Source organism: Sphingomonas sp. BL-S-05 (genome assembly GCF_055521695.1).
This window is the reverse complement of the sequence record NZ_CM145499.1, coordinates 3052571-3283256: the sequence shown is the minus strand read 5'-3', so window position 1 is coordinate 3283256 and position 230686 is coordinate 3052571. Positions and strand designations below refer to the sequence as shown.

Annotated in this window: 202 protein-coding genes and 1 pseudogene (2 of these 203 cut by a window edge); 92 read left to right on the top strand and 111 right to left on the bottom strand. The window is 67.3% G+C overall.

Translation table 11 applies throughout. From position 1 onward, the window contains the following. Together ACZ1JS_RS15275 and ACZ1JS_RS15270 are read right to left on the bottom strand one after the other, a co-directional pair. Positions 1–127, bottom strand: partial view of a sigma-54-dependent transcriptional regulator gene (locus ACZ1JS_RS15275; protein WP_465166809.1) — the beginning only. Its footprint begins 1178 nt before the window's first position; the window shows 127 of its 1305 coding nt (coding positions 1–127); the start codon lies at positions 125–127; its stop codon lies off the left edge, out of view. Further along, entirely contained in the window at positions 108–1880 is a 1773-nt protein-coding gene (locus tag ACZ1JS_RS15270) for a sensor histidine kinase (RefSeq protein WP_465166808.1), read from the bottom strand. The genes ACZ1JS_RS15275 and ACZ1JS_RS15270 overlap by 20 nt, the downstream gene beginning before the upstream one ends. A 216-nt stretch (positions 1881–2096) precedes the next feature. Here ACZ1JS_RS15270 and ACZ1JS_RS15265 point away from each other — a divergent pair, with 216 nt between their 5' ends. Together ACZ1JS_RS15265 and ACZ1JS_RS15260 are read left to right on the top strand one after the other, a co-directional pair. Beyond that, on the top strand, positions 2097–3398 hold the full coding sequence (locus tag ACZ1JS_RS15265) for an MFS transporter (RefSeq protein WP_465168714.1): 1302 nt from the start codon (positions 2097–2099) through the stop codon (positions 3396–3398). A gap of 89 nt (positions 3399–3487) precedes the next feature. Continuing rightward, positions 3488–4534 (top strand): serine hydrolase domain-containing protein, encoded by a 1047-nt coding sequence (locus ACZ1JS_RS15260; protein WP_465166807.1) that lies wholly within the window; start codon positions 3488–3490, stop codon positions 4532–4534. Here ACZ1JS_RS15260 and ACZ1JS_RS15255 read toward each other — a convergent pair. The 10 genes from ACZ1JS_RS15255 to ACZ1JS_RS15210 form a co-directional block, all read right to left on the bottom strand. Then, a complete protein-coding gene (locus ACZ1JS_RS15255; RefSeq protein ID WP_465166806.1) occupies positions 4524–5537 on the bottom strand; it encodes a zinc-binding alcohol dehydrogenase family protein in 1014 nt (337 codons plus the stop codon). The two genes, ACZ1JS_RS15260 and ACZ1JS_RS15255, sit on opposite strands and share 11 nt — an antisense overlap. Continuing rightward, on the bottom strand, positions 5534–7219 hold the full coding sequence (locus ACZ1JS_RS15250; protein ID WP_465168713.1) for an alpha-L-fucosidase: 1686 nt from the start codon (positions 7217–7219) through the stop codon (positions 5534–5536). The genes ACZ1JS_RS15255 and ACZ1JS_RS15250 overlap by 4 nt, the downstream gene beginning before the upstream one ends. 9 nt (positions 7220–7228) lie before the next feature. Continuing rightward, on the bottom strand, positions 7229–8125 hold the full coding sequence (locus tag ACZ1JS_RS15245) for an amidohydrolase family protein (protein ID WP_465166805.1): 897 nt from the start codon (positions 8123–8125) through the stop codon (positions 7229–7231). A 115-nt stretch (positions 8126–8240) separates the two neighbouring features. Continuing rightward, on the bottom strand, positions 8241–8429 hold the full coding sequence (locus ACZ1JS_RS15240) for a hypothetical protein (protein WP_465166804.1): 189 nt from the start codon (positions 8427–8429) through the stop codon (positions 8241–8243). A gap of 69 nt (positions 8430–8498) precedes the next feature. After that, complete coding sequence (locus ACZ1JS_RS15235; RefSeq protein WP_465166803.1) at positions 8499–9833, bottom strand: alpha/beta hydrolase-fold protein; 1335 nt, start codon at positions 9831–9833, stop codon at positions 8499–8501. A gap of 111 nt (positions 9834–9944) precedes the next feature. Beyond that, positions 9945–11300, bottom strand: a complete 1356-nt coding sequence (locus ACZ1JS_RS15230; protein WP_465168712.1) for a family 43 glycosylhydrolase — start codon at positions 11298–11300, stop codon at positions 9945–9947. Then, complete coding sequence (locus ACZ1JS_RS15225) at positions 11300–14500, bottom strand: glycoside hydrolase family 2 TIM barrel-domain containing protein (protein WP_465168711.1); 3201 nt, start codon at positions 14498–14500, stop codon at positions 11300–11302. Before ACZ1JS_RS15225 ends, ACZ1JS_RS15230 begins: the two co-directional genes overlap by 1 nt. A 55-nt stretch (positions 14501–14555) precedes the next feature. After that, on the bottom strand, positions 14556–16073 hold the full coding sequence (locus ACZ1JS_RS15220; RefSeq protein ID WP_465166802.1) for a tryptophan halogenase family protein: 1518 nt from the start codon (positions 16071–16073) through the stop codon (positions 14556–14558). Beyond that, positions 16070–16771: a DUF6445 family protein gene (locus tag ACZ1JS_RS15215; protein ID WP_465166801.1), complete on the bottom strand. Its 702-nt coding sequence runs from the start codon at positions 16769–16771 to the stop codon at positions 16070–16072. Before ACZ1JS_RS15215 ends, ACZ1JS_RS15220 begins: the two co-directional genes overlap by 4 nt. Positions 16772–16831: 60 nt before the next feature. Beyond that, a complete protein-coding gene (locus ACZ1JS_RS15210) occupies positions 16832–19675 on the bottom strand; it encodes a TonB-dependent receptor (protein ID WP_465166800.1) in 2844 nt (947 codons plus the stop codon). Positions 19676–19834: 159 nt separating this feature from the next. Here ACZ1JS_RS15210 and ACZ1JS_RS15205 point away from each other — a divergent pair, with 159 nt between their 5' ends. Both ACZ1JS_RS15205 and ACZ1JS_RS15200 read left to right on the top strand, forming a co-directional pair. Then, complete coding sequence (locus tag ACZ1JS_RS15205) at positions 19835–20539, top strand: FadR/GntR family transcriptional regulator (protein ID WP_465166799.1); 705 nt, start codon at positions 19835–19837, stop codon at positions 20537–20539. A gap of 57 nt (positions 20540–20596) precedes the next feature. After that, entirely contained in the window at positions 20597–22093 is a 1497-nt protein-coding gene (locus ACZ1JS_RS15200) for a glycoside hydrolase (RefSeq protein WP_465166798.1), read from the top strand. 139 nt (positions 22094–22232) lie between these two features. Here ACZ1JS_RS15200 and ssb read toward each other — a convergent pair whose 3' ends face one another. Then, positions 22233–22799: a single-stranded DNA-binding protein gene (gene ssb, locus ACZ1JS_RS15195; protein ID WP_465166797.1), complete on the bottom strand. Its 567-nt coding sequence runs from the start codon at positions 22797–22799 to the stop codon at positions 22233–22235. A gap of 67 nt (positions 22800–22866) precedes the next feature. After that, on the bottom strand, positions 22867–23778 hold the full coding sequence (locus tag ACZ1JS_RS15190; protein WP_465166796.1) for an endo alpha-1,4 polygalactosaminidase: 912 nt from the start codon (positions 23776–23778) through the stop codon (positions 22867–22869). Between the two features lie 118 nt (positions 23779–23896). Here ACZ1JS_RS15190 and ACZ1JS_RS15185 point away from each other — a divergent pair, with 118 nt between their 5' ends. Beyond that, complete coding sequence (locus ACZ1JS_RS15185; RefSeq protein WP_345878633.1) at positions 23897–24073, top strand: DUF4169 family protein; 177 nt, start codon at positions 23897–23899, stop codon at positions 24071–24073. A gap of 133 nt (positions 24074–24206) precedes the next feature. On the opposite strand, the gene feoB is transcribed toward ACZ1JS_RS15185, so the two are convergent. Genes feoB through ACZ1JS_RS15170 form a run of 3 tightly spaced genes read right to left on the bottom strand, consistent with a single transcriptional unit; the run spans position 24207 to position 27051 of the window. After that, positions 24207–26060, bottom strand: a complete 1854-nt coding sequence (gene feoB, locus ACZ1JS_RS15180; protein WP_465166795.1) for a ferrous iron transporter B — start codon at positions 26058–26060, stop codon at positions 24207–24209. Between the two features lie 11 nt (positions 26061–26071). Next, a complete protein-coding gene (locus tag ACZ1JS_RS15175) occupies positions 26072–26329 on the bottom strand; it encodes a FeoA family protein (protein ID WP_465166794.1) in 258 nt (85 codons plus the stop codon). A gap of 50 nt (positions 26330–26379) precedes the next feature. Next, entirely contained in the window at positions 26380–27051 is a 672-nt protein-coding gene (locus ACZ1JS_RS15170) for a COQ9 family protein (RefSeq protein ID WP_465166793.1), read from the bottom strand. A 114-nt stretch (positions 27052–27165) separates the two neighbouring features. On the opposite strand from ACZ1JS_RS15170, the gene ACZ1JS_RS15165 reads away from it, so the two are divergent. From ACZ1JS_RS15165 to ACZ1JS_RS15145, 5 genes are all read left to right on the top strand, one after another. Then, positions 27166–27420: a glutaredoxin domain-containing protein gene (locus ACZ1JS_RS15165; protein ID WP_465166792.1), complete on the top strand. Its 255-nt coding sequence runs from the start codon at positions 27166–27168 to the stop codon at positions 27418–27420. A gap of 89 nt (positions 27421–27509) precedes the next feature. Then, positions 27510–28700: an aromatic amino acid transaminase gene (locus tag ACZ1JS_RS15160; RefSeq protein ID WP_465166791.1), complete on the top strand. Its 1191-nt coding sequence runs from the start codon at positions 27510–27512 to the stop codon at positions 28698–28700. 98 nt (positions 28701–28798) lie between these two features. Further along, entirely contained in the window at positions 28799–29575 is a 777-nt protein-coding gene (locus ACZ1JS_RS15155; RefSeq protein WP_465166790.1) for a hypothetical protein, read from the top strand. Further along, complete coding sequence (locus ACZ1JS_RS15150) at positions 29572–30774, top strand: M48 family metallopeptidase (protein WP_465166789.1); 1203 nt, start codon at positions 29572–29574, stop codon at positions 30772–30774. Before ACZ1JS_RS15155 ends, ACZ1JS_RS15150 begins: the two co-directional genes overlap by 4 nt. Continuing rightward, positions 30771–31376 carry a hypothetical protein gene (locus ACZ1JS_RS15145; protein ID WP_465166788.1) on the top strand — a complete coding sequence of 202 codons (606 nt, stop codon included), beginning with the start codon at positions 30771–30773 and terminating at the stop codon, positions 31374–31376. Before ACZ1JS_RS15150 ends, ACZ1JS_RS15145 begins: the two co-directional genes overlap by 4 nt. 150 nt (positions 31377–31526) lie before the next feature. Here ACZ1JS_RS15145 and ACZ1JS_RS15140 read toward each other — a convergent pair whose 3' ends face one another. Next, on the bottom strand, positions 31527–32399 hold the full coding sequence (locus ACZ1JS_RS15140) for a DMT family transporter (RefSeq protein WP_465166787.1): 873 nt from the start codon (positions 32397–32399) through the stop codon (positions 31527–31529). A gap of 94 nt (positions 32400–32493) precedes the next feature. Between ACZ1JS_RS15140 and ACZ1JS_RS15135 the strand changes: the two genes are divergently transcribed. After that, positions 32494–33582, top strand: coding sequence for an alkene reductase (locus tag ACZ1JS_RS15135; RefSeq protein WP_465166786.1), 1089 nt, complete (start codon positions 32494–32496; stop codon positions 33580–33582). A 1-nt stretch (position 33583) separates the two neighbouring features. Here ACZ1JS_RS15135 and ACZ1JS_RS15130 read toward each other — a convergent pair whose 3' ends face one another. The 6 genes from ACZ1JS_RS15130 to ACZ1JS_RS15105 form a co-directional block, all read right to left on the bottom strand. Then, entirely contained in the window at positions 33584–34261 is a 678-nt protein-coding gene (locus ACZ1JS_RS15130) for a GIN domain-containing protein (protein WP_465166785.1), read from the bottom strand. 40 nt (positions 34262–34301) lie between these two features. After that, entirely contained in the window at positions 34302–34766 is a 465-nt protein-coding gene (locus tag ACZ1JS_RS15125; RefSeq protein WP_465166784.1) for a GIN domain-containing protein, read from the bottom strand. Between the two features lie 118 nt (positions 34767–34884). Then, positions 34885–35418 carry a CarD family transcriptional regulator gene (locus ACZ1JS_RS15120; protein WP_055757298.1) on the bottom strand — a complete coding sequence of 178 codons (534 nt, stop codon included), beginning with the start codon at positions 35416–35418 and terminating at the stop codon, positions 34885–34887. A gap of 262 nt (positions 35419–35680) precedes the next feature. Then, complete coding sequence (gene fdxA, locus ACZ1JS_RS15115) at positions 35681–36019, bottom strand: ferredoxin FdxA (RefSeq protein ID WP_242118839.1); 339 nt, start codon at positions 36017–36019, stop codon at positions 35681–35683. Between the two features lie 39 nt (positions 36020–36058). After that, positions 36059–36382 (bottom strand): RNA-binding S4 domain-containing protein, encoded by a 324-nt coding sequence (locus ACZ1JS_RS15110; RefSeq protein WP_465166783.1) that lies wholly within the window; start codon positions 36380–36382, stop codon positions 36059–36061. Then, positions 36382–38889 (bottom strand): helicase-related protein, encoded by a 2508-nt coding sequence (locus ACZ1JS_RS15105; RefSeq protein ID WP_465166782.1) that lies wholly within the window; start codon positions 38887–38889, stop codon positions 36382–36384. Before ACZ1JS_RS15105 ends, ACZ1JS_RS15110 begins: the two co-directional genes overlap by 1 nt. Positions 38890–39087: 198 nt before the next feature. Between ACZ1JS_RS15105 and ACZ1JS_RS15100 the strand changes: the two genes are divergently transcribed. Further along, positions 39088–40539: a M23 family metallopeptidase gene (locus ACZ1JS_RS15100; protein ID WP_465166781.1), complete on the top strand. Its 1452-nt coding sequence runs from the start codon at positions 39088–39090 to the stop codon at positions 40537–40539. On the opposite strand, the gene ACZ1JS_RS15095 is transcribed toward ACZ1JS_RS15100, so the two are convergent. The 10 genes from ACZ1JS_RS15095 to hemE form a co-directional block, all read right to left on the bottom strand. Next, complete coding sequence (locus ACZ1JS_RS15095) at positions 40540–42153, bottom strand: ATP-binding protein (protein ID WP_465166780.1); 1614 nt, start codon at positions 42151–42153, stop codon at positions 40540–40542. A 73-nt stretch (positions 42154–42226) separates the two neighbouring features. Then, the gene (locus ACZ1JS_RS15090; RefSeq protein WP_465166779.1) at positions 42227–43153 is read right to left on the bottom strand and encodes a ParB/RepB/Spo0J family partition protein; all 927 of its coding nucleotides are present in this window, start codon (positions 43151–43153) and stop codon (positions 42227–42229) included. Then, positions 43150–43929, bottom strand: coding sequence for a ParA family protein (locus ACZ1JS_RS15085; protein WP_056457743.1), 780 nt, complete (start codon positions 43927–43929; stop codon positions 43150–43152). Before ACZ1JS_RS15085 ends, ACZ1JS_RS15090 begins: the two co-directional genes overlap by 4 nt. After that, positions 43926–44546 carry a 16S rRNA (guanine(527)-N(7))-methyltransferase RsmG gene (gene rsmG / locus ACZ1JS_RS15080; RefSeq protein ID WP_465166778.1) on the bottom strand — a complete coding sequence of 207 codons (621 nt, stop codon included), beginning with the start codon at positions 44544–44546 and terminating at the stop codon, positions 43926–43928. The genes ACZ1JS_RS15085 and rsmG overlap by 4 nt, the downstream gene beginning before the upstream one ends. Then, entirely contained in the window at positions 44543–46369 is a 1827-nt protein-coding gene (mnmG, locus tag ACZ1JS_RS15075; protein ID WP_465166777.1) for a tRNA uridine-5-carboxymethylaminomethyl(34) synthesis enzyme MnmG, read from the bottom strand. Before mnmG ends, rsmG begins: the two co-directional genes overlap by 4 nt. 21 nt (positions 46370–46390) lie before the next feature. Further along, entirely contained in the window at positions 46391–47680 is a 1290-nt protein-coding gene (mnmE, locus tag ACZ1JS_RS15070; RefSeq protein ID WP_465166776.1) for a tRNA uridine-5-carboxymethylaminomethyl(34) synthesis GTPase MnmE, read from the bottom strand. Continuing rightward, entirely contained in the window at positions 47670–47900 is a 231-nt protein-coding gene (locus tag ACZ1JS_RS15065) for a DUF6489 family protein (RefSeq protein ID WP_242118819.1), read from the bottom strand. Before ACZ1JS_RS15065 ends, mnmE begins: the two co-directional genes overlap by 11 nt. Before the next feature lie 365 nt (positions 47901–48265). Further along, entirely contained in the window at positions 48266–49522 is a 1257-nt protein-coding gene (rho, locus tag ACZ1JS_RS15060; protein ID WP_242118816.1) for a transcription termination factor Rho, read from the bottom strand. Between the two features lie 141 nt (positions 49523–49663). Next, entirely contained in the window at positions 49664–50119 is a 456-nt protein-coding gene (locus ACZ1JS_RS15055; RefSeq protein WP_465166775.1) for a CopD family protein, read from the bottom strand. After that, on the bottom strand, positions 50116–51150 hold the full coding sequence (gene hemE, locus ACZ1JS_RS15050; protein WP_465168710.1) for a uroporphyrinogen decarboxylase: 1035 nt from the start codon (positions 51148–51150) through the stop codon (positions 50116–50118). Before hemE ends, ACZ1JS_RS15055 begins: the two co-directional genes overlap by 4 nt. Before the next feature lie 307 nt (positions 51151–51457). Between hemE and ACZ1JS_RS15045 the strand changes: the two genes are divergently transcribed. From ACZ1JS_RS15045 to ACZ1JS_RS14995, 11 genes are all read left to right on the top strand, one after another. Beyond that, a complete protein-coding gene (locus ACZ1JS_RS15045; protein WP_465166774.1) occupies positions 51458–52276 on the top strand; it encodes a pyruvate, water dikinase regulatory protein in 819 nt (272 codons plus the stop codon). After that, entirely contained in the window at positions 52273–52869 is a 597-nt protein-coding gene (locus ACZ1JS_RS15040; RefSeq protein WP_465166773.1) for a Maf family protein, read from the top strand. Before ACZ1JS_RS15045 ends, ACZ1JS_RS15040 begins: the two co-directional genes overlap by 4 nt. After that, the gene (locus tag ACZ1JS_RS15035; protein WP_465166772.1) at positions 52866–53675 is read left to right on the top strand and encodes a shikimate dehydrogenase family protein; all 810 of its coding nucleotides are present in this window, start codon (positions 52866–52868) and stop codon (positions 53673–53675) included. The genes ACZ1JS_RS15040 and ACZ1JS_RS15035 overlap by 4 nt, the downstream gene beginning before the upstream one ends. A gap of 136 nt (positions 53676–53811) precedes the next feature. Continuing rightward, the gene (gene coaE / locus ACZ1JS_RS15030) at positions 53812–54408 is read left to right on the top strand and encodes a dephospho-CoA kinase (protein WP_465166771.1); all 597 of its coding nucleotides are present in this window, start codon (positions 53812–53814) and stop codon (positions 54406–54408) included. 7 nt (positions 54409–54415) lie between these two features. Further along, positions 54416–55102: a DNA polymerase III subunit epsilon gene (dnaQ, locus tag ACZ1JS_RS15025; protein WP_465166770.1), complete on the top strand. Its 687-nt coding sequence runs from the start codon at positions 54416–54418 to the stop codon at positions 55100–55102. Positions 55103–55160: 58 nt separating this feature from the next. Further along, positions 55161–55760 carry a ribosome hibernation-promoting factor, HPF/YfiA family gene (hpf, locus tag ACZ1JS_RS15020; RefSeq protein WP_465166769.1) on the top strand — a complete coding sequence of 200 codons (600 nt, stop codon included), beginning with the start codon at positions 55161–55163 and terminating at the stop codon, positions 55758–55760. A gap of 1 nt (position 55761) precedes the next feature. Beyond that, positions 55762–56229 carry a PTS sugar transporter subunit IIA gene (locus ACZ1JS_RS15015; RefSeq protein WP_465166768.1) on the top strand — a complete coding sequence of 156 codons (468 nt, stop codon included), beginning with the start codon at positions 55762–55764 and terminating at the stop codon, positions 56227–56229. Continuing rightward, positions 56189–56680, top strand: coding sequence for a PaaI family thioesterase (locus tag ACZ1JS_RS15010; protein WP_465166767.1), 492 nt, complete (start codon positions 56189–56191; stop codon positions 56678–56680). The genes ACZ1JS_RS15015 and ACZ1JS_RS15010 overlap by 41 nt, the downstream gene beginning before the upstream one ends. Beyond that, entirely contained in the window at positions 56677–57012 is a 336-nt protein-coding gene (locus ACZ1JS_RS15005; protein WP_465166766.1) for a DUF1491 family protein, read from the top strand. The genes ACZ1JS_RS15010 and ACZ1JS_RS15005 overlap by 4 nt, the downstream gene beginning before the upstream one ends. A gap of 152 nt (positions 57013–57164) precedes the next feature. After that, positions 57165–57782, top strand: coding sequence for a cell wall hydrolase (locus tag ACZ1JS_RS15000; protein WP_465166765.1), 618 nt, complete (start codon positions 57165–57167; stop codon positions 57780–57782). Positions 57783–57843: 61 nt separating this feature from the next. Then, a complete protein-coding gene (locus tag ACZ1JS_RS14995) occupies positions 57844–58341 on the top strand; it encodes an MmcB family DNA repair protein (RefSeq protein WP_465166764.1) in 498 nt (165 codons plus the stop codon). 59 nt (positions 58342–58400) lie between these two features. On the opposite strand, the gene ACZ1JS_RS14990 is transcribed toward ACZ1JS_RS14995, so the two are convergent. The 6 genes from ACZ1JS_RS14990 to ACZ1JS_RS14965 form a co-directional block, all read right to left on the bottom strand. Next, positions 58401–59162 (bottom strand): TIGR02186 family protein, encoded by a 762-nt coding sequence (locus tag ACZ1JS_RS14990; protein WP_465166763.1) that lies wholly within the window; start codon positions 59160–59162, stop codon positions 58401–58403. Continuing rightward, positions 59159–60073 (bottom strand): sulfite exporter TauE/SafE family protein, encoded by a 915-nt coding sequence (locus ACZ1JS_RS14985; protein WP_440488462.1) that lies wholly within the window; start codon positions 60071–60073, stop codon positions 59159–59161. The genes ACZ1JS_RS14990 and ACZ1JS_RS14985 overlap by 4 nt, the downstream gene beginning before the upstream one ends. Before the next feature lie 47 nt (positions 60074–60120). After that, a complete protein-coding gene (locus ACZ1JS_RS14980; RefSeq protein ID WP_465166762.1) occupies positions 60121–61098 on the bottom strand; it encodes a hypothetical protein in 978 nt (325 codons plus the stop codon). Next, positions 61095–62471 (bottom strand): glycosyl transferase family protein, encoded by a 1377-nt coding sequence (locus ACZ1JS_RS14975; protein WP_465166761.1) that lies wholly within the window; start codon positions 62469–62471, stop codon positions 61095–61097. The genes ACZ1JS_RS14980 and ACZ1JS_RS14975 overlap by 4 nt, the downstream gene beginning before the upstream one ends. A gap of 251 nt (positions 62472–62722) precedes the next feature. Beyond that, positions 62723–63232 carry an RcnB family protein gene (locus ACZ1JS_RS14970; RefSeq protein ID WP_242118781.1) on the bottom strand — a complete coding sequence of 170 codons (510 nt, stop codon included), beginning with the start codon at positions 63230–63232 and terminating at the stop codon, positions 62723–62725. Positions 63233–63476: 244 nt separating this feature from the next. Continuing rightward, positions 63477–63953, bottom strand: coding sequence for an outer membrane protein assembly factor BamE (locus ACZ1JS_RS14965; RefSeq protein ID WP_242118779.1), 477 nt, complete (start codon positions 63951–63953; stop codon positions 63477–63479). Positions 63954–64069: 116 nt separating this feature from the next. Here ACZ1JS_RS14965 and ACZ1JS_RS14960 point away from each other — a divergent pair, with 116 nt between their 5' ends. Both ACZ1JS_RS14960 and ACZ1JS_RS14955 read left to right on the top strand, forming a co-directional pair. Beyond that, the gene (locus ACZ1JS_RS14960; protein WP_465166760.1) at positions 64070–64582 is read left to right on the top strand and encodes a ubiquinol-cytochrome C chaperone family protein; all 513 of its coding nucleotides are present in this window, start codon (positions 64070–64072) and stop codon (positions 64580–64582) included. Then, a complete protein-coding gene (locus tag ACZ1JS_RS14955) occupies positions 64579–65097 on the top strand; it encodes a YceD family protein (protein ID WP_465166759.1) in 519 nt (172 codons plus the stop codon). The genes ACZ1JS_RS14960 and ACZ1JS_RS14955 overlap by 4 nt, the downstream gene beginning before the upstream one ends. A gap of 196 nt (positions 65098–65293) precedes the next feature. Here the strand turns inward: ACZ1JS_RS14955 and ACZ1JS_RS14950 are convergent, their stop codons facing one another. Then, positions 65294–65914: a TetR/AcrR family transcriptional regulator gene (locus ACZ1JS_RS14950; RefSeq protein WP_465166758.1), complete on the bottom strand. Its 621-nt coding sequence runs from the start codon at positions 65912–65914 to the stop codon at positions 65294–65296. Between the two features lie 113 nt (positions 65915–66027). Between ACZ1JS_RS14950 and ACZ1JS_RS14945 the strand changes: the two genes are divergently transcribed. After that, on the top strand, positions 66028–68265 hold the full coding sequence (locus ACZ1JS_RS14945) for a TonB-dependent receptor (protein WP_465166757.1): 2238 nt from the start codon (positions 66028–66030) through the stop codon (positions 68263–68265). Between the two features lie 147 nt (positions 68266–68412). Beyond that, on the top strand, positions 68413–69639 hold the full coding sequence (locus ACZ1JS_RS14940; RefSeq protein WP_465166756.1) for a spinster family MFS transporter: 1227 nt from the start codon (positions 68413–68415) through the stop codon (positions 69637–69639). A 231-nt stretch (positions 69640–69870) separates the two neighbouring features. On the opposite strand, the gene ACZ1JS_RS14935 is transcribed toward ACZ1JS_RS14940, so the two are convergent. The 7 genes from ACZ1JS_RS14935 to rpmI form a co-directional block, all read right to left on the bottom strand. Then, positions 69871–71442: a peptide chain release factor 3 gene (locus tag ACZ1JS_RS14935; protein WP_465166755.1), complete on the bottom strand. Its 1572-nt coding sequence runs from the start codon at positions 71440–71442 to the stop codon at positions 69871–69873. A 299-nt stretch (positions 71443–71741) separates the two neighbouring features. Next, positions 71742–72611: an aldose 1-epimerase family protein gene (locus tag ACZ1JS_RS14930; protein WP_465166754.1), complete on the bottom strand. Its 870-nt coding sequence runs from the start codon at positions 72609–72611 to the stop codon at positions 71742–71744. Continuing rightward, positions 72608–74971 (bottom strand): phenylalanine--tRNA ligase subunit beta, encoded by a 2364-nt coding sequence (gene pheT / locus ACZ1JS_RS14925; RefSeq protein ID WP_465166753.1) that lies wholly within the window; start codon positions 74969–74971, stop codon positions 72608–72610. The genes ACZ1JS_RS14930 and pheT overlap by 4 nt, the downstream gene beginning before the upstream one ends. Beyond that, positions 74968–76137 carry a phenylalanine--tRNA ligase subunit alpha gene (pheS, locus tag ACZ1JS_RS14920; RefSeq protein ID WP_465166752.1) on the bottom strand — a complete coding sequence of 390 codons (1170 nt, stop codon included), beginning with the start codon at positions 76135–76137 and terminating at the stop codon, positions 74968–74970. The genes pheT and pheS overlap by 4 nt, the downstream gene beginning before the upstream one ends. After that, positions 76134–76529 (bottom strand): GIY-YIG nuclease family protein, encoded by a 396-nt coding sequence (locus tag ACZ1JS_RS14915; RefSeq protein WP_465166751.1) that lies wholly within the window; start codon positions 76527–76529, stop codon positions 76134–76136. The genes pheS and ACZ1JS_RS14915 overlap by 4 nt, the downstream gene beginning before the upstream one ends. A 172-nt stretch (positions 76530–76701) precedes the next feature. Next, positions 76702–77073, bottom strand: a complete 372-nt coding sequence (gene rplT / locus ACZ1JS_RS14910; protein ID WP_055757215.1) for a 50S ribosomal protein L20 — start codon at positions 77071–77073, stop codon at positions 76702–76704. A 13-nt stretch (positions 77074–77086) separates the two neighbouring features. Then, entirely contained in the window at positions 77087–77290 is a 204-nt protein-coding gene (rpmI, locus tag ACZ1JS_RS14905) for a 50S ribosomal protein L35 (RefSeq protein WP_056457646.1), read from the bottom strand. A gap of 156 nt (positions 77291–77446) precedes the next feature. On the opposite strand from rpmI, the gene ACZ1JS_RS14900 reads away from it, so the two are divergent. Beyond that, a complete protein-coding gene (locus ACZ1JS_RS14900) occupies positions 77447–79564 on the top strand; it encodes an AsmA family protein (RefSeq protein ID WP_465166750.1) in 2118 nt (705 codons plus the stop codon). Positions 79565–79770: 206 nt separating this feature from the next. Here ACZ1JS_RS14900 and ACZ1JS_RS14895 read toward each other — a convergent pair whose 3' ends face one another. The 6 genes from ACZ1JS_RS14895 to ACZ1JS_RS14870 all read right to left on the bottom strand — a co-directional run bounded on the left by ACZ1JS_RS14895 (position 79771) and on the right by ACZ1JS_RS14870 (position 84898). Then, positions 79771–80550, bottom strand: a complete 780-nt coding sequence (locus ACZ1JS_RS14895; protein ID WP_465166749.1) for an SDR family oxidoreductase — start codon at positions 80548–80550, stop codon at positions 79771–79773. 10 nt (positions 80551–80560) lie between these two features. Then, complete coding sequence (locus tag ACZ1JS_RS14890; RefSeq protein WP_465166748.1) at positions 80561–81328, bottom strand: ABC transporter permease; 768 nt, start codon at positions 81326–81328, stop codon at positions 80561–80563. Further along, a complete protein-coding gene (locus ACZ1JS_RS14885) occupies positions 81325–82260 on the bottom strand; it encodes an ABC transporter ATP-binding protein (RefSeq protein ID WP_345878681.1) in 936 nt (311 codons plus the stop codon). Before ACZ1JS_RS14885 ends, ACZ1JS_RS14890 begins: the two co-directional genes overlap by 4 nt. 39 nt (positions 82261–82299) lie before the next feature. Continuing rightward, positions 82300–83031, bottom strand: coding sequence for a DsbA family protein (locus ACZ1JS_RS14880; protein ID WP_465166747.1), 732 nt, complete (start codon positions 83029–83031; stop codon positions 82300–82302). A 2-nt stretch (positions 83032–83033) separates the two neighbouring features. Then, positions 83034–84389, bottom strand: coding sequence for a M48 family metalloprotease (locus ACZ1JS_RS14875; RefSeq protein WP_465166746.1), 1356 nt, complete (start codon positions 84387–84389; stop codon positions 83034–83036). A gap of 71 nt (positions 84390–84460) precedes the next feature. Further along, entirely contained in the window at positions 84461–84898 is a 438-nt protein-coding gene (locus ACZ1JS_RS14870) for a response regulator (protein WP_465166745.1), read from the bottom strand. Positions 84899–85090: 192 nt separating this feature from the next. Here ACZ1JS_RS14870 and ACZ1JS_RS14865 point away from each other — a divergent pair, with 192 nt between their 5' ends. From ACZ1JS_RS14865 to ACZ1JS_RS14855, 3 genes are all read left to right on the top strand, one after another. Beyond that, on the top strand, positions 85091–86221 hold the full coding sequence (locus tag ACZ1JS_RS14865; protein WP_465166744.1) for a phosphoserine transaminase: 1131 nt from the start codon (positions 85091–85093) through the stop codon (positions 86219–86221). Positions 86222–86344: 123 nt separating this feature from the next. After that, on the top strand, positions 86345–87922 hold the full coding sequence (gene serA / locus ACZ1JS_RS14860) for a phosphoglycerate dehydrogenase (protein WP_465166743.1): 1578 nt from the start codon (positions 86345–86347) through the stop codon (positions 87920–87922). Positions 87923–88132: 210 nt separating this feature from the next. Beyond that, a complete protein-coding gene (locus tag ACZ1JS_RS14855; protein WP_465166742.1) occupies positions 88133–89236 on the top strand; it encodes an ATP phosphoribosyltransferase regulatory subunit in 1104 nt (367 codons plus the stop codon). Positions 89237–89270: 34 nt separating this feature from the next. Here the strand turns inward: ACZ1JS_RS14855 and ACZ1JS_RS14850 are convergent, their stop codons facing one another. Further along, positions 89271–89780 carry a Ros/MucR family transcriptional regulator gene (locus ACZ1JS_RS14850; RefSeq protein ID WP_465166741.1) on the bottom strand — a complete coding sequence of 170 codons (510 nt, stop codon included), beginning with the start codon at positions 89778–89780 and terminating at the stop codon, positions 89271–89273. A 234-nt stretch (positions 89781–90014) separates the two neighbouring features. Here ACZ1JS_RS14850 and ACZ1JS_RS14845 point away from each other — a divergent pair, with 234 nt between their 5' ends. Beyond that, positions 90015–91418: a PAS domain-containing protein gene (locus ACZ1JS_RS14845; RefSeq protein WP_465166740.1), complete on the top strand. Its 1404-nt coding sequence runs from the start codon at positions 90015–90017 to the stop codon at positions 91416–91418. Between the two features lie 58 nt (positions 91419–91476). Here the strand turns inward: ACZ1JS_RS14845 and ACZ1JS_RS14840 are convergent, their stop codons facing one another. Next, the gene (locus tag ACZ1JS_RS14840; protein WP_465166739.1) at positions 91477–94236 is read right to left on the bottom strand and encodes an Rne/Rng family ribonuclease; all 2760 of its coding nucleotides are present in this window, start codon (positions 94234–94236) and stop codon (positions 91477–91479) included. Positions 94237–94700: 464 nt separating this feature from the next. On the opposite strand from ACZ1JS_RS14840, the gene ACZ1JS_RS14835 reads away from it, so the two are divergent. Further along, positions 94701–95987, top strand: a complete 1287-nt coding sequence (locus ACZ1JS_RS14835) for an N-acetylmuramoyl-L-alanine amidase (RefSeq protein ID WP_465166738.1) — start codon at positions 94701–94703, stop codon at positions 95985–95987. A 139-nt stretch (positions 95988–96126) separates the two neighbouring features. Here the strand turns inward: ACZ1JS_RS14835 and ACZ1JS_RS14830 are convergent, their stop codons facing one another. From ACZ1JS_RS14830 to ACZ1JS_RS14815, 4 genes are all read right to left on the bottom strand, one after another. Further along, complete coding sequence (locus tag ACZ1JS_RS14830; RefSeq protein WP_465166737.1) at positions 96127–96660, bottom strand: SixA phosphatase family protein; 534 nt, start codon at positions 96658–96660, stop codon at positions 96127–96129. Continuing rightward, positions 96657–99359, bottom strand: coding sequence for an ATP-dependent DNA helicase (locus tag ACZ1JS_RS14825; RefSeq protein ID WP_465166736.1), 2703 nt, complete (start codon positions 99357–99359; stop codon positions 96657–96659). The genes ACZ1JS_RS14830 and ACZ1JS_RS14825 overlap by 4 nt, the downstream gene beginning before the upstream one ends. 71 nt (positions 99360–99430) lie before the next feature. Then, a complete protein-coding gene (locus ACZ1JS_RS14820) occupies positions 99431–99751 on the bottom strand; it encodes a hypothetical protein (protein ID WP_465166735.1) in 321 nt (106 codons plus the stop codon). A 49-nt stretch (positions 99752–99800) separates the two neighbouring features. After that, the gene (locus ACZ1JS_RS14815; protein ID WP_465166734.1) at positions 99801–100694 is read right to left on the bottom strand and encodes a bestrophin family protein; all 894 of its coding nucleotides are present in this window, start codon (positions 100692–100694) and stop codon (positions 99801–99803) included. Positions 100695–100775: 81 nt separating this feature from the next. On the opposite strand from ACZ1JS_RS14815, the gene ACZ1JS_RS14810 reads away from it, so the two are divergent. Then, a complete protein-coding gene (locus tag ACZ1JS_RS14810; protein ID WP_465166733.1) occupies positions 100776–102344 on the top strand; it encodes a lysine--tRNA ligase in 1569 nt (522 codons plus the stop codon). Positions 102345–102486: 142 nt separating this feature from the next. Here the strand turns inward: ACZ1JS_RS14810 and ACZ1JS_RS14805 are convergent, their stop codons facing one another. Together ACZ1JS_RS14805 and ACZ1JS_RS14800 are read right to left on the bottom strand one after the other, a co-directional pair. After that, positions 102487–103350 (bottom strand): LOG family protein, encoded by an 864-nt coding sequence (locus ACZ1JS_RS14805; RefSeq protein ID WP_242118718.1) that lies wholly within the window; start codon positions 103348–103350, stop codon positions 102487–102489. Between the two features lie 49 nt (positions 103351–103399). Then, on the bottom strand, positions 103400–104089 hold the full coding sequence (locus ACZ1JS_RS14800) for an extensin family protein (protein ID WP_465166732.1): 690 nt from the start codon (positions 104087–104089) through the stop codon (positions 103400–103402). A 209-nt stretch (positions 104090–104298) separates the two neighbouring features. Here ACZ1JS_RS14800 and ACZ1JS_RS14795 point away from each other — a divergent pair, with 209 nt between their 5' ends. The 3 genes from ACZ1JS_RS14795 to ACZ1JS_RS14785 are packed head-to-tail and all read left to right on the top strand — an operon-like array spanning position 104299 to position 106258. Continuing rightward, positions 104299–104955: a GntR family transcriptional regulator gene (locus ACZ1JS_RS14795; RefSeq protein WP_465166731.1), complete on the top strand. Its 657-nt coding sequence runs from the start codon at positions 104299–104301 to the stop codon at positions 104953–104955. 26 nt (positions 104956–104981) lie between these two features. After that, a complete protein-coding gene (locus ACZ1JS_RS14790) occupies positions 104982–105833 on the top strand; it encodes a PEP-CTERM sorting domain-containing protein (RefSeq protein WP_465166730.1) in 852 nt (283 codons plus the stop codon). Continuing rightward, the gene (locus ACZ1JS_RS14785) at positions 105809–106258 is read left to right on the top strand and encodes a c-type cytochrome (protein WP_465166729.1); all 450 of its coding nucleotides are present in this window, start codon (positions 105809–105811) and stop codon (positions 106256–106258) included. Before ACZ1JS_RS14790 ends, ACZ1JS_RS14785 begins: the two co-directional genes overlap by 25 nt. Here the strand turns inward: ACZ1JS_RS14785 and ribA are convergent, their stop codons facing one another. The 4 genes from ribA to glpX all read right to left on the bottom strand — a co-directional run bounded on the left by ribA (position 106259) and on the right by glpX (position 110230). Next, positions 106259–107320 carry a GTP cyclohydrolase II gene (gene ribA, locus ACZ1JS_RS14780; protein ID WP_465166728.1) on the bottom strand — a complete coding sequence of 354 codons (1062 nt, stop codon included), beginning with the start codon at positions 107318–107320 and terminating at the stop codon, positions 106259–106261. Beyond that, a complete protein-coding gene (locus ACZ1JS_RS14775; RefSeq protein ID WP_465166727.1) occupies positions 107317–108111 on the bottom strand; it encodes an exodeoxyribonuclease III in 795 nt (264 codons plus the stop codon). The genes ribA and ACZ1JS_RS14775 overlap by 4 nt, the downstream gene beginning before the upstream one ends. Positions 108112–108360: 249 nt before the next feature. Beyond that, positions 108361–108981: a LolA family protein gene (locus ACZ1JS_RS14770; RefSeq protein ID WP_465166726.1), complete on the bottom strand. Its 621-nt coding sequence runs from the start codon at positions 108979–108981 to the stop codon at positions 108361–108363. Positions 108982–109270: 289 nt separating this feature from the next. Next, entirely contained in the window at positions 109271–110230 is a 960-nt protein-coding gene (gene glpX, locus ACZ1JS_RS14765) for a class II fructose-bisphosphatase (protein WP_465166725.1), read from the bottom strand. A 115-nt stretch (positions 110231–110345) separates the two neighbouring features. Between glpX and ACZ1JS_RS14760 the strand changes: the two genes are divergently transcribed. Further along, entirely contained in the window at positions 110346–110705 is a 360-nt protein-coding gene (locus ACZ1JS_RS14760; protein WP_465166724.1) for a hypothetical protein, read from the top strand. A gap of 57 nt (positions 110706–110762) precedes the next feature. After that, entirely contained in the window at positions 110763–111038 is a 276-nt protein-coding gene (locus tag ACZ1JS_RS14755; protein WP_465166723.1) for a hypothetical protein, read from the top strand. 37 nt (positions 111039–111075) lie between these two features. Here the strand turns inward: ACZ1JS_RS14755 and ACZ1JS_RS14750 are convergent, their stop codons facing one another. Together ACZ1JS_RS14750 and hisN are read right to left on the bottom strand one after the other, a co-directional pair. Then, the gene (locus ACZ1JS_RS14750) at positions 111076–111591 is read right to left on the bottom strand and encodes a YciE/YciF ferroxidase family protein (RefSeq protein ID WP_465166722.1); all 516 of its coding nucleotides are present in this window, start codon (positions 111589–111591) and stop codon (positions 111076–111078) included. Between the two features lie 61 nt (positions 111592–111652). Further along, positions 111653–112435, bottom strand: a complete 783-nt coding sequence (gene hisN / locus ACZ1JS_RS14745; protein WP_465166721.1) for a histidinol-phosphatase — start codon at positions 112433–112435, stop codon at positions 111653–111655. Positions 112436–112533: 98 nt separating this feature from the next. Here hisN and ACZ1JS_RS14740 point away from each other — a divergent pair, with 98 nt between their 5' ends. From ACZ1JS_RS14740 to ACZ1JS_RS14730, 3 genes are all read left to right on the top strand, one after another. Further along, complete coding sequence (locus ACZ1JS_RS14740) at positions 112534–113532, top strand: phospholipase A (RefSeq protein WP_465166720.1); 999 nt, start codon at positions 112534–112536, stop codon at positions 113530–113532. Between the two features lie 40 nt (positions 113533–113572). Further along, positions 113573–114124, top strand: coding sequence for a peroxiredoxin (locus tag ACZ1JS_RS14735; RefSeq protein WP_465166719.1), 552 nt, complete (start codon positions 113573–113575; stop codon positions 114122–114124). A 119-nt stretch (positions 114125–114243) separates the two neighbouring features. Beyond that, the gene (locus tag ACZ1JS_RS14730) at positions 114244–115296 is read left to right on the top strand and encodes a GGDEF domain-containing protein (protein WP_465166718.1); all 1053 of its coding nucleotides are present in this window, start codon (positions 114244–114246) and stop codon (positions 115294–115296) included. 261 nt (positions 115297–115557) lie between these two features. Here the strand turns inward: ACZ1JS_RS14730 and ACZ1JS_RS14725 are convergent, their stop codons facing one another. Next, positions 115558–117180 carry an NAD(P)/FAD-dependent oxidoreductase gene (locus ACZ1JS_RS14725; RefSeq protein WP_465166717.1) on the bottom strand — a complete coding sequence of 541 codons (1623 nt, stop codon included), beginning with the start codon at positions 117178–117180 and terminating at the stop codon, positions 115558–115560. 78 nt (positions 117181–117258) lie between these two features. Here ACZ1JS_RS14725 and ACZ1JS_RS14720 point away from each other — a divergent pair, with 78 nt between their 5' ends. Both ACZ1JS_RS14720 and ACZ1JS_RS14715 read left to right on the top strand, forming a co-directional pair. Beyond that, positions 117259–119649: a DUF3772 domain-containing protein gene (locus ACZ1JS_RS14720; protein WP_465166716.1), complete on the top strand. Its 2391-nt coding sequence runs from the start codon at positions 117259–117261 to the stop codon at positions 119647–119649. Beyond that, on the top strand, positions 119646–120398 hold the full coding sequence (locus ACZ1JS_RS14715) for a dienelactone hydrolase family protein (RefSeq protein ID WP_465166715.1): 753 nt from the start codon (positions 119646–119648) through the stop codon (positions 120396–120398). The genes ACZ1JS_RS14720 and ACZ1JS_RS14715 overlap by 4 nt, the downstream gene beginning before the upstream one ends. Positions 120399–120635: 237 nt before the next feature. On the opposite strand, the gene ACZ1JS_RS14710 is transcribed toward ACZ1JS_RS14715, so the two are convergent. Both ACZ1JS_RS14710 and ACZ1JS_RS14705 read right to left on the bottom strand, forming a co-directional pair. Next, complete coding sequence (locus ACZ1JS_RS14710; protein ID WP_465166714.1) at positions 120636–121058, bottom strand: CoA-binding protein; 423 nt, start codon at positions 121056–121058, stop codon at positions 120636–120638. Between the two features lies 1 nt (position 121059). After that, complete coding sequence (locus ACZ1JS_RS14705; RefSeq protein ID WP_465166713.1) at positions 121060–122031, bottom strand: Mrp/NBP35 family ATP-binding protein; 972 nt, start codon at positions 122029–122031, stop codon at positions 121060–121062. Between the two features lie 114 nt (positions 122032–122145). Here ACZ1JS_RS14705 and hflK point away from each other — a divergent pair, with 114 nt between their 5' ends. The 5 genes from hflK to ACZ1JS_RS14680 all read left to right on the top strand — a co-directional run bounded on the left by hflK (position 122146) and on the right by ACZ1JS_RS14680 (position 128424). Continuing rightward, complete coding sequence (gene hflK / locus ACZ1JS_RS14700; RefSeq protein ID WP_465166712.1) at positions 122146–123219, top strand: protease modulator HflK; 1074 nt, start codon at positions 122146–122148, stop codon at positions 123217–123219. Further along, positions 123216–124085, top strand: a complete 870-nt coding sequence (hflC, locus tag ACZ1JS_RS14695; RefSeq protein ID WP_242118699.1) for a protease modulator HflC — start codon at positions 123216–123218, stop codon at positions 124083–124085. The genes hflK and hflC overlap by 4 nt, the downstream gene beginning before the upstream one ends. A 94-nt stretch (positions 124086–124179) precedes the next feature. Beyond that, a complete protein-coding gene (locus ACZ1JS_RS14690; protein WP_465166711.1) occupies positions 124180–125709 on the top strand; it encodes a Do family serine endopeptidase in 1530 nt (509 codons plus the stop codon). A 115-nt stretch (positions 125710–125824) separates the two neighbouring features. Continuing rightward, complete coding sequence (locus ACZ1JS_RS14685) at positions 125825–127495, top strand: helicase HerA-like domain-containing protein (protein WP_465166710.1); 1671 nt, start codon at positions 125825–125827, stop codon at positions 127493–127495. A gap of 5 nt (positions 127496–127500) precedes the next feature. Further along, a complete protein-coding gene (locus ACZ1JS_RS14680; protein ID WP_465166709.1) occupies positions 127501–128424 on the top strand; it encodes a hypothetical protein in 924 nt (307 codons plus the stop codon). 169 nt (positions 128425–128593) lie between these two features. On the opposite strand, the gene ACZ1JS_RS14675 is transcribed toward ACZ1JS_RS14680, so the two are convergent. The 3 genes from ACZ1JS_RS14675 to queF all read right to left on the bottom strand — a co-directional run bounded on the left by ACZ1JS_RS14675 (position 128594) and on the right by queF (position 132764). After that, positions 128594–129874 carry a glycoside hydrolase family 130 protein gene (locus ACZ1JS_RS14675; RefSeq protein ID WP_465166708.1) on the bottom strand — a complete coding sequence of 427 codons (1281 nt, stop codon included), beginning with the start codon at positions 129872–129874 and terminating at the stop codon, positions 128594–128596. 38 nt (positions 129875–129912) lie between these two features. Then, a complete protein-coding gene (locus ACZ1JS_RS14670) occupies positions 129913–132180 on the bottom strand; it encodes a glycosyltransferase family 4 protein (RefSeq protein WP_465166707.1) in 2268 nt (755 codons plus the stop codon). A 140-nt stretch (positions 132181–132320) separates the two neighbouring features. Further along, the gene (queF, locus tag ACZ1JS_RS14665; protein WP_465166706.1) at positions 132321–132764 is read right to left on the bottom strand and encodes a preQ(1) synthase; all 444 of its coding nucleotides are present in this window, start codon (positions 132762–132764) and stop codon (positions 132321–132323) included. Positions 132765–132793: 29 nt separating this feature from the next. On the opposite strand from queF, the pseudogene ACZ1JS_RS14660 reads away from it, so the two are divergent. From ACZ1JS_RS14660 to ACZ1JS_RS14640, 5 genes and pseudogenes are all read left to right on the top strand, one after another. Then, a pseudogene (locus ACZ1JS_RS14660) lies at positions 132794–134341 on the top strand (cryptochrome/photolyase family protein). A gap of 182 nt (positions 134342–134523) precedes the next feature. Beyond that, entirely contained in the window at positions 134524–135345 is an 822-nt protein-coding gene (locus ACZ1JS_RS14655) for a sulfurtransferase (protein ID WP_465166705.1), read from the top strand. After that, a complete protein-coding gene (metC, locus tag ACZ1JS_RS14650) occupies positions 135342–136535 on the top strand; it encodes a cystathionine beta-lyase (protein WP_465166704.1) in 1194 nt (397 codons plus the stop codon). Before ACZ1JS_RS14655 ends, metC begins: the two co-directional genes overlap by 4 nt. Beyond that, positions 136532–137812: a mechanosensitive ion channel family protein gene (locus ACZ1JS_RS14645; protein ID WP_465166703.1), complete on the top strand. Its 1281-nt coding sequence runs from the start codon at positions 136532–136534 to the stop codon at positions 137810–137812. The genes metC and ACZ1JS_RS14645 overlap by 4 nt, the downstream gene beginning before the upstream one ends. 101 nt (positions 137813–137913) lie before the next feature. Beyond that, positions 137914–139044, top strand: coding sequence for a GNAT family N-acetyltransferase (locus ACZ1JS_RS14640; RefSeq protein WP_465166702.1), 1131 nt, complete (start codon positions 137914–137916; stop codon positions 139042–139044). Between the two features lie 134 nt (positions 139045–139178). Here ACZ1JS_RS14640 and ACZ1JS_RS14635 read toward each other — a convergent pair whose 3' ends face one another. From ACZ1JS_RS14635 to ACZ1JS_RS14600, 8 genes are all read right to left on the bottom strand, one after another. Further along, positions 139179–139493 (bottom strand): hypothetical protein, encoded by a 315-nt coding sequence (locus tag ACZ1JS_RS14635; protein WP_465166701.1) that lies wholly within the window; start codon positions 139491–139493, stop codon positions 139179–139181. 11 nt (positions 139494–139504) lie between these two features. Then, entirely contained in the window at positions 139505–141145 is a 1641-nt protein-coding gene (locus tag ACZ1JS_RS14630; RefSeq protein WP_465166700.1) for a hypothetical protein, read from the bottom strand. 88 nt (positions 141146–141233) lie between these two features. Next, entirely contained in the window at positions 141234–142841 is a 1608-nt protein-coding gene (locus ACZ1JS_RS14625) for a hypothetical protein (protein WP_465166699.1), read from the bottom strand. A 42-nt stretch (positions 142842–142883) separates the two neighbouring features. Beyond that, positions 142884–144101 carry an argininosuccinate synthase gene (locus tag ACZ1JS_RS14620; RefSeq protein ID WP_465166698.1) on the bottom strand — a complete coding sequence of 406 codons (1218 nt, stop codon included), beginning with the start codon at positions 144099–144101 and terminating at the stop codon, positions 142884–142886. 252 nt (positions 144102–144353) lie between these two features. Next, positions 144354–147755 (bottom strand): chromosome segregation SMC family protein, encoded by a 3402-nt coding sequence (locus ACZ1JS_RS14615; RefSeq protein WP_465168709.1) that lies wholly within the window; start codon positions 147753–147755, stop codon positions 144354–144356. Between the two features lie 46 nt (positions 147756–147801). Then, positions 147802–148533: a thioredoxin domain-containing protein gene (locus ACZ1JS_RS14610; protein ID WP_465166697.1), complete on the bottom strand. Its 732-nt coding sequence runs from the start codon at positions 148531–148533 to the stop codon at positions 147802–147804. 26 nt (positions 148534–148559) lie between these two features. Beyond that, positions 148560–149255 carry a DsbA family protein gene (locus tag ACZ1JS_RS14605; protein WP_465166696.1) on the bottom strand — a complete coding sequence of 232 codons (696 nt, stop codon included), beginning with the start codon at positions 149253–149255 and terminating at the stop codon, positions 148560–148562. Beyond that, positions 149255–149788, bottom strand: a complete 534-nt coding sequence (locus ACZ1JS_RS14600; protein WP_465166695.1) for a DUF721 domain-containing protein — start codon at positions 149786–149788, stop codon at positions 149255–149257. Before ACZ1JS_RS14600 ends, ACZ1JS_RS14605 begins: the two co-directional genes overlap by 1 nt. A gap of 28 nt (positions 149789–149816) precedes the next feature. Between ACZ1JS_RS14600 and ACZ1JS_RS14595 the strand changes: the two genes are divergently transcribed. The 3 genes from ACZ1JS_RS14595 to nudC are packed head-to-tail and all read left to right on the top strand — an operon-like array spanning position 149817 to position 153012. Beyond that, the gene (locus ACZ1JS_RS14595) at positions 149817–150848 is read left to right on the top strand and encodes an A/G-specific adenine glycosylase (RefSeq protein ID WP_465166694.1); all 1032 of its coding nucleotides are present in this window, start codon (positions 149817–149819) and stop codon (positions 150846–150848) included. Next, positions 150845–152167, top strand: a complete 1323-nt coding sequence (locus ACZ1JS_RS14590) for a serine hydrolase domain-containing protein (protein WP_465166693.1) — start codon at positions 150845–150847, stop codon at positions 152165–152167. Before ACZ1JS_RS14595 ends, ACZ1JS_RS14590 begins: the two co-directional genes overlap by 4 nt. Further along, complete coding sequence (gene nudC, locus ACZ1JS_RS14585) at positions 152164–153012, top strand: NAD(+) diphosphatase (RefSeq protein ID WP_465166692.1); 849 nt, start codon at positions 152164–152166, stop codon at positions 153010–153012. Before ACZ1JS_RS14590 ends, nudC begins: the two co-directional genes overlap by 4 nt. A 4-nt stretch (positions 153013–153016) precedes the next feature. Here the strand turns inward: nudC and ACZ1JS_RS14580 are convergent, their stop codons facing one another. Further along, positions 153017–153907, bottom strand: a complete 891-nt coding sequence (locus ACZ1JS_RS14580) for a prephenate dehydratase (protein WP_465166691.1) — start codon at positions 153905–153907, stop codon at positions 153017–153019. A 115-nt stretch (positions 153908–154022) separates the two neighbouring features. Between ACZ1JS_RS14580 and ACZ1JS_RS14575 the strand changes: the two genes are divergently transcribed. Continuing rightward, positions 154023–154703: a c-type cytochrome gene (locus ACZ1JS_RS14575; protein ID WP_345878736.1), complete on the top strand. Its 681-nt coding sequence runs from the start codon at positions 154023–154025 to the stop codon at positions 154701–154703. Positions 154704–154942: 239 nt separating this feature from the next. On the opposite strand, the gene ACZ1JS_RS14570 is transcribed toward ACZ1JS_RS14575, so the two are convergent. Continuing rightward, entirely contained in the window at positions 154943–155626 is a 684-nt protein-coding gene (locus tag ACZ1JS_RS14570) for an HAD family hydrolase (protein WP_465166690.1), read from the bottom strand. Between the two features lie 19 nt (positions 155627–155645). Continuing rightward, positions 155646–156308: a YggS family pyridoxal phosphate-dependent enzyme gene (locus tag ACZ1JS_RS14565; protein WP_465166689.1), complete on the bottom strand. Its 663-nt coding sequence runs from the start codon at positions 156306–156308 to the stop codon at positions 155646–155648. Positions 156309–156330: 22 nt separating this feature from the next. Between ACZ1JS_RS14565 and ACZ1JS_RS14560 the strand changes: the two genes are divergently transcribed. After that, on the top strand, positions 156331–156852 hold the full coding sequence (locus ACZ1JS_RS14560; RefSeq protein WP_465166688.1) for a thiamine phosphate synthase: 522 nt from the start codon (positions 156331–156333) through the stop codon (positions 156850–156852). A gap of 195 nt (positions 156853–157047) precedes the next feature. Here the strand turns inward: ACZ1JS_RS14560 and ACZ1JS_RS14555 are convergent, their stop codons facing one another. Beyond that, positions 157048–159156 carry a TonB-dependent siderophore receptor gene (locus ACZ1JS_RS14555; protein WP_465166687.1) on the bottom strand — a complete coding sequence of 703 codons (2109 nt, stop codon included), beginning with the start codon at positions 159154–159156 and terminating at the stop codon, positions 157048–157050. A gap of 150 nt (positions 159157–159306) precedes the next feature. Here ACZ1JS_RS14555 and ACZ1JS_RS14550 point away from each other — a divergent pair, with 150 nt between their 5' ends. After that, on the top strand, positions 159307–160377 hold the full coding sequence (locus ACZ1JS_RS14550) for an AI-2E family transporter (RefSeq protein ID WP_465166686.1): 1071 nt from the start codon (positions 159307–159309) through the stop codon (positions 160375–160377). 171 nt (positions 160378–160548) lie between these two features. Here the strand turns inward: ACZ1JS_RS14550 and ACZ1JS_RS14545 are convergent, their stop codons facing one another. The 4 genes from ACZ1JS_RS14545 to crtY all read right to left on the bottom strand — a co-directional run bounded on the left by ACZ1JS_RS14545 (position 160549) and on the right by crtY (position 164887). Continuing rightward, positions 160549–161475 carry a phytoene/squalene synthase family protein gene (locus tag ACZ1JS_RS14545; RefSeq protein WP_465166685.1) on the bottom strand — a complete coding sequence of 309 codons (927 nt, stop codon included), beginning with the start codon at positions 161473–161475 and terminating at the stop codon, positions 160549–160551. Next, positions 161472–162053 carry an LOG family protein gene (locus tag ACZ1JS_RS14540; protein ID WP_465166684.1) on the bottom strand — a complete coding sequence of 194 codons (582 nt, stop codon included), beginning with the start codon at positions 162051–162053 and terminating at the stop codon, positions 161472–161474. Before ACZ1JS_RS14540 ends, ACZ1JS_RS14545 begins: the two co-directional genes overlap by 4 nt. A gap of 195 nt (positions 162054–162248) precedes the next feature. Continuing rightward, positions 162249–163727: a phytoene desaturase gene (locus ACZ1JS_RS14535; RefSeq protein ID WP_465166683.1), complete on the bottom strand. Its 1479-nt coding sequence runs from the start codon at positions 163725–163727 to the stop codon at positions 162249–162251. Next, entirely contained in the window at positions 163724–164887 is a 1164-nt protein-coding gene (crtY, locus tag ACZ1JS_RS14530) for a lycopene beta-cyclase CrtY (RefSeq protein ID WP_465166682.1), read from the bottom strand. Before crtY ends, ACZ1JS_RS14535 begins: the two co-directional genes overlap by 4 nt. 255 nt (positions 164888–165142) lie before the next feature. Between crtY and ACZ1JS_RS14525 the strand changes: the two genes are divergently transcribed. The 12 genes from ACZ1JS_RS14525 (at position 165143) to ACZ1JS_RS14470 (ending at position 178106) form a co-directional block, all read left to right on the top strand. Continuing rightward, on the top strand, positions 165143–165955 hold the full coding sequence (locus ACZ1JS_RS14525; protein WP_465166681.1) for a sterol desaturase family protein: 813 nt from the start codon (positions 165143–165145) through the stop codon (positions 165953–165955). Then, on the top strand, positions 165870–166310 hold the full coding sequence (locus tag ACZ1JS_RS14520; protein ID WP_465166680.1) for a DUF2141 domain-containing protein: 441 nt from the start codon (positions 165870–165872) through the stop codon (positions 166308–166310). Before ACZ1JS_RS14525 ends, ACZ1JS_RS14520 begins: the two co-directional genes overlap by 86 nt. A 68-nt stretch (positions 166311–166378) precedes the next feature. Beyond that, positions 166379–167248, top strand: coding sequence for a MipA/OmpV family protein (locus ACZ1JS_RS14515; protein WP_465166679.1), 870 nt, complete (start codon positions 166379–166381; stop codon positions 167246–167248). A 633-nt stretch (positions 167249–167881) separates the two neighbouring features. Further along, positions 167882–170692, top strand: coding sequence for a monovalent cation/H+ antiporter subunit A (locus ACZ1JS_RS14510; protein WP_465166678.1), 2811 nt, complete (start codon positions 167882–167884; stop codon positions 170690–170692). Next, positions 170689–171042 (top strand): Na+/H+ antiporter subunit C, encoded by a 354-nt coding sequence (locus ACZ1JS_RS14505; RefSeq protein WP_465166677.1) that lies wholly within the window; start codon positions 170689–170691, stop codon positions 171040–171042. Before ACZ1JS_RS14510 ends, ACZ1JS_RS14505 begins: the two co-directional genes overlap by 4 nt. Continuing rightward, positions 171039–172562 carry a monovalent cation/H+ antiporter subunit D gene (locus tag ACZ1JS_RS14500; protein ID WP_465166676.1) on the top strand — a complete coding sequence of 508 codons (1524 nt, stop codon included), beginning with the start codon at positions 171039–171041 and terminating at the stop codon, positions 172560–172562. The genes ACZ1JS_RS14505 and ACZ1JS_RS14500 overlap by 4 nt, the downstream gene beginning before the upstream one ends. After that, a complete protein-coding gene (locus ACZ1JS_RS14495; RefSeq protein WP_465166675.1) occupies positions 172559–173047 on the top strand; it encodes a Na+/H+ antiporter subunit E in 489 nt (162 codons plus the stop codon). The genes ACZ1JS_RS14500 and ACZ1JS_RS14495 overlap by 4 nt, the downstream gene beginning before the upstream one ends. Then, on the top strand, positions 173044–173313 hold the full coding sequence (locus tag ACZ1JS_RS14490) for a K+/H+ antiporter subunit F (protein WP_465166674.1): 270 nt from the start codon (positions 173044–173046) through the stop codon (positions 173311–173313). Before ACZ1JS_RS14495 ends, ACZ1JS_RS14490 begins: the two co-directional genes overlap by 4 nt. Continuing rightward, positions 173310–173723, top strand: a complete 414-nt coding sequence (locus tag ACZ1JS_RS14485; RefSeq protein WP_465166673.1) for a Na+/H+ antiporter subunit G — start codon at positions 173310–173312, stop codon at positions 173721–173723. Before ACZ1JS_RS14490 ends, ACZ1JS_RS14485 begins: the two co-directional genes overlap by 4 nt. A 198-nt stretch (positions 173724–173921) precedes the next feature. Beyond that, positions 173922–175607, top strand: a complete 1686-nt coding sequence (locus ACZ1JS_RS14480; protein WP_465166672.1) for an ABC transporter transmembrane domain-containing protein — start codon at positions 173922–173924, stop codon at positions 175605–175607. Continuing rightward, the gene (locus ACZ1JS_RS14475) at positions 175591–176673 is read left to right on the top strand and encodes an efflux RND transporter periplasmic adaptor subunit (protein ID WP_465166671.1); all 1083 of its coding nucleotides are present in this window, start codon (positions 175591–175593) and stop codon (positions 176671–176673) included. Before ACZ1JS_RS14480 ends, ACZ1JS_RS14475 begins: the two co-directional genes overlap by 17 nt. Next, complete coding sequence (locus tag ACZ1JS_RS14470; protein ID WP_465166670.1) at positions 176670–178106, top strand: TolC family protein; 1437 nt, start codon at positions 176670–176672, stop codon at positions 178104–178106. The genes ACZ1JS_RS14475 and ACZ1JS_RS14470 overlap by 4 nt, the downstream gene beginning before the upstream one ends. A gap of 44 nt (positions 178107–178150) precedes the next feature. Here ACZ1JS_RS14470 and ACZ1JS_RS14465 read toward each other — a convergent pair whose 3' ends face one another. Genes ACZ1JS_RS14465 through ACZ1JS_RS14450 form a run of 4 tightly spaced genes read right to left on the bottom strand, consistent with a single transcriptional unit; the run spans position 178151 to position 181299 of the window. Further along, entirely contained in the window at positions 178151–179152 is a 1002-nt protein-coding gene (locus ACZ1JS_RS14465; protein WP_465166669.1) for a DUF2891 domain-containing protein, read from the bottom strand. After that, positions 179149–180114, bottom strand: a complete 966-nt coding sequence (locus tag ACZ1JS_RS14460; RefSeq protein ID WP_465166668.1) for a DUF979 domain-containing protein — start codon at positions 180112–180114, stop codon at positions 179149–179151. The genes ACZ1JS_RS14465 and ACZ1JS_RS14460 overlap by 4 nt, the downstream gene beginning before the upstream one ends. Then, positions 180111–180776 (bottom strand): DUF969 domain-containing protein, encoded by a 666-nt coding sequence (locus ACZ1JS_RS14455; RefSeq protein ID WP_465166667.1) that lies wholly within the window; start codon positions 180774–180776, stop codon positions 180111–180113. The genes ACZ1JS_RS14460 and ACZ1JS_RS14455 overlap by 4 nt, the downstream gene beginning before the upstream one ends. 13 nt (positions 180777–180789) lie before the next feature. After that, positions 180790–181299 (bottom strand): winged helix DNA-binding protein, encoded by a 510-nt coding sequence (locus ACZ1JS_RS14450; RefSeq protein WP_465166666.1) that lies wholly within the window; start codon positions 181297–181299, stop codon positions 180790–180792. A gap of 111 nt (positions 181300–181410) precedes the next feature. Between ACZ1JS_RS14450 and ACZ1JS_RS14445 the strand changes: the two genes are divergently transcribed. Continuing rightward, complete coding sequence (locus ACZ1JS_RS14445; RefSeq protein WP_465166665.1) at positions 181411–184965, top strand: hydantoinase B/oxoprolinase family protein; 3555 nt, start codon at positions 181411–181413, stop codon at positions 184963–184965. A gap of 76 nt (positions 184966–185041) precedes the next feature. On the opposite strand, the gene ACZ1JS_RS14440 is transcribed toward ACZ1JS_RS14445, so the two are convergent. Then, the gene (locus ACZ1JS_RS14440; RefSeq protein WP_465166664.1) at positions 185042–186466 is read right to left on the bottom strand and encodes an aminotransferase-like domain-containing protein; all 1425 of its coding nucleotides are present in this window, start codon (positions 186464–186466) and stop codon (positions 185042–185044) included. Positions 186467–186562: 96 nt separating this feature from the next. On the opposite strand from ACZ1JS_RS14440, the gene ACZ1JS_RS14435 reads away from it, so the two are divergent. The 11 genes from ACZ1JS_RS14435 to ACZ1JS_RS14385 all read left to right on the top strand — a co-directional run bounded on the left by ACZ1JS_RS14435 (position 186563) and on the right by ACZ1JS_RS14385 (position 204633). Then, the gene (locus tag ACZ1JS_RS14435) at positions 186563–188962 is read left to right on the top strand and encodes a M16 family metallopeptidase (protein ID WP_465166663.1); all 2400 of its coding nucleotides are present in this window, start codon (positions 186563–186565) and stop codon (positions 188960–188962) included. Next, positions 188963–189298 (top strand): hypothetical protein, encoded by a 336-nt coding sequence (locus ACZ1JS_RS14430; protein WP_465166662.1) that lies wholly within the window; start codon positions 188963–188965, stop codon positions 189296–189298. It begins immediately after the preceding gene. A gap of 69 nt (positions 189299–189367) precedes the next feature. Then, positions 189368–191656 carry a TonB-dependent siderophore receptor gene (locus ACZ1JS_RS14425; protein ID WP_465166661.1) on the top strand — a complete coding sequence of 763 codons (2289 nt, stop codon included), beginning with the start codon at positions 189368–189370 and terminating at the stop codon, positions 191654–191656. A gap of 17 nt (positions 191657–191673) precedes the next feature. After that, entirely contained in the window at positions 191674–193476 is a 1803-nt protein-coding gene (locus tag ACZ1JS_RS14420) for an ABC transporter ATP-binding protein/permease (RefSeq protein WP_465166660.1), read from the top strand. A 50-nt stretch (positions 193477–193526) separates the two neighbouring features. Then, complete coding sequence (locus ACZ1JS_RS14415) at positions 193527–193850, top strand: thioredoxin family protein (protein ID WP_465166659.1); 324 nt, start codon at positions 193527–193529, stop codon at positions 193848–193850. Beyond that, positions 193847–194686 (top strand): hypothetical protein, encoded by an 840-nt coding sequence (locus tag ACZ1JS_RS14410; protein WP_465166658.1) that lies wholly within the window; start codon positions 193847–193849, stop codon positions 194684–194686. Before ACZ1JS_RS14415 ends, ACZ1JS_RS14410 begins: the two co-directional genes overlap by 4 nt. A gap of 27 nt (positions 194687–194713) precedes the next feature. Continuing rightward, positions 194714–196738, top strand: coding sequence for a M3 family metallopeptidase (locus ACZ1JS_RS14405; RefSeq protein WP_465166657.1), 2025 nt, complete (start codon positions 194714–194716; stop codon positions 196736–196738). After that, positions 196735–197790 (top strand): PLP-dependent cysteine synthase family protein, encoded by a 1056-nt coding sequence (locus ACZ1JS_RS14400; RefSeq protein WP_465166656.1) that lies wholly within the window; start codon positions 196735–196737, stop codon positions 197788–197790. Before ACZ1JS_RS14405 ends, ACZ1JS_RS14400 begins: the two co-directional genes overlap by 4 nt. A gap of 566 nt (positions 197791–198356) precedes the next feature. Then, positions 198357–201125 (top strand): TonB-dependent receptor, encoded by a 2769-nt coding sequence (locus ACZ1JS_RS14395; RefSeq protein ID WP_465166655.1) that lies wholly within the window; start codon positions 198357–198359, stop codon positions 201123–201125. A gap of 74 nt (positions 201126–201199) precedes the next feature. Continuing rightward, a complete protein-coding gene (locus ACZ1JS_RS14390; protein ID WP_465166654.1) occupies positions 201200–203512 on the top strand; it encodes an alpha-N-acetylglucosaminidase in 2313 nt (770 codons plus the stop codon). Beyond that, positions 203509–204633, top strand: coding sequence for an acyltransferase family protein (locus ACZ1JS_RS14385; RefSeq protein ID WP_465166653.1), 1125 nt, complete (start codon positions 203509–203511; stop codon positions 204631–204633). The genes ACZ1JS_RS14390 and ACZ1JS_RS14385 overlap by 4 nt, the downstream gene beginning before the upstream one ends. Positions 204634–204651: 18 nt before the next feature. Here ACZ1JS_RS14385 and ACZ1JS_RS14380 read toward each other — a convergent pair whose 3' ends face one another. Further along, positions 204652–205668, bottom strand: a complete 1017-nt coding sequence (locus ACZ1JS_RS14380) for a zinc-binding alcohol dehydrogenase family protein (protein WP_465168708.1) — start codon at positions 205666–205668, stop codon at positions 204652–204654. A 24-nt stretch (positions 205669–205692) separates the two neighbouring features. Continuing rightward, positions 205693–206874: an MFS transporter gene (locus ACZ1JS_RS14375; RefSeq protein ID WP_465166652.1), complete on the bottom strand. Its 1182-nt coding sequence runs from the start codon at positions 206872–206874 to the stop codon at positions 205693–205695. A gap of 94 nt (positions 206875–206968) precedes the next feature. Here ACZ1JS_RS14375 and ACZ1JS_RS14370 point away from each other — a divergent pair, with 94 nt between their 5' ends. The 3 genes from ACZ1JS_RS14370 to ACZ1JS_RS14360 all read left to right on the top strand — a co-directional run bounded on the left by ACZ1JS_RS14370 (position 206969) and on the right by ACZ1JS_RS14360 (position 211109). Further along, entirely contained in the window at positions 206969–207868 is a 900-nt protein-coding gene (locus ACZ1JS_RS14370) for a LysR family transcriptional regulator (RefSeq protein WP_465168707.1), read from the top strand. 310 nt (positions 207869–208178) lie between these two features. Next, positions 208179–209768 carry an L-aspartate oxidase gene (gene nadB / locus ACZ1JS_RS14365; RefSeq protein WP_345877320.1) on the top strand — a complete coding sequence of 530 codons (1590 nt, stop codon included), beginning with the start codon at positions 208179–208181 and terminating at the stop codon, positions 209766–209768. Between the two features lie 228 nt (positions 209769–209996). After that, on the top strand, positions 209997–211109 hold the full coding sequence (locus ACZ1JS_RS14360) for a serine hydrolase (protein WP_465166651.1): 1113 nt from the start codon (positions 209997–209999) through the stop codon (positions 211107–211109). Positions 211110–211149: 40 nt separating this feature from the next. Here the strand turns inward: ACZ1JS_RS14360 and ACZ1JS_RS14355 are convergent, their stop codons facing one another. From ACZ1JS_RS14355 to purH, 3 genes are all read right to left on the bottom strand, one after another. Continuing rightward, positions 211150–212232 (bottom strand): glycoside hydrolase family 43 protein, encoded by a 1083-nt coding sequence (locus ACZ1JS_RS14355; protein WP_465166650.1) that lies wholly within the window; start codon positions 212230–212232, stop codon positions 211150–211152. Beyond that, positions 212210–212812: an HAD-IA family hydrolase gene (locus tag ACZ1JS_RS14350; protein ID WP_465166649.1), complete on the bottom strand. Its 603-nt coding sequence runs from the start codon at positions 212810–212812 to the stop codon at positions 212210–212212. The genes ACZ1JS_RS14355 and ACZ1JS_RS14350 overlap by 23 nt, the downstream gene beginning before the upstream one ends. A 177-nt stretch (positions 212813–212989) precedes the next feature. Next, a complete protein-coding gene (gene purH, locus ACZ1JS_RS14345; protein WP_465166648.1) occupies positions 212990–214576 on the bottom strand; it encodes a bifunctional phosphoribosylaminoimidazolecarboxamide formyltransferase/IMP cyclohydrolase in 1587 nt (528 codons plus the stop codon). A 186-nt stretch (positions 214577–214762) separates the two neighbouring features. Between purH and ACZ1JS_RS14340 the strand changes: the two genes are divergently transcribed. Then, entirely contained in the window at positions 214763–215542 is a 780-nt protein-coding gene (locus tag ACZ1JS_RS14340) for an SDR family oxidoreductase (protein ID WP_465166647.1), read from the top strand. Between the two features lie 4 nt (positions 215543–215546). On the opposite strand, the gene ACZ1JS_RS14335 is transcribed toward ACZ1JS_RS14340, so the two are convergent. The 3 genes from ACZ1JS_RS14335 to ACZ1JS_RS14325 form a co-directional block, all read right to left on the bottom strand. After that, the gene (locus ACZ1JS_RS14335) at positions 215547–217283 is read right to left on the bottom strand and encodes a heparinase II/III family protein (RefSeq protein WP_465166646.1); all 1737 of its coding nucleotides are present in this window, start codon (positions 217281–217283) and stop codon (positions 215547–215549) included. Next, a complete protein-coding gene (rpe, locus tag ACZ1JS_RS14330; protein WP_465166645.1) occupies positions 217280–217939 on the bottom strand; it encodes a ribulose-phosphate 3-epimerase in 660 nt (219 codons plus the stop codon). Before rpe ends, ACZ1JS_RS14335 begins: the two co-directional genes overlap by 4 nt. A 275-nt stretch (positions 217940–218214) precedes the next feature. Then, positions 218215–219507 (bottom strand): RsmB/NOP family class I SAM-dependent RNA methyltransferase, encoded by a 1293-nt coding sequence (locus ACZ1JS_RS14325; RefSeq protein WP_465168706.1) that lies wholly within the window; start codon positions 219505–219507, stop codon positions 218215–218217. A 60-nt stretch (positions 219508–219567) separates the two neighbouring features. On the opposite strand from ACZ1JS_RS14325, the gene ACZ1JS_RS14320 reads away from it, so the two are divergent. Then, on the top strand, positions 219568–219735 hold the full coding sequence (locus tag ACZ1JS_RS14320; protein ID WP_465166644.1) for a DUF1674 domain-containing protein: 168 nt from the start codon (positions 219568–219570) through the stop codon (positions 219733–219735). A 190-nt stretch (positions 219736–219925) separates the two neighbouring features. Here ACZ1JS_RS14320 and ACZ1JS_RS14315 read toward each other — a convergent pair whose 3' ends face one another. After that, positions 219926–220555 carry a hypothetical protein gene (locus ACZ1JS_RS14315; RefSeq protein WP_465166643.1) on the bottom strand — a complete coding sequence of 210 codons (630 nt, stop codon included), beginning with the start codon at positions 220553–220555 and terminating at the stop codon, positions 219926–219928. Positions 220556–220817: 262 nt separating this feature from the next. Between ACZ1JS_RS14315 and ACZ1JS_RS14310 the strand changes: the two genes are divergently transcribed. Further along, positions 220818–222644 (top strand): AsmA family protein, encoded by a 1827-nt coding sequence (locus ACZ1JS_RS14310; protein ID WP_465166642.1) that lies wholly within the window; start codon positions 220818–220820, stop codon positions 222642–222644. A gap of 231 nt (positions 222645–222875) precedes the next feature. On the opposite strand, the gene ACZ1JS_RS14305 is transcribed toward ACZ1JS_RS14310, so the two are convergent. From ACZ1JS_RS14305 to hemC, 6 genes are read right to left on the bottom strand one after another with little or no spacing between them, the layout of a single operon-like run. Then, a complete protein-coding gene (locus ACZ1JS_RS14305) occupies positions 222876–223988 on the bottom strand; it encodes a CaiB/BaiF CoA transferase family protein (protein WP_465166641.1) in 1113 nt (370 codons plus the stop codon). Then, complete coding sequence (locus ACZ1JS_RS14300) at positions 223985–224497, bottom strand: GNAT family N-acetyltransferase (RefSeq protein WP_465166640.1); 513 nt, start codon at positions 224495–224497, stop codon at positions 223985–223987. The genes ACZ1JS_RS14305 and ACZ1JS_RS14300 overlap by 4 nt, the downstream gene beginning before the upstream one ends. After that, on the bottom strand, positions 224497–225681 hold the full coding sequence (locus tag ACZ1JS_RS14295) for an acyl-CoA dehydrogenase (protein ID WP_465166639.1): 1185 nt from the start codon (positions 225679–225681) through the stop codon (positions 224497–224499). The genes ACZ1JS_RS14300 and ACZ1JS_RS14295 overlap by 1 nt, the downstream gene beginning before the upstream one ends. A gap of 11 nt (positions 225682–225692) precedes the next feature. Further along, positions 225693–226610 carry a hypothetical protein gene (locus ACZ1JS_RS14290; RefSeq protein ID WP_465166638.1) on the bottom strand — a complete coding sequence of 306 codons (918 nt, stop codon included), beginning with the start codon at positions 226608–226610 and terminating at the stop codon, positions 225693–225695. 30 nt (positions 226611–226640) lie between these two features. After that, entirely contained in the window at positions 226641–227312 is a 672-nt protein-coding gene (locus ACZ1JS_RS14285) for a uroporphyrinogen-III synthase (protein ID WP_465166637.1), read from the bottom strand. Beyond that, entirely contained in the window at positions 227309–228223 is a 915-nt protein-coding gene (hemC, locus tag ACZ1JS_RS14280; protein WP_465166636.1) for a hydroxymethylbilane synthase, read from the bottom strand. The genes ACZ1JS_RS14285 and hemC overlap by 4 nt, the downstream gene beginning before the upstream one ends. Positions 228224–228525: 302 nt before the next feature. Between hemC and tsaD the strand changes: the two genes are divergently transcribed. Both tsaD and ACZ1JS_RS14270 read left to right on the top strand, forming a co-directional pair. Continuing rightward, positions 228526–229566 (top strand): tRNA (adenosine(37)-N6)-threonylcarbamoyltransferase complex transferase subunit TsaD, encoded by a 1041-nt coding sequence (tsaD, locus tag ACZ1JS_RS14275; RefSeq protein WP_465166635.1) that lies wholly within the window; start codon positions 228526–228528, stop codon positions 229564–229566. Further along, the gene (locus tag ACZ1JS_RS14270) at positions 229563–230537 is read left to right on the top strand and encodes an NAD(P)H-dependent glycerol-3-phosphate dehydrogenase (RefSeq protein ID WP_465166634.1); all 975 of its coding nucleotides are present in this window, start codon (positions 229563–229565) and stop codon (positions 230535–230537) included. The genes tsaD and ACZ1JS_RS14270 overlap by 4 nt, the downstream gene beginning before the upstream one ends. Here the strand turns inward: ACZ1JS_RS14270 and ACZ1JS_RS14265 are convergent, their stop codons facing one another. Further along, positions 230538–230686, bottom strand: partial view of a DUF72 domain-containing protein gene (locus ACZ1JS_RS14265; protein WP_465166633.1) — the end only. It continues 649 nt past the right edge of the window; only the last 149 of its 798 coding nucleotides appear in the window; its start codon lies off the right edge, out of view; its stop codon occupies positions 230538–230540.

Sequence of the window (230686 nt, the reverse complement as noted above, 5' to 3'; positions counted from 1 at the left end):
AGTCGGGCGTGACGCGCGCCAGCGCGGCGGTCGCGTCGGCAAAGTCCGCCACCTCCAGCCCGGCAATGGCGAAGGAATCGACCAGCGCCGTCCGCAGCGCGTCGTCGTCATCGATCAGCAGGATCATCGCCCGTCTCCTTCTGCAATGTCACCCGGAACGTCGCACCCGACGACGACGGCACCACCGTCACCACGCCGCCGAATTCGGTGACGATGTCGCGCACGATCCCCAGCCCCAGTCCCAGCCCATCGGCCTTGCCGGTGACGAAGGGTTGGAAAATGTCGTCGGCGATCGCCGGATCGATGCCGGGGCCGTTATCGGCAACGGTCAGCAGCACCCGATCGCCGGACGGTTCGACCTGCACCGCGACGCGCGGATCGGGCGTGCCCTGCACCGCCTCCAGCGCGTTGGTCAGCAGGTTGACCAGCACCTGTTCGAGTCGCACCCGCCCGGCACGCACCATCGGCTGTCCGGCAGGCGGAAGGTCGAGCGCCACCCCGGCCATGCGAAACCGGTCGCCGACCAGCAACAGCGCGCCGGCAATTACCGCATCGAGCGGCACCGGACCGACCATTCCCTTTCCCCGCCGGGCGAAGCGCCGCATCTCCTGCGTGATCGCGCCGATCCGTGCGGTCAGGTCGACGGTCGTCGCCAGGTTCGCCGCCACCCGGTCGATCCGCCCGCTCGCCAGATGATGTTGCGCATTCTCCGACAGCGTACGGATCGTCGCCACCGGCTGGTTGATCTCGTGGACGAGGCCGGCAGTGATCGACCCCAGCGACCCCAGCCGATTGGCCTGCGCCAGTTCCTCGCGCGCCTCGCGGAAGCGACGGTCGATCGCGGTCCGCTCGGCGATTTCCGCGCGCAACGCCGCGGTCCGCTCCGCCACCGCCTTTTCCAGCGACGCGCGATAGCGGGCCGCCTGCGCCGCCCGTGCCGAACGCCACAGGAACAGCGCGAGCAGCGCGGCGATCGCCAGCGACGCGGCGATCGTCGTCAACCGCGCCAGCGCCGCCGCATCGCGCAGCGTCCGCTGTGTGGGCACGACATGCAGCAATTGCCATCCGGCCAACGGCATGGCGACGCGCGCGAGCAGCATGTCGTCGCCGCCCGGCCCCCGCGCCATATCGGCGCCGAAGCGATAGCGACTGGGCGACAGCGGTGCATTGCCGAACTGGCCGCTGCGGGCGATGTCGGCCCGAATATCGGCGGACAACGGTCGGGTGATCCGGAATCGTTCCTCGGCATCGGTCGCGAACAGCACGATGCCCCGCCCGTCGCTAACCAGCGTCTGTCCCGGATCGCTCGACCATGCCCGGGTCAGGTCGTCGAACTCGACCTTCACGACGATTGCGCCCGCCGGGTCGCCGGCAGTGCCGATCCGGCGCGCGAGGAACAGGCCCGGCCGGCCGCTGACATTGCCGACCGCGAAATATTCGGCCGCGCCCTGCCGCATCGCCCGGACGAAATAGGGTCGAAAGCGATAGTCGCGCCCGACAAAGCTTTCCGCCGTGCCGGCATTCGACGCCGACACCGTCATCCCGTCGCGATCCAAGAGGTAGATGACCGGCGCACCGGTCCGCTGTGCCAGCATCGCCAGCTTGCCGTTCATGCGGTCGGTCGCCGCCGGATCGCGCCGCCGCAGCGTATCGAGCAGATCGGTGTACTCGCCGAGCACGATCGGCAGCAGCCGGAATTTGGCGAGGTCGCTGGCGAACAGTCGCGCCTGTTGCCGCGCCGTCCGGGCGGTATCGTCCCGTAGCTCGGCAAGGCCCGATCGTTCGAACCAGATGAACGCCGCCAGCCAGATCATCCCGATCGTGGCGATCGCCGCGATGATCCCCGCGAGCAGCGTCGTCCTGCGGTACAGCCAGCCCATGCGTGCAGTTTATCGCACGACGCCGGGCGGCGCCATGCGGATTTTTGCGCGGATTCAGCGTACATCGCAGCTCTCAGGACAATATTCTGTTATCTTACAGTATCTTACGCTTGCGCGGAAAATGGTTCATAGAATGCCCGTCATGGGCCATTCTTCGGTCCGTAGTGCGGCATCAATGTCCGCACGGGCAATCTTGGGAGAGATGCTGTGGCCTCCATACCCCATCCATCGGTCGCGGCCGGTCCGTCGACCAATTCGCGCCTGAAATCGATCATCGGCGGATCGACCGGCAATCTGGTCGAATGGTTCGACTGGTATGTCTATTCCGCCTTCACCCTGTATTTCGCACCGCACTTCTTTCCGGCGAGCAGCCAGACCGCGCAGTTGCTGAGCGCCGCGGCGGTCTTTGCGATCGGTTTCGTCATGCGCCCGATCGGCGCGTGGATCATGGGCATCTATGCCGACCGCCATGGCCGCAAGGCCGGCCTGACGCTGTCGGTGACGCTGATGTGCGCCGGCTCGCTGATCATCGCCTGTACCCCGGTCTATGAATCGATCGGCCTGATCGCGCCTGCGCTGCTGGTGCTCGCGCGGCTGATGCAGGGGCTGTCAGTCGGTGGCGAATATGGTGCCAGCGCGACCTATCTGTCGGAAATGGCGGGCAAGGATCGGCGCGGCTTCTTCTCGTCCTTCCAATATGTCACGCTGATCTCCGGCCAGTTGCTGGCGATCCTGCTGCTGCTGCTGCTGCAATCGGTGATGCCGAAGGCCGAGCTGGAGGCATGGGGCTGGCGCATTCCGTTCTTCGTCGGTGCGGTGCTTGCCGTCGTCGTCTTCTATCTGCGCCGCGGCCTTGCCGAGACCGAAAGCTACAAGAACGCGAAGAAGACCGATGCGCCGAAGTCGGGCTTCCTGATGCTGCTGCGCAACCATCCGAAGGAAACCGCGCTGGTCATGCTGCTGACCGCCGGTGGTACGCTCGCCTTCTACGCCTATTCGATCTACATGCAGAAGTTCCTGGTCAACACCTCGGGCTTTTCCAAGGAGACCGCGACCCAGATCAACGCGATCACCCTGTTCGTGTTCATGCTGTTGCAGCCGATCGCGGGCGGCCTGTCGGACCGGATCGGGCGCAAGCCGTTGATGATCGCCTTCGGCATTGCCGGCGTGCTGTTCACCTATCCGATCTTCAGCGCGCTGGAACAGACGCGCGATGCCACGACCGCCGGACTGCTGGTGATGGCCGCGCTCATCATCGTCACCGGCTACACCTCGATCAACGCGGTGGTGAAGGCGGAGCTGTTCCCGGCGCATATCCGCGCGCTGGGCGTGGCGCTGCCCTATGCGCTCGCCAACACCATCTTCGGCGGCACGGCGGAATTCGTCGCGCTGAAGTTCAAGGATGCCGGCTGGGAACGTGGCTTCTACTGGTACGTCACCGCCATGATCGGCATCTCGCTGGTCGTCTATCTTCGGATGCGGGACTCGGCAAAGAACAGCCTTATCCAGGAGGATTGATCGGCTTTCCCGATCTCCTTCCACCTTCGGGCGGCGGGGCAACCTGCCGCCCGACTTGTATGTGGCCGCCGACCGCCGACATGGGAGCGATGCGCGCGCTGCTCCCCTGCCTGTTGCTGCTGACCGCCGCCTGTGACGGCGGCGCTACGCCCCCGCCGCAACCTGCCGCTACGCCTGCGACGCGCGGGCTGGATGCCGCCGCGATGCGGACGACCATCGCCGACGCCGAACGGCTTCCCCGCTTGCGGTCGCTGCTGGTGCTGCGCGACGGCCAGCCGCTGACCGAACGCGTCTTCAACGGCGGCCCGCCGCTCGACCGGCCGGTCAATATCAAGTCGGCGTCGAAATCGGTGATGTCGGCGCTGGTCGGTATCGCCATCGAACGTGGCGTGTTCACCGGCGTCGACCAGCCGGTGCTGCCGATCCTGCGCGGCGACGCGCCCGCCAATCCCGACCCGCGCCTTGCCCGGGTGACGATCGGCAACCTGCTGTCGATGCAGGCGGGGCTGGAGCGGACCTCGGGCGAATATTATGGCCGCTGGGTTTCCAGTCCCAATTGGGTCCGCTTCGCGCTGTCGCGGCCGTTCGTCGCCGATCCGGGGACAGCGATGCTCTATTCGACCGGATCGACGCATCTGTTGTCGGCGGCGCTGACCAGAGCGAGCGGGCGCACTACGCTCGCCAATGCGCGCGACTGGCTGGGCGAACCGCTCGGCATCACCATTCCGGTCTGGCCCGCCGACCCACAAGGCATCTACTTCGGCGGCAACGAGATGCGGCTGTCGCCGCGCGCGCTGGCCCGGTTCGGCGAACTCTACCGGCGCGACGGGGTGGTAGGCGGCAAGCGTATCCTCCCGGCCGACTGGGTGCGGACCAGCTGGACGCCGCGCGCGGTATCGCCATGGAGCGGGCAGGCCTATGGCTATGGCTGGTTCCTGACCGAGATGCGCGGTCACCCGGTGCGCTTCGCCTGGGGTTATGGCGGGCAGATGGTCTATGTCGTTCCCGACCTGCGCCTCACGGTCGTCATGACCTCGGTCGCCGATGCCGCGCGCGACAACGGTCATATCGACGCGCTGCACCGGCTGGTCGCCGATGGCGTGATCCCGGCGGCGGAGACTGGCGCTACAGGCTGACGATCGCCTTCAGCACGCTGTCCGCCTCGTCGATCAGTTGCGGCATCCGCGTCGGTGCCTCGTCGATCGACAGGTGGTGCGTGGCGATGCGATCGGTCGCGATTTGGCCGCTGCGGATGCTGGCGATGACATGGTCGAAATCGACCGACAGCGCGTTGCGGCTGGCGCGCAGCGTCGTCTCGCGCTTATGGAATTCGGGATCGGCAAAGACGAGATCGTCCTTGCACACCCCGACCAGCGTATAGTCGCCGCCATGCGCGACATAGGCGAGGCCGGCGCGCATCGCCGCGATATTGCCGGTAGCGTCGAACACCTCATCGAACATCTCGCCATCGGTCATCGCCGCCAGCGTTTCGGCCAGCGACGCATCGGCGACCACCGTCTCCTCGAACCCGAATTGGCTGCGGGCATAGTCGAGCCGCTGGCCGCGCGTATCGGCCAGCACGATGCGTTCGGCCCCGGCGATGCGCGCGAACAGTGCGGTGCCGACCCCGATCGGTCCCGCTCCGACCACCAGCACCCGGTCGCCCGCGCCGACCTCCGCCCGCCGGATCGCATGGGCGCCGATCGCGAGGAACTCGACCATCGCCGCCTGGTCGAGGGTCAGGCCGGTCGCATCGACCACCGCCGCCTCGGGCACGGTCAGCCATTCGCACAGCCCGCCATCGACATGCACGCCCAGCACGCGAATTGCCGCGCAGCAATTGGGTTTGCCGCGCCGACATGCGCGGCAGGTGCCGCATGGCAGATAGGGATTGACCGTCACCACCTGCCCGACCGCAAGGCGGCTGCCCGATGGAGCCTCGACGACCTCGCCCGCCAGTTCGTGACCGATCAGCCGGGGGTATTCGAGGAACGGGTGCTTGCCGGCATAGATATGATAGTCGGTGCCACACAGCCCGACCCGCCGCATGCGCAGCAGCACCTCGCCCGCCGCCGGACGGGGCGGTTCGCGGGTTTCGAGGCGCAGGTCGAACGGCTCGGCACAGACCAGCGCCTTCATGCGGTCACGCCCCTGCCCGACAGGATCAGCGCGACACCGATCGGATGGCGCGCGGCGGCGGGCAGCGTCACCTCCAGCGCATCGCCGGTGCGCCGGAACGCCAGCGGAGTGACGTCGCCGGCCAGGGTCACGCGGCGCACCTCGCCGGTCAGCGTCGGGTCGTCGCTGCCAAGCAGCGTCAGTCGCACGACATTGTCCTGCGGCCAGCCCAGCACCAGCGCGTGGAGGTCGTCGCCGCGCGTCGCATAGCGAATGTCCCTGGCGCCATAGGGCGACTTCGGACCGCCTTCCGAAAACAGCCCCTGGCCTGCCCGGGTCGGTCCCTCGCCGAACCGCTTCCACGGCCGCGTCGCATAGATTGCGTTGCCGAAGCGCTGCATCCAGTCGCCGATCTCGCCGACGATCCGCTCTTCCTTGTCGTCGATCGTGCCGTCGCCGCGCATCGGCACCGACAGCATCAGATTGCCGTTTTTCGAAACGACATCGCACAAAGTATGGATGACGGTGGCTGCGGACTTGTATCCGTCGCGCGCGGCCAGATCGGCGTCATAATGCCAATTGCCCAGGCAAGTATCTGTCTGCCAAGGGAAACGCTCGATATAGCTCTTGCCGCCACGTTCGACGTCATCGACAATTCCCATACGCCGCTGCGGCGGCGTCGTCTTGGCGGTGACCACGGCTTCCAACCGGCCGCCATTCCATGCCATCGACTGGTTGTAATACCATGCGGTCAGGTCGAGCCCATGCTGTTCGAGCGGCAGGTCGAAGTTATCGAAATAGACCATGTCCGGCCGGTGCTGCTCTATCACGTCGCGGCAGCGCAGTTCCCAGTTGCGTGCGAAGTCGCTGTTGGCAGGCACCCCCTCGGTCCATAGGCGGTCGGTCGCCTCGTGCCACAGATCGGCTTCCTCGCGGGTGCGGATGCCGTCGGGCATCGGCATGTGCCGCCCGGTATAGAGCTGCTGCGGATCCAGCCCGTCCCACCATTTGCCGCGCCCCTGTGCCGCGGTCAGCTTGTACGCGTCGTAGCGCTGGCCGGCACGCGGTCCGTCGGGGTCATAGCCATAGGCCGGCTGGTTCCAGTGCCACGCATGCGCCGAATGATTCGATACCCCGAAGCGAAGCCCGCGTTCGCGCGCCAGTTTCGCCCAGGTGCCGACAATGTCGCGCTTCGGCCCGACCCGCGTCGTGTTCCATGGGTGATGGCGCGAGGCATAGGCGTCGAGATTGTCGTGGTGATTGGCGAGGGCCATGAAGTAGCGGGCGCCGGCTTTCTTATAGATGTCGAGCAACCGCGCGGGGTCCCAGCGGTCGGCCTTCCACAGATTCTGGATCTCCATGAAGCCGCGATCGGCGGGGTGACCATAGGTTTTCAGGTGATGCGCATAGGCGCGACTGCCCGGCAGATACATGTCGCGCGCATACCAGTCGCCCGCCTCCGGCACGCATTGCGCGGTCCAGTGCGCCCAGATGCCGAACTTTGCATCGCGGAACCAGTCGGGCGTGCTGTACCCGGAGGTCAGCGATTGCCAGTCGGGGGTGAAGCGCGCCGGCGGCGGCACCTTCAGCGCGCGGCCCGCGCCCGTCGGCGTCGGCTGGGTCGTCACCGCCGACGCCACCGCGGGTGCCATCGCGGTCGCGGCGAGGCTGCCGCCGATCATCTCGCGCCGTGTCGCCTTCATCATTCTCTCCTACAGATCGAGGTCCAGCCGATAGAAGCGATCGGCACTTCGCCCCCACACCGCCCGCCGTTCGTCGTCGGACAGGTCCGACAACAGCGCCGCATAGGTCGACAGCGTCGCGTCGAGCCCTGCCGCCAGCCGGTCGGTCGGGAAATTGGTCGCGATCATCACCCGGTCGGGACCGAAGCGGTCGATCACCTCGCCGACGATCGGCGCCAGCACCGCAGGGTCGAGCGCGGAGTCGATAAAGCCCGCCCCCGACAGCTTGATCGCGGCATGCGGCAGTTCGGCAAAGGCGATCAGCCCACGCCGCCAATCGTCCAGCCCGTCGGACAGGATCGGCAGCGCGAGGTGGTTGAGCACCACCGGCACGTCGGGATGCGCGCGCGCCAGTTCGATTAGCCCCGCCAGTTGCGGCGGAAAGCCGTGAAAATCGAAACGCAGCCCATATTTGCCGAGCAACGCATAGCCCCGCGCCCAGTCCGGATCGCGGGTCAGATCGCGGTTGCAGGCGCGGCGCGCGGCGTCGCGCGGATGCCAGTTGATGAGGTGGCGGATACCGCGCACGCCCGGTTGCGCCGCCTGCCATGCCAGTTCGGCCTCGACATCCGGCCGGTCGAGCGCGACGCGGGCGACGATCGCACTCGGCAGGTCGTCCGCCGCCGCGACCCCGGCCAGCCAGTCGGTCTCCGCCCGCCCCTGATCGGGATGCGCTCCGGCATCGACATGCACCGCACCGACCAGATTCCACGCCGCCGTCTCGCGCCGATAGTCGTCGATCCGGTAATCGGGCGCGATCGCCGCCTGCGCCGGATCGTCGAGCCACGGATAGCGCAGCACGCCATGGTCCCACAGGTGGAAATGCGCGTCGACGAACGGCGGGCGATGGACGTCGCCTGCGGTCACCGCCTTCCCTGTCGCTGCCGACGCATCGATGCCGCCTCACCCACAGGCCGCTTGCCGATGCGCGACCTTTTTATGGGTGCGATCCTAATTCGCGAAACGCCCCGGTGGCAAGCGATCAGTCATCGGTCGGCGGCAGCGCAGCGGCGCGATCCTCGTACATGCGCTGAAACCGGGCATGAATCGTCCGGCTGGCATCGTCGCATCGTTCGCCCTGCCGCCGATGCTGGTCGGCGCGCTTGAGCAGATAGTCGCGATCCTCGGGCTCGGGGACGGCATGCGGCTGGGGCGGGGTCTGGTTGGGCATGGCCGATCCTACCCCCGCCACCGGGTCCGCCATATCGTGCAGAACTACCGTCCGCCGGGTAGATTTGCGTCAGCGTCCGACCCGAAACAGCTTAGGCGCGAACTGGTTGAGATAGCTGCGCCAATTGCCCCATTCATGCCCGCCTTCGCTTTCGACATAGCTGTGGCGGATGCCGTATTTGTCGAGCATCGCCCGCGTCGGCGCAACCGTGCCGTACAGGAAATCGGTCTTGCCCATGCCGTACCAGACGAGCTTCATGTCCTTGGCCGAACGGCGCAACCCGGCGGCGTTGCGCGTTTCATAGTCGGCAATCTCCTTCGCCGGGTCCTGGAATCCCAGTCCCATCGAGAAGATGCCGGCATAGCGGAACAGGTCGGAGCGCGGCAGGCCGAAGTTCAACGTATGCGCGCCACCCATCGACAATCCCGCCATCGCCCGCATCTCGGGCTTCGCCACGGTGCGATAACTGCGATCGATCAGCGGGATCAGGTCGGTGGTCAGGTCGCTGCCGAAATCGGTATTCACCAGCATATTCTGGTTCGGCCGCATCGGCGTATGGCCGGCGGGCATGACGACGATCATCGGCACCGCCTGTCCGGCGGCGATCAGATTGTCGAGGATGTACTGGGCATGGCCGATGCTGGTCCAGCTATCGTCGCTGTCGCCGGCACCATGGACCAGATACAGTACCGGATAGCGCCGCGCATCGCCGGTATAGCCGGGCGGCGTATAGACATGCGCCCGCCGTTTCAGGCCCAGGGCGTTCGACCAATATTCGATCGTGCCGACCACGCCGTGCGCGACGTCCCTGCGATATTCCTGAAACGCGGCGGCCGGGCCGGGAACCTCGAACACGCTGGTCACGCCGGTCAGCCGTTCCGACACCATCGTTCCCTGCGGATCGGGGACCGGGGCGCCATCGACCTGAAAGCTGAAGCGATAGGGAGACGCCGGCACCGGGCGGCCGGTCGTGCCGGTCCACAGCCCGGTCGCATCGCGCGTTAGCGTCATCCCGTTGGGGACGCCATCGGTCGCACCGCCGGGGATCAGGTCGCCCAGATCGGGGCTGATGACCTTCGCCTCACGCGCGAGCGGGGCGCACAGCCGGAACGTTACCCGTCCGTCGGGCAGGACCTCGACCGATTTGTACGGGGGCTGCATGTCGAGCCAGCTTTTCGGCAGGCAGTTGGCGACCGGCGCGGCAGGAGCCGGCGTTTGCGCCGATGCGACCGCCGGCCATAGCGCAGACGCCAATATCGCGAGCGAAACCCGTGTCTTCATCGATCCCTCACCCTTGTTCGTTGCGACCATGGTTGGGGAAAGGCGGCGTTCGCGCAACGGGAAATAGGCGGCCGGACGCAACAGGCCGAACGGTTCATGCTGCAGAGGCGCGAACCCGACCATCCTCGATCGATAGGGTTTGATCCGGCAAACCGGGATCAGGGCGGCAGGTCACCGCGCGCTGCCCCGTCAGACATTCGGCATCGGTGTTTCGGCGCGGCACGGCGTACCGCACTACCGCAACGTCCACTCCCAGACGCCGGCATCGGCCGGAACCTGCAAGCGCAGATAGCGGACGCGGGCCGGGTGGTTGAGGTCGATCGGCGATCCGGTCGCCTGATCCACCGCCGCCAGCTTCTGCCACACCCGCCCGTCGCGCGATCCTTCCACCGACAGCGTGTAGCGCTGCGTCGGGAAACGCATACGCAGCGCGCTACCCTTGACCGGCCGGACCGCGCCCAGATCGGCGGTCAGTTGCGGGGCCGCTCCCTTGGCCGGTGCCCACCATGTCGCATAATTGTCATCGGCTGCGCGCTCCGGTCCGTGCAGCTTGTCGCTGCCCTGCCCGGTCGCCTTCCAACGCAAACCGGCGTCGCGATGCGCCACGAAGCCGTTCACCGCACCGCCATGGCTCGGCACGACCCGCGCGATGCTGCCGTCCGACCGAATCGTCAGCGGATCGACCGCCACCTGGCGCAGCACGGCGTCGCCGGGTGGCGGAAAGGGCAATCCCTGCCGGTGATAGAGGATATAGGGCTGGCCGCCCGAGTGGAATATGGCGTGGTGACCGGGGCTGATGACCTGCCGCGCGGCATCGGTCGACAGGATCGGGCTGTCCCGCCCTTCACGGAACGGTCCGAACGGCGTGTCGCCGATCGCGTAGCGGACCTTGTAGGTGTCGGTCGTCGTCTTGCCGTCGCTATAGGTCAGCAGATAGTGCCGCCCCTGCCGGACCATGAACGGCCCTTCGAAATAATTGGGCGGGGTCACGTCGCGCGGGGTGCCGTCGAACGTCACCATGTCGGGTTTCAGCTTCACCGCGAAGCAATGTCCGTTGGTCCAGTTCCAGCCCGATCCCCAATAGAGATAGGCCTGCCCGTCATCGTCGATGAACGCTTCGGCGTCGATCATGTGATAGTCGGGGGCGAATGCCTTGGCGATCAGCGGCTTGCCGCCATTGGCATCGGCCCATGGCCCGGCTGGCGAGGCGGCGCTGCCGACCCACACCTCGCTGCCGACTGAGACATACATGTACCAGCGGCCGTTGGCGGCCTTTACCACCGACGGTGCCCAGACCTTCGAATTGCCCGAGCTCGGGCTGGTCGCTGCCGCCTTGGTCGGCCAGTTGGGCAGCGAGAAGCGCCAGTCGCGGCCATTGTCCGACGTCCACAGGCCCAGCCGGTCGTCGCCCCATGGATCGATAGTGGCAAAGATATACCAGCGGTTGCCGTCGCGCACGATCGAGGGATCGGCGAAATAGCCCGGCAGCAGCGGGTTGGCCGCCCCGGGACTGTCCCAGCGCGGCGCGGGCGCCGCGGCGGCGACCAGAAGCCCTGCCGCCAGTGCGAACGCGACACCCGCGATCCGCATCACTGCGCCTCGGTCGCGCGGGCCGGGCGCGCCTTGTCGGGCGTGGTCCCTTCGCCACTGAACGGTTCGAGGCGGAAGGCGATGCGCGTCGGCACCAGCTTCGTGCGATATTCCATGTGCGGCTGACCGACATGGCTCCACGTGGTGTCGCCGCCGACGCCCCATTGGGCGGCGTCGATATTCAACGTGCCATGGTCATGGGGCACGATATCGCTCGACTTCCATGTGCCCGGTTCGCGCCGGTCGAGGTCGCTATAGGGGAAGGCCAGCGCCTGCATCATCAACGGCGTGTCACCGACGACGCGGACCCCGCGCCCGGCGCCGCTCAGTTCCATCCAGCGGACATCGACCTTGTTGCCGGTATCCTGCGGCCGCATGTAATCGTGATTCTGATCGGCGATCGCACCCCGCCACAGGCCGATCGCGGCGCTGGTCTTTCGATCGACATAGCTTTCATGCGGGCCGCGGCCATACCATTCGACGGTCTTCAGCGACGTCGGCAGCGTATAGGCCATGCCGATGCGGATCGGCGCGGTCAGGTCGCTCTTCAGCGGCACGAAGTCGCCGACCACCGCCACCGAACCGTCGCCGGCCATGGTGTAGGTGGTGACGAACGACGCGGCGCCCGCGCCCATTTCGTAATCGACGCGCACGCTGGCCGTGCCGTCCGCACCGCGTTGCGTCGTCACCGACCGCAGCGGGCGGTTGGCGGCGATCGGATCCCATGCGGCCGTATCGGCGAGATTGCCGTTGGCGAGATCATTGTCGGTCGGCGCACGGTGGAAATTCGGCGCACCCCCTTCGATCAGGGTGGTGCCGCCGCTGCGATAGCCCTCCAGCAGGCCGGTCTTGCGATCGATCAACAGCGATGCGCCGTTCGCCGACAGGCGGACCGCATCGGCGCTGTCGGCAACCGTCACATTGCCCTTGCGCACCGCGACGGGTGCCACCGACTTGCCGAGCGCGAACTGTTCCCAGCCGACGACATAGTTGGCGGGGACCATCGGCACCGCGCCCTGCTTGGCGCGGGCGCGGACCGTCACGAAATATTCGGCACCCGGTTTGCGTTGCAGCGACGCCAGCGGCACGGTGACGGCCTCGGTGCCATGGGCGGCGGTGGTCAGCGCCGGCAACTGCCCCGTCGCCACGGCCACCCCGTCCTCCTCGATCACCCAGTCGAAGGCGAAGCCCGACAGGTCGCGGAAATCATGGCGGTTGCGCACGGTCAGGCGGCCGGTCGCGGGATCGAACCCCTTGAACTGGATCGGGGAGAGGACCTTCTGCACCTCGTAGAGTTGCGGATTGGGGGTGCGGTCGGGCTGGTTCAGCCCGTCGCCGAACTCGATATCCCCGCCCGGATTGGGGCCATATTCGCCGCCGTCACCCCAATAGCGTTTGCCGTCCTTGTTGGTGCGAACCATCGACTGGTCGACCCAGTCCCAGATGAAACCGCCCTGCAGCTTGTCGGGATAGCGGTAGATGGTGTCCCAATATTCCTTGAAATTGCCGCCCGAATTGCCCTGCATATGCGCATATTCGCACTGGATCATCGGCTGTTTGCGGCTTGGGTCCTTGGCCCAGTCGACCATCTTTTCGACGTCGTCATACATCGGGGCGTAGATATCGACATAGGGGTTGGGCGCATGGTTCCAGTCGAGCGTGCCCCAGCCGAGATAGGAGACCAGCCGGCCGCTGTCGCGCTTGCGGATCGCCGCTGCCGCCTTTTCGAAATTCGGACCGATGCCGGCCTCGTTGCCGAGCGACCAGAAAATCACCGAGGGGTGGTTCTTGTCACGCTCGACCATGTTCATCACGCGGCTGACATGCGCGCCTTCCCATGCGGGATCGAAGCCGATCTGCAGCTTCGGGCGCAATTCCGGATGCTTGTTCGCATAATCCATGTACGCGTGGCTCTCGATATTGGCCTCGTCCATCACATACATGCCCATCTCGTCGGCCAGCGCATACCAGCGCGGGTCGTTGGGATAGTGCGAGGTGCGGATCGCGTTGAAGTTGTTGCGCTTCATCAACTCCATGTCGCGGCGCATCGATTCGTCGGAAATGACGTGGAACGTCACGGGATCATGCTCGTGGCGGTTGATGCCGCGGATCACGATGGGGCGGCCGTTGACCGTCACCTTGCCGTTCAGCATCCGCACGTCGCGGAAACCGATACGCTGCGGCGTCGACTGGATCACCCGGCCCTGCGCATCGACCAGTTCGACCAGCAGCGTGTAGAGATTGGGCGTCTCTGCGCTCCACTGCCGCACCCCCGGCACATCGGCCTTCAACGTCACCGACCGGGCATCGCCACGCCCGCCGACCGCCACCTCGCGCGACAGGACTTCGCGGGTGCCGTCGAGCAGGACGATGCGCGCCTTCGCCGCTGCCGTCCCCTTTACCGCGACATCCACTGCCAGCCGACCGTCGCGGAACGCGTCGTCCAGCCCGGCATGGACGAAGAAGTCGGCGATCCGCGTCTTCGGCACCGCCGCGACATAGACTTCGCGCTCGATCCCCGACACGCGCCAGAAATCCTGATCCTCCAGATACGATCCGTCGGACCAGCGGATCACCTGTACCGCCACCGTGTTGCGGCCGGGCTTCACGACGCGGGTCACGTCGAATTCGGACGGCAGCTTGCTATCCTCCGAATAGCCGACTTCCTGCCCGTTGACCCAGACACGATAGGCCGATCCCGCCGCGCCGATATGCAGGATCACATCGTCGCCGCTCCACGTCGCCGGCAAGTCGAAATCGCGGCGGTAGGAGCCGGTTTCGTTGGTGTCGTGCGGCACGCGCGGGCGGTTGGCCGGGAACGGATAGGTAATGTTGTTGTATTTGGGCTGACCATAGCCCAGCGCCTGCCACATCGCGGGCACGGGAATCGTCTTCCACGCCGACACGTCATAGCCCGGCGCTTCGAACCCCTTTGGCGCGCCGTCGACCGACGGGCTGAAGTTGAAGCGCCAGTCGCCGTTCAGCGACAGGAAGCGGCTCGACTGCGTCCGATGGCCGGCAAGCGCGCGTTCGCGGCTTTCGAACGCGAAGCCGGTCGCATGGGCCGGCATCTTGCCCCGAGCATAGACCGCCGGATTTTCCCAGTCGGGCCGGCTGGGATCGACCTGCACCGGATCGACCTGCGGCGCCTGCGCCATTGCCGGCATCGCCAATGCCATCACGCCGGCCCCGATCAGCATCCTGCTCAGCTTCACAACACTCTCCCGAACGCTAATTTTGTCTGACAATATACAATCAGGCCGGCGATGCAATCGGCGCGGCACAATGCGCGGCGATGAAAGCGCCATGCGGCGGCATCCGTCCCGCCGCCGCCGCCGTCACCGCCGCGATCCGTGCCAGCCGTTCGCGCGCTTCGTCGAGCGGCATCGCCATGGCCAGCGGATCGTGCCCGGCGGCACGCACCCCCTGTCCATCGAGTACCGCCAGCCAGCTGGTACGCGTGAACAGATCGTCCGCCTCGCGATACACCCGCCCGGTCGCACGATATTCGGCGATGCGATCGGCCAGCGTGTCGGGCACCGTCATCGTGCGGACATGGTCCCAATAGGGCGTATCGTCGCGCGCGGTGGCGTGGAAATGCAGGATGACGAAGTCGCGGATGCCGTCGAACTCGGCCGCCATCAGCCGGTTATAGCGCCGGACCATCGCTGGATCGGGATCGCGCCCCGGCAGCATTTCGAGCAACCGGGCGATCCCCGCCTGGATCAGGTGGATGCTGGTCGATTCGAGCGGTTCGAGAAAGCCGGTCGACAGCCCCAGCCCGACGCAATTGCCGACCCAGCATTGCTGCCGCCGCCCGGTACGGAAACGCAGCATGCGCGGATCGGCGAGCAGCGCACCGTCGAGGTTCGCAAGCAGCGTCGCAGTCGCTTCGTCCTCCGAACAATGCGCACTCGAAAAGACATAGCCATTGCCGGTGCGATGCTGGAGCGGGATGCGCCATTGCCATCCCGCCGCGCGCGCGGTCGATCGGGTATAGGGCGTCGGCGGGCCGGCATTGGCGCTGGGTACGGCGACCGCCCGGTCGTTGGGTAGCCAGTGCGACCAGTCCTGAAACTTGCTGCCCAGCGTTTCGCCGAGCAGCAGCGAGCGGAAGCCCGAACAGTCGATGAAGAAATCGGCGGCGACCTGCCCGCCATCGGCGAGCTTGACGTACTCGATCCGGCCATCGCCGGTGCCCTGCACCACATCGACCACCTGCCCCTCGCGCCGGACCACGCCCGCCGCCTCGGCCAGCCGGCGCAGATAGGCGGCGTAGAGCGCGGCGTCGAAGTGGAACGCATAGCCGATATGGTGGAGCGGGGTGTTGCCGGGCGGGTCGAGCGGCCGCTGGAACCGGTTGCCCCGCGCCGCTGCCGCACAGATCGAATAGGCATCGAGCGGCCCCGCCGCCCCGGCGGCGCGCAGCCGGTGCCACATCGCCTCGAACGGGATCGGTCCGAAATCGATGCCGTACACGCCGAACGGGTGGAAATAGCGGTCGCCCTTCGCCCCCCAATCGATGAACTCGATGCCGAGCTTGAAACTGCCCTGCGTCGCGCGGACGAAATCATCCTCGTCGATGCCGAGCAGTGCGTTGAACGCCTGGACCGGCGGGATCGTCGCCTCCCCCACCCCGACCGTGCCGATCGCTTCGGATTCGACCAGGGTAATCGCGACCGACCGGCCGAGCACCCGCGACAGGGCGGCGGCGGCCATCCAGCCGGCGGTACCGCCGCCGATGATGGCGATACTGGTCGGCGGCGCGCTCATGCCGCGACCGCACATTGCAGGAAGAGATTGCCGGTCAGCCGCCCGCGACGCGGATCGTCGGCATGGTCGGGTACCCGCGCGATCAGCCCCGAATGAAGCAGTGCCGCGCGGTACAGCACGATCCGGTCGGGTACCGCCCGGCACTGGGCGATCGGGGCGAAGGCGGGATCGTCGCCCTGTCCGGGATAGCCATCGCCGGAGCGCCCCTCCTCCTCGCGCCGGGCGGCGTCATAGGCGGGGAGACGATCGAAATCGATGGTTTCGAAACCCGTCGCATTGTGGCGGAAGAAGCCGGTGCCGCCCTGATCCCCGGCGCACAGATAATGAACCGCGGCGAATTGCAGCCGGTCGGCGGCATCGACATGCGGCGCGCGCTGCTCGACCGACAAATCGCCCGGATCGGTCGTCACCAGCGAAAAATTGCCGCGTGCCCGGACCGGGCGCAGCGCCTGTCCGCCGAAATGGCGGGAAAGCAGGGGCAGGACGTCGCGGACCAGCCCGTCGATATAGGCGGTCGGTGCGGTGCCGAGGAGGCCGGGATAATGGCTGCCGACGCTGGCTGCCGGTGCGAAGGTGGCGCGGGTCGCGGCGTGATCGACCAACGCATCGGCCGCGCCGGTCGCGCCGTCGATCACGACGACGGGTTCGCGTTCGTTCCCGACATGGTGGACGGTCACCCGATCCAATGCGATCCGCATCGAAACTCTACCCCAAAAAATTGCCGGCGTGGCGGACGTCACCACGCCGGCAGGTGGGGATCAATAGGTCGCGCGGACCGACAGGCCGAAACGGCGGTCGTTCAGCTGATATTGCAGCGGTGCCGACGGCGTGCCGATGTAAAGCACGTTCATGCGGTTGTTCAGGTTCACGACGTCGGCCGATACGGCGATCTTGTCGGTCAGGTTGTAGCTGATCGACGCGTCGAGCGAGGCATAGGGCTTGGCGAACTGGCCCTGGCCGTTGGCGCCGCTGCCGGTCGTCTGTTCGAGATAGCTCGACCGCCAGTTCCACGCGACGCGGGCGGTGATCGGACCCTTTTCATACAGGCCGATAAGATTGTAGCTATGCTTCGACAGTTTCTCGAGCGGCAGCGACGAGGGCAGGTTGTTGGCCGAAGACGAGAACGGGTTTTCCACGTTCGAGTCGACATAGGTGTAGTTGGCCTGCACCCCGAGGCCGCTCAGCAGACCCGGCAGGAAGTCGAAGAACTGCTGATAGCCGGCCTCCAACCCCTTGACCGTGCCGTCGCCCGAATTGACCGACGAATTCACGTTGTACGACCGCCCGCCATAGGTGCCGATGAACCGGCCGCTCGACAGGAAGCCGTTGACCGACTTGTAGAACAGGCCGGCGGTCAGCGATCCGGTCGGCGCGAAATACCATTCGGCGGTCAGGTCGAGATTGTCCGATTTGATCGGGCGCAGATACGGGTTGCCCGAATTGGCGAAAGGCAGCCCGTTGCTGGGATCGACCTGGTTCGGGTTCTGCAGCGTGACGTTGGTCGACAGCACATCGAAATTCGGCCGCGCGACCCCCTTCGAATAGGCGAAGCGCATCTGGAACTGGTCGGTGAAGCGGGCGCGGATGTTCACACTCGGCAGGACGTTGGTATAGTCGTTGCCGACCGACAGCGGCGATACGCTGCCATCGTTGTTGAACTGGGTACCGATCGACGTCGTCTTGGTCTTGACGATGCGGACGCCGAGGCCGCCGTCCAGTTTCACGCTGCCGACGTCGAAAGCGTAATCGGCGATGCCCCACGCGGTGTAGGTCTTCTCGGTCTGGGTGTTGAGGTCACCCGGGGTGAACGCGTCCTTGGTCTGCGCACCGAACAGCGCGTAGAGCGCCTTGGTCTGTTCCCAGACACCGTCGCCCGCCGGGAAGGCCGGATAGAGGATGCCGCCGGTCACGGTATTGCCGTCGAACCAGTTCTTCGACGGGCCCTTCATCGCCAGCTGCGGGAAATTGCTGAGCGGGATCAGCGGCGTACCCTGCGGCACGTCGCGGCAGCCCGGCGCGATCCCCTGATACAGGCAGACGCCGTTCCACGTGCCGCGCAGCTCGATCGAATTGTCGGCATAGCGCGCCCCGCCGCGCAGCTTCTTCAGGAAGCCGCCCTCGACCTCATATTCGAGGTCATATGCGAGCGCGAGCGTATCGGCATCGTTGCGCTGAAGCGAGTCGGCGATGAACGGCAGCGAGTAGTTCGCCGGATTGTTGAGTACCGCCGGATTGGTCACGTCCCAGCGCGGATATTTGCCGCGCAGGTCGAAGATGACGGTCGACGGGTGCGGCGCGACCGTGCTGCCATATTGGCCGGTCGCATTCTGTCCGGTGCGGCTGTAGAGCGACAGGACATGGCCGTTGCGATCGGCATTGTAATAGGACGTCAGATACTGGACGTCGAAGCTGACCTTGGCGCGGTCGGTCGCCTGCCATGCGGCGTTGAAGGTCAGGTTCTGCGACGCGCTCCACAATTCCTGATCGAAACGACCGGTCTCGAACGTCTGCGGCGACAGCGAACCGCTGGTCGCATAGCCATCGTCGTTGAAGGTGAAGGCGGCGCCCGGCGTCGGCAGCGTGTTGTACTGCGTCACCCGGCCCTGCGAATCATACTGGTTACCCGGCAGATTGTTGAAGTCGTAGTAATAGGCGCCGGTGCGGTTGAACCAGTATTTGGTCCCCTGATATTGCGCGGTCAGCAACAGGTCGTCGCTCGCCTGCCACTGCACGGCGGCGGCGATGCCGAAGCGCTTGCGGTCGCCGGTATCGTCATAGACTTCGAAACCATAGGGAATCTGCGCGTTGGACGGCGCATTGGCGATCGATCCGGGGCGCGCTTCGCCGAACGGTCCGGCGAGCAGCCCGTCCTGGCGATACTGGCTCTTGGAATAGACCGCGTTCACCAGCAGGCCGATTTCGCCGATGCTGGTGTCGTAGCGGTTGGAATAAAGGCCCGAAAAGGCATAGCCCGGCTTATCGACGCGGTCGTAATAATTGCCACGTGCGGTAACGCTGATGACTTCCTTGTTCGAATCGAACGGTCGGCGCGTACGCAGATTGACCGCGCCGCCGACGCCGCCTTCGATGATGTTGGCGGGCGCGTTCTTGTACACGTCGATGCCCGAGAGCAGTTCGGGCGGGATCCCTTCAAGGTCGAAGGCGCGGCCGCCCGACGCCGAATAGACGGCGCGGCCGTCGAGGAAATTCTGGACCTGGGTCAGGCCGCGGACGGTGATCGCCGGCTGGGTCCGGTGGTCGAAATCGGTGGCGCCTTCGCCATAGCGGCGCTGGATCTGCACACCGGTGATGCGCTGCAACGCTTCGGTGGTGTTGACGTCGGGCAGCTTGCCGATGTCCTGCGCACTGACCGAATCGACGATCTGGTCGGAGTTACGCTTGATCGCCTGGGCGGTGCGAAGGCTCTCGCGCACGCCGGTCACGACGATATCGTCGCCATCGACACCCTGTTCGGCGGCCTGTGCCGCATTCAGCGAACCGCGCGTCGGCGCGTCCTGCGCCACCGCGACCTGCGCCAGCCCGGCGATCCCCATCGCGGTCAGCGATGCGCCGAAACGGAACGAACTACGCAAAGAAGCCATCGTCATCCTCCCCTTTACCGGGCGGTCGCCGCGCATGATCGCGTCGTGACGCCGTCCAGTTGTCCGACTTAATAACCGTATCCTATTTGTTAAACAATATACCGTGTTGACGATTTTTTGGATTGCTTCAGGTTAGCGGGGCAGGAGCGAGGCACAGCATTGACGAACGACCGGAACACGGCATCGGCGCACGCGCAGACGGCACGCGATCTCGGCATCGCCATCGTCACCGGGCGCTATCCGCCCGGCTCGATCCTGCCCGGCGAATATGAGCTGGCCGAACAGCGCGGCATTTCGCGCGGCGTGGTGCGCGAGGCATTGCGGATGTTGTCGGGCAAGGGGCTGATCGTCAGCAAGCCGAAGACCGGCACGCGAGTGTGCGATCGCGGGCGGTGGAACCTGCTCGACCCCGACGTGCTGGCATGGATGTTCGAAGGGGAGCCGCCCGCCGGTTTCGTCGACAACCTGTTCCAGTTGCGGATGATCGTCGAACCGGCCGCCGCCGAACTGGCGGCGCAACTGCGTACCGGCGAGCAATTGTCGCAAATGGGCCATGCGCTGGAGGAAATGGCGCGCCATGGCCTTGCCAGCGCGACCGGACAGGCCGCCGACCAGCGTTTCCACCACATCATCCTCGAGGCGACCGCCAACGAACTGCTGGTCAGTCTGGCGGGGAGCATCGGGGCGGCGGTGCGGTGGACGACGATGTTCAAGCACCGCAAGAGCCGGCAGCCGCGTGATTCGATCCCGCAGCATCGACAGCTGTTCGGGGCCATTGCCGGCGGGGATGCAGCCGGGGCACGCGAGGCTACGGTCGCGCTGTTGCAACAGGCGCGCGAGGATACGCAATCATCGATCGGATGATCGTTTCAGCAAATGGACCAGCCGTCCACCATGTGACACTTGTCGGACAATAGGGGAATGACGATGGCGGTACGGCGACGGACGATGCGAAAACTGGCGGCGATGCTGCTTCTGGCCGGCATGGCCGTGCCGGCAGCGGCGCAGGCGCCGACCGAGGCGGCACCGACAAAGGTCGCGATCAGGCTGCATGTCGCGACCGATCGGCCCGGCACGACCTTCGAAGGCTGGGGCACGGCGCTTGCCTGGTTCGCGAACGTCACCGGCGGCTATCCCGATGCGACGCGCGAGCGGCTGGCCGATCTGTTCTACGGCGCGGGCGGGCTGGGCTGGACGATCGCGCGCTACAATATCGGCGGGGGCAATGCCGCCGATACCCCGTCCTATCTGCGCACCGGTGCCGCCGTGCCCGGGTTCTGGCGGCGACCCGTCGGCGCCACCGGTACCGATTGGTGGCGTCCCGACGATCCGGCGATGTGGGACTGGTCGGCCGATGCCCGTCAACGCTGGTGGCTGGATGCGATCCGCAGCCGTGTCCGCCAGCCGATCTTCGAAGCCTTTTCCAACTCGCCGCCCTGGTTCATGACCGTCAGCAGGCGGGTGTCGGGCGCGACCAAGGGGACCAACGAAAATCTGCTCCCCGGTGCCGAACCACAATTCGCGGCCTATCTGGCGCGGGTGGTCGACGAATTGCAGCGCCGCCACCGCATCAGCTTCCGCACCTTATCGCCGGTCAACGAGCCGAATACCGATTACTGGTTCGCCGCCAATACGCAGGAAGGGGCGCATTGGAGCCCGGCGCGACAGGGACAGATGATCGACGCCGCCGATGCCGCGTTGAAGGCGCGCGGGCTGAAGACGGTAATTGCCGCCCCCGACGAAACCAATTCGACGCTGTTCGTCGCCGACTGGGCGGGCTGGAGCGCCGCGACGCGGGCGCGGGTCGGGCAGTTGAACGTCCATAGCTATGGCAACACGCATCAGAGCGCCGTGCGCGACATCGCGCGTGCCGCCAACATCCGTCTGTGGATGAGCGAGCACGACATGAGCGCCGACAAGGACCTCGAAAATTTCGAGAGCATGACGACGCCGCTGGCCTTCGCCGAGCATCTGGTCGGCGATTTCCGGCGACTGGAACCGGCGGCATGGGTGTTCTGGCAGGCGGTCGAGACGCTGAGCGGGCGCAACGGCAAGCCGGGATCGAACTGGGGATTGATCAAGATGGACCTGACCGCAGCCGCGCCGGGTCCGCAGGCGATCCACATCACCCGCAAATATTGGGCGATGGCCAATTTCAGCCGCTATATCCGGCCCGGTTACCGGCTGGTCCCGATCGATGATATCGACAGTATCGCCGCCCTGTCACCCGATGGCGCGACATTGGTGGTGGTGCATGTAAACCCGGGGCCGGTCCGCCGCGACCTGTCGCTGGCCACTGCCGGTTATCGGCTGTCGGAGACGGTCGTCACCGACGCGACGCACAATGCCGCGCCGGTCGCGGGACAGGCGATGGTGGCGCAGCCCCGGTCGGTGACGACCTTCGTCCTGCGCCGCTGATCGAAGCCGTTCGTCCTCACTAGCGGTTGAGCTCGCCGAAACAGCGTATCGAAGGACCGTGCAACGACGGATGCTTCGATACGGATCTTCGACAAGCTCAGCGCCTACTCAACACGAACGGAGCCGATCGAGTGCCCGATCAGAAGGGAACGTCGTCGTCGAGATCGTCGCCGAAGCCGCCGCCGAAATTGCCGCCCTTGTTACCGCCCGAATTATAGCCGCCGCCGCTGCCGCCGCCACGCGATCCACCGCCCTGACCGCCACCATAGCCGCCGCCCGAACCGCCGCCGAAATCGTCACCGCCGCCGAAGTCGCCGCCACCGCTGCGACCACTGCCGCCGCCCTGACCACCGCCGGGACCGTCGAGCATCGTCAGCACGCTGTTGAAGCCCTGCAGCACGATTTCGGTGCTGTACTTGTCCTGGCCGTTCTGGTCCTGCCACTTCCGCGTCTGAAGCTGACCTTCGATATAGACCTTCGAGCCCTTGCGCAGGAAGCGTTCGGCGACGTTGGCCAGCCCTTCGTTGAAGATCGCGACCGAATGCCATTCGGTCTTTTCCTTGCGCTCGCCCGAATTGCGGTCCTTCCACGATTCCGACGTGGCAATGCGCAGGTTCACCACCTTGCCGCCATTCTGGAACGAGCGCGACTCGGGGTCGCGGCCCAGATTGCCCACCAGAATGACCTTGTTGACGCTACCAGCCATCGCTGAAATTCCTCGTTCGAAACCTGATCGTCGCTGTTATGCGAGTGCGCCGCGCATTGCCAGAGCGTCAGTCACCGTCGCAGCTGAACCGGAAGCGGTTGTCGAGTTCGACCGGCAGCACCAGCGTGCGCAACCCCTGCGCCCGCGACGCTGCGCATAGCGTGTCGCGCGCCCCGCCGCTGTTGGTGCGATAGGCGTCCTTATACTCCGCCACCAACACCGCCTTGCCGGCGGTCAGGAACGGGGCCAGCCGGTCGCATTCGGCATATTCATGGCATTGTTCGTTGATGGCGAAGTCGAACGCCGGGGCAAGCACCGCCACCTGATCGAGATCGTTCTTCAGGGCGATCGACAGGCCGCGCCGATGCGCTTCGGTGGCGAGGAAACGGTTATAGTCGAGCTGCTGGTCGGCAGTGATGTCGAGGCCATTGCGATTGGCATAGGCATCGACATTGTCCGGCTCGACCGCGTCGCAGCCCTTGGCCTTCGCCAGATCGAGCCGCAGCGCCATCACCCGGCGGACATTGGTCGAAGTGACCGCCAGCCAGCGCTCCCCCGCCCAGCCGTCGAGCGCCGCGCCGCGATCGGCAGCAGTGAACTCGCCATCGTCGCTGCGCCAGTTTTCGGACGATCCGGCGGAGAAGTAACAGATCACGCGGCGTCCCGCGGCGTGCAGCGCGGCGATCGTCGCGGGCGGCGTGTCGAACAGGTCGATGTCATAGGCGTCGACGGCGTAGCGGGTATCGATCGTTCCGCTCAGCTGCCATTGCCAGGTCGTTGCGCTTGCCGGACGCCACCAGCCGGTCGTGGTCGGGGCGGGTGTCGGGGTCGGGGTCGGGGTCGGGCTGGGGGTCGGCGAAGGTGTGGGCGTCGGGGTGGGATTCGGGGCGACCACCGTGCCGCCCTCCGCCGTGCCGCCGCCACCACATGCGGTCGCCAATAGCGCAAGCGCCAGCGCTGCCGTCCTGCCCGTTCCCATCCGCCTATCGCCCTTCCCCGTCGGCGCCCGCTACGCGACGGCGTCCTTTGCGGCAACACAGGTTTCGGTCTGGTCAATTCGCCGACGCCGCGGCACATTCGGATCGAAAGGAACCGTGATGGGCGACGTCATCAACCTCAACCGTTTCCGCAAGGCCCGCGCCAAGGCGGAACGTGCCCATGAAGCCGACGCCAACCGGGCGAAGTTCGGACGGACCGCCGTCGAGAAGGCACGCGACGACGCCGATGCCGCGCGGCGTAAAGCGTTGCTGGATGGGGTGAAGCGGGAGGAGTAGAACGAAACCGTTCGTGCTGAGTAGGGGCTGAGCGCAGTCGAAGACCCGTATCGAAGTACCCCCGGCGCAGTCCTTCGATACGCCATTTTGACAAGCTCAATGGCTACTCAGGACGAACGGCAGCCTCTGCCCTTTATCCCAACCCGAAGGCGACCGCCGTCCAATAGGTCGCGCCCGCCGCGATATAGGCAAGTGCGAACAGATAACCGATCATCACCAAGGGCCATTTCCAGCCATTGGTCTCGCGCCGCGCGACCGCGATGGTCGACAGACATTGCGGCGCGAAGACGAACCACGCGAGGAAGGCGAGCGCGGTGGCGAGGCTCCAGCGCCCGGCCAGCCGCCCGCCCAGTTCCTGCGCGCCCTGTTCCTCGTCCGCCGCGTCGATGGCGTAGACGGTCTGGAGCGCCGACACCGCGACTTCGCGCGCGGCCATCGCCGGGATCACCGCCAGCGACATTTCGTGATTGAAGCCGATCGGCCGCAGCACGACCTCCAGCCCCGACGCAATCCGACCGGCGATCGAATATTCGGACTGTTTCACCCCCGCCGGCGCGACCGGATAGGAGGTCAGCAGCCACAGCGCGACCGTCACCTGGAGGATGATCGTGCCGGCGCGACGCAGGAACACATAGGCGCGCTGCCACAGGCCGATGGCGATATCGCGGATCGAGGGGAGCTGATAGCGCGGCATTTCCATCAGGAAACCGCCGCCGACGCCCTTGGTCGCAGTCCGGCGCAGCACGAAGGCGGCGATGACCGCGCCCAATATGCCGGTCAGGTACAGTACCAGCAGCACCAGCCCCTGCAGCCCCACGCCCGGCAGCACCTGTCGCGCCGGGATGAACGCGCCGATGATGACCGCATAGACCGGCAGCCGCGCCGAACAGGTCATCAGCGGCGCGATCAGGATCGTGGTCAGCCGTTCCTTCGGATCGTCGATCGAGCGCGTCGCCATGATACCGGGAATCGCGCAGGCGAAGGACGACAGCAGCGGAATGAAGGCGCGGCCCGACAGGCCGACCCCGCTCATCAACCGGTCCATCAGGAACGCAGCGCGGACCATATATCCCGACGCCTCGAGCAGCAGGATGAACACGAACAGGATCAGGATCTGCGGCAGGAACACGACGACCGATCCGACGCCGTTGATGACCCCTTCGACCAGCAGGTCACGCAGGAAATTGTCGGGCAGCGTCGCCGAGGCCGTGTCGGCCAGCCAGCCCTGCGCGCCCTCGATCCAGCCGATCGGCGCTTCGGACCAGCTGAACACCGCCTGGAACATCACGAACAGGATGGCCAACAGCAAGATCGGTCCGGCGACGGGGTGCAGCGCGATGCGGTCGACGCCGCGGGTCACCGCGCGCGAGCGGGGCTGTTCGACCACCGCGGTACGGGCGATGCGGCGCGCCTCGCGCTGGAAATGACGGATATCGGCGTCGACCTCGTCGATCGGTGCCGATCGCGCACCCCCCGACAGCGCGGCAGCCAGCGCCGCACGCAATTCGTCGAGCCCGCGCTTGCGCACGGCCACGGTCGCGACGACCGGCAGGTCGAGTTCGGCGGAGAGAACGGCCAGGTCGATCTTCAACCCGTCGCGCGCCGCCATGTCGATCATGTTGAGCGCCAGCACCATCGGCCGGCCGAGCGATTTGAGCTGGAGAACGAATCGCAAATGATTGTCGAGATTGGTCGCATCGGCGACGACGATCATCGCATCGGGCACGCGCTCGCCCGCCTGCCGCCCGAGTACGACATCGCGGGTGACCGCTTCGTCCGGGCTGGAAGGATCGAGGCTGTAGGTGCCGGGCAGGTCGACCAGCTCGACCGGTCGCCCGTCGTCGAGCGCGAGGCGACCCGAATGGCGTTCGACGGTGACGCCGGGATAATTGCCGACCTTCTGCCGGGCGCCGGTCAGCGCGTTGAACAGCGCGGTCTTGCCGGCATTGGGATTGCCGACAAGCGCGACCAGAGGTGCGGGGTTCACGTCGGGTCCGGTCAGCCTGCCAACGATGCGACGCGGATCGCGCCGGCGACATGGGCACGCAACGCAACGGTCATCCGCCCGATCCGGCAAGCGAGCGGCCCGCCGGACAGCATCGCACGGTGGAGCAGTTCGATATCGACGCCCTCATCAAGGCCGAATTCGCGCAGGCGCCGTGCCTCGGTCGGCGACATCCGCTCCCATTCGATCGACGCGACCGTGGCCTGCTGGGTCCGCGGCAACTGGGCGAGATTGAGGTTGGGAGCAAGCATTGCGACTGATTAGCAATAAGCCCGCGCCATGGAAAGGGGATTCTTTCGGACTAGACGGCCGGATAGCGCAGTCGTCCGACGAACCGCGACAGGCTGAGCCGCCGTTCGGGATCGCGCGACGCCAGCATCCGCCCCTTGAACTTTTCGAAGCGCATGATGCCGTCGATCCGCCGCGCCAGAAAGGCGCGGGTATCGGCATGGCCGCCGCTTTCGTCGTCGAGAAACACGGTGACGGTCGCGGCATAGACCGCGCCGAGCATCGCCCGCTTGGTATAATGGTTGTAGTCGGTGGCGCTGTCGCCGGCCAGCCGCCACATCAGGTCCACCGTCCGCCAGCCGAGCTTCGCGGCGCGCGCGACATTCTGCGGCATGGCGAGGATCGCCAGCGCCCGGCGCAGCGCCTCGCGCTCGCCCGCGACCGCCGCCAGCCGCGCCTCGACCAGCGCGGTGATGCGTTCGCGGATCTTCATCGCCGACAGGCGATCGGCGGGCAGCGCCTCGATCATCCGCCGGTCGATCTCGCCGAACCACGCGTCGATCATGTCGACCGCGCCACCGGCATAGGCGAGACGCGCGACATCGGCGTCGGCACCGAGGGTCTGCGCCGCCGCCGCGACCGCCTTGTCGTTCCAGCCGTCGAACGCGGCATTGGCCGCGACCAGCGGGGCGAGCGCCGCACGCAGTTCGTCGAGCGTCAGGTCGGCAGGTGCCAGCGGGGCCATCGCATCCTCCATCATCGCTCCTAGCTAGGGCGTGGGGCCGGAAACGGCAACGGCGGAACCGGGGGACGGTCCGGACGCTGTGCCGGTGACTGTCTGTTCCAGAAGGATTTCGCCATGGCCGATATGTTGAACGCTACGCTCTATCGCATGGTCCTGCCCGATCACATCTGTCCGTTCGGCGTCCATGCCAAGCAGTTGCTGCAATCGGCCGGCTATAACGTCGACGACCGGATCCTGCGATCGCGCGAAGAGGTCGACGCGTTCAAGGCCGAACAGGGCGTCGATACGACACCGCAGGTGTTCATCGAGGGCGAGCGGATCGGCGGCAGCGACGATCTCGAACGCTACTTGGCCGGGCAAGCGGGGTAATCGTCCGAAAGGTGTAACGCCGCTTTTTCCTGCCTTCGCCGCATCGATCGGCTTATAGGCGCGGCGTTACCGCCATTTCGGGGATGTTCATGCCGTTTCGTTCGCTCGTCGCCCAGCCCGCCGATTCCCTGTTGCGCCTGATCGGCGCGTTCCGGGCCGATCCGCGTGCCCACAAGATCGACCTGGGCGTCGGCGTGTTCCGCGACGACCACGGCCACACCCCGGTGATGCAGGCGGTGAAGCAGGCCGAGATGCGGCTGATCGCGACGCAGGACAGCAAGGCGTATCTGGGGCCGGAGGGCGACAAGGGCTTCGTCGCGCTGCTCGAACCGCTGGTGTTCGGCCCTGCCCCGGCCGCCGACCGCCGCTGCGGATTGCAGACGCCGGGCGGCACCGGTGCGCTGCGGCTGGGCGCAGAACTGCTGGCCAAGGCGGGGGTACGCCGCATTTTGATCGGGCAGCCGAGCTGGGCCAATCACGCGCCGGTATTTGCCGCGGCGGGCATCGTCGTCGTTCCCCATGCCATGTTCGACATGGCGGCGCAGGCGGTCGACCTGCCCGCAGTGCAGGCCGCGATCGGACAGGCGGAGGCAGGCGATGCGATCCTGCTGCACGGTTGCTGCCACAATCCGACCGGCATCGATCCGACGCGCGACGATTGGCAGGCGATCGCCGCCGCCATCGCCGACAGCCGGCTCGTGCCGTTCATCGACCTCGCCTATCAGGGGCTGGGCGACGACATGACGACCGACGCGGCAGGGACGCGCGCGGTGGTGGACGCAGTGCCGTTCGCGCTGGTCGCCTATTCCTGCGACAAGAATTTCGGACTGTACCGCGAACGCACCGGCGCATTGTGGGCGACCGCGCCCGACGCGGAAGCGCGCGATATCGTCCTGTCGAACCTGCTGGCGCTGGCGCGCGCCAACTGGTCGATGCCGCCCGATCATGGCGCGGCGGCGGTGCGGATCGTGCTGGAGGACGAACAGCTCGCCGCCGACTGGCGCGGCGAACTCGATGCGCTGCGCAGCCGGTTGCAGGGGCTGCGCGGCGAACTGGCCGCGATCGGACGCGCGGGATCGGTCGATCTGGCGCCGCTTGGCCGCGGCAAGGGCATGTTCGCCACGCTGCCGCTGTCGCCGTCGCAGATCGAATGGCTGCGCGCGACGCACGGCATCTGCATGGCGGGGTCGGGCCGGATCAACATCGCCGGCTTCGCGCCGGGCGACATCGCCCGCTTCGGCGAGGCGCTGGTCGATCTGGCGCGCGCCGGTATCGTCTGACCGATCGCTCCGAAACGGAGCAGCCTGCCCGATGCCGGTGGGTTGCGCGGCGTCGGTCGCGTCGATATCGTCGACCTTATATCGAGCTGGGGGGCTTCATGTACGTTGGTCGGATGCTGACCGTCGCGGTTGCGGCGGTGCTGTCGTTGGCGGTCGTGGACGCGGGTGCGCAGGAACGCACCGCGGCGAAGGCGGGGTTCGAACTGCCCGCCGGCAGCGGCAAGACGATCCTCGTCTTCCGCCCGACCGTATCGGTCGGGGCACAGTCGACCGGCGGCATGTTCGAACCCAATGGCGACTGGACCGAACAGGCGCGCAAGAACCTTGAAGCCGCACTTGCCGAACAGCAGCAGCGGCTGGGCAACAAGGTGATTTCCGCCCCTGAAAGCTATGGCGCCGATGCGCAGCTGGTCGCGGAATATGCCGCCCTGTTCGCGGCGGTGTCGCAGTCGGTCATCAACTACCAGTTCTTTCCCGGCAACCGCCTGCCGACCAAGAAGCGCGACAACAAGTCGAGCGTGTTCGACTGGACGCTGGGCAGCGGGATCGCCGCGTTGCCCGGTGCCAAGGATGCCGATTACGCGCTGTTCCTGTATAACAAGGACGCGTACGGATCGACCGGGCGCAAGATCCTGCAGGTCGTCGCGCTGCTCGGGCCGGGCATCAACGTCAAATCCGGCGAACATGCCGGCTATGCCGGGCTGGTCGACCTGAAGACCGGCGAACTGGTCTGGCTGAACGCCGACAATGCGATGGGCGGCGACGTGCGGACCCCGGAGGGGGCGCAGAAGCGGATCGGCCAGTTGCTCGAAGGAATCCCTGGCAGCACGGCCCCCGCCGCAGCGGCGACCCCGGTCAAGACCGCGGCGCGATGACCGCGTCCGCGCGCGGCGCGGCGGCGCTGGTCGCGCTGCTCGCCATCGCGGCAGCCCCGATCGGCAAGGCGCCGCCCCCGCCGCCCTATGCAGGCGTCTATCAACCGCAGGGCGTCGACGAGATCGGTGCATGGCGGGAGGCCGATGAGGACGAACGCGCGCTGGCCAACGCGCCCGAGGTGATCCGCGACGAGGCGTTGAACGGCTATGTGCGCGGGGTGCTGTGCGCGACGGTCGGCAAGGACCGATGCGCCGCGGCCCGCATCTATGTCCTGCGGGTACCGGTCTTCAACGCAAGCATGACTGCGAACGGCACGATGCGGGTGTTCAGCGGCCTGTTGCTCCGCGTGCGTAACGAGGCGGAACTGGGCGCGATCCTCGGTCATGAGTTCGGCCATTTCGAACGCCGCCATTCGCTGGAACGGTTCAAGGCGCAGCGGACCGGCACCGATCTGCTGAGCTGGGCAGCGGTGCTGGCATCGATGGCACCAGGCTATCAGGCGCGCGCCGGGTACAACACCATGCGCTGGTCGGTGTACGGCCAACTTTACCACTATGACCGCGATCAGGAGCGCGAGGCCGATCTGCTGGGTCTCGGCTATCTGAACGTCGGGACGCTGCGGCCACAGGCGGCGGCCAGCGTCTGGCACAACGTCATGGCAGAGGTCGAGGCGTCGTCGCGCGCGCGCGGGCTGTCGAAGCCGCGCTACGACCTGTTCGCCTTTTCGGCGTCGCATCCGCCGAGCGCCGAACGGGCCGCAACGATGGAAGCGCTCGCCGATCCGCAGGGGGATGGCCGCGACGATGGCGCAGATCGCTATGCGAAGGCGCTAACACCATGGCTGCCGACCTTCCTCGACGATCAGATCAAGCTGAACGATTTCGGCGCCAGCGACTATCTGATCGCGATGCTGGCCGAATCGGGCTGGACCCCGCGGCTGTGGCTGGCGCGGGGCGACCTGTACCGGGCGCGCGGCAATCCGCGCGACCTGGTCAACGCCGCCGAATTCTACGCCAACGCCATCGCCGCCGACGCCGCGCTGGCAGATGCCTATCGCGGCCTGGGTCTGTCGCTGCTCAAGACCGGCCGGCCGAGCGAGGGGCGCACCGCGCTGCGTCGCTATCTGCACCTGAAACCCGATGCGCCGGATGCGGGCATGATCGCCATGCTCGCCCCGGCCGAACCCGTGGAGCCATGACCATGTCCGTCCGCCGCCTGCGCCGCACCGCGCTGCTATTCGCCGCCGTCACGATGATCGCGACTCCGGTCGCCGCCAATGGCTATCGCGAGAAGGGAAAGCCGGTCGTGATCGCCGGATCGACCCTCCGGGTAACGCCACCGCGCGACTGGAACCTGCTGTCGATCCGCCCGGGCAAGAAGGCGGAGACGTGGACGCTGGACGGCGAGCAGCTCAACGACGTCACCTGGTATGCCGGCATCGCGGCCGACGAGCCGCTGGTCCGCGAAACCAGCCGCAAGCAGAAACCGCTGCCGAAGCTGAAGCAATCGACGCTACTGGTCGAGATCCCCGAACTGCTCGAGACCACCTATCGCACCGAACGGCAGATCGGCGATTTCCAGGTCACCGGTTCGGCACCGGACCCGTTCCTCGGCCAACCCGGTATCCGCTTCAGCTACAGCTATGTCGACAGCGACCACCTGCCGCGCCGGGGCGAGGCGCGCGCGACGCTGATCGGCGGCAAGCTGTACATGGCGACCTTCGACGCGCCGCGGACGCATTTCTTCGACCGGTCGCTGAATGATTTCCGCGCGCTGACCGATACGGCGACCTTGTCCTGATTAAAGCGGTTTCCGATCGGGTTGGATCACCGGCACGGACGTGAGTTCGGTTCGGGGCGAGACGCAACGCTGCCCCGAGCCGAAATCACCCGCCGCGTCAGCGGTCGCTAGTAGGGCGATGACGGTGGTTCAAGCTGGTCGAAAACCGCTCTATGGCGTGGGTGCCCGCCGCGCGCTGACCATCGCCAGCGCGGCGGCGACCAGCACCGCACCCACCGCATCGAGCATGGTCAGCCGCTCGCCATAGGCCGCCCAGCCGATCGTCGCGCCCACCAGCGGCTGGACCAGCAGCGCAAGGCCGACGACCAGCGGGCTGAGATGGCCAAGCGCATAGATCATCAGCCCCTGCCCGGCGATCTGGCTGACCAGCGCCAGCGCCAGCAGCGGCCCCCATTTGGTCGGCAGGATCGTTTCGCCCAGTGCCATCGCCAGCAATAACAGCGGCAGCACGCTGGCGATGCTCGACAGCGCCAGCGCGGGTACCGGTGCCATGGTCTGGCGGACGCGGCGCATCGCGATGAAATAGACCGCGTACAGCACGCCGGCGAGCACGCAGAACAGGTCGCCGGCCAAATGGCGCGACGACAATTCGGCCGAACGGCCGAGCAGCAGCACCCCGCCGACCGCCGCCAGCAGCAGCGCCCCGCCCTGCGCGCGGGTCGGCCAGCGGCGCATCGCGAAGAAGCCGTAGATGGGGAAGATCAGCACCGCGCAATTGCCGAACAGCGTCGCGTTGGCGAGGGTCGTGCGCAATATGCCGATATGCCATGCGCCGAGATCGACGGCGAAGGCGACGCCACCGATCAGCAGCGGCACCAAGATCGACCCCGCCCGCCCCAACGCACGTCGATCGCTCCACAAAGCGGCGATAACCAGCACCGGCAACGCCAGCGCGATCCGCCAGAAGGCGGCGGCCACCGGCCCGGTATCGGCGAGCCGCACGAACCACGGCCCGAATGCCAGCGCGACATTGGCGGCGATGACGGCGGCAATTGCGCGACGCGGTGTTCTTGGGTGCGGCATAATTTTTGTTTCAGGCGTTACCGGCTGCATGCCGCCCCCTACCCCCCTATCTTTGCGGCGTCGCCTGAAATTAGAGTTTCGTGGAGTTTACCCTATGCCGACCCTGTTCGATCCGATCACACTGGGGGACATCGAAGCGCCCAACCGCGTGCTGATGGCGCCGCTGACCCGTGGTCGGGGCACGCGCGAGCATGTGCCGACCGCGATCATGGCCGATTATTATGCGCAGCGTGCCTCGGCCGGGCTGCTGATTTCGGAAGGAACCGGGATCAGCCGCGAAGGGCTGGGCTGGCCGTTCGCGCCGGGACTGTGGACCGACGAGCAGGTCGAGGCGTGGAAGCCCGTCACCGACGCCGTGCACCGCGCCGGCGGCCGGATCGTCACCCAGCTATGGCATATGGGCCGGGTGGTGCATCCCGACTTTCTGGACGGTGCCGCCCCGCTGTCGTCGTCGGCGACGACCGCACCGGGACAGGCGCATACCTATGACGGGAAGAAGCCGTACGAGGCCGCGCGCGCCGCGACGCTCGACGACATCGCCCGGGTGCTCGACGATTATTCGCGCGCCGCGCGCAATGCGAAGGCCGCCGGGTTCGACGGCGTGCAACTGCACGCCGCCAATGGCTATCTGATCGACCAGTTCCTGCGCGACGGGGCCAACCATCGCGACGATGCCTATGGCGGATCGCCCGAAAACCGCATCCGGCTGCTGAGCGAAGTCGTCGACCGGCTGATCGCCGAAGTCGGTGCCGGGCGGACTTCGGTGCGCTTCTCGCCCAATGGCGATACGCAGGGGGTGATCGACAGCGATCCGGCATCGGTGTTCGTACCCGCCGCGAAGCTGCTGTCGGACAAGGGCATTGCCTTCCTCGAACTGCGCGAACCCGGCCCCAATGGTACCTTCGGCAGCGCCACCCAGCCGCGCGTGTCGCCCGAAATCCGCAAGGTCTTTGCCGGTCCGCTGGTGCTGAACCAGGATTATCGCGGCGACACTGCGCAGGCCGAACTCGATGCCGGCATTGCCGACGCCATCGCCTTCGGCCGGCCGTTCCTTGCCAATCCCGATCTGCCGCAGCGGTTGCAGGCCGGGGCCGAGCTCAATGCCGACAATATGGCGACCTGGTATTCGCGTGGGCCGGAAGGCTATACCGACTATCCGACGCTGGAGCGTGAAGCGGCGTAAATCAGCCGCAGCGGATCGTCGCGGTGCCGCGGGTGCGGCATTGCGGCGATCCCGCAACGGTGACGGCGCCGGCCCCGGTTGCCGTCACATCGGCGGTGTAGCGCGCGCGGTAGCGCCCACCGCCGCTTCCTTCGCTGCGAACCTGCAACGCATCGATCGTCAGCGCATCGGCATCGATCGTGCCGGGGCCGTTGATCGTGAACCGGCCCTGCCCGCTTTTGCCCGCCAGGGTCATCGTTCCGGCACCGATCAGCGTCGCCTGGACCGATCCACTGTCCAGCGATCCGATGCGAATCATACCATCGCCGGTCAGCGCCAGATCGACGCGGGCGGCGGTGGTCCGTTCGACCTCGATCCTACCCGCCCCGCGCAGCGCCACGGCGGCAAGTCGGTCGCTGCGTAGCTCGATCACCGGCGCGGCGCCGGTGGCGGCGATCGGTCGCCCCCGATCGTCACGTGCCGGCACGACGACCAGCGTCTGCCCCTCGACCCGGACCTGTACCGTCGCGATCGCTGCCGGCTCTCCGACGATCCGGTTGGTCGCGGACGGCTCCGCCATGACCCGCACGGTGAAAGGGCCGTCGACGCGGATGCGATCATATCCGGTCAGCATCAGGCGCGTTTCGGCGGGCGGGAAAGCCGGTGCCGCCAGTGCGAGCGCGATCAGTGTGGCGAACATACCACCTATATCCTGCACCGCCGCCGGACGGGCAATTCGGTCAGCCGCAGTCGACGGTGCCGGTAACGGTCAATGCGGCGCGGTCGCCGCGCACCTGCCCGATCGTCATGTCGCCCGATCCGCTCAAGGTTGCGGCGAAGTTTTCGCCGGTCCGGTCGATACTGATATCGCCCGATCCGGCCAGCGCCGCCGCAGCGATGGTCGGCATGGTGACGCGGATGCGCGCACCGTCATCGCCTTTGCCCCAAAAATTCCCGCTCTTTCGGCCAATCTTCAGCATGTCGCCGTCGCGACGGATCTCGAGGCCTTCCTTCGCGGCCTCGGTCCCCTCGACCTGTATAGCGAAGGCGGGTCCCTGAACGATCTCGACCTCGTCGCTGCTCGACAATGTCACGCCGGTGAAGTCACGCAGGGCGGCATCGTTGCTCGGCTGCGCATCCCGCTCGCCATTGTTGCCCGCGCTACAGGCCGCCAATCCCAACGTCGCTGCCAGCATCCACCGCATCGCTACCTCCCGTGTATTAGTGATACCATACACCAAGGCGGATCGAAGTGCCAGCGCGACCAACGAAAAAGGGGCGACCGTTTCCGGCCGCCCCTGTTCGATCGGACCGATCGACCATTCAGGCCGCGGTCTTTTCCTTGTTATAGATCGCCGCGGCATCGCGCAGGATTTCAATGATCCGCTCCAGTGCCTTCGGTTCGTCGACCTGTTCCATCGCCGCGAGTTCGCGTGCGAGGCGGCTGGCCGCCGCTTCGAAAATCTGGCGTTCGGAATAGCTCTGCTCGGGCTGGTCGTCGGCCCGGAACAGGTCGCGGACCACTTCGGCGATCGACACCAGGTCTCCCGAATTGATCTTCGCTTCATATTCCTGCGCGCGGCGCGACCACATGGTCCGCTTGACCTTGGGCTTTCCCTTCAGCGTTTCCATCGCCTCGCGCATCGTCTTGTCCGACGACAGCTTGCGCATGCCGACGCTTTCCGCCTTGTTGGTCGGAACGCGCAGCGTCATCCGCTCCTTTTCGAAGCGCAGCACATAGAGTTCGAGTTGCATGCCAGCGATTTCGCTACGCTGGAGTTCGATCACACGGCCGACGCCGTGCTTGGGGTAAACGACATAATCGCCGACATCGAAGGACAATGCCTTGGCAGCCATTGGTAACCTTTCCGTGGTCGTCGTTCCGATGCCATCGTCCTCCGCCAATCGCTGTTCGAACGGCGGCTGGCGGGGTGGTCAGGGAACGTTGCTAAAGGTGATCTCCGGGCGGGGCATGAAAGTTTTGCCTCCGTCTCGTCAGTCTATAACATCTTGGTAAGAAAATTACCAGTGCAAAGCCGCGCGGCCGGAACCGCGCGTGCGGACCGGCCGTGGTTCCACGTGAAACGATTTGGGACAGCCGGTTGAACCGGCCGATCGATCAGTCGCCCGCGCCGGGTTCGGGCGAGAAATGCTCGATCTTGTTCTCGACACCCTTCCACTTGTCGGCATCGGGCGGGGTCTGGTTGGCGTTGCGGGTGACGTTAGGCCACTGCGCCGAATAGGTATTGTTCAGTTCGAGCCACTGTTCCAGCCCGCTTTCGGTGTCGGGCAGGATCGCTTCGGCCGGACATTCGGGTTCGCAGACGCCGCAGTCGATGCATTCGCTGGGATTGATGACGAGCATGTTCTCGCCTTCATAGAAGCAGTCGACCGGGCACACTTCGACGCAGTCCATATATTTGCAGCGGATGCAGGCGTCGGTGACGACGTAGGTCATGGGTCGAACAAGCTCCGGGAAAATCGAATCGAACCCGCGTTATGCCGGGTCTTCGCCTCCGTCAACGGGGGCGGCACCCGTCGGTTCCAGCCGAGTGTAGAGTGTCGCCGCTTCGGCAGGTGGTCCGCGTCGATTGGGCAATGCGTCGACCCGTAGGATCTGCACCCGGCCGTTGTGGGGAAAGGCGATGACCATGCCGACCCGGACCGGGCAATGGGCGCGATCGATGCGACGCCCGTCGATCCGCAACAGACCCTTGATCGCGATCGCCTGCGCCGCGCTGCGTGTCTTGGCGAAACGGGCATACCACAGGAACATGTCCAGCCGCATCTGCGGCACATGCTCGGCGGCCGGCGTCGCCATCAACGGCGGAACTCGATGTCGGCAAGCGCGGCGAAGGCATTGCCCGGACGCGGCCGGGGCGGCTGGACCGGCGGCGGACCGCGCCGACGCGGCGGATGCCAGCGCCATTGCGGCGCGTCGCCTTCACCACCGATCGGGCGAAAGCCGAGATGCGCCATCATCCGGGCAATCGTCTCCGCCTTCAGCCCGATCGAAGTCGCCAGCGCCGGATCAGGCGCGAACGGCGCATTGCCCTGTCGCGCATCATGCGCAGCCCGCGCGAGTCGTTCGACCAGATCGACGCGCACTGCCTGCGGACCGAAGCGACGATAGCCCCACGCCCCCTGCCCCGCCGGCAACACCGTCGCCGCATTGGGGGCGAGCGGTTCGATCGCGTGGCCGTCGCGCGCCGCCAGCAATGCCGCCCGCCACCGCGCCGCCGCCGGTTTGAACAGACGTGCATCGAACAGGTCGAGCGTCCCGATCGCCACGCCCGCCTTGCGCAAGCGGCGCCGGTCGTCACCGGTCAGGGGTACCAGCATCGCTTCGAACCCGTCGCGGGGCGCGATGCCGCCGACTTCGGTCAGCGCCGCCGCCACCGCGCGCAACGCCCCGCCCGCCGCCGGGTCGCGTGCCAGTGCGGCAAGCGCGCCCAGTGTCGGGGCGCGCTTCGTCAGGTCGCCCTGGATCCACGCCGCCAGCCGCTCCCGCACCTGCCCCTGCGCCGCGCGATCGAGCACCTGCAGGCTGCGGTCGAGGGTCACGACCGGTCGGTCGAGCGTCGTCCCACCGGTCAGCGTCGCCACCTCCAGCCCGTTCCACGTCAGCGCCGGCGCCGTGCCGGGTTCCGCGACCAGCGCCAGTTCGGCATCGCCCGCGACCGCCAGTTCGGCACCCCGCTTGCGCAATTCGGCGGCCAGCCCCTTTTCGGCGGCAGCGATCAACAGGCGTTTGTCGGCGACCCTGGTATCGGGCGACACCTCGAACCGGAACCCGGTGAGCCGGCCGAGAAGGTGACCATCGACGCTGACCGCGCCATCGACGGCGACATCGACCGGCAGGTCAGCCGCACCCGCCCCGATCCGCCGGAGCAGCAAGGTCGTCCGCTGATCGACGAAGCGTTGACGCAACCGGTCGTGCAGCGCATCCGACAGCTTCTCTTCGACCGCGCGCGTCCGCGCCGCCCAATGTTCGGGGTCGAGCAGCCAGTCGGCGCGATGGGCGATATAGGCCCAGCTGCGCGCCGCCGCGATCCGTCCGGCGATCGTCTCGACATCGCCATTCATCTGATCGAGCCGCTGCAGTTCGTCGGCGAACCATTGGTGCGGGATATGCCCCGCCCCTTCGCTCAAATGGCCGAAGATGCGCCCGACGAAGCGGCTGTGCGGGTCGGGGCCAAGCTTGCGGAAATCAGGCACCCCGCACGCCGCCCAGAGCCGGCGGACCATGACCGGCGTGCGGGTCCGCGCCCGGACCCAATCTTCCTCGGCAAGCCGCTTCAGCACGATCAGGTCGATCGCCTCGGGCGCGGCGGTCAGCACCGGATCGGTCGGCCGTTCGGACAGGCTGTCGATCAGCGCGTCGATGCTGGAGAAATCGGGTTCGCCGCGCCGCCAGTACAGGCGTTCGAGCGGGGGGACGTGATGCCCCTCGATCGCGATCACTTCTTCGGGGGTGAAGGCGTTCGGTCCTTCCTCGACCAGCGCGCCGAACGTTCCGTCGCGGTGATGGCGCCCCGCCCGCCCCGCGATCTGCGCCATTTCGGCGATGGTCAGCCGCCGCTGCCGCCGCCCGTCGAACTTGCGCAGCGAGGCAAAGGCGACATGCGCGACATCAAGATTCAGCCCCATGCCGATCGCATCGGTCGCAACAAGGTAATCGACCTCGCCCGACTGGAACATTTCGACCTGCGCATTGCGGGTCCGTGGCGACAGCGCGCCCATCACCACCGCCGCCCCGCCGCGCATCCGGCGGATCGCCTCGGCCACGGCATAGACTTCTTCCGAAGAGAAGGCGACGATCGCCGACCGGCGTGGCAGGCGCGACAATTTCCGCGCGCCGGCATAACTCAGCGTCGAGAAACGCGGGCGCGAGATCATCTCGGCATCCTTGACCAACGCCCGCACCATCGGCCGCAGCGAATCGGACCCGAGGATCATCGTCTCCTCCCGCCCGCGTGCGCGCAGCAGCCGGTCGGTGAAGACATGGCCACGTTCGGGATCGGCGCCCAATTGCGCCTCGTCGAGCGCGACGAACGCCGTCTCACGCTCCAGCGGCATCGATTCGGCGGTACACAGGAACCAGCGCGCCTTGGGCGGGACGATGCGTTCCTCGCCCGTGACCAGCGCGACATTCTCGACGCCCTTCAGCGCGACGACCCGGTCGTAATTCTCGCGCGCCAGCAGCCGCAGCGGAAATCCGATCATCCCCGACGCGTGACCGCACATCCGCTCGATCGCGAGATAGGTCTTGCCGGTATTGGTCGGCCCCAGCACAGCAGTGACCGGGCTACGCGCGAACTGGCTCATCCCCTGCAACATCGGGACTGTCGCGGCACGACGCAACGGCTTTTGACAGTTCCACGACCTGCTTTCGTCCCGGCGCTGGTCGACCACGCCCTGCCGCAGCTTCGGCCTGCGCCAACGATGGTTCATTTGACTTTAAATCTTTGGCTTCACAGGGGCATTGGAACGGGCCAAGCCGGACGGCCGAAACTGGGGCTACAAATGTTCCTGCGTACCGATGAAGGACTGGAACTCGCCGGCGGCACCAGCGCGCTGCGCTTCGGTCGCGCGCCGGTCATCGCCGCGCCCGCAGCCGCATGGCGTGGGCGGATCGATTCGTTCGACTGGACCCCCGACCTCGGCGCCGACATCGGGTCGCGCGACTGGTGGCGCGGACTGGCCAGCTGTACCGCGCTGTGCGGCGCGGTATGGATGTTGTCGCCCGGCTTCGATCGTCCGATCTACAGCGCCGTCCCCGCCGCGCTCGACGGCAGCGCACTCGACGAAGCCCGCAGCCTTTCGTTCGGTGCCAGCGCGCTGGGCGGCACGAGCGGCATGCGTCTTGCCGCGACGTCGCGGGTCCGTCCGCTAGCCAACACCCCCGAACGCCCGATCGTGGAAGCGACCGCGACGCTCGGCAGCGGCGTCGCCGGCGCTCTGCAACGCACCGGCGTCGGCGCGAGCGAAGCGCAGCACGTCGCGGCGATGATCGCCAGCCGCGTCGATCCCGCCGAACTCATGCCCGGCACCCGGCTCGACATCACGCTCGGACGGCGCGAGACGCCGAGCCTGCCGCGACCGCTCGAACGGCTCGCCTTCCGTGCCAAATTCGATCTGGCGCTCGAAGTCGTCCGCGAAGGCGGCACGTTGCGCCTCGATGCCCGGCCGATCGCCATCGACCACACGCCGCTGCGTATCCAGGGGCGCGTCGGTGCCAGCCTGTATCGTGCCGCGCGCGCCGCCGGTGCGCCGGCCAAGGCAGTCGAATCCTATATCCGCACCGTCTCCGGCCTCGTGCCGATGGGCCAGGTCGGACAGGATGATCGTTTCGACCTGATCGTCGAACAGGCCCGCGCCGCCACCGGCGAGGTCCAGCTCGGCCAGCTCCTCTATGCCGGGCTGGAAGGACGCCGCGACGTCCGGCTCGTCCGCTGGCAGGATGGCAGCCGCACCGAATGGCTCGATCCCAAGGGGATCGGCGAGCGCAAGGGATCGATGATCTGGCCGGTCGCCGCGCGCATCTCCTCGAATTTCGGCTGGCGCGTCCATCCGGTGCTCGGCTTCAAGCGCCTGCACAAGGGCATGGACTTCGCCGCCGCCTATGGCAGCCCGATTCGCGCCACCACCGACGGTCGCGTCGCGATCGCCGGACGGTATGGCGGCTATGGCAATTTCGTGAAACTCGACCATGGCGGCGGCCTCGCCACCGGCTATGGCCATATGAGCCGGATCGTCGTCGCCCCCGGCACCCGCGTCACGCGCGGTCAGGTGATCGGCTATGTCGGATCGACCGGCCTGTCGACCGGGCCGCATCTTCATTACGAACTGTGGAAGAACGGCGTGGCGGTCAATCCGCGCTCGGTCGCCTTCGCCACGGTGCAGCGCTTGCAGGGCGAGGAGCTCAGACGCTTCCGGGCGCTGGTCGGTCGCCTGATGGGCGTCACCGCACGCTGATCAGCGTCCCGTGCGCCAGCGGCGGATGGTGCGTTCGACCATCGCCTCCTCGCCCCCCGATTCCTGCCACAGCGACGTGAACGACGGCGAACCCGATGCCGGGCACCGTTCGGCCTCCAGCGGATCGAACGCGACGCGGATCGGCGTCGTCACGCCTTCGCCGACGATGATGCATTCGCGGTTGCGCAGCGCGGGGATCGCGTCGAGAAAGCCGCGCGCATCTTCGGGCATCGCCGCGCGCACGAACGCCTGGTCGCGTTCGTTGTTAAGCCGCATGGTCAGGATCGTTCCGCATTGCGACAACACCCCTTCGGCAAGGTCCGAGGGCCGCTGCGTGATCAGCCCCAGCGACACGCCATATTTGCGCCCTTCCTTGGCAATCCGACTGAGAATGTTCGCCGCTGCCGAATTGGTCCCCGACCGTTCGTTCGGCACGTACCGATGCGCTTCCTCGCAGACGAGCAGCACCGGCCGCGATGCTTCGCCGCGCGACCACAGCGCGAAATCGAACACCAACCGGCTCAGTACCGCGACCACGACCGAGGTGATTTCGGACGGTACGCCCGACACGTCGATGATCGAGATCGGCTTGCCCTGCGCCGGCAGCCGGAACACGCGCTTGACGAACGCCGCCATCGTATCGGCGACCAGCATGCCCGAAAACATGAAGCTGTAGCGGGGATCGCCGCGCAGTTCCTCGATCCGTGCCTTCAGCCGCAGGAACGGTGCATTGTCGCTGGCACGGTCGAGCCTCGCCATCTCTGCCTGAACGATGTTCGACAGGTCGGTCAGCAGATAGGGGATCGGCGTGTCGACAGTCAGTCGCGTGACCTCCTGCGCCATGCGGCTCTTGCCCTTTGCGGCAAGCAGGCAGCGGGCGAGGATATCCGCCTCCACCTGCCGCGCCGCACCGCCGGGTGACAGCAGGATATCGCAATGTTCCTGGAAATTGAGCAACCAATAGGGAAGCTGCAGGTTCGTCACGTCCAGCAATTCCCCGGTATCGGCGAACGCCGCGCCATATTCGCCATGCGGGTCGATCACGACGATATGTCCGTGCGGACTGGCTTCGCAGATCCGGTGCAGGATCAGCGCTGCAGAGGTCGATTTGCCGGTACCGGTCGATCCGACCAGCGCGAAATGCTTGCCGAGCAGCGCATCGACATACAAGGCAGCCTGGAGATCGGGCGCCATATGGACGCGGCCGACGGTGATGTGTGGCCGGTCCTGCTTGGCATAGATTTGCCGCAGCGCATCGCGCGTCACCGGATAGACCGGGCTTCCCGGCAAGGGATAGCGTGTCACGCCCCGTCGAAAGCCGCGCAGTCCCTGCGTCGGTTCGGGCTGATAGGCCTCCCCCATCAAATCGACATTGGCGACCAGGTTGATACCGTCATCGGCAAGGCGGATCGATCGGATGGCGGCGACGATCCACATCCGGCCGACCTGCATCGTTACCAGCGAGCCCACCTGCCCGACCTGCCCGGCCGGATCTTCGGGGTCGCTCGCCAGCGCTTGCAGCACCGGCAAATCGAGCAACAGCCGGCTCGACGCGCCGGCGATATCGAGCAGAACCCCGATCGGTCCCGCCATATCGGTCGATTTGGCCGCCATGGAAACGGACGATGGCGGGCAGGTATGAAGCGTCATGTCCGCCAAGATATTGGCGGAGCGTAAATTTTACGTGTCAGATCCGTTCGCCGCTCAACCTTTGGCAAACCATGTCGAGCTGTCCCAGCGTCGAATAATTGACGGTGATCGTGCCGCCCTTTTCGCCGAAGACGATATCGACCTTCAGCCCGAGCACGTCGCCCAATTGCCGCTCCAGCGCACGCAGATCGGCATCGCTGGCACCATCGCCGCCACCGCTTTCATTCGCCGGACGCGGTGCACGCGACGGCTTGTTGTCGCGCGGTTCGCGGGCATTGCGCGCCAGGCGTTCGGCATCCCGCACCGACAATCCCTTGGCGACGACCTTCTCGGCGATGGTCTCCGCGCCGGGCACGTTGATGAGCGCGCGGGCATGACCCATGCTCAACCGCTGATCGCCGACCATGTCCTGGATCGGCTTGGGCAATTCGAGCAGGCGCAGCAAATTGGTGACGTGGCTGCGCGACTTGGCGACGAGGTTGGCCAAGGCTTCCTGCGTATGGCCGAATTCGTCGATCAACCGACGATAGCCCTCCGCCTCCTCGATCGCAGTCAAGTCGCGACGCTGAATATTCTCGACCAGCGCGATTTCCATCGTCTCGGCATCGGTAAAGTCGCGTACGACCACCGGTACTTCGTGCAGGCGCGCGCGTTGTGCCGCGCGCCAGCGGCGTTCGCCCGCGACGATCTGATAGCCCTTGCCATGCGGTCGCACGACGATCGGCTGGATGACGCCGCGTGCAGCGATCGACTCTGCCAATTCGTCGAGCGCCGATTCATCGAAGAACCGGCGCGGCTGGCCGGGCAGTGGGGACAGGGCGGTGACGGGCATCTGCCGGACACCGCTGGGCGGGCTCGACGCGCGCGGGCTCGACCCTTCGCCATCGGGTTCGCCCAACAACGAACTGAGTCCTCGACCCAGTCCTCCAGCACGGGGGCGACGCGGTGCAGCCTGTTCGCTCATGCCGCCTCCGCCAGACCCGGCAGTCGCGCGATCACTTCGCGGGCCAGCGCGATATAGGCTTCCGACCCGGCACAGCGATAATCATAAATCAGCGCCGGCATGCCATGGCTCGGCGCCTCCGACAGGCGGACGTTGCGCGGAATCACCGTATCGAACACTACTTTCCCCAATACCGCGCGCACATCGTCCGACACCTGATCGGTCAGTCGATTGCGGCGGTCATACATCGTCAGCACCACGCCGAGGATCGCCAACCCCGGATTGAACCGTCCGCGGATCCGCTCGACGGTGGTCAACAACTGGCTCAATCCTTCGAGCGCGAAAAACTCGCACTGCAGCGGTACCAGCAACGCATGGCTCGCCACCATCGCGTTAATCGTCAGCAGCCCCAGCGATGGCGGGCAGTCGATCAGGATGACGTCCCATTTCCCGCCGCTCGCCTCGACCACCCGGTCGAGCCGGTGGGTCCGCGCCTCGAACTCGATCAACTCGATCTCGGCCCCCGACAGGTCGACCGTCGCCGGCACGATCGACAGGCGCGGCACCCGCGTCGCGACGGCCGCTTCGTTCAGCATCATGTCGCCGACCAGCAAATCATAGGTCGAATATTCGCGATCATTGCGACCGATGCCGAGGCCGGTCGAGGCGTTACCCTGCGGGTCGAGGTCGAGGATCAGTACGTCCAGCCCGGTCGCCGCCAGTGCGGTGCCGACATTGATCGCGGTAGTGGTCTTGCCGACGCCCCCCTTCTGGTTCGCGATGGCGATGCAAATCATGCTCGGCGCACTCCCCTGGCGACCACGATCGACGAGGTCGGATCGGTTACGCTATGTTCCACGTGAAACGTTCCGGCCCATTCGGCACCGGCTTCGGCGACCTCTTCGGCAGCCGAACGTCCCTTCGGCAACACCCATATCGTATCGGAGTCGCTATGCCGATGGCCGATTGCAAACAGCGTCGAAAGTTTCGCGACGGCACGCGCGCTGATGATCGCGGCGGGACGGTCGGCGGTGAGTTTCTCGATCTTCGCCTGATGCACGACGACGTTGGTCAGACCGAGGGCCTGGGCAATCTCGGTCAGCAGCGTTGCCCGCCGCGCACGCGGCTCGACCAGCACCACCCGCCGGTCGGTCAGGATCGCCGCGACGATCCCCGGAAAACCCGCGCCCGATCCGATATCGATCCAGGCACCTTCCGGGGTACCGTCGGTCAGCGGCACCAGCTGCGCTGAATCAAGCAGATGCCGGTCCCAGATATGATCGACCGTCGATGCCGCGATCAGATTCTGATGCGCGGTTTCGGCGACGATGCGATCGGCGAAGCGCGCCAGCAACGTTGTCCGTTCACTACCGAAGCGCGACTCGATCCAGTCGCGCGCCTCTGCTTCCGTCATGCTGCCAGCTTGCCCGACCGGTGATGGAGCAGGATCGCGACCAATGCCGCGGGGGTCACACCCTGTATCCGCCCCGCCGCCGCCAGTGTTTCCGGTGCGGCCGATGTTAGCCGCTCGACCATCTCGTTCGATAGCCCCGGCACCGCGCGATAGGCGAAGTCCGGCGCCAGATCGACATGATCGACCCGCGCCGCTGTCAGTTCTGCCGCCTGCCGTTCGAGATACGGTGCGTAGCGCGCATCCTCGATCAGTTCGCCCAGCACCTCGTCGCTGGCCGCGATGCCGAGATGCTCGGGAAGAATCCCCGCGACCAGCAGCCATTCGGCGCCGCTCCGCGTATCGGTGCCGCTTACCGGCGCGCCCCTGCTCGCCAACACATTCGCGACGTGACGTTGCGCAAGCTGCTCGCGCAACGCTGCCCGACGCTCGGCGCGGGCGTCCTGCTGCGCCCGGCGTTCGACCGACAATAGTCCCGCCGCCGCCCCGATCGCTCCAAGCCGGGTCGCTGCATTGTCCGATCGCAGATGCAGTCGATATTCGGCACGCGCGGTCATCATCCGATAGGGTTCGGAAACGCCCTGCAACACCAGGTCATCGATCATCACCCCAATATAGCTCGACTCGCGCGGCAGGATCAGCGGATCGAGTCCGAGCGCGGCGCCAGCGGCATTCGCGCCGGCAACCAGCCCCTGCCCACCAGCCTCTTCATATCCGGTCGTACCGTTGATCTGCCCGGCAAAGTACAGGCCGTCCAGCGCGCGCAGCGCCAGCGTCGGCGTCAACGCGCGGGGATCGATATAATCATACTCGACCGCATAGCCGGGCGTCACGATCTCGACCCGTTCCAGCCCGGCGACACTGTGCAGCATCGCCAACTGCACATCGGTCGGCAGTGACGTCGATACGCCATTGGGATAGACCAGATGCGTGTCGAGACCCTCGGGTTCGAGAAAGATCTGATGCCCGTCGCGGTCGCCGAAGCGATGCACCTTGTCTTCGATCGATGGACAATAGCGCGGCCCCCGCCCCTCGATCGAACCGCTGAACAGCGGCGACCGGTCCAGCCCGGCGCGAATGATATCGTGCGTTTCGGCCGTCGTCCGTGCGATCGCACACGCCAGTTGCGGCAGCCGCCGTGCGGGATCGGACAGCGGCGACATCGTCCAGATATCGGCATCGGACGGCTGCTCGGGCAGCGCCGCCCAGTCGATCGTCCGCCCGTCGAGCCGTGGTGGCGTCCCGGTCTTCAACCGCGCGATCGGCAACCCCAGGTCGCGTAGCTGCGCTCCCAATCGCGTCGCCGCGCGTTCGCCGGTCCGTCCGCCGATCGCCCGTTCCTCGCCCCGGAACATCGTTCCGCCGAGAAAGGTGCCGGTTGCCAGAACGACGGTCTGTCCGGCGATCGTCGTGCCGTCGGCAAGTTCGACACCCCATACCCGGTTAGCCTCAACCACCAAGGCGACGGTATCGCCTGCCATCACGGTCAGCTTGGGATGCGCGAGCAACGTCCGAACTGCCGCGGCATAGCGAACGCGATCCGCCTGTACGCGCGGCCCCTGCACCGCCGATCCCTTCGATCGGTTCAGCATGCGGTGGTGGATCGCCGCTGCATCCGCTGCGCGTCCCATCAGCCCGTCGAGCGCATCGATCTCGCGGACGATATGCCCCTTGCCCAATCCGCCGATCGCCGGATTGCAAGACATCGCGCCGATCCGCGCCGGATCGAAATCGATCAGCAAAGTCGTCGCGCCGCGTCGCGCCGCTGCCGACGCCGCTTCGGTGCCGGCGTGGCCGCCACCTATCACTATCACATCAAAGGTCATGCACAGGTTCCACGTGGAACATCATTTGCCGATACAGAAGCGACCAAATAGATCGTCAAGAACGGCCTCGGTCGCGCGCATCCCGGTCAGTGCCGCGAATGCCTGCACGCCATAGCGCAGTTCTTCGGCCAGCAACAGCGGGTCCTGTTGCCCGCCCGCACGCATTAGCGCAGCCGCCGCAGTACCGGCATGTGCCGCTTGTCGCCGGTTGAGCGACAGGTCGTCGACCTTGGGCAACAAGGTCGCCGCGCGATCGAACAGTTGCTGCCAAAGCCGGTCGAGGCCTTGCCCGGTCGACGCCGATACGGCGATGCGGTCTGCCGGAACGGCGATGTCGTCGCGAACGTCGCATCGGGGATAAAGCGCAATCGCCTCGACCGGCGCGGGATCGTCGCCCAGCCACAGCACGATATCCGCCGTGGCGATCGACCCGGTCGCACGATCGATCCCGATCCGTTCGATCGGATCGTTGCTGTCCGCGCGCAGCCCGGCTGTATCCAGAAACAACCATGCGATGCCGCTCCGGGTCACCGGTATCTCGATCACGTCGCGCGTCGTGCCGGCCAGCGGCGACACGATTGCCGCCTCGCGCCCGACCAGCGCGTTCAACAGCGTCGACTTGCCGGCATTAGGCGGCCCGGCCAGCACTACCCGGATGCCGTCGCGCAACCGCTCTACCGGGGGTACCGCCAGCACCGTCGTGATCGCCTCGGCCAGCGCGATCGCCTCGCGGCGGACCGACTTCAGCACATCGTCGCCGGCATCGACATCGTCTTCATCGGCATGATCAAGCACGGCCTCGACCATCGCCGACAACCGCGTTGCCGCCGCGCTCCATTCGGCCACCGTCCGCCGCAGCCGCCCGTCGCTATTGGCCAGTGCCATGCGGCGCTGCGCATCGGTCTCCGCCGACAACAGGTCGCCCAGACCTTCGGCTTCGGTTAGGTCGATCCGGCCATGCGCCAAGGCCCGCCGCGTGAATTCACCCGGTTCGGCAGCACGCAACCCGTCGATCGCCGCCAAGGTCCGTTCGACCGCAGCCACCACCGCCCGTCCGCCATGCAGATGCAGTTCGACCAGATCCTCCCCGGTTGCCGTTGCCGGTCCCGGAAACACGAGTATCAGCGCACGATCGAGCAATTGCCCATTCGCGGGATCATGCAGCGCACGCATGCCCGCCCGGCGCGGCGGCGGCAGCTTGCCCGCGAGGCTGGTCGCCGCGTCGATCGCGCCGACCCCCGAAATTCGCAGCACGGCGATGGCGGCGGGTGGACGCCCGCTCGACACCGCGAAGATCGTGTCAGCCGCCACGGCCCGCCGACTCGAACATCTTGCGCCAGAAGGTCATGCCCGCCTCGCCCATCGGTGCCCAGCTCTGCATCAACTGGTTGAGCAGTTCGGGGCTGGCGCCCTTCTCCATCGTCTCGGTCAACATCGCGACATAGCGTTCATGGACCGGCGTGAAGTCGGGCAGGCCCATCGCGCGGCGCGCTTCCTCCGGGGTGCAATCGACTTCGACGTGGATTTTCATGGGAGCCTTCCCGACATTGTTTGTGGGCACGATAGGCGGAAAAGCTGTGGATGGCGATAAGCGAAGGCTTGTCCGTGCGATAGCGGGTCATCGCGCCACATTGCCGTTACCCCGGCATAGCCCGGGTTCTCATTGCGCGCTCGGCTCACTCCTCCGCGAGAATGACGATGCCGGGTAAAGCAGTCGTCCGCATACAGGGAGTTGGGTGTCGATCGGCCCTGGATACGACAACGCCCGCCTTCTCCTATTGAAAAGACGGGCGGGTCGTTGGTTGCGGACGCGGGCGAAGCCCGCCTCGTCGGTCGGGGCGCTGCCCCGCCGGCCGCCGCGTTTGTGATCCGCGCCAGTTTGGCGCGGTCCAAACGCTATTGATTCATACTGTCGAAGAAATCCTCGTTGGTCTTCGAATTCTTCATCTTGTCGAGCAGGAACTCCATCGCGTCGATCGTGCCCATCTGCATCAGGATGCGGCGCAGGACCCACATCTTGGACAGCTTGGTCTTGTCGACCAACAGCTCTTCCTTGCGCGTACCCGACTTGCCGACGTCGAGCGCCGGGAAGATGCGCTTGTCGGCCACCTTGCGGTCGAGGACGATTTCCGAGTTGCCGGTGCCCTTGAACTCTTCGAAGATCACTTCGTCCATGCGGCTGCCGGTATCGATCAGCGCGGTGGCGATGATCGACAGCGAACCGCCTTCCTCGATGTTACGCGCCGCGCCGAAGAAGCGCTTCGGCCGCTGCAACGCATTGGCATCGACACCGCCGGTCAGCACCTTGCCTGACGACGGCACGACCGTGTTGTAGGCACGACCCAGACGCGTGATCGAGTCGAGCAGGATCACCACGTCCTTCTTGTGCTCGACCAGCCGCTTCGCCTTCTCGATCACCATCTCGGCGACCTGAACGTGGCGCTGCGCCGGTTCGTCGAAGGTCGAGGAAATGACCTCGCCCTTCACGCTGCGCTGCATGTCGGTCACCTCTTCGGGGCGTTCGTCGATCAACAGGACGATCAGGAACACTTCGGGATGGTTGTCGGTGATCGCCTTCGCCATGTTCTGCAACATGACGGTCTTGCCGACGCGCGGCGGCGCGACGATCAGCGTGCGCTGTCCCTTGCCCTGCGGCGACACGATATCGATCACCCGCGCCGACTTGTCCTTGATCGTCGGGTCGAGCTGGTCGAGCGTCAGCTTCTGTTCGGGATAAAGCGGCGTGAGATTGTCGAAATTGACCCGGTGGCGGACCGCGTCGGGATCGTCGAAATTGACCGAGACCAGCTTGCTCAACGCGAAATAGCGCTCGCCATCCTTGGGCGCACGCACCTCACCCTCGACCGTGTCACCGGTGCGCAGCCCATGCTTGCGTACCTGGTTCGGCGAGACATAGATATCGTCCGGCCCGGCGAGATAATTGGCCTCCGGGCTGCGCAGGAAACCGAAGCCGTCCTGCAGCACCTCGATCGTGCCGACGCCCATGATCTGCTCGCCATTTTCGGCGCGCGCCTTCAGGATCGCGAACATCAGGTCCTGCTTGCGCATCGTCGACGCGCCTTCGACGCCCAGCTCTTCGGCCATCGAGACCAGTTCGGCGGGCGCGTGTTTCTTTAAGTCTTTGAGATGCATCGGGGGGTGGTCCAGATCAGCGAATAGGAGGCAAGGTCGGCAGGAAAGGCGGACGCAAGCGGCTGGGACGGGCGCACCGAGGACCGGGCGCCGCTGTCGAAAGACCTAGGTCGCGGCTGACTGCAAGTCAAGCACCGCCGCTCAGGACGGCTTCACCACCGCCAGTACGACCGCTGCGATTGCCGCCAGCGCAGGCAATTCGTTCGCCAGCCGCAACTGCTTCGGCGTCAGCGTCGGCCGCCCCGCCGCCAGCTTCTTCGCATAGCCGACCGCCCAGCCATGATAGCCGCTCAGCAACACCACCACCAGCAGCTTGGCATGCAGCCAGCCCAACCCCGCGCCCCCGTCGAACAGCCCGACATTGGCGGCCAGCAACAGCCCCAGCACCCATACGATCACCATCGCCGGGGTCAGGATCATGCGTTTGAGCAGTGCTTCCCGCCGGATCCAGCGCGGCGGCTCGGCGGGATCGCCCAACCCTTCCTGATGATGGACCAGATAGCGCGGCAGCATGAACAGCCCCGCCATCCAGAAGATGACGAAGACGATATGCGCCGCCTTCACCCACAGATAGGCGCCGCCCAGAAACCCGCTCATGCCCCACGCACCCGCGCCACTAGTTGTTCGACATGCGCGATCGGCGTATCCTGCTGGATGCCATGGCCGAGGTTGAAGACATGCGGCCGGTCGGCAAATGCCGCCAGCACCCGGTCGACGCCCGCATTGAGCGCCTCCCCGCCGGCGATCAGCAGCAGCGGGTCGAGATTGCCCTGTATCGGCAGACTCGTCGGCAGTTCGCGGTTCGCCCAGACCGGATCGACCGTCTCGTCCAGTCCGATCGCATCGACCCCTGTCTCGCGCGCATAGGCGGCGAGCTTGCCGCCCGCGCCCTTGGGAAAGCCGATGATCGGCACATCGACCCGTGCCCGCAACCCTTTGACGATCGCCACCGTCGGCGCGATCACCCAGCGTTCGAACTCGGCGGGGGCGAGGCTGCCCGACCAGCTGTCGAACAACTGTACCGCCTCGACGCCTGCCTCGACCTGACCGACGAGATAGTCGATCGTCATGGCCACGATCCGGTCGATGAGCGCCTTCACCGCCGCCGGATCGCCATAGGCCATGCGCCGTGCCTCCGCCTGCTCCCGGCTGCCCCTGCCCGCGATCATATAGGTGGCGACCGTCCAGGGCGATCCGGCGAAACCGAGGAACGTCGTCGCTTCGGGCAAGGCCGCCGCGACCCCGCGCACCGTCGCATAGACCGGGCCGAGGATCGCTGCGTCGGGCACCAGCGTATCGATCGCCGCCCGCGTCCGCAACTCGGGTGCAAGGCGTGGCCCCTCGCCCGCCTCGAACCACAATTTCTGTCCCAGCGCGTTCGGCACCATCAAAATGTCGCTGAACAGGATCGCCCCGTCGAACGCGAACCGGCGCAGCGGTTGCAACGTCACCTCGGTCGCCGCCGCGGGATCGTTCACCAGATCGAGGAACCCGCCCTTCTCGGCCCGCAGTGCGCGATACTCGGGCAGATAGCGCCCCGCCTGTCGCATGAGCCACATCGGCGGAACCGACAGCTTCTCGCCGGCAAGCACTCGGAGAAGCGGTTTCGGAGAGAGAGAAAAGGTCAGCGTCGTCGCTCCTCTACTAAGAAGTAGAATCTAATAGGATGGTTGGAAGTGGTTGGGCGGTGGGTAACGGGGCTTATGGTGGATTACCCGAAATGCCAACAGATTGACCGGGGGAGAGTCGCGGAAGTCCGCCGATTCACGGAGAGCCATCCCCATTATCCACAGCCTGTGGGCTGAATCGCCGCCTGTGTCGGGATTGTGGATAAGTCGGGATCGATCGGGGGCTTTTCCACAGCTTGGCGGCGGGGGCGAGTTACGCTAGCCCCTGCCCCCGACTTATCCACAGCCTTGTGCAGAAAGGCGCCCGATGCGGCTGCACCTCCATCTCCTGTCCGACTCCACCGGCGAGACGCTGGAGAATATCGCCAAGGCGGCACTGGCGCAGTTCGACGATGTCGACACGATGCGCCATTTCTGGCCGATGGTCCGTTCCGAAGCGCATCTCGAACGCATCCTGACCGAGATCGCGGTCAATCCGGGGCTGGTGCTCTACACGCTGGTCAACCCGGCGATCCGTCGCATGCTGGAGGCGCGCTGCGCCGCATTGGGCCTGCCGATCGTCGCGCCGATGGACGCGGTCAGCAACGCGCTGTCGAGCCTGCTCGGACAGGAGGCGAAGGCACGCCCGGGGCGGCAGCACAGCCTCGACGCCGCCTATTTCGCCCGGGTCGATGCGATCCAGTGGACCATCGCCCATGACGACGGCATTGCGTCGGAGGATTGGGAAGAGGCCGATATCGTCCTGGCCGGCGTGTCGCGCTCGTCCAAGACGCCGACGTCTATCTATCTCGCCAACCGTGGCTATAAGACCGCCAACATCCCGATCGTCGTCGAAAGTCCGCCGCCGCCGATCCTGTTCCGCCTGCAACGGCCGCTGGTCGTCGGGCTGACCACCAGCGCCGACCGGCTGATCGCGATCCGGCGCAACCGGCTGTTGTCGCTCAACCAGATGCCCGACACCGATTATGTCGAACAGGATGCGGTGGTGCGCGAGCTGTCGTTCGCGCGGCGGATGTTCGCCGATAATGGCTGGCCGGTGATCGACGTCACCCGCCGCTCGATCGAGGAAACCGCCGCGGCGATCATCACCCTGTGCAACGAACGCCAGCTGGAGGCACGCGCATGAGTTTCGTCCTCGCGTCGATGAGCGCCACCCGCCGGGCAATGCTCGATGCCGCCGGCATCCCGCACGACGCGATCCCGAGCGGTCTCGATGAGGAAGCGGCCAAGGCGGCATTGGCCGGCGAGAAGCTGAAACCCCGCGACCTTGCCGACGCGCTGGCCGAGATGAAGGCGATGCGTGCCGCCACCCGCGTCGGTGGCGCGATGGTGCTGGGCGGCGATTCGGTCGTCGCGCTCGCCGACGGGACCGTGCTCGACAAGCCGGTCGATCGTGCCGATGCCGCCGCGCATCTGCGTGCCCTGTCCGGCGGACGCCACGACCTGTTCAGCGCAGCCGTCTTCGTCGAGGGCGGGCGGCCTGTCTGGCGCCATATCGGGCATGCGAAGCTGACCGTCCGGCCGCTGTCCGACGCGTTCATCGATCGCTATCTCGACGCCGAATGGCCCGCCATCGCCGGCTGCGTCGGTTGTTTCCGGATCGAGGGGCCGGGCGTGCAGTTGTTCGACCGGATCGACGGCGATCACTGGACCATCCTCGGCATGCCATTGCTCGAAATCGCGCGCTATCTGCGCCAACGAGGAATATTGCCCGCATGAAACCCTATGCCGAGGTGATCGGCGATCCGATCGCCCAGTCCAAATCGCCATTGATCCACGGCTTCTGGCTCGACCAGCTCGGCATCGATGCCGAGTATAAAAGGTTCCACGTGAAACCAGAGGCGTTGGCGGACTATTTCGCCGCGCGCCGTGCCGATCCGAACTGGCGCGGATGCAACGTCACCGTGCCGCACAAGCTGGCCGCACTCGATCATGTCGCCGATCCGGGCGACGTGCGCGGATCGATCGGCGCGATCAATACCGTGTTCCGTGGCGACGACGGCGCGTGGATCGGTACCAATACCGACGCCGCCGGCTTCCACGCACCGATCGCCGGTCTCGACCTGACCAGGCAGCCGGTCGCGGTGATCGGCGCCGGCGGCGCCGCCCGCGCGATCCTGTTCGCGCTGTCGAAACTCGGCGTCGGCCGGGTAACGATCCTGAACCGTAATCCGCTGAAAGCCGCGGCATTACTCGCTACCTTCGGCTTGAAGGGCGACGCCCTGCCGCTGACCGCGCCGCTGCCGTCGGTCAAGCTGCTGGTGAATGCCAGCACGCTCGGCATGACCGGTCAGCCGCCACTCGATATCGACCTGACGCCGCTGCCTGATGATGCCGTCGTGTATGACGCGGTCTATGCCCCGATCGAAACGCCGTTGCTGGCACAGGCTCATGGTCGCGGACTCGATACCGTCGACGGGCTCGAAATGCTGGTCGGACAGGCGGCGCTGGCGTTCGAACTCTTCTTCGGCGCGGCCCCGCCCCGCGACCGCGACGATGAATTGCGCGCGCGGTTGCTGGGGTGAGCGCTGCAACCTGCACGATCCGTACCCCGGCGAAGGCCGGGGTCCAGCTACGGAGCGCTGCCGGCTATCCACAGCCGTTCCCCAACTGGACCCCGGCCTCCGCCGGGGTACGGAAGCAGTGGAACGGACTGGATCGATGACCCATATCCTCGGCCTCACCGGATCGATCGGCATGGGCAAGTCGACCGTGGCGCAGATGTTTCGCGACCTCGGCGTGCCCGTGTTCGATGCCGATGCGACCGTCCACGCGCTGCAGGGGCCAAATGGAGCGCTGCTGCCCGCGATCGAGGCGGCCTTCCCCGGAACCACCGATCAAAGCGGCGTCGATCGAAAGGGTCTCCGCGACCGGATCTTCGCCGACTCGATGGCGCGCAAACGTCTCGAATCGATCGTCCATCCGGCGGTCGCGGCGGAGCGGCAACGCTTCCTCGACGCGCATGCCACCGCCCCGTTGGTCGTGCTCGATGTGCCGTTGCTGTTCGAAACCGGTGGCGAGTCGCGCTGCGACTCCGTCGCCGTCGTCACCGCCGCTCCCGCCGTACAGCGCGCCCGGGTCCTCGCCCGCCCGACCATGACCGAGTCGGCCTTTGCCGCGATTCTCGCCTCGCAACTGCCGGACGCCGAAAAACGCGCGCGCGCCACGCATCTTATCCACACCGACACCACGCTCGACGCGACACGGGCGCAGGTCGCCGCGCTCGTCGCTTGCATGGGGGGCGGCGAAGGCGGATAAGATCACCATGCGCGAGATCGTGTTCGATACCGAAACCACCGGCTTCAAATTTTCGGAAGGAGACCGGCTGGTCGAAATCGGCTGTGTCGAACTGGTCAACCGGGTCGAGACGGGCAAAGTCTATCACGCCTATTTCAACCCCGGCCGACCGATGCCGAAGGAGGCGGAAGCGGTCCATGGCCTGTCCGATGCCTTTCTGTCCGACAAGCCCGCCTTTCATACCGCGATCGACGAACTGCTGGCGTTCATCGGCGACAGTCCGCTGATCGCGCATAACGCGACCTTCGACTTCGGCTTTCTGAACGGCGAACTCGGTGCGTGCGGGCGCGATCCCATCTGCCTCTCGCGGATGGTCGATACGCTGGCGATGGCGCGCAGCCGCCATCCCGGTGCCAAGCATACGCTCGATGCGTTGTGCGTCCGCTTCGGTATCGACCGCAGTCGCCGCGTGCTGCACGGCGCGCTGCTCGACGCGCAATTGCTGGCGCAGGTCTATGTCGAGTTGATGGGCGGGCGACAGATCGGCTTCGGTCTCGACACGTCGCCGACGATCCTCGTCGAAACGGTCGACAGGATCGCACCGTCGCGCGCCCGGCCGCCGCGCCATTTCGCGCCCAGCGCCGACGAACTCGCGGTCCACGCCGCCTTCGTCGCGACTTTGAAGGACCCGTTATGGGGCCAGTCGCCGACGTGAGGCGTTGACACCAACCGCTTTCAGCGGCTCACACGATTTCACAATGACGGAGGATTACATGGACATCCGGGTTTCGGGGCACCAGGTCGACACTGGGGACGCACTGAAGGAGATGGTCCAGGAGCGTCTCCAGGGCATCGCCGACAAATATTTCCAGCGCGCGATCTCGGCGACCGCGACCTTCAGCAAGGGGCCGCACGACAATGGTTTCGTCTGCGACATCGTCTGCCACGTGACGCAGGGGCTGGTCCTGAAGGGGCATAATAGCGGACAGGAAGCGCAGGGCGCGTTCGTCGGTGCCGCCGACAAGATCGAAAAGCAGCTGCGCCGCTACACCCGTCGCCTGAAGGATCGCAATGCTGCGCAGGTCGTGGCGATGAACGAGGCCGGCGGTTACGACAATGGCTTCGACAATGCCGGCTATACCGTGTTCGGCGGTAACGAGCAGGAGGAAGAGGAGGTCGCCGACGCCCCCCTCATCATCGCCGAGACGCGAGTCGACGTGCCCGATGCCAGCGTGTCCGACGCGGTCATGATGCTCGACCTGCGCAATACCAACGCGCTGCTGTTCAAAAATAGTGGCACGGGGTCGTTCAACATGGTCTATCGCCGCCATGACGGCACGATCGGTTGGGTCGAGCCCAATCGCGCAGCCTGACTTGTACGATTTTCATGATCTTTTGACTCCTGAAACGGTGCTGGCGGATCATGCCGCCGGCACCCGCAAGGCATTGTTCACCCACATCGCCTCCGTCGCCGAACCGGTGACGGGGGTCGATGCGAAGTCGCTCGCCGATCGCATGGCCGATCGCGAGAAGCTGGGTACCACCGCCTTTGGTGGTGGCATCGCCATTCCCCATGCCCGGCTCGATCGGCCGGGCGCGGTGCGGGGCGTGTTCGTCCGGCTTGCCCGCCCGATCGATTTCGGCGCGGTCGACGAACTGCCGGTCGACCTGATCTTCGCGCTGTTCTCGCCCGCCGATGCCGGTGGCGATCATCTAAAGGCGTTGGCGCGCATCTCGCGCGCGCTGCGCGATGCGGCGTTCCGCGCCAAATTGCGCGGGGCGGGATCGGCCGACGCGCTCTATGCGCTGCTGTCGGGTGTCGAGGCACGTGACGCCGCCTGAGACGCCCGCCGGCGAAGCGGCGCATTTCCGGGCGTTAGAGGCGCTCTATGCCGCCGCGCCCATCAACCGCCTGTTCGATTCCCGCCTGGAAATCGTCGAGGCCGGACTGGCGCGCATTCATTTCACCATCGACGAACGCCATTTCCATGCCGCCGGTGCCGCGCATGGCACGACCTATTTCAAGATGCTCGACGACGCCGCCTTCTACGCCGCCAACAGCCTCGTCACCGATCGCTTTCTGCTGACCACCGCCTTCAACCTGTTGCTGCAACGGCCGCTCGGCCCCGGACGGGTGATCGCCGAGGGGCGCTGGGTCAGCGGCAAGCGCCGGGTGTTCATCGCCGACGCCCACCTGATCGACGCGGACGGCGAGGAAGCGGCACGCGGTACCGGTACGTTCATGAAAAGCCGCATCCCGCTCGCCACCCTGCCCGGCTACGGCCAGCCATGAACGACTGGTCGACGGCGCTGCGCGTCAACGCCTTCGCGCGTGCCGTGGAGCAGGCCGGCGGGAGCGCGATGATATTGGCGAAGGGCGACCGCGACTCCGGCGTCATCCTGTTGCTGGCGATCGACCGCGACGGCATCGCCCGCCTGTTCGAACGGGAACGCGATCTCGACGGACGGTCGCGCATCGTCCGGCGCAAACCGGATATGGTGGGTGAAGCAGCGCTGACCGACTATTGGCAGGGGCGCCGCGCCCGCGACCCCGATTTATGGGTGGTAGAGGCGATCGTCGCAGCAGTCGAACCGTTGGCCGCTGAAACGCTGTGGGCGAATTGACCTGTTAACCTTTGGAGCCGTACCCGCGCTGCAACGAAGATTAGCGCTGGACCGGTCAGGAGTTCGATCGGTGGCGCAGTCGGGGGGCAGGCGCACGGGTTCCACGTGGAACGGGTTTGGCGTGCCGGTTCACCGCAGGACAGTGACGACGGATGAAGCTGCGCTTCCCCATGGCGGTTCTCGCCGCCATGTCCCTTTTCGCCGGCTTGGGCGCACCACTATTGGCTGAGGAAACCGCCTCGCCCGGGCGCGTAACCAACCTGCCGACCCCGGCAAAGGTTCCGGTGCAATTCGCTGCTCCCGCTGAAATCGTTCAGGAAATTGCCAAACCCGCCGTCGCTACCGATGCCGATGCGGATTTCTCGACACTCGACGCCGCCGTCGCTGCCCAGACTGCCACGATCGACGACGAAGAACTCAACTGCCTCGCCATCGGCGTCTATTACGAGTCCAAGGGTGAACCACTCGCCGGCCAACTCGCCGTCGCCGACGTCATCCTTAACCGCACGACCTCGGGCCGCTTTCCCACATCGGTATGCGGCGTGTTGACCCAGCGCGGGCAGTTCTCGTTCGTGAAGGGCGGCCGTCTGCCCGATGTCGACACCAGCCGCCCGGCATGGAAGACCGCGGTGGCCATCGCTCGAATCGCCACGCAGGACCTGTGGGACAGCCCGGCCGAAGGCGCGTTGTTCTTTCATGCCCGCCGGGTAAGCCCGAAATGGAACCACACCCGCGTCGCGTCGCTCGGCAATCACGTTTTTTATCGCTGACATTCAATCGGTACGGTGGAAGGCGCTTCCCTCGTTCGCATAATGTTCCTATGATGTGGGGATGGCCAGCCTAGCCCTCGGCGCCCTGCCGCCCGCGCCCGACTCCCACCCGCTGATCGCTGCCGAGGTTGCCCGCGGCGTCACCCGCATGCTGCTGGCACATGATCTGACCGCGATGGCCGAAGTCCCGCTCGACGGTGGACGTCGCGCCGACCTGATGGCGATCGACGCGCGCGGACAGATCGTCATCGTCGAGATCAAGGTCTCGCGCGCCGACCTGCTCGGCGACGGCAAATGGACCGATTATCTCGGGCATTGCGACCGCTATTTCTGGGCGGTGCCGGCCGGATTCGACGTGGCGCCGCTTGGCGGGGAAGCGTTTCTGCCCGGTCGCACCGGTATCATCGTCGCCGATCGCTACGAAGCGACCATCTTGCGCGAGGCGTCGACCACCCCCCTGCCCGCCCATGTCCGCAAGCGCTGCACCCTCGCCTTCGCCCGCCGCGCCGCCCGCCGTCTGATCGGCGCAATGGACCCGGAGGCGATCCAGGGGTTTTGAGGCGCGGCAAGCTATCCCCGCGTCCCCTCAGTTCGGGCCGTGCTACCCGCCCAACGCGCTCAGAAGCGCCGCCACAGCGCCCCCGCCGCCCAGCCGAACCCGACCGACAACAACACCGCGGCAAGGCCGTACAGCACCGACGCCTGCTCCGCCGCGATCGCCACGAACCGTTCGAACCCCGATTTGCGGATATCGATGTCGCGCACCGCAGCGGCCAATACCCGTCCGTCGCGGATCAGGAACGTCTCTGCCGTGAACTTGCCGACCGGCACGCGCGCCGGAATGGTAATGGTCGCGCGGTACAGCACGTCGTCGGTGATCTCGACTGCGTTCGGCGCCTCGACATACAAACCGGCGCGTTGCCTGAGATCGACGAACCCCTTGGCGAAGCGCGCTTGATCCTCCGCCGACGTGCCCGCCGATGGTGACAATTGCAGGCTGTCGAGCCCCAGTTCGTAGATTGCCCGGGTCCGTTCGTCGACGATCCGCCCGATCGGCCGCGCCGATGCGATCGCGTAGAAGGACGGCGCGGAGCGGTAGCGCATCCGGTCGGCATTGACCCAGATTCCGGCGACTTTCTCCTTCTCGCGCACGACGATCGATTCCGGCGGACCCTTCACCACGACCACCACCTCTGCCGGGGTATCGCCCTGCGGCACCCTGCCGCCCGGATAGAGGATCGCCCCGAACAGCAGCAGCTCGGCGCCGGTAAAGCTGTACGCGATCCGCACGTCGCGGGTCGACACGTCGGGGACCAACACCGGCGCCGCCGCCGCCATCGTCAGCGGTGCGAACAGCGCCAAGGTCAGCGCCCGCTTCATGCCGGCTGCACCGTGAAGATCTCGTCGGGCCGCCATCCGAGTCCCAGCGCCATGCGGAACGCCACCGCCAGCACGATGATCGCCAGCGCCAGCCGCAGATATTCGGGCTTGGCCTTTTGCGCGAAGCGGGCGCCGATCTGCGCGCCGGTCACCGACCCGATCAGCAGCAGCACCGCCAGCACGATATCGACCGCCTTGGTCGTCAGCGCATGGACCATCGTCGCCGCGGCGGTGACGAACAGGATCTGGAACAGCGAGGTCCCGACCACCACGCGCGTCCCCATGCCCAGCAGATACAGCATCGCGGGCACGAGGATGAAGCCGCCACCCACCCCCAGCAACACGGTCAGGATGCCGGTCGCAAACCCCAGCAACAACGGCGCGAACGGCGAAATGTACAGCCCCGACGCATAGAAGCGCCAGCGCAGCGGCAGCGCCGCGACCAGCGGATGGTGCCGCCGCCGGGCGGCGCGCGGCGGGATCGCGCCACGCAATACCCGTACCGCGCCGATCGCCTCCTTCAGCATCAGCCCGCCGATCGACCCGAGCATCACGACGTAGAGGATCGCGATGACGGTATCGATCTGCCCGCTCGATTGCAGCAGCCGGAAGATGCCCGCACCGGCGATCGAGCCCAGCACGCCGCCCGCGACCAGCACCCATCCCATGCGGAAATCAACCCCGTCGCGCCGCAGATGCGCGAACACGCCCGACACGCTCGCGCCGGTCACCTGGCTGGCGGCCGATGCGGCGGCCACGGTCGGCGGAATGCCGTAGAAGATCAGCAGCGGCGTGGTCAGGAACCCGCCACCGACCCCGAACATCCCCGACAGAAATCCGACCCCGCCGCCCAGCAGGACGATGACCAGCGCATTGACCGACAGGTTGGCGATGGGAAGGTACAGATCCATGGCCGCCCCGGTTACCGCGTTCGCGGGTCCACGGCCAGCCGCTGCCCTCAAAAGTCGCTGCCGAGCGTCAGCGCCAGTCCCGACCCCGGCATCGCCTTTCCCGCCACCCGCTGCCGCCAGTCGAGCGACAGCCGCACCGCCTGTTTGCCGAGCGGCAGGACCGCAACCGCCGATGGCCCGATATCGACCCGCGCCCCCTCGCGCTGTGCGACGCCCCAGCTGCCGACCCCCAGCCGCAATCGCCCCGGTCCGATGCGGTAGAGCACCCGCGCCGCGCCATCGGCATAAGGCTGTGTACCCGACCGCAGCACGACTCCCGCCTGGCCATAGCCCTCGACGACGATCCGCTCGCCGATCGTCCGGTCCATACCGGTGATTACCCCCAGCCCGGTCCCGTCGCCGCCCCGGTCGAGCGCAATTCGCCGCTCCGCCACGATCGCCAGCGCGCCTCCACCCGGTCGCCATTCGACGCCGAACGCCGCCTCGCTCCCCTGCCCCGCCAAGGGCGCGGCGATCCGCCCAATTAGCGCGACCCGGTCGCTTGCACTCACCGGCAGCCGCAGCCGCACCCCGGCCTGCTCGCCGCCCAGTTGTACCGGTCCGCCGGTCGCCGAACCCCCGCGCACCGCCACCCACGCGCTGCCCCGCAGTCCCGGCCGCGCCGACCCCGGCGGCAGATCGGGTCGCGGCAGGACCGGCGGGCCCGCAGTCGCCTCGACCGGTTGCGATACCGCCGGAACGACCGGCGCGACCAATGCCAATTCCACCGCGTTCATCGCTGCCACAGCGGATCGAGAAACGGGCCTTTGTGGATAGGTCTGTTGAAAAACCTGTGGAAAAGCAGTGTGAAGTTTCGGGTTGTCGGGTACCGGCGCCGCCACGACTTTCGGCACCGCTAACCCAACCGCTTCCCCTGTCACGATTTCCACCGCATCGGGCCACAACAGCGCGACGCGCGTACCGACCCAGCCGAACAGGACGACGGCGAGAAACCGGACCGGCCGTCCCCGTCCCGGCGCCATCATGCCGGCAGGTCGGTCGGAAAATGATGCGCCGTCTTGTCCCAGCGCACCGGCTGCCCGCGCAGCAGTGCGGCATAGCGCAGCACCGCCCGCCGTGCGGCGAACAGCGCAACGAAATTGCCGACGAACACGCGCGGGATCGATCGCAGCGCCTCGCACCGGCCATAAGCGCGCCGCACCATCTCGAACCGCACTGCCATCCGCCACGCGAACAGCGCGACATTGGCGTACAGCACCCACAGCATGCTGCTATCGATCGCCGCCGGTGCGCTGCCGCGCCACCTATGCACCGCTTCGTCCAGCCCCCACGCCACCAGTGCGACATAGGCGATGGCGAGCACCGGAATGGCGAGGATCGTCCGCCGGTCGCGCATCCGCATCCAGTGGTCGCGCCAGCCGCGATGCCAGCCGGTACGATCCCATCCGGCAAGGGCGATGCCGGTCATCCAGCGCGCCTTCTGCCGGATCGCGGTGGCCAGCGTTGCCGGGAAATACGCTCGCACCGCGACCGGCGGTCCGTCCGGCGCTTCGAGCGCCCGGACGAACACCCCCCGCCCGCCCAGCGCCCGGACGGTCAGGCCCAACTCGTAATCCTCGGTCAGGCTGGCATCGTCGAACGGCAGACCGCCACGCGCCTCTGCAATCCGTGCCAGCATCGCGATCGAGATCGCGCAGCCGACGCCCGCGAACGGCAGTCCCGCGCCCAGCGCGTGGCGCACCGGCAATTGCCGGCCATGAGCCTCGGCGAACTCGTCGATATAATGGCCCGATACCCATCGCGACGCCGGGTCGGGCAGTGGCAATACCGGGATCTGCACCGCATCGGCGTGGCGCAGCATATGGTCGTACAGCCGCAGCTCGCCGGGATGCACGACATCCTCGGCATCGTGCAACACGATCGCACTGAACGCCCTGCCCTCCGCCGCGCCATCCCCCAGCACCGCGCGCCACAGTGCGTTGAGGCAGTCCGCCTTGGTCGTGGGACCGGGCCGCGGGGTCAGCACCATTCGGACGCGGTCGTCCTCTACCGCCACGGCCGCGATCGCGGCGATCGTTGCCGCGTCATTGGGATAGGCGCCGGCATAGAGCCGCCAGTCGGGATGATCGAACCGGCCGAGCGTCGCGCGCAGCATCGCGCCGATCACCGCTGCCTCGTCCCATGCCGGCACCAGCACCGCGATCCGCCCGGTACAGGTCGTGGTCGGAAAGTCGGCCAGCACCGGGACCGTCGATCCGCGCCAGCGCCTGCGGATCGCGCGCACGACATAGGCAAGGTCGACCGCCACATCGTCGATGCCGCCGATCAGGAATCCGATCGCGGCGAACAACATGGTTTCGCGCGCGATGCCGTCGATCCACGCGACCGCCGCGTCCATTTCAGCCCCCGATAATGCCCCGGAGGCGACGCTAAGCGGACGGCGAAGAACGCGACAAGCAGCCTCACCCTAAAGCACGAAAGCTCTGGTTAAGATTTTTGTGCGTTGCAGTTGAACCGTTGCGAGTCCCGGACGTTCGCAAAACCGGTCCTAAATCCCCTTTCGGGACTGGTGCCCCCGCGCACCGGCCGCGCCGAGCGTACCGACGGCGCGGCCGAACCGCGGGCTGGGTCTGGACCCAGCCCGTTGCTTTACCAATAGAAGTTGCGGACCACGTCGATCACCCGTCCACGCCGGGTATCGACCAGCACCACGTCGTCATAATGCCGGACCCAGCGCTGCGCCCCACGGGCCGGCGGCAGGCGATAGCGGCCGGGATCGCTTACCCAGTAACGCTGTCCGTAAAAGGGACGACCGACCGCGGCGCCGGGGCGAAATGCCTGATAGCGGAACGGCGCGTTCCAGTTGCCGCGCGCATACAGGTTGCGATGCCCGTTGCGATAACCGCGCCACTCGTCGCGGCGCCATTGGCGTTCGCGCAACGTCTGGCGATAGTCGGCGCGCGCCCGGTTCAGGTCGCGGCGCTCGTCGCGAATGTCGCGGCGGCTGCCATGGCGCAGGGCCTGTCGATATTCACGCTGGGCGTCACGATAATCGGCCCGGTCGCGGCGCAGTTCGCGTGCCGATTGTGCGGCGGCGGGTGCGGCCATGGTCGGCACGGCGACCGTCGCGGCCAGCACGGCGAGGATGATCTTACGCATATACTCTCTCCCGTCCTCGGTGGATGACGACGGGATGCCCGAGTCGCGCTGAACGATCGGCGAATGCGGTTGTCAGCTTGTTGAAAGGGTTGGAGCCAGATTGCCTTCACCCCGCCGCCAACCGGTCATTCCAGCGTAAGCTGGAATCTCCCATGATGGTACGGGACAAGGGCCGCGAGAAGCCCCAGCCTTCGCTGGGGCGACGTATCAGCGACAGGATCGCGACCTTGCGATCGGACAACCCTTATTGCTGGCCCGGCCCCGGTCCACCCGTACCCGGCGCGCCGACCGTGCCGATATTGCCGAACAGATCGCTGAAGAAGTTCGATTCGCGGCCCAGCGTCGGCGTCTTCTTGTCCGACGGGCTGATGCCGACGACCTGGTCGATGCCGGTCCGGTCGATCTTGGTCACGTTGCCGGCCTGGTCGAAGGTGATCTTCAGCGTCGTCTGATCGACGGCACGCGGGCGATTGAACGCGAGGTTGCGGCTGTCGCGCGACAGATAGAACCATTCGCGGTCGGAAAACTGGCCGACAAAGGTGGGCGTACCCAGCGTCTGCAACACCGACTGGCGGGTGTCGACGCCCGGCTGGACCGCATTCACCAGATCGGGATCGATGACATAGCCCTGATGGCTGCGCAGCTTCGTGCAGCCTCCCAGGCCCGCCGCGGCACAGGCGATCATCAGCGCCACTGCGCCACGGGTGGGGAAGCGAACCATAAAATCTCCGTCCAGCGAACGCGCGACCGGGCCACGCCCGATTGCATCGCGCGGCCACGCGTTCAATATGACGGACCCGCGTTATCCACAAGCGCGCCCTTGTCTGCCGGAGAGTCATGCGCCTGCCACGCCTGTTCCGTCGTGCGCCGCCCCCACGGGTCGCCGCCACCCTGTACGACGCGGTCGTTGCGCATGGGCGGCAACCGCATTGGTATCTCGACGGGCAGGTGCCCGATACGCTCGACGGCCGCTTCGACATGATCGCCGCCATCCTCGCGATGGTGATGTTGCGTCTGGAGGGAGAGGGGGCAGGGGCCGCACCCGCCGCGTCGCTCGCCGAATGTTTCGTCGACGACATGGATGGGCAGCTCCGCCAGATCGGGTTCGGCGACATGGTCGTCGGCAAGCATATCGGGCGGATGATGGCGATGCTCGGCGGGCGGCTGGGCGCGTATCGCGACGGGCTGACCGACGGATCGCTGGAGGCGGCATTGGTCCGCAACCTCTATCGCGGCGTCGAACCCGATGCCCATGCGCTCGTTTACGTGGCTGCCCATCTGCGGCGCCTCCGCGCCGCGCTCGATACCGTGTCCGTCGACGATCTTCTTGCCGGAAAGCTGCCCGAATGACTCCCGAATTCCACCGCCCCGTCCGCATCGACCAGATCGGCGAGGGCGAATCCCGCCAGCATATCTCCGCGGATGCCGACGAACGCCGCCGGCTGATGGGCCGATTCGGCCTGCTCGCGCTCGATTCGCTCGAAGCGGACTATAGCCTGCGCCGCGACGCCGCCGGCATCGTCGCCACCGGCCGGTTGACGGCACAGGTCGCGCAACCCTGTGTCGCCAGCGGTGAACCGGTGCCCGAATCGGTCGACGAACCCTTCACCCTGCGTTTCCTGCCCGAAGGCAGCGTGGAGGGCGGCGAACTCGAACTCGACGACGACGCCATGGACACGATGTTCTACGCAGGCGCGTCGATCGATCTCGGCGAAGCCGCCGCCGAAACGCTCGCCCTCGCGCTCGACCCCTATCCGCGCAGCCCGCATGCCGAGGAAGCATTGCGCGCAGCCGGCGTGCTGAAGGAGGAAGAGGCGGGGCCGCTGTCGGCGTTGAGCGGGTTGAAGGACCTGCTGAAGAAATAAGGCTTCACGCGAAGGCGCGAAGGGGGGGGGCGCGCAAAGGCGCAAAGGACGCAAAGACGGTCCGCTCGCTGCGCCAGCAGCAATTACCTCCCGACCATCCAGGCGCTTCATCACCGGATCGCCATATCTCTGCCTGGCGTCCAACGCCTCTGCGTCCTTTGCGCCTCTGCGCGAGACATTTTCTCTTCTTGGTGTCTTAGCGCGAACCAACCATCCCCCTTGCCAGCAAGGTAGCGACCGCGTCCGCCACATCCTCCGGCGCCCGATCCTCCGCCCAAACTCCATAGCGCAGCCCGAGAAACACGTTCATCCCCATGATCGCCCAGGCATGGACTTCGGACACCTCGCCCGACACCTCGCCCCGGTCCGCCGCCGCGCGCAGCCGCGCCGCGATCCGGTCCGCCGTCGTCGAATAATGGAGCCGGAAGCTCGCCGGATCGACGAACTCGGCCTCGTCGATGATGCGGTAGATTTCCTTGTGCGCCCGCACGAAGCGGATGAATTCGAGCAGCCCGGCACGCTCCGCCGCGATCTGCCCGTCGGCCTCGCGAATCGCCGGTGCGACATGGTCGCGCACCTGTGCCGACATGTCGGCGACCAGCGCCCGGAACACCGCGTCCTTCGAATCGAAATAGGTGTAGAAACTGCCCAGCGCCACGCCGGCCCGCCGCGTGATCCCGCTGATCGACCCTTCGTGAAATCCCTTTTCCCCGAATTCGGCGGCGGCGGCGTCGAGGATCGTGCGACGGGTGCGGCGACCGCGTTCGGTGCGCGGCATCTTGTCGTCGCCGGCGCTGCTCGCCCCCGTCTCGACCATAATCACTCTCCCGGTCCGGGCATAAGTTGAAACCCGGTTCATCTTTCAGTATAGCCAAGCGCAACGACGTACAACCCGACCAAATGGGTGGCGTTCATAGCAGGGAGAGGTCGATGCGTCGCACGTTCGAAATCCGCGCCGGTTTGTTGCTGGGGGCGGCAATCGCCACGGCGCCGGCCTATGCCCAAAGCACCGAAACACCGCCCGAAAGCCCGGCCGAATCGGCATCGACGGTGACCGATCAGGGCGATGGCGACATCGTCGTCACCGCGCGGCGGCGTGCCGAAAGCGTCATCGACGTGCCGATCGCCATGTCGGTGGTCACCGGCGACCAGCTCAACCGCACCGGTGCGGTCGACATCACCGCGCTGCAGGACAAGACGCCCAACCTGACGCTGCAGATCGCGCGCGGCTCCAACTCCACCCTGATCGCGTTCAGCCGCGGCGTCGGGCAGCAGGACCCGCTCTGGGGCTTCGAACCCGGTGTCGGCCTGTATCTCGACGATGTCTATGTCGCCCGGCCGCAGGGCGCGGTGCTCGATATCTTCGATGTCGAACGGGTCGAGGTGCTGCGTGGGCCGCAGGGTACGCTCTACGGCCGCAACACCATCGGCGGCGCGATCAAATATGTGACGAAGCGGCTGGGCAACGATTATGCGGCGACGGCGCGTGCGTCCTACGGCTCGTACAACCAGTTCGATCTGGTGGGGCAGGTGACGGTGCCGATCGGCGACAGCTTCGCGATCGGCGGGGCGATCGCCCGCTACAAGCGCGACGGATACGGCACCAACCTGACCACCGGCGCCGACCAATATGACAAGGACGTGCTCGCCGCGCGCGTTTCGGCCGAATGGACTCCGACCGACAGCATCTTTGTCCGCCTTGCCGGCGACCGCACGCTCGACCGGTCGAACCCGCGCCACGGTACCCGGCTGCTGGGGAACGGCACCGACCCGCGCTACGCCCCGACCGGCAATGTCTACGACACCCGTGCCGGCATCGGCGACCGCAACCGGGTGGTGGCGCAAGGCGTGTCGCTCACCGGCGAGTTCCAGCTATCCGACTTGCTGACCTTCAAATCGATCAGCGCGTACCGCGAAGGTGCCACCAACACCGTCATCGATTTCGACAACACCGCATTGCCGACGCTCGACGTGCCCGCCGAATATGACGACTGGCAATTCACTCAGGAACTGCAACTGCTGATCCAGGGCGATCGGGTGCAGGGCGTCGTCGGCCTCTATTACCTCGACGCCGACGCCTCGGGCGCGTTCGACACGGTGCTGGGTGGCCTGAACCTGACCACGCTGACCTCGGGACAGGTACGGACCAAAAGCTATGCCGCGTTCGGCGACGTCAGCTACGACCTGACCGACCGGCTGAAGGTCTCGGCGGGCCTGCGCTATACCAAGGATGACAAGACCGGCACCGTCTTCCGCCGCAACTATACCGGCATTCGCAGCCCACGCTTCGGCAACGCCGCCGCCGTGCCGGGGCTGATCCGGACCGACTACACCAACGACCGCAGTTTCGACCAGTTCACCCCGCGCGTCTCGATCAGCTACGAGCCGCGCCGGGACCTGAACCTTTATGCGTCATGGGGCAGGGGGTTCAAATCGGGCGGCTTCGACATGCGCGGCGACGCGGTGTTCACCCCCACGACCGTCAATGGCTATGATCCCGAAAAGATCACCAGCTACGAAGTCGGCATGAAGGGCGCGTTCCTCGACCGTACCCTGTTCCTCAACATGGCCGGCTATTATTCGCGCTATACCGACCAGCAGGTTACGATCCAGGTGCCCAATGTCGCCGGCGGCATCGCCAGCTTCGTCGACAATGCCGGCAAGGCCGATATCTACGGGCTGGAGATCGAGGGGCGGATGGTCCCGTCGCGCAATTTCTCGGCGCAGGTCTCGTTCGGCTATACCAATGCCGACTACAAGGAATTCCTGACCTTCATCAACGGCGGCACCACGCCCGTCGATGTCGCCAACCAGCGCGTGTTCCAGAATACGCCCGAATTCACCGCCGCCGCCTCCTTCACCGCCTCGACCGATTTCGCCGGCGGCGCGCTGTCGGTGACGCCCGAGGTCACGCTGCGCAGCGATTATTCGCTGTTCGAAATCCCGACGCCGGCACTCGATCAGGACGGCTATGCGTTGGTCAACGCCTCGGCCAACTGGATTTCGGGCGATGGCCGCTACCGGATCGGCATGGCGCTGCGCAACCTGACCGATCAGCGCTACCGGGTCGGCGGCTATAACTTCCCCGGTGCGCTCTTCGGCAATTCGATCATCGGCTATTACGGCCCGCCGCGCACCGCGACCGCCACGTTCGAGGTGAAATTCTAAATCCTCCCCGGCACGGGGAGGGGACCGCCGCGCAGCGGTGGTGGAGGGGGGCGTCCACCTTCACGACGGTTGCGTTCGCGGCGCTCCCCCTCCACCAGCTGCGCTGGTCCCCCTCCCCGTGAACGGGGAGGATTTTCGAGGAAGTGCATGAAAAACCCCCGCATCACCCTCGCCATGTTGCTGCTGGTCTACAGCTTCAACTTCCTCGACCGGCAGATCCTCTCGATCCTCGCGCAGCCGGTGCAGCGCGACCTCGGCCTCGACGACGGACAGATGGGGATGCTTGGTGGCCTCGCCTTCGCCGCGCTCTATTCGACGCTGGCGATCCCCCTCGCGCTGATCGCCGATCGCACCAGCCGCACCTGGGTCATCACGCTCAGCCTCGCCGTGTGGAGCGCGTTCACCGCGCTGTGCGGCACCGCGCAGAATTTTACCCAGATGTTCCTGTTCCGCCTCGGTGTCGGGGTAGGGGAGGCGGGCGGCGTCGCCCCGTCCTATGCGCTGATCGCCGACACTTTCCCCCCCGAACGCCGCGCCCGCGCGCTCGCCATCTATTCGCTCGGCATCCCGCTGGGCGCGGCGGGCGGCGTCCTGCTCGGCGGCTATATCGCGCAGGCGGTCGAATGGCGCACCGCCTTCTACACCGTCGGGCTGGCCGGGCTGGTCATCGCCCCCTTCTTCCGGCTGCTGGTAAAGGACCCGCCGCGTGCCGCCGCCAGTGCCGATCGCATCCCCGTCGGCCGCGTGTTCGGCATCCTCGCGCGCAAGCCCAGCTTCTGGCTGCTCGCCTTCGGCGCGGCGGCCGGGTCGATGTGCGGCTATGGCGTGGCCTTCTGGCTGCCCAGCCTGATGATGCGCAGCTTTGGCCTCGATCTGGTCCAGACGGGCCAGTTCTTCGGTGCGCTGCTGCTGACCGGCGGGGTGGCCGGCATCTTGCTCGGCGGCGCGCTCGGCGACCGGCTGGGCGCGCGGGACAAGCGCTGGTACGCATTGCTGCCGGCGCTCTGCTACGTCCTCGGCACGCCGCTGTTCATCGCCGGCGTCCTGTCGAGCGGCTGGGTCGCCGCCTTCGCCCTTTTCCTCCTCCCGCAAGCGCTGGTCTATGTGTGGCTCGGCCCGGTCCTGACCGCCGTCCAGCACCTTGTCCCCGCCCATATGCGCGCCACCGCCTCGGCCTGTTTCCTGCTCATCAACAACCTGATCGGGCTGGGGCTGGGCAGCTGGGTCGTCGGGCAACTCTCGAAGGGGCTGGCGCCGACCTATGGCAGCGAATCGCTTCGCTATGCGATCGCCGCCGCCCTGTGCCTGTATCTGGTCGCCGGTGCACTGATGGCGCTCGCCAGCCGCCGGCTCGGGCGCGACTGGGTGGCATGATTTGATTCACGCGAAGGCGCGAAGGCCGCGAAAAGAAGAAGGTAGATTTCGCGCAAAGGCGCAGAGGACGCAAAGAAGGCACTTGCCGCAGCAGCGGCTTTCACACCAAGGGCAGCGGAGGCGAGGCTTCGCCGGATCGACGTCAGTCCCCGTGACCGCTACCCCTCTGCGTCCTTTGCGCCTCTGCGCGAATCAAACTCCTTCGTGCCTTCGCGCCTTCGCGTGATCCCTCTACCGCTCCCGCGTCGCCGCGAACGTCACCTTGGAGTAGCGATCGGCAATATAGCCGACCTCCCACGCGCTCTTCGCCAGGAACACCGGATTCCCGTCCCGATCCTTCGCCATCGCCGAACGATGCAGGTCGGTAAACGCCTTCAGATCCGCCGGATCGGCCGAAGACACCCACCGCGCCGTCTCGAACGGCGCCATTTCCAGCCCCGCCGCGACCTTGTATTCGACGTCCAGCCGGCTGAGCAGCACTTCCAATTGCAACTGCCCGACCACGCCGATCACCCAGTTCGACCCGATATCGGGATAGAAGACCTGCGTGACCCCTTCCTCGGCCATGTCGTCCAGTGCTTTGCGCAACTGCTTGGTCTTGGTCGGATCCTTCAGCACCACGCGCCGCAATATTTCCGGCGCGAAGTTCGGCAGCCCGGTGAAGCGCACATCGGCCCGCTCCGACAGCGTATCGCCGACGCGCAGCGTGCCATGGTTGGGAATGCCGATGATATCGCCCGGATAGGCTTCGTCGGCCAGTTCGCGTTCGCGCGCGAAGAACAGGATCGGCGAATGGATCGCGATCGGCTTGCCGTGCCCGGTCGGGGTCAGCTTCATGCCGCGCTTGAACGTCCCCGAACACAGCCGCATGAACGCGATCCGGTCGCGGTGATTGGGGTCCATGTTCGCCTGCACCTTGAACACGAACCCGGTCACCCGGTCGTCGGTCGGGTCGACCGGTGCCGGCTCGGCCGGCTGCGGGCGGGGCGGGGGGGCGTGGCGCGCGATCGCGTCGATCAGCGAATCGACGCCGAACTCCTTCAATGCCGACCCGAAATAGACTGGCGTCAGATCGCCGGCCCGATACGCCGCGCCGTCGAACGCAGCATAGCCGCCGGTCGCCAACTCGGCCTCCTCGCGCAGCCGCTCGGCACCCTCCGCCGACAGCACCGCATCGATCCGTTCGTCGTCCAGCCCGGTGAACTGTTCGACCTTGCCCTGGAAATCCTTGGTCCCGGCCTCGGGCTGCAACAGCCGGTTGTCGACCAGGTCGTAAATCCCCTCGAACTGTCCGCCCATGCCCGCCGGCCATGTCATCGGGCAGACGTCGAGTTGCAGCATGTCGGCAACTTCATCGAGCAGCGCGAACGGATCGCGCCCCTCGCGGTCGACCTTGTTGACGAAGGTGATGATCGGCACGCTGCGCAACCGGCACACTTCGAACAGCTTGCGCGTCTGCGGCTCGATGCCCTTCGCCGCGTCGATCACCATCACCGCCGAATTGACCGCGGTCAGCGTGCGGTACGTGTCTTCGGAAAAATCCTCGTGGCCCGGCGTGTCGAGCAGGTTGAAGGTCAGGCCGTTCCGCTCGAACGTCATCACCGACGAGGTGACCGAAATCCCGCGCTGCTGCTCGATCTTCATCCAGTCCGACCGCGCGCGCCGGGCGGCGCCACGTGCCTTGACCTCGCCCGCCAGATGGATCGCACCGCCGAACAGCAGCAGCTTTTCGGTCAGCGTGGTCTTGCCGGCGTCGGGGTGGGAAATGATCGCAAAGGTGCGGCGATCGGAAATATGGTCCATCGCCGGCCTTTAGGGCCGGGCGGGGAGGGCGGCAAGATTGGCTTCGTGTCGCGGGGGAAGAAGGCGGGTTCACGCGAAGGCGCGAAGGCGCGGAGTTTGGTTTCGCGCAAAGGCGCAAAGGACGCAAAGAGGTTGCGTTCGCGCGGAAGGTGCGCCGCGTCAGCGGCCTTACTTTAGCTGCAACCTAAGTAACGTTCTGCCGAACGCACCCGGTTGCCAAGACCGCAACCCCTCAGCGTCCTTTGCGCCTTTGCGCGAAATCGAACCCTACTTCTTCCCTTCGCGCCTTCGCGTGTACCTTAACCCTCCAACGTCACCGACATTGCCGCCCGATGCGACTGCCCCGGTGCGACACGGTGGATACCTGGCTTGTCGAAGATATCGCCATCGAACCCTTCGGGGTCCGCGATCCCGTCCCATGGCTCGATACAGACGAAGCTTGCACCGGGCTTGGTCCAGATGCCGAGCTTGGGCATCCCCGGGAAATCGACCCGCAACTGCGGCCCATCCTCGGCACCATAGCGGACCCAGCTGCTTCGAACCGGATCGAAAACCAGCGCATCGTCCGCGAACAGTTCGTCGGTCAGCGTCAACACCCGGTCGACCACCGGATCGGGCCGACGCTCGGGCGCGATCGTCCCGTTGGCGGCAATCGCGGCGACGGTGCCAACTTCCGCATCCGAAAACACCATCCGATGCGCCGCGCGGTCACGGCCATAGGGCAGCGGCCATGCGAAGGCCGGATGGAAACCGATGCTCGCCGGCAGGTCGCGGTTGCCGTTATTCGTCACCGTTACAACGCTGTGCAGCGTCGCGCCCTCCAGCGAATGTTCCACGTGGAGCATGAACGCGAACGGATACACCTTCCGCGTCTCTTCGTCGTCGACCAGTTCGAACCGGACGGACGTGTCGCTCTGTGCAACCTTCGTAAACTTCCGCCGCCGCGCAAAGCCGTGCTTGGCGAGGTGGAAGGTCTCGCCATCCACCCGATAGCGATCGTCCTGCACCGCGCCGATGATCGGGAACAGGATCGGCGCATGCCCGGTCCAGTATGCCGGATCGGCATCGGTCATCAGTTCGCGGCCCGCCGCATCCTTGATCGAATGCAGCTCGGCGCCCAGCGGTTCGACCGCCACGGTCAGCGTGCCGTTGGTCAGGGTCATAGTCATGCGCGCAGGCTCCCGCCGATCTTGGTCGCCGCAGCGACGATCTTGTCCGATATCGCCTTCAATTCGGCATCGGTGAAGCTCTTGGCGCCCGGCTGCAAGGTGACCTCGATCGCGAGGCTCTTATGCCCCGGCTCGACGCCGGTGCCGGCGAACACGTCGAACAGCCGCGCATCGACGATCGCCGCCTTGTCCGCGCCGCGCACCGCCCGCACCAGCTGGTCGCCCGCCACATTATCCGCCACCACGAACGCGAAGTCGCGCGTCACCGCCTGCAACGCCGGCGGCGCATAGGCCCCGCGCATCGCCCCGCCGCCACGCTTGGCCGGCAGGGCGTCGAGATAGAGTTCGGCCGCGACCGTGCCGGCCGGCAGGTCGAACGCCTTGGCAATCGTCGGATGCAGCACGCCGAAGCTCGCCAGCACCGTCTTCGGCCCCAGCCGCAGCGTCGCCGACTGCCCCGGATGATAGACGTCGCCCGGCGCCTCCATCACCTGCAGATTGCCGACCGGCGCCCCTGCCGCCTCCAGCAGCGCCAGCAACTCGCCTTTGGCATCGAACGCATCGAAGCCCTGCGCCTTGCCCCCGCGCCAGCCGCGCGGGGACCGCTCGCCCGCGAACACGATGCCCAGCGTCATCCGCTCGGCATCGGCCAGATAGCGCCGCCCGATCTCGAACAGCTTCACGCTGCTTGCCCCACGCTTCAGATTGCGCGCCGCCGCGCTCAACAATCCGGGCAGCAGCGACGGCCGCATGATCCGCATGTCGTTGGCGATCGGGTTCACGACCTCCCACGCGCCGCCGCCGAAGGGCGCGGCTTCGTCCTCGGCGATGAAGCTCCACGTAATCGCCTCGGCCAGCCCGCGCGCCGCCGCCGCGCGCCGGATGCGCCGCTCCAGCTTCTGTTCCGCCGTCGCGGTCGGCACCGCCACGCCCGCCGGCCGGTCGAGCGGGGTCGAGGGGACCTTGTCCAGCCCTTCGATGCGGATCACTTCCTCGACCAGATCTGCGGTCCCGTCGATATCGCGCCGCCACGACGGGACGGTCACCTGCCAGCCATCGCCGACCGTGAAGCCCAGCCGTTCGAGGATATCGCGCTGCCGATCCTCGGCCACGTCCAGCCCGCCCAGCGTCGCCACCCGCGCGGGTTGATGGATGATGGTGCGCGGCTCGACCGGTGGCGATCCCGCCCGGGTCACGCCGCTGGCGGTGCCGCCGCACAGCTGCAGCACATAATCGGTCGCGATCGCCAGTCCCTGATCGAGGAACGCCGGATCGACCCCGCGTTCGAACCGGGTGCGCGCATCGCTGGTCAGTGCCAGCTTCTGTCCGGTCCGCGCGATCGCTTGCGGATTGAAATAGGCGCATTCGATCAGCACGTCGGTGGTCGCCGTCGACACGCCCGAATGCTCGCCGCCCATGATCCCGCCAATGTCATGGACGCCGGCATCGTCGGCGATCACCGTCTCGCCGCCGGCCAGCGTGTAGGACTTGCCGTTCAGCGCGACGACGCTCTCGCCGGCCACCGCCTTGCGCGCGACCAGACCGCCGGTCAGCTTCGCCATGTCATAGACGTGCAGCGGCCGCCCCAGATCGAACATCACGTAATTGGTGATGTCGACCAGCGTCGAGATCGGCTTCTGCCCGATCGCGTTCAACCGCTTGCGCATCCAGTCGGGCGACTCGCCGTTGCGCAGCCCACGCACCGCCTGTGCGTAGAAGGCCGGGCAGCCATCGGCGTCCTCGACCCGCACATCGGGGCCATCGCCCTCACCCGCGACGACCGGCACCGCCAGCGGCTTCAGCGTGCCATAGCCCGCCGCCGCCAGATCGCGCGCGATGCCGCGCACGCCCATGCAATCCTGCCGGTTCGGGGTGACGCTGACGTCGATGACCGGATCGTCCAACCCGGCATAGGCGGGGAAGGGGGTGCCGACCGGCGCATCGTCGGGCAGCTCGATGATCCCGTCATGATCCTCGCCCAGCTCCAGTTCGCGGGTCGAACACATCATGCCGTTCGATTCGACGCCGCGGATCGCCGCGACCTTCAGCACCATGCCGTTGGCCGGCACCGTCGCGCCGGGCATGCCGAACACGCCGACCAGCCCCGCACGGGCATTGGGCGCGCCGCACACGACCTGCAACGGACCATCGCCGGCATCGACCGACAGCACCTGCAGCTTGTCGGCCTGCGGATGCCGTTCGGCGGTGAGGACGCGGGCGACGCGGAAGGCGGCCAGCTTCTCGCCCGGATTCTCGACGCCTTCGACCTCCAGCCCGATCGCGTTCAGCGCGCCCAGGATCGTGTCGAGCGTCGCATCGGTGTCGAGATGCTCCTGGAGCCAGCCATAGGTGAACTTCATGCCGTCACTCCCCCCGACAGCGTGGGAACGTCCAGCGCCGAAAATCCATAATGTTTGAGCCAGCGCAGATCGCCGTCGAAGAACGGCCGCAAATCGTCCATGCCGTATTTCAGCATCGCCAGCCGGTCGACGCCGGTGCCGAATGCGAAGCCCTGCCACTCGTTCGGGTCCAGCCCGCACGCCGCGATGACCTTGGGGTGGACCATGCCGCTGCCCAGCACCTCCATCCAGCCGCCATTGCCCTTGGTCGGATCACCGCCGACCACGCGCCGCCCCTTTTCTAGGCGGTAGCCGATATCGACCTCCGCCGACGGTTCGGTGAACGGGAAATAGCTCGGCCGCAGCCGCAGGACGATGTCGTCGCGCTCGAAATAGGCCTTCAGGAACGTCTCCAGCGTCCATTTGAGATGCCCCATATGGATGCCGCGATCGATCACCAGCCCTTCGATCTGGTGGAACATCGGCGTGTGGGTCGCGTCGCTGTCGCTGCGATAGACCCGGCCCGGCGCGATGATGCGGATCGGCGGCTTTTGCGCCATCATCGTGCGGATCTGCACCGGGCTCGTATGCGTGCGCAGGACGTAGCGTTCCGTAGCGCCGGTGGCGGAGCCAGCGTCGTCGGACGGCGCTTCGCCGCCGCCGGCCGCGCTTGTAGTTTCCTCGCCCTGCGGGCTTAGGCGCTGCGCGTAGAAGGTATCGTGCATCGCCCGCGCCGGATGCGTTTCGGGAATGTTGAGCGCGGTGAAATTGTGCCAGTCGTCCTCGATCTCTGGCCCCGTCGCCACGGCGAAACCCAGATCGGCGAAAATCTCCGCCAGTTCGTCCATCACCTGGCTGACGGGATGGACCCCGCCCGGTGCCGGCCGATCGACCGGCAGCGTGAGGTCGACCCGTTCGCTCGCCAGCTTCGCCGCCAGTGCCTTCGCCTCCAGATCGGCCTTGCGCGCGCCGATCGCACCCGTCACCGCCTCGCGCAGCGCATGGATGCCCGGCGCCACCGTCTGGCGTTCCTCGGGCGACAGCGCGCCCAGCGTCTTCAGCAGGCCGGTAATCGCCCCCTGCTTGCCCAGCGCATGAACGCGCACCGCCTCCAGCGCGTCGACGCCGGCAGAGGCGTCGATGGCGGCGAGCAGGTCGGCACGCAATTGGTCGAGATCGGGGGTCACGGTCGCTCCGCTGGTCTGGATATGGAGCGAGGCTTTATTGCGGAACGATGGCGAAGCCTAGCCCCGTGGCGAGGTCGGACCAGTGGGGGTTGTCCTGCTCGACCAGATTCTGCTTTCCAGTCGCGGTTCCGTTTCTTGATCCGCTTCTCACGCTGGATGACGGTTTCCATGGTCTCGTGGCGTTCGAACCAGACCAGGCGGGTACAATGGCGTTCGCTTGAGAAACCACGGAAGGTCCCGTCGCGGTGCTGATGGACCCGTTGGATCAGGTTGCTGGTGACGCCGATATAGGTCGTGCCGTTGCGGCCGCTCGCCATGATGTACACGCACGGCTCGAAGATGCGCATCACACCAGCCTCCACTTCGTCGTTCCCGCGCAGGCGGGAACCCATAGCCGGTGACGATGCTAATGGAGCCGGGACGGTAGCGTCTACGGATTCCCGCCTGCGCGGGAATGACGAAGGCAGGGTGCCTTCTTGGCCTTCGCGGGAATGACGCATGCACGAAAAACGCCGGCGGGTTACCCCACCGGCGTTTCTCATCCCGCAAACAGGAACCGCAGCGTTACGCGGCGGCCTGTTCCGGCAGGGCGGCCTTCGCCTGCGCGACGATCGCCTTGAAGGCGGCTTCCTCGTGCATCGCGATATCGGCCAGGACCTTCCGGTCGAGTTCGATGCCGGCCAGCTTGCAGCCGTGCATGAACTGCGAATAGGTGATGCCTTCCGCGCGGACACCGGCGTTGATGCGCTGGATCCACAGACCACGGAAGGTCCGCTTCTTCACCTTGCGGTCGCGATAGGCGTACTGACCGGCCTTTTCGACGGCCTGGCGCGCGATGCGGATGGTGTTCTTGCGACGGCCATAATAGCCCTTCGCCTGATCCAAAATCCGCTTGTGCTTCGCCTTGGTGGTCGTGCCGCGCTTGATGCGTGCCATGTCTCGTTACTCCTTAGCGAAGACCGTAGGGTGCCCATGCCTTGATGTGCGCGACATCGGCATCGGCGAGGACCGAGGTCCCCCGGTTCTGACGGATATACTTCGCATTGTGCGAGATCAGGCGGTGGCGCTTGCCGGCGACGCCGTGCTTCACCTTGCCGGTGGCGGTGAACTTGAAGCGCTTCTTGACGCCGCTCTTGGTCTTGAGCTTGGGCATTTTGGTCTCCTCAAAAATCACGACGTGCGGATTGCCGCGGCAGCCCCAGATGGCCGGGCGAATCCCGAAAGGTCGTGGAAAGAGCGCGCCCCTAACCCGGATGGGCGCGGAACGCAACCACCGGAACTCGTTACGGCTGCGAACGGTTGAGCGGCGATGGCCGAAGTTTCCCCGACGAACGGCGCCCCAGACGCCCCCCGCGCCCGCAACTGGCGGCGGATCGCGCTCAGGACGCTGGTCGGCGTGGTCGGAACGATCTTCCTGTCGTGGCTGATCCTGTTCGTCACCAAGGGCCGGTTCCTGAAAGGAACGTTCGAGCGGATCGCCTCGTCCCAAAGCGGTCGCACGGTCCGGGTCGCGGGCGATTTCCAATTCTACTTCAATCCGATCGATCTCAAATTCCTGGCGCAAGGGCTGTCGGTATCGAACCCCGACTGGGCCGGCGGCGGCAATCTGTTCGAAGCGAGGAAGCTCGACAGCTCGACCGCGACGCTCACCTTTCTGTTCGGACGCCGCCGGGTCAACTGGCTGGAACTCGACGGCGCACGCGCCGATCTCCACTGGGATGCGGCGCGCAAGCGCAACACCTGGACCTTCGGCGATCCGAACAAGCCGGGCAAGAAGCTCGAACTGCCGGTCGTGCGCAGCGGAATCTTCCGCGATACCCGCATTCGTTACCGCGACCCGCAATTCCTTCTCGACGGTACGTTCGACCTCGACACGACGATCAGCGAAGGCACGCAGTTCGTCAGTGCGATTCGCGCGACCGGACGCGGCACGGTGCGCGGCCGCCCGTTCCGCCTGACCGGCGAGCTGCAATCACCCAACGCGACGATCCGTGGCGGGCAGAATCAGCTGACAGCCCGGGTCGAGGTCGCCCGGTCGGTCGCGATCCTCGCCGGCACGCTGCCCGGCCCGACCCAGCTCGACGGATCGAACCTCGCCGTCCGCCTGAAGGGGCGCAACCTGTCGGATGTGTTCGCGGTGCTCGGCATCGTCACGCCGGACACCCGCCGCTATCGCCTGACCGGGCGGATGACCAAGGACGGGCCGGACTGGAAATTCACCCGGTTGGAGGGCGTATTCGGCGACAGCGATCTGGCCGGCAGCCTGACCGTGACGCAGCGCGAACCGCGCTTGCTGCTGACCGCAGACCTGACTTCGCGCACTCTCGACATCGTCGATATGTCGGCATTCGTCGGCTACGACCTCGAACGGGTCGAGGCGCAGGGCGCGGCAGGGGTCATCGAACGCGAAGGGGGCGCCCCCCGCCTGCTCCCCGATGCCAAGCTCAACGTCGAGGCATTGCGCAATTTCGATGCGAGGGTCCGTTACAAGGTCGGTACGGTCCGTGCGCGCAGCCTGCCGGTGTCGAATGTCGACCTCACGCTCGACCTCGACGACCGGCTGCTCAAACTTTCGCCGCTGACCTTTGCGATGGCGCGCGGCAATGTCGCATCGAACGTGGTGATCGATGCGCGTCGCCGCCCCGCCGTCACCGATTACGACATCCGCCTGTCGCCGACGCCGATGGGGCGGCTGCTCGCCGGCTGGGGCGTCGAGGAAGCGGGCACGTCGGGCACGGTCAAGGCGCGGGTGAAGCTGACCGGTACCGGCGATACGGTCCATGATTCGCTGGCCAGCTCGAACGGCCGTATCGCGATCATCCTGCCCGCCGGCAGTTTCTGGACGCGCAACGTGCAATTGTCCGAACTCGACCTCGGCACCTTCGCACAGAAGATGTTCGAGGGGCGGCTGAAGGAACCGGTGCGCATCAATTGCGGCCTGATCGGCTTCACCGTTCGGAACGGGGTCGCGGCGGCGGACCCGATCCTGATCGATACGCAAAAGAATGTCATGGTCGGACGCGGCGGGTTCAGCTTCCGCAACGAATCGATCGATCTCGCCGTCCGCGCCGATTCGAAGCGCTTCTCGCTGTTCGCCGGTCAGTCGCCGGTCGGCATCGGCGGCTATTTCGCGCAGCCGCGTTATTCGGTCATCAGCCCCGAACTGTTGGGGCGTGCCGGGGCCGGGCTGGGGCTCGCGGTGGTGGCGACGCCACTGGCGGGCGTGCTGGCCTTCGTCGATCCGGGCGATGCGAAGGGCGCGGCGTGCGGCCCGGTCCTCGCCGGCGCGACCGCCCGCGCGCAGCGGACCAAGGACGGCGAACCGCGGGATGACGTTGGTCGAGGGACGACCGCCAAGGCCGAGAATGGGCGGTCAAACCGGGGCGAGCGCAAGGAACAGCGCAAGAAGTTTCTCGGGATTTTTTGAAGAAGATCGGGGTTCGCGCGAAGGCGCAAAGGGCGCAAAGAGCGTTCTCACGCCGCGACGCGGCTCTTCCATCATTGTGCAGCGCATAAGAGGCTTCGCCGGACAGGCTACCGCCGTCGCGTACGCAACCCCTTAGCGCCCTTTGCGCCTTCGCGCGAAAACCATCCTTTCTATCTTTTCTTCGGGTCTCTGCCTTCGCGTGAAAATCACATAATCCCCGGAAACGCCCCGCCATCGATCAACAGGCTCTGCCCGGTGATGAACCCGGCCCGGTCCGAACACAGGAAGGCGCAGGCCGCACCGAACTCGGCCGGGTCGCCGATCCGCTTGGCCGGAATCGCCTGCGCCCGCTTCGCTTTCTCCTCCTCGGGCGTCGTTCCGTTCTTCTGCGCCGCCGCTTCGCTCATCGATGCGATGCGCGCGGTATCGAACGATCCGGGCAACAGGCCGTTGATCGTCACGTTCGATCCCGCCACCTGCCGCGCGATCCCCGCGACGAACCCGGTAAGGCCGGCCCGCGCCCCGCTCGACAGGTCGAGCCCCGGCAGCGGCATCTTGACCGAGCCCGAGGTGATGTTGACCACCCGCCCGAACCCGCGCTCGACCATGCCGGGCAACACCGCCTGCAACAGCAGCGCCGGGGTGACGAAATTGCTTTCCAGTCCCGCGCGAATGCCGTCGGCTGCCAGTTCGGTATAGGGTTTGACCGGCGGTCCGCCATTATTGTTGACGAGGATGTCGGGATCGGGACAGGCAGCGAGCAGCGCGGCGCGACCTTCCTCGGTCGACAGGTCGGCGACGACCTCGGTCACCGTCACGCCGGTCTCCTCTCGAATCGCCGCCGCCGTCGCCGCCAGCTTCGCCGCGTCGCGGCCGTTGACGACGACCTCGACCCCGGCCCGCGCCAGTTCCAGCGCGCACGCCCGGCCCAGCCCCGCGCTCGACGCGCACACGATCGCCTTGCGGCCAGCAATTCCCAAATCCATGCGGACTCCCTTACTTCTTCAGCCGCCATCCGGTGCGAAAGATCACGGCGATCACCGTGACGCAAATGCACAGAAACCCGAAGGTCGCACCCAGGCTCGCCGCCACCGGAACATCGCCGACCCCGAAAAAGGTCCAGCGAAACCCGCTGATGAGATAGACGATCGGGTTGAACAGGCTGATCGTCCGCCACACGCCCGGCAGCATGTCGATCGAATAGAAGGCGCCGCCGAGGAAGGTCAGCGGCGTCACCACCAACAGCGGGATGACCTGCAACTGTTCGAACCCCTTGGCCCATAGCCCGAGAATGAAGCCGAACAGGCAGAAGGTGACCGCCACCAGCAGCAGATAGCATAGCGCCCAGAACGGGTGCGCGACCTGTACATCGACGAACAGATGCGCGGTGGCGAAGATCACCAGCGCGACGATACACGACTTGCTCGCCGCCGCCCCGACATAGCCGACCAGCGTTTCCAGCGTCGAAACCGGCGCCGACAAGAGTTCATAGATCGTCCCCGACCATTTGGGCATGAAGATGCCGAAACTGGCGTTGAAGATGCTTTCGGTCAGCATCGTCAGCATCATCAGGCCGGGGACGATGAACGCGCCGTACGGCACGCCGCCGACCTCGTTCATGCGGCTGCCGATCGCGGTGCCGAACACCACGAAATAAAGCGAGGTCGTGATGACCGGCGTCATCAGCGAGGTCCAGATCGTCCGCCCGAACCGGGCCAGTTCGAAGCGATAGATGGCCAGCACGCCATGCCAGTTGAACGTCATGCCCGGCCCTCCTGTTCATGCACCAGGCCAACGAAGATATCCTCGAGGCTCGACTGCTTCGTCGCGATATCCTTCCACGCGATCCCCGCCTCGTCGGCGGCGCGCAGCAGCGCGCGCACGCCATTATCCTCGGCATTGGCGTCGAAGGCGAAGGTCAGCGCATGGCCTTCGTCGGTCAGCGTCAGCGGCCAGTGCGACAGCGCGCCCGGCACCTCGGCCAACGGTTCGGACAGGGTCAGGGTCAGCGTCTTCTTGCCCAGCTTGCGCATCAGCGCCGCCTTCTCGTCGACCAGGATCAACCGGCCCTTGGCGATCACCCCCACCCGGTCGGCCATTTCCTCGGCCTCCTCGATATAATGGGTGGTCAGGATGATGGTGACGCCGCGTTCGCGCAACTCGTGGACCAGCCGCCACATGTCGCGGCGCAACTCGACATCGACGCCCGCGGTCGGTTCGTCGAGGAACAGGATATCGGGTTCGTGGCTGAGCGCCTTGGCGATCATCACCCGGCGTTTCATGCCGCCCGACAATTCGGTCATCTTCGCATCGCGCTTGTCCCACAGGGTCAGGTCGCGCAGCAGCTTTTCGATAAAGGCCGCGTCGCCATGCCGCCCGAACAGCCGGCGCGAAAAGGTGACGGTCGCCATCACCGTCTCGAACGCGTCGGTCAGCAATTCCTGCGGCACCAGCCCGATCCGGGTCCGCGTCTCGCGATAATCGCGCACCGTGTCGAACCCGGCGGCGGTGATCGTCCCCGCGCTCGGCGTGACGATGCCGCACACGATGCTGATCAGCGTCGTCTTGCCCGCTCCGTTCGGTCCCAGCAGCGCGAAGATTTCGCCCTTGCCGATATCTAGATCGGTCGGCTGCAACGCGACCGTGCCGGACTTGTAGGTCTTGGCGACGCCCCGGATCGAAAGAATGGTTTCCATGGAACGGCTTGTTCCATGCTTTTATGACGGAGAAAAGGCTCAGGCGGCGGGCGTTGTCTTCGCCTTGCGCGCCTCCGCGACCGCGGCCTGCAATGCGGGCAGCGTCTGGGCACCGCCCAGCACCTGATCGCCCACGACCCATGACGGCGTGCCGCTGAAGCCGAGGACGCCGGCGGTCTTCAGGTTGCGTTCGATCTCGCCCGCAATCTGTGGTGACGCGATCGCAGCGCGCGCGGCATCGACGTCGAGCCCGGCCGCCTTCGCCGCCGCCTCGATCGTGGCATTATCGACCCGCCCGGCCGCGTACAGCGCGTCGTGGAACGGCTTGAACTTGCCCTGTTGCGCCGCCGCCAGCGCCCATTCGGCGGCGGTGCGGCTGCCCTGCGACAGGATCGGCAGCTCGCGATAGACGATGCGCACATTCGGATCGCTGGCGATCAACCCGCTGATCGCCGGCAGGCTCGCCCGGCAGAAACCGCAGGCATAATCCAGATAGGCAACGACACTGACATCGCCATTCGGGTTACCCGCGATCGCACCGGGAAAGGGTTCGACGATCGCGGCACGATTGGCGGCGACCGCCTTGCCCGCTTCCTTCGCCTGCAACCGCCGCATCGCTTCCGGCAGGATTTCGGGATTGGCGAGGATATAGTCGCGCACCACCGTCTCGGTCGCCGTCCGGTCGGTCGCCACGCGCTGCGCCACGATCGCCCCGCCGGCGCCGGCCAGCGCGGCCGCCGCCACCATCGCGATATTGCCCATCCGCCCCATGATCAGCCCCGCCGCCTGCGATTGCGCTTCTCTTCCTCGAACGCGGTCTGCGACGTCATTTGAATATCCTGTGCCCGTATCCAGTCGGTCGACCCCTGCGGCAACAGCGCCATCGCTCGTCGCGCACTGGCCAGCGCCATGCCGTTGTCGCCGATCAGCGACGTATATTCCGCCATTGCCAGCGCGACGCGCGCGGGATCGCCGCGCCGTTCGTAGAGGATGCTCAACTGGTACCACGCGAACGGATTCTGATTGTCGCGCGCCACCGCCTGTTTGAGCACCCGTTCGGCCTCGTCGAGCAGCGCCGGGTCCTCCGCCGCGATCAGCGCATGGCCGAAACTGGCGGCGATCAGCGGCGACGACCGGGTCCGCTCGGTCGCCTCGCGCAACGCCGACAGCGCTTCCTTCGGTTTCCCCGATTCGAGCAGGATCTGCCCTTCGAGCTCTAGGAAATAGGGGTCGTCGGGCGCCGATTTGACCAATGCCAGCGTCTCGTCCGCGGCCTGCTCAGGATAGCCCGACTTATGATAGGCGTAGGCACGCGCGTAATGGGCGTACACGCTCTGGTCGCTGGCCGGATAGCGACGCAGCGTATCCTTTGGGTCGCTGACATAGCCGCGCAGCTTCGCCTGTACCCGCTTGAACCGGACTTCCAGCGTCGGATCGGTCGGTGTCTTGAACGAAGGTGAGGACTGCACGTCCTGCGTCAGATTGGCGATGCGTTCCCCGCTCAACGGGTGGGTGCGCTGGTAGCTGTTGTCCTGCGGGATGGCGAGGCGATATTCCATGTTCTGGAGCTTCTTGAAGAAGTCCAGCATCCCCTGTCCCGAGACGTTGGCGCTGCGCAGAAAGCGGGTACCGGCGGCGTCGGCGGAACTCTCCTGCGTCCGGCTGAACGCCAGATAGCTGCTCATCGCCGCCTGCTGTCCCGCCGCGAGGATGCCGGCGCCCGCCTCGCCCGCGCCTGCCGCCATCGCCGCGACGCCCAGCAACAGGCTCAGCACGGTGATACCGGTCGCGGGAGCCATGCCCCGCCCGGCCAGCGGCACGTGCCCGCCGACGATATGGCCGATTTCATGGGCGATGACACCCTGGACCTCGTTGGCGTCGTCGGCGGCGTCGATCAGGCCCGAATGGATATAGACCGTCTGTCCGCCCGCGACGAAGGCGTTGATCGACTTGTCCTGCAGCAGCACAACGTTGAAGTTGCGTGGATCCAGCCCCGCCGCGACCGCGATCGGCCGCGACATGTCGTTCAGCAGCGCCTCGGTCTCGGCATCGCGCAGCAACGACTGCGCCGCGGCCGGCTGTACGAACAGGAGAATGGCGGCAGCGATGCCGCCCAGCGCGCGCTTCATGAACGTCCTTATCGGCCATCGGCCGGACACGGGTCAACGCCGCCTGTGACGGGGGCGCGCTGAACCGCGGCTTAAGCGATGGCGCGCACTTCGGGAGGAGCGCCGAACAGCTTGATGCCGAGCGGGGGTTCCGACCGGTCGCCATGGCGGGCACGTACGGCGAAATCGACGATCCGCCCGACCGAATCATATCCGCACGGCTTCGAAACGACACCCAGTGCGCCGTCGATCCCGTCGTGCAGCAAATTGGGGTTGGCGGTCAGGAAAATGACCGTGGTGCCGTAGTTGCGGCCCAGCATTCGCCCGATCATCGGCCCGGTCGGCCCGTCGCGCAGGTTGCAATCGACCAGCGCGACATCGGGCCGTGCCGTCGCAAGCTCCATCGCCCGCGTCATATCCGCGGCGATGCCGACGGGGCGATAGCCATGTTCCTCCAACGACGCTTCGAGGTCGATCGCGACCAGCATCTCGTCCTCGACGATCAGGACGGTGGGCAAGGAAGCGTACATTTCGGACATATCAATGGGTGGCAACGCCGAAAGGTCGCATCCGGTTCCGACACCCGGTTCCGGCAACGATCATGCGCGCGACCGCCGATATCCGCAACAACATGGGTTGTGTCATGCCAAACACGCCGCTAATGGCCGCGGCGGGCCACGCTGTCCCAACGCAGCGCGTGCTCTCTGTGAGGAGAGACTGACATGACTGATCTTCCGCCTAAGCCGGCGACGACCCCTGCGCGTCCCTATTTTTCGTCCGGCCCCTGCGCCAAGCCGCCGGGCTGGTCCGCCGACCGCCTAAATCCCGTCAGCCTCGGCCGGTCGCACCGCTCGAAGATCGGCAAGCAGCGTCTGCAATATTGCATCGACCTGATGCGCGAGCTGCTCAAGCTCCCCGACACCCACCGCATCGGCATCGTTCCCGGTTCCGACACCGGCGCATTCGAAATGGCGATGTGGACGATGCTGGGCGCCCGTCCGGTCACCGCGCTCGCATGGGAAAGCTTCGGCGAGGGCTGGGTGACCGATGCGGTCAAGCAGCTCAAGATCGATCCGACCGTCGTGCGCGCCGATTACGGCCAGCTGCCCGACCTCACCGCGATCGACTGGACCAACGACGTCCTGTTCACGTGGAACGGCACCACGTCGGGCGTGCGTGTGCCGAACGCCGATTTCATTCCCGCCGACCGCGAGGGACTGTCGTTCGCCGATGCGACCTCGGGCGTGTTCGCCTATGACATCGACTGGGCGAAGATCGACGTCGCGACGTTCAGCTGGCAGAAGGTGCTGGGCGGCGAGGGTGCGCATGGCGTACTGATCCTCGGCCCCCGCGCGGTCGAACGCCTCGAAACCTATACCCCCGCCTGGCCGCTGCCGAAAGTCTTCCGGCTGGTGTCGAAGGGCAAGCTGACCGAAGGCATCTTCAAGGGCGAGACGATCAACACCCCATCGATGCTGGCGGTCGAGGACGCGATCTTCAGCCTCGAATGGGGCAAGTCGCTTGGGCCAAACGGCTTGATCGCGCGCAGCGACGCCAATGCCGCCGCGCTCGACAAGATCGTCGAGGAGCGCGACTGGCTCGGCCATCTCGCCGCCGATCCGGCGACCCGGTCGAAGACCAGCGTCTGCCTGACCGTCGAGGGGGCCGATGAGGCACTGATCAAGAAGATGGCCTCGCTGCTCGAGGCCGAAGGCGCTGCCTTTGACGTCGCGGGATATCGCGACGCTCCGGCGGGCCTGCGCATCTGGTGCGGCGCGACCGTCGATACCGCGGACATCGAGGCGCTCGGCCCTTGGCTCGACTGGGCCTACGCGACCGCCAAGGCGGCATAAAGCCCTCTCCCCTTCAGGGGAGAGGGTTGGGAGAGGGGCAGTAGCGCCACCTTTCCGCCCGCTCCCCGACTCCCCCTCTCCCCGGCCCTCTCCCCTGAAGGGGAGAGGGAGAAGGAACGAAACATGCCTAAAGTTCTGATTTCCGACAAAATGGACCCCAAGGCCGCCCAGATCTTCCGCGAACGCGGGGTCGAGGTGGACGAAATCACCGGCAAGACGCCCGAAGAGCTGATCGCGATCATCGGCGACTATGACGGCCTTGCCATTCGCAGCTCGACCAAGGTCACCAAGGCGATCCTCGACGCCGCCAAGAACCTCAAGGTCGTCGGCCGCGCCGGCATCGGCGTCGATAATGTCGATATCCCCGCCGCGTCGGCCGCTGGTGTCGTCGTGATGAACACCCCGTTCGGCAACTCGATCACCACCGCCGAACACGCCATCGCGCTGATGTTCGCGCTCGCCCGCCAATTGCCCGAGGCGGATGCCTCGACCCAGGCCGGCAAGTGGGAAAAGAACCGCTTCATGGGGGTCGAGCTGACCGCCAAGACGCTGGGCCTGATCGGCGCCGGCAATATCGGCTCGATCGTCGCCGACCGCGCACAGGGCCTGAAGATGAAGGTCATCGCCTTCGATCCGTTCCTGTCGCCCGAACGCGCGATCGAGATCGGCGTCGAGAAGGTCGAGCTGGACCAGCTGCTGGCACGTGCCGACTTCATCACGCTGCACACCCCGCTTACCGACCAGACCCGCAACATCCTGTCGGCGGAGAACATCGCCAAGACGAAGAAGGGCGTGCGCATCATCAACTGCGCGCGCGGCGGGCTGATCGACGAGGCGGCGCTCAAGGCGGCGCTCGACAGCGGTCACGTCGCAGGTGCGGCGCTCGACGTGTTCGTGCAGGAACCGGCGAAGGAGTCGCCGTTGTTCAACACGCCGAACTTCATCTCGACCCCGCATCTGGGCGCATCGACCAGCGAGGCGCAGGTCAATGTCGCGATTCAGGTCGCCGAGCAGATGGCCGACTTCCTCGTGTCGGGCGGCGTTACCAACGCGCTGAACATGCCGTCGCTGTCGGCCGAGGAAGCGCCGCGGCTCAAGCCGTACATGGCGCTCGCCGAAAAGCTCGGCTCGCTGGTCGGGCAGCTGACCACCGGCGTGATCGCCCGCGTGTCGGTACATAGCGAAGGCGCCGCGGCCGAACTCAATCAGAAGCCGATCGTCGGCGCGGTGCTCGCCGGGTTCCTCCGCGTCCAGTCGGACACGGTCAACATGGTCAACGCGCCGTTCCTCGCCAAGGAACGCGGCATCGAGGTGCGCGAAGTGCGCAACGATCGCGAGGGCGATTACCACACGCTGGTCCGCGTGTCGCTCAAGACCGACGCCGGCGAACGCTCGGTCGCGGGCACGTTGTTCGGCAACGCGCAGCCGCGTCTGGTCGAACTGTTCGGCATCAAGGTCGAGGCCGATCTGGCCGGACACATGCTGTACGTCGTCAACGAAGACGCGCCGGGTTTCATCGGTCGCATCGGCACGACGCTGGGCGAGGCGGGCGTGAATATCGGCACCTTCCACCTCGGTCGCCGCGATGCCGGTGGCGAGGCGGTGGTGCTGCTGTCGGTCGACGAAGCGGTCACGCCCGAACTGGTGGCGAAGGTCCGTGCCCTGCCGGGCGTGAAGACGGTCATGCCGCTCAAATTCTGATCGGTTCATAAGGTTGGCGGACGGGCTGTCGGAGCGATCCGGCGGCCCGTCTGCGTATTACAAAGCTTCACCCCAGCGCAGGCTTGGGTCTCCCTCGGCTCCAGCGTGTCGTTCCGCCACGGTGAGACCCCAGCCTGCGCTGGGGTGACGGATGCGGCGGTTGGCAGTGGACAGGTTTCGTTCCGCATCGACTCACGCTAGGGGAACCCCATGAACGATACCGGCCTCCTGCCCGAAGGGTTTCACGACCGCCTGCCCCCCGCCGCCGATGGCCTGCGCCGTTTCGAAGGAGCGGTGCTGGGCGTCGCGCATGGCTATGGTTATGAACAGGTCGACCCGCCGCTCGCCGAGTTCGAGGCGGGGCTGGCCGGGCGGCTGAAGGGGACGGCGGCGACCGATGCGGTGCGCTTCGTCGATCCGGTCAGCCAGCGCACGCTGGCGATCCGCCCCGACATCACCGCACAGGTCGCGCGGATCGCGGCCACGCGCATGGGCCATCACCCGCGCCCGGTACGCCTGTCCTATGCCGGGCCGGTGCTGAAGCTGCGGGCTGGCGAACTCGCCCCGCGCCGGGGCTTGCGGCAGATGGGGGCCGAACTGATCGGCCGCGACAGCGTGGCGGCGGCGACCGAAATCGTGACGGTCGCGGTCGAGGCGTTGGCGGCGGCCGGGGTCACCGATATCTCGATCGACTTCACCTTGCCCGATCTGGTCGCGACGCTGGCCGGCGATCCGCCGGGGCCGCAGCATGATGCGTTGATCGCGGCGCTGGACGCGAAGGATGCCGGGCGCGTCGCGGCGATCGATCCGGCCTATCTGCCATTGGTCGAAGCGGCGGGACCGTTCGACGCTGCCCTTGCGCGCCTTCGGGCGACCGATCAGGCCGGGCGGCTGGCATCGCGGCTCGATGCGATCGAGGCGGTGGCGGCCACGCTTGCGGGCCGGGTGGCGGTGACCCTTGATCCGACCGAGCGGCACGGCTTCGAATATCAGAGCTGGTTGGGCTTTTCGCTGTTCGCGCAAGGGGTGCTGGGCGAAATCGGTCGCGGCGGCAGCTATACCGTGTGCCATGCCGATGGCCACGAAGAGCCGGCGGTCGGCTTCTCGCTCTACGCCGATGCGCTGCTCGATGCCGGTTTGGGTGCGAAGGACCGTCGGCGGCTGTTCCTGCCGCTTGGCACCGATCCGGCGGTGGCGGCGCGGCTCCGCGGCGAGGGCTGGGTAACGGTCGCGGCGCTCGATGCCGACGACACGCCTGCGGCGCAGCTCTGCACCCATGCATGGTCGGACGGCGCGATCACGCCGCGCCCATAAGAAAAGGGGCGGCACATCGGCCGCCCCTTTTTAATTATTCGGCAGCCTTGGGCTTGCGGCCACGGCGGCGCGGCGCGTCGCTGGCTTCGCCTTCGACGACGGCTTCACTCGCTTCGGCACTGCGCGCCTTGCGGCCCAGGCCGATGCGCTTGGCCATGTCGCGGCGGCTCTGCGAATAGGTTTCCGCGACCATTGGATAGTCCGGGCGCAGCCCGTAACGCTCGCGATAGGTCTCGGGTGTCAGGCCGTGGCCGGCAAGGTGACGGCGCAGCGTCTTGTACGGCTTGCCGTCGATCATCGAGATGATGTGGTCCTTCGACGCGAGCGACTTGCGCACCGACACCGCGGCGACATGCTCCTGCTGCGGCGCAGCCTCTTCCGGTTCGAGATTGCCCGATGCCAGACCGAGAACCGTCGCGTGCATGGTTTGCAGGAACGTCGGAACATCCTCTGCGGCGACACGGTTGTTGCCATTGTTCAACCAGGCGATGGTCAATTCGGTCGCCAGTTCGATCGCGTTCAGTTCGGATCCGTCTTCGGACATGGAGTTCTCCTTTTCTGATGCCGGCTTTGCGTCGCATCAATCTTCACGTCAATAGGTCCGATCTGGTTAGATGGCAGTTTTGAAACGTTTATGGGAAATATTTTACCCCTTTCAACAGTCCGGTGGCAATGGATCGTCGCGGATTGACTTGGGCAGGGCGAACAGGTCCGCGCCGTAACTGATTTGCGATAATTACGCGGTTTGGACCGGGAATGGGACAGTTTGAGTGCGGCAATGCTGCACCGCGAACGGCAGAAGGACGAAGAACGAATGGACGTGCCGGTGATCGAAACCAGTGATCCCGTGTGGTGCGATATCGCAGATCGGATACCGGTTCCGGCATGGATCGCCGACAGCAATGGTCGGCTCCTATGGACCAATCGTTCCTGGCAGGATGATAACGGTGCGGCATCGTCGGGTGATCTTTGGTTCTGTTCGCTCGCCGCGGAAACACAGGCGGCTGCGGTCGACGAATGGCGGGCGGGAACGGAGAGCGGCCGCCCCTTCGTCGTGCGGATCGGCGACCGCGACGCCGCAACCATCTTCTCCGTCGCACCGACGCGGCCCGATGCCGCCGGCAATCCCCGCTGGCTGGCGGTAGCGACCGGCGATGCCGCGCGACGCGAGGCCGAAAGCGCCCGCGCGGCCACCCGCGCCGAACTCGACACGCTGACCAACGCCATGCCGCAAATGGTGTGGGCGACGCGTCCCGATGGCCATCACGATTTCTACAATGCGCAATGGTATCGCTTCACCGGCGTGCCTGAGGGATCGACCGATGGCGAAGGGTGGAACGGCATGTTCCATCCCGATGATCAGGACCGGGCATGGGCTCGCTGGCGCCACAGCCTTGCGACCGGCGAGGATTATGAGATCGAATATCGACTGCGCCATCGCAGCGGTAAATATCGCTGGGTCTTGGGTCGGGCGCTGCCGGTGCGTGATGGCGACGGGCGGATCGTTCGCTGGATCGGTACCTGCACCGATATCGATTCGGCCAAGCGCGCCGCCGAGCAGAACGACATTCTCAGCCGTGAACTGAGCCACCGTATCAAGAACATCTTCGCGATCGTCACCGGACTGATCCGCATGTCCGCACGGCGGATGCCGGCGATGCGCGGCTTTGCCGACGAACTGGCCGCACGCGTCGCGGCGCTAGGCGCGGCGCACGACCTTGCCCGGCCGCACAGCGACATATCGCGCCCCTCGGTCGGTGAAGCGACGCTGCACAACGTGCTGCGCGACCTGTTGGCGCCCTATGCCGAGGAACAATGGCAGATCACCGGCGACGATGTGGCGATCGACGATCGCGGGGCGACCCCGGTAGCGTTGCTGTTCCACGAACTGGCGACCAATGCCGCCAAATATGGCGCGCTGTCGACGGCCGACGGACGGGTTTCGATCGATACGCGCTGTAGCGGCAACGCCCTGACGATCGACTGGCGCGAACTTGGCGGTCCGGCGATCCCCGGCGCGCCCGATACGGCAGGCTTCGGCACCCGACTGGCGACGCTCAGCATCGAACAGCAACTGGCCGGCACGATCATTCGCGACTGGCGACCCGAAGGGCTGGCGGTGCGGATCGAGGTCGCGTGCGACGCGCTGGTCCGCGAACCCCGGACCGACGCAGCCGGCTGATACGAAAAAGGGCGACCCGTCGGGGCCGCCCTCTCGTTCGTAGCGCTGAACGCCGCGATCAGTTGCCGAAGGTGCGCTGCCACCAGCCGCGTCGCGGCGTCGGGTTCTCGCCATCGGCGGCTGCGTCTTCGGCAGCGACCGGCTCCGCAGCGACCGGTTCGGGCGCTGCCGGTTCCGGTGCAGGCGCCGCTTCCACCGCTTCCACTTCCGCTTCGACGGCCTTGCGGCGCGGCGCGCGGCGCTTCTTCGGTGCGGGCGCTGCTTCGGCCTCGGCCGGTGCCGGTGCCGGTGCCTCCTCGGCGACGGCTGGCTCGGCATCGGCCTTGCGACGACGCGTCCGCTTCGGCTTGGGTGCCTCGGCAACCGGTTCGGCTTCGACGACCGGTGCCTCGACCGGTTCGGGAGTCACGATCGGCGCGGCGTCGCCCGCCTCGACGGTCACCGGTTCGGCCGGCGTGGCGTCGGCAGCGGCCTCGACCTTGGCACGCGCGCTCGGGCGACGACGCGTCCGCTTGGGTGCGGGCGTCGGTTCGGCCGCCACTACTTCCGCTTCGGTGACCGGCTCGGCAGAAACGGGTTCCTCCGTCACGGCCGGTTCGACGACGTCGTCCTCGGCCGGCAGCTCGGCGACGGTGCCGGCACCATCGGCGGCATCGAACGCGCCCTCGCTCCGGCGACCGCCGCGACGGCCACGACGACGACGCTTGCGCCGACCGCCCTCATCGGCGGTTTCGACAGTTTCCGCTTCGGGAGCGGCCTCGTCGTTCGCTTCGGCATCGCTCGCTTCGGCTTCGCCCGTATCGGCATCGGCCGGTTCGTCCGCGTCGATTTCGCCGTCGGCATCGTCGCCGGCATCGCCCTCGACTTCGCCTTCCTCCCGGTTGCGACCGCGACGACCGCGACGGCGGCGGCGGCGCTTGCCGCGACCTTCGCCCTCGTCATCGCCGCGCGGCGCACGCGCGACTTCCTCGACCGCTTCGTCCTCGACCTCTTCGTCGATCTCGTCCTCGATGTCGTCATAGGCATCGTCCTCGTCGTCGATGACGACCAGCGGCTCGATCTTCGGCGGATGCGCGGGCGGCGGGCCGGAGGCTTCGACCGCCATGCGCGCGCCCTCGATCTCGGCATCGGGCACGATCTCGACGGTCACGCCATAGCGATCCTCGACCTCGGCGATATCGGCGCGCTTCTTGTTGAGGACGTAGAACGCCGCTTCCTGGCTGGCGCGCAGCACGATCAGCGAGCCGCGACCGCGTGCGGCCTCGTCCTCGATCAGGCGCAGCGCCGACAGGCCGGCCGACGATGCGGTACGGACCAGCCCGGTGCCCTCGCAATGCGGGCACTGGCGGGTCGAAGCCTCCAGCACGCCGGTGCGCAGCCGCTGGCGGCTCATTTCCATCAGGCCGAAGGCGGAGATGCGGCCGACCTGGATGCGGGCGCGATCGTTCTTCAGCGCCTCCTTCATCGCCTTCTCGACCTTACGGACGTTCGATCCATGGTCCATGTCGATGAAGTCGATCACGACCAGACCCGCCATGTCGCGCAGCCGCAGCTGGCGCGCGATTTCCTGCGCCGCTTCGAGGTTGGTCGCGGTCGCGGTCTGTTCGATATTATGCTCGCGGGTCGAGCGCCCCGAGTTGATGTCGATCGACACCAGCGCCTCGGTCGGGTTGATGACCAGATAGCCGCCCGATTTCAGCTGCACGACCGGATTGTACATCGCGGCCAGCTGATCCTCGACATGCGCGCGCTGGAACAGCGGCACGGCGTCGGCATACTGCTTCACCCGCCGGGCATGGGCCGGCATCAGCAGCCGCATATAATCCTTGGCGTGGCGGAAGCCGTCCTCACCCTCGACGATCACCTCGTCGATATCCTTGTTGTAGATATCGCGGATCGCGCGCTTGATCAGGTCGCTGTCGCCATAGACCAACGCCGGCGCCGACGATGTCAGCGTCTGTTCGCGAATCCCGTCCCACAGGCGCGCCAGATAATCGAAGTCGCGCTTGATCTCCTGCCGGCTGCGCTGCAGCCCGGCGGTGCGAACGATGCAGCCCATCGACGCCGGCAGCGTCAGTTCGGCCATGATCGACTTCAACCGCTTGCGATCGGCGGCCGAGCTGATCTTGCGCGAGATCCCGCCGCCATGCGCGGTGTTGGGCATCAGCACGCAATAGCGGCCGGCAAGCGACAGATAGGTGGTCAGCGCCGCGCCCTTGTTGCCGCGCTCTTCCTTGACGACCTGCACCAGCAGCACCTGCCGACGGCGGATCACGTCCTGGATCTTGTAGCGGCGACGCAGGTTCAGCCGGCGCTGGCGCAGCGCTTCGACCGCGGCATCGTCGCCGCCATTCTTGCGCTTGCGCGGGGCGGGGGCGTCCTCGCCCTCTTCGTCGTCGTGATGCTCGTCTTCGTCCTCGTCACGCTCGACGACCTCGACACCGCCCTCGGCATCGTCGTCATGGTCATGATCGTCGTAATCGACATCGTCGTCATGGTCGCCGGCACGCAGCGCGGCTTCCTCGGCGGCGTGCGCGGCTTCCTCGGCCAGCAGCGCGTCGCGGTCTTCCTTCGGGATCTGGTAGTAATCCGGGTGGATTTCGCTGAAAGCGAGGAAGCCGTGGCGGTTGCCGCCGTAATCAACGAACGCCGCCTGCAACGACGGTTCGACCCGCGTCACCTTGGCGAGGTAGATATTGCCCTTGAGCTGCTTGCGCTCGGCCGATTCGAAATCGAATTCCTCGATCCGGTTACCCTTGACGACGGCGACCCGGGTTTCCTCCCGGTGGCGAGCGTCGATCAACATCCGCGTGGTCATGATAGTCTCTCCGGGCGCGCGGGACGGCTGTGCCAGTCGGCGCGCCTAAACGCGCGGCGGGGTCGGTGCCCGGTGCCTGCGCGCGATTGCTGGGATATGCGTCTGCTTGCACGGGCAGTCCGGAAACCTCCGGGCGGACAACCGTCGCCCCGACGCCGGCCGCGACAGCGGCACAGGCGGTACGGGACGGAACTTGCCACATGCGAACATCAACCTGAATAAATCCCGCAGGCGGTTGCGCGCGGGATGTCGCGTCGGCTCCGCCGGGACAGGCCCGGCACCGACGTGGGCATAGGCGTAGCATTCGTCACCGGGAACGGCAACAGCGCGGCCATGCTTCCTTATACGGTTAAATTGGCGGGCGTTTTAGGTTAAGTTAACCTTCACCATGATTATTAGGACCTGTTTGTCGCCGAAGCCGGTAGGACACGGGTTCGCGAAAAAGGGGGAAGAGGCGTTTCGTCATGGCTTTGCGCGGGACCAGCTTTCGGATCGGACGTCTGGGCGCACGGCACGCGGTCGCGCTGTCCCTGACGTTCGCGGCCGCTGCGTCGCCCGCCGCAGCCCAGCGAGTCGACGCGATCGCAGTAGATAGCGATCGGATCGTCATCCGCCTCGACACGCCGGCCCGTGCCGCCAGCAGCTTCGCCATGGCCGGCCCCGACCGCATCGTCATCGACCTCGACGGTATCCGTCCCGGCGGACGCGGCGATGCCGGCGGATCGGTCCGCGCGGTACGGCAGGGCGTGCGCGGCAACGATGGCAGCCGCATCGTGCTCGACCTTGCCGAATCCGCGATGGTTACCGGCGGCGGCTTTTCCGACGGGGGACGTCGTCTGACGCTCGACCTTCGCCCGGTAAGTGCGCAGCGTTTCGCGCGCGCGGCCGGGGGCGGACGGATGCGCTTCCTGCCCCAGCCGGTGGTCGGCGCGATCGTGCCGGCGTCTTCCTCCGCGGCGATGGTCGTCGACCGCCGTCAGCGCGCGACCGCCAGCGTCGCGGTGCCGGGGGGCCGCGCCCGGCGTGGCCTGCCATTGCCGAAGGTGGACGGCGATGCCGACCGGCCGCTGGTCGTGATCGATGCCGGTCATGGCGGGCATGATCCCGGCGCGATCTCGCCGCATGGCGGGCTGCGCGAGAAGGACCTGACGCTCAAGACCGCGCGCGCGATCCGCGACGCGTTGCTCGCCGGGGGCCGGGTCCGCGTCGCCATGACCCGCGACCGCGACCAGTTTCTGGTGCTGCAGGAACGCTATGCCATCGCCCGCCGGCTGGGGGCGAACCTGTTCATCTCGGTCCATTGCGACAGCGCCGACAATCCCGATGCCAGCGGTGCCAGCATCTATACCCTGTCCGAAGTCGCGTCCGACCGCGAAGCCGCGCGATTGGCGGCGCGCGAGAACAAGGCGGATATCCTTGCCGGGGTCGATCTCGGCCGGCAATCGGCCGATATCTCCTCGATCCTGATCGACCTGACGCAGCGCGAGACGATGAACGAATCGGCCGGCTTCGCCCGATTGCTCGGCCGCGAAGCGAAAGGCGTGATCCCGCTCAAATCCAACTATCACCGCATGGCGTCGCTGATGGTGCTCAAGGCGCCCGACCTGCCGTCGATCCTGTTCGAAACCGGCTATCTGTCGAACGAGGGTGACGCAAAGCGGCTCGATTCAGTCGAGGGCCGCAAGGCGATTGCGAAGAGCGTGACGCAGGCGGTGGAGATTCACTTCGCGCGGCGCATGGCGGCGCGGTGATTGCGCGCAGCGAACGAAACGCTATCCCCTCGCGTCGCCCCAGCGAAGGCTGGGGCCTCGTGCGGCTCTGGCCTCGCGTCACAACCGGGATACCCCAGCCTTCGCTGGGGTGACGCTGTCGCCGAAGCGGGTCGATCGTTCAGTCGTGCCCCGGCCCAAGGCTCGGGTCCAGATCGCGCGGCCGCACGAACGTGACCAGATGCCCGCACCCATCGCACGCGCTGGCCCAGTCGCCATCAAGTTCGAGCACCGCGACGCTGGCGGTCGGAAACTTCTCCTCGACCGCCCCACGCAGCGGATTGCTTTCGGCCGAGAGCAGCAGGACCAGGTCCTCCAGCCCCGGATTATGCCCGACCAGCAGCGCGCGATCGACCTCGGGCGGCAGCGCGCGAACGGTGTCGAGCAGCGTCCCCGCCGACGCCAGATACAGCGCACGGTTGCTCTGTTCGTCGGGCAAGGTGCCGTAACCGCGACGGAAATGGTCGAGCGTCTCGACGACGCGCACCGCCGGGCTGGCGACCAGATGATCGAACTTGCAGCCCAGTTGCCGCAGATGCGCACCCATCGCGGTCGCGGCGCGGGCGCCCTTCGCATTCAGCGGCCGGTCGAAATCGCGCGCGATGGCATCGTCCCAGCTCGACTTGGCGTGGCGCAGCAGCGTCAGCGTCTTCATGGCAAGGGCTCCATCGGCAGGGCATGCGCCCCATGCCCCACTTCTTTACCCAAGGAAAGAGCACGCGCGACCGCTTCGTCCAGCGTGCAGCGCACGACCGGTGTCCCATCGGGGAACGCGCCGAGCAGCCGCGACGGCATCGCCGCCGACAGCAGCACGAACAACCCGCGATCGTCGGCACGGCGGATCAGCCGCCCGAACGCCTGGGCGAGGCGCGCGCGCACCATCCGGTCGTCATAGGCGCTGCCACCCCCCGCCAGCCGGCGCGCGGCGTGCAGCACGCCGGGCTTCACCCACGGCACCCCCTCCATCACCACCATCCGCAGCGAATGGCCGGGGACATCGACACCGTCGCGCAGCGCATCGGTGCCGATCAGCGACGCGCGCGGGTCGTCGCGAAAGATATCGACCAGCGTGCCGGTATCGATTGGATCGACATGCTGCGCGTAGAGCGGCAATCCGTCGCGTGCCAGCCGGTCGGCGATGCGCGCATGGACGCCGCGCAACCGCCGGATCGCGGTGAACAGCCCCAGCGTCCCCCCCCCCGCCGCGACGATCAGCCGGCCATAGGCATTGGCCAGCGCGGGCAGGTCGCCGCGCTTCACGTCGGTGACGATCAGCACCTCGGCCTGTTGTGCATAGGCAAAGGGACTGGTCGCGGCGAAATGCGATGGCTGGCGCATCAGGTGCGGCGCCCCGACCCGCGCATCGGCCACGTCCCAGTCGCCGCCCGCGCGCAGCGTCGCCGACGTGACGAGCACGCCATGCGCAGGCTTCAGCACCGTTTCGGCGAACGGACGGCTGGGGTCGAGCCAGTGGCGATGCAGGCCCATGTCATATTCGCGCCCCTCGACGCGGTCGACGGCCAGCCAGTCGACGAAATCGGGATCGACCGGGCCGCCGACCCGCGCCAGCAGCCGCCCCCATGCCGCCACCGTCTCCGCCCGCCAGCCGAGCGAGGCGATCGCCCCCTCGATCCGCGCGCGCGCCGGACCGTCCATCCAGTCGGGCCCTTCGGTCAGCACCGCCTCCAGCCGCTTGCCCAGCGCAATGAGCGGACGCAGCAGCGCGTCGAGCGCCTGCGCCGCCGGTCCTGCCGCATCGACCAGTTCGGGCGGCGGCTCGGTCAGTTCGGTCTCCAGCCCATAGCCGGCCTCGCCATCCTTCGCCCGCGCGAACACCGCGCCGCGCACGCAGGCGAGCAGTTCCTCGACCGGACCGAACGCATTGCCCTCCTGCACCCGCGCCAGCCAGCCCTCGGCGGGCAACAGCCGTGCGGCATCGACCGCTGCCGCCACCGCCTCGGCGCCGGCTGAATCATAGCTGGCGACGTCGGACAGGCGCGCGGCCAGCCCCCGCCGCCGCCCGCGTCCGCCGCCCTCCGGCCCCAGCACCCAGCGGCGGATCTCGATCGCCTCCATGCCGGTCAGCGCGGCGGAGAACATCGCGTCGGCGGCATCGAACAGGTGATGGCCTTCGTCGAACACATAGCGGGTCGGGCGCGTGCCGGTCTCGCGCCCGCGCGCGGCGTTGACCATCACCAGTGCATGGTTGGCGATGACGATATCGGCCTGTGCCGACGCCCGCGCGGCGCGTTCGATGAAGCATTTCCGGTAATGCGGGCAGCCGGCATAGATGCACTCGCCGCGCCGGTCGGTCAGCGCGGTCGATCCGTTGCGCCGGAACAAGGTCGGCAGCCAGCCGGGCAGGTCGCCGCCGACCATGTCGCCATCGGCGCTATATGCCGCCCAGCGCGCGACCAGTTGCGCCAGCACTGCCGCCCGCCTCTGAAACCCGCCCTGTAATGCGTCTTCGAGGTTGAGGAGGCAGAGATAATTTTCGCGCCCCTTGCGGGTGACGACGCGCGCGCGGCGTTCGACGGGATCGGGAAAGACGCGCTCGCTTTCCTGCGCCAATTGGCGTTGCAGCGCCTTGGTAAAGGTCGACACCCACACCGCGCCATCGGCCTGCGTCGACCACAAAGATGCCGGCGCGAGATAGCCGAGCGTCTTGCCGATCCCCGTTCCCGCCTCCGCCAGCACCAGATTGGGCGTGTCGCGCGCCACGCGCGGGGCAAAGGCATCGGCGGCGGCGGCGGCAAAGGCGCGCTGGCCGGGGCGCGTCTCGGCCCCCTGGCCGGTCAGGGTCGTCAGCCGTTCGGCAACCGCGTCGGGAGCGAGCGTGACCGTCCGCGGGTGCCCCCGTGGCGGCGCTTCCTCCCACTCTGGTAGCTTCGCGAACAGCCAGCGTTCGGCGGTCGCCGGCTTGGGCAGCACCTGCCCCAGCGCCGGCGCCCACGGCCAGCGCAGCCGGAACAGCGATTGCGCGGCGGTCCACGCCCCCTCCTGTTCGGGCCATGGCGCCGACGCCGTCGCGATCAACGCCGCCGCCGCCGCGCGCAGCAGCGCCGCGACACCGGCCTCATCGACAGGCAGCGGCAAGCTCAGCGCCTGCGCGATGCCCTTGGGCGTCGGCACCGCGAAGCGCGCCGGATGGACGAAGGCGAAGAGTTCGAGCAGGTCGAGCCCCGACAATTCGGCATAGCCTAGCCGCTGCCCGATCAGCGGCGCGTTGAGGACGATGGTCGGCGTATCGGCGACGCACGCGATCGCCTCCCCCCGACTGACCTCGCGCGTGCCCATCGCATCGGCGATCCAGACACCCGAATGGCTGGCATGCAGGGCGGGATAGGGGAGCATTTGTGAGCCTTACCGCGCCCGGTGTCAGAACGGAAGTGGAACGCTAAAATCCTCCCCGGCACGGGGAGGATTCAGTCGCCGATCTTTTCCCGCTGCCGGTCGGCCCATTCCTTGCCTTCGTCGCCGCCCCACAATAGCCATGCGATATAGCCCGCCGACGGGTCTTCATCATCGCCCCAGCTATGGGCCTTGCCGTCCTTGTCGACGCCGTGCCGCGCGAAATAGCTGTGCATCGATTTGACGTCGGCATCGGACATCGGCCCGCCATCGACGATCTGCTTGGCGCGCTTCACCCCGGCCTCGGTCCCGCCGCGATCGAATTCCTCGCGCAGCTTCAGACCTTTTTCGGCATTCGCCGCCATCTTCTTCGTCGGCTTGTGTTCGTCGGCCATCGTCATCCTCCGTCAACGGCCCAACCGGTTCGTTCGCGGCCGGGTTCCGTCACCACAGCACGCCCTTCACGGGCTTGAGCGGTTCGGGCGCGGAATCGCCAATCGCCTGCAGCAGGTCGATCTCGATCGTACGGCACATCGCGGTCAGCGGCAGGTCGTGGACGTTGTTGGCGAACGGATCGGCCAGATCCTCGCCGATCTGCAGCACCGCGAGGAACATCAACCCGGCCAGCCCCGACCCCAGCGGCGTCGCGATGCCCAGCGTCTCGACCAGCCCGATCGGCAGCACGATGCAGAACAGCCGGGTGAACAACGACGGCAGGAACCGATATTGCACCGGCAGCGGCGTGTTCTTGATCCGCTCCATGCCGCCCTGCGCGTTGGCGATGTCGATCAGCACGCTTTCGAGGCTGGTCTGCTGGATGCTGTCGATCCACCCGCGCCGCTGCGCCTCGGCGATGCGCGCGCCGGTCCCGTCGAGCAGCCCGTTGGCGACGTTGGTCCGCCCCAGCGGTTCGCCCGCCTCGTCGCGGGACAGGAAGCGGTGGACCTCGTCCTTCGAATCCTGACGTCGCAACTGACAGCGCAGCGCATGGACATAGGCGATGTGCCGCAACACGATCGACCGCTTCAGGTCGCGCTTCTGCCCCTCATTCTCCGGCCCGATGAACGCAATCGCGCCACGCGCCAGGTTGCGCGAGGCATTGATCATCAATCCCCATAGTGATCGCCCCTCCCACCAGCGCGCATAGGCGGAATTGACCCGGAAGCCGAGGAACAGCGCCAACGCCGAGCCGAAGATCGTCAGCGGCAGCGACGGCGCCTTGAACGGCAGCACGAAATAGACGCCGGTGACGATCACGTCCCAGATGAACAGTGCCAGCGCGGGCTTCCATACTTCGGAGACGATGCGGGACAGGCGGGGTGCGTCGGATACGATCATCGCAACAGGCTACGCCCAACCTGCATCAAGGTTGCGTCGCAACAGGTGGAAATATTGCGGCCGACCGCGTATCTGGACCGGATGATCGACGCAGAAATCCGCAATGCAGCATTGGTTTCAAAGGCTTGGCCCTATGAAGAGGCGCGCAAGCTGCTCAAGCGCTATCCCGACGGGAAACCCGATGGCGCGCCGATCCTGTTCGAAACCGGCTATGGCCCGTCGGGGCTGCCGCATATCGGCACGTTCAACGAAGTGCTGCGCACGACGATGGTCCGTCGCGCGTTCGAGGAACTGTCGGACCAGCCGACCCGCCTGATCGCCTTTTCCGACGACATGGACGGCCTGCGCAAGGTGCCGGACAATGTGCCGAACGGCGACATGCTGCGCGAGCATCTCGGCAAGCCGCTCAGTGAAATCCCCGATCCGTTCGGCACCCATTCCAGCTTCGCCGCGCACAACAATGCCCGGCTCCGCGCCTTTCTCGACCAATATGGCTTCGACTATGAATTCGCGTCGTCGACCGACTATTATCGCGGCGGCAGGTTCGACGATGCGCTGAAGGGCGTGCTGCGCCATTATCAGGCGATCCTCGACATCATGCTGCCGACGCTGGGCGCCGAACGCCGCGCGACCTATTCGCCGGTGCTGCCGATCAGCCCGACCAGCGGCATCGTGCTGCAGGTACCGGTCGAGGTACTCGACGCCGAGACCGGCATGGTCGCGTTCATGGACGGCGACACCCGCGTCGAGCAATCGGTCCTGTCGGGCGGTGCGAAGCTGCAATGGAAGGTCGACTGGGCGATGCGCTGGGTGGCGCTGGGCGTCGATTACGAGATGGCGGGCAAGGACCTGATCGATTCGGTCACCCAGTCGTCGAAGATCGCCCGCGTGCTGGGTGCCCGCCCGCCCGAGGGCTTCAACTATGAAATGTTCCTCGACGAACATGGCCAGAAGATTTCGAAGTCGAAGGGCAACGGCCTCAGCCTTGAACAATGGTTGACCTATGGTCCGCCCGAAAGCGTCGCCTTCTATGCCTATCGCGAGCCGAAAAAGGCCAAGCAGCTCCACCTGGGCGTGATCCCGCGCGCGATCGACGAATATTGGCAGTTCCGGGCCAATTACGACGCGCAGCCGATCGAGCAGAAGCTGGGCAATCCGGTCCACCACATCCATGGCGGCCCGCCGCCCGCCGAAACGCTGCCGGTGACGTTCGGCCTGTTGCTCAACCTCGTCGGCGTGATGGGAGAGGCGACCAAGCCGCAGGTCTGGGGCTATCTCGCCAACTATGTCGAGGATGCGTCGGCGGAGCGCTATCCGGCGCTCGACGCGCTGATCGACCATGCGCTGGCCTATGTCCGCGATGTGGCGGAAAAGCCCGAACGCCGCGCCCCGACCGAGATCGAACGCGCTGCGCTCGAACGGCTCGATGCCGACCTTGCGGCGATGCCCGCCGACGCCGGTGCCGAACAGATTCAGAATGCGGTGTACGAGATCGGCAAGACCGCCGGCTTCGAGTCGCTCCGGGACTGGTTCAAGGCCTGCTACGAAACGCTGCTCGGCACGTCGCAGGGGCCACGCATGGGCAGCTTCATCGCGCTCTACGGCATCGACAACAGCCGGAAACTGATCGCCGACGCACTGGCGCGGTAGGAGGCGCGAACCCGGTTACGCCGGAGCCACAAGCGTCACCCCAGCGAAGGCTGGGGTCTCCTGCGGCTCCGGCCGCGCCCTGTAACCGGGATACCCCAGCCTTCGCTGGGGTGACGCCTGTGGCAAGAGCGGCAAGCCGCCCCTATTTCCGGTCCTCGTAGAATTTCTTGACCACGTTCCACCCTTCCTCCGCCGTTTCGACGAAGGTGATCAGGTCGAGATCGCGTTCCGAAATCACGCCTTCCTCGACCAGCGCGTCCCAGTTGACCACCCGGTCCCAGAATTCGCGACCATAGAACAGCACCGGGATCGGTTCGATCTTGCCGGTCTGGATCAGCGTCAGCAGCTCGAAGCTTTCGTCGAACGTGCCGAAGCCGCCGGGGAACACCGCGACCGCCCGCGCGCGCAGCAGGAAGTGCATCTTGCGCAGCGCGAAATAGTGGAACTGCATCGACAGCGCCGGGGTGACGTACGGGTTCGGCGCCTGTTCGTGGGGCAGGACGATGTTAAGGCCGATCGACTCCGCGCCGGCTTCGTTTGCGCCGCGATTGGCGGCTTCCATGATCGACGGGCCGCCGCCCGAACATACGACGAAGTGGCGCTTGCCATTGACGTCGTTGGGAAACTGGCTGGCGTTGAAGGCCAGCTCGCGCGCCACGTCGTAATAATGCGACTTGGCGACGATCCGCTCGGCGATCGCGCGCGCCTTGTCGTCCTGCGCGAGGTCGAGCAGCACTTCGGCCTTTTCCGGCTCGGGAATGCGTGCCGAGCCATAGATGACGAAGGTCGAGGCGATGTTCGCCTCGTCGAGCAGCAGCGAGGGTTTGAGCAGTTCGAGCTGGAACCGCACCGGCCGCAAATCCTCGCGCAGCAGGAACTCCATGTCCTGAAACGCCAGGCGATAGGCGGGATGCTCGGTCTGCGGGGTGGAAAGCTGGGCGCGGGCCGCCTCGGCCTCCTGCTTGGCCCCGCGGAACACGCGGGACGGTACTTTTGTATCGGTCATAGGTGGCGAAGTTGTAAGCACGCCCGCAGACAGCGGCAAGCGCCTTGCATCACCGGCACAGTGGCCGCCCGCCCATGTCGAAATGGAAATGGTTGGCGTGCGCTGCATTATATTCGGGGCCGAGCGTCGTGACGAAGCGCTTGCACGCCGATCGGTGGATGATGCGCAGGAATTCGCGAACCTGCGGGTCGGGACTGTTCCAGTCGCGCTCGATCGAGATACGCCGGCCGTCCGCCAGCACGAAGCTGCCGATATCGACGGCGTTGGCGAGGCCGTGTTCCGACACCCGCCCCGCCGCGCGGCTGCCACCGCCGACGATCCCGCGACAGACATAGGTGCCGTAGCTGTCGATGCGGGTCACGTCGCTGCCCAGCAATTGCCGCGCCGCCGGGCGCACGCCGTGGCGGACCCAGCCGACCAGCGCGCGCGCCGTCGGGCAGCGTATCGCCTTCAGCCCGTTTACCGGCGTGCCGATATCGAGGAGCTGCACCGCCCCCAGCACGACGCAGCCCGACCCGTAATCGCGATCGGGCAGCGGGCTGAAACGGACCTCGGCGCGCGACAGATCGGCGAAACATTGCTGGGTATCGCGCGGCGTCTGCCCCGACAGGGTGACCGGACCCGATGCGCGCGGCGCGATCGGCCGAGCCGGCGGCGGGGCGGGTTCGCGCCGGTCGCCACCGATACAGGCCGACAGCAGCAATATCGGCAACAGGGCGGTGAAACGGGGAACGGCCATCCCCATCTTGGTTCCACGTCGCCGCGGCTGCGACAAGCCGCGATGCGACCGACCGTGCTGTCGCGCCGTGAACCGGATCACCCGGTAACCGCTGTCACGAAAAGATTGATTACTGGCCGGTTTTTTGAATATGTACGACTTTTGGATGTCCGGAATTCGGATATCTTCGTCGTCATCCGGTAACGGACCGCTTCGCAAAGGAATGCAGCGTGACCATCGTCGTCCGAACCCTGTCCGATCGCGTGTTCGAGATCGTCCGCGAACGAATCGTCAGCGGTGCGTTGCCCGAGACCTTCCCGATCCGCCAGGACGCGCTGGCCAGCGAACTGGGCGTCAGCAAGATCCCGCTGCGCGAGGCGCTGGCCCGGCTCGAACAGGAAGGGCTGGTCGCCGGACAGGCCAATCGCGGCTATACCGTGCGGCCGATGTCGGCGATGCAGGCCGAGGAAATCTACGAACTGCGCCTGTCGGTCGAACCGGGGGCGGCGGCCTATGCCGCGATCCATGCCGACGAGCAGCGCCGCTCGGCGGTGATCGATGCGTTCGAACGACTCGACGGGGCGGCGCCCCGCGACCTGCTGGAGGCGGCGGCGCGCAACCGTGCCTTCCACGCGGCGCTGGTGGCGGCGAACGGGCGTGACCTGACCATCGAACTGGTACAGCGCCTGTCGGTGCTCGCCGAACGCTATGTCGTCGCACATCTGCGCCCGGCCGGCCGCGGCGACCGCGCCTATGTCGAGCATCGCGCGCTGCTCGATGCATGGCTGGCGCGCGACGGGGTGGCGGTACGCGAGATGCTGACCCGCCATCTGGAAGCGACGATCGAGGATCTGCGCGCGCAATTCGCCGCGGCGGCGGTCGCCTGACGCGGGTTGCTGGGGTAGAAGGGCGCATGATCCGTCTGCTCCTGACCCTGACCGCTCTTTCGTTCTCCCTCGCCCCGGCATCGGCGCGCGACATCCTGTTCATCGGCAACAGCTTCACCTTCGGCGCCGGGTCGCCGGTCGAGCGCTACCGCCCCGACAGCGTCACCGACCTGAACGGCGAAACCATCGGTGGCGTGCCCGCGCTGTTCCGCACCTTCGCCGAACAGGCCGGGCTCGACTGGACGGTCTCGCTCGAAACCTCGCCGGGCAAGGATCTTGCCTATCACGATGCCAACCGGCGCGCGGCGATCGACCGGCGCTGGGACGTGGTGATCCTGCAAGGCTATTCGACGCTCGACGCCAAACGACCGGGCGACGCCACGCGGCACGGCGCAGCGGCGGGCAGGCTCGCCGCGCTGTTTCATGCCCGCAACCCCCGTGCGCGGGTCGAGCTGGTCGAAACCTGGTCGCGCGCCGACCTGACCTATCGCCCCGGCAGCCGCTGGTCGGGCAAGCCGATCGCGACGATGGCCAACGATCTGGCGGCGGCCAATCGACAGGTGGCGCGGACGGTCCCGGGGATCGCCGGCACGATCCCGGTCGGCAGCGCGTGGAACGATGCGATCGCCATCGGCATCGCCGATGCCGATCCCTATGACGGGATCGACCCGGGCAAGGTCGGGCTATGGGCCGACGATCATTATCACGGCAGCACCGCCGGCTATTATCTGGAGGCGCTGACGATTTTCGGACGAGTCACCGGCTATGACGTCCGCCGGCTGGGACCGGACGAACGCGCCGCCCGCGACCTCGGCCTGACCCCGGCAGTCGTCAAGGCATTGCAGCGCGTCGCGTGGAAGACGCTGCGGCAGAACTGATGCGCTGGCTGTTCCTCGCGCTGCTGCTGGGGGCATGCGGCGGCGGCGATGCCGACCGCGCCGGCCGGCTGCGCGCGGCCGGGCCGAATGCCGACCTCACGACGCTGCTCGCCTATGCCGATATCGATGCCGGCCACCGCGCCTTCGGCCAGTGCGCGGCGTGCCATACGATCGGCAAGGGGCGGCAGGCGCTGGCCGGACCCAATCTGCACGGCATCCTCGGCCGTGCGGTCGCGAGCGATCCGCGCTTCGGCTATACCCAGGCGCTGAAGGACCATGGCGGCCGCTGGGACGCCGCGCGCATGGACGCATGGCTCGCCGCGCCGTCGCGGGTGGTGCCTGGCACCCGCATGGCCTTTGCGGGCGTCCGCGACCCGATGGAGCGCGCCGACCTGATCGCCTATCTCCGGTCGGAAAGCCGCTGACTATAGCTGGTGCCCGGTCCGGTCGCGCTTGGTCGCCAGATAGCGTTCGTTATGTGGGTTGGCGGGCAGGTGATGCGGCACGCGCTCGACGACGGTGATCCCCGTCGCCTCCAGCCCTGCGACCTTCGCCGGATTGTTGGTCAGCAACCGGATTTGCCGCTGCCCGAGCAGTGCCAGCATCCGCCCCGCGACGCCAAAATCGCGCGCATCGATCGCAAAGCCCAGCCGCGTATTGGCGTCGACCGTGTCAAACCCTTGATCCTGCAGCGCATAGGCACGCAATTTGTTGACCAACCCGATACCACGCCCCTCCTGCCGCAGATAGAGCAGGATGCCCCAGTTCGCGTCGGCAATGGCATGGATCGCGGCGTGAAGCTGCGGCCCGCAATCGCATTTCAGACTGCCAAGCACATCGCCGGTCAGGCATTCGCTGTGCAGCCGCACCAGTGGCGGGCGGCCATCGGGCTGACCGATCACCAGCGCGACATGTTCGCCCGCGGCATCGGGGGTGCGGAACGCGACGATCTCGCTGTCCTCGGCCCCCGCCACCGGCAACCGCGCACGGGTGACGATCGCCAGCCGGTTGGCATCCTCGTGCGCGTCGATCGCCGCCGGGCTGATCGTCACCTCCGCGCCGGTCCCGCCGGTCACGAAGGCCGGCAACAGCCCCGCCACCCGGGCAAGGCGCAGCGCGGCACCAGCGGCAACGGGTGCCGCCAACTCGACACTGCGAAACGGCCCCTTCATCGGCGTGGCGAGGTCGAGCTGCGGATCGGCGAGCGCGGTCGCAGCGGCGAAGTCGGTCCACGCCTCGCGCCGGATCGCCACCGGATGATCGGGCTGGGCGGCGGCGCGCTGGTTGACGATGCGCAGCGTCTCGGCCCGGCCAAACGACAACAGGATCTGGCCGGTGCCGTCGGGATCGAAGCGCGCCAGCCGTTCGGGATCGGCGGTCTCGATCGGCAGCAGCGTCAGCGCCGGCTCGCCCGGTGCCGCAATCGCGATCGGCCAGCCGCGGCGCAGCGCGTCGATCGCGCGCGCGACATCACGGGTCTCGCTCAAAATGCGAACTCGGTGACGATCGGGATATGGTCGCTGGGTTTCAGCCAGCCGCGGCAGGGTTCGTGGACGCGGTGCGCGACCGCCTTGGCCGCGACGTCGCGGCTGGCCCACATATGGTCGAGCCGCCGCCCGCGGTCCGACGCCGCCCAATCCTTCGCGCGGTAGCTCCACCAGGTATAGAGCCGCTGCGGCGCGGGGATGAAATGGCGGCCCAGATCGACCCAGTCGTTCGCCGCCTGCAACCGCGCCAGCGTTTCCACTTCGATCGGCGTATGGCTGACCACGTCGAGCAACTGCTTGTGGCTCCACACATCGCTTTCCAGCGGCGCGACGTTGAAATCGCCGACCAGCAGCGTCGGGATGCCCGCCAGCCCCTTAGACCAGTCGATCATGCGTTCGAGGAAGTCGAGCTTCTGCCCGAATTTCGGGTTCACCGCGCGGTCGGGTACGTCGCCGCCGGCGGGGATATAGACATTCTCGATGCGCAAACCGTTGGCCAGCCGCACGCCCAGATGTCGTGCCTCGCCATTCGCCTGCCAGTCGAGCCGGTAGTCCTCGGCCAACGGCACTTTCGAGATCACCGCGACGCCATGGTGCATTCGCTGCCCGTTGATCGCGATATGGGTATAGCCCAGCCGCCGCAGCGGATCGTGCGGGAAGTCGCGATTCTCGACCTTGGTTTCCTGCAGGCAGAGCACATCGGGCTGCGCCTCGCGCAGGAATTGCTCGACGATGTCCATGCGGAACCGGACCGAGTTGATATTCCACGAAGCGACCGAAAGCGTGTCCATGAAGCGCCTGTATCGTCGGAACAGCACCTGCGCCAGACATGGAAAGGCCCCCGCTCCGGGGGCATGGAGCGAGGGCCGACCTGGCGTTCGTTACGCAGGCGGGCGTTGGAGACCCGGGCAACAGGGGGGAAAATCCCGGACGCGCTCCAACACCGCGACATCAGCCTTAGGGCCGCGAACCTGTCGCCAAGATGAACACATTCCGTAATTTTGTAAAAAAGCCGGACAGATGCGATTCGCGGATCGGGGTCAGCGGCGGGTCCGGCGCGGTTCGTTGAACCGGAATGCGTTGTCGGCGACCGGCACGTTGAAACGCTGGTTGGTCAGCCGCACCGTCGTCCGGTTGGCCTGCGCATCAAGCGCGACCCAGCCCTGCAGCATCAGCCCGGCGGGGGCGGAGGGCTGGCGCGCGAACACCATCGTAATCCGGCCATATTCGGGGCGCTTGGGATCATAGGCCTCGACGCTGACGATCCGTGGATCGTTGGACGGGACGATCCGCGCATATTTCGACGCGTCGCGTTCGGGGTTCAGCAGGATGCCGAGCGGCGAATTGCCGATCGGCCAACGCTGCTTCTGCCCGACCTGATAGTCGAGGAAGTAAAGCGACTTGCCGTCCGATACGAGCAGGATCGGCACGCCCTTCTGATACTGAAAGCGGATCTTGCCGGGCTTCTTCAGCGTCAACTGCCCGGTCAGCACGCGGCCGTTGCGGTCGGTCTGGCTGAAATCGGCGGTCATCGTCTGCGTCGCCGACAAATGCCGCTGGACGGCGGCAAGGTCGTTCTGCGGGGCCTGCGCATGCAGTGCGACCGGCGCGGCAAACGCGACGGCGAGGGCGAGCGGGCGGATGGTCAGTCTCCGTGTCATGGGGCCGGGATAGGATCGGCGCATTGAACGCGGCGTGAACCCACGGGTTGCGCCGCGTTCATATCCAGCCCCGGTCGCCGTAAGCAGTAGGACACAATTCCAACCGATCCTTCCGTTCGTCCTGCGTAGCCATTGAGCCTGTCGAAATGGCGTATCGAAGGACCGTCTTTGGCGTGTGCTTCGATACGGGTCTTCGACTTCGCTCAGCACCTACTCAGCACGAACTATTCTGCCCTTCGTCGTTAGACCATAGCACGCAGCCGGTGACGATCAGCGTTCCATCGAACGCTTACAGCCGGTGCTCGCCCTTCACCCAGCGGACCGTGCCCGAACTGGCGCGCATCACGACGCTCTCGGTGGTCATCTTGCCCTTCAGCCGCTTGACCCCTTCGAGCAGCGACCCGTCGGTCACGCCGGTCGCCGCGAAGATACAGTCGCCGCGCGCGAGCTCGGTCAGGTCATATTGCTTGTCGAGGTCGGTGACGCCCCATTTGGCGGCACGCGCGCGCTCGTCGTCGTTGCGGAACAGCAGCCGCCCCTTGAACTGCCCACCGACGCAGCGCAGCGCGGCGGCTGCCAGTACGCCCTCCGGCGCGCCGCCCGATCCCATATACAGGTCGATGGTCGTGTCGGGGTCGCTGGTCGCGATCACCCCCGCCACGTCGCCGTCGCCGATCAGCATCACGCCGCATCCGACCGCGCGCAATTCGGCGATCAGTGCCTCGTGCCGCGGGCGGTTGAGGACGCAGACGATGATGTCGCGCGGATCGACGCCCTTGGCCTCGGCCACCGCCGTCACATTCTCGGTCGGCGACTTGTCGAGATCGATGATCCCGTCGGGATAGCCCGGCCCGCACGCGATCTTGTCCATATACACGTCGGGGGCGTTCAGCAGCCCGCCCTTTTCCGCGATCGCCAGCACGGCAAGGCTGTTCGGACCGGCGGTGGCGCAAATCGTCGTGCCCTCCAGCGGATCGAGCGCGATGTCGATTTCGGGACCGCTCCCGGTGCCGACCTTTTCACCGATATACAGCATCGGCGCCTCGTCGCGCTCGCCTTCGCCGATGACGACGGTGCCGTGCATGTCGAGTTCGTTCAGCGCAGCGCGCATCGCTTCGACGGCGGCGGCGTCGGCGGCCTTTTCGTCGCCCCGCCCGACCAGCGTCGACGCGGCGATCGCCGCGGCTTCAGTGACGCGCACCATTTCGAGAACGAGGACGCGGTCGAGGGTGTTGCTGACAGGCTGCATTGGACGAAGCTCCTAACCGTTAAACGGGTTAAACGAGCGATAGGCGAGCGATGCTTGCCGGGCAAGCCGCGTCGTTCGATAACAAGGCGACGGGTCGATCGCGAAAGGCACGGGCATGACGGTGTGGATCCTATTGCTGGCGATGGTGCAGGACGAAGGGCGGGCGGCGGCCATGATCGCGCGGGCGCGCAGCGTCACGCAGGTTGCGCAGGCGTGCCGTACCGATGCCGATCCCGACGAAATCCTCGTCTGCGCGGCGCGTACCGCCGACCGGTTCCGCGTACCGTTGACGACGGCGCCGGCCGATGGCGATCGGCGCGCCGTCGACGCATTGGGGGAGCGCGAACGCTTGCTGGCGGTGCCGCAGCCGTCGTGCGGCACCGCAGCGTTCCTGCAAGGGTGCGGCTTTGTCGGCGTGACCGCGTCGACCCGGCGCGGCGGCAGCATCGGCGCGCCGCGGCCATTAGCGAAATAGGCAACTATCGCCGGGATACCGAGTTCGGATATCGAGCCTTTTGGGAGGAGCAAGCCCATGTCGATGACGCTGTTGTTCGCGTTGGTCCTGCAATCGGCACCGGTCGCGACGAAGCTGAACGTCGCCGAACCGGTCGACTGTGTCGTCACGCCGCGCGCGCTGGGTTGTCCCGAGCGGCGCAGCGACCGCTACCGGTTGGGCGACGACGACGAACCGGCGTTCGATCGCAAGGCGGATGGATTGAAGCAGGACGGGCGGCAATGCGGGCTGCTCGGGGCGCAGCAATATTGCACGCGCAAGCCGCGCACGATCCTGTCGGCGCCGACCAACTGAACGGACGGGACGGCCCGGCGCCGCCCCGTCCCGCCCATCACGCTTCCGCCAGTTCGGCCTGCGCGTTGACCTTGTGCTCGGCCATCGAGGTCAGCTTCTCGTCGGTGGCGCGTTCCTCGGCCAGCGTCTCGGCCAGCAGCGCGGCGCAGTCCTCGCGGCCCAGTTGCCGTGCCCATGCGATCAGCGTGCCGTAGCGGGTGATCTCATAATGCTCGACCGCCTGCGCCGACGCGATCAGCGCGGCGTCGAGCACCTTCTTGTCGGCGATGTCGCCGGCGACCTCGTTCGCCTCCTTGATGATGCCGTCGATCGCCGGACAGGTCACCGCCTTCTTGGTCGCGCCGTGCAGTTCGAAAACCTGCTCCAGACGGCGAATCTGGCCTTCGGTTTCGGCCAGATGGCGTTCGAACCCGGCCTTCAGCTCGGGGTCGGTCGCCTTCGCGATCATCTTCGGCAGTGCCTTGGTGATCTGGTTCTCGGCGTAGTAAATGTCCTGGAGCTGATGGACGAACAGGTCGTCGAGCGTCGCGATATCCTTTGAAAACAGGCCCATGACGGTTTCCTTCGCTGCGGGGTGATGCCCCCCTCAACGATGCGGAGCGGCGCCGGTTGCGTCACCCACCGCGACAGGCCAGCAGTTCAACGACATCCTCAAGACGCGCCGCATCCCCCAGCGCAATCACCTCGCCGATGCTGCCGGCGTGGAGCGGATCGCCCGACCAGTCGCTCATCGTGCCGCCGGCACCCTCGACCACCGGCACCAAAGCGGCGAAGTCGTGCAGCTTCAACCCGGCCTCGACCACCAGATCGATATGGCCCGACGCCAGCGTGCCATAGGAATAGCAGTCGCCGCCGAGTACGGTCGAGCGCACCTTTGCCTCGACATGTTCGAAGCCGTGCAACTGCCCGTCATCGAACAGCGCCGGACTGGTCGTCGCCAGCAGCGCGTCGGCAAGGTCGCGGCAGCGGCGCGTCCGTGCCGGCTGACCGTTGAAGGTCGTGCCGCGCCCGACCGCGCCGACCCAGCGTTCGCCGATGATCGGCTGGTCAATGACACCGAGCACCGGCCAGCCATCCTCGACCAGCGCGATCAGCGTGCCGAAGATCGGCCGCCCGGCAATGAACGAGCGCGTACCGTCGATCGGGTCGAGTACCCAGACGCGGCCGCTGGTGCCGTCGCGGACGCCATATTCCTCGCCGTGAATGCCATCGGATGGCCGCTCGCGCTCGATCAGCGTGCGCATCGCCGCCTCCGCCTCGCGATCGGCAAGGGTCACCGGCGAGGCGTCGTCCTTGATCTCAAGGCCGTAATTGCTGCGGAAGCGCGGGCGGATCGCGGCACCGGCGGCGTCGGCGAGTTGCGCGGCAAGGGTCAGGTCGGCGGCGGTGACGGGCATGGTGGGCCTTTGCATTGCGAAGCGCCAGATAGGCGGTGGAGCGGGCAAAGCGCAAACGCTGCTCGCGGTTGTCGCAAATGGCTGGCACAGAGGAGCGTATGATCGCGCTCGCCCTGCTGCTCGCCGCCCCGCAAAGCTTGCGAATCGTTGCCGAACCCCCGGCATCAGCCAGTGCCGCCGAGGTTGGGGTGCAGGTCTTCGCGCTCAACGAAGGCAGCGAGCCGGTCGATGCGGTACCGGCCGAGATGACCGTCGTCGCCGCCGATGGCGCGCGGCTGCGCATCGTGCCGGTCGATCCGGCGTCGGCGACCGTCGCACCGGGCGGGTTCCGCGCGCTGCGCTACCGACTCGCGCCGGTCACGGTCGCACAAGTCGCGCCGCCAGCGTCGTCGGGCGAGACGGTCGTCGCGACGGCGGAAGGCAGCAGATCGGGGTTCCTCGACCGGTTCGAACCGCACGCGCCGATCTATGGCGTATTCGGGCTGGGGTCGGACGGTGCGAAGCTGCAATTCAGCCTTGCCGTCCGCCCCTTCGACGGTGCCGGACTGCTCGACGGCGTGCGGGTCGCGTGGACGCAGACGATGTTCTGGGCGATCGATGCGCCGTCCGGCCCGTTCCGCAGCACCAATTACAGCCCGGAAATCTATTATCAGCGCATGCTGGGCGACGGCGTGACCGGTGCGGTCGGCTATGCCCATGATTCGAACGGCCGCGATGCCGGGTCGATCGACGTCAACCGCCTGTACGCCACCGCCAGCTATGCCCTGCCGATCGGTGATGGCTGGCAGGTCGAAGCGACGCCGAAGCTGTGGACCTATGTCGGCACCGGCTATCGCGATCTCGACCGTTATTGGGGCAACTGGTCGCTGGCCGCCGCTGTCGGGCAGGTCGACGGATTGCGGATCGCCGCGACGCTGCGCAATCCGCTGGGCAGCCGGCGTGCGGGCGAATTGTTCGCCTCCTATCCGCTGACCCGGATCGGCGGCGGCACCGGACTGTACGTTTTCGGACAGGCATATAGCGGTTACGGCGAGGCGATCGACGATTATCGTCTGCGCAGTTCGAGCGCGCGGCTTGGCATCGCCTTTACGCGTTAGCATAACCGACGACGATCTTTCCGACCGAGGAACCCGCCCGATGCGTATCGCCCTGCTTGCCGCCGCCCTGACCCTGCCCTTTGCCGCGCCACTGTCGGCGGCATTGGCGCCCGGCGCGAAGGCACCCGATTTCACCACCAAGGCGGCGATCGCGGGCAAGGCGTTCACGCTCAACCTGCGCTCGCAGCTGCGCAAGGGACCGGTCGTTCTCTACTTCTTCCCGGCGGCGTTCACCGGCGGCTGCAATGCGGAGGCGAAGGCGTTCGCCGATTCGGTCGACCAGTTCAAGGCGGCGGGCGCGACCGTGATCGGCATGTCGGCCGACCCGATCGGCAAGTTGCAGGCGTTTTCGAACGAACATTGCGCCGGGCGCTTCGCCGTCGCCAGTGCCGGCCCGCGCGTGATCCAAGGCTTCGACGTGGCACTCAACCGCCCGGCCGGCGCCGATGGGAAGGCGCGGACGATGACGACGCGCACCAGCTATGTCATTGGTCGCGATGGCCGGATCGCCTTCGTCCATTCCGACATGAACCCCGCCGACCATGTCCGTACCACGCTGGCGGCGGTACGCGGGCTTGCCGCGCCGCGCTGAACGAGGGGGAGCCGCCCATCGTTAATCGTGCATAGAGGGTAAATCCCGATGCAACGCGATCTTAGCAATCGGGGCATACTCCATTGTCGACGGTTTCGCGGGGGCGGAGGGAAGACGCAGTGTATCTGGAAAGAATCGGTAGCGGGACCCCGGTCGGAAACGGCCTGGTTCGTGCGATCCTCGCTTTCCTCGAAAATCAGCGGCTCGACCCCACCCCGGTCAACTATAGCTTCGCCTATCAGGTGCTGAGCGATCCGGCGGGCGATCTCGCTCGCGAGGTCGCACGGCGGACCGATGGCGGCGTCCGGTTGACCGGCAGCGAGGTCGCGGAACTCGGCAACGCCATCGAAGCCGACAGCCAGGGCCGCGTCGCCCCAATGCCGAACAGGGCGGCCGCCACCGTCCCGGAAGAACAGGGGCTGCGCGCTGTCGAGACGCAGCGCCTGGTCGCCGGGTTCGAATCGACCGTCACGGCGATGCAGGATGAAACCCGCGATTTCGGCCGCGACCTTGCCGCCAGCGCCGATGCGTTGCGCGCGGTACCGTGCATCGATGTCGTCGCTGCGATCGCCGATCTGGCGAAGATCACCGCGACGATGCGCGCGCGTGTCGAAATCGCCGAGACGCGGCTGGCGCAGGCAAAGCGAGAGGCCAGCGAGCTACGCGAGGAACTCGCCGCCGCGCACGAGGACGCCCGACGCGATCCGCTGACCGAACTGCCCAATCGTCGCGCGTTCGAATCGGCGCTGGCCGGCAAGACCGGCGGCCCGTTCCACGTCGCCTTGTGCGACGTCGATCATTTCAAATCGATCAACGACCGATATGGTCATCCGGTCGGCGACCGTGTGCTCAAGGCGATCGCGGCAACGTTGACGCGCGAATGCGACGGGCAATTGGTCGCGCGCTATGGTGGGGAGGAATTCGCGGTGCTGCTGGACGGATTCGATCCGGCAGCGGCGAGCGCCCTGCTCGAACGCGCGCGACGGGCGGTGGGCGCCCGGCGCTATCGGCTGCGGGAAAGCGATATGGTGATCGACGGCATCTCGCTGTCGGCCGGGCTGGTGACGCTGCGTTCGGACGAGACGATCGTCGATGGCGTCGCGCGGGCGGATCGCCTGTTATATGCGGCGAAGCGTGGTGGACGAAACCAAATGGTTGGTGAAATCCACTAACTGCTGGTGGAAGATTCCGCCAATATCGGTCACGAGCGAGCGAGCGGTAAATTAAATCGTTCTGAATCAACTGCTTATAAAGTTGGCACGACCTCTGCAAAACTCTCTGCATCGCCGGTGAAATGGTTCACGCGGCCAAGCAGGGAGTAACTATCATGACCCGTCTCGACCTTCGCCAGCAGTTCGCCGCCGCCTTCGCCGCGTTCTTCGTTTCCGCCGTCCTGTTGTCGGCCGCCGCTCCGGTCGTGCCGATCGCCTGACCTATCGGACCAGGGCGCGGCCGACCGCCTCCGCGACCTTGATACCATCGACCGCCGCCGACAGGATGCCACCGGCATAGCCGGCACCTTCGCCGGCGGGGAACAGGTTGGCGGTGTTGACGCTCTGGAAATCGTCGCCCCGCGTGATCCGCACCGGCGACGATGTCCGGGTCTCCACCCCGGTCATCACCGCATCGGGATGGTCATAGCCCGGGATGGTGCGACCGAACGCGACCAGTGCTTCGCGCATCGCGGTCACTACGAAATCGGGCAGGCATTCCGATAAATCGGTCAGGTGAACGCCCGGTCGATAGGACGGGATGACACTGCGCAACGCCATCGACGGACGGCCCGCCAGGAAATCGCCGAGCAGTTGGGCCGGCGCGCGATATGCGCCGCCGCCCGCGGCAAAGGCGCGTTCTTCCCAATGGCGTTGCAGCGCGATGCCGGCCAGCGGATGGCCGGGATAGTCGCGCGCTGGATCGATGCCGACAACGATGCCGGAATTAGCGTTGCGTTCGTTGCGCGAATATTGACTCATGCCGTTGGTCGCGACCCGCCCGGGTTCGGAGGTCGCGGCGACGACGGTGCCGCCCGGACACATGCAGAAGCTGTAGACCGTCCGCTGGTTGGTGCAGTGGTGCGACAACGTATAGGCCGCCGCGCCCAGATCGGGATGGCCGGCACAGGCACCGAACCGTGCCTGATCGATCCAGCTTTGCGGATGTTCGATCCGCACGCCGATCGAGAACGGCTTGGGTTCGAGGAACACGCCGCGATCGTGTAGCATGTGGAAGGTGTCGCGCGCACTGTGCCCTAGCGCCAGCACGACCGGGCCGTCGGCGGCCAGCGTCTCGCCGGTCGACAGCTTCAGCCCGGTCAGCCGCCGCGTGCCATCGGGGCGTTCGTCCAGTTCGATATCGTCGACCCGGTGCGAGAAGCGATATTCGCCGCCCAGTTCCTCGACGGTCGCGCGCATCGATTCGACCATGGTGACGAGGCGGAAGGTGCCGATATGCGGATGCGCCTCGGTCAGGATCTCCTCGGGCGCGCCGGCCTTCACGAATTCGGTCAGCACCTTGCGGCCGAGATGGCGCGGATCCTTGATCTGGCTCCACAGCTTGCCGTCGGAAAAGGTGCCGGCCCCGCCTTCGCCGAACTGCACGTTCGATTCGGGGTTCAGCTCGCTGCGCCGCCACAGGCCCCAGGTGTCCTGCGTCCGCTGGCGCACGACCTTGCCGCGTTCGAGGATGATCGGGCGAAAGCCCATCTGTGCGAGAATGAGGCCCGCGAACAGCCCGCACGGTCCCGCACCGACGACGATCGGCCGCGGGCCGGCATAGTCGGCCGGTGCCTTCGCGACGAAGCGATAGCCGGTATCGGGCGTCGGGCCGACATTGCGGTCGCGCTTGGCGCGGTTCAGTACCTGCCCCTCGTTCTTCACCGTCACATCGACCGAATAGACGAGCTGGATATCGTCCTTGTCGCGCGCGTCATGCGCCCTGCGCGCGATCGTGTACCGAACCAGGTCGCGCGGGGTAATGCGCAGCCGGTCGCGGATCGCGGCGGTCAGTGCCTCCTCGGGATGGTTTAGGGGCAGTTTGAGTTCGGTGATGCGAAGCATCCGGCCATCTACAGCCTGTCGACGCGGCGGGAAAGCGTCCCGATTGTCCCCGCCGCGCGATGGCGATAGGCCGGGGGCATGATGGCATTGCTCCGAACCCTGTTGTCGTTGCTGCTGATGGTGACGGCGATTCCGGCGCTGGCGCAGGGGTCCGGCGATGTGGCCACCCGGCTGGACGGCGCCGCCAGCGAATTGGGACTGGTCGACGGGGCGCTCGACACCAAGCTGGAACAGAGCGACCGCGCGGCATTGCGCGCACGGGCACAGGCGGTGCGCACGACGACGCTCGATGCCGCGCAGCAATTGACCGCCGATCTGGCGCAGATCGACGCCCGGCTGGCGCAACTGGGTCCGGCGGCATCGGGCGAGGATGCATCGATCCGCAGCGAACGCACCGCACTGGCACGACAGCGGACGACGATCGATTCAGCGACGAAGCGCGCGCGGTTGTTGTCGGTGGAGGCCCAGCAACTTATCGATGAGATTCAGGAAGGGCAGGCGGCCGAGATCAGCCAGAAATGGTTCGGTCGCGGTGCGTCGCCGCTGACGCCGGCATTCTGGAGCGCGATATTGCGTGCCGCGCCGCGCGACGCGCACCGGATCGAGCGTTTCGTCGCGGCAGAGGCGCGCACGGTCGCCACCGCCGTGCCGGGGCGGATGTGGCCGGCGCTGCTGGGCCTTGCCATCGCGATCCTGTTGCTGGGGCCGGCGCGGCTGGCGGCGGGGCGGGTCGGGCAGCGGCTGCTGATCGACGGGGCGCCGGGGCGGCGGGTGCGGCGGTCGGCGAATGCGCTGGGCCGGGTGCTGGTCGGTACGCTCGCCCCCCTGCTCGCCGCCGCAGCCGTGCTGGCCGGACTGCGCTGGGCAGGCCTTGTCGCGCCGACGTGGAGCGCGATGCTCGACCAGTGGCTGGTGGCGATCGGCTTTACCGCCTTCACCAGTTCGGTGTTGGGATCGGTGCTGATGCGCGGCAGTCCGAGCTGGCGGATCGCGCCGATCGGCGATGCGCTGGCGGCGCGGCTGCGGCCCTATTCGTTCCTGCTGGCACTGCTGGCCGGGTTCGCGATCGCGATCGATGCAGCACATGGCGCGATCGGGACCAGCGCCGCCGCGCGCACCGCGACGGCCGCCCTGTTGGCGCTCACCCATATCCTGCTGATCGCGGCGGCGCTGTTCGCGATCGGCCGGTTGCGCGCGGAAACGAGCGCGGGCGAGGACGCGCCGGCGCGAACCGGACTAGCCGCCGTCACGCTGTTCGCATGGGGGGTGGCGGGCGTGGCGCTGCTCGCCCTGGCGGCGGGCTATATCGGGTTCGGCCTGTCGGTCGGGCAGATGGCGGCCTGGACGCTGGTGCTGGGCGCGGCGGTGTATCTGGCGCTTGCCGCCATCGACGATATCGCGACGACGGTGTTCGAACGGTCGAGCCCGCTCGGCCTCGCGCTGACCCGCGGCCTCGGCCTGCGCGGCGGGACGGTCGATCAGTTCGGGGTGCTGCTGTCGGGCGTACTGCGCGTCCTGCTGGCCGTGCTGGCGCTGGCGCTGTGGCTGTTGCCGTTCGGGGGCAGCGGCGTCGCCGATATCTTCACCCGGCTCGGCGATCTGGCGCGCGGCATCCAGGTCGGCGGGGTGACGATCTCGCCCGGCGCGATCCTGCGATCGGTCGCGGTGCTGGCGATCGGGCTGACGCTGGTGCGCGGCTTCATGCGCTGGCTGGAAGGGCGGTATCTGCCCGCGACCGAACTCGACGGCAGCGGCCGCAACTCGGTCAGCCTGGTCGCGCGCTATGTCGGCATCGCGCTGGCGGTGATCTGGGCGCTCGCCTCGCTCGGCATCGGGGTCGAACGGATCGCATTGCTGCTGTCGGCGCTGTCGGTCGGCATCGGTTTCGGTCTGCAGGCGATCACCCAGAATTTCGTGTCGGGTCTGATCCTGCTCGCCGAACGGCCGATCAAGATCGCCGACCTAATCCGCGTCGGGACGGACGAAGGCGATGTGAAGCGGATCAGCGTGCGGTCGACTGAGATCACGCTGGCCGATCATTCGACGCTGATCGTGCCCAATTCCGAACTCATCACCAAATCGGTGCTCAACAAGACGCTGGCCAGTCCGCTGGGACGGATCCAGGTGCAGTTTTCGGTGCCGCTCGGCACCGATGCGGCGCGCGTGCGGCGGCTAGTGCTCGACGCCTTTGCCAATGAGGAAGCGGTGCTTACCGATCCGGCGCCGTCGGCGTTCATCGACGCGATCATCGACGGCCGGATCGCGTTCAACTGCTTCGCCCATGTCGAATCGCCGCGTGCCGCCTATGGCGCGCGCAGCAATGTACTGCTCGAACTGCTGACCCGCTTTCGTGCCGAGGGCATCGAGATGGGCACGGTGCCGCAGCGGCTCGAACTGGTGACGGCGTCGCCCTCCGATCCCGTTCCCCCCTTGCCAGCCGATCCCGGCGGGGGCACGGCGCGGCCATGATCCTGCTGAGCGACGAATCTGCCAACCTGCCCTGCGCCGATGGCGGCGTGATGCGCACCCATGTCTTTCGCCCGGCGGGCGAGGGGCGGTTTCCGGGCATCGTGCTCTATTCGGAAATCTATCAGGTAACCGCGCCGATCCGGCGGCTGGCGGCGTTCCTTGCCGGCCATGGCTATGTCGTCGCGGTGCCGGAGGTCTATCACGAATATGAAGCGCCCGGCACGGTGCTCGCCTATGACAAGCCGGGCACGGATCGCGGCAACGACCTGAAATTCACCAAGCCGGTCGCCGGATTCGATGCCGATGCGACGCTGGTGATCGATTGGCTGGAGGCGCATCCAGCCTGTTCGGGGCGGATCGGCGTGGCGGGGGTCTGTCTGGGCGGACATCTCGCCTATCGCGCGGCGCTCGACGCCCGGGTGCTGGCGGCGGCGTGTTTCTATCCGACCGATATCCATTCGGGGACGCTGGGCGAGGGGCGATGCGACGATAGTCTGGCGCGGATCGGCGCGATCGGTGCCGAGATGCTGTTCGTCTGGGGGCGGCAGGACCCGCATGTGCCCTATGCCGGGCGGCAGGCGATCCGCGACGCGCTGGAGGCGGCGGGGACAACATATGAGTGGCATGAGGTGAATGCCCAGCATGCGTTTTTGCGCGATGAGGGGCCGCGCTATGATCCGGCGTTGTTCGTGAGCGCGACGGGGTGGATGCTGGCGATGTTCGCGCGGGTGCTGGGCGGGCGGGTTTGACGACTGGCTAACCCGCTCTATCCGTTTGCTTCGAAGCTGCTCGAACCGAACGGGTTTCAAGCATGATGACATGACCCTGATTCGTTCGTCCTGAGTAGCCATTGAGCTTGTCGAAATGGCGTATCGAAGGACCCGTGCCACAGGTGCTTCGATACGGGTCTTCGACTGCGCTCAGCCCCTACTCAGCACGAACGGTTCTACCGGCCGTCTTCAGACTCTGGTTGAGGGAGGGGAAGGCTACCCGACCGTTGCGACCCCCAGTCGCGGGATCTCGATCTTCGGGCAGCGGTCCATCACCACCTGCAGCCCGGCGGCTTCGGCCCGCACGGCCGCGGCTTCGTTGATGACGCCCAACTGCATCCACACCGCCTTCGCGCCCGCTGCGATCGCGGCATCGACCGCTTCACCGGCAGCCACCGAGTTGCGGAAGATGTCGACGATATCGATCGGCTCCCCGATCTGGTCGAGGTCGCGGAACACGAATTCGCCGTGCAGATGCTCGCCGGTGATCTGCGGATTGACCGGGATCACGCGATATCCCTGCCGCTGGAGATACGCCATCACGCCATAGGATGCGCGGTCGGGCCGGTCCGATGCGCCGACCAGTGCGATCGTTCTTGCCTCGGTCAACAGGGTGCGGATGCCGTCATCGTCGAGCATGTCAGTTTCTCGCCAGCCAGTCGCCGACCTGTGCGGCGATCTCCCTGAACGGATCGGCCTCCGCGCCGTTCCCGGCGGCCGGGGGCGTGCCGGCGTCCGAGGCGCTGCGAATGGCGAGGGTCAGGGGCACGCGGCCGAGGAACGGGATGCCGAGCGCTACCGCCTGTGCCTCCGCACCGCCGCTGCCGAACGGGTCCGACGTTTCCCCGCAATGCGGACAGACATAGCCGGCCATGTTCTCGACGAGGCCGATGATCGGAACCCCAGCCTTGGTAAACAGGTCGATCGCGCGGATCGCGTCGATCAGTGCAAGATCCTGCGGCGTCGAGACGATGACGGCGCCGGCCGGCTTGTGCTTCTGGATCATGGTCAGTTGCACGTCGCCGGTGCCCGGCGGCATATCGACGACCAGCGTGTCGGCCATCTCCCAATGCGCATCGACCAGCTGGGTCAGCGCGCCCGCCGCCATCGGCCCGCGCCACGCGATCGCCTGTCCGGCCGGAACCAGCTGCCCCATCGACAGCAACGGCACGCCGAGCTTCGTCGCGACCGGCACCAGTTTCTTGTCGTGCGCCTCGGCCTTGATCCCGTCGACGCCCATCAGGCGCGGCTGCGACGGGCCATAGATGTCGGCATCGACCATGCCGACCCGGCGGCCCGAACGGGCCAGCGCGATGGCGAGATTGGCGGCGAGGGTCGATTTGCCGACCCCGCCCTTGCCGCTGGCGACGGCAACGATGCGCTGGGCCACACGTTCGCTGGTCTGCGCCACGCGGACGCCGGCGATGCCGGGCGCGGTGAGGGCGGCGGCGCGGACATCGGCCTCCAGCGCGTCCCGCGCGGCGGGGGGCAGGCCGGTCACGTCGAGGATGATGCTCGCCTGATCGCCGGCGACGCGGACCGTGGCGCGTCCGGCGGCGACGGGGGCGAGCAGTGCGTCGAGCGCGGCGGCGGCGGGCGAAGGTGCGGTCATGGCCGCGATGTAGCGTCGGGGCAGCGCGTTACCACTGTAAAACGCAAGGCGGCCCCCTATAAAGGATGGATGCGATGGATCATGGGGCGGCGCCGACGCGCGCAAGTGGTGGGGATGAGCGACAAGGGCCCATGGGGTGGCGGCGGCGATTCGGGCAACGGATCGGGCGGCGGCGGCGATGACGGCCCACGCAATCCATGGTCGCTGCCGCCCGCCGGCAAGCGCGGCCGGGTCGGCGGATCGACCTCGCTCGATGAATTCCTGAAACGGGCGCGCAGCGGTGGTCCGGGCGGCGGGCCATCGTTTCCGGCCAATGCCGGAAAGCTGTGGCTGGCGGCGGTCGCGGCGCTGGTGCTGGTGTGGATCGCCTTTACCAGCTTCCATTCGATCGGGCCGCAGCAGCGCGGCGTGGTGACGATGTTCGGCCGCTATACCGGCACGCTGAACCCCGGCATCCAGTTCACCCTGCCCGCGCCGATCATGCGCGTGCAGGTCGAGGACGTGCAGAATACCCGCACCGAATCGTTCCCGGAGGGCAGCCAGCCCAATCTGATGCTGACCGGCGACCAGAATATCGTCGATCTGGCCTATTCGGTCCGCTGGAACATCAAGTCGCCCGAAGACTATGTCTTCGAGATCAAGAATCCGAAGGAGACGGTGCGCGCCGTCGCCGAAAGCGCGATGCGTGCGGCGGTGGCGGGTAAGAACCTGACCCAGGCGATCGGTTCGGGCCGTGGCGAGATCGAGGCCGAGGTGCAGACGCGGATGCAGGCGCTGCTCGACGAATATCAGTCGGGCGTGCGCGTGCTGGGCATCAGCATCCAGAAGGCGGCGGCGCCGGCCGAGGTCGACGACGCGTTCAAGGCGGTGACCGCCGCGCAACAGGAGGCGCAGTCGAACCTGAACCGCTCGCGTGCCTATGCCCAGCAGGTGATCGCGCGGGCGCAGGGTGACGCGACCGAGTTCGACAAAATCTACGAACAATATCGCCTGGCCCCCGACGTGACCCGCCGGCGGCTCTATTACGAGACCATGGAGCAGGTGTTGAACCGCGCCGACAAGACGATCGTGCAGCCGGGCGTGCAGGCCTATCTGCCGCTGCCCGAGGCGCGCCGCCGCCAGCAGGCGACCCCCGAGCCGGAGGCGCCCGCGACTCCGCAGGCGCAACCGACGGGAGCGGCACGATGACCCGGTGGCTGCGCAATCCGATGGCGGCGGGTATCGCGCTGCTGGTGCTGGTCATCCTGTTCTTCAGCACGATCGTGATCGTGCCGGAGACGCGACAGGCGGTGATCCTGCGCTTCCAGCAGCCGGTCGGCACCCTCAATCCCTATCGCGCCGACCAGCCGTTCGGCCGGACGGGCGCGGGGCTGGTCGCCAAGATCCCGTTCCTCGACCGGGTGGTGTGGATCGACAAGCGCGTGCTCGATATCGAGTTGAACAACCAGCCGGTGCTGTCGACCGATCAGCTGCGGCTGGAGGTCGATGCCTTTGCCCGGTTCCGCATCGTCGATCCGTTGCAGGCGGTGATCTCGACCGGGTCGGCGTCGAACACCGAGGAGCGGGTCGCGGCGCAGCTCGAACCGCTGCTGTCGTCGGCATTGCGCGCCGAGCTCGGCCGGCGGCCGTTCGCGACGCTGCTCAGCCCCGAACGCGGCGCGGTGATGGACAATATCCAGAACGCGCTGCAGCGGACCGCGCGGCAATATGGTGCCGAGATCGTCGACGTGCGGATCAAGCATGCCGACCTGCCCGATGGCAGTCCGCTCGAATCGGCGCTGACCCGGATGCGGTCTGCCCGCGAACAGGAAGCGGCGACGATCGCGGCCCAGGGTCAGCGCGACGCACAGGTGGTGCGCGCCAATGCCGAGGCGGAAGCGGCGCGCATCTATGCCGCGAGCTTTGGCAAGGACGCCGATTTCTATGCGTTCTGGCGGGCCATGCAGTCGTATCGCACGACCTTTGCCGGGGCGCCGAACCAGAGCGGATCGACATCGATCATCCTGTCGCCCGAAAACGGCTATCTTCGCGAATTCGGCGGGCGGGAACGCTAGACGTCCGCCGAACATTCAAACCGCGTTCAGCAAGGCAATGGCAGGTTCGCGCCCGAAGGGGTTGTGAGCCAATTTCGAAGAGGACCATCCGACTGTGCGTTACGCCTACGCCATTACTTCCGCTCTGTTGCTGGGCGGCGCTGCCGCGACCCTGACGCTCAATCCGTCCGGGGCGCAGACCGCGCAGAACGAACCCGGCGCGATCAACGCCATTTCCGCCCCGCGCGCCGGCGCGCCGATGAGCTTTGCCGACATGGTCGCGCGGCTGTCGCCGGCGGTCGTCAACATCTCGACCACGCAGCGCATCACCGTCCAGCAGCAGGCGAATCCCTTCCAGGGCACGCCGCTCGAGCAGTTCTTCGGCGGGCGCGGCGGCGGCGGCGGTGGCCGGACGCAGGAGGCACAGTCGCTGGGATCGGGCTTCCTGATCTCCAACGACGGGTACATCGTCACCAACAACCATGTCGTCTCGGCAGGCGCGGAGGGCGCCACGGTCGAATCGATCACCGTGACGCTGGCCGACCAGAAGGAATATAAGGCGAAGCTGATCGGGCGCGACGCGTTGTCCGACCTCGCGGTGCTCAAGATCGACGGTCCGAACTTCCCGTTCGTCCGCTTCGGTGATTCGCGGCAGGCACGGGTCGGCGACTGGGTGGTGACGATCGGCAACCCGCTCGGCCAGTCGGGCACGGTGACCGCGGGCATCATCTCGGCGCTGAACCGCGTGGGCCAAGGGCCGTATGACCGCTTCATCCAGACCGATGCCGCGATCAACCGCGGCAATTCGGGCGGCCCAATGTTCGACATGCAGGGCAATGTCATCGGCATCAATTCGCAGATCCTGTCGCCGACCGGCGGCAATATCGGCATCGGCTTCGCGATCCCGGCCGAACAGGCCAAGCCGATCGTCGACAAGCTGATGAAGGGCCAGTCGGTCGCGCGCGGCTATCTGGGCCTCGGGCCGCAGGACGTGAGCGAGGACATCGCCAACGCCCTGGGCATCCGCAAGGATCGCGGCGCGCTGGTCCGCAGCGTTTCGCCGGGCGAACCGGCGGCACGGGCCGGCATTCGCGTCGGCGACGTGATCCTCGCCATCAACGGTAAGGAGATCACGCCGCAACAGTCGCTTACCTATCTGGTCGGGCTGGAGTCACCGGGCAGCCGCGTCACGCTCGACGTGCTGCGCGACGGCCGTCGCCAGCAGATCCCGGTCACGCTGGGCACGCGTCCGTCGGAAGAGCAGTTGCTGGCGCAGGATGAGCGCTTCGATCCGAACGAGGCGCCGAAGACCCCGCCGGCGAATGACAGCCTGTCGGCAACCGCCGGCATCGCGGTGCAGCCGCTCAACCCGTCGATTGCGCGACAGCTCGGCCTCGAAGGGACGACGCGCGGCGTCGTGATCCTCGCGGTCGATCCGGACAGCGATGCGGCGGCCAAGCAGTTGCGGCGCGGCTTCGTCATCCTGTCGGCGGATCGCCAGCCAGTGACGTCGTCGGCCGAACTGGCTCGGGCGGTGGCAGCGGCGCGTGCCGCCAAGCGCAAGCTGTTGCTGCAGGTCCAGCCGATCGGCCCGGGTGGGTCGGTGCCCCCCGCGTTCGTCGCGATCGCCGTCGACAACCAGTAAGCGGCAGCAAATGAAACGGGGCGGCGGCGAAAGTCGTCGCCCCTGTTCTTTTGGATCACGCAATTTACGCGGGCGGCAAAGCGGGTAATATCTTGCCACGATAAAGGGCAGGGACATGACCGATACGACCGAATTGTTTCTGGGCGCGACCGCCGGGGGTGTCCGCCAGTCCTTGGTCCTCAAGCGCGCCAATCGCCACGGGCTGATCGCGGGGGCGACCGGCACCGGCAAGACGGTGACGTTGCAGGGCTTGGCCGAAAACTTCTCCGCCGCCGGGGTGCCAGTGTTCGTCGCGGATGTGAAAGGCGACCTGTCGGGCATCGCCATGGCCGGCAGCGCCACTGCCAAGCCGCACGCCGCCTTTGCCGAACGTGCCGCTGCGATCGGCGACAGCGACTGGCAGTATCGCGACACGCCGGTCGTGTTCTGGGACCTGTTCGGGGAAGCCGGCCATCCGATCCGGGCGACCGTGTCGGAAATGGGGCCGCTGCTGCTCAGCCGAATGCTCAATCTGAACGACGTGCAGGAAGGGGTGCTGACCATCGCCTTCCACGTCGCCGACGAGGACGGGCTGTTGCTGCTCGACCTCGACGACCTGCAGGCCATGCTGGTGCATGTCGCGAAGCGGGCCGACGAACTGACCACCCGCTATGGCAATGTCAGCAAGCAATCGGTCGGCGCGATCCAGCGCGCGCTGCTGCAATTGCGGACACAGGGCGGTGATCGCTTCTTCGGCGAACCGGCGCTCGACCTCGCCGATTTCCGCCGGGTTAGCGACGACGGGCGCGGCATCGTGTCGGTGCTGGCCGCCGACAAGCTGATGGCGTCGCCGCGGCTCTATGCGACGTTCCTGTTGTGGATGCTGTCCGAATTGTTCGAGACGCTGCCCGAGGTCGGCGACCCCGACAAGCCGGTGCTGGTCTTCTTCTTCGACGAGGCGCATCTGTTGTTCGACGATGCGTCCGACGCGCTGGTCGACAAGGTCGAACAGGTGGTGCGGCTGATCCGGTCGAAGGGCGTCGGCATCTATTTCGTGACGCAGAATCCGATCGATATACCCGATGCGGTCGCGGGGCAGCTCGGTAACCGGGTGCAGCATGCGTTGCGTGCATTCACGCCGAAGGAAGCACGCGCGATCCGCGCGGCGGCGGAAACCTTCCGTGCCAATCCCGGCGTCGACGTCGCGCAGGCGATCACCGAGTTGAAGACCGGCGAGGCGCTGGTGTCGGTGTTGCAGGCCGATGGATCGCCCAGCCCGGTCGAACGCACGCTGATTCGCCCGCCGCGATCGCGCGTCGGTCCGGTGACGCCGGTCGAACGCGGCGTGCTGATCGAAACCGATGTGATCGGCGACCGCTACGACACCGCGATCGACCGCGAGTCGGCTGCCGAATTGTTGGGCGCGAAGGCCGAGGAAGCCGCTGCCGCCGCCGCGGCTTCGAAGGCGCAGGTCGCCGCCGACAAGCAGGCGGCGTTGCAGGCGAAGGAGGATGCGCGCGCCGCCAAGGAGGCCGAGCGCCAGCGCATCGCTGAACAGCGGGCCGCCGACCGTGCAGCGCGCGAGGAGGAGAAGGCGGCACGTGCGGCCGACCGCGAGGCGGCGAACAATCCATGGGCGCGTGCGACGCAATCGGCGACGCGGTCGGCCGGATCGGCGGTCGGGCGGATCGTCGTCAACGAAATCGGCAAGCAGGTGTTCGGTACCGGTCGGGGTGGCCGGGCGAAGAGCGGTGGCGTCGTCGGCGGGCTGCTGCGCGGCGTGCTCGGTGGGCTGTTCCGCGGTTGAGCCGGATGCAGCCGGTCGTCGGAGGGACCGAGACGCCCGACATTCCACCCGCATTGTTCGCGATGCCGCCCGGCATGGCGATCCGGTACGAGCAGCCCGATCCGGCGCTGGCCGATTTCACGACCGGCTACCACCTCTATGCCGCCAGCGGGCCGGCATCGATCGGGATGGAGAACTGGTTCCTGCCGGGTACCGCCAATGTGCGGGTGACGCTGAACGCCGGGCCGATCGCGGTGTGGATCGGCAACCGGCTGTTCGATCCGATGCCGCAGGCCAGCCTGTGCGGGCCGAGCAGCCATGCACTGCGTACTATCACCAATGGCGGGATCATGATCGGTTTCGGCGTCAGCGCGCTCGGCTGGTCGCGCCTTTTCGCGGGGGGCGCCGACCTCTATGCCGACCGCATCGTGCCGCTGGCAGATGCCGCGCCGCCGGGCTTTGCCGAACGGCTGGTGGCGACGCTGTCGGCGGTCGAGAGCGAACATGGCGTGAAGGCGGCGCTCGACGCGTTCCTGCTCGCCGAAATGGGGCCGCCCAGCCCCGACGCGGCGCTGATCCGGCAGATCGCGCGGCTGGTGGTCGACGACGCCCCGGGGGGGCTGGCGCAAGCGGCGCGGGAATGGGACATTTCGCCCGAGGTGCTGCGCCGCATCTGTCGCCGGCATTTCGGGTTCCTGCCGAAGACGCTGCTGATCCGCGCGCGCTTTCTGCGGTCGTTGATCCCGCTGATCGAATCGCGGGGCGAGATCGATTATTCGACCATCGATCCCGCCTATTTCAGTGCATCGCATTTCCTGCGCGATGCCCATGCCGTGCTCGGGACCACGCCGCGCCGGTTCCTGCACGAGCAGCTCGATTTCCTGGTCGCCAGCCTACGCGCGCGCGCCGCGGTGCTGGGGAGCGCGACGCAGGCGCTGCACCGGTTGTGATGCTCCTTCGGCGATGTAAACCGTTCGTGCTGAGTAGGGGCTGAGCGCAGTCGAAGGTCCGTATCGAAGCACCTGTCTAAGACAGTCCTTCAATACGCTATTTCGACTTCGCTCAATGGCTACTTAGGACGAACGGATATTCCTCAACAGCGTATGCTTCGTCCCAGACTTACATCGCGCCGAGCAGCGCCTCGATCGTGACGAAGGCGAAGGCGACCGAGCTGTCGGCGACGCCGTAGGGAATGAAGATGCGGTCGCCATGGCGGATCGCGCCGCACGAATAGACGACGTTGGGGACATAGCCCTCGCGGTCCTCGTTCGCGGCGGCGAGGATCGGGTCGCGGGTGCGGCCGATGACCTTCGACGGATCGTCCTTGTCGAGCAGCACCGCGCCGATCGCATATTTGCGCATCGCGCCGACGCCATGGGTCAGCAGCAGCCAGCCCTCGTCGATCTCGATCGGCGGGCCGCAATTGCCGATCTGGACCAGCTCCCACGGATAGACGGGCTTGAGCAGCATCTCGCCCTCGTCCCAATGGGTCAGCGTGTCGGATTTGATCAGGAACAGGTTTTCGCCGTCCTGCCGGCCGATCATCATATATTGGCCGTCGACCTTGCGCGGGAACAGGCCCATGCCCTTGTTCCGGGCCGCGCTGCCGGTCATCGGCACGAGGTCGAACGCGCGGAAGTCGCGGGTGCGCAGCAGTTCCGACTGGATCATCGACCCGTTATAGGCGGTGTAGGTGCCGAGCCATTCGAAGCTGCCGTCGTCATGCTGGAAGCGGACGAGGCGCATATCCTCCAGCCCCTTCGACTGCGCCTCGGTAATCGGGAAGATCACCGTGCCCGACAGCGTCGAGTCGCGATGCCGGAACACGGTCACCTCGCCCTCGGGTGCTTCATCCTCTTCGCCGATCGCGTCGGCGGCGGTGGCGAAGGGTGGTTCGGGTGCGAGCGTCAGTTCGTTTTCGTCGGTGATGATGCCTTCGCGGAACGCGACCGACGAAATATGGCCTTCGCCGACCGCGCGCAGCGACATGAGAATGCGCAGCGACCCGTCCGGCATGCCCGACTGGTCGAAATGCGGAACCGCGCTGGGGTTCATCAGCGCGGCGGCGGCATAGCTGTATTCGTGGCAGAAATAGGCACCGATCAGCTGGCGCTTCTCGTCGCCGATCTCGGCGCCGTTCAGTCCCAGCACCGCCTCGATCTCGTCATAGCGGGTCATGAACACGCGACGCGTCTGCCAATGGCGCGCTTCGAAATCCTTGAGCACGGTTTCGAGCTGGGCACGCGTTTCGGCGGGCGACATCGCCAGCACTTCGCCGACCAGCCGCTCGGTACGGCTGGGAGCGGAGCCGTTACGCTGCCACGCGATATGAAACGGGCGCACCACCACGCGCGACGGATCGGCATAGAGCCGCAAGGGGTGGTTGTAGATATCCAGCATTCGCGCGTCCAACTAGTCCCGGCCGAAGCCGTGGCCGATCAGGCCACGGCGCGGCGAGGGTCTGCCACGGATGCGCGGCGCTTTGAAAGGGCTGAAATCGAGCAGGATGCCAATTGCAGCGCGAGAATCGACTCCGCCCCCTGATTGCGGTTGAGACCGGTCGGCATCAGCCCGTCGAAACAGCCGCCATCGGCAACCGTCGCCAGCGGCAGGTCGAGATCGTTGGCGCCCAGATACCAGTTATACGCCTTCACCGCTTCGTCGCGCCAACGCCCGTCGCCGGTCGCCTCGAACGCGGCGGCGCAGGCCTCCACCGTCGCCTGCGCTTCCAACGGCTGCTGGTCGAAGGGCAGCGGATCGGCATAGGCGCGACCGAAGCTTTCGGTGCCGACGGCGCGGAAGCGCCCCTCGGGCGAGGTCTGGCGGCTGACGATCCAGTCGAGCGTGTCGAGGCCGACCTTCAGGAAATCGTCACGCTTGAGCGCCTTGCCGGCGCGGATCATCGCTTCGGGCAGGCGGGCATTGTCATAGGCGAGGACGATTTCGAACCACTGCCATTCGGGCCGGCGGGTGGCGTCGAGCAGCGTCACCAGCTCGGCACCGAAGCGGGTCGCGATTTCCTTCGACAAGGCATGGCCGGCATTGACCTCGAGCATCGCCACCGCCGCCAGCATTGCGAAGGCGCGGGCGCGGGGGGAGCCGAGATCGAGCGCGATCGACGCGGTCTGTTCGTACAGGGCGGTCGCCCAGTCGCGATGCTTGTGCGACTTCGCATCGCGGGCAGTGATCGCGAGTGCCCACAACGTCCGGCCGTTCGAATCCTCCGACCCTTCGTCCTCGCACCAGGTCCGGTCGAAGTTCATGAAGTTGCGGAAGCGACGCTTGTCGGGGTTCCACGCATATTGGACGAACGATGCGTAGATCGTCATCCATTTGTCGCGCTGGACCGGATCGAGATCGTCGATCTGCGACATCAGGATCAGCGCGCGGGCATTGTCGTCGATGCAATAGCCGTGGCGGCGATCGGGCACCGAATAGATCGAATGCTGCAACATGCCGGTCGCATCGCTCATCCGCTCGACAGCGGCGAAGTCCGGCGTCAGCGCGGTCAGGTCGGCGCTGGGACGAACCCGGCTGGGACGGGCGGCGACTGCGCGCTCGATCTCGACCATCGCCGCCTCGGCAAGACAGGGGAACAACATGGTCCGGCCGCGGGCATAGGCGCGCTTCGCCAGCGTGTCGCGACGCAGATCATTGCCGAGCAGGTCGTTGATTTCCCGAGCGAACGCATCCGCATCGCCGAAATCGACGATCACGCCATGGTCGTCGGCGAGGATTTCGGTGGCGTGGACATACGGGGTCGACACCACGACCTTGCCCACCCCGACCGCGTAGGACAGCGTGCCCGACGTGATCTGCGCCGGGTTGCTATAGGGGGTGACGTAGAGGTCGGCGGCCTGGAGATAATCGAGCAGTTCGTCCTGTTCGACGAAACCGTCGAGGAAGCAGACATTGTCGGCGACGCCCAGCCGCGCGGCTTGCGCCTTCAACCGGTCGCGATAGGCCTCGCCTTCATGCGCGACCAGATGCGGGTGCGTCGCGCCGAGCACGACGTAGAGCGCGTCGGGATGGCTGGCCGCGACCTGTGGCATGGCGTCGATCATCGTCTCGATCCCCTTGTTCGGGGCGAGCAGGCCGAAGGTCAGGATGACCGGCCGGTTTTCCCAGCCGAAACGGCCCTTCATCGTATCGGGCGCGACGAACGGACGGTCATGGACGCCGTGCGGGATCATTACGATCTTGCGCGCATCGGTGCCATGGACGCGCATCAGGATCTCGCGACCCTTGTCGGCCATCACCACAACCTTCGCAGCGCGACGCAGCAGCGATTCGAGCACGCGGCGTTCATCGGCATTCGGGGTTTCGAGGATGGTGTGCAGCGTGATGACGACCGGCACGTTCACCCGGTCGAGCAGCGCGACGATATGTTCGCCCGCCGGACCGCCATAAATGCCATATTCGTGCTGGACCCACACCGCCTGCGCGCCGCTCGCCTCGATCCGGCGGGCGGCGTCGAGATAGGCGATGCGATCGTTCTGCGCGATCGCATGGGTGACTTCGGGCGGATAGGCATAGGCGCCGGGGCGGTCGTCCATCGCATAGACGTCGACCGCCAGATCCGGATAGCGGTCGCGCAGCGCGTTGTACGTGTCGGTCGTAAAGGTCGCGAGTCCGCATTTGCGCGGCAGGAAGTTACCGATCAGCGCGATACGGTCGAGCGGCTCCAAGGCGACCTTATGGTCCATCAGCGTTCCTCTTTGCGATGCAATAAACCGCTCCCGGAGGGCGGTGTCCGCAAATGGAAACATTTCGAAACGAAGAAAGGTTGCACGAATTGTGCATTGCGGCAGGTTAAGCGTGGCGAAACGTGGCCGCGCCGCGACGATCAGCCACGACCGCGATAGCCGGGCACGTCCTGGTGGGGAATCCAGACGCCGGCCGGTTGTTCCCCCGATTGCCAGAATACGTCGATCGGAATGCCGCCGCGCGGATACCAGTAGCCGCCGATGCGCAGCCACACCGGCTGCATTTCGCGGAACAGCCGCTCGCCGATGCCGACGGTGCAGTCTTCGTGAAATGCGGCATGGTTGCGGAACGCGCCGAGGAACAGCTTCAGCGACTTGGATTCGACGATCGTCGCGCCCGGCACGTAATCGATCACCAGATGCGCAAAATCAGGCTGGCCGGTCACCGGGCATAGCGAGGTGAATTCGGGCGCGGTGAAGCGGACCAGATAAGGCGTGGTCCGCGGGTTCGGAACATAATCGAGTTCGGCGGCTTCCGGGTTGGCGGGAAGCGGGCTGGCCTGGCCAAGGAATTTCGGGTCCATGGTCGCCATTTAAGGGAAGGCGCAGGCGAATGGAACGGGTGCTGATCCCTGTGCTGGGCGACCAGCTGTCGTTTTCGCTGTCGTCGCTGGCCGATGCCGAGCCGGACAACAGCACCATCCTGATGATGGAGGTGGTCGAGGAAGCCACCTATGTCCGCCATCACCCGAAAAAGATCGCGTTCCTGTTCGCAGCGATGCGCCATCATGCAGCGGCGCTGCGGGCGGCGGGCTGGACCGTCGATTACGTCACGCTGGACGATCCCGACAATGCCGGCAGCTTCACCGGCGAGATCGCGCGCGCGGTCGAGCGGCACGATCCGTCGCGAATCGTCGTCACCGAAGCCGGCGAATGGCGGGTGCAGGCGATGCTGGAAGCGTGGGAAACGATCTTCGGCATTCCCGTCGCCATCCGCCCCGACACGCGCTTCATCTGTTTGCACGACCGGTTTTCGGCATGGGCGGAGGGACGGCGCGAGTTGCGCATGGAGTATTTCTATCGCGACATGCGCCGCGAAACCGGACTGTTGATGGACGGCGACAAGCCGGTCGGCGGAAAATGGAATTTCGACCGCGACAATCGCAAGCCCGCCCAGCGCGACATGTTGATGCCCCGGCCGTTGTCGTTCGCGCCTGACGATGTGACGCGGGACGTGCTGCAACTGGTCGGCGAACGGTTCGGCGATCATGCGGGCACGCTCGACGGGTTCGACTTCGCGGTAACGCGCAAGGATGCGCTGCGCCAGCAACGCGCGTTCCTGACCCACGCGCTGCCCGGGTTCGGCGACAATCAGGACGCGATGCTGACCGATGAGCCCTATTTGTGGCATGCGGTGCTATCGCCCTACATCAACGCCGGGCTGCTCGATCCGCTCGACCTGTGCCGTGCGGTCGAGAAGCAGTTCGTTACTGGAAAGGTGAAGATCAACGCCGCCGAAGGCTTTATCCGGCAGGTGATCGGCTGGCGCGAATATGTCCGCGGCATCTATTGGCGCGAGGGGCCGGACTATGTGAACCGCAACTTCCTGAACGCGAAGCGCGACCTGCCCGGCTTCTACTGGACCGGAGAGACCGACATGCACTGTCTGAGCCAGGCGATCGGGCAGACGCTGGCCAATGCCTATGCCCATCATATCCAGCGGTTGATGATCACCGGCAATTTCGCGCTGCTGATCGGCGCCGAACCGCAACAGGTGCATCGCTGGTATCTGTAGGTTTATGCCGATGCCTATGAATGGGTCGAGCTACCCAATACGCTGGGGATGAGCCAGTTCGGCGATGGCGGGCTGCTGGGGTCGAAACCCTATGCATCGTCGGGCGCCTATATCGACCGGATGTCCGATTATTGCCGGTCCTGCCGCTATGACGTGAAGCAGCGGATCGGGCCGGACGCCTGTCCGTTCAACGCGCTCTATTGGGACTTCATCGTCCGCAACCGTGACAAGTTCGGCAACAATCCGCGCATGGCGATGCCCTATCGCAGCTGGGACAAGATGGCCGAGGATACGCAGCGGGATTTGCGAAAACAGGCGGCGGGGTTTTTGAAGGCGCTGGATAAAGCGCCGAAATACGAGGCGTAATTCTTCCTTTATGCGTCGTCCCGGTAAAGGCCGCGATCCATCATCACCACGATCAGAGATCAATCCGAAACATTGGCGCAGATGGATTCCCGCCTTCGCGGGAATGACGAACGAAGTGTCGTAGGGCAGCGAAGGGCATCCGACGCTTGACCGGCTGGGCGGGCAGCCTAAGCCTCTCGCCCATGCAATCGCTCATTTCCACCGCGTGGCTGGCCGATCGGATCGGCACTACCGGCCTGATCTGGCTCGACGCGACGTTCGTGCCCGTCCAGCCCGTTCCGCCGCGCGACGAGGCCGCCGAATATGTCGCCGCGCATATCCCCGGTACGCGCTTCCTCGATCTGCGCAGTCTGTCGACGGGACAGGCGACGTCGCTGCCGGCGGCGGACAAGTTCGCTGCGCGGCTAGAGACGATCGGGGTCGGTCAGGATGCGCAGGTCGTGCTGTACGACGACTCGCCGCATCATACGGCGGCGCGGGCATGGTGGCTGTTCCGGCGGTTCGCGCCGTCGCTGCCGGTCGCGATCCTCGATGGAGGCTTCGCGAAGTGGCGGAGCGAAGGCCGGCAGGTCGAGAGCGGGGAGGCGGTCACGGAACCGGTGCGGTTCGTCGCCGATCCCGATCTGGCGGCAGTGCGGACTAAAGCCATGATATTGGCAGGTGATGGTGCGCAATTGGTAGACGCTCGGTCTCCTGCGCGGTTCGACGGGAGCGAGGCCGATCCGCGCGGGCTGCCGTCGGGGCATATTCCGGGCAGCCGCAACCTGCATTATGCGCGCTTCTTCCGCGACGACGGGACATGGCGCTCGCCCGAGGAACTGGCGGCGCTGTTCGCGAGCGAAGGCGTCGATCTGGACCGTCCGGTGACGACGACCTGCGGTTCGGGCATCACCGCCGCGATCCCCGCTTTTGCCCTGCATCTGCTGGGGCGCGACGCGGCGCTGTATGACGGCAGCTGGAGCGAATGGGCAGCCGACCCGCAGACGCCGAAGGTGATCGCATGAGCAAGTACGACACGCCACAATCGCCCGCGACGCGCGTCGTCACCGGCGGGCGGCGCGAGGAATGGACCGGCGGCGTGGTCAACGTCCCCGTCTGGCGTGCGTCCACGATCCTGTACGACGATGTCGCCGACCTGCGCGCGGCGGCGGGCGCGGACACCCATCACCGGCTCTATTACGGGCGGCGCGGTACGCCGACCCAATGGTCGCTGGCCGAGGCGCTGACCGAATTGGAGCCGGGGGCAGAGGGGACGTTGCTCTATCCGTCGGGGGTGGCGGCGATCACGACGGCGCTGCTCGCCTATCTGAAGCCCGGCGATCACCTGTTGCTGCCCGACAGCGCCTACGATCCGACCCGCGCCTTCGCCAATGGCATGCTGAAGACGATCGGGGTCGAGACGACGCTGTACGATCCGGTCGTGGGTGCCGGCATCTCCGAGCTGATCCGGCCGAACACCAGGGTGCTGTTCCTCGAAAGCCCCGGCAGCCTGACCTTCGAGGTGCAGGACGTGCCGGCGATGACGGCGATCGCGCGGGAACGGGGCATCACGACGATCCTCGACAATACCTGGGCGACGCCGTTGCTGTTCCCGGCGATGGCGCATGGCGTCGACGTGACGATCATGGCCTGCACCAAATATGTCGTCGGTCATTCGGACGCGATGCTGGGATCGGCGACGGCGGTCGCGTCGCATTGGCAGGCATTGCGCGATGCGACCTATCAACTGGGCCAGCATGTCGGGCCGGACGATGCCGCGCTGGGCGCACGCGGTCTCCGGACGATGGCGGTGCGGTTAAAGCAGCATGGCGAGTCGTCGATCCGCATCGCCAAATGGCTGATGGCGCAGCCGGGCGTCGCGCGGGTGCTGCATCCCGCGCTGCCCGGCTGTCCGGGGCACGACGTCTTCGTCCGCGATTTCCGGGGCAGCGCCGGGCTGTTCGCCTTCGTCCTCGACGGGGGGAGCGACGATGCGCGGGCGGCGTTGATCGACGGCCTCGCGCTGTTCGGCATCGGCTATAGCTGGGGCGGGTATGAGAGCCTTGCGCTGCCGATCGATCCGCATCGCTATCGCAGCGTCACCCGGCGCGCGGCCGAGGGACCGATGATCCGGTTGCAGATCGGGCTGGAGGATACCGACGATCTCATCGCCGATCTCGACGCCGGCCTCGCACGGTTCCGGGCGACGCGGTGAACGAGGTCGCCGACTGGCTGGCGGCGCGCGGCCTGCCGGTCGGCGGCGGCGCGGGATTGATCGAGGCGGGCGTAGCGCTCGGCCTCGTGCTGTTGTCGTTGGCGCTCGGCTGGTTCGCAGGGCGCTGGGCGGGGCCGGGGCTGACCGGGCTGTGGCGTGAGCGGGTGGGCGAGCATGCCACCGGCATCGTCGGGCGGCTGTGCGACATCGTCCGCCACCTCGTCGCGGTGCTGGCGCTGGCGATCGTCGCGCAGGGACGCGACTGGGGGGCGCTGGCCGACATCGTCGTCGGCGTGGCGCTGGGCGCGGCGGTCGCGCGGCTGGCGGTGCAGTTGCTGCGCGGCGTCCATCTGGCGCGGTGGATGGCATGGACCGTCGGGTTCATCCTGTTCGTCGCCGTGCTGTCGGGCGCGATCGGCGGTCTGGAGCCGATTACCGACACGCTCGACGCGATCGGCTTTTCGATCGGGCGGCGGCGATTGTCGCTGCTGGCGCTGGTCAGCACGCTGCTGACCGCCGTGGTGCTCTATGCGATCGTGCGGATCGTCAACAAGCTGGTCGCGCATGGCGTGGCGCAGGCCAAGGGGCTGGACCCGGCGCAGAAACTGTTGGCGCAGAAGCTGGCGTCGATCGCAGTGGTCATCACCGCCTTCTTCTTCGGGATCGACCTGCTCGGCATCGACCTGACGACCTTTGCGATATTTTCGGGCGGATTGGGACTGGCGGTCGGCTTCGGGTTGCAGAAGACGGTCGGCAATCTGATCGCGGGGATCATCCTGTTGATGGACCGCTCGATTAAGCCGGGCGACGTGATCGTCGTCGGCGACAGTTTTGGGTGGGTCAACAAGATCGGGGTGCGCGCGGTGTCGGTCATCACCCGCGATGGCAAGGAACATCTGATCCCCAACGAAAATCTGATGACGCAGGAGGTCGAGAACTGGTCCTTTTCCGACCGCAACGTCCGGGTACGGATTCCGGTCGGGGTCGGCTATGAGACCGATCTGCGGCTGGCGCAGAAGCTGATGTTGCAGGCGGCGGTGGAAAGCCCGCGCGTGCTGCGCAGTCCCAAGCCGAATGTGTGGCTGATCTCGTACGGCGATTATGCGGTCGAGCATGAGATACTGGCGTGGATCAGCGATCCCGAACAGGGGGTCGGCAATGTCCGGTCCGACGTGCTCAACCGGCTGTGGGACCTGTTCAAGGAGAACGGGATCGAGATTCCGGTGCCGCGGCGCGAGCTGCTGTTCCGCGACGGGTTGACGGTGACGCGGGAGTAGGGTGCGCCTGCTTTCCTCATGTCACCCCAGCGAAGGCTGGGGTGAAGTGATGGGCGGCCGACACCTTTCCTCGCAACGTCTCACCCCCTATCTTCGCCACCGTGACGACCATCACCGCCCGCATCGCCGAGGGCGTCCGTGCCGTGCCCGCCGATCAGTGGGATGCGTGCGCGGGCACGGGCAATCCGTTCCTCTCCCACGCCTTCCTCTCGGCGCTCGAAGCGTCGGGCAGCGTCGGCGGGCGGTCGGGATGGCAGCCGCTGCCGATCATCGTCGACGATGCCGCCGGCATGCCGGTCGCGATCGCGCCCGCCTATGCCAAGGGGCACAGCCAGGGCGAATATGTGTTCGACCACGCCTGGGCCGATGCGTGGGAGCGGGCGGGGGGCGATTATTATCCCAAGCTGCAGATCGCGGTCCCCTTCACCCCGGTGCCCGGCCCCCGACTGCTGCTGCGCGATCCCGATCAGGCCCCGGCGCTGATCGGTGCGATCGAGGCAGTGGTGCGGCAGAATGGCCTGTCGTCGGCGCACGCGACCTTCGTCGACGAAGCGCAACTGCCGGCGTTTGAGGCGGCGGGCTGGTTGACGCGCGCGGGGACGCAGTTTCACTGGGCCAATCGCGGCTATGGCAGCTTCGACGATTTCCTGAACGACCTTGCCAGCCGCAAGCGCAAGGCGATCCGCAAGGAACGCGCGGCGGCGGTCGACGGGCTGACCGTGCGGCATTTGACCGGACGCGACATCCGGCCCGAACATTGGGATGCGTTCTGGGCCTTCTATCAGGATACCGGCAACCGCAAATGGGGGCGGCCCTATCTGACGCGCAGCTTCTTTCCGCTGTTGACGGAGACGATGGGCGACGCCGTGCTGCTGATCCTTGCCGAGCGCGACGGGCGGCCGATTGCGGGGGCGCTCAACCTGATCGGCGGCGACGCGCTGTACGGGCGCTATTGGGGCGCGGTGGAGGAGGTGCCGTTCCTCCATTTCGAGCTATGCTATTATCAGGCGATCGATGCCGCGATCGCGCGGGGCTTGCAACGGGTCGAGGCGGGGGCGCAGGGCGAGCACAAGCTGGCGCGCGGCTATGTGCCGGTGACGACGTGGTCGGCGCATTTCCTGCCCGATCCCGGTTTCCACCGCGCGGTCGCCGAATTTCTGGAACGTGAGCGCGCGGCAGTGGGCCAAGAGCAGGAATATCTGGGCGAGATGACCCCGTTCAAGCGGGGGTAACCCTGATCTGCCAACATCGGATCGGACGTCTTGCGCAGGCTCAGATCTCCCGGTGACGGCACGCGGCAGGAGCCGCCAGAGGCCCCAGCCTGCGCTGGGGCGACGTGTTCAGCCGGATGAATCGGGCTTTGCGTTTACTTCCGCCCGAACATCCCGCCGAGATTGCCGAGCACGTCGCCCGCACTTTTCGGATCGAGGTCGAAGCCAAATGCCTGCGCCACCTGTCCCAGCGCGTCGGCGCCGCCGATTTCGGACAGGATCGCCTCGATCTGATGGCGCGACACGCCGCTATGGTCGGCGGCGTCCTGTGCCGGGTCGGCATGGCCGGCGAACTTGCCGAGCAGGCCGATCACGGTCTGCACCTGTTCGGGGGTGATGCCCGCCTTTTCGGCGATGGCGGGCAGGTCGAAGCGGCCGGCAAGGTTCAGCGCGTTGTTGAGAAAGTCCATGGGCGTCTCCTTTACCGGACAATCGTGTCGCGTGCCGCCATCTGGCGTGACGGGCGGCGGCGGGGTTTGGCAAACGGCCGGTTGCCCAGATCGCTCCATGTCAGCACCGGCGGGGGCACGCGGTGGTCGATGCGGAACAGCGCGCTGCGACCGCTGCGCCAGATCGGCACCAGCCCCTGTTCCAGTCGGCGGTCATATTTGGGCGGGCGGATCAGCCAGACATAGTCGAAGGCGTCGCGCGGGAATTTGTACAGCGCGCCTGCGACCGGCCGCCAATATTCGCGCGGGCATTTGACGTCGGTGACCAGTTCGGACGGGTCGTGGGAGAAGCCGCGGGCGGGCGTATAGCGTACGGTCAGCAACTGGCCGCCCGCCATCGACCATTGGTCGTTGGCATAGGCGAGCCGCCGGGTCAGCGCCATGCCGGGCAGATGCTGCAGCCGGGTCATCCGCCATTCATTGTAGCAGGTTTCGCCGACGAAGGTGACCAGCCGCGCCCCGACCGGAACATGGTCGAGCGCCGCCAGTTCGCGGTCATAGTCGCGGTCGTACAGCCAGAAGCTGGCGGTGGTCGCGCCGATCCGCACGACGAAGATGGCAAGGCCGATCGCCGCCAGCACCCCGGCATGGCGGATCGAGAGGCCCGGTTTGGGGCGCAGCGCGATCAGGCAGATGCCGAAGAGATAGGGGACCAGCCGCATATCGGCATAGGCCGACCCGAACACGATGCGCGGCAACAGGATATAGACTGCGATCAGGAACAGCGCGGACAGACCCAGATTGCGCGAATAGCCGATATTGGGATCGCGCAGCCCCTTGAACAGCACGAGGTAGAAGACCGCGACCGAAGCGAGGTCGTAGAGCTGCCACCGGTCGCGCAGCGTCATGGTCAGCCACAACATCTTGGCCCGCCAGTTGAACCAGTCGGCGGTCTGCCCGCCGACATGCCCGCCCGAACGCCACAGCAGCATCAGCAGCGCCGGTGGAGCGAGCACGAGGCAGTGCAGCCCGGCATGAAAGGCGGCGGCGAACCAGTTGCGCCGCCGGTCATGTTCGCGGATCAGCTCGGCCGAGGCGGCGAGCACGCCCAATGTCCCCCAGCCGAAGGTATGGGTCAGCCAGATCAGCCCGGCGATGGGCACGAACACGATCCCGCGCAGCAGCAACCGCCCCTGCCGCCCCAGCCGCAGCCACAGCGCGAAGGCATTGAGCGCGAGCGCCATCGACAGCGCGAAATTGGCGAAGCCGAAATGGAGCGGAAAGCTGTAGACGATCGGCAGCGCGAACAGCGCGGTCGCCGGGATGCGGCCATGCACCTCGCGCGCGATCCACAGCAGCCCGACCGCGGTCAGCGGCGGGATCGCCATGATGATGAGCTTCACGGTCGGTTCGAGGCCGAGCAACGGCTCGAACAGCCAGACCAGCAGGTCGACGCCGAGATTGCCGATCAGGCTCCAGTCGAAATTATACCAGTCGTGGAACCAGGGGGCCTGACCGGTGTCCCAGAGCTGTTGAACACGGTAGCGCCCCATATGGCCGGGCAGGTCGACCAGCGGCGGAACGTCGGGCCATAGCAGCGGGACGACCGCCAGCACCGCCATCAGCGCGACGAACCATCGCGTCTGCCACCAAGCCGCTTTGCCCCCGTTCATGTGCCGCTTCTATAGGGTCGGCGCCGGTTCCGACAAGCGTTGTTGACAGGGTGCCGGAATGGCCGGCGCTGGCCGTGTCCGGTGCCGGTCAGGGCACGCGCCACAGTGCGGGCGTGGCGGTTGCGATCAATCCCCGCCCGTCGCATCCGACGACATAGTCCATGTCTAGACGATGCAGCAGCGTCCGGCGTTGCCGCTCCCCGGCGGCGGCAAAGCGATAGGTCGCAAGGATGCCGGCGGCGTTGCGGTGATAGGGTGCGGCAATGGCATGATGGCCGTGGCGCACGAGCCATGGGCCAAGATCGACCGGCGCGAGGATGCGGGCCGGCGGCAGCGTGGTTAGCGCCTGCAGGGTCGCTGGCGTAACGCAGGACGGGGGGCCGGCCGATCGGGCGGAGACGGGCAATGCGGCGGCAAGCAGCGGATAGGCGATACCTGCCCCCGCCAGCCGCATTGCCGATGTGGCGGCGACACCGTGCTGCCGGGCCGCGGCGATGGCGTCGGCCAGCAGGATCGTGGCCACCGCGATCCCGCCATAGGCGCCGCGCAATTGCACCGCCGCCAGCGCCAGCGAAGCGAACGCCACCGCCAGCAGCATACGACGCAGCCGGTCAGGCGAAGCGCGTTCGCGAACGACGCCGGCGACGATCGCGGCCGCCAGCAAGCCGGTATAGCTCAACGACCAGCGCGGATCGGCGGTCAGGATGCTGCCGGCCTCGCCGACCTCGCGCAGCCATAGCCGCGCCAACAGGGGATCGATTGCGCCATAGGGATTGCGACAGGCGGGCGCGAGGACGGCGATCGCCAGAACCGTGCCGATGCCGGCGATCGCCACGCAGCGATATCGCGCGACGCGAGTCGTTGCGAAGCGTCCGATCATGGCGAGCGAACCGAGTGCGGTCGCGCCGATCATCGTCGCGATCCAGCTCTGGCGCAGGAAGCCGTCGCATGCCGACAGCGCCCAGCTATCGGTCGTGAAGACCGGCATCGCCGCCACCGCCGCGCCGCCCGTCGCCAGCGCAAGGCCGGTCAGCCGCGCATCCTCCGATCGATCGCCACACCAGCGCAGCGCGAGGACGGCGACCGCCACGACGAACAGCGGCACCGTTTCCATTCCCACGACGATCGACGCGACCAGCGTCAGACCGCCGCCGATGCCGGCAAACAGCGTCGCACGGCCGCCAAGCGCCAGCAGTCCGGCGAGCAGCAGCACCATCTGCAACCCATGATGGTCGATCCGCCCCGGCGCGAACAATGGCGTCAGCGGATAGGCGAGCAGCGCCACCAGCATCGTTTCGATCGGGCGAACCCCGATGCGCCGCCCCAGCAATGCCGCAACCCACAGCAATGCCGCGAACAGCAGCGTCGGCCACAGTATCAGCATCGCCAGTTCGGCGGGCGGACCGCCGATCAGCGGACGCAGCGCGCGGAGCAGCGCGGCGGGGATCAGATCGGGAAGCCGCGACCAGTGCATCGCCACGCCATGAAGCCCGATGCGGTGCTGGGTCAGGTCCCCGAAAGCCTGTCCGGCCAGCCAGTCGTCAATCTGTTGCAGCCGCAGCAGATCGTCGGGGTCGGGCAGGTTGCGCGCCAGCAGGTCGCGCCACCGGACCATGGTCCATGCCGCGCCCATCCCCGAAGCGAGGCTGAGCGCGAGCAAAGCAGTGCGCGCGGCCGGTGCGGCAGGGGCTGGCATCGCCCCTGCCTATCCCGGCATGGTTAAGCGCGCGTTAGCGCCTTACCGGTCGCGCCGGCCCAGCAGGCGCAGGCGCAGCGCGTTCAGCTTGATGAAGCCCGCTGCGTCGCGCTGGTCATAGGCGCCCTGATCATCCTCGAACGTCACGACCTTTTCGCTGTAGAGCGAATTGGGCGAACGACGCCCGATGACATGGACGCCGCCCTTGTACAGCTTCAGGCGGACTTCGCCCGACACCTTGTGCTGGCTATGGTCGATCGCGGCCTGCAGCATCTCGCGCTCCGGCGAGAACCAGAAGCCGTTATAGACCAGCTCGGCATAGCGCGGGGCGAGTTCGTCCTTGAGGTGCGCGGCACCGCGGTCGAGCGTGATCTGTTCGATCGCGCGGTGCGCGGCGTGCAGGATCGTGCCGCCCGGCGTTTCGTACATGCCGCGCGACTTCATGCCGACGAAGCGGTTCTCGACCAGGTCGAGCCGGCCGATGCCATGCGCGCGGCCCAGCTCGTTCAGCTTCGCGAGCAAGGTCGCGGGCGACATGCCCTCACCATCGACCGCCACCGCATCGCCGCGTTCGAAGGCGACGGTGATGACCTGCGGCGTGTCGGGCGCGTCCTCGGGATTGACGGTGCGCGAGAAGACGTAATCCGGCACCTCGTCCCACGGATCCTCCAGCACCTTCCCCTCGGACGAGGTGTGCAGCAGGTTCGCATCGGTCGAGAAGGGCGATTCGCCGCGCTTGTCCTTGGGCACCGGAATCTGGTGCTGTTCGGCAAAGGCGATCAGCGCGGTGCGGCTCGTCAGGTCCCATTCGCGCCAGGGCGCAATGACCTTGATATCGGGCTGGAGCGCGTAATAGCCGAGTTCGAAGCGGACCTGGTCGTTGCCCTTGCCGGTGGCGCCGTGGCTGACCGCGTCGGCATTGACCTGACGCGCGATCTCGATCTGGCGCTTGGCGATCAGCGGGCGCGCGATCGAGGTGCCGAGCAGGTACAGCCCTTCGTACAAGGCATTCGAGCGCATCATCGGGAACACGAAGTCGCGAACGAATTCCTCGCGCAGGTCGTCGATGAAGATATGCTCGGGCTTGATGCCCATCAGCTCGGCCTTCTTGCGCGCCGGCTCCAGCTCCTCGCCCTGGCCGAGATCGGCGGTGAAGGTCACCACCTCGCACTGATATTCCTGCTGCAGCCATTTCAGGATGACACTGGTGTCGAGGCCGCCCGAATAGGCGAGGACGACGCGGTTGATGGACTCGGCCATGGACAGGCTCCTTGAGGATCGCGATAGGTATTGGCGCGCGACTAGGCGAGGCAGGGCCGGGGTGCAAGGATGCGCGGGCGGATGTCTTTCCTTCCCTCCACCACCGTTCGCTTCGAGCGGAGGTTCGAGCTTGTCGAGAACCGAAGTCGAGAAGGTGGTGCCCCAAGCGGGCGGGTTCTCGACCGACGCTTTTCGACTTCGCTCGAAGCTGCTCGAACCGAACGGGGTTGGGTAGGAAAAAGGGGGTGGTCCTTACTCCGCCGCCAGCAAACTGGTCGCGCCGCCCAGGTCGACCGATACCAGCCGGCTGACGCCGCGTTCGATCATCGTCACGCCGAACAGCCGGTGCATGCGGCTCATCGTCGCGGCATTGTGGGTGACGATCAGGTAGCGGGTGTCGGTGTCGGCGGCCATCCGGTCGAGCAGGTCGCAGAAGCGGTCGATATTGGCGTCGTCCAATGGCGCGTCGACCTCGTCGAGGACGCAGATCGGCGCGGGATTGGTCAGGAACAGCGCGAAGATCAGCGCGACCGCGGTCAGCGCCTGTTCGCCGCCCGACAGCAAGGTCAGCGACTGGAGGCGCTTGCCCGGCGGCTGGGCAAGGATTTCGAGGCCCGCCTCCAGCGGATCGTCCGAGTCGACCAGCTCGAGTTGCGCCTGCCCGCCGTCGAACAACGCCCCGAACAGGCGGCGGAAATGCGCGTCGACCGCCTCGAACGCCGCGAGCAGCCGCTGGCGACCCTCGCGGTTCAGCGTCCCGATCGAACCGCGCAGCCGCTGCACCGCTTCGGCAAGGTCGGCACGCTCGGCCGCCGTTTCGCCCTGCGCCGCTTCCAGTTCGGCGAGTTCGGTCTCGGCGATCAGATTGACCGGGCCGATCCGGTCGCGGGTCGCGAGCAAACCGTCATGCGCCGCCGTCTCGGCCGCGGCGTCGCCGACCTCCGCCGCGACGAAGCCGATGCGCGGCAGCAGCGGCGGCGGACATTGGAAGCGCTCCCCCGACAGGCGGCCGAGTTCGAGGCGGCGCTGCTCATGCCCCTCGGCACGCGCCGCAGCACCAGCGCGGGTTTCGCGGGCGGCGGCGATCGCTTCGGCGATTTCGCCGGCGGCGCGTTCGGCGGCGCGCAGCCGGGCATCGGCGGCCTGTTCGCCGGTTGCGGCCTCCGCCGCTGCGGTGCGCAACCGGGTGAAGTCCTGCTCGATCCGCGCGAGTTGGGCGGCAAGCGCGGCCGGACGATCCTGCAACGCGTTCCAATCGGCGGCGATGGTCGCCATGCGTTCGTCGATGTCGGCAATCCGTCCGGCGGCGTCCGTCGCGCGGGCGTGCCACGATGCGATTTCGGCCTCTGCCGTGACGGCCCGCGCCCGATCCCGGGCCAGTGCCGTATCCAGCGTCGACCGGGCGGCATGGGCGTCGGCGACACCGGAACGGGCGGCATTGGCTTGCGCCAGCAAGGCGGCGACGCGGGCACCGGCCAGCGTGCGGTCGGGTAACGCGCGGACGGCGTCGGCGGCGCGATCGGTATCGGCGGCCGCTTCGGCCAGTTCGCCGCGCAGACGCTCCAGTCTTGCCGCGACGTCGTCGGCGCGCGCCTGTGCGCGTTCGATCGCGGCGACGGCGCGGTCTTCGGCACGGGCGGCCTCGCGGGCGGTGGTCTCGGCGCTGTCGAGCGTGCGCCGCGCGGTGGTCAATGTCGACCGCGCTTCGGCGATGGCGGTATCGGCGGCGGACAATGCGGTGTCGGCAACGGCACGTCGATCGGCCAGTGCCGGGCGGCTCTCCCGCAGCGTACGCAGGCGATTGGTTCGGGCGAGGCGCTCGGCCGCCGCCGCTCCCGATCCGGCGCGGCTGCGCAGCCCGTCCCAGCGGCGCAGCGCACCGTCGAGCGTAACCAGCCGCTGTCCGACCGCCAATGGCGTGCCGTCGTCCCGCTCGACGACCAGGATCTGCGCCAGTCGCCGGGCGAGCAGCGGTGCGGTGACATGCGCAGACAGGCGGCCGATGCCGACCGGTACCGCCGGCTGTTCGCCGGCAATCGCGTCGTCGTGCCAATGGCGATCGTCGGCGGGATCGCTGCCGGCATCGAGGTCGTCGCCAAGTGCCGCCGCCAGCGCGGCTTCGAACCCCGGTTCGACCACGACCGAATCGATGATTCGCGCCCGCCCGGTCCGCCGCAGCGCGCGGTCGAGCGCGGCGATCTCGCTGTCGATCGCGGCGAGTTCGGCGGCGGCGGCGGCGCGGTCGGACTGGGCGCGGCCGCGCGCTTCCTGGGCGGAACGGTCGGCGGCTTCGGCAGCGGTAATCGCCGCGCGGGCGGTGTCGGCATCGTTCAGCGCCGCCGCGCGCCGTTCGGCGGCGGCGGTACGTTCGGCGAGCAACGGGGCGACCGCAGACAGGGTAGATTGCTCGGCGAGCAGCCGGGCCTCTTCACGCCGGGCCCGGTCGAGTCGCGCGCGGGCGGCATCGTGGGCGGCGGTGGCGACGCGCGCTTCGGCCAGTTCGGCGGCCTGTGCGGCCAACGCCTCGGCATGGGCGGCGTCGGCAAGGGCGGCCGCACGGGTCGCCGCGTCCAGTGCCGCATCGAGCAGCGGCAGGCGCGCCGTGGCGTCGGCCAGCGCGGCGGCAAGTTGCGCGCGTTCGGCGTCGAGCCGGGCGAGCGCGGTTTCGGCATCGCCGGCGAGTGCCGTTTCGCGCGCGCGATCTTCGGTCAGGCGCGTGGTCTGTGCGGTCAGGTCGGCCAGCCGCCGCGTCGCGGCATTGGCCTGCGCCTGTACCCGTTCGCGGGCATGGCCGACGTCGCTCAACTGCTGGCGCAGGCGTTCGGCATCGGCGCGGGCCGTCGCCAGCGCCTGGGTCGCCGCCGACAGGTCGCCGGCGGTCCGGCCCTGCATCCCGGCATGGCTGGCGACCAGCGCCTCGGCGGTCTTGGCTTCGGTAGTGGCGGCTTCGGCCGCGGCGACGGTGTCGCGCCAGCGGGCATAGATTGCCCGCGCCTCCGCCACCCGGATCGCATCGGTCAGTTCGCGATACCGTGCCGCCACGCGCGCCTGCCGCCGGAGCGTCGCGGCGCGCGCATCCTGTTCCTGCGCCATCTCGCCCAAGCGTTCGAGATTGGCCTCGGTAGCGCGCAGCTTGCCCTCGGCATCCTTGCGACGGACGTGCAGCCCGGCGATGCCGGCGGCTTCCTCCAGCATCGCGCGGCGTTCGGCGGGGCGCGCGGCGATGACCGCGCCGATCCGGTTCTGGCTGACCAGCGCGGGCGAATGCGCGCCGGTCGCGGCATCGGCGAACAGCAGCGACACGTCCTTGGCACGGACGTCGCGACCGTTGATGCGATAGGCCGAACCGGCACCGCGCTCGATGCGGCGGACGATCTCGACCTCGTCGCCCGCCGCGTCTTCGGCGAGGATCGCGACCTCGGCGAAATCGCGCTGCGGTCGCGTCGCGGTGCCGGCGAAGATGACGTCGTTCATCCCCGCGCCGCGCAGCGACTTCGCGCTGTTCTCGCCCATGGTCCAGCGCAACGCTTCGAGCAGGTTCGACTTGCCGCAGCCATTGGGGCCGACGACGCCGGTCAGCCCCGCCTCGATCACCAGATCGGCGGGGTCGACGAAGCTCTTGAACCCGCTCAACCGCAGCCGCCGGAGCGTCAGCCCCGGCGCGGAAGGAATGGCCGCGTCATCCGGCGCGGCCATGATGTCAGGCGCCGGCCGCCTTCAGCGCCGCTTCGACCTGCGGCCACGACAGCGCATTCTCGGCCTTCTCGCCGTTGATCAGGAAGGTCGGGGTGCCGGTGACGACCGCGCCGCCCTCTTCGGTGATCTTGACCACCTGTTGCAGCAGATTCTGGTCGGCAAGGCACTGGCGCGCCTTCGCCTCGGGCACGCCGCGCTGCTTGACGAAATCGACATAGCCCGCCGCATCGGCCCAGGCCGAGACCGCCTGCAACGGCGGGATCGACTGGAGCCGGGCCTGTTCGGCCTGTGGGATCGCCTGCATCCGGTCGAGCGTCGCGGCCTGGTCCTGATACATCGCCTCGAGCAGCGGGAAGAAGGTGGCGGTGCCGTTGCACCGGCCGAGGACGGCTGCGGCGAGGTCGGGTGCGCCATGGATCGCGAAGTCGCGGAATTCGAAGCTCACCTTGCCGGTCGAGACATAGTTGTTGATGAGCGGTTCGTTGCCCTCACGGCCGAACGCGCCGCAGGTCGGGCAGGTGCGCGAGCCATATTCGACCAGCTTCACCGCCGCATCGGGGTTGCCGATGCGATAGCCGCCCTCGGGCGTGACCGCGACCATGTCGGTCCATTTCTGCCCGGCAGGCGCGGCGACATTGGCGACCGGTGCGGCGGCGCTGCCATTGCCGCCGGCGTCACCGCCGCCGCCACAGGCCGACAGCGAAGCGAGCGCGATCAGGGGAAGTGCGAAACGCATGGGCGATACTCTCTTGGCGATAGGGGTTATTTGGCGGCGAGCAGCAGCGGCTTGAGCGTCGCCCAGTCATGGACGTCGGCCTTCTGCCCGTTGATCTCGAAGCTGGGGGTGCCGGCGACATTCGCCGCCTGTGCCGCTTCGGCGATGGCGATGACGCGCTTCTGCGCCGCTTCGTCGTTCAGGCAGGCGGTGATCTGCGCATCGGCGAGGCCGTGGCCACGCATCAGCGCGCGCAAGCCGGTGGCGTCGGCCAGTTGCTGCAGGCGGATCGCGATCGTCGCGGTCCGGGTCTGCGCGGCGGGCGTCTGCGCAAAGGCATCGGCCTTGTCGAGCATCTCCTTCTGCTGCGCCATGATCGCGTCGTGCGCGGCGAGGAAGCGGTTCGATCCGCCACAGCGCACGAGGATCGCGGCGGCAAGGTCGAGCGCGTCGCGCGGCAGCGTGCGATACTCGACCCGCACCCGGCCCGATTTCAGCATCGCCGGCAGATCGGCCTTCGCCTCCTTGGCGAAGGCGGCGCAGTGCGGGCAGGTATAGCTGGCCCATTCGACCAGCTGGACGCGGGCCATCGGGTTGCCGACAACGATACCGCCGGTCGGCAGCATCACGACATTGGTCGACCAGTCGCGGCTGGCAGTGGCGCGCGCGGGCGCCTGCGCCTTGGCGGGCGGCAGGCCGAACAGCGCGAGCAGGAACGAACAGACGAGGAGGAGGATACGCATCAGCGGACCTTGCCGAGGATTGGGATAGCGGGCGGCGGCGGGGCGGCGACGGCACCGGCGAGCGCGGCGAGCACTTCGCGCAGCTCGGGATCGGCGATGTCGCGGATCGATTCGCCCATATCGGCCGGGATCGGCGGCGGATCGCGCCGCACCGGCACCGCACGGCGCGCGCGGACCTCGCCATGGCGGAACTGCAGCCGGGCGACCGCCGGATAGCCGAAGAAGCGGTTGACCCGCTCGACGATCTCGGGCGCGATATGCTGCATCATCGTACCATGTGCGCCCGATACGATCAGGGTCAGCGTACCGTCGGCACGCTTGCCCGGCGGAAAGCGAATCGATTCGGGGGCGGATACGCGGGCGAAGCGCTCGCCGACGATCTCGCCCCAGCGGCTGACCACCGCCGACTGGACGAAACCGAATTTGCGGAAGGCCGCACCGCCGATTTCGGGCAGCAATTCGGCCACGGCGCGCGCTCCCCCACGGCGGCGGGGTTCGGGAATCGTCGCATGGGGGCGGGGACGCGTCGTCATTGTCGCCACCCCATGCCATAGAGCCGGTGTGGACGCCAAGCATCTCTCTGTCGCCGAACGATTGCTCGACTGGTATGATCGCCATCATCGCAGCCTGCCGTGGCGCAGCCCGCCCGGCACCCCGCCGCCCGACCCCTATCGGGTGTGGCTGTCGGAAGTGATGCTGCAACAGACGCAGGTAGCGAGCGTGCGGCCCTATTTCGAAGCATGGACCGCGCGCTGGCCATCGTTCGCGGCGCTGGCGGCGGCGGACGATGCCGATGTCATGGCGGCATGGGCGGGGCTCGGCTATTATGCGCGGGCACGCAACCTGCTGGCCTGTGCGCGGGCGGTCGCGGCGCTGGGGGCGCTGCCCGACAGCGAGGCGGGGCTGCGCGCCTTACCGGGGATCGGCGACTATACCGCCGCCGCGATCGCCGCGATCGCTTTCGGGCGGCGCGCAGTGGTGGTCGATGCCAATGTCGAGCGCGTCGTGTCGCGGCTGTTCGCGATTGCCGAACCGCTACCTGCCGCCCGTGCGGCGATCCGCGCCGCGACCGACACGATCACCCCCGACGACCGGGCGGGCGATTTCGCGCAGGCGATGATGGATCTGGGGTCGATGGTCTGCACGGTCCGCAACCCGCGCTGCCTGCTATGTCCCTTGCGCGACGATTGCGCCGCCTACCACGCCGGAACGCCCGAAGCCTTTCCGGTCAAGGCGGTGAAGAAGGCCAAGCCGCAACGCCATGGCACGCTGTTCTGGGCGGAGCGCGACGGACGGGTGCTGCTGGTCCGCCGGCCCGACAAGGGGCTGTTGGGCGGCATGCGCGCGCTGCCGACCGGCCCCTGGGCCGATAGCGATCCGGGGACCGAGGGCGCGCCGTTTTCCGCCGACTGGCGTGCGATCGGACTGGTCCGCCATGGCTTTACCCATTTCGATCTTGCCTGCACCGTCATGGTGGCGGATGCAGGCGACGACGTCGCGCAGGGCGAATGGTGGCCGGTAGCGAAGATCGCCGATGCCGGGCTGCCGACGCTGTTCGCGCGGGCGATCGCGGTGGTGGAGGGAATGCGATGACGATCGGACGATGGGCGCACGGATCGATGGCGCTGGCGGTGCTGTTGGCGCAACCGGTAGCGGCGTTCGCACAGGCCGCGCCGCCGCGACCGCCGGCCGCCCCCGCCGCCCGGACGCTGCCCGCGACCGAGGCGATGGTCCGGCGCTATGTCGCGGTCAACAAGGTACCGGGCATGGTCGTGGTCGTCGGCGGTCCGAACTGGACCAGCGCCCATGCCGCCGGACGCACCGCCGTAGAGGCCGGCGCGCCTGCCGCGACTATCGACACGCTGTGGCGCGTCTATTCGATGACCAAGCCGATCACCGGCATGGCGGCGATGATGCTGGTCGAGGACGGCAAGCTGAAGCTCGACCAGCCGATCAGCGACTTCATCCCCGCGTTCAAGTCGATGAAGGTGTTGACCGATCCCGACAACAGCCTCGCCAGCCGCCCGGCGACGAAGCCGATCACGGTCCGCAACCTGCTGACCCACACCGCCGGGCTCGGCTATACCATCGTGACCAAGGGGCCGTTGCTCAAGGAATATGAGCGGCTGGGCATCATCCCCGCCGCGGTGAATGCGCAGGCCGAGGCGGCGATGGCGCCGGTCCGGCCCAAATCGCTGGCGGAGTTCGCCGATCGCGTCGCGTCGTTGCCGCTGATCGCCGAACCGGGGACGAAGTGGAGCTATTCAATCGGGCTCGACGTGCTGGGGCGGGTCATCGAGGTAGCGAGCGGCATGTCGTTCGAGCAGTTCCTGCAGACGCGGATGTTCGGCCCGCTCGGCATGACCTCGACCTATTGGCAGGTGCCCGAGCGGGAGAAGGCACGGCTGGCGAGCAACTATGCCTGGGCAGGTGATACGCTGTTGCCGCTCGATCCGGCGGCGACGTCGGTATGGTTGCAGCGGCCGAGCTTTCCGTATGGCGGCGCGGGCCTTGCCATGTCGGCCCGGGATTACGACCGGTTCCTGCACATGTTGCAGAATGGCGGGACGCTGGACGGCAAGCGGGTGATGAAGGCGGAGACGGTGGCGCTCGCCATGTCGAACCTGCTGCCCGCCGGCGTCACCTTCGGCGGCGTCGACGGGGCGACCGGCGGACAGGCGGGGCCGCAAATGGGCTTTGGTGCCGGTGGTTCGGTCTATCTCGAAACGCTGCCGGGGCGGCCGGGCAAGGGCACTTATGGCTGGGGCGGCGCGGCGGGGACCGTCGCGTTCGTCGATCCGGTGCGGCAGGTGCGAGGTACCGTAATGGTCAATTATTTCCCGGCCGATCGCTTTCCGTTGCGCGACGATCTGGTCAAGGCGTTGGCGAGCGACCTGATGGCGGCGCGATGATCGGCTTTACCGGGGCGACGCTGGAACGGGTCGACCATGAACGCGACGATCCGGCCGCCTTCGCACGGGCGCTGGCGCATCCGGGCGCGCGTTTGCTGGTGCTCAACGGCCTCGAACCGCCGGTCGCGGACGATCGGCTGACGCTGGTGCCGATGGACCCGACGCGCGGCGACGCGCTGTTGCTCGGCAATCTGGGCGGAGCGCCGCTGTTCGCGATCGGCGACGGCGTCGCGACCGCGCCTGCCATGCGATCGCCGACGCTGATGACCGCGCTGGCCGCGATGCCGGCGGCAGAGGCGGCGCTGTATGGCATCGCCCGCAGCCTGATCGACTGGCATGTCCGGCATGGCTTCTGCGCCAATTGCGGGCAGGCGACGTCGGTGTCGCGCGCCGGCTGGGCGCGGGCGTGCGGCAATTGCACCGCGCAGCATTTTCCGCGGACCGATCCGGTGGTCATCATGGCGGTCGAACAGGGCGACCGGGTGCTGCTCGGCCGGCAGCCGAGCTGGCCGCCGGGGCGCTATTCGACGCTCGCCGGCTTCGTCGAGGTCGGTGAATCGATCGAGGAAGCGGTCAGGCGCGAGGTGTTCGAGGAAGCGGGCGTACGGGTGGGCGCGGTGCGCTATGTCGCCAGCCAGCCCTGGCCGTTTCCGTCGCAGCTGATGATCGGGTGCGTCGCGGTTGCCGAGGATGACCAGTTGCGGATCGACACGGCCGAGCTGGAGGACGCGTTCTGGGCGACGCGCGACGAGGTTCGCGCGGCGCTGTCAGGGGAGAACGGGCGGTTCGTGGCGCCGCCGGCCTATGCGATCGCGCATAGTTTGCTGGCGGTTTGGGTGGGGTGACGGCCTACCCCCGCTCGCGTGCCCGCCCATAGCTGCCCAGCAGCCGCATGCTCTTCGTATGAAAGCGTAGTTCCTCCAGCGCGCGGTCGACATGCGGTTCGCCGGGGCGCCCTTCGATATCGCAGAAGAATTCGGTCGCGGCGAAGGTGCCGCCGCGCTGATAGCTTTCCAGCTTGGTCATGTTGACGCCGTTGGTCGCGAACCCCCCCATCGCCTTGTACAGCGCGGCGGGCACGTTCTTCACCTCGAACACCAGGGTCGTCATGCACGGCCCGGCGGGCAGTTCGGCGAGCGGGGCGCGGGCGAGGACGACGAAGCGGGTCGTGTTGTGATCGGCGTCGGCGATGTCGTCGGCCAGTATCTTCAGGCCATATAGCGCGGCGGCGGCGGGCGGGGCGAGCGCGGCGACGCCGGGGTCGGCCATCGCCGCGGCGGAGGCTGCCGCGCCGGCCGTGTCGGGATGCGCCACCGGCTCGATCCCGCGCGCGCTCAACCAGTGGCGGCACTGGCCGAGCGCCTGTTCATGGCTCATCGCCTGTTTCACCGCCTCGACCGGGCCGAGCCCCAGTAGCGCGTGGCGGATCGGCAGGAAATGTTCGCCGGTGATGACCAGCCCCGATTCGGGCAGCAGGAAATGCATGTCGGCGACGCGGCCGTGCAGCGAGTTTTCGATCGGAATGATCGCGCAATCGGCCTTGCCCGAGCGCACCGCATCGATCGCATCGGCGAAGCCGAAACAGGGCAAGGGCAGCGCGTCGGGGAACGCCTGCCCCAGCGCGACGTGCGAATTGGCGCCGGGCGCGCCCTGAAACGCCACCGCGCGATGCGGTTCGCGGGCGGCGGCTTCGGTCATCTGCGCGACGAGGGGGCGGGCCGGTGCGGCATATTTGTGCATGGGTCGCGGCGATTATCGGTCAAGCGCGCAAGCGGCAAGCCTGTCTTGCCAGTACGAGATGCCGCCTCTAAGCATGGCCCCAAACAAAACCATCTTAGGCGAGACGGCTCAGCGCATGGACGACCGGACGAACACGATCGCGGGTTGGGTATTGGCCGGATGTGCCGCGGCCCTCGGACTGTCCATTGCCAGTGGCATGATCTTCCATTCCGGCCCGCCGGAAAAGCCCGGCTATCCGGTGGAGGGCGCAGCCGAGGCAGGCGGCGGGGGCGCTGCGGCGGCGGTGCCGATCGCGACGCTGCTGGCGACCGCCGACGTCGCCAAGGGCGCGGAAGTGTTCAAGAAATGCGCGGCGTGCCATACCGTCAACCAGGGCGGGGCCAATGGCATCGGCCCGAACCTGTGGGGCGTGATCGGCAAGAAGCATGGGCATCTGCCGGGCTTCGCCTATTCGAGCGCGCTGACCGGTATTCCGGGCAATTGGGATTTCGACGCGATGAATGCGTGGCTGACTTCGCCGCGTAAATATGCGCCGGGCACCAAGATGACCTTTGCCGGTCTGGGCAGTGCCGAGGACCGGGCGAATGTCATCGCCTATCTCAATTCGCAGGGTTCGAACCTGCCGCTGCCCGCCGCACCGGCCGCCGGGGCCGCGCCGGCCGACGAAGGCGTGAAGAATGTCGAGGAAGGCGCGACCGCCAATACTGCCGATATCGTGAATGCGGCCACGCCCGCTTCGGGTGCGCCGTCGGTCGATCCGGCGGCGGCGGAACAGGCGGCGAAGAAGGGCGAGTAACGCTTCGTTCCGCGTTCGGGCGGGCCATCAGGATGATGGTTCGCGCAAAGGCGCAAAGGACGCGAAGAGGTTGCCTATGTCGTGGTCTGATCCGCGTCAGCTATCTACTCTTTGATCGGAAACGAAGCATAGGTCTGCCGATCGGACGCGCCAATTACTGCACAACCATCCTCTGCGTCCTTTGCGCCTTTGCGCGAAACCCAATATTTTCTTCGCGCCTTCGCGTGAATCCGAAAAAATCAGACCGTCGCGGGTGCCAGTCCGAGCAACCTTGCCACTTCGTCGAAGCCGTGCGCGATCTCGGTCACGCCCAGTTCGCGCAGGCGGGCGTCATGGCCGACACCGCAATGCGTGCCCGCGCACAGGCCGATGACGCGCGCGCCCGATGCGACCGCGCCGGTGACGCCGACCGGTGAGTCCTCGAGGATCGCGCATTGCTCGATCGGCACGCCCAGTTGCTGCGCGCCGTAGAGATAGAGGTCGGGCGCGGGCTTGCCGTTCGCGACATGCTCCTTGCCGCTATAGATGTGATCGCCGAACGCGTCGGCGATGCCAAGATGGCGCAAATGCGTGGAAATCCAATGGGTCGTGCTCGACGACACGATCGCTCGCGGCAGGTCGGCGGGAAGCGAGCGGACGAAGGCGATCGCGCCGGCCACCGCCTCGACGCCTTCCTCCAGCACGCGTGCATCCTCGACCGCGCGGGCTTCGAAGAAGCCGGCGGGGATCGGTCCGCCGACCCAGCGTTCGATCGCGCTGGTAAAGTGCGCGCCCGACAGGCCCATGAAATTGGCCATCGAATCGGCGGCGCTGGTCGGGTGGCCGGCCTGGGTCAGAAACTCGGCGATCTGGCGGTTGCCGGCATATTCGCTTTCGAGCAGCACGCCGTCGAAATCGAAGAGCAGGGCTTGCGGACGGGTCATCAGAAGCTCCGGGAAAGGATCAGCCGCGCGGCCCGAACAGGGCCGAACCGACGCGGACATGGGTGGCGCCGAGCGTGACGGCGGTTTCGAAATCGTCGGACATGCCCATGCTGAGCCCGGCCAAGCCATTGTCGCGGGCCAGTTTGGCGGTCAGCGCGAAATAGGGCGCGGCGTCGAGCCCGGCAGGCGGCACACACATCAGCCCGGCGACCGGCAGCCCCGCCGCCTGTGCCTCGGCCAGCAGCGCGGGCAGGTCGGACAGCGCGCAGCCGCCCTTTTGCGGTTCGTCGCCGATATCGACCTGGACGAAACAGGCAGGCGCGCGACCGACCTTGTCGATCGCCCTGGCAAGCGCGGCGACCAGCGACGGGCGGTCGACCGAGTGGATCGCGTCGAACAGGCGGACCGCGTCCTCGGCCTTGTTCGATTGCAGCTGCCCGACCAGATGCAGTTCGATCCCGGGGGTAAGCACCTGCAACGCCGGCCATTTCGCCTGCGCCTCCTGCACCCGGTTTTCGCCGAACACGCGCTGTCCGGCGTCGATCAGCGGCTGGATGGCGGCGGCGTCATGGGTCTTGCTGACCGCGATCAGCGTCGTCGCGCCTGCGTCCCGGCGCGCGATCGATTCGGCATGGGCGATCCGGTCGCGAATGCGGCCAAGCGAGGTTGCGGCGTTGGTCATCGGGCGCGCTATAAAGGGGGTCATGGATCGCCGCCACCCTTTGCCGCGCCGCTGGATGATGACCGACGAGCGGCTGGGCGACGAGCTGGCGGCGAAGGTGGCGAAGTTGCCACGTGGGAGCGGTGTCGTCTTCCGCCAATATGCTACGCCAGAAGGGAAAAGACGGCGGATGTTTGCGCAGGTGCGGCGGATCGCACGGGCGCGGCGGATAACGCTGCTGATCGCTGGACCGTTTCTGCCGGGTGCGGACGGTGTGCATGGGAAAAAGGCGCGCAAGAGCAGGGGGTTGGCGACGCGGCCGGTGCATTCGGTGCGCGAACGCATCGCCGCCGAGCGCGCGGGGGTCGATGCAACCTTCGTCTCCCCCGTCTTCGCCACCCGCTCACATCCGGGCGCGAGGCCGCTTGGCCGCATCCGCTTCGCGCAACTGATCCGCGGCGCGCGCCTGCCGGTCATCGCGCTGGGCGGGATGACCGAGCGGCGCGCACGGACATTGCCGGGCATCGCCGGCTGGGCGGCGATCGATGCGTGGGCGGACGATTAAAGCTCAATGACGAAAGCAAGAACCGTTCGTGCTGAGTAGGGGCTGAGCTTGTCGAAGACCCGTATCGAAGCACCTGCTCGCGACGGCCCTTCGATACGCCATTTCGACAGGCTCAATGGCTACTCAGGACGAACGGGTTAGTCTTGCATCGTCATGTTCTCGATACGCACTGAAAGCGGGTTTGCAGGCCGAAGCTCAGAACCGCGTCCGTAGTTCGGCGAAGACGGTGCGGGGGTCGCCGGGAAAATGGCCGCTCATCGCGGTAAAGCCCGAGGCGGCATAGACTTTGTCGAAGATGTTATCGACGCGCAGCATCAGTTCGGCAAAGCCGAGCTGGTGGGTGATCGACGCATCGAAGACGGTATAGGGCAGCACCGGCTGGCCCGAGCGGCTGATCCGGCGTGAGACATGCTCGCCGCCAAAGGCGAAGGCGGTCCTGATCGGCGCGACCTGATAGCGGGTCCAGAAGCCCAGCTTGTGCGCGGGCGCGTTGGGAAAACGGCTGCCGACCGCATCGGTCAGCGCCTGTCCGGCGACGCTGCCGGTGACGCGGGTGTCGTTATAGCCGTAATTGGCAAGCAGCACCCAGTTCGGCGTCAGATCGGTGGCGAGGTCGAGTTCGAATCCCTTGCTGGTCACCTCCCCGATCGGGCGAAGCTGGTCGACGCCGCCGACCGGGGGCAGCGAGGGGTCGACCTGCAACAGATTGCGGCGGACGATGCGATACAGCGCGGCATTGGCCTGTAGCCGACCGTCGAACAGGCGCGATTTGGCGCCGGTTTCGATCTGGTTGCCGGTGATCGGCGCGAAGGGGCCGCCGGCGGCGGGGAGCTGGCTGGCCGGAGCCTGCGGATCGAAGCCCTGCGACCAGCTGACATATAGCGACAGATCGTCCTGCGGCTTGTAGATCGCGCCGGTGCGGAAGGTGACGTCGTTATCGGCATAGCGCGCATTGGTCGTCACCCGCCCGGCGGTGGCGACGCGGGTACGATCCTCGAACCGGTCATAGCGGACGCCCGCGACCAGCAGCAGCCGATCGGTCAGGTCGATCTGATCCTGCGCATAGATGCCGAAGCGGCGCGCATCGGTGTCGGTGACGGTGAAGCGCAGCGTCATCGCGCGCAGCGCGTCACCGTCGGAACGGCCATAGACCGGATTGGACAGGCTGAGCGGTGCCACGCCGGCCCGCAGGATGCGCGATTCGAGGCCATTCGCTTCGCGATACCAGTCGCTGCCGACCTGCAACCGATGCGACAGGCCGAACAATGTCGTGCGCGCGGTGGCGTTGGCCATGAACGACAGACCGTCGACGGGGCGGACCTGATCGCGGAATTCGCGCAGGACGAGGTCGGGGTTGGTCGGGCTTGTCCCACGCGGTTCGTGATATTTCTGCCGTTCGGTCGATCGGAAATAGCGCGCGCCAACATCGAACGTCACCGCTTCACCGATGGCGGTCGCATAGCGCGCGGCCCATGCGGTCGAGGTCAGGTGGAGATAGTCGCTCCGCTCATTGGCGTTCCAGTCGATCGACGTGCGAAAGCGCCCATCGTCGTCGACCAGCACCCCGCGCAGCCGGTTGGCGCGCAGATAATTGTCGTAGGTCGTGACCTGCAGCGTCAGCAGCCCGCCGGGATTGGTGCGGATCGACAGGCCGGCATCGCCGATCAGCGCCTTGTGCAGCGTGTTGAAACGATAGGGCCGCATCGATTCGGTGAAGCCGCCGATACGATAGGAGACGACGCCATCGGCATCGATCCGGTTCGTCGCCTCTGCCGAGATGCCGAACCGGTCGTAATTGCCGGCGGTGACCACGGTGCGCAGGCTGGCGCGATCGGACGGGGTCTTCGACACATAGTTGATGATCCCGCCCGGCGCGCCGGGTCCGAAGAACAGCCCCGCCGGACCTTTCAGCACCTCGACCCGGTCGATGTTGAACAATTGCGGCACGGTGAAGCCGACGAACGGATTGCCGCGCATCCCGTCGTAGAAGGATTCGTCCTGCCGAAAGCCGCGAAAGGTGACGCCGGCATAGCTATAGGCGCTGACGCCCGAGATGTTGCGATAGAGATCGGTCGCGTCGCGCGCGCCCTGATCGGTGAACAGGTCGCTGTTGATGACCTGCAACGCCTGCGGGATGTCGAGCGGGTCCTGCGCCGATTTGCCGATGGTGGTGACCGTGGTGCGATAGAGTTGCCGGGCGCGCCCTTCGACGATGATGTCGGCGTCGTCGTTCGACGAACGGTCCTGCGCCGCCGCCTGGCTCGCGACCAATACCGCCATCGCGGGCATCCACCAACGCTTCACTACCGTCCCCCTGATATTGATAGGCGGTCGCATTAGCGGCCGACTGCGGGGCGCGCAATTGGTTCGGATACGATTTTCGGATGATCGTGACGGAGCCGAACCGGAACGCGGCGGCGCCATGGTCCGTTCACGCACAAAGGGGAAGCGGCGATGGACGGCGAAACGGAACGACAGGGGCCAAGCTATGGCCGGGTCGCGGCGATGACGGTGATGGTGCTGGCGATTATCGGCACCGGCTATCTACTGATTTCGATGATGCGACTGGTGCTGCTGGTGTTCGCGGCGACGGTCATCGCGGTGTTGTTCAGCGCGGTCGCGCGGCGGATCCAGAAATGGACCCGCCTGCCGCGCGGACTGGCGCTGGCACTGTCGATCATCCTGCTGCTGGGGATCGTGATCGGCATCTTCTATGGCTTCGGCGCGCAGTTGGTGCAGCAGTTCGACACGATCCGCGAGCAGATTCCATCGGCGTTGCAGGCGATTCAGCGACAGTTGGACGCATGGGGGCTGGGCGAGCCGGCGCGCGACCTGTTGTCGCAGGGGAGCAGCGACCTGTCGACGATCATGTCGCGGGCGGGGACCTATGTGCTGTCGATCGGGTCGGGGCTGTCGGATGCGGTGCTGGTGCTGGTCGGGGCGATCTTTCTGGCGGCCGATCCCGAACTGTATCGCCGGGGACTGGTGAAGCTGGTGCCGCCCAAGGCCGAGCCGGTCGCGCGCAAGGCGGTGGACGATGCCGCAGGCGGCCTGCGCGGCTGGATGAAGGGCGAGGCGGTGGCGATCATCGTCGTCGCGGTGCTGACCGGGACCGGATTGTGGCTGCTGGGCGTGCCCGCCGCGATCGGGCTGGGGCTGATCGCGGGGTTGATGGACGTGGTGCCCTATGTCGGGCCGATCATCGCCGGGGTGCCGGCGGTGATGCTGGCCTTTACCGTGTCGCCCTCGACCGCGTTGTGGACGATCGGCGTGTTCCTGATCGTCCAGCAAATCCAGGGCAATATCCTGCAACCCATCGTCCAGAAACATGCGGTCGACGTGCCGCCCGCCGTGCTGTTGTTCTCGGTCATCGGCATGGGGCTGATGTTCGGGTTCATCGGCGTGTTGCTGGCGGCGCCGCTGACCATCGTCGTGTTCGTGCTGGTGCAGCGGATTTACGTGCAGGCGTTGCTGGGGCGCGACATCACGGTGGCGACGGACAAGGTGAAGGAGGAAGAGGAGTGATTCCCCCGGGCGAGCCTAGGTCATTCCGAACTTGAGCGAGACGACCGCTAAGGTCCGTATCTTATCAGAGAACGCAGCCGTACCCCCGCGCAGGCGGGGGGCCAGAGCCCGGCAAAACAACGGTTTGCGCATGTGGCTCTGGATCCCCGCCTGCGCGGGGATACGGTAAGATCAGGCGGTGCGCGTCCACAGCACGGGATCACGCGGGGCATCCGGTGCCGGGCGCCAGCGGGCGGCGATGAAGGCGCGGGCGATGGCGGCGATCTTTTCGGCCTTCGACGTCGTTTGACGCTTGTCCCATGCGGCGGGGCCGGCGGCGGCGACCTTGCGGGCGATGCCGCCATAGATGTCGGCGGCGGCGAGCACCGCCCAGGCCGATCGCCACGGCAGGCGGGCGGCACCGACGCGGGCGCTGTCTTCGTGGAGCGCGGCGCGCGCCGCCATGCGCCGGGCGAGGATCGCCACCCGGTCGGGCGTCGCCATCGGGTCGGCCGGGTCGATACGCTGTTCGGCCAGCCAGTCGCGCGGCAGGTAGCAGCGGCCGGCCTCGGCATCCTCGCGCACGTCGCGGGCGATATTGGCAAGCTGGAAGGCGAGGCCGAGATCGCAGGCGCGGTCGAGGGTATCCTTGTCGCCAGCGGGCACGCCCATCACCACCGCCATCAAGCCACCGACTGCGCCCGCGACATGATAGCAATATTGGTAGAGATCGGCTTCGCTCACCGGTTGCCAGCCATCGGCGTCGAGCTGGAACCCGTCGATGACGTCGTACACCAGCCGGTGCGGCAGGCCGACCTCGGCCGCGACGACGCCCAGCGCGTCGAAGGCCGGATCGCCGGTCGGCTGCCCGGCCAGTGCCGCTGCGGTACGCTCGCGGATCAGTAGCAGGCGCGCAGGAGCATCGTCGAGCCGCTGCATGCCATGGCCCATGTCCTGCCCGTCGGCCAGATCGTCGCAGGCGCGGCACCAGGCATAGAGCAGCCACGCGCGTTCGCGGGTGACCGGGTCGAACAGCTTGCTCGCCGCCGCGAAACTCTTCGAGCCGCGCGCGATCGTGTCGCGTGCATGCGCGACGAGGTCGGCGCGGGGCGGGATCAAAGGTCCTTGCTGCTCATCTGGATGATCGGCATCACCGGCCTATGCGCCGCCATCTTGTCGAGCAGGTCGCCCAGCGTATCGGCGACCAGCAGAATATCGCGGTGCATGGGACGCATGAAGCCGACCTCGGCCATCTTTTCGACGAAGGCGATCAGATGGTCGTAATAGCCGGCGGTGTTGAGCAGCCCGACCGGCTTGGCATGATAGCCGAGTTGCGCCCAGCTCATCGCTTCCCACAATTCGTCCATCGTGCCGGTGCCGCCGGGAATGGTGACGAAGCCGTCGGACAGGTCGGTGAACGCCTGTTTGCGCTGGTGCATCGTGTCGACGACATGGAGTTCGGTAAGGCCCTTGTGCGCGGCCTCCGCCTTGACCAGCGCGGTCGGGATGACGCCGATCACCTCGCCGCCCGCCTCGATCGCACCATCGGCGACCGCGCCCATCAGCCCGAGGCGGCCGCCGCCATAGACGACGCCGATATTGCGTTCCGCCAGCGCACGGCCGACGGCGCGGGCGGAGTCGATATAGACGGGATCGGCGGGGGTCGCGGACCCGCAATAGATGGCCAGACGCTGCATGGCGGGGAGCGGTAGGCGATCGGGGGGTGGGGGGCAAGGTCTAGCCCCGGTCCCTTTCCATTGGGTTCGAGCAGCTTCGAGCCTGTCGAGAAGCGAATGTCGAGAACGCCCCGTTTGAGGCACCCCGTTCTCGACGGACGCTTCTCGACAAGCTCGAAGCTGCTCGAACCGAACGGTTGGGGGGGATGGTGGGGCTTAGTCCTCGCCGCCCAGCATCAGTGCCGCCGTCGCCTTGGCACTGCCGACCACGCCCGGGATCCCCGCGCCGGGATGCGTTCCTGCGCCGACGACATACAGGTTCGGGATGTCGTCGTCGCGGTTGTGCGCGCGGAAATAGGCGCTCTGCGTCAGGATCGGCTCGAGCGAGAAGGCCGAGCCCTGATACGCATTCAGGTCGCGGGTGAAGTCGCTCGGCATATAGCTGAACTTCGTCACGATCCGGTCGTGAATGTCGGGGATCAGGCGGCGGCCGACCTCGTCGAGGATGCGCCGCTCGAGAATCGGGCCGATCTGGTCCCAGTCGACCGGGAATTTGCCGGTGTGCGGCACCGGGCACAGCGCATAGAAGGTCGAATGCCCCTCGGGCGCCATCGACGGGTCGGTGACGGTCGGGTGGTGGAGGTAGAGCGAGAAATCCTCCGACAGCACGCCATGGTCGTAAATGTCGGCGAGCAGCCCCTTATAGCGCGGGCCGAACAGGATCATGTGGTGCGGGATGCCCGGCCATGTGCCCTTGATGCCGAAATGGACGACGAACAGCGAGGGCGAGAAGCGCTTCTTCTCAAGGCGTTGCGCCCGGCGCTGCCCGCTGCGCGAGCCGGACAGCAGGTCGCGATAGCTGTGGACGATATCGGCATTGGTCGCGACCATGTCGGCACCGATCACCGTGCCGCTCTTGGTCGTGACGCCGGTCGCGCGGTCGCCAAGCGTGTCGATGCTCTTGACCGGATCGTTCAGGATCAGCGTGCCGCCCAGCTTTTCGAACAGGCGGACCATGCCGGCGACCAGCTTGTTGGTGCCGCCTTGCGCGAACCACACGCCGCCGTCGCGCTCCAGCTTGTGGATCAGTGCATAGATGCTGCTGGTCTTCATCGGATCGCCGCCGACCAGCAGGGTGTGGAACGACAGCGCCTGGCGCAGCTTCTCGTTCTTCACGAACGACGACACGATCGAATAGACCGACCGCCATGCCTGATATTTCGCCAGCGCCGGCGCCGCCTTGATCATCGAGGCGAAGTCGAGGAACGGCACATGGCCGAGCTTCACATAGCCTTCCTCATACACGCCCGCCGAATATTCGAGGAAGCGCGCATAGCCGGCGATGTCGCCCGGATCGAGCTTGGCGATTTCCGAGCGCAGCAGCGTGTCGTCGTTGGTATAGTCGAAATTGGTGCCGTCGGGCCAGTTGAGCCGGTAGAAGGGCGATACTGCCTGCAGCGTCACGTCCTCGGCCATGTCGCGGCCGGTGAGCTGCCACAATTCCTGCAGCGCTTCGGGGGCGGTGATGACGGTCGGGCCGGCGTCGAAGACGAAGCCGTCGCGTTCCCAGTAATAGGCGCGGCCACCCGGCTTGTCGCGGCCCTCGACCAGGGTCGTCTGGACCCCGGCGGATTGCAGGCGGATGGCGAGCGCGAGGCCGCCGAACCCCGCGCCGATAACGGCTGCCGTCTTCACCCCTGTCTCCCCATCAACGCCTGTACCGCACGTCCGATCGGTACCGGCGGTTTGCCTGTCAGCACCCGCATCTTGTCGAACAGCGTCGACCGCCCGGCATAGAAGCGCCCGACCAGTCCCGCGTCCAGCCGGTAGAAGCGTTCGAGCACCCGGTAGCGTTCCGCCGGATCGGCCGCGCGGAACAACATCGTCGCCAGCATCCGGTAGAATCGCCGCTGCCGCCACAATGTCGCGGCATAATCATGGGTCAGCGTGTGCAGCGCGCCGCCCGACCAGTCGCCGCTGTCGGCGACCAGATGCGCGAGGCGGACGGCATCGGGCAGCGAATAGCCGGTCAGCGGATGGAACAGCCCGGCGCGCATCCCGCCCTTCGCCACGCGATTGCCGCCCGAACGCCAATATTCCTCGAAATCGCCGCCCATCGCGACCGGCAGCACCCCGGTCTCGCTGCGGCCGACGCTGACGCCGTCCCAGCCCTGCGCGGCGGCATAGGCCGAGATGCGCCGGGCGAGCGTTTGCGTATCGAGATCGGGAGTGTCGCTATAATAGGTGTCCTCGACGAACAGCGTCGAGGTGTCGAACGGCAGGGTATAGACGAAGCGATAGCCGTCGAGCTGTTCGACCGATCCGTCCATTACGATCGGACGTTCGACGCCGTGGGGATAGGCGGTCTTGAGCTCCATCCCCATGAACTTCTGCCAGCCGAGATCGAGATGCGACACGTCGCCGGGACCGCGACAGTCGATCACGCCCTGCGCCTCGACCCGGTCGCCATCGGCGAGGACCACGGCGGTCGGGCTGGCGCCGAGCACGCGCGCGGAGGCCATCAGCGTTTCGGGCGACAGCGTCCGGCGGACGACCGTGTCGAGTCGTTCGGAGGTGATCGAGTAATAGGTGGTGTCGAGCGTCCGGGCATGGGCCGGAAAGGCGATGTCATAGCCGCGCCATGCATGGGCGACGAGCGGGGCGACCAGCGCCCGATGTTCGTCCGCCACGTCGCTGCCGAAGAACGACCAGACATGGTTGCCGCCGAACTGCGCCGCCCCCTCGATCAGGCGGATGCGCGCATCGGGCCGCCGCTTTGCCGCCGCCAGCGCGATCAACGCACCGGCAAGGCCACCGCCGACGATGGCGAGGTCGCAGTGATGGATGGTTGGCATGGGGGTGCACTAGGGGAGGGGCGTCCGGGTAGCAACCGCGGTCCTCAGATCCTCCCCGGCACGGGGAGGGGGACCGTCGCCGAAGGCGATGGTGGAGGGGGTTGGCGGCGCAACGCAGCGGTCTCGTATGCGGATACCCCCCTCCACCATGCTGCGCATGGTCCCCCTCCCCGTGCCGGGGAGGATTTTGAGACGCCCCTTCTGCCGGGGAAGTTGGGGTGTCATCCGTCCCCACAATCCGCTACAGCGCCATCCATGTCGATCCCGCTGGCTATCCTTTTGTCCGCCGTGGCGATGACGGTGATCGTCGGCGTCCGCTATCTGCTGGCGTCCGCCGGGTTCGCCTTTGCGACGCGCAGCCGCCATCCGGGGCTGTATCGCGGGCTGGACGCGCAGATCGCCAAGGAAATCCGCTGGTCGCTGCTGTCGGCCGCGATCTATGGCATTCCGGCGGGGATCGTCGCATGGGGATGGGAGCATCGCGGATGGACCGCGATCTACCGCGACATCCATGCCTATCCGCTCTGGTATCTGCCGCTGTCGGTGCTGCTGTACCTGTTCGCGCACGATACGTGGTTCTACTGGACGCACCGCTGGATGCACCGGCCGAAATGGTTTCGGATCGCCCATGCCGTCCACCATGCCAGCCGACCGCCGACCGCATGGGCGGCGATGGCATTCCACCCGATCGAGGCGCTGACCGGCGCTGTGGTAATTCCGCTACTGGTGTTCGTCATTCCGATTCACATCGGCGCACTGGCATTGGTGCTGACGATCATGACGGTTATGGGCGTCACGAACCATATGGGGTGGGAAATGTTCCCCCGGTTCATGTGGGCGGGGCGATTGGGCGGCTGGCTGATTACCGCCAGCCATCATCAGAGGCATCACGAGCGCTATGGCTGCAATTTCGGGCTCTATTTCCGCTTCTGGGACCGGGTGTGCGGCACCGATGGCGGTCTTGGCGATTTCGAAAAGGAACGTGCGCGCGTCGCGCGGCGGGCGAATCGCGCTGGCGGCGCTGGCGCTGGCGATGCTGCCCGGGGCCATGCCGACCGGCACGCTTGACGTCCGCATCGCCGACCTGCGTTCGACCAAGGGCGTCATCCGCCTCTGCCTGACCGCCGATCCGAAGAATTTCCCTGGCTGCACCGACGATCGCAATGCGGTCACCCGCACCTTCGCGGCCGATGAGCGCGGGGTGCGCATCGCGGGATTGGGGCGCGGCGACTATGCCGTGTCGGTGATCCATGACGAGAACAACAATGCGAAGCTCGACACCTTTGCCGGCATCCCGCGCGAAGGATTCGGTTTTTCGCGCAACCCGGCGATCCGCTTCGGCCCGCCCAAGTTCAGCGCGGCGGAATTCCCGCTGGCGGGTGATGTAACCATGCAACAGGTGCGGATTCGCTATCTCCTCTGATCGTCGGCACGGACCGAAGCGGGCGGGATAGCGTTACGGGGGAGTAATATTTTCTCGGAGCCACGCCCTTGCGCGCCATTTTCGCCGCCGTCCTGACCGCCGCCGCCTTCGCCACGCCCGCTTTCGCACAGGAAGCGGCGACGCCGGCGGTGCCGGCATCGGCGCTGCCCAACACCGATACCGGTGCCGATTTCTATGTCGTCGGGCTGGGTGCCGCCGTGCTGCCCGATTACGAGGGGTCGGACGATTATTCGTTCAGCCCGGTGCCGGCCGCGACCGGCCGCGTCTCGGGCTTCAATTTCCTGCTGGCCGGCAACCGCTTCAGCGTCGACCTGATCCCCGACGGCGTCGGGCCGACCTGGGATTTCCAGGCGGGGCCGATCGCGGTCGTCAACCTCAACCGCAATTCGACCAAGGGCATCGACGATGCGCAGGTCCGCGCGCTGGGCACGGTCGATACCGCGATCGAACTGGGCGGCTATGTCGGCATCGGCAAGACCGGGGTCGTCACCTCGCAGTTCGACCGGCTGTCGGCGTCGCTCAGCTATCGCAAGGATGTCGGTGGCGGGCACAAGTCGACGGTACTCGCCCCCACGATCAACTATGTCACCCCGCTGAGCACCCGTGCCATCGCCGGGGTGATCGTGTCGGCCGAGCGGGTCGGCGAGGGCTATGCCGACAGCTATTTCTCGATCACGCCGGCCCAGTCGCTGGCGAGCGGCCTGCCCGTCTATAACGCGCGCGGCGGGTGGAAGAACTGGACGCTCGGCGTTCTTGGCGGCCGGTCGATCAGCGGCGACCTGCGCTCGGGCTGGCAGTTGTTCGGGACGGTCGTCTATCGCAAGCTGCTGAACGATTTCGCCGACAGCCCGATCGTCGCGCGCAACGGGTCGAGCAACCAGTGGCTCGGTGCGGTCGGGATCGCGTACAGCTTCTGATCCGAAACCGTCGAAGCGGCTTGTGCCGTGCCGGCCGATCGGGCAGTTTCGATCCCGGGTGTCCGTCCCGGTCGGGGGCGGGCAGGTTTATGCGCTGGTCGGGCCGCCAGCGGTGAACCCTGCTGCCCGGAGCATCGGTTTGTCCGATCGAGCTGTTTCGTCGCGATGTGTTGAGAAGTGGGCCGTGGTTGGCGATGCCGGCCGTTGTTCGGGCTGGCTCGGCGCAACCGACGGCGCGAGCGCGCGGGGGCGCGGGGTATCGCGGTCTTGCGATGGCATCGGTTCGGTGCTGCGCAAAACAACGGTGTGCGTCCGGGGCGCCGGATCCCCGCCTCTGCGAGACCACGGCGAAAGCCATTTACGTATCGCGGAACCTTGCCGTACCCTCGCGAAGGCGGGGGACCAGCGCCAAGCAAAACAGCGGCTTGTGGGTGTGGCCCTGAGTCCCCGCCTTCGCGGGGACACGGTGCGGTCGACGTTCGCGAAGGTCTGTCCTGCGCGGGGATATTGTGCTGCCGACTGGCGCACGGCTCGCGCCTGTGCGGGGGCAGTTCGGCCTCCTGCTTCCAGCGTAGGGCGGTTCAGCGACGTTCCGGCGGAAGGTCGATCGGTGGCTCGCACGGGAGGCGGCGGATGGCGTTGCTGATCCTGTTGTCGCTGCCGTTCGTGGCGGTGCTGCTCCTGCTGGCGCGCCGGCGGGCGGGGGGGGGCGTGCAGGTCGGCATCGCGGCGGCGGCCAGCGGCGCCGGGCTGGCGGTGCTGCTGTCGCAGGCCGGGGCGGCGCTGTCCGGGACGGTGCCGCGACTGACCATCGCATGGGTGCCGGCGCTGGGGCTCGACCTTGCGCTGTGGCTCGATCCGCTGGCGCTGCTGTTCGCCGGGCTGATCCTCGGCATCGGGCTGTTGGTCGTGATCTATGCGCAGGGCTATCTGGCGACGACCGAGCCGATGGCGCGGTTCCTGTCGTTCCTGATGCTGTTCCAGGGGGCGATGATCGGCATCGCATTGTCGCGCAACATCCTGTTGATGCTGGTGTTCTGGGAATTGACCAGCCTTGCCTCGTTCCTGCTGATCGGCTTCTGGCGCGAGCAGGCGGCGGCGCGACAGGGGGCGCGGATGGCGCTGACCATCACCGGTGGCGGCGGGCTGGCGCTGATCGCCGGGATGGTGCTGCTGGGCAAGGCGGCGGGCAGCTACGACCTCGCCACCATCCTGACGCGTGCCGATGCGGTGCAGGCGTCGCCGCTATATCCGGCGATGCTGGTCCTGATCCTGATCGGCGCCTTCACCAAATCGGCGCAGTTTCCGTTCCATTTCTGGCTGCCGCACGCCATGGCCGCGCCGACGCCGGTCAGCGCCTATCTCCATTCGGCGACGATGGTGAAGGCGGGGGTGTTCCTGCTGGCGCGGCTATGGCCGGTGCTGGCCGGCACCGAATGGTGGTTCGGCATCGTCGTGCCGGTCGGGCTGGCGACGATGGTGTTCGGCGCGGGGGTCGCGCTGTTCCGCCACGATCTGAAGGCGATCCTTGCCTATTCGACGATCAGCCAGCTGGGGCTGATGGTCATGCTGCTGGGGTTCGGCACCGGTGCGGCGGTGAGCGCGGCGATCTTCCACCTGCTGAACCATGCCGCGTTCAAGGCGGCGTTGTTCCTGCATGCCGGCATCGTCGATCATGAGACCGGGACGCGCGACATCCGCCGGCTGGGCGGGCTGGCGGCGATCATGCCGCTGACCGCGACGCTGGGGGTGCTCGCCGCCGCCGCGATGGCCGGGCTGCCGCCGATGGGCGGGTTCGTGTCGAAGGAGATGATGCTGGAGGAGAGCGCGCACGCGGTGTTCGCCGGACGGCCGCTGCTGGTGCCGGTGCTGGCGACGATCGCCGCGCTGCTGTCGGCGGCCTATGCGCTGCGCTATGCGGTCGCGCTGCATTTCGGGGCGCGGCGGACCGGCGAGGTCGCGGCACCGCACGACCCGGGGGCGATGCTGCTGGCGCCGCCGGCGATCCTCGCTTTCGCCGCGCTGGCGCTGGGGCTGGCGCCGATGACGCTGGCGGGGCCGCTGGTGGCGGCGGCGAGCGCGGCGGTGACCGGCGGCGCACCGCCGGTGCTGCATCTGGCGCTGTGGCATGGCGTCAATCCGGCGCTGTGGATGAGCATCGGTGCGGTGCTGGGCGCGATCGTGCTGCTGGGACGCTATCGGTCGATTGCCGCAGGCGTGGCACGCATCCCGGCACCCGATGCCAAGCGGCTGTTCGATGCGACGATGACGGTGGCCGTCGCCGGATTGCGGCGGCTGTCGGGATCGGTCCATGCCGCGTCGCTGCAACGGTATCTGGCGGTGCTGTTCGTCGTCGCCATCGCATCGGGCGTCGAGGCGGGGTGGTGGTACGCGGTGCCGGCGGGGGAGGGCGCGACGACCCCTGCCTCGCCGGTCGCGATCGTCGCATGGGGGGCGCTGGTCGCGGCGACCGTCGCGGTGGTCGCGGTCGACCGGCGGCGCTATCTGGCGCTGCTGTTCATCAGCGTCATCGGCCTCGTCATCGCGCTGGCGTTCGTGCATCTGTCCGCCCCCGACCTCGCGCTGACCCAGATCGCGGTCGAGGTGGTGACGATCCTGCTGATGCTGCTGGCGCTGCATCTGTTGCCGGGCAGCCCGCCGCGCCTGTCGAGCCTCCCGCGCCGGATGCGCGACGGGATCATCGCCGGTGCCGGCGGGCTGGGGGCGGGGTGGCTGGCATGGGCGGTGCTGACCCGCCCGGCGCGCGACGGCATCGCGCGCTTCCATTGGGACAACAGCTATGCGGGCGGGGGCGGGACCAATGTCGTGAACGTCATCCTGGTCGATTTCCGCGGCTTCGATACGCTGGGCGAGATCATCGTGCTGGGGATTGCCGGTCTCGCCATCTACGCGCTGCTCGAACCGGCGGCGCGCGGGGTGGCGGGGCGGCGGCTGCGGACATGGCGGTCGAGCGATCCGCATTCGCCCGAGCGGCATCCGATGATGTTCGTGATGGCGACGCGGCTGCTGTTGCCGCTGGCGCTGCTGGTCGGCAGCTACATCTTCCTGCGCGGGCATAACCAGCCGGGCGGCGGGTTCATTGCCGCGCTGGTCTTTTCGATCGCGATCCTGCTGCAATATCTCGCCTCGGGCTTCGACTGGACCGACGAGCGGCGCCGGTTCGGCGAACATGCGCTGATCGGCACCGGGGTGTTGATCGCGGCGGCGACCGGCGCGGGGTCGCTGCTGTTCGGGGCGCCGTTCCTGACCAGCAGCTTCGGCTATTTCCATGTGCCGCTGATCGGCGAGGTCGAGCTGGCGACGGCGATGCTGTTCGATCTGGGCGTCGCCTGCGTCGTGGTCGGGGCGGTGCTGATGGCGCTGGCGCAACTCGCCCATGTCGCGCAGCGTGCCGCGCGGCACGACGCGGAGGGCGCGGCATGAGCCTCGAATTCCTCGTCGCCTCCGCCATTGCGGTGCTGGTCGCGGGCGGCATCTATCTGGCGCTCAGGGGCCGCACGTTTCAGGTGGTGCTGGGGCTGACGCTGCTGTCCTATGCGGTCAATCTGTTCCTGTTCGCGGTCGGGCGGCTGGTCGTCGACCGCCCGCCGCTCTGGGCAAAGGGGGTGGTCGACCATGCCGACCCGCTGCCGCAAGCGCTGGTGCTGACCGCGATCGTCATCACCTTCGGCATGACCGCGCTGACCGTGATCCTGAGCCTGCGCAGCTTCCTCGAAACCGGATCGGATCAGGTCGATGGCCGTGCCGATCGCGACGGGGAGGACGGCGCATGACCGCGTCCGACCATCTGCTGGTCGCGCCCATCCTCGTGCCGGCGGTCGTCGCGCCGGTGACGATGCTGCTGATGCGGCGGCGACGGGTGTTCAGCCTGATCCTGTCGATCGGCGGGTGCGTCGCGATGCTGGCGGCGGCGATCGCGCTGTTCGCCATGGCGCAGGACGATGCGATCCGCAGCTATGCGCTGGGAGACTGGGGCGCCCCGTTCGGCATCGTGCTGCTGCTCGACCGGCTGTCGGCGACGATGTTGCTGCTCTCCGCCGTGCTGGCGCTGGTCGTGCTCGGCCATGCGATCGTCACCGCCGCCGATCGGCGCGGGTGGCATTTCCATCCGCTGTTCCATTTCCAGCTGATGGGGCTGAACGGTGCATTCCTGACCGGCGACCTGTTCAACCTGTTCGTCTTCTTCGAAGTGCTGCTGATCGCCTCCTATGGACTGATGCTCCACGGGCAGGGGGCGCTGCGGCTGAAGGCGGGGATCGCCTATGTCGTCGTCAACATCGTCGGATCGGCGCTGTTCCTGATCGCGCTGGGACTGTTCTATGGCCTGACCGCGACGCTCAACATGGCCGATCTCGCGCGGCGGATCGCGACGCTCAGCAGCGACGATCAGGGATTGCTGCGCATCGCCGCGCTGCTGCTGATGACGGTGTTCGCGCTGAAGGCGGCGGTGGTACCGATCCATTTGTGGCTGCCCCGCACCTATGCGGCGACGATGCCGGTCGTCGCCGCGCTGTTCGCGATCATGACCAAGGTCGGCGTCTATGCGATGATCCGCACGGTGCCGCTGTTGTTCGGCAGCGGGGCGGGGGCCGCGGCATGGGTGCCGGCGCCGTGGCTGCTGCCCGCGGCGATGGCCGGTGCGATCCTCGGCTTTATCGGCGTGCTGGCGGCACGGGGATTGCGCGAGCAGGCAGCGTTCGCGGTGCTGGCCTCGACCGGCACGCTGCTGCTGGCGGTGGCGCCGTGGCGTGAGGCGACGCTGGCCGCAGCACTCTATTATCTGGTGCAGGCGGTGCTGGCCGGGGCGGCGCTGTTCCTCGTCGCCGACGTGACGCTGCGGCGGCGCGGGCAATATGCCGATGCGATCGTGCCCGCGCCGCATTTCGTCGGACGCGATGCGGCGGGGCTGCTCTACATGGTCGCGGCGATCGCGGCGGTCGGGCTGCCGCCGCTCGCCGGATTCGTCGGCAAGCTGCTGATCCTGAATGCCAGTTTCGCCGCGCCGGGATGGCAGGCGATCTGGGCGACGATCCTCGGCACCACGCTGATCGGCGTGATCGGTTTTTCGCGCACGGGATCGACGCTGTTCTGGAAGGCTGCCCCGCCCGAGGCCGACCCGGTCGCCGGACCCGCGCGATCCGCCGCCGAGTTCGCCGCGCCGCTGGTGCTGCTGACTCTGTCGGCGGTGCTGACCGTCGCCGCCGGCTGGGCGACGGCGCAGGCGGGTGCCGCCGCCCGGCAGGTCATGGCCCCCGAACGCTATGCCTCCGTGATCCTGGGAGCGGCACGATGAGGCGGCTGCTGCCCCATCCGGCGCTATCGGCGATGCTGCTGATCGTCTGGCTGCTGATGGCCAACAGCGTCACCGTCGGCGGCATCGTGCTGGGCGGATGCCTCGCGCTGGTCCTGCCCAAATTCACCGAGCCCTTCTGGCCGGCGCGACCGCGCATGCGCTTCGGCCGCGCGTTCGTCGGCTATCTGGCGATCGTGCTGTTCGACATCGTCGTCGCCAATTTTCAGGTGGCGGGACTGATCCTGTTCCGCCGCAACGCCGATCTGCGCGCGCGCTGGCTGGTCGTGCCGATCGCGCTGACCAGTCCGGAGGCGATCACGATGCTGGCCGGCACGATCAGCCTGACGCCGGGTACGGTCACGGCCGACGTGTCGGCCGATGGCCGGTTCCTGCTGGTCCATGCCCTCGACGTCGCCGACCCGGCGGCGGAGGTCGCGCGGATCAAGACGCGCTACGAAGCACGACTGCAACGGATTTTCGCATGATCGACATCGCGCTCCCCATCGCCGCTGGCTGCATCGCGCTCGCGCTGATCCTCGATGGCTGGCGGCTGCTGCGTGGGCCGGGGCTGGGCGACCGGATCGTCGCGCTCGACACGATGGTCATCAACGCCATCGCGCTGATCGTGCTGATCGGCATGATCGGCGGCAACGCCACCTATTTCGAAGCCGCGCTGCTGCTGGCGATGGTCGGGTTCGTCAGCACCATCGCCTATTGCAAGTTCGTGTTGCGCGGGGACATCGTCGAATGAACACGCTGGCGGAGATCGTCGTCGCCGTCCTGTCGCTGCTGGGGGCGGGATTTGCGCTGATCGGGAGCTGGGGGCTGGTGCGGCTACCCGCGACGATGGAGCGGCTGCACGGGCCGACCAAGGCGACGACGCTCGGCCTCGGCGCGCTGCTGCTCGCTTCGGTCGTCTATTTCCGGACGCAGCAGGGGGTATGGACCGCGCACGAATTGCTGATTTCGCTGTTCCTGTTCCTGACCGCACCGATTTCGGCGAACATGATCGCGAAGGTCCATCTCCACCGGCTGCGCAGCGGCGCGGCGAACGAGTCCGCCGGGATCGCCGGACCGCCGCCCCGGCCGGGCGGAGAGGGCGACTGGGCGACGTTCGAGGCGCCCGCACGCGATACGCCGGCATCGACCGCGAACAGCTGACCCGGCCGGAACGTAGCAACCCACTGCGCCATAGCCCTTTGTGCTCGGCGATCCACCATAAATCGGATTGCCCGGCCGGATGATATGTCGTTACGCTATAACGGCATGGATCAGGGGTGGTCCGTCATCGGGGAGGGAAACGAACGTCGCGCCGCACGGCCATGGCAATGGACCGGGGCGCAGGAAAAGGGGTGTGTTTTGGCGACGCAACGACTGGGGTTCCGGGATGCGATCGGCTGGCTGTCGCAGATCATCGGACCTGATTCGGCCTATGTGCGGCTCGGCATCGTCTATACCATCGCGATCAGCCTGCTCGCGCTGGCCACGCCGATCTCGGTCCAGCTGCTTATCAACAGCGTCGCCAATACGGCGATGCCGGCCCCGCTCTGGGCATTGTCGGGCATCCTGCTGCTGCTGTTGCTGATGGTCGCGGTGCTGAGTGCGCTGCGGGTGTGGATCATGGCGGCGTTCGAACGCCGGCTGTTCGCGCGCGTCGTCGCGGAGGTCACGCTGCGCGCGGTCCATGCGCAGGACCCGTTCTTTGCCGATGGCAATCGCGGCGACCTGTTCAACCGTTTCTTCGATCTGGTCGTCGTGCAGAAAGCGGTCCCCAGCCTGGTGATCGGTGCCTTCACCATCATGCTGCAGGCGGTGATCGGCCTGACCATCACCAGCTTCTATCACCCGGTCTTCCTCGCCTTCAACGCCGTGCTGGTGGCCGCGCTGCTGCTGGTATGGATGTTGTGGCGGCGTGGCGCGATCACCAGCGCGGTGGGGGTGAGCCATGCCAAGCACAATGCTGCGCGCTGGCTCGAAAGCGTCGGCGGATCGAACGGTTTCTACAAATCGTCCCGTCACCTCGATTTCGCGATGCAACGGTCGGAGGCAGTGACCGCCGCCTATGTCGCCAGTCACCGGCGCTATTTCCGCTATCACTTCGCCCAGACGGTCGCGTTCCTGCTGACCTATGCGCTGGCGAGCGCCGGGTTGCTGCTGCTCGGCGGGATGCTGATCCTGCGCGGGCAATTGTCGCTGGGACAGCTGGTCGCGGCCGAACTGATCCTGTCCGGGGTCTTTTACGGCATCTCGCAATTCGGCTGGTATCTCGACACCTTCTACGACCTCGTCGCCAGTTCCGAGGAATTGTCGCTGCTGTTCGCGATCCCGCAGGAAACCACGGTGCGCGGCGAAAATGGTCCGCGCGACGGTTCGGTCAAACTGACCGACGTGGTGTTCGACGATGCCCGCTACGACCTGACGCTGGCGGCGGGCGAACAACTCGTGACCGTCGCCGAACCGGGGGCCGAGCGGCGACTGTCGATGCTGCTCAAGCGGCATGCGGTGCCCGAGCGCGGTCTGGTGCGCATCGGCGGGGCCGATCTCGGCTCGTTCGACATGTACCGGCTGCGATCGGACGTGACGGTGCTCGACCGATCGACCATCGTCGAGGCGACGATCCGCGAATATCTGCGGCTCGCCTCCGAGCAACTCGATACGGCGGCGATGGAGGCGCTGGCGACGGTCGGACTGGAACGCCGCATCGCCAGCCTGCCCAAGGGGCTCGACACGCAATTGGGGTCGACCGGCTATCCCCTGAGCGTCGGCGAGACCATGGCGCTCAAACTCGCCAATGCGCTGCTGGTCCGGCCCAAGCTGCTGCTGCTCGGCCAGCTCTTCGACCTGTTGCCGCCCGAACGGCTGGTCGCAGCGCTGCGGCTGCTCAAGGCGCATGGTACGACCGTGCTGCTATGTACCGGCCGTCCCGAGGATCTGACGCTCGACGGCTATCTCCATCTCGGCCTGACCCGGCAACGCCGGTTCGAACGGCTCGCCGACCTGAAGTCCGCCGCCAACCAGGAGGGCGAAGATGTCGCATCCGCCTGAAACCATGGCGCATTTCCGCACGCTGGCGACGCTGCGCCCGCCGCGCGTCGCCGTTGCCGTCGCGTGGCTGCTGACGATCGGGGTCGTGGCGGCGGTGTTCGTCCTGTTCTTCGTACCCTGGCTGCAGACCGCGCAGGGGCGGGGGCAGGTCGTGTCGCTCGATCCCGAGGACCGCGCGCAGGAGGTGACGGCGCTGGTCCCCGGGCGGGTCGAGCGCTGGTATGTCCATGACGGCCAGCATGTCACGCGCGGCGATCCGATCGCGCAAATCGTCGATCTCGATCCCAACCTCCTGTCGCGGTTGGCCGCCGAACGGGCACAGGTGCAGGCGGAGATCGCCAGCGTGCAGCAGTCGCAGGCGGTGGCACAGATCGATGTCGGCCGGATGCGGCAACTTTTTTCCGAAGGCCTGGCATCGCGCCGCGACTATGAACAAGCCCAGATCAAGGTCGCCGAATCGGGGGCGAAGCTGGCCGAATCGCGCGCCAAGCTGAACCGCATCGACGTGCAGCTCAACCGCCAGTCGGCGCAGCTGGTCCGTGCGCCGCGCGACGGCCGCATCCAGAATCTGAGCGCCGCGACCGGCGGCGCGCTGGTGTCGGCGGGCACGGTGCTGGCGGTGGTCGCGCCCGAACGGGTCGAGCGCGCGGTCGAATTGCTGATCGACGGTCGCGACGTGCCGCTGCTGCGGCCCGGACGGCCGGTGCGGCTGGAGTTCGAAGGGTGGCCGGCGATCCAGTTCAGCGGCTGGCCGTCGGTCGCCTATGGCTTTTTCGACGGGCGCGTCCGTACGATCGATCCCAATGCCAATGCGCAGGGGCTGTTCCGCATCCTCGTCGAACCGGCGCCGGGCAAGCCCGCCTGGCCCGAGCGGCGCTTCGTCCGGCTGGGTGGCAAGGTCTATGGCTGGGTACAGGGGGAGACGGTCACCGTCGGCTATGAATTGTGGCGCCAGCTGAACGACTTCCCGCTCGAATTCGGGCAGGCCGCGACTGACAAGACGGGGCAGGCCGGCGACAAGGAGGAGGACAAGAAGATCGCGACGAAGGCGGGCAAGCCGAAATGATCCGCTTCCTGTCCGTGTTGCTCGCCGCGCAGCTTCCGCTCGCCCCCATGGCGCGCGGGCAGACTCCGCCCGCGGCCCCGGCGCCCGCCGCCGCGCCGTTGACGCTCGACGAGGTGCTGCGTGCCTCCGCCCGGGCCGCGCCGCAGATCGTCGAGGCATTGGCCAAGGTCCGCTCCGCCGAAGGCCGCGCCATCACCGCCGATGGCGCCTTCGATACGGTGTTCGATGCAGAAGGGCGCTCGCGCGCGCTCGGCTATTATGACGGCACCTATGTCGCCGGGCGCGCGACGCGGCCGCTGACCGGCAATGGCGGCTATGTCTATGGCAATTACCGTGTCAGCCGCGGCGATTTCCCGGTCTATGAGGACGAGCAATATACCAACCGGCTGGGCGAGGCGAAGGTCGGCGCGCTCTATGCGCTGCTCCGCGACCGGCTGATCGACGAGCGGCGGACGAAGCGGACGCTGGCGGCGGGGGATATCGACATTGCCCGGTTCGAACGCGGCGCGGTGGCGATCGGGGTGCAGCGCCGCGCGATCGATGCCTATCAGAACTGGGTCGCGGCCGGGTTGCGGCTGCGCGCCTATCGCGACCTGCTCGCCTTGTCCGAAAGCCGGCGCGGCGGGCTGGCGCGGCAGGTCCAGATGGGCGCGCGGCCCGAAATCCTGTTGGCCGAGAATGATCAGAATCTGGTCCGCCGCCGCGCGCTGGTGGTACGGGCCGAGGGGGATTTCGCCGCTGCCGCCAATGCGCTGTCGCTCTATTATCGCGATGGCAGCGGCGAACCGGTGCTGGTCGGCCCGGAACGGCTGCCGAGCGATATCGGCGCGCTGGCCGGGGTCGCCGCGGTCGCCCGCGACGATTTCGTGCAGCGCCGCCCCGACCTGCAGATGCTGTTGACGCGGATCGACCAGGGGACGGCGCGGCTGGCACTGGCGGAAAACGACCTGCGCCCGCGGCTCGACCTGCGTGGCGAGGTCGGCAAGGATGTCGGCCCGGTCGGGCTGGGCGGGCCGTCGCGCACCCCGCTGGAGGCGGCGGTCGGCTTCCGCTTCTCGCTGCCGCTGCAGAACCGCGCCGCCAAGGGACGCGTGGTCGAGGCGCAGGCCGAGCTGGACGCGCTGTCGGCGCGCAGCCGTTTCCTGCGCGACCAGATCGCCGTCGAGGTGGAGGGGATCGCGATCGGCGTCGGCGCGGCCGAGCAGCTGGCGGCAATCGCCGACCAGGAACGGCAACTGGCCGAACGGCTGGCGGCGGCCGAGCGGCGCCGGTTCGAACTGGGATCGAGCGACTTCTTCCTCGTCAACCAGCGCGAGGAGACGGCGAACGACGCCCGGGTCCGCCTGATCGACGCGCAGGCGCGCATCGCCGCCGCCCGCGCCGAACTCGCCGCCGCCACGGCGGATCGCGCGGCGCTGGGGCTCGATCGCTGAAGGGGTAATCGGGGGCGGCCGGTCGATCACCGCCGCGCTGAAGGTTACGCCCTGCCCGGTCCGTCGACACCGGTCAGCGCCAGCAGGGCGAAGCTGGCCAGCCAGTGTTCGCCCATATAGTCGCCCGCGACCTCGCCGAGCGCGACGGCCAGATGGTCGGCAGCGGCCGCCTCCAGCACGCGACCGGTCGCGCCGCCGACGGCCGGCGCCAGCGCGCGCATCACCCAGGCGCGGCTGAGGTTCAGGCCGTCGAGATGCGCGATGCGCCCGTCGCTGCGGTCGCTGACGCGCGCCGGGGTCAGCAGCGTGGCGGGATCGCCCTCTCCAAGCGCCGGCAGATAATCCGCGAACCATGCGGCAAAGGCATCGGCCGGCAACAGGCGCTGCATCGCCATCGCCTCCATCAGCACCGGCGACAGGAAATCCTCGCCGCTCGGTTCCCAGGCCTGCGCGGCGCGGTCGGCCCCGAACCAATGCTCTGCCCGCTGCGCCATCAACGCGCGCAGCGCCGTATCGCCGGTAACCCGCGCATAGCGATCGGCCAGCACCAGTGCGAAGCCGGTATTGGCATGGGTCCCGACGCGCACCGGATAGGTCATCAGCGGCAGATGCGCGCGCCAGCGCTCGGCAAAGGCATGCGCCAGCGGCCTGAGCGTCGCGGCATGCGGCGAGTTCGCGACGATCAGCTCGGCCTGCAACATCAACAGCCATGCCCAGCCATAGGGCCGCTCGAACCCGCGCGACAGCGGATCGTCGAGATAGGCGCGCTCCGCCTCGACCTTGTCCGTGGTGAAGGCGTCGGCGAACAGCGCGTCGATCGCGGCGGCTTCGGCCAGGTCGGGGAACAGCCGCCGGATACGCGCGAGCAGCCAATAGCCATGGACGCAGCTATGCCAGTCGAAGCTGCCGAAGAAGATCGGATGCACCCGGCGCGGCAGATAGACGTCGCCATCGCCGGCCATCACATGGTCGGCCTTGTGCGGATATTCGCGGGTCACATGGCCGAGCGCGATCCGGGCAAAGCCTGCGGCCTGTATGGGTGTCATCGAACCGGTCCTCCGGGAAAGGCGCACAGCGCCAGCACCGCGATGTTGAAAAGGAGCAGGACGATCGCGGTCGGCCACTGCACGCGAATGACGCCGAACCGGTCGCGCAGTTCGAGGATCGCAGCGGGCACGATGTTGAAATTAGCCGCCATCGGCGTCATCAGCGTGCCGCAGAAGCCCGACAACATGCCGAGCGCCGCGACGATCGCCGGATCGCCGCCGAACTGGCGGATGACGATCGGCAAGCCGATGCCGGCGGTCATGATCGGGAAGGCGGCAAAGGCATTGCCCATCACCATCGTGAACAGCGCCATGCCGACGCAATAGGCGATGGTCGCGACGAGCGGCGTGTCGAGCGCGACGACGTTCACGACCAGTTCGGCCACCACCTTGCCCACACCGGCCAGCGCGAACACCCCGCCGAGCGCCGCCAGCATCTGCGGCAGCACCATCGCCCAGCCGATCGAATCGACCAGCCGCCGCGCCTCCGCCACCGGGGCCGATCGCGGCGCGCGGGTCAGCCGGGTCGCCAGCAACAGCGCGACGCCCGCACCGATCGTCAGCACGACCAGCGTCACCTGTTTCGGGTCGATCACCGCGACGCCGGCGATGCGCCCGTCGCCGATCGCCAGCGTACCCGCCAGCGTGACCGCCGGGATCGCCAGCGCGGGCACGAACAGCCGGTTGCCCAGCCGCGCCGCCTGCACGACCTGCGCCTCGACCTCCTGGCCGGCGGGTGTCGAAGGCCGCAGCCCCCGGGTCGCGAGGCCGACCATGACGAGGACGAGGCAACCGTTCAGCAGGTCGGGAAGCCATGGCCCGGCACCGAGCAGGACCGCGAACAGTCCCCAGAATCCGGCATTGCGCCACCGCGTCGCCTCGTGATGGTCGCGCGCGTGATGCAGCGCGACCGCCGCCGGCAATATGGCCGCCGCGATGCCGAGCGCATCCAGCCCGATCATGCGCGCCGCTTCAGCCGGCGGTCGAGCAGCAGCAGCCGCACGCCATGCACCACGAACGCCGCGATCGCGGTCGGGATTGCCCACACCGCCACGTCGAGCGGCGCGACGGTTACGCCATCCTGTTCGAGGATGGCCCGGATCAGCAGGATCGATCCGATCGCGATGAACACGTCCTCGCCAAAGAACACCCCGATATTGTCGACGGCGGCGGCATGGGCACGGATATGGTCGCGGGTTTCGGGGTCAAGCGGGCGGGCTTCGTCGCGCTCCTCCGCCCCTTCGGCCATCGGTGCGACGATCGGGCGCACCATCTGTGGATGACCGCCCAGCGAGATCAGTCCCAGCGCCGCCGTGATCTGGCGCAGCGCGAGATAGCCGATCAGCACCCGCCCGGTCGTCGCCCGGCGCAGACCTTGCACGATGGCGCGCGCCCGGACGCGCAGCCCGGCGCGTTCGAGCAGGCCGATCGTCGGCAGCACGAGGAACGGGACCGCCAGGAATCGCGCGTCGACGAACGCCTTGCCGATCATCGCCACGACCTCGACCGGACCATGGCCCGCCGCCGCCGCGCTCGCCAGCGCCGCGACGGTGACGACCAGCATCGGATTCACGCCCAGCGCGAAGCCGATGACGATGATCGCAATCCCCGACAGGACCAGCATCGCGCCGGTCCCGCTACAGGGTCGCGGCGGCGCGCGCCGCCTGGTTATACTGGCCCGACAGGCGGCGCAGCAGGTCCGCCGCCTCGGACAGATGCGCGCTGTCGGGCCCGTCGGCGACGATGGCGGAGGCGAGCACCCGTTCGCGAATGTCGCGATATTGCGCACAGAAATCGCGCCCGGCATCGGTCGCGGCGACCAGCTTTTCCTTGCCCGCGCGGTGGGTGGTGATCAGCCCGGCGCGCTGCAGCTTGCCGATGGCATAGGTGACGAGATGCGTGTCCTCGATATCGAGGACGAGGGTGATGTCGGCGATCCGCTTCGCCCGGTCGCGATGGCGGACGGTGTGGAGGATCAGCACCTCCAGCGGCGACAGCGCAAGGCCCGCCGCCGCCGCACAGCGCGCGATCCACCGCTGATAGGCCGCCGCCGCCAGCGTCAGGCTGAACTCCAGCTCCGACAGGGCCGGGGCCGCGCCATCGGCCAGATGCGCCGACGAGACGATGGCGCGCTTGTCCCCAGTCATGATCCTGTCCCCTTTCGACGCCGGAGGGTTGCGCCGACGCGCGAATCTGTCAATCCTCGTAAATCATTTATCGACGATTTATCGACGATTCGTCGTAAAAGGGGAATGGGCATGGCGGGCTGGTCTTTCTGGATCGATCGGGGCGGCACCTTTACCGACGTCGTCGCCCGCGCCCCCGATGGCGGGTTGCAGACCGCCAAGCTGCTGAGCGAAAATCCCGAACGTTATGCCGACGCCGCGATCGCCGGCATCCGCCTGATCCTCGGGCTGGCCGATGACGCGCCGCTGCCGACGGACGCCATCGCGGCGGTGAAGATGGGGACAACCGTCGCGACCAATGCGCTGCTCGAACGCAAGGGCGCGCGGACGTTGCTGGTGGTCGATCGCGGCTTTGCCGATCTGCTCGCGATCGGCGACCAGACCCGGCCGCGATTGTTCGACCTCGCCATCCGCCGGGCCGATCCGCTGTATGACGGCGTGATCGAGATTGGCGGGCGGATCGATCGCGACGGGGCCGAGGTCACGCCGCGCGACGACGGTGCCATCCTCGCGCTGCTGACCGCGAAGCGCACCGAGGGGTTCGAGGCGGTGGCGATCGCCCTGACCCATGGCTGGGCCCATGGCGCGACCGAGGCGCGGGTCGCCGCGCTCGCCCGACAGGCCGGTTTTGCGCAGATATCGGCCAGCCATGCGGTCAGCCCGCTGATCGGGCTGGTCGCGCGCGGGCGGACAACGGTGGTCGACGCCTATCTGTCGCCGGTGCTGCGCCGCTATGTCGACCGGGTCGCGGGCGCGCTGGGCACGGTGCCGCTGCAGTTCATGCAGTCGAGCGGCGGCCTTGCCGATGCACATGCGTTTCAGGGCAAGGACGCGATCCTGTCCGGCCCCGCCGGTGGCGTCGTCGCCGCGGCCCGTACCGCCGGGGCGGCAGGGTTCGATCGGGTGATCGGGTTCGACATGGGGGGCACCTCGACCGACGTGACCCTGTACGCCGGGCGGTTCGAACGCGTGCTCGACGCCATGGTCGCGGGGGTCGAGATGCGGGTGCCGATGATGGCGATCGAGACGGTCGCGGCGGGCGGCGGATCGATCCTCCATTATGACGGACAGCGGTTCCGCGTCGGCCCCGACAGCGCCGGCGCCTTTCCGGGACCGGCCTGCTACCGGCGCGGCGGGCCGCTGACCGTAACCGATGCCAATGTGCTGGTCGGCAAGATCCAGCCCGCTTATTTCCCGGCGGTGTTCGGGACGACGGGCGACGAACCGCTCGACGTCGACGCGACGCGGCGCGGCTTTGCCGATCTGGCCGCCGCGACCGGCATGGACGACCCGCGCCGGGTGGCGGAGGGGTTTCTCGACGTCGCGGTCGCGCAGATGGCCGCCGCGATCAAGCGCGTCGCGCTCGAACGGGGGGAGGATGTCGCGACCTTCGCCCTGCAATGTTTCGGTGGCGCCGGGGGGCAGCATGCCTGTCGCGTGGCCGAGGTGCTGGGGATGCGCACCGTCCTGATCCATCCGTTCGCGGGCGTGCTGTCGGCCTATGGCATGGGACTGGCCGACAAGGTCGCGATCCGCCAGCGTTCGGTCGAACGGCCGCTGGGGACGATGCTCGACGATATGGTCGCGACGCTGGGCGACGAGGCGGCAGGCGAGGTCGGCGACGGCGCGCACCGGGTCGCGACGGTCAACCTGCGCTATACCGGCACCGACACCGCGCTCGCCGTGGACTGGGGCGATGCCGAAGCGATGCGCGCCGCGTTCGAGGACGCGCACCGTGCCCGCTTCGGCTTCGTCAGCCCGGACCGCGCCATCGTCATCGAAAGCGTGGTGGTGGAGGCGGTGGTCGCGGGCGAACCGGTCGCGCCGGCACCGCTTCCGCCGCGCGACGGCGGTCTGCCCGCACCGCTCGACCATGTCACCGTCTGGACCGGCGGGGCCGACCATCGCACGCCGGTCCATGACCGCGCTACCTTGCGTCCCGGCGACCGGATCGCCGGCCCCGCCCTGATTCGCGAGGCGATCGCGACGACGATGGTCGAGCCGGATTGGGTGGTCGAGGTGGGTGCCGGCGGCGAGCTGGTCCTGCGACACGAACGCGCCGCCGCGCGCACGGCGCAGGATGGTGCGACCGCCGATCCGGTCCAGCTCGAACTGTTCAACACCCGGTTCATGGGGATTGCCGAGCGGATGGGCGTCGTGCTGCGCAATACCGCCAGCAGCGTGAACATGAAGGAGCGACTCGACTTCTCCTGCGCGCTGTTCGATGCGCAGGGGCGGCTGGTCGCCAACGCCCCGCACGTGCCGGTGCATCTCGGCGCGATGGGCGAAAGCGTGCGCACCATCCTTGCCAGCCGGGGCACGACGCTCAAGCCCGGCGACGTGGTCGCGCTGAACAATCCGTATAACGGCGGCACGCACCTGCCCGACGTGACGGTGATCGCGCCGGTGTTCGACGATGCGGGACGCGAGATCCGCTTCTTCGTCGCCAATCGCGGCCATCATGCCGATATCGGCGGCCTGACTCCGGGATCGACCCCGCCCGCCTCGCGCACCCTCGAAGAAGAAGGCGTGGTGATCGACGATTTCCTGCTGGTCGATGGCGGTCGCCTGCGCGAGGACGCGTTCCGCGCGCTCCTGGCCGGGGCCCGCTATCCGGCGCGCAGCCCCGATACGAATGTGGCGGACATCAAGGCGCAGCTCGCCGCCAACGCCACCGGCATCGCCGAACTGACCGCGCTGGTCGCCGCCAGCGGCTGGAGCGTCGTGCAGGCCTATATGGGGCATGTCATGGCCCATGCGGAGGAGAGCATCCGCCGCGTGCTGACCCGGCTGTCGGACGGGCAGTTCGACTATGCGATGGACGACGGCACGCCGCTCAGGGTCCGCGTGACGATCGATCGCGCGGCCCGGGCGGCGACGATCGACTTCACCGGTACCGGTCCCGCCAGTGCCGGCAATTTCAACGCGCCGCCCGCCGTCACCCGCGCGGTCGTCCTCTATGCGTTTCGCTGTCTGGTGGGGGAGGATATCCCCCTCAACGAAGGCTGCCTCGCCCCGCTCGACATCGTCATTCCCGAAGGCTCGTTCCTCGCGCCCCCGCCGGGCCGGGCCGTCGTCGCGGGCAATACCGAGGTCAGCCAGGCGGTCTGCAACGCGCTGCTGGGGGCGCTGGGCGCGTGCGCCGCGGCGCAAGGGACGATGAACAACTTCCTGTTCGGCAACGATCGCTACCAATATTATGAAACCATCTGCGGCGGGACTGGTGCCGGACCGGATTTCGACGGCACCGCCGCCATCCACAGCCACATGACGAACACCCGGATCACCGACCCGGAAATCCTCGAGCATCGCTATCCGGTAAGGCTCGATCGCTTCGCCATCCGTCGCGGCTCCGGTGGGGGTGGCGCGCATCGGGGCGGAGACGGGGTGATCCGCGCGATCACCGCGCTGGAGCCGATGACCGCGACCATCGTCGCCTCCCGCCGCACGGTCGCCCCCTTCGGTCTGGCGGACGGTGGCGACGGTGCCGTCGGCATGCAGCGTGTCGAGAGGCATGACGGCAGCACCCGGCCGCTGGCCCGCACCGATCAGGTCGAACTCGCGCCCGGCGACCGCTTCGTGATCGAAACACCGGGTGGCGGCGGTTACGGTCGCCCCGGATCATGAACCACTTGCCCGAACGTGCAGGACCTCGGCACCGGTCCCCCGCGATCGGTAGCCGGCTGCCCAGCGGCCGGTCGCGTTACAGGCTGGCGGCCAGCGCGTCGATGGCAGCCGGAGTCGTTGTCGTGACGTTGAACCGCATGTAGGAATTGTCGCTCTTCGGCTGCGAGAAGTGCGATCCCGGCGCGGTCAGGAATCCCCGTTTCAGCATGCGTCGCGCCACGTCGATCCCGCTTTTTCCCGTGCCCAGATCGGCCCATAGGAACGTGCCGCCGCTCGCCGGCGCGACGGTGCAGGATGTCGCCGCGAGCGCGTGGCGGACGGCGGTCGCGCGCTGGGCGAGCAGGGCGCGGATGCGGTCGCACCGCCGACGATAAAGGCCGTCGCTCAGCAGGCGATAGAGGACACGTTCCTGGATCAGCATATTGCCGAGCCCCTGGGCCGAACGGAACAGGTCCAGCCACCGCATCCGCTGTTCGTTCGCGACGATGAAGCCAGCCCCGATTTCGGGCGCCAGGATGTGCGACGACCCGCCGACATGAATCACATGCTCCAGCTGGTCGAGCACGACGAGCGGCACCACCGGCCGCCCGCCGGACGATGGCGCGAGGTCGACATAGCTGGCGTCATCGACCAGCTTGAAGTCGAATTCGGCGGCAAGCTCGAGCAGCTTGCGCGCCTTGTGCAGCGAAATCGAACTGCCCGTCGGATTGTGCAGCACCGATGTCATCAGGAACATCGTCGGTCGATAGCGTTCGCACAGCAGGCGCAGCACGTCGAGATCGGGGCCGTCGGCCTCGCGCGGGACTCGCATGATCTCCGCCCCCTGCGCGAGCAGGACCCAGGAATGGATGAAGGACGACGGATCCTCGACCAGCACCAGCGAGCGTTGCCGGATAAAGGCCCGGATGACGAGGGTCAGTCCGGCGACGCAGCCCGGAACGGTCAGGATCGAGGAAAGCGGCACGTCGACGCCATCGATACGCAGCTTGTTCTGCAGTTGCTGGCGCAGCGGCAGGTAGCCGGCCGGGTCGCCATAGCTGCCCAGCCGATGGCCACTCGACGCGACGCTCCTCACGATCCGGTGCAGTTCGTCGACCGACCCGTCGTCGTGCAGCAACAGCCCGCTGCCCGGGCAGCGATCGAGCGGCAGGCTGGAATGGATGAGCTGGAACGGTTCCAGATCGACCGCCGGCCGCGGTGCGGTATCGCGGACATTCGGCACGACGGTCGCCGCGACGTAGAAGCCGGCCCCCCGGCGCGCATAGACGTACCCGCCTGCAACCAGTTTGTCATAGCCCCGCTGTACGGTGTCCCGGCTGACACCGAATTCGGCCGCCATGGCGCGGATCGAGGGGAGCCGCTGATCGGGGATCAGCCTGCCCTCGCCGATGCGCTCTGCGATCGCGCGGACGATGCGGGCAACCTGCCCGCCCTCCGCCATCAAAGGGTCGGAAAGCGGGTCGAAATTGTCCTTGTCATCAAGGTAGGACAGGCTGGTCATCTTTTGTGATTTTGGCCTGAAGCCAAGCTCGTCGCAATCGGTAATGTTCCGGGCATGGCTACATCCTTTCCGTTTATTGCGCTGATCGCAGCTTCCATGGGCGGAATGATTTCCGCTCCGGTGGCCGCCCAGAACGCGTCCACGACGAAGTCGGCCAGCGCCAGCGTCGCCCCGCGAAAGGCCATTACCGATCCGGTCACGCGGTTCACCCTGGCGAACGGCCTGAAGGTCATCGTGCAGACCAACCGTCGCGTGCCGCTGGTCAGCGCGACGCTGGTCTATAATGTCGGATCGAAGGACGAGAAGCCGGGCCAGCATGGCTATGCCCATCTGTTCGAGCATCTGATGCTCGACGGCAGCGAGCATTGGAACCAGAGCGCGTTCGTTTCGCTGCGCGACCTGGGCGCTACGGATGTCAACGCCGCGACGAACCAGGATACGACCCGCTTCTACGAGACCTTCCCGAAGGCGGCGCTGGAACGCGTGCTGTTTCTCGAAGCCGACCGCATGGGCTATATCGGCGCGGCGCTGACACCCGACCGGATCAAGCGCGAGGTCGGCGTCGTGCTCAACGAAAAGCGCCAGCGCGCCGGCCAGCCCGACGGCACGACCGACGCGATCACCTTCGCCGATCTCTACCCCGCCGACCACCCCTATCACCACAGCACGATCGGCGAGGAGGCCGATCTGAATGCGGTGACCGTCGATACGGCGCGGCAATGGTTCGACGCCTTTTACGGTCCGTCGAACGTCACGCTGATCCTGGCCGGCGACGTGACCGGCGAAGAGGCGCGGCGGCTGGTCGAGAAATATTTCGGCGGCCTGGCACCGCGCCAGCCGCTCGACCGCCTCGTGACGCGCAGCATCCCGCTGGCCGGACCGGTCCGGCGCGAAGTGTACCGGGCGGTGCCGAAGGGCCGTATCTACGCCACCTATATCGCCCCGCCGCAGGGATCGCCGGACATCGCTTCGTTCGATCTCACCGCGCAGATCATGGCGGCCGGCGTCCGTTCGCGGCTGAACCGGCGGATGATCGAGGAACTGGGCATCGCCACCGCCGCCTATGTGACCTTCGACGAGGGCAGCCTGTCGAGCCGCATGGGTTTCGTGGTCGATGGCATTCCGGGCGACCAGATGGCGCGGGCAGAGGCGGAGATGGACGCGATCATCGCCGACTATGCCGCGAAGGGGCCGACCCCGGCCGAACTGGAGGCGGCCAAGACGGCGCGCATCCAGTATCTGCTGGGATTGCAGGGCAGCACCTCGGGCAAGGCGTTCCTGCAGGCGCGGGTTGCGGAGCAGGCGACCAACCCGGACTATGCCGAAACCTATCTCCAGGAACTCCGTACCGCGACGCCGGACAGCGTCCGCCGCACCGTCGCGCCCGTCTATGGCAGCCCGGGCTATCGCCTGATCGCGCGGCCGAAACCGCAATTGCAGGCGACCGCCGGCGGCTATGATCTGAACCAGGGACCGCCGCCGATGGGCGCGATGGCGCCGATCACCTTCCCGGCGGTGGAGCAGGCGCAACTGTCGAACGGACTGAAGGTCGTGCTGGTCCCACGGACCGGCATCATGACCGATGTCGTTCGCCTGCGCTTTGCCGATGCCGGCCTTGCTGGGGCGTCGCGCAATATCGCGCCGATCGCATTCGACCTGCTGGCCGGCAAGGGGACCACCCCCGAACAGCGCGTCCGCGCCGAACGCGCCGAGCGGCTGCGCGGCGGTATCAACGGCGTGACCGAGCTCGACTATGCCGATCTGACGATGGGCTGGAGCGCGAGCGATCTTGCGGCGGGCGTCGCGCTGTTCGGCGATCTGCTGACGAAGCCGGACCTGACGCCGGAGGCGGTCGCCGCGCTCAAAAAGGCGCGGATCGACATGCTGCGGGCGGCGCAGTCGAACGGCAGCGCCATGGCCGATCGCGCGCTCTACGCCGCGATGTACGGCGATGGTCATCCCTATGCCAAGTCGCCGTCGCCGGCAGCGGATATCGCGGCGGTCGAGGCGATCGATGCGACGACGCTGCGCGAATGGCTGCGCGGCCATGTCCGCCCCGATCGCGCGACGCTGTATGTCGCGGCGGACACGACCATGGCGACGCTGCGCCCGCAGCTGGAACAGGCGCTGGCCGGCTGGAAGGCGGTCGGGCCGGCGACCCCGGCACCGGCAATCCCGCCGGCCCGGGGAGAGGCGACACCGTCGCTGACGGTCATCGACCAGCCCGGCGCATCGCAGACCTTCATCATGGCCGGCCAGGTCATGCCGGCGGCCGACCGTCCCGACGGCGTCGACGCGACCGCGACCTGGGCCGCGAACGAGGTCTATGGCGGCAATTCGACGGCGCGGATCGGCAGCAACCTGCGGGTCGACAAGGGCTGGACCTATGGTATCGGTTCGGGGCTGTACGACACGCGTGGCGAACGGCGCTGGATCCTCGCCGGTCGGGTCGAACGCGATCACAGTGGCGAATCGGTCGCCGAACTCATCAAGTAAATGCGGGGCCTGACCGGCGACCGTCTGCCGCAGCAGGCGGAACTCGACCGGATCGCCTCTGCCGCCGCGAACCAGAATGCGGCGAAGCTGGAAGGCGACTGGGACATTCTGACGGCGATGGCCGACGCGCAGTCGGACGGACTGCCGTACGACGATGTCGTGCGCCAGCCGACCCGGTTGCGGGCGCTGACGCTTGAACAACTTCGCGGCAGCGCCGGTCTGTTGGCCGATCCGGCCAAGGTGCACTGGGTCCTGGTCGGGGACTGGCAGCGCATTCGCGATCAGTTTGCGAATCTCAAGCTCGGCACACCGAAGGTGGTCAGGCTGGATCGCTGAAATCGGTTCGTGCCGGCACGTCAACGGGCGGCCGGGCAGGGCGCGAACCTCATCAAGGGGAAGGGAAATATGCGTTCACGTCACGTCGTCGCCGCCAGTCTGCTGGCACTTGCCATCTGCGCACCGGGCGTCGCCCTCGCGCAGGCGAAAACCCTGTCGCAGCCGGCGCTGCCGCTCAGCGAAGCGCTGCAGCGGATCGCCGCCGAATGGGGTACGCCGCTGAACATCGATCCCGACGCGGTAAAGGACCTCACCTCGCGGCCGGTCACCGACGCGCAGTCGCAACGCGACGCCATCGCCCAGGCGACGCGCGGTCTGCCGGTCGCGGTCGTGGTCGACGCGTCGGGCATCTCGATCGTCAACGACATCGTCGTGACGGCGCGGCCGAACGAAGCCGAAAACAGCGTGCTGGTGCGCGGCGCGACCAGTTCGTCGCGCCTCGGCCAGTCGCTGCGCGACCAGGCGCGCAACACGCAGGTCATCTCGGCCAAGCTGCTCGAACGGCAGCAGGCGCAGACGATCCCCGAAGCCCTGGCGAATGCCGGCGGCGTGGTCGTCAACTCCGCCACCGTCCAGGGCGGCGTCGGCTATTCGGTCCGCGGGTTCGATTCGGCCGGTGCGGTCAACGGCCTGCCCTCGGCGTCCAATTCCAGCTTCGCCGCCGGCACGACTCAGTCGCTGGCGAATATCGAGCGGATCGAGGTGCTCAAGGGTCCGGACGCGATCCTGCTGGGCGGCGAGAATCTGGGCGGCACGATCAACATCGTCACCAAGAAGCCGAATGCCGAAGAACGGCTCTATGTCTCGGCGGACACCGGATCGTTCGGCCTGGTACGCGGCACGATCGATGCGAACCGCGCCATCAGCGACAATGATCACCTTAGCGCGCGCATCATCGCCACGGCGGCGACCGCCGACCGGAACTTCGGCGGCTATCGCGGCAACGAGGATTATCTGTTCGCACCGTCGCTGCGTTACAAGAACGCGACGACCGACATCATCCTGTCGGCGACGATCGGCGACCAGATTTTCGGGATGGTGCCCTACACGGTCCTGAACACCGCCACGAAGAAGCCGTTCGACGTCGCTTTCGACCGCCCGCTGGTCGGCGGCAGGGAACAGTTCATCCGTATCGGCACGACCCAGTTCAACGGCGAACTGACGCAAAAGGTTACCGACTGGCTGACCGTCGTCGCACGCGCGCAGCATCAGGAGGTGACGTTCGCGCAGTCGCAATATTCGCCCTACGTCGTGCTCGACAGCAGCGGCGAGTTGCTCATCTCGTCCAGCGGCGTCCGGCAGAAGTCGAATGGCGATGCCCTTGACGGCTTTGCGCGCATCGCGTTCGAGACCGGTCCGGTGAAGCACAAGATCGTCGCCGGTGGGTCCTATGTCGATATCGGCGTCAAGGCGATCTATGCCGAAGATGGCAGCATGTTCCCCTACAATTTCCTGAAGCCCCCGGCCACGTTGCGGCCGCTGGCGCGGGTCTATAACCTGTCGTCGACCGTGACCTCGCAACAGCATGGTTATTACGGGCAGTATCTGCTCGAAACCGGTCCGATCCACCTGATGGCGGGCGTCCGCAGCAACACCAACGATGCGATTTCGATCACGCCGAGCGGCAGGGTCGAGACGCGTTCAACGGCAACGACGCCCAATTATGGTGCGGTCGTCGATATCACCGACGACCTGTCGGTGTTCGGGTCGCTGGCCTATGGCTTCTTGCCCACCTTCGTTTCGGATCGGAACGGCAACCAGCTGCCCAATGTCGAGACGCGCAACGCCGAAACCGGCGTGAAATGGGACCTGTTCGGCGATCGCGTCCTGATCAACGCATCCTATTTCAGCATCCGGCAGAGCAACTTCCTCGACACCGACCCGGCCAATCGCCGGTACCAGATCGCGCTGCCGGGTTTGCTGGGCCAGGGGATCGACCTGAACGTCGCCGGTACGCCGCTGCCCGGACTTACCGTCTCGGCCGCCTATACGCGGACGCTGTACAAGTTCCTGCGTCCGACGAATACGATCGGCAACACCCCCAACGGCCAGCCGCGCGACATATACAACGTCTATGCATCCTACGAACGCAAGATCGCCGGTAACACCCGCGCCGGTCTGGGCGCAGGGGTCGCCGGACGGTCGAGCTCGGCCATCGACCGGCGCAACACCTATCGCATCGATGGCGCGGCGCTGGTCAACCTCAACGGCTTCCTTTCGGTCGGCCCGCTCGACATCAACGTCGGCGTCCGCAACCTGTTCGACAAGGAGAGCTACGCGCCGACCCGCTTCGACAGCTATATTCCGCTTGGCGAACCGCGCACGTGGCGGCTCACGGTTGGCTATCGTTTCTTCTGATCGGGGATTGAGCGCCGATGATGCCGCAACCCACCCAGAGCGGGGAGGTCCGTCGCGAGACGGGCCTCGCCCCACCCCAGGCCGCCACTGCCCGGTGGCGCGACGCGTGGCGGCTGGTCAGCGCCTATTGGCGATCGCCGGACTGGAAGTTCGCATGGTTCGCGTTGATAACCCTGCTGTTCTTCCAGTTCGGTACCGCTTTCATCCTGCTGCGCACCAACCAGTGGCAGCGGCAATTCTTCGACGCGATCGAACAGCGTGACCAGGGGGCGATGATCCCGCTGTTGATCGTGTTCCTGGCGATCATGGCGCTGCAGGTCGCGATGATCCTCGCCGAGAGCCTGATCGACGGTTTGTTGTCGATCCGGTGGCGGACCTACCTGACCCGCGACTATATGGACCGCTGGATGCGGCGCAATCGCTATGCCGAGATCGAGCGGCTGCGGATCATCGACAACCCCGACCAGCGTATCGCCGACGACCTCAACAACATTACCGCTGCGGTCGGCATGAACATCGGCGCGCTGCATATCGTGCTGCGGCTGATCGCATCGATCGTATCGGCCGTCACCTTCGCGATGATCCTGCTCGAAACGGCGCCGCCGATCGAATTCTCGCTGGGCGGCACGGCATTCTCCATCCCCGGCAGCACGGTGTGGTATGCGGTCGGCTATGCCCTGATCGGGTCGTATCTGACGACAAAGATCGGCCAGCCCTTCGTCCGCGCAATGATGCGCCAGCAGCATCGCGAAGCCGATTTCCGGGCCGGGCTGATCCATGTCCGCCGCAACGCCGCGCAGATCGGCCTTGCCGGCGCGGTCACGACCGAACGGCAGGCGATGGAACAGTCGTTCGACGCGGTACGGCTGAACTTCCGCTCGGTCATCTACAGCTCGCTCGGCCTGACCGCCGCGGGCAGCATCTACGACCGGATGGGGGCGGTCGTGCCGCTGTTCATCATGGTGCCGACCTATTTCGCGGGCGGCATGTCGTTCGGGCAGTTGATGGCGGGACAACAGGCGTTCAACCAGCTCGGATTGCAACTCGGCTATTTCGTCAAAAGCTATCAGCTGATCGGTCAGCAGATCAGCTACTTCAATCGTATCAAGGGGTTGGATGATGCCCTCGACGATGCGCGGCCGGCCGGCATTTCCGTGGGGGCCGGGACCGCACCGGGTATCGCCCTCGCGACCGATAATCTGGCGATCCATCGTCCGCATGGCGGGACGCTGGTCAACGTCGGCGACTGGAAGGTCCGGGGTGGCGAGCGCTGGGCGGTCCGCGGCGCGTCCGGCACCGGCAAGTCGACGCTGGTCCGCGCGCTGGCGGGTTTGTGGCCCGATGGTCATGGCGGCGTCGCGCTGGCGAACGATAGTCGCGCGATGTTCGTGCCGCAACGGCTCTATCTGCCGCTGGGTACGCTCAAGGCGGCAGTCTGCTTCCCGGACCGGCCGGAGGACCATGACGACGGCCTGATCGACGCCCTTCTCCACAGCGTGCGGCTGGGCGATCTCGCCGACCAGATCCATGGCGTGCGGCTCTGGCAGGAGGAACTCTCGCCGGGCGAGCAGCAGCGCATCGCCCTGGCGCGCATCCTGCTCCATCGCCCGGACGTGCTGGTTCTCGACGAAGCGACCAGCGCGCTCGACGCCGACAATACCCGGCATTTCTATGACTGCGTGACCGGCGAATTGCGGCGGGCGACGATCGTCAGCGTCATCCATGACGAAACGCTGCTGGCGTACCACACGCACGCGCTCACCTTCGCCGATGGCCGGGCGCATGCCGCCGCCATCGACCATTCCATCGAACGCGGCTGACGGCCCCGCACGCACGGAGCGCCCATATGCCGCAAAGGATCAGGACAGCAATGAATCGCAAGGTTTCCGACGTCACCGGCATGGATTTCGCCGACGTTACCGCACAGCAGGGAACGACCCTGTTCGACCTGTGGTCGCCGAGCTGCGCGCCCTGCGCGGCACTGGCCCCCATTCTCGACGACCTGGCCAATGATTTCGCGGGCGAGGTCCGCATCTGCAAGGCAGACATCGTTGCCGACACCGCGCTGGGCGAAGGGTTCGGCGTCCGCTCGTTGCCGACGCTGGCGCTTTATCGCGACGGGACCGAGGTCGACCGGATCGTCGGTTTCCGTTCCCGGGCACAGCTTACCATGTGGCTCGAGAGTCATTTATGACCATCGCGTTCGGGGGTGATGCGACGGTCAAGTCCGGCTTGCTTGCGCGGTTGCAGTCGCATGTGGCCGACGGCACGCTGCGGTTCGGCGCGACGGCATGGGACGGGCGGGGTGGTACGCCGCTCGGCGTGTCGACCCGGGGCGGCGACAGCGCCGACTATGCCGCGCAATTCGGCTATCCCCTCGCGCTGGCCGGGCTGCTCGACCCGTTGACGGCCTATGCCAGCCCCGACCGCGCCAGCGACGTAGCGCTGGCGTGGGTCGATCGGGTCGCGGTCGGGGCGGACCTGTCCTTGGTTCCCGGACGGATCGTCGACCATCTGCTCGGCGCGATGGGTGCGGACCGGCTGGCGGCACCCTATCGTGCGGAGCTGCGGCAATTCCATCATGCCGAAACATCGTCCGCGCCGCCCGCGCGCCGCGACTGGGCGGACCTGCGCGCACGGCTGGAACAGGCGGTGGAGGCAGTGCCGCCCGCGAGCGACGCCCGGGCGGCACTGGCGGCGTGCGCCACCGCATGCTGGCCGCTGACGACCAGCAGTTCGGTTCTGCCGACGTTGCTCGCCGTCTGGGTCAGGGACGTCAATCGCTTCCCCGATCCGGAATTCAGCGAAGAGGTACGCGCCCGATCGCACGCCATGCTCGACGAAATTTATCGTGAGACCCAGCCGCAGCGCGACGCGGACGAACCGGTGGACATCCCGGCGATGTTCCGAGCCCGCGCGCCCATCCTCTCCGCCGCGTTCGAGGCGCAACTCGCCCGATCGACCGCCCGCTTCCACGATCGCGCGCATGCGGTGCCGGACATGGTGCTGACGCATCTCGTGGCTGCCTGATTTCGACGAACCTTTGCAGGAACCATCATGCCTCACATTCTTGCGGACGCGACCGCATTGCCGCCCTTTGCCGCCATCACCCCCGATGCGATCGGACCCGCGATCGACGCGGTGATCGCCGATCGCGACGCGACCGTCGACCATCTGCTGGCGACCAGCCCGACCAGTTTCGACGATGCGTGGATGCCGCTGGAACGCGGCGAAGTCGCGATCGGCGCCTTGTGGTCGGCCGTGTCGCATCTTCAGGCGGTGGCAGACACGCCCGAATTGCGCGCGGCCCATGCCGAAGGGCAGGCGAAACTGGTCGAGGCGAACATGCGCGTGCAGCAGAATCGCGACCTGCACGACCTGTTCGGCAATCTCGCCGCCAGCGCCGACTTCGCCACCCTGCCGCAGGCGGACCGGGTGGCGGTGGAACAGGCGATCCGCAACGCCACGCTGTCCGGCGTGGCGCTCTCGCCCGCGGGACGGGCGCGCTTTGCCGAAATCTCGGTCGAACTGTCGGCACTGTCCAACGCGTTCGCGAGCGCGGTCCTCGACGCGACGCAGGCGTGGAGCGAGCATGTGACCGACGAAGCGCTGCTTGCCGGCGTGTCGAACGGCGACAAGGCGATGTTCGCTGCCGCGGCCCGTGCGCGCGGCCTCGATGGCTGGCTGGTGACGCTGCAGATGCCGAGCGTCGCGGCGATCCTGACCTTCGCCGAAGATCGCGATCTGCGCGAACGCGTCTACACCGCCTTCGGCACCCGCGCATCCGATCAGGGGCCGCATGCGGGACAGTTCGACAATAGCGAACGGATCGGCCGCATCGTCGCGCTCCGGCGCGAGGGGGCGAAGCTGCTGGGGTTCACCGATCCGGTCGAATGGTCGCTCGCGACCAAGATGGCACCGAATGCCGGCGAAGTGCTGACGTTCCTGCGCGATCTCGCCGCCCGTGCGCGCCCGTTCGCCGAGGCGGAGATGGCGACGCTGCGCGACTTCGCCGCGACCGAACTGGGGCTGGACGATCTGCAGCCCTGGGACGTGGGTTTCGCGTCGGACCGGCTGCGCGCGCGCCGGCACGCCGTCGACGAAGCGGAAGTGCGCACCTATTTCCCGGTGCAGCGCGTCCTCGCGGGGTGGCATGACCTTGTCGGGCGCCTCTATGGCATCCGCCTGATCGAACGCGGCGATGTCGACGTGCCGCACCCCGATTGCACCTATTTCGACGCCGTCGACGCCGATGGTCGGGTCTTTGCCGGCCTCTATCTCGACCTGCATGCCCGGCCGGGCAAGCGGGGCGGGGCATGGATGGCGGATGCCCGTTCCCGGCTGAACGACGGCAATGTGCGGCAGGTCCCGGTCGCCTATCTGACGTGCAATTTCTCGCCCGAGACCGCCGATGCGCCGGCCCTGCTGTCGCATCGCGAGGTCGTCACGCTGCTGCACGAAACCGGGCATTGCCTGCATCATCTGTTCACCGAGGTCGACCGACCCGGCATCGCCGGCACCTCGGGCGTCGAATGGGACGCGATCGAGTTGCCCAGCCAGTTGATGGAGGACTTCGCCTGGGATCGCGGCGTGCTGACCGGCATGTCGGGGCACCATGCCACCGGCGCCCCGCTGCCCGGCGACCTGTTCGACCGGATGGTCGCCGCGCGCCATTTCCAGGCGGGCATGTTCCTGGTGCGACAGATCGAGTTCGCGATGTTCGACCTGTTGTTGCATCTGGGAACGCTGGGCGACGATCCGATGTCGGTGATCGAGGCGGTTCGGGACGAAGTGGCGGTCGTCCGGCCGCCGGCATGGCACCGTTTCCCCCACGGCTTCCTGCATATCTTCGCGATGAACTACGCCTCGGGCTATTACAGCTATCTGTGGGCGGAGGTACTGGCCGCCGACGGGTTCGCGAAGTTCGTGGAGGCCGGCATCGTCGACCGGGCGACGGGCGACGCGTTCCGTGCCGAGGTGCTGGCACGCGGTGCTACCCGCCCGGCGGCGGAAAGCTTCCGTGCCTTTCGCGGCCGCGACGCCGATCTGGCGCCGCTGCTGGCGCGCCACGGGCTGGTATGACGAACGACGTCCGGACGTGGCGTGCCGAGGCGGTGCGCCTGATCGAGGCGGATTACAACCGCTCCGCCGATACGCACCTCGTGCCGATCGCACTGCCGCGCCATGGCGGCGTGACGCTGTACCTGAAGGACGAAAGCAGCCATCCGACCGGCAGCCTGAAACACCGGCTGGCGCGCTCGCTGTTCCTCTATGCGCTGTGCAACGGCTGGATCGGGCCGGATACCTGCGTCATCGAGGCGTCGTCGGGCTCGACGGCGGTCAGCGAGGCGTATTTCGCGCGCATGCTGGGGCTGCGTTTCATCGCGGTCGTGCCGGCGGCGACCGCCGCGCCCAAGATCGATGCGATCCGCTTCTATGGCGGGGAAATCCATCCGGTCGACGATCCGCGGACGGTATATGCCGTCGCGCAGCGGCTGGCGACGGAAACGGGTGGCCACTACCTCGACCAGTTCACCAATGCGGAACGCGCGACCGACTGGCGCGGCAACAACAATATCGCCGAGTCGATCTTTGCGCAGATGGCGCGCGAGGAACATCCGATCCCGACCTGGGTCGTGTGCGGCGCGGGAACCGGCGGCACGTCGGCGACCATCGGCCGCTATCTGCGGTACCAGCGGCATGCGACCCGGCTCTGCGTCGCCGATCCCGCCCATTCGGTCTTCCACCGTCACTATGCCGATCCGACGGTAACGACCCTGCCCGAAGGGTGCGCCAGCCGCATCGAGGGCATTGGTCGGCCGCGCGTCGAACCCAGCTTCGTGCCGACCGTCATCGACCGGATGTTCGCGGTCGAGGACGCGGCGTCGATCGGCGCGATGCGCGCGCTGTCGGAACGGCTGGGACGGCGGGTCGGTGGTTCGACCGGCACCAACCTCGTCGCCTGTTTCGCGCTGGCGGACGAAATGGTGGCGGCCGGCCAGGCGGGAAGCATCGTTACCCTGCTGTGCGACGGGGGCGAGCGGTACGGCTGTACCTATTATGACGACGACTGGCTGAACGAGCGCGCGGTCGATTGGCGCGCGGCGAGGCAGGCCTGTGCGGCGATGCTGTGAAGCATCCGGTTCGCGCCGGTCGGCCGCGAACCGGGCTGCTGCCGTTGCCACAGGGACCGGGTCCGGCCTGAACCCCCGGCTATCGCGATCGGACCAAGCTCCTCGGCGAATGTGCGACGAACCGCGGATCGCCGACGCCGACTCCGTTCGCGCGCCTTTCCCGACAGCCGCGCAGACCCCCCGACCCGGTTCAGGTCCGCCGTCCGAAATTTTCTGAACCGGGCAGTGCCGCGAATACGAGCAGCCTGACCAATTTTCAGGCAAGGCCCGCATCTCCGCGTTCGAAGGCAAGGGGCTGATTCAATAACGAAAATGTCTCGGCAGGTCGTTGCGCAATGCCGATATTGCAATCGACTGCCTGATTAAGCGGCGGATACTGCGAACGTCGCAGGACAAGTTGGTCTAGATTGGTATTTTTTTTGGTAAGACCATCTTGACGACCAATTGCATTCGTCTGACAAGTCGTCATCCGCATACGGAATACCGTGTCGGAACCTAGTCAACGGGCCTCGCCCGATCCCGCGTATCCGCCGATCCTTTCCATGCCTTTGACGAGGTAGATGATTATGCGCGTCCACCAGTTTTCCCCCGCCGCCTCGCGCATTTCGTGGCGCGCCCTGCTGATCGCGGGCAGCGCAGCGATGCTGACCAGCCCCGCTTTGGCGCAGGAGTCGACCACGGCACAGCCGCCCGCCGACCCGCTGGCGCAGGCGCAGACGCCCAAGCCGAGCCTGCCCGCGCCGCAGACCGCGCAGGAAGTCGTGACCGGACAGGAGGATGCGGGCGATGGTGAGATCACCGTCACCGGATATCGCCGCTCGATCGCAACCGCGCTGGAGGCGAAGCGCGCCGATGTGCGCGTGACCGACGGCATTTCGTCGGAGGATATCGGCAAGTTCCCGTCGGAGAATATCACCGAGGCGGTGCAGCGCATCTCCGGCGTGCAGATGTCGAACGTCAACGGACGTGGCGCGACGATCAGCATCCGTGGTCTGGGGCCGCAATATGCCAACACCACGATCAACGGGCAGACGTTCCAGAGCGCCGACTTCACCGACGGCTTCCGCTATGACGTCGTCCAGACCGATCTCGCGTCGAGCATTCAGGTCATCAAGTCGCCGACCGCCAATATGGATGCGGGCGGCCTGTCGGGCACGGTCAATATCGATACGCTCAAGCCGCTCGAATATCGCGGCGACCATATCATCCTGTCGGTAAAGGGGCAGAAGGCGGAGAATGCCGATGGCGGCATCACGCCGAAGGTCAGCGCGACCTATGTGAACAAATATCTCGACAACAGGCTCGGCGTGTTCCTGAACGCCAGCTACCAGAAGCTGAAGGATCGCGCCGATTATCTGTGGATGGACCGCTGGTTCACCACCGAGACCAGCGCCGGCACCGTCTATACACCGCGCCGCCTGCGCTATCGCCGGATCGATCGCGAGACCAATCGCCTGTTGCTCAACGCCGGGCTGCAATATCAGCCGACGGAGACGCTCGAACTGGCTGCCAGCGCCATCTATGCCCGCGACCACACGACTTATGACGTCAACCAGCAGGTATTCGGGTTCGACCGCACCCGGCAGACCGTCACCAAGACGCAGGGCCTGACCAATTCGGCGATCACCGCCGACAATGTCTATACCGACAACAACCGGCAGGCCGAAAAGCGCAACCTGTCGAGCGCCGCCTATACTGCGACCGCCAAGTGGAACAGCGAGGGCTGGCACGCGCAACTGGTCGGTCACTATACCAAGGGCGACTCGCTGCAGCGTGAGGATGCTGCGATCTATTCGGTCTATATGAACGGACTGTCGCTCGACTATTCGGACCCCGACGATGTGAAGTTCAGCGTCACCACGCCGCTGACCGATACGAACCAATATGCGACCAATCGCCTGTTGCGCGCGACCTATCCGAACGGTGCCACCCGTCTGGCCGACGCAGCGGAACGCGCGACGCAATTCGACCTGACCCGCGATCTCGACGGTGGCTTCCTCAAGTCGGTGACGATCGGTGCGAAGTATCGGCACGAAAGCTTCGACCGGCATGTCTCGCGCCATGATCGCGACGCATCGGGCGCGGTACCGTTCACCGCCTTTCCGACGATCGCCAGCGCCAATTACCTCGTCACCGACTTCCTGAACGGGCGGATGTCGATCCCGAACAGCTGGGTCGCGCCGTCGCTCGCCGCCAACGAACAGGCGTTGAAGGACCAGAACGTCACCGTGCCCGACCTGTTCGCGCCGGAATCGAGCTATCAGGTCGATCGCTTCATCCCGGCGGTCTATGCGATGACCAACATCGACACGACGCTGTTCGGCATGGGGGTGCGCGGCAATATCGGCGCTCGCTACGAACGGACCAAGCAGAAGATCGCGGGTTATCTGACCCGCGACGTGCCGGGGGCCGAGGTCGATGCGGTCGCGGGCACCTATGTCACGCGTAAGGACTATGGCAATTTCCTGCCGAGCGCGGCGCTGATCCTCGACGTGACCGACGGGGTGCTGGTGCGCGCGGCGGCAGCCAAGGTGCTGGTGCGCCCGCTGCTCAATTCGAACACCTCGCTGGCGCAGGTCCGCTCGACCACCCGCGACAGCCAGAACCGGGTGTTCAACAATATCGACCTGGGTCAGGCGAACCTGTCGCCGCTGACCGCCAAGCAGTACGACCTCGGCGTCGAATATTATTACGGACAGGGCAACGCGCTCAGCCTGAACGGTTTCTGGAAGGATATCCGCAACGGCACCTTCTCGCGGCTGATCTGTCCCTCGACGTTCGAAGGGGCGTCGCTCGCGATCGACGGCGACGGCGAATGCCGGGCTTCGAACGGCGAATATTACGACATCACCGAAACGCTGAACGACAGCTCGACGGTGACGATCAAGGGGTTCGAGGCGGCGTGGACCCAGTCGCTCGACAATCTGCTGCCGGTCGACGGCTTCGGCTTTACCGGCAACTATACCCGCGTGATCCCGGAAAAGGTCGCGAACGGCCAGGGCTACCGCGTCCGCAACCTGTCGCGGCAGACATGGAACTTCACCGGTTATTGGGAGGACGACACCTTCTCGATCCGGGCATCGGTCAATCGCCGCAGCTCGTACGAACAGGATTTCTCCGACAGCTTCTTCGCGCGCGAAGGCCATACGGTGCGGGGCCGCACCCAGGTCGATCTGGCGCTCGGCTATGCGGTGAACGAGCATCTGAACTTCGCGGCGGGGGTCATCAACCTCAACGACGCCAGCGAGGAGGCGTATAAGGACTTCACCGATCGCTGGCAGATGAGCAGCGTCACCGGCCGGAATTACTATCTGTCGGCGACCGCGCGCTTCTGATCCGGTGATGGCGGGATGGGGGGTGCCGGACCTACCCCCATCCCGTCGCTATCGCGTTCCGGCGGGGGTGTGCGATGACGATTTCGAGGACGCTGTTCTGGGCCGGGGCGATGGTGCTGGCCGGGATCGCCACTCCCCTGTCCGCCCGCCCCGCCCCGACGGCCCCCCCGCTGAAGGCCGAACCGAGTGGCGTCGCGGCGGCACGGGCGGCGCTCGCCCGGTTGCGGCTCGCGCCCGAACGGCTCGCGCTGACGCTGACCCCCGGTACCGATCCGGCCTATAGCATCACCGCCGATGGTCGCCGCACCCGCATCGACGCGACCTCGCCGGTGGCGCTGGTGCGGGGCGCCTATAGCTATTGGAACGCGGCGGGCGCGGCGTCGCTCAGTTGGGAAGGCGACCGGATCGCGCTGCCCGCGCGGCTGCCACAGGGCACGACCGGACCGGTGACCTCGCCCTTCGCGCACCGCGTGTATCTGAACACCTGCACCTATGGCTACACCACGCCCTTCTGGGATTGGGCGCGCTGGGAACGCGAGATCGACTGGATGGCGGCGCAGGGCGTCGACATGCCGCTGGCGATGGAGGGGCAGGAATATATCTGGCGCGCGCTGTGGCGGGAGAACGGCCTGTCCGATGCCGCGATCGCCGCGTCGATGTCCGGTCCCGCCTTTCTCCCGTGGCAGCGCATGGGCAATATCGAGGGGTATCGCAGCCCGTTGTCGGCCAACTGGATCGACGACAAGCACGCGCTGCAACGCCGTATCCTGTCGCGGATGCGCGCGCTCGGCATGACGCCGGTGCTGCCCGCCTTTGCCGGCTATGTGCCCAAAGCCTTCGCCGACGCCCATCCCAAGGCGCGGATCTACAGGATGCGGGCATGGGAAGGGTTCAACGCCACCTATTGGCTCGACCCGTCCGATCCGCTGTTCGCGGTGCTGGCGAAGCGGTTCATCGACCTCTACACCCGCGAATATGGCGCGGGGCGATATTACCTGGCCGACGCCTTCAACGAAATGGTCCCGCCGATCGCCGAGGACGGCAGCGACGCCGCCAGCGCGGTGTATGGCGACAGCATCGCCAACACCGCCGCCGCCCGCGCCGCTGCCCTGCCGCCCGAAGTCCGCGCCGCCCGGCTCGCCGCCTATGGCGAACGGCTATATCGTTCGATCGCCGATGCCGCGCCGGGCGCGACATGGGTCATGCAGGGCTGGCTGTTCGGCGCGGACAAGCATTTCTGGACGCCCGATGCCATCGCCGCCTTCCTGTCGAAGGTGCCGGACCAGCGGATGCTGGTGCTCGATATCGGCAATGATCGCTATCCCGGCATCTGGCACGATACCAAGGCGTTCGACGGCAAGAACTGGGTCTATGGCTATGTCCATAATTATGGCGGGTCGAACCCGGTTTATGGCGATCTCGACTTCTATCGCCGCGATCTGGCGGCACTCGCCGCCGACGCGGGCAAGGGGCGGCTGACCGGGTTCGGCATGTTCCCCAAAGGATTGCACAATAACTCGATCGTCTATGCCAACAGCTATGATCTGGCGTGGAATCGGGGCGGCGCGTCGACCGCGAACTGGCTGCACGACTATGCAGCGGCACGCTATGGTTCGGCGACCCCGGCGATCGATGCCGCCTGGGCCGATATCGCGAAGGGTGCCTATAGCAGCCGTTACTGGACGCCGCGCTGGTGGGAGAGCAAGGCCGGCGCCTATCTGTTCTTCAAGCGTCCGACCGAGGCGGCGACTGGGTGGCCGGCATCGCCGGGCGACCCGGTGGCGCTGCGCGCCGGGATCGACCGATTGCTGGGTCAGGCACCGCAACTGCGCGGGGAGGCGCTCTATCGCTTCGATCTGGTCGACTTCACCCGCCATTATGCGCTGCTCCGGCTCGACGCGCGGGTGAAGCGGGCGGTGACCGCCTATGCTGCGGGCGACGTGGCTGGCGGCGACCGGGCCGCAGCGGGGATCGCGCCGCTGGCGCGGGCCATCGACCTGCTGCTCGGCAACCAGCAGGAGACGCTGTCGAGCTGGATCGACATGGCCCGTGCCTATGCCCGCACCCCCGCCGACGCACGCGATTTCGTCGCCAATGCCAAGGCGCAGGTGACGATCTGGGGTGGTGACGGCAATCTTGCCGATTATGCGTCGAAGGCGTGGCAGGGCATGGTCGCCGATTTCTACCTGCCGCGCTGGCAACGCTTTCTGCAGGACCGCCGCGCCGCCGCCGTCACCGGCAAGCCGTTCGACGATGCCGCCTTCCGCACCGCGATGAAGGCATGGGAACGCGATTGGGTGCAGGACGACAAGGCCTATCGCCGCACCCGCCCGCGCGATGTCATCGCACAGGCGCGCACGGTATTGGCACTGGCAGACGCCGAATGAGCGCACCCGGCCGCGCGCGCTTCGTTTCGCTCGACATGTTCCGCGGCGCGACGATCTTCCTGATGATCGTCGTCAACACCGCCGGGCCGGGCGCCGCGCCCTTCGCGCAACTTAGCCATGCACCATGGTTCGGCTTTACCCTGGCCGACCTGATCTTCCCGACCTTCCTGTTCGCGGTCGGCAATGCGATGAGCTTCGCGCTGCGGCCCGACCTTGCCGCCCCTACCTTCCTTGCGCGGGTGGCGAAGCGAGCGGGACTGATCTTCCTGCTCGGCTTTCTGATGTTCTGGTATCCGTTCGTGGCACCCGGACCCGATGGCGGCTTCGTGGCAAAGTCGCTCGGCGATGCGCGGATCCCCGGCGTGCTGCAACGGATCGCGCTATGCTATCTGCTGGCCGCGCCGATCGCCCGCTATTGCTCGCCGCGCGCCATACTGATGATCTGTGCTGCGTTGCTCATCGGCTATTGGCTGATCCTGCTGGGGTTCAGTCCGGCGGGACAGGCCTATGCCCCGCTCGGCAATATCGGCACGACGATCGACCTGACCCTGTTCGGGCGCGATCATCTTTATCGCAAGATGGGTGGGTTCGATCCCGAAGGGCTGCTCGGCACGCTGCCGGCGACGGTCAACGTCCTCGCCGGCTTTCTGGTCGGCCGCCGCGTGCAACGGGCCGGCAACCATGCCCGGTCGGTCGCGGGGATCGCAGTCGCCGGCGCGGGATCGATCATCCTCGCCCTTCTCTGGTCGCCATGGTTTCCGATCGGCAAGCGGCTGTGGACCGGGCCGTTCGCGTTGCTGACGATCGGCATCGACATGCTGTTCCTGGCGGGCTTCGTGTGGGCGATCGAGCTGCGCAAGGTTGCGGCCGGGCGCCGGTTCCTGACCATCCTCGGGCGCAATCCGCTCGCGATCTACATCTTCTCCGAACTGCTGGTCGTGACACTGCAACTCGTACCGGTGCCGCCCTATGGCGGGCTGTACGACTGGATCGGCATCGCCGTCTTCCAGACCGTTATCCCGGGTCCCGTCGGGTCGCTGGCCTGCGCCCTCTGCTACGCGCTGGTCTGCTGGGCGTTTGGCTGGTGGCTCGACCGCCGCGGCTGGCTGCTGAAAGTCTAGGCACCGGCCGCGACGGGATCAGGTCCATCCCTCCAGCACGATCTTGCCGCGCATGGCGCCGCTCTCGACCTTGCGATGCGCTTCGGCCAGCGTGGCCACGTCGATCGGCGACAGCCGTTCGGTCAGGGTCGAGCGGATACGGCCAGCGTCGACCAGCCGGGCGATCTCGTTCAGAATCTGGCCCTGTCGCCCCATATCGGGTGCCGGCGGGAGCGACCGGGTGAACATCAATTCCCAATGGATCGATACCGACTTCGCCTTGAACGGCACGATGTCGAACGTCTCGGGGTCGTCGATCAGCCCGAACCGCCCCTCCGCCGCGATCAGCTCCGCAATGTCGAGGCGATGCCGGTCGGAATGGGTGGTCGAGAAGACGAAGGCCGGCGCGCCGATCCCGAGTGCCGCGACCTGCGGTGGCAGGGGTTGCGCATGGTCGAGGACATGGTGCGCGCCCATCGCCTCCGCCCAGGCCCGCGTTTCGGGGCGGGAGGCGGTCGCGATCACCGTCAGGTCGGTCAGCTGCCGTGCCAGCTGGATCGCGATCGACCCGACCCCGCCCGCGCCGCCGATGATCAGGATCGCGGGCGCGGCGCCGACGACGGGACGATTCACGTCGAGCCGGTCGAACAGCATCTCCCAAGCGGTCACGCCGGTGAGGGGCAGCGCGGCGGCTTCGGCCCAGTCGAGATTGGCGGGCTTGGCGCCGACCAACCGCTCGTCGACGATATGCAGTTCCGCATTCGCGCCCGACCGCCCGATCTCCCCGGCATAGGCCACCGCGTCGCCGACACGAAACAGCGACACGTCCGGCCCGATGCCGCGGACGATACCGCTGGCATCCCAGCCGATCACGCGCTCGCCCTCCTGTTGCAGGACATGGCCGCCGCGCACCTTCACATCGACCGGATTGACCGACACCGCCTTCACCTCGACCAGCAGTTCGCGGCCGGTCGGGACGGGATCGGGGCGGTCGAGTTCGACGAGGGCGTCGGGACGGTCGATGGGTCCGGTGTCACGATATCCGATGGCGCGCATGGTCATTCTCCGAAAGGCTATGGTTCAGTGTTGGACGATCGGGGAAGATCCCCCGCTGCGACGGGCCGGACGGTCGCGAACGGCGAACAGCATCACCAGCGCCGCCGCCGCCATCGCGGCACCCGCCAGCGACACCGCCGGATAGCCCCATCCCGCCCCGATCACGCCGCCGCCCAGCGCCGCGCCGATGGCGTTGCCAAGGTTGAACGCACCGATGTTCATGGCGGATGCGAGGTTCGGTGCCTCGGCGGCCGCTTCCATCACTCGCATCTGCAACGGCGGCACGATCGCGAAGCTGGCAATGCCCCAGACCAGGATGGCGATGGCGACCGCCACCGGCCAGTGCATCATCCCCGCGAACGCGACCAGTACGGCGGCAAGGACGAGGAAGCTGCCGACCAGCGTCCGCTCGACCGAACGGTCGGCCAGCCTGCCGCCGACCATGTTCCCGATCGTCAGGCCGATGCCGTACAGCACCAGCATCGCGGTCACGAACCCGGTCGAGGCCTGCGTCTCATCGCGCAGGATCGGCACGATATAGGTGAAGACGGTGAACATCGCGCTCGCGCCCACGACCGTCAGCGCCAGCGCCAGCAGCACCGGCCTTCGCGCCAGCACGCCCAGCTCGGCGCGCATGTCGCCCCCCTCGGCAGCGGGCAGCGACGGCAGCGCGAACCGCAGCGACAGCATCGCCACGACGCCGACCCCCGCAATCCCGGCAAAGGCGGTGCGCCAGCCCAGCGCCTCGCTCGCCCAGGTCGCCAGCGGCACGCCGCCGATCGTGGCGACCGTCAGCCCGGTGAACATCGCCGCCACCGCGCCTGCACGCTTGTCCGGCGCGACGAGGCCCGCCGCGACCACCGATCCCACGCCGAAGAAGGCACCGTGGTTGAACGACGTCACGATCCGCGCCGCCATCAACATCCAATAGCCATCGGCCAGCGCCGACAGCAGGTTGCCGAGCGTGAAGATGCCCATCAGCGCGATCAGCAGCGTCCGCCGGTTCATGCGGCCGGTGGTCAGCGTCATCAGCGGCGCGCCGACCACCACCCCCATCGCATAGGCGCTGACCAGCAGCCCCGCGACCGGAATGGAGACGCCTAGATCGGTCGCGATCGACGGCAGCATGCCCATCGGCGCGAACTCCGTCACGCCGATGCCGAAGGCACCGGCCGCCAGTGCGAGAAGAGCGGGGTTGAAGCGCATATCGACCTCCATCGTTGCTCGGGATGGAATGGCGATCGGCATCCAACCTGTGTAGCCTGTGATTCTGGCAAGCAGCTTTGCGGCGGAGGCACGAATGGACGTCAGCGGGCGATCGGGGGAAATGGCGGTGTTCGCCGCCGTCATGGAGCAGGGCAGCCTGTCCGCCGCCGCGCGCGCGCTCAAGCTGACGCCCTCGGCGGTCAGCCGGGTCATCGCGCGGATCGAGGCGCGGCTCGGCGTGCGGCTGCTGATCCGCACGACCCGGACGCTGTCCCTGACCGCCGAAGGTCAGGCCTATCTGCGCGCTGCGCGCCGCATCCTCGCCGACCTGACCGAGGTGGAGGAGGCCATCGCCGACCAGGCGTCGCCACGCGGGCGGGTGCGCCTCACCGCCTCGCTCGCCCATGGCCGTCTCTATGTCGTGCCGCTGCTGGCGGAATTCACCGCGCGCTATCCAGACATCCTCGTCGACCTCAACCTCAGCGACCGGGTCATGGACGTGCTCGCCGGACAGGCCGATGTCGCGATCCGCTTCGGCCAGCTCGCCGACAGTCCGCTGACCGCGCGCCGCATCGGCGTGACCGGTCGGGTGGTGGTCGCCTCGCCCGCCTATCTTGCGCGCCACGGCACCCCGGAGCAGCCCGAAGACCTGTTCCGGCACAATTGCCTCAGCTTCAACTTCCGCCGTGCCGAACCGGGCTGGCCGTTCCGTCGCGACGGCGTCGACATGGCGCTGGACGTGACCGGCTCGATCGAGGCCAATAGCGGTGAATCGCTGGCCCAGCTCGCGGTCGGCGGTGTCGGGATCGCCCGGATCGGGCGGTTCGCGGTGGTGGACGAACTGGCCGATGGCCGGCTGGTCCCGCTGCTCGAAGCGTTCAACCCGCAGGACCGCGAGCCGCTCCACTTGCTCTTCGTCGGCGGCTCGACCACCCCGGCGCGGGTGCGCGTGCTGGTCGACTTCCTCGCCGAACGGCTCGGCGACCGGGCGTAAGGCGGTCCGTTGGACGATGCGCAGCGCCAATGTCGGACCGGCGAGCGGAAAAGCCGATCCACCCGTTCCGATCCTTCCCCGACCCCACCGATACGGCGAAACCTTGCTCGTTGCGCGCAACGGCGCATCCGACCGGACCATCCCGGCACGACAGGCGCCTCGGGCAAGCTGCCGTGCGCGCCCCATCGCACCTTAGCGACCCATGGCCATGGCCGGTCGAACCTGCCGTCGGCGCGTGGCTTGCGCAGCCTTCGCTTGTCACGCCCCTGCAAACCCGCATAGTCGCGCGTCCTACCGATCGGAGCACCTCTTGTCCCACGACCCTGCCCAGACCGACATCCTCATCATCGGGTCGGGCGCCGCCGGCCTGACGGCCGCGCTGCACCTTGCCGAGCGGTTCCGCGTCACCGTGCTGGCCAAGGGTGCGCTGAACGAAGGGTCGACGGCCTGGGCGCAGGGCGGGATCGCGGCGGTGCTGGAGCCGGGCGATACGTTCGACAACCATGTCGACGACACGATGGTCGCCGGTGCGGGTCTCAACGACCGTGCCACTGTCGAGTTCGTGGTCGAGGGCGCCCCGGCGGCGATCGAACGGCTCGCGGCGCTGGGCGTGCCGTTCAACATGGATGGCGAGGCGCTGCACCTGACGCGGGAGGGCGGCCATTCGCACCGCCGCATCGTCCATGTCGACGACGCGACCGGCTGGGCGGTGCAGGAAGCGCTGATCCGCGCGGCGCGGGCGCATCCCAACGTGACGCTGCTGCCCGACATGGTCGCGGTCGACCTTGCCACCAGCCGGCACGAGCAGCGTTATTCGGGCGCGGGCAATGTCTGGGGCGTCTATGCGTTCAACCGCGCCACCGACCGCGTCGAACTGTACACCGCACGCGCGACCATCCTCGCCACCGGCGGGGCGGGGCGGACCTATTTGTTCAGCACCGCCCCGCGCGGCGCGACCGGCGACGGGATCGCGATGGCGTGGCGCGCCGGGTGCCGCGTGTCGAACATGGAATTCATGCAGTTCCACCCGACCTGCCTCTACAATCTGGAGGTCAAGAACTTCCTGATCACCGAAGCGGTGCGCGGCGAGGGGGGCAAGCTGATCAACCCGACCACGGGCAAGAATTTCATGCCCTATTACGATGCGCGCGCCGAACTGGCGCCGCGCGACATCGTCGCACGCGCGATCGATGCCGAGATCAAGCGCTTCGGCCTCGACTATGTCCATCTCGACATCAGCCATATGCCGCCCGAATTCGTGCGCGGCCATTTCCCCAATATCTACGAGAAACTGCTCGGCCTCGGCATCGACATGACGACCCAGCCGATCCCGGTCGTGCCCGCGCAGCATTACACATGTGGCGGCGTGGTGATCGATCGCGACGGGCGCACCGACCTGCCCGGCCTGTATGCGGTCGGCGAGGTATCGCAATCGGGGCTGCACGGCGCCAATCGCCTCGCGTCCAACTCGCTGCTCGAATGTTTCGTGTTCGGCGAGGCGGCGGCACGCGACATCGCCGCGCGCTGGGACACGCTTCCGCCGCCGCCCGCGATCCGGCCATGGGACGAAAGCCGCGTGACCGATTCGGACGAAGAGGTGGTCATCAAGCAGAACTGGACCGAGATCCGCCGCTTCATGTGGAATTATGTCGGCATCGTCCGCTCGACCAAGCGGCTCGAGCGCGCCCGGCACCGTATCGCGATGCTGACCGAGGAAGTCGCCGACTATTACGGCCATTTCCGCGTCACGCCCGACCTGATCGAACTGCGCAACCTGTTGCAATCGGCCGATCTGATCGTGCGCTCGGCACTGCATCGCAAGGAGAGCCGGGGCCTGCACTATACGCTCGATTACCCGGAAACGGCGGCGGAGGCGGTCGACACGATCCTCGTCCCTTGACGCTGGCGCTCGATCCACTTGCGTGGAAGCGGCACCGGTCCACTCCCCCACCCGACCACCCATAGCATATCCTGACTGGGTGGTCGGGTGGGGGAGTGGACCGGTGCCGCCCTGATCCGGCTTGGCCGGATCAGGTTAACCTGATCGGTTTCCGCCATTCGTCGCCGCTGCGGGGGGATTCGTCGCAACTGCCGATAGATGCCTTGTACTATTAACCTCCATCGCAGCATGGTCGCCGCTGGACGGGGTGAGATGATCGTGCAGATGCTGAAGAAGGTCCGGCCGCTGAATGCGGCGCTGGTGTTGGGACTGATCGCGCTGGGCGGCGTCGGGCTGACGACGCGTACCTTGCCGCCCGCCGCGCAGGCGGCGGTGCCCAAGGCGGCGGTGCCCGTGCCGTTGCCCGCGGCGACGCGGCCTGCTCCGGCGGCGCTGGTCGCGGCGATCAACGCGCTGGGCGGCGGGTTCCAGGGCAAGGTCGGCATCGCGGTGCGCAGCATCGACGAGGGCTGGGTCGTCGGCCATGCGATGGACCAGCGCATGCCGCAGCAATCGGTCAGCAAGCTGTGGGTCGCGCTGACCACGATGAACGCGATCGACGAGGGCAAGCTGTCGCTGACCACGCCGGTCACGATCACCCGCAGCGACCTGACGCTGTTTCATCAGCCGATCGCCTATCTGATGAAGGACGGCGTGTTCAGGACGACGGTCGGCGACCTGCTGCGCCGCGCGCTGACGCTCAGCGACAATACCGCCAACGACAAGCTGCTGAACCTGGCGGGCGGGCCGGTGGCGGTACGCGACTTCATCGCCAGCCGGGGCCTCGGCAATATCCGCTTCGGTCCGGGCGAACGGCTGTTGCAGGCAAAGACCGCCGGGCTGCCGTGGAAACAGGAATATTCGCAGGGCAATGCCTTTGCCCAGGCGCGCGCGCGGCTCGATCCCAATGTCCGCCGCGCCGCCTATCAGGCCTATGTCGCCGATCCGCCCGATGGTGCCGGGGCGGGCGCGATCGCCGACGCGCTGGCGCGGCTACGCCATGGCATGTTGCTGACGCCGCAATCGACCAGCTGGCTGCTCGACACGATGAGCCATACCCGCACCGGCCGTGCCCGCCTTCGCGCGGCGCTGCCCGCGGGATGGAGCGTCGCGCACAAGACCGGGACCGGACAGGATCTGGGCGGGCGGACGGCCGGCTTCAACGATGTCGGCATCCTCACCGCGCCCGACGGCAAATCCTATGCCGTGGCGGTGATGATCGGCGACACCGCCCGGCCGGTGCCCGAGCGGCAGCAGTTGATCCAGACGGTGGTGTCGGCGATCGTCGCGATGCACGGATAGGGACGCTACCCCTGGCCCCCCGCCTGTGCGGGGGTACGGTTCACCGTCTTGCCAGCACCCGCGGCCCGACACCCTTGTCGGTAATCACCACCGGCGCGATGCTGCCATCGGCCCGGAAATAGAGTCGGTCGATCGCGATCTCGCGATGGTTGCCGTCGCTCTCGCTCAAGGGACGGCGGTGATAGACGATGTACCAGTCGTCGGTGCCCGGGATCTGCAACAGCGAATGGTGCCCCGCCCCACGCGCCACCCGCGCATCCTGCTGCAACACCACGCCGCGCGGGCTGAACGGCCCGGTCGCACTCGGCCCCGTCGCATAGGCGACACGGTAATCCGGCCCGGTCCAGTCGCCTTCCGACCACATCAGGTAATAGACGCCGTTCCGCTTCGCCATGAACGGCCCCTCGACATAATCGGGCGAGGGGGTGATCGACTTGAACGTCGTCCCGTCGGCGAACGGCACGATGCCGGTCAGCGTATCGGACAGCCGCACGACATTGCAGTGCTTCCACCCGCCATAATAGAGAAAGACCTGTCCGTCATCGTCGCGGAACGCCATCTGGTCGATCGGCTGCGCGCCGTTCACGATCCTGCCGATCAGCGGTTTGCCGATGGCATCGCGAAACGGCCCCTCCGGCCGATCCGCCACTGCGACGCCGATCCCGCCGGTCTGGGCATCGTTCTTGATGTCGTTCGCGCCGAAGAACAGATAATAGCGCCCGCGATGTTCGATGGCCGAGGGCGCCCACATCGAATAGGCCGCCCAGCCGACCCGTTCGACGTCGAGCACGCGCGGGTGCCGCGTCCATCGGACCAGATCGGGGGAGGAAAAGGCGTCGAGAAAGGTCTGGCGGAGGAACGGGTGCCAGATATGCGGCGCGCGGCGTTCGGTCGCCTGCCATGGCGTGAAGCGGCTCTGCGGCGCGGGCGTGCCCTTGTCGGCGCTGTAGGTCGGATAGATCCAGTAGCGATCACCGAAGATGCGGATCTCGGGATCGGCATACCAGCCGGCGATCGGCGGATTGGCCGCCAGTGCCGCGCGCGGCAGGGCCAGTGACGCGCCGAGCCCGGCCAGCAGCGTCCGGCGGTGGATGGTCAGGTCAGCGATAGTCGGCAATGGCATAGGTCCCCTCCGTCGCCGCAACGCGCGGCCCGACGATCGCGACCGCGGCACCCGCTGCCTTGCCCGCCGCGACGCCGGCCGGCGAATCCTCGAACACCAGACAGTCGGCGATCGCGACGCCCAGCCGGTCGGCGGCGAGGCGGAAGCCCTGCGGGTCGGGTTTGCCCTGTGTGACGTCCTCGGCAGTGACGAACACATCGGGCGCCGGCAATCCGACCGCGCGCAACCGCACTCCGGCGAGATTGCGCGGCGCGGAGGTGACGATCGCCCATTGGTCGGGCGTAAGGCTGGCGATCAGGTCATGAATGCCCGCGATCGCAACGACGCCCTCGACATCTTCCAGCTCGGCGGCGTTCAGCCATGCCGCTTCGGCATCGACATCCATGCCCGGTGTGGCGAAGCGGCGCACGGTGTCCTCGCCGCGCACCCCGTGACAGACCGCGATCAGCGCCTCCGCATCGATGGCATGGCGGTCGCACCACCGCCGCCACACGCGTTCGACGGCTTCGGACGAATCGAGCAACGTTCCGTCCATGTCGAACAGGAACGCGGCGTAATGGGTGTCACGGAACAACGGCATCGCGGCGTCGTACCGGGTGACGGCGGGGGAGGCAAACGAACCTTGGTTGCCCCATCCCCGGAGGTGCCCCCGCGCAGGCGGGGGCCTGGAGCCAAGCAAAACAAGCGCTTGCGTTTGCCGCTCTGGACCCCCGCCGGCGCGGGGGTACGGTATCGACGGGGAAGTGTACCGCCCCGATCAATGCCGGAAGTGGCGCATCCCCGTGAACACCATCGCAAGGCCCGCTTCGTCCGCCGCCGCGATGACCTCTTCGTCGCGGATCGATCCGCCCGGCTGGATCACCGCCGTCGCCCCCGCCTCGACCGCCGCCAGCAGCCCGTCGGCGAAGGGGAAGAAGGCGTCCGACGCGACCGCCGACCCGATGGTGCGTGGGGTTGCCCAGCCGGCCTTGTCCGCCGCATCCTTTGCCTTCCATGCGGCGATGCGCGCCGATTCCAGCCGGTTCATCTGCCCCGCACCGATGCCGGCGGTGCTGCCGTCCTTGGCATAGACGATCGCGTTCGACTTGACGTGCTTGGCGACCGTCCACGCGAAGCGGCAGTCGACCAGTTCCTGTTCGGTCGGCTGACGCTTCGTCACGACCTTCAACGCGACCTGCGCCAGATTGCCGGCATCGCGCGACTGGACCAGCAGCCCGCCGGCGATGGTCTTGACGGTCAGCCCGCCGCGCGCCGGATCGGGCAGGTCGCCGGTCAGCAGCAGGCGCAGATTCTTCTTGGCGGCGAACACCGCCTTGGCTTCGTCATCGGCCGCCGGCGCCGCGACGACTTCGGTGAAGATGCCGCTGATCGCACGCGCGGTTTCGCCGTCCAGCGGGCGGTTGACGGCGATGATCCCGCCGAACGCCGACACGCTGTCGCACGCCAGGGCGGCCTGATATGCCTCGATCAGCGTCGCACCGGTCGCGACGCCGCACGGATTGGCGTGCTTGACGATCACCACGGTCGGCGGCCCGTCGCGGAATTCGCTGACCAGCTCCAGCGCGGCATCGGCGTCGTTGTAGTTGTTGTAGCTCAGCGCCTTGCCCTGCACCTGCTCGGCCTGCGCGATGCCACGCGCGGCGGGGCCGCGCGGAATATAGAGCGACGCCGACTGATGCGGGTTCTCACCATAGCGCAGCTCTGCGCCGCGCGTGAAGGCAAGGGGAAGGGTGTCGGGAAATGCCTGCCCCTGATCGGCAAAGGCGAACCACTGCGCGATCGCCGAATCATATGCGGCGGTCGCGGCATAGGCTTTCGCGGCGAAGCGACGACGGGTGGCGAGGCTGGTGCCGCCATCCGCGTCCAGTTCCGCGATCAGCGTGGCATAATCGGCCGGATCGGTGACGATCGCCACCGCATCATGGTTCTTCGCGGCCGATCGCACCATCGACGGGCCGCCGATATCGATATTCTCGATGATCGTGTCGCGATCGGCGCCCTTGGCCACGGTCGCCTCGAACGGATAGAGGTTGACGACGACGATATCGATCGCGCCGATGCCATGTTCCTGCATCGATGCGACATGTTCGGCATTGTCGCGCACCGCCAGCAACCCGCCATGCACGATCGGGTGCAGCGTCTTGACCCGTCCGTCCATCATCTCAGGGAAGCCGGTCAGGTCGGAAATATCGCGGACGGAGAGGCCGGCATCGCGCAGCGTCGCGGCGGTCCCGCCGGTGGACACCAGTTCGACCCCATGGCGGGCAAGGGCGGTGGCGAGGTCGACGATGCCGCTCTTGTCGGAAACCGAGAGGAGCGCGCGCTGCGGGGTGACATGATCCATGGGCGCGCCCTTTCGCGCGAATGGGGCGAATGGGCAAGGGGGCGCGGCTTGCGACCTCTGGACCGGTACGATAGCATCGCCGCGGATTGGAACCGGGGTAGGGAAAATGGTCCAGTAGTTCCGCTGATACGCGGCACGAAGGGGCGGCACGGTCCGCCCGATGACCCTCTTTATCCGGAATCCATCATGCAACGTCTGCAATCGAAGATCTGCGTCGTCACCGGCGCGGCGCGCGGCATCGGCCATGCCATCGCAGCCCGCTTCCACGAAGAGGGCGGCACCGTCATCCTGACCGATATCGACGAGGCCGCCGGCCGCGCCGCCGCCGCCGCGATCGGCTGTCGCTTTCTGCCCCTCGACGTACGCCAGGAGGATGACTGGGCGCGCCTCGCCGCCGGAGTGCCGATCGCCGATGTCGTCGTCAACAACGCCGGGGTGACGGGGTTCGAAGGCGGCATGGTTGCGCACGATCCCGAACATGCGTCGCTGGCCGACTGGCGCGCGGTCCATGAAGTCAATCTCGACGGGACCTTTCTCGGGTGTCGCTATGCGATCGGCGCGATGAAGGCGGAAGGGACCGGATCGATCATCAACATCTCGTCGCGGTCGGGGCTGGTCGGTATCCCCGGCGCAGCGGCCTATGCATCGTCGAAGGCCGCGATCCGCAACCATAGCAAGAGCGTCGCGCTCTATTGCGCGCAGAACGGCTGGCGCATCCGCTGCAACTCGGTCCACCCGGCGGCGATCCTCACCCCGATCTGGGAACCGATGCTGGGCGACGGCGCAGACCGGGAGGCACGCATGGCAGCACTGGTCGCCGACACGCCGCTCAAACGCTTCGGCCTTCCGGAGGAAGTCGCCGCGGTGGCGGCGATGCTCGCGTCCGACGAAGCGACCTATATCACCGGGACCGAAGTCAATATCGACGGCGGATTGCTCGCCGGATCGGCGGCGTCGCCGGGGTGATCCCCTACCGCGCCCGGTGGAACCGCCACGAAAAGTCATGCCCCCCCGGCGGGGTCGCGCCCGACAGCACCAGCTGGAACGTCGCGACCGGCATGCCCGCATCGTCGATCCACAGGCTTTCCTCGACACCCAGCGTCGCGCCCTTGCAGCGGAATTGCCACACCGGCCCGTCGGGCACGCGCAGGAACGCGGCCTGCCCATCGGGCGTCGGCGCGATCTCGATTCCCGGCGCCAGATGAAAGCGTGCGACGAAGCCGGTATCGCCCTTGCGCCCGCGCCGGCCGGTCGGGATCAGCATATCCTCGCCCTGCACGTCGCGTCCATCGGCGGAAAGGGTCAGGACGCGGCGATGCTGGAAGCCGAGACGCTTGGCATAGCCGTCATGCGCGACCTCGATCCGGCTGATCGCGTCGCTTTCCTGCCGCGCCATGTCGACCACGCCGACGCCCTTGCCCAGCGATCCGTCGGCGTGGATCGCGGTCGAATTGGCATCGTCGAGCACCAGCGTCGAATGCGCGGCGGTGGTGCGCAGCGCGCGGCGCAGTTCGGGGGACAACGTCAGCAGCGCCGCGCCCGCCCCGCCGCAATTGACGACGATCCGCTGCCCCTGATCGGACAGTTCGAACGCCAGCGTCGACGCGCAGCCTTCGCGCGCCGCCCGCGCCACCGGCGGCGGCGCGGAATCGACGATCAGCACGGTCCGCCCCGCCGCCAGCCGTTGATAGCCCCAGTCGCCGGCATGGCGAAGCGGCCGGGTGCGCACGCCGGTCGCGGCGACGACATCGGCGATGCGATCGCCATCGACCGGCCCCGATCCCTGCCAGCAGGCGAGGCCACCCTCGCCATGACACACGCCCAGCAGCGCCGCGACCATCCGGGTCAGCGCCAGTTGCTGCGCCTCGGGCACGTCGAGCCGCCGCGCGGCATAGATTTCGCGCAGTGCCGTCAGCGTCATCACCACGTCGAGCTGATCGGCCGGCGATCGGCTGACGATGCCGCCATCCTCGAACACGCCGGTGGTCAGCGCACGCGCAAGACCATGCTCGCCGAAGCTGCGCCGGGGATCGCCGCCGGGAATGACAAGGCCCGCCGCCACCACGCCCGCCCATGCGGTGATCGCGCGGATCCCCGCCGGGGCCTTGCCCGCCTCGCCGTCCAGATGCCGGGCGGCGCGGGCGATGGTGTTGAGTACGCGCGACCGATAGACGAGGTCGGTCGACGACAGGATCAGCGGCGCATGCGCGATCCAGAACAGCAGCCGCCGCCCGGTCAGATGCGGGCCCCAGGCCGGTTCCGACACCCGGTCGCCATGCGCGTTCAGCCATTGCAGCATCAGCGTCTCGGCGATCGGCACCGCCGTCACGCGCGGCGCGACGCTCGACAGGTCGCGCAGCCACGCAAAGCTATGGAGATGCTCGGCAAAGGCGGCGGAGAATTTCGGCCGGTCGAGGCCCAGCCGATCGATCGGCACCGCTTCGCCACGAAACATCAGTTCGCCGCCCAGCAGCGCCTGCCCCCGGGCCAGATCGCCCAGAAACGGATCGTCGGCGATCGCGATCAGCTTCAGCGGATGCCGCCCTTTCAGCCGCAACCCGTGCAGCGGCGTGCGCCAGGCGAGGCGTTGCAGTTTCTCGGCAATCCGTTCGGACAGCGACAGCCCGGTGCCGCCGCCCTGCCGGACCAGCCTCTTGCCGACGTCGATGCCGTCGCGGGGTTCGTCGATCGGCTGGGGCGGGGTCATGCGCCCCGCAATGCGGCGATGTTCGCGGCATAGGCGGTGGGGCCGCCGGTAAAGGTCGCGGTGCCGGCGACCAGACAGTCTGCCCCCGCCGCGATCGCCTTGGGCGCGGTCGCGCGGTCGATGCCGCCATCGACCTGCAAATCGATCTGCCGCCCGGTCGCGTCGATGCGGGCGCGCAACTGTTCGATCTTGCGCAACTGGCTGTCGATGAACTTCTGCCCGCCAAAGCCGGGATTGACGCTCATCACCAGCAACAGGTCGGTCAGGTCGAGGACATGGTCGACCACCTCGACCGGCGTTCCCGGGTTGAGCACCACGCCCGCACGCTTGCCCAGCGTCTTGATCCGCTGCAGCGTGCGATGGAGGTGCGGCCCCGATTCCGGATGCACCGACAGGATATCGGCCCCGGCCTCTGCAAATGCCTCGACCAGCGGATCGACCGGCGACACCATCAGATGGACGTCGAACGGCTTGGCGCTATGCGGGCGCAGCGCCTTCACCACCGCCGGGCCGATCGTCAGATTGGGGACGAAATGCCCGTCCATGACGTCGATATGGATCCAGTCGGCGCCGGCGGCATCGATGGCACGGACTTCTTCGCCCAGCTTGGCGAAATCGGCGGACAGGATGGAGGGGGCGATGCGGACCGGTTGCATGGAATGCGTCCTAGCATGGTCTCATCATGCGGCAAGGGAAGGGTAGGAGAAGAAGCAAGAATTGGTTCGCGCGGGCGCGGAAGAGGAAGAATTTGGTTTCGCGCGAAGGCGCGAAGGACGCAAAGGGGTTGCGTCACGGGCGACCCGACCGCGATCGGAAGACCCCGCTGCCGAATGCCGCTACCGCGGCGAGACACGCAACCCCTTCGCGTCCTTTGCGCCTTCGCGCGATCAACCCCTTTTTCTACCCGCGCCTTCGCGTGAACCAATCCTCCCTAGGAACGCCGCAACCGCACGATGAAGAACCCGTCCATCCCGCCCTTGTCGGCCAGCATCCCCGGCAGCGTCCGCACATAGCCTTCGCGGTGCGGCTCGACGCCAACGGGCAGTTCGTCCGCCGTCGCCGGCTCGATCGCGTAATCGCTGCGGCTGCCCAGAAACCGGGTAAGCTGCGCCTCGCCCTCAGCGGGTTCGAGCGAACAGGTGGCATAGACCAGCCGCCCGCCCGGCTTCACCCAGTCGGCGGCGCGCGCCAGCAACCTTGCCTGAAGCGCCGCCGTCTCGGCGATCACGCTCGGCCGCACCCGGTGCAGCACGTCGGGATGGCGGCGGAAGATGCCGGTCGCGCTGCACGGCGCGTCGAGCAGCACCGCATCGGCCGGCGCCCCCGGCTTCCATACCAAAGCATCGCCGGTCACCACCGACGCCGTCAGCCCGGTCCGCTCCAGATTCTCGCGCAACCGCCCCAGCCGGCTCTCCGAATTGTCGAGCGCGGTCACGTCCCACCCGGCGGCGGCGAGTTGCAGCGTCTTGCCGCCCGGTGCCGCGCACAGATCGATCGCGCTGCCCGGCCCCTTGCCCAGCAGCCGCGCCGGGATCGACGCCGCCAGATCCTGCACCCACCATTCGCCCTCGGCATAGCCGGGCAGGTCGGGGATCGACACCGCATCGGTGAGCCGCCGGTGATGCGCCGCGAGCGCCTTGCCCTCCGGCCCGGCCTCGCCCTTCAGCGACAGGTCGACCGGCGGCTGTTGCGCGATGGCGCGTGCCGCCTCAATCACCATGTCCTCGCCCCATGCCGCGCACCAGCGGGCATCGGTATCGGCGGGCAGCGTCGCCGCATCGGGCAGCCGTGCGTTGTTGCGCATCAGCGTCCCGAACACGCCATGCACCAGCTTGCGCGGCCCGCCATCGACCAGCGGCAGCACCGTCGCGATCGCCGCATGCGGCGGGGTGTTCAGCACCAATGCCTGCCCCAGCGCGATACGCAGCACGAACCGCGCCTTGGCATCGTCGGGCAATTGCCGCTGCGTCGCGCTGTCGATCAGCGCGTCGAGATCGGGCAGCCGCCGCAGCACCGCCGCCGCGATCGCATGGGCGAGGCCACGATCCTCGCGCCGGTCGAGTTCCTGCGTCGCGCTGGCCAGCGCCGCCTCCAGCGGCAATCCCCGCCGGATAACGGCGTCGAGCAGCCTGAGCGCAGCCCGCCGCGCGGGCACGCCGGGCGGTTCGGGGGCAAGGCGGGGCCGGGCCGCGCGGCGGCGTTCCGGCGAAGTTGGTCGATCGATCACTTGAATCCTGTCGCTGGTCCGCCAAGTGCATCCTGACGAACCGTGATGGAGTCTCCTATGGGCAACCGACCCCCGCATGTGAAGCCACCCGCGCACCTCTCCAAGTCGCCGCCGGTGCCGACGCCCGAACCGATGCCACCCAAATCGGATGTCGACGATCCCTTGGGGCTGAGCCCGACGCGCTATGGCGACTGGACGCACAAGGGGATCGCTGTCGATTTTTGAGGGGGGTGAGGGTATCGGTATTCCCGTTTCCGCATGTCGGACCGGACGTTTTGGGAAAGGCGATCGGGAACAGGTTTTAGGAAACACGGCAAAAGAAGGCGGCTTAATCGCATTCTGTGCGGCCGGTATCTCGGTAGTGTTTCTTTCGAGATTGGTGGAGCGCGCTTTGGTAGGCTTCCGGGAAAATTGCTCAGTTGGAGGCGGTTCTAAACAGCCACTCATTACTAGCTGTTGAAGCAGACGTATTCTTCATTGCCAGGATCGAGGCGTTATAGATTTTGGCATTCACAAAGTCGTTGGTGCTGACAAGCCGATCACGATCACGGGTCAGTTCCCTAACTATGTTTCTAGGTGTCGTCCAATCGATAGCACTTCCAAATGATGTTCCTCCATCGGCCTTTTGGAGTCCGATGCTCCATGTCGCCGATAGCTCTTCCGACGTATAGCCGAGGTTCTGAACCATGTTGGCCCTCACGACGGATAACTGTCCCACTGTCATGTGTTCATAGTCGTACTTACCAGATGGAAGCCCCTGAGATGCACTGATCGCATCAGCCTGCTTCTTGACGGCGAACCTTCGTTCGTTTTCGGGGATTTGCATGAGGCGGTTCCAAGAAGCCTCATCGACTACCGCACTAGCCGTCAATGACTTATCCGATAAAGCTGCTGCCGTTGCAGAAGTCTCATCCCGATCTCCCGAGGGCATCCTATTTGTCGATTTCGCTGCGGACAGGGCGTTCGCGAATGCGGCACCGGCAGTCGATACCTTCGATGGGTGCAAGATGGTGACCTTGGAAAAGCCACGAACTGATATCGTCATGCCCTTGCCCCGCTTTGCTGTTGTCCCTGCTGGTCAGCAAAATAGTGTAACGTGGTTAACCAAACGTGATTATGCGAAATCCAGAAGCTGTTCGCCAGACTCTTTACTATCGGCAAATCTCTTGCGCTTAGTTCCGACGCTTCCCAAAACACCATCCCAATTGGGAAGGCAGCATCGCCACCGCCATGAACCTGGCTACACGCAACGTTAGCGATTCCATTGCGCCCATGGAACGAACGCCCCCGTTCCGACTTATCGCAAGATGGTCAGGCTCGCGCGCCCGTGGCGGTTCATCCTTGGCGGCATCCTCGGCCTCGCACTCCTCATCCTGCTGATTCTCGCCGCCTTTCCGTGGGGCGTCCTCCGCGACCGGGTGAGCGCGCGTCTCGCACAGCGTTTCGGGTCGGACGTGTCGATCGGTACGATCGAACGGGTCGAGCCACTGTCCTTTTCGCCGACTCTGATCGTTCGCGACCTGACCATCGCCCAGCCGCATTGGGCTGGAAACGGCGATCTGGTCCGGCTGAAACGGGTGGATTTCCGCTTTAAGGTCTTGCCGTTGCTGCGCGGCAAGTTCGATCTGCAGGCACTCGCCATCGACGGCGGACGCGTCGCGATGGTCCGCACCCGCGACGGGCGCAAGAACTGGCAGCCTGACAAGCGCGGCGACAAAAGCTCGGCGGCGGCGATCACCAGCCTGTCGATCCGCGACCTCGTGATCGACTATCGCGACGCGGTGCAGAACCGCCGCTTCGCCGTCACCGTCGCCTCCGACGCCAACGGCTTCCGCGCCGGTGGCAATGGCGCGATCGACGAACGGCCGGTGCAGGTCGCGCTGACCGGCCCGACCATCCGTGGTGACGGACCCTGGCCGTTCCGGGCGCGGGTCGATGGGCCGACGATCACCGTCGATGCCAAGGGGGTGATGGCCTCGCCGCTCGGCACCAACCGCATGACCGTCGACCTGACCGCGCGCGCCAACGACCTGAAGACGCTCGACGCGCTGATAGAGGCCGGGCTGTTCGGTACCCAGCCGGTCAGGCTGACCGCGCGCGTCCGCCACGACGATCCGACCTGGGTGATCGAACGGCTGTCGGGCACGATCGGCCGGTCGAGCCTGACGTCCGCAAAGGCGACGGTCGGCAAGGAGGGCGACCGGACGAACATCGACGGCAGCCTGCATTTCGCCGACCTGTCGTTCGACGACCTCGCCACCGACGAAGGCCGCGCCCGTGCCATCGCGATCGAACGCCGCATCGGCCCGCGCGTCGTGCCGGGCACCCGCATCAATCTGGAGAAGATGGGCGGCGTCGACGGGCGGCTGGCGATCCGCGTCGACCGTCTGCTCGACATGGCGGGTTTGCGCAGCCTCGATACCGTGCTTGCGATCGATCGCAGCCGCCTGACCGTCGCCCCGTTGACGGTGCGTTTGGCACAGGGTCGGATTACCGGGCAGGTGGTGGTCGACCAGCGCGAGCGGACGACGCCCCGCGCGACCTTCGACCTGAAATTGGTCGATTCGCGTATCTCGACCTTCGCCGGCGGCGCCCCGGTCGATGCGCCGCTCCGCGCACGGCTGAAGCTGGTCGGTAGCGGCGACACGATCCGCGACGCGATCGGCCGGTCGGACGGCATAATCGGCTTTGCGGCGGCGGGCGGCACGTTGCCGGCGAAGATGGCCTCGCTGCTCGGCGCCGATGTCGCGCGCGGGCTGACCACCGACGAGGATGCGCGCGCCCGGCTGCGCTGCCTCGGGCTGCGGCTGAACGTCACCAACGGTATCGGCCGGATCGATCCGCTGCTGATCGACACCTCGCGCGCACAGACGCGGGGGCAGGGGGTGGTGCGCCTGTCCGACGAACGCCTGTCGATCGCGCTGACCGGCACGCCGAAACAGCGCACGCTGCTGCACCTCGATCAACCGGTCCGCATCGGCGGCCGCATCCAGGACCCCGACATCCGTATCCCGCCGGGCGTGAAGAGTGCGGGCGGCATCCTGCGCATGCTCGGCCGTGCGATCGGCGGCGACGATACGCCGCGCGCGGGCAATGCCGATTGCGGTGCGCTGGTGCGGCGGGTGCTGGGTTAGCGCTTTCCTACTTGTCCGCCCGGCGGCAGGATCGGCGACATGCCGGTCCCGTTCGTCCCTCCAGCCGCCGGATATCCCGATGATCGCACGAGGCAAGAGCCGCGCAAAGCTCCCTTCGTTGCGACGACGTTTCCGGTTAGCTGGATCGGGCGCTGGCCCGACGCGCGCTGTTGCGAACGCCACGCAACAAAATGCGTGCGAGTGTGAACTTTGTGAACTTTGGCGCCGGAATCAGGCGTCCGGCCGCGCCGGCGCGCCGCGCTCGGCGACCATCCGCTCGCCATCGATGACGATCGGGCTGGCAAGGCCGGGCAGGCCGTCGGGCCGGATCGCCATGCCCCGCGCCGCCACCTGCGGGTCGGCGAACACGTCGTCGACGGCGTTGATCGGCCCGGCGGGGATGCCGGCGGCCTCCAGCGCCTCGTACAGATCGGCCTTGCGCCACCTCGCCACCGCCGCCTGCACCGCCGGGATCAGGTCGCGACGGTGCACCACCCGTGCCGGATTGGTCGCGAAACGCGGGTCGAGGTGCAATTCCAGCCCCAGTACGTCGCACAGCCGCGCGAATTGCCGGTCGTTGCCGACCGCGATGATCAGCGCGCCATCGGCGGTTTCGAACGCCTGATAGGGGGCAAGGTTCGCATGGCCATTGCCCATCCGCGTCGGCACGACGCCGCTCGCCATCCAGTTGAGCGCCTGGTTGCCGAGCACCGCGACCTGCGTGTCGAGCAGCGCCATGTCGATATGCGCTCCTTCGCTGGTCAGGTCGCGACGGCGCAGCGCGGCGAGAATCGCGACCGCGGCATAGGTCCCGGTGAAGATATCGGCATAGGCGACGCCCGCCTTTTGCGGCGGTCCGTCCGGCTCGCCGGTCAGCGACATGGCCCCGCCCATCGCCTGGATGATGAAGTCGTAACCGGCGCGGTGGGCATAGGGGCCGTCCTGTCCGAAGCCGGTGATCGAACAGGTGATCAGCCCCGGCCGCACCGCCGACAGCGCAACGTGGTCGAGACCGTATCTGGTCAGGCCGCCGACCTTGTAATTCTCGATGACGATATCGGCTTCGGCGACCAGCGCGCGAACCTCCGCCTGCCCCTCCGGCGTCGAGATATCGACCGCCACCGACCGCTTGCCGCGATTGGCGGCGTGGAAATAGGCGGCGTCGCGGTCGCTGCCATCGGGCGCGGTGACGAAGGGCGGCCCCCAATGGCGGGTGTCGTCGCCGGCACCCGGCCGCTCGACCTTCACCACCTCCGCCCCCAGATCGGCGAGCAACTGCCCGCACCATGGCCCGGCGAGGATCCGCGCCAGCTCGACCACGCGGACCCCGGCCAGCGGCTTCACGCGCGGCGCAGTTCGTAGACGACGTGCGGTACCATCCGCCCGCCACGCGGCATGGCGACCGTGCCGGGACGCAACGTCGCACCCAACGCCTCGACAGCGGTCCGCGACCGGCGATTGTCCTCGCCGATATGGAAGGTGATCGCCGCCACGGCCGGGGCGATATGGTCGATCATCAGCCGTTTGGTCTCGCGGTTATAGCCCCGCCGCCACCGATCGCGCGCGAAGAAGGTCCAGCCGATCTCGATCTCGTCGGCTTCGCGGTCATAGGGGCCATAGCGGCTCGACCCGGTCACGCTGCCGTCGCCCGCATCGCGGATGGTCAGCATCCCGCCTCCGGCCAGCCCTTCGTCGAAGAACGCACGGAACACGTCCGGCTGCCAGCGGTCATGCGCGGGATGCTGGTCCCAGATCGCCGGGTCCGCCGCGACCGCATACAGCGCGGCGTAATCCGCCGGCACCGTCGGCGCGACGTGCACCAACTCCCCCCGCAAGTCCGGCTGGCGATCCATCAGAAGGCGGCGATCCCGGTGATCGCCCGGCCCTGGATCAGCCCATGTACGTCGTGCGTGCCCTCATAGGTGTTGACCGTTTCGAGGTTGATCGCATGGCGCATCACATGGAATTCGGCGGCGATACCGTTGCCGCCATGCATGTCGCGCGCGGTGCGGGCGATGGCCAGCGCCTTGCCGCAATTGTTGCGCTTGATGATCGAGATCGCCTCGGGCGCCAGCGTCCCCTCGTCGAACATCCGCCCCGCGCGCAACGCCGCCTGCAGCCCCAGCGCGATCTCGGTCTGCATGTCGGCCAGCTTGAGCTGCACCAGCTGCTTCGACGCCAGCGGCACCCCGAACTGCTTGCGGTCGAGCGTATATTGCCGCGCGGCGTGCATACAGAACTCCGCCGCCCCCATCGTGCCCCATGCGATGCCGTATCGTGCGCGGTTGAGGCAGCCGAACGGCCCCTTCAGCCCCTCGACATTCGGGAGCAGCGCGTCCTCGCCGACCTCGACCCCGTCCATCACGATCTCGCCGGTGATCGACGCGCGCAGCGACAGCTTGCCCTCGATCTTCGGTGCCGACAGCCCGTTCATGCCCTTTTCCAGCACGAAGCCGCGGATCTTGCCGTCATGCGCGTCGGATTTGGCCCAGACGACGAACACATCGGCGATCGGCGAATTGGTGATCCACATCTTCGCACCCGACAGGCGATAGCCGCCATCGATCTTCTCGGCCCGCGTCCGCATCCCTGCGGGGTCCGACCCGGCATCGGGTTCGGTCAGCCCGAAACAGCCGACCCATTCGCCGCTGGCCAGCCTGGGCAGATATTTGCGGCGCTGTTCCTCCGAACCATAGGCATTGATCGGATGCATGACGAGGCTCGACTGCACGCTCATCGCGCTGCGATAGCCCGAATCGACCGCCTCGACCTCGCGCGCGACCAGTCCATAGGCGACATAGCCGAGGCCGGCCCCGCCATATTCGGGATCGATCGTCGGGCCGAGCAGCCCCAGCTCGCCCATTTCCGACATGATCTCACGCGCGAAATCCTCGTCAAGGAACGCGCGGGTGACGCGCGGCAACAGCTTCTCGCGAGCATAGCCATGCGCCACGTCGCGAACCATGCGCTCTTCGTCGGTCAGTTGCGCGTCGAGCGCGAACGGGTCTTGCCAGTCGAAACGGCCCATCTCGGCCATGTTCTCGTTCCTTACAGCGTCGGGTCGACGGGATCGGCGGCGACCGGAGAATCGGGTTGCACCGGCGCGGCCTGCACCGGTGCCGGCGGCGCGGCAGGCGCCGGGCGCGGGGTGGTCAGCGCGACCGATTCGAGGTCGATCAGTGCCTTGCGCGCCTCGACATATCGTCCCGCGGCCGTGGTCCAGCGGCGCGCACTGGCGGCGCCGGGCATGCGTTCGATCTCGGCCATCGCCAGCTCGACCTGCCCGGTGTCCAGCCGCCGCCGGGCGCGGTCGAGCCGGTCGATCGGACGGCTGCTGGGCGTCGGCCCCTGGCGCAGCACGACCAACTGGCCGAATTCGCGGCGCAGCCCGTCCCAGAAGCCTTCGCCCGAACGGCCCGCGACCAGCGGCGTCGCCACCGCGTCGAGCGCGCTGCGCAGATCGTCGAGCGTCACCGGGTTCTGCGCGGCGGCGATCAGCGTGCGGACGGCGTCGGGGCGGCTCGCGCCGAAGCGGTCGCGCAACTGCCCCTCGAGATAGTCGAGCGGACGGCCGCGATCGAGCGCCCGGCGGGTCGCGACGATCACCATCATGTCCTCGGCCCGCGTCGCATAGCCCGCCGCATTGCGCGCGCTGGTGTCGAGCCCGACGATCCGCGTTTCGAGTTCGCTGATCCGCGCCGCCAGTGCCGCTTCCCGCGCCGACAAGATCGGCAGCGCGGTGGCCGCGACCGGTTGCGGCGTCGCGGCGGGCGTCGGTTGCGCGACCGGCGTCGTGCCCTGCGTCGTCCCGCTCCAGCCGAGCCGGGGGGCGACATAGCGCAGCACCGCCAGCGTCGCGCCGATGCCGATCAGGAAGGCGAGGATGGCGATAAACAGCCATCCACGGCTTCGTCGCGGCCGGTACGGGCCGCCGGTCGTCGCAAAGGACGCGTCTTCGCTGGTCATGCCGCCTTATCTCCGCGCCCGTCCGCCGGGTCAATCGCGTGCGAGCGTGTCGGCAAGGGTCATGGCGGCGGCGATGACCGCGGCATCGTCGGGCCGTGCCGCCACCGTCACCGCCCGCCAGTCGCCGCCCAGCATCGCCGCAGCGGCGCTGGAAATCGCGACGACCGCGACAGGGCTGCGATCGGGGACGATTTCGGCCAGCCTTGCCGCAGCCCGCGCCGAATGGACCAATGCGATCGATCCGGCGAGCGGCGCAGGATCGACCCGCTCAATGGCTTCGCTGGCATAGACCGCCGCGATCGCCGTCACCGCCGGATGCGACGCCACCGCCCGCTCGCGCGCGGTCAGCAGCAACGCCGCCCGCACGCCGCCTGCCTGCGCCGCATCGAGCAGCGCCCGCCCATCGCCACTGCCCGTCGCGACCACCTGCAGCCCCGCCGCCCGCGCCGCTGCCGCCGTCGCCGCACCGACCGCATGCACCGGCAGCGTAGCATAGCGCGACAGCGCCGGTCCGGCATGGCGTACGGCATTGGCGCTGGTCAGGATCAATGCGTCATGGGCTTCCGGGTCGGGACCGTCCCATGGCAGGGCCACGATCCGGAACAGCGGCAGGCGGATAGCCTGCCGGCCGTGTGCCTCGATCGCGGCGGCGGTCGCGGCATTGCCCGGTTCCGGACGCAACACCGCGATCGGCAGGGTCATTGCGCGAACAGCCTCGCGACATGCTCGGGCGCACCCGCCAGCAGCGTTTCGGCAAGGGCGCGCGGCAGGTCGATATCGTCGATCGCCCCGCTGACGCTGCCGCGCACCTGCGCGCTGCCGTCCTGCGCCAGCAACTGTCCGGTCAGCGTCAGCACGTCGCCCGCGATCGTCGCCAGCGCGGCGACCGGCGAGTGGCAATCCGCCCCCAGCGCCGCGAGAAAGCCGCGTTCCGCCCGCACCGCCTGATGCGTCGGGGCATCGTCGATCGCGCGGACGAAGGCGAGGGTGCGCTCATCCTCCGCCCGCACCTCGATCCCGACCGCGCCCTGCGACGGGGCGGGCAGCATGTCGTCGATCGCGACCGCCGTCCCGACATCGGGACGCCCCAGCCGGGTCAGCCCGGCGGCCGCGAGCAGCGTCGCATCGACCTCGCCCGCCGCCAGCTTGGCGAGGCGCGTGTCGACATTGCCGCGGAACAGCACGATCTTCGCATCGGGCCGGTGGTGCAGCACCTGCGCGGCGCGACGCGGGCTGCTCGTGCCGACGACGCCGCCCGCGCGCAGTTCGGCCAGCGACGCGACCCCGACCAGCCGGTCGCGGACATCGGCGCGCGGCAGCATCGCGGCGATGCGGATCTCGGTCGGGCGGATCGTCTCGACATCCTTCATCGAATGGACCGCCGCGTCGATCTCGTGCGCGCACAAGGCGCGGTCGAGCTCCTTGGTCCACAGCGCCTTGCCCCCGATCTCGGCCAGTGCGCGGTCCTGCACCCGGTCGCCGGTGGTCTTGATCGTCACGATCTCGATCGTCGCCGGATCGATCCGATGCGCCACCGCCAGCGCGTCGCGCGTGGCATGCGCCTGCACCAATGCCAGCGGCGATCCGCGCGTGCCCAGTTTGAACGTCATCATCGCTCGCTATCTATCGGGTTCGTTCGGGGCAAGAAGGTTGGTTCACGCGAAGGCGCGAAGGCGCAAAGAAGATTGTGTTCGCGCGGAGGCGCTGAGGCGCAGAGGGGGTGTGAGCCTGTCGCCGCGGCAGCGGCTTTCAAACAAGGGTCTTCCGATCGCGCGCCATTCGCCCCGATCCCAACCCCTCTGCGCCCTTTGCGCCTCTGCGCGATCAAAACCCTCTCTGCTTCTTCTCCACGTCTCCGCGCCTTCGCGTGAACCAATCTTTCTTCTGGCCCCCCATCCGCGCTACAGCCGGGCGAATGGCCAACCCCCTCATCCTCGGTATCGAATCCAGCTGCGACGAAACCGCCGTCGCGCTCGTGCGTGGCGACCGCACGATCCTGTCGCACCGCCTGGCGGGACAGGAGGCGGCGCATGCCCCCTATGGCGGGGTCGTCCCCGAAATCGCCGCGCGCGCGCATGTCGAGATTCTGCCGTCGCTGGTCGAGGGGGCGCTGGCCGATGCCGGACTTGCGTTGGCGCAGGTCGATGCGATCGCGGCGACGGCGGGGCCGGGGCTGATCGGCGGGGTGATGGTCGGGCTGGTCACCGCCAAGGCGCTGGCGCTGGCGGCAGACAAGCCGTTGGTCGCGGTCAACCATCTGGAGGGGCATGCGCTGTCCCCCCGGCTGACCGATCCCGACCTCGCCTATCCCTATCTCCTGCTGCTGGTGTCCGGCGGTCATTGCCAATTGCTGCGAGTCGATGGCGTCGGCCGCTATCGCCGGCTCGGCACGACGATCGACGATGCGGCGGGCGAGGCGTTTGACAAGACCGCGAAGGTGCTGGGGCTCGGCTATCCCGGCGGTCCGCGCGTCGAGGCGGCGGCGCTGGCGGGCGATGCGCGCGCGGTGCCGCTGCCCCGGCCGCTGATCGGTACGCCCGATCCGCATTTCTCCTTTGCCGGCCTCAAAAGCGCGGTGCTGCGCGCACATGAGGCGGGCGCACATTCGGTCGCGGATATTGCCGCATCGTTCCAGCAGGCGGTGGTCGACTGTCTGCTCGACCGGACGCGGCTGGCGCTCAAGCTGGCCGGGCCGGTCACTGCGCTGGTCGTGGCGGGCGGAGTCGCCGCCAACCGTGCGGTGCGCACAGCTTTGGAAGACTTGGCAGGGACGAACGGCCTCCGCTTCGTCGCGCCGCCGCTGTGGCTGTGTACCGACAATGCGGCGATGATCGCCTGGGCCGGTGCGGAGCGGTTCATGGCGGGGCATAGCGACCCGCTCGACGTGGCGGCGCGCCCGCGCTGGCCGCTCGATCCGTCGGCGGAAAAGGTGCGCGGGGCAGGAGTGAAGGCATGAGGATCGGGGTCATCGGCGGCGGCGCATGGGGCACGGCGCTGGCACAGGTCGCTGCCCGCGGCGGCGACGTGACGCTGTGGGTCCGGGAAGGCGACGTCGCCGACGCGATCAACCGGACCCGCGAAAATCCCGTATTCCTGCCGGGCGTCGCATTGTCGCCGGCGATCCGCGCGACGACCGACAGCGCCGAACTGGATGCCGCCGATGCGCTGCTGGTGGTGACGCCCGCCCAGCATGTCCGTGCCGTTCTGTCGACGATCGATGTCGGTGGCCGCGCGCTGGTGCTGTGCGCCAAGGGGATCGAGGCGGGCAGCCGGATGCTGGTCGGCGAGGTCGCGCGCGCGGTGCACCCCCAGGCGCCGGTCGCGGTGCTGTCCGGCCCGACCTTCGCGCACGAGGTCGCGGCGGGCAAGCCGACCGCCGTTACCCTGGCCTGCGCCGATGCGGGTTTGCGCGACCGGCTGGCCGAGCGGCTCGCCGCGCCGGGATTCCGCCCCTATGCGAGCGACGACGTGATCGGCGCGGAGATTGGCGGCGCGGTCAAGAACGTGCTCGCCATCGCCTGTGGCGTGGTCGAGGGGGCGGGGCTGGGCCAGAATGCGCGGGCGTCGGTGATCGCGCGCGGCTTCGCCGAAATGACGCGCTTCGGCCTGGCGCGCGGGGCGCGGGCGGAGACGCTGGCCGGGCTGTCGGGACTGGGCGATCTGGTGCTGACCTGTTCCTCGACCGCGTCGCGCAACTATTCGCTGGGCGTCGGGCTGGGACAGGGGCGCGCCGCCGCCGAACTGATGGCGGATCGCCGGACGGTGGCGGAGGGCGCCTTTACCGCGCCGGTACTGTGCGAGGCGGCGGCCGGCGCCGGTGTCGACATGCCCGTGACGGCGGCGGTCGGCGCGTTGCTGACCGGCACGCCGGTCGGGCAGGTGATCGATACGCTGCTCAGCCGCCCGCTGCGCCGTGAGGGCATGTGATCATCGGAGGCGCTCGATCAACGCCTGTGCACCCGCCGGTGCCCTGACCTTCGCCCCATTGATGAAGAAGATATAGGTTTCCCTCGGTTTTTTCAGCGGTGGAGTCGGGTCGGCATAGGGCAATCCGTCGGGCGCGCCACCCGCCGCCC

Coding starts and splice junctions, on each gene's coding strand:
- ACZ1JS_RS15270 (WP_465166808.1), bottom strand. CDS start 1,880: ATGGGCTGGCTGTACCGCAGGACGACGCTGCTCGCGGGGATCATCGCG.
- ACZ1JS_RS15260 (WP_465166807.1), top strand. CDS start 3,488: ATGCGCGCGCTGCTCCCCTGCCTGTTGCTGCTGACCGCCGCCTGTGAC.
- ACZ1JS_RS15255 (WP_465166806.1), bottom strand. CDS start 5,537: ATGAAGGCGCTGGTCTGTGCCGAGCCGTTCGACCTGCGCCTCGAAACC.
- ACZ1JS_RS15250 (WP_465168713.1), bottom strand. CDS start 7,219: ATGAAGGCGACACGGCGCGAGATGATCGGCGGCAGCCTCGCCGCGACC.
- ACZ1JS_RS15240 (WP_465166804.1), bottom strand. CDS start 8,429: ATGCCCAACCAGACCCCGCCCCAGCCGCATGCCGTCCCCGAGCCCGAG.
- ACZ1JS_RS15235 (WP_465166803.1), bottom strand. CDS start 9,833: ATGGTCGGGTTCGCGCCTCTGCAGCATGAACCGTTCGGCCTGTTGCGT.
- ACZ1JS_RS15230 (WP_465168712.1), bottom strand. CDS start 11,300: ATGCGGATCGCGGGTGTCGCGTTCGCACTGGCGGCAGGGCTTCTGGTC.
- ACZ1JS_RS15225 (WP_465168711.1), bottom strand. CDS start 14,500: ATGCTGATCGGGGCCGGCGTGATGGCATTGGCGATGCCGGCAATGGCG.
- ACZ1JS_RS15220 (WP_465166802.1), bottom strand. CDS start 16,073: ATGAGCGCGCCGCCGACCAGTATCGCCATCATCGGCGGCGGTACCGCC.
- ACZ1JS_RS15215 (WP_465166801.1), bottom strand. CDS start 16,771: ATGCGGATCGCATTGGATCGGGTGACCGTCCACCATGTCGGGAACGAA.
- ACZ1JS_RS15210 (WP_465166800.1), bottom strand. CDS start 19,675: ATGGCTTCTTTGCGTAGTTCGTTCCGTTTCGGCGCATCGCTGACCGCG.
- ACZ1JS_RS15200 (WP_465166798.1), top strand. CDS start 20,597: ATGACGATGGCGGTACGGCGACGGACGATGCGAAAACTGGCGGCGATG.
- ssb (WP_465166797.1), bottom strand. CDS start 22,799: ATGGCTGGTAGCGTCAACAAGGTCATTCTGGTGGGCAATCTGGGCCGC.
- ACZ1JS_RS15190 (WP_465166796.1), bottom strand. CDS start 23,778: ATGGGAACGGGCAGGACGGCAGCGCTGGCGCTTGCGCTATTGGCGACC.
- ACZ1JS_RS15185 (WP_345878633.1), top strand. CDS start 23,897: ATGGGCGACGTCATCAACCTCAACCGTTTCCGCAAGGCCCGCGCCAAG.
- ACZ1JS_RS15175 (WP_465166794.1), bottom strand. CDS start 26,329: ATGCTTGCTCCCAACCTCAATCTCGCCCAGTTGCCGCGGACCCAGCAG.
- ACZ1JS_RS15170 (WP_465166793.1), bottom strand. CDS start 27,051: ATGGCCCCGCTGGCACCTGCCGACCTGACGCTCGACGAACTGCGTGCG.
- ACZ1JS_RS15165 (WP_465166792.1), top strand. CDS start 27,166: ATGGCCGATATGTTGAACGCTACGCTCTATCGCATGGTCCTGCCCGAT.
- ACZ1JS_RS15160 (WP_465166791.1), top strand. CDS start 27,510: ATGCCGTTTCGTTCGCTCGTCGCCCAGCCCGCCGATTCCCTGTTGCGC.
- ACZ1JS_RS15155 (WP_465166790.1), top strand. CDS start 28,799: ATGTACGTTGGTCGGATGCTGACCGTCGCGGTTGCGGCGGTGCTGTCG.
- ACZ1JS_RS15150 (WP_465166789.1), top strand. CDS start 29,572: ATGACCGCGTCCGCGCGCGGCGCGGCGGCGCTGGTCGCGCTGCTCGCC.
- ACZ1JS_RS15145 (WP_465166788.1), top strand. CDS start 30,771: ATGACCATGTCCGTCCGCCGCCTGCGCCGCACCGCGCTGCTATTCGCC.
- ACZ1JS_RS15140 (WP_465166787.1), bottom strand. CDS start 32,399: ATGCCGCACCCAAGAACACCGCGTCGCGCAATTGCCGCCGTCATCGCC.
- ACZ1JS_RS15135 (WP_465166786.1), top strand. CDS start 32,494: ATGCCGACCCTGTTCGATCCGATCACACTGGGGGACATCGAAGCGCCC.
- ACZ1JS_RS15130 (WP_465166785.1), bottom strand. CDS start 34,261: ATGTTCGCCACACTGATCGCGCTCGCACTGGCGGCACCGGCTTTCCCG.
- ACZ1JS_RS15125 (WP_465166784.1), bottom strand. CDS start 34,766: ATGCGGTGGATGCTGGCAGCGACGTTGGGATTGGCGGCCTGTAGCGCG.
- ACZ1JS_RS15120 (WP_055757298.1), bottom strand. CDS start 35,418: ATGGCTGCCAAGGCATTGTCCTTCGATGTCGGCGATTATGTCGTTTAC.
- fdxA (WP_242118839.1), bottom strand. CDS start 36,019: ATGACCTACGTCGTCACCGACGCCTGCATCCGCTGCAAATATATGGAC.
- ACZ1JS_RS15110 (WP_465166783.1), bottom strand. CDS start 36,382: ATGGCGACGCCGGCCGCCGAGCATGTGCCGCAGATGCGGCTGGACATG.
- ACZ1JS_RS15105 (WP_465166782.1), bottom strand. CDS start 38,889: ATGAGCCAGTTCGCGCGTAGCCCGGTCACTGCTGTGCTGGGGCCGACC.
- ACZ1JS_RS15100 (WP_465166781.1), top strand. CDS start 39,088: ATGTTCCTGCGTACCGATGAAGGACTGGAACTCGCCGGCGGCACCAGC.
- ACZ1JS_RS15095 (WP_465166780.1), bottom strand. CDS start 42,153: ATGGCGGCCAAATCGACCGATATGGCGGGACCGATCGGGGTTCTGCTC.
- ACZ1JS_RS15090 (WP_465166779.1), bottom strand. CDS start 43,153: ATGAGCGAACAGGCTGCACCGCGTCGCCCCCGTGCTGGAGGACTGGGT.
- ACZ1JS_RS15085 (WP_056457743.1), bottom strand. CDS start 43,929: ATGATTTGCATCGCCATCGCGAACCAGAAGGGGGGCGTCGGCAAGACC.
- rsmG (WP_465166778.1), bottom strand. CDS start 44,546: ATGACGGAAGCAGAGGCGCGCGACTGGATCGAGTCGCGCTTCGGTAGT.
- mnmG (WP_465166777.1), bottom strand. CDS start 46,369: ATGACCTTTGATGTGATAGTGATAGGTGGCGGCCACGCCGGCACCGAA.
- ACZ1JS_RS15065 (WP_242118819.1), bottom strand. CDS start 47,900: ATGAAAATCCACGTCGAAGTCGATTGCACCCCGGAGGAAGCGCGCCGC.
- rho (WP_242118816.1), bottom strand. CDS start 49,522: ATGCATCTCAAAGACTTAAAGAAACACGCGCCCGCCGAACTGGTCTCG.
- ACZ1JS_RS15055 (WP_465166775.1), bottom strand. CDS start 50,119: ATGAGCGGGTTTCTGGGCGGCGCCTATCTGTGGGTGAAGGCGGCGCAT.
- ACZ1JS_RS15045 (WP_465166774.1), top strand. CDS start 51,458: ATGCGGCTGCACCTCCATCTCCTGTCCGACTCCACCGGCGAGACGCTG.
- ACZ1JS_RS15040 (WP_465166773.1), top strand. CDS start 52,273: ATGAGTTTCGTCCTCGCGTCGATGAGCGCCACCCGCCGGGCAATGCTC.
- ACZ1JS_RS15035 (WP_465166772.1), top strand. CDS start 52,866: ATGAAACCCTATGCCGAGGTGATCGGCGATCCGATCGCCCAGTCCAAA.
- coaE (WP_465166771.1), top strand. CDS start 53,812: ATGACCCATATCCTCGGCCTCACCGGATCGATCGGCATGGGCAAGTCG.
- dnaQ (WP_465166770.1), top strand. CDS start 54,416: ATGCGCGAGATCGTGTTCGATACCGAAACCACCGGCTTCAAATTTTCG.
- hpf (WP_465166769.1), top strand. CDS start 55,161: ATGGACATCCGGGTTTCGGGGCACCAGGTCGACACTGGGGACGCACTG.
- ACZ1JS_RS15010 (WP_465166767.1), top strand. CDS start 56,189: ATGCGCTGCTGTCGGGTGTCGAGGCACGTGACGCCGCCTGAGACGCCC.
- ACZ1JS_RS15005 (WP_465166766.1), top strand. CDS start 56,677: ATGAACGACTGGTCGACGGCGCTGCGCGTCAACGCCTTCGCGCGTGCC.
- ACZ1JS_RS15000 (WP_465166765.1), top strand. CDS start 57,165: ATGAAGCTGCGCTTCCCCATGGCGGTTCTCGCCGCCATGTCCCTTTTC.
- ACZ1JS_RS14995 (WP_465166764.1), top strand. CDS start 57,844: ATGGCCAGCCTAGCCCTCGGCGCCCTGCCGCCCGCGCCCGACTCCCAC.
- ACZ1JS_RS14990 (WP_465166763.1), bottom strand. CDS start 59,162: ATGAAGCGGGCGCTGACCTTGGCGCTGTTCGCACCGCTGACGATGGCG.
- ACZ1JS_RS14985 (WP_440488462.1), bottom strand. CDS start 60,073: ATGGATCTGTACCTTCCCATCGCCAACCTGTCGGTCAATGCGCTGGTC.
- ACZ1JS_RS14980 (WP_465166762.1), bottom strand. CDS start 61,098: ATGATGGCGCCGGGACGGGGACGGCCGGTCCGGTTTCTCGCCGTCGTC.
- ACZ1JS_RS14975 (WP_465166761.1), bottom strand. CDS start 62,471: ATGGACGCGGCGGTCGCGTGGATCGACGGCATCGCGCGCGAAACCATG.
- ACZ1JS_RS14970 (WP_242118781.1), bottom strand. CDS start 63,232: ATGCGTAAGATCATCCTCGCCGTGCTGGCCGCGACGGTCGCCGTGCCG.
- ACZ1JS_RS14965 (WP_242118779.1), bottom strand. CDS start 63,953: ATGGTTCGCTTCCCCACCCGTGGCGCAGTGGCGCTGATGATCGCCTGT.
- ACZ1JS_RS14960 (WP_465166760.1), top strand. CDS start 64,070: ATGCGCCTGCCACGCCTGTTCCGTCGTGCGCCGCCCCCACGGGTCGCC.
- ACZ1JS_RS14955 (WP_465166759.1), top strand. CDS start 64,579: ATGACTCCCGAATTCCACCGCCCCGTCCGCATCGACCAGATCGGCGAG.
- ACZ1JS_RS14950 (WP_465166758.1), bottom strand. CDS start 65,914: ATGGTCGAGACGGGGGCGAGCAGCGCCGGCGACGACAAGATGCCGCGC.
- ACZ1JS_RS14945 (WP_465166757.1), top strand. CDS start 66,028: ATGCGTCGCACGTTCGAAATCCGCGCCGGTTTGTTGCTGGGGGCGGCA.
- ACZ1JS_RS14940 (WP_465166756.1), top strand. CDS start 68,413: ATGAAAAACCCCCGCATCACCCTCGCCATGTTGCTGCTGGTCTACAGC.
- ACZ1JS_RS14935 (WP_465166755.1), bottom strand. CDS start 71,442: ATGGACCATATTTCCGATCGCCGCACCTTTGCGATCATTTCCCACCCC.
- ACZ1JS_RS14930 (WP_465166754.1), bottom strand. CDS start 72,611: ATGACTATGACCCTGACCAACGGCACGCTGACCGTGGCGGTCGAACCG.
- pheT (WP_465166753.1), bottom strand. CDS start 74,971: ATGAAGTTCACCTATGGCTGGCTCCAGGAGCATCTCGACACCGATGCG.
- ACZ1JS_RS14915 (WP_465166751.1), bottom strand. CDS start 76,529: ATGGGTTCCCGCCTGCGCGGGAACGACGAAGTGGAGGCTGGTGTGATG.
- rplT (WP_055757215.1), bottom strand. CDS start 77,073: ATGGCACGCATCAAGCGCGGCACGACCACCAAGGCGAAGCACAAGCGG.
- rpmI (WP_056457646.1), bottom strand. CDS start 77,290: ATGCCCAAGCTCAAGACCAAGAGCGGCGTCAAGAAGCGCTTCAAGTTC.
- ACZ1JS_RS14900 (WP_465166750.1), top strand. CDS start 77,447: ATGGCCGAAGTTTCCCCGACGAACGGCGCCCCAGACGCCCCCCGCGCC.
- ACZ1JS_RS14895 (WP_465166749.1), bottom strand. CDS start 80,550: ATGGATTTGGGAATTGCTGGCCGCAAGGCGATCGTGTGCGCGTCGAGC.
- ACZ1JS_RS14890 (WP_465166748.1), bottom strand. CDS start 81,328: ATGACGTTCAACTGGCATGGCGTGCTGGCCATCTATCGCTTCGAACTG.
- ACZ1JS_RS14885 (WP_345878681.1), bottom strand. CDS start 82,260: ATGGAAACCATTCTTTCGATCCGGGGCGTCGCCAAGACCTACAAGTCC.
- ACZ1JS_RS14880 (WP_465166747.1), bottom strand. CDS start 83,031: ATGGGGCGGATGGGCAATATCGCGATGGTGGCGGCGGCCGCGCTGGCC.
- ACZ1JS_RS14875 (WP_465166746.1), bottom strand. CDS start 84,389: ATGAAGCGCGCGCTGGGCGGCATCGCTGCCGCCATTCTCCTGTTCGTA.
- ACZ1JS_RS14870 (WP_465166745.1), bottom strand. CDS start 84,898: ATGTACGCTTCCTTGCCCACCGTCCTGATCGTCGAGGACGAGATGCTG.
- ACZ1JS_RS14865 (WP_465166744.1), top strand. CDS start 85,091: ATGACTGATCTTCCGCCTAAGCCGGCGACGACCCCTGCGCGTCCCTAT.
- serA (WP_465166743.1), top strand. CDS start 86,345: ATGCCTAAAGTTCTGATTTCCGACAAAATGGACCCCAAGGCCGCCCAG.
- ACZ1JS_RS14855 (WP_465166742.1), top strand. CDS start 88,133: ATGAACGATACCGGCCTCCTGCCCGAAGGGTTTCACGACCGCCTGCCC.
- ACZ1JS_RS14850 (WP_465166741.1), bottom strand. CDS start 89,780: ATGTCCGAAGACGGATCCGAACTGAACGCGATCGAACTGGCGACCGAA.
- ACZ1JS_RS14845 (WP_465166740.1), top strand. CDS start 90,015: ATGCTGCACCGCGAACGGCAGAAGGACGAAGAACGAATGGACGTGCCG.
- ACZ1JS_RS14840 (WP_465166739.1), bottom strand. CDS start 94,236: ATGACCACGCGGATGTTGATCGACGCTCGCCACCGGGAGGAAACCCGG.
- ACZ1JS_RS14835 (WP_465166738.1), top strand. CDS start 94,701: ATGGCTTTGCGCGGGACCAGCTTTCGGATCGGACGTCTGGGCGCACGG.
- ACZ1JS_RS14830 (WP_465166737.1), bottom strand. CDS start 96,660: ATGAAGACGCTGACGCTGCTGCGCCACGCCAAGTCGAGCTGGGACGAT.
- ACZ1JS_RS14825 (WP_465166736.1), bottom strand. CDS start 99,359: ATGCTCCCCTATCCCGCCCTGCATGCCAGCCATTCGGGTGTCTGGATC.
- ACZ1JS_RS14820 (WP_465166735.1), bottom strand. CDS start 99,751: ATGGCCGACGAACACAAGCCGACGAAGAAGATGGCGGCGAATGCCGAA.
- ACZ1JS_RS14815 (WP_465166734.1), bottom strand. CDS start 100,694: ATGATCGTATCCGACGCACCCCGCCTGTCCCGCATCGTCTCCGAAGTA.
- ACZ1JS_RS14810 (WP_465166733.1), top strand. CDS start 100,776: ATGATCGACGCAGAAATCCGCAATGCAGCATTGGTTTCAAAGGCTTGG.
- ACZ1JS_RS14805 (WP_242118718.1), bottom strand. CDS start 103,350: ATGACCGATACAAAAGTACCGTCCCGCGTGTTCCGCGGGGCCAAGCAG.
- ACZ1JS_RS14800 (WP_465166732.1), bottom strand. CDS start 104,089: ATGGCCGTTCCCCGTTTCACCGCCCTGTTGCCGATATTGCTGCTGTCG.
- ACZ1JS_RS14790 (WP_465166730.1), top strand. CDS start 104,982: ATGATCCGTCTGCTCCTGACCCTGACCGCTCTTTCGTTCTCCCTCGCC.
- ACZ1JS_RS14775 (WP_465166727.1), bottom strand. CDS start 108,111: ATGGACACGCTTTCGGTCGCTTCGTGGAATATCAACTCGGTCCGGTTC.
- ACZ1JS_RS14770 (WP_465166726.1), bottom strand. CDS start 108,981: ATGACACGGAGACTGACCATCCGCCCGCTCGCCCTCGCCGTCGCGTTT.
- glpX (WP_465166725.1), bottom strand. CDS start 110,230: ATGCAGCCTGTCAGCAACACCCTCGACCGCGTCCTCGTTCTCGAAATG.
- ACZ1JS_RS14760 (WP_465166724.1), top strand. CDS start 110,346: ATGACGGTGTGGATCCTATTGCTGGCGATGGTGCAGGACGAAGGGCGG.
- ACZ1JS_RS14755 (WP_465166723.1), top strand. CDS start 110,763: ATGTCGATGACGCTGTTGTTCGCGTTGGTCCTGCAATCGGCACCGGTC.
- ACZ1JS_RS14750 (WP_465166722.1), bottom strand. CDS start 111,591: ATGGGCCTGTTTTCAAAGGATATCGCGACGCTCGACGACCTGTTCGTC.
- hisN (WP_465166721.1), bottom strand. CDS start 112,435: ATGCCCGTCACCGCCGCCGACCTGACCCTTGCCGCGCAACTCGCCGAC.
- ACZ1JS_RS14740 (WP_465166720.1), top strand. CDS start 112,534: ATGATCGCGCTCGCCCTGCTGCTCGCCGCCCCGCAAAGCTTGCGAATC.
- ACZ1JS_RS14735 (WP_465166719.1), top strand. CDS start 113,573: ATGCGTATCGCCCTGCTTGCCGCCGCCCTGACCCTGCCCTTTGCCGCG.
- ACZ1JS_RS14725 (WP_465166717.1), bottom strand. CDS start 117,180: ATGCTTCGCATCACCGAACTCAAACTGCCCCTAAACCATCCCGAGGAG.
- ACZ1JS_RS14720 (WP_465166716.1), top strand. CDS start 117,259: ATGATGGCATTGCTCCGAACCCTGTTGTCGTTGCTGCTGATGGTGACG.
- ACZ1JS_RS14715 (WP_465166715.1), top strand. CDS start 119,646: ATGATCCTGCTGAGCGACGAATCTGCCAACCTGCCCTGCGCCGATGGC.
- ACZ1JS_RS14710 (WP_465166714.1), bottom strand. CDS start 121,058: ATGCTCGACGATGACGGCATCCGCACCCTGTTGACCGAGGCAAGAACG.
- ACZ1JS_RS14705 (WP_465166713.1), bottom strand. CDS start 122,031: ATGACCGCACCTTCGCCCGCCGCCGCCGCGCTCGACGCACTGCTCGCC.
- hflK (WP_465166712.1), top strand. CDS start 122,146: ATGAGCGACAAGGGCCCATGGGGTGGCGGCGGCGATTCGGGCAACGGA.
- hflC (WP_242118699.1), top strand. CDS start 123,216: ATGACCCGGTGGCTGCGCAATCCGATGGCGGCGGGTATCGCGCTGCTG.
- ACZ1JS_RS14685 (WP_465166710.1), top strand. CDS start 125,825: ATGACCGATACGACCGAATTGTTTCTGGGCGCGACCGCCGGGGGTGTC.
- ACZ1JS_RS14680 (WP_465166709.1), top strand. CDS start 127,501: ATGCAGCCGGTCGTCGGAGGGACCGAGACGCCCGACATTCCACCCGCA.
- ACZ1JS_RS14675 (WP_465166708.1), bottom strand. CDS start 129,874: ATGCTGGATATCTACAACCACCCCTTGCGGCTCTATGCCGATCCGTCG.
- ACZ1JS_RS14670 (WP_465166707.1), bottom strand. CDS start 132,180: ATGGACCATAAGGTCGCCTTGGAGCCGCTCGACCGTATCGCGCTGATC.
- queF (WP_465166706.1), bottom strand. CDS start 132,764: ATGGACCCGAAATTCCTTGGCCAGGCCAGCCCGCTTCCCGCCAACCCG.
- ACZ1JS_RS14655 (WP_465166705.1), top strand. CDS start 134,524: ATGCAATCGCTCATTTCCACCGCGTGGCTGGCCGATCGGATCGGCACT.
- metC (WP_465166704.1), top strand. CDS start 135,342: ATGAGCAAGTACGACACGCCACAATCGCCCGCGACGCGCGTCGTCACC.
- ACZ1JS_RS14635 (WP_465166701.1), bottom strand. CDS start 139,493: ATGGACTTTCTCAACAACGCGCTGAACCTTGCCGGCCGCTTCGACCTG.
- ACZ1JS_RS14630 (WP_465166700.1), bottom strand. CDS start 141,145: ATGAACGGGGGCAAAGCGGCTTGGTGGCAGACGCGATGGTTCGTCGCG.
- ACZ1JS_RS14625 (WP_465166699.1), bottom strand. CDS start 142,841: ATGCCAGCCCCTGCCGCACCGGCCGCGCGCACTGCTTTGCTCGCGCTC.
- ACZ1JS_RS14620 (WP_465166698.1), bottom strand. CDS start 144,101: ATGGCCGAGTCCATCAACCGCGTCGTCCTCGCCTATTCGGGCGGCCTC.
- ACZ1JS_RS14610 (WP_465166697.1), bottom strand. CDS start 148,533: ATGCGTTTCGCACTTCCCCTGATCGCGCTCGCTTCGCTGTCGGCCTGT.
- ACZ1JS_RS14605 (WP_465166696.1), bottom strand. CDS start 149,255: ATGCGTATCCTCCTCCTCGTCTGTTCGTTCCTGCTCGCGCTGTTCGGC.
- ACZ1JS_RS14600 (WP_465166695.1), bottom strand. CDS start 149,788: ATGACGACGCGTCCCCGCCCCCATGCGACGATTCCCGAACCCCGCCGC.
- ACZ1JS_RS14590 (WP_465166693.1), top strand. CDS start 150,845: ATGACGATCGGACGATGGGCGCACGGATCGATGGCGCTGGCGGTGCTG.
- nudC (WP_465166692.1), top strand. CDS start 152,164: ATGATCGGCTTTACCGGGGCGACGCTGGAACGGGTCGACCATGAACGC.
- ACZ1JS_RS14580 (WP_465166691.1), bottom strand. CDS start 153,907: ATGCACAAATATGCCGCACCGGCCCGCCCCCTCGTCGCGCAGATGACC.
- ACZ1JS_RS14575 (WP_345878736.1), top strand. CDS start 154,023: ATGGACGACCGGACGAACACGATCGCGGGTTGGGTATTGGCCGGATGT.
- ACZ1JS_RS14570 (WP_465166690.1), bottom strand. CDS start 155,626: ATGACCCGTCCGCAAGCCCTGCTCTTCGATTTCGACGGCGTGCTGCTC.
- ACZ1JS_RS14565 (WP_465166689.1), bottom strand. CDS start 156,308: ATGACCAACGCCGCAACCTCGCTTGGCCGCATTCGCGACCGGATCGCC.
- ACZ1JS_RS14560 (WP_465166688.1), top strand. CDS start 156,331: ATGGATCGCCGCCACCCTTTGCCGCGCCGCTGGATGATGACCGACGAG.
- ACZ1JS_RS14550 (WP_465166686.1), top strand. CDS start 159,307: ATGGACGGCGAAACGGAACGACAGGGGCCAAGCTATGGCCGGGTCGCG.
- ACZ1JS_RS14540 (WP_465166684.1), bottom strand. CDS start 162,053: ATGCAGCGTCTGGCCATCTATTGCGGGTCCGCGACCCCCGCCGATCCC.
- crtY (WP_465166682.1), bottom strand. CDS start 164,887: ATGCCAACCATCCATCACTGCGACCTCGCCATCGTCGGCGGTGGCCTT.
- ACZ1JS_RS14525 (WP_465166681.1), top strand. CDS start 165,143: ATGTCGATCCCGCTGGCTATCCTTTTGTCCGCCGTGGCGATGACGGTG.
- ACZ1JS_RS14510 (WP_465166678.1), top strand. CDS start 167,882: ATGGCGTTGCTGATCCTGTTGTCGCTGCCGTTCGTGGCGGTGCTGCTC.
- ACZ1JS_RS14505 (WP_465166677.1), top strand. CDS start 170,689: ATGAGCCTCGAATTCCTCGTCGCCTCCGCCATTGCGGTGCTGGTCGCG.
- ACZ1JS_RS14500 (WP_465166676.1), top strand. CDS start 171,039: ATGACCGCGTCCGACCATCTGCTGGTCGCGCCCATCCTCGTGCCGGCG.
- ACZ1JS_RS14495 (WP_465166675.1), top strand. CDS start 172,559: ATGAGGCGGCTGCTGCCCCATCCGGCGCTATCGGCGATGCTGCTGATC.
- ACZ1JS_RS14490 (WP_465166674.1), top strand. CDS start 173,044: ATGATCGACATCGCGCTCCCCATCGCCGCTGGCTGCATCGCGCTCGCG.
- ACZ1JS_RS14485 (WP_465166673.1), top strand. CDS start 173,310: ATGAACACGCTGGCGGAGATCGTCGTCGCCGTCCTGTCGCTGCTGGGG.
- ACZ1JS_RS14475 (WP_465166671.1), top strand. CDS start 175,591: ATGTCGCATCCGCCTGAAACCATGGCGCATTTCCGCACGCTGGCGACG.
- ACZ1JS_RS14470 (WP_465166670.1), top strand. CDS start 176,670: ATGATCCGCTTCCTGTCCGTGTTGCTCGCCGCGCAGCTTCCGCTCGCC.
- ACZ1JS_RS14465 (WP_465166669.1), bottom strand. CDS start 179,152: ATGACACCCATACAGGCCGCAGGCTTTGCCCGGATCGCGCTCGGCCAT.
- ACZ1JS_RS14460 (WP_465166668.1), bottom strand. CDS start 180,114: ATGATCGGGCTGGATGCGCTCGGCATCGCGGCGGCCATATTGCCGGCG.
- ACZ1JS_RS14455 (WP_465166667.1), bottom strand. CDS start 180,776: ATGCTGGTCCTGTCGGGGATTGCGATCATCGTCATCGGCTTCGCGCTG.
- ACZ1JS_RS14450 (WP_465166666.1), bottom strand. CDS start 181,299: ATGACTGGGGACAAGCGCGCCATCGTCTCGTCGGCGCATCTGGCCGAT.
- ACZ1JS_RS14445 (WP_465166665.1), top strand. CDS start 181,411: ATGGCGGGCTGGTCTTTCTGGATCGATCGGGGCGGCACCTTTACCGAC.
- ACZ1JS_RS14440 (WP_465166664.1), bottom strand. CDS start 186,466: ATGACCAGCCTGTCCTACCTTGATGACAAGGACAATTTCGACCCGCTT.
- ACZ1JS_RS14435 (WP_465166663.1), top strand. CDS start 186,563: ATGGGCGGAATGATTTCCGCTCCGGTGGCCGCCCAGAACGCGTCCACG.
- ACZ1JS_RS14430 (WP_465166662.1), top strand. CDS start 188,963: ATGCGGGGCCTGACCGGCGACCGTCTGCCGCAGCAGGCGGAACTCGAC.
- ACZ1JS_RS14425 (WP_465166661.1), top strand. CDS start 189,368: ATGCGTTCACGTCACGTCGTCGCCGCCAGTCTGCTGGCACTTGCCATC.
- ACZ1JS_RS14420 (WP_465166660.1), top strand. CDS start 191,674: ATGATGCCGCAACCCACCCAGAGCGGGGAGGTCCGTCGCGAGACGGGC.
- ACZ1JS_RS14415 (WP_465166659.1), top strand. CDS start 193,527: ATGAATCGCAAGGTTTCCGACGTCACCGGCATGGATTTCGCCGACGTT.
- ACZ1JS_RS14410 (WP_465166658.1), top strand. CDS start 193,847: ATGACCATCGCGTTCGGGGGTGATGCGACGGTCAAGTCCGGCTTGCTT.
- ACZ1JS_RS14405 (WP_465166657.1), top strand. CDS start 194,714: ATGCCTCACATTCTTGCGGACGCGACCGCATTGCCGCCCTTTGCCGCC.
- ACZ1JS_RS14400 (WP_465166656.1), top strand. CDS start 196,735: ATGACGAACGACGTCCGGACGTGGCGTGCCGAGGCGGTGCGCCTGATC.
- ACZ1JS_RS14395 (WP_465166655.1), top strand. CDS start 198,357: ATGCGCGTCCACCAGTTTTCCCCCGCCGCCTCGCGCATTTCGTGGCGC.
- ACZ1JS_RS14390 (WP_465166654.1), top strand. CDS start 201,200: ATGACGATTTCGAGGACGCTGTTCTGGGCCGGGGCGATGGTGCTGGCC.
- ACZ1JS_RS14385 (WP_465166653.1), top strand. CDS start 203,509: ATGAGCGCACCCGGCCGCGCGCGCTTCGTTTCGCTCGACATGTTCCGC.
- ACZ1JS_RS14380 (WP_465168708.1), bottom strand. CDS start 205,668: ATGCGCGCCATCGGATATCGTGACACCGGACCCATCGACCGTCCCGAC.
- ACZ1JS_RS14375 (WP_465166652.1), bottom strand. CDS start 206,874: ATGCGCTTCAACCCCGCTCTTCTCGCACTGGCGGCCGGTGCCTTCGGC.
- ACZ1JS_RS14370 (WP_465168707.1), top strand. CDS start 206,969: ATGGACGTCAGCGGGCGATCGGGGGAAATGGCGGTGTTCGCCGCCGTC.
- ACZ1JS_RS14360 (WP_465166651.1), top strand. CDS start 209,997: ATGGTCGCCGCTGGACGGGGTGAGATGATCGTGCAGATGCTGAAGAAG.
- ACZ1JS_RS14355 (WP_465166650.1), bottom strand. CDS start 212,232: ATGCCATTGCCGACTATCGCTGACCTGACCATCCACCGCCGGACGCTG.
- ACZ1JS_RS14350 (WP_465166649.1), bottom strand. CDS start 212,812: ATGCCGTTGTTCCGTGACACCCATTACGCCGCGTTCCTGTTCGACATG.
- purH (WP_465166648.1), bottom strand. CDS start 214,576: ATGGATCATGTCACCCCGCAGCGCGCGCTCCTCTCGGTTTCCGACAAG.
- ACZ1JS_RS14340 (WP_465166647.1), top strand. CDS start 214,763: ATGCAACGTCTGCAATCGAAGATCTGCGTCGTCACCGGCGCGGCGCGC.
- ACZ1JS_RS14335 (WP_465166646.1), bottom strand. CDS start 217,283: ATGACCCCGCCCCAGCCGATCGACGAACCCCGCGACGGCATCGACGTC.
- rpe (WP_465166645.1), bottom strand. CDS start 217,939: ATGCAACCGGTCCGCATCGCCCCCTCCATCCTGTCCGCCGATTTCGCC.
- ACZ1JS_RS14320 (WP_465166644.1), top strand. CDS start 219,568: ATGGGCAACCGACCCCCGCATGTGAAGCCACCCGCGCACCTCTCCAAG.
- ACZ1JS_RS14315 (WP_465166643.1), bottom strand. CDS start 220,555: ATGACGATATCAGTTCGTGGCTTTTCCAAGGTCACCATCTTGCACCCA.
- ACZ1JS_RS14310 (WP_465166642.1), top strand. CDS start 220,818: ATGGTCAGGCTCGCGCGCCCGTGGCGGTTCATCCTTGGCGGCATCCTC.
- ACZ1JS_RS14300 (WP_465166640.1), bottom strand. CDS start 224,497: ATGGATCGCCAGCCGGACTTGCGGGGGGAGTTGGTGCACGTCGCGCCG.
- ACZ1JS_RS14295 (WP_465166639.1), bottom strand. CDS start 225,681: ATGGCCGAGATGGGCCGTTTCGACTGGCAAGACCCGTTCGCGCTCGAC.
- ACZ1JS_RS14290 (WP_465166638.1), bottom strand. CDS start 226,610: ATGACCAGCGAAGACGCGTCCTTTGCGACGACCGGCGGCCCGTACCGG.
- ACZ1JS_RS14285 (WP_465166637.1), bottom strand. CDS start 227,312: ATGACCCTGCCGATCGCGGTGTTGCGTCCGGAACCGGGCAATGCCGCG.
- hemC (WP_465166636.1), bottom strand. CDS start 228,223: ATGATGACGTTCAAACTGGGCACGCGCGGATCGCCGCTGGCATTGGTG.
- tsaD (WP_465166635.1), top strand. CDS start 228,526: ATGGCCAACCCCCTCATCCTCGGTATCGAATCCAGCTGCGACGAAACC.
- ACZ1JS_RS14270 (WP_465166634.1), top strand. CDS start 229,563: ATGAGGATCGGGGTCATCGGCGGCGGCGCATGGGGCACGGCGCTGGCA.